The 230,686-nt window shown below is 31.4% G+C and carries 232 protein-coding genes, 2 tRNA genes, 1 other RNA gene, 1 pseudogene and 3 other annotated features (2 of these 239 only partly in view); of the genes and pseudogenes, 217 read left to right on the plus strand and 19 right to left on the minus strand.

The window, feature by feature from the left end; all coding sequences use genetic code 11:
- From yqfD to ppdK, 10 genes are all read left to right on the plus strand, one after another.
- On the plus strand, window positions 1-1,127 hold the 3' portion of the coding sequence (gene yqfD / locus BUA82_RS03070) for a sporulation protein YqfD (protein ID WP_073004546.1). It extends 7 nt beyond the left edge of the window; only the last 1,127 of its 1,134 coding nucleotides appear in the window; its start codon lies beyond the left edge, outside the window; it ends in the stop codon at window positions 1,125-1,127.
- Between the two features lie 29 nt (window positions 1,128-1,156).
- Entirely contained in the window at window positions 1,157-3,196 is a 2,040-nt protein-coding gene (locus BUA82_RS03075; protein ID WP_073005134.1) for an HD family phosphohydrolase, read from the plus strand.
- Between the two features lie 16 nt (window positions 3,197-3,212).
- Entirely contained in the window at window positions 3,213-3,716 is a 504-nt protein-coding gene (ybeY, locus tag BUA82_RS03080; RefSeq protein ID WP_073004548.1) for an rRNA maturation RNase YbeY, read from the plus strand.
- A gap of 22 nt (window positions 3,717-3,738) precedes the next feature.
- Window positions 3,739-4,434 carry a diacylglycerol kinase gene (locus tag BUA82_RS03085; protein ID WP_073004550.1) on the plus strand — a complete coding sequence of 232 codons (696 nt, stop codon included), beginning with the start codon at window positions 3,739-3,741 and terminating at the stop codon, window positions 4,432-4,434.
- Between the two features lie 76 nt (window positions 4,435-4,510).
- Window positions 4,511-4,912: a cytidine deaminase gene (locus BUA82_RS03090; protein ID WP_073004552.1), complete on the plus strand. Its 402-nt coding sequence runs from the start codon at window positions 4,511-4,513 to the stop codon at window positions 4,910-4,912.
- Window positions 4,913-4,921: 9 nt separating this feature from the next.
- Window positions 4,922-5,812, plus strand: a complete 891-nt coding sequence (era, locus tag BUA82_RS03095) for a GTPase Era (RefSeq protein WP_073004554.1) — start codon at window positions 4,922-4,924, stop codon at window positions 5,810-5,812.
- A gap of 19 nt (window positions 5,813-5,831) precedes the next feature.
- Window positions 5,832-6,572, plus strand: a complete 741-nt coding sequence (gene recO / locus BUA82_RS03100; protein ID WP_073004557.1) for a DNA repair protein RecO — start codon at window positions 5,832-5,834, stop codon at window positions 6,570-6,572.
- A gap of 5 nt (window positions 6,573-6,577) precedes the next feature.
- Complete coding sequence (locus BUA82_RS03105) at window positions 6,578-7,201, plus strand: DUF4342 domain-containing protein (protein ID WP_073004560.1); 624 nt, start codon at window positions 6,578-6,580, stop codon at window positions 7,199-7,201.
- A 188-nt stretch (window positions 7,202-7,389) separates the two neighbouring features.
- Entirely contained in the window at window positions 7,390-8,022 is a 633-nt protein-coding gene (ccpN, locus tag BUA82_RS03110; RefSeq protein ID WP_073004562.1) for a transcriptional regulator CcpN, read from the plus strand.
- A 67-nt stretch (window positions 8,023-8,089) separates the two neighbouring features.
- Window positions 8,090-10,720: a pyruvate, phosphate dikinase gene (gene ppdK / locus BUA82_RS03115; RefSeq protein WP_073004564.1), complete on the plus strand. Its 2,631-nt coding sequence runs from the start codon at window positions 8,090-8,092 to the stop codon at window positions 10,718-10,720.
- 49 nt (window positions 10,721-10,769) lie between these two features.
- On the opposite strand, the gene BUA82_RS03120 is transcribed toward ppdK, so the two are convergent.
- The gene (locus BUA82_RS03120; RefSeq protein WP_073004566.1) at window positions 10,770-11,837 is read right to left on the minus strand and encodes a CotS family spore coat protein; all 1,068 of its coding nucleotides are present in this window, start codon (window positions 11,835-11,837) and stop codon (window positions 10,770-10,772) included.
- A gap of 153 nt (window positions 11,838-11,990) precedes the next feature.
- Here BUA82_RS03120 and BUA82_RS03125 point away from each other — a divergent pair, with 153 nt between their 5' ends.
- The 12 genes from BUA82_RS03125 to BUA82_RS03180 all read left to right on the plus strand — a co-directional run bounded on the left by BUA82_RS03125 (window position 11,991) and on the right by BUA82_RS03180 (window position 22,046).
- Window positions 11,991-13,019, plus strand: a complete 1,029-nt coding sequence (locus BUA82_RS03125) for a deoxyguanosinetriphosphate triphosphohydrolase (protein WP_073004568.1) — start codon at window positions 11,991-11,993, stop codon at window positions 13,017-13,019.
- Between the two features lie 219 nt (window positions 13,020-13,238).
- Window positions 13,239-15,020: a DNA primase gene (gene dnaG / locus BUA82_RS03130; RefSeq protein ID WP_073004570.1), complete on the plus strand. Its 1,782-nt coding sequence runs from the start codon at window positions 13,239-13,241 to the stop codon at window positions 15,018-15,020.
- Between the two features lie 27 nt (window positions 15,021-15,047).
- Window positions 15,048-16,154 (plus strand): RNA polymerase sigma factor RpoD, encoded by a 1,107-nt coding sequence (rpoD, locus tag BUA82_RS03135; RefSeq protein WP_073004572.1) that lies wholly within the window; start codon window positions 15,048-15,050, stop codon window positions 16,152-16,154.
- Window positions 16,155-16,209: 55 nt separating this feature from the next.
- Entirely contained in the window at window positions 16,210-16,911 is a 702-nt protein-coding gene (locus BUA82_RS03140; protein ID WP_073004574.1) for a tRNA (adenine(22)-N(1))-methyltransferase, read from the plus strand.
- Window positions 16,902-17,702: a Nif3-like dinuclear metal center hexameric protein gene (locus BUA82_RS03145; protein ID WP_178140689.1), complete on the plus strand. Its 801-nt coding sequence runs from the start codon at window positions 16,902-16,904 to the stop codon at window positions 17,700-17,702. The genes BUA82_RS03140 and BUA82_RS03145 overlap by 10 nt, the downstream gene beginning before the upstream one ends.
- Window positions 17,703-17,798: 96 nt before the next feature.
- Window positions 17,799-18,172: RNase P RNA component class A (gene rnpB, locus BUA82_RS03150), an RNA gene on the plus strand.
- A 144-nt stretch (window positions 18,173-18,316) separates the two neighbouring features.
- On the plus strand, window positions 18,317-19,045 hold the full coding sequence (locus tag BUA82_RS03155; protein ID WP_073004578.1) for a glycerophosphodiester phosphodiesterase: 729 nt from the start codon (window positions 18,317-18,319) through the stop codon (window positions 19,043-19,045).
- Window positions 19,046-19,073: 28 nt separating this feature from the next.
- Window positions 19,074-19,460, plus strand: a complete 387-nt coding sequence (locus BUA82_RS03160) for a DUF2721 domain-containing protein (protein WP_242948913.1) — start codon at window positions 19,074-19,076, stop codon at window positions 19,458-19,460.
- 289 nt (window positions 19,461-19,749) lie between these two features.
- Complete coding sequence (locus BUA82_RS03165) at window positions 19,750-19,989, plus strand: DUF4127 family protein (protein ID WP_278321559.1); 240 nt, start codon at window positions 19,750-19,752, stop codon at window positions 19,987-19,989.
- A 1-nt stretch (window position 19,990) separates the two neighbouring features.
- Window positions 19,991-20,242 (plus strand): MurR/RpiR family transcriptional regulator, encoded by a 252-nt coding sequence (locus BUA82_RS03170; RefSeq protein WP_341430027.1) that lies wholly within the window; start codon window positions 19,991-19,993, stop codon window positions 20,240-20,242.
- Window positions 20,243-20,296: 54 nt separating this feature from the next.
- On the plus strand, window positions 20,297-21,223 hold the full coding sequence (locus BUA82_RS03175) for an ROK family protein (protein WP_073004581.1): 927 nt from the start codon (window positions 20,297-20,299) through the stop codon (window positions 21,221-21,223).
- 217 nt (window positions 21,224-21,440) lie between these two features.
- Window positions 21,441-22,046 carry an HAD family hydrolase gene (locus tag BUA82_RS03180; protein ID WP_073004582.1) on the plus strand — a complete coding sequence of 202 codons (606 nt, stop codon included), beginning with the start codon at window positions 21,441-21,443 and terminating at the stop codon, window positions 22,044-22,046.
- Between the two features lie 183 nt (window positions 22,047-22,229).
- Here BUA82_RS03180 and BUA82_RS03185 read toward each other — a convergent pair whose 3' ends face one another.
- Both BUA82_RS03185 and BUA82_RS03190 read right to left on the minus strand, forming a co-directional pair.
- Window positions 22,230-24,266 carry an ABC transporter ATP-binding protein gene (locus BUA82_RS03185; protein ID WP_073004583.1) on the minus strand — a complete coding sequence of 679 codons (2,037 nt, stop codon included), beginning with the start codon at window positions 24,264-24,266 and terminating at the stop codon, window positions 22,230-22,232.
- A gap of 1 nt (window position 24,267) precedes the next feature.
- The gene (locus tag BUA82_RS03190) at window positions 24,268-26,019 is read right to left on the minus strand and encodes an ABC transporter ATP-binding protein (protein WP_073004584.1); all 1,752 of its coding nucleotides are present in this window, start codon (window positions 26,017-26,019) and stop codon (window positions 24,268-24,270) included.
- A 207-nt stretch (window positions 26,020-26,226) separates the two neighbouring features.
- On the opposite strand from BUA82_RS03190, the gene BUA82_RS03195 reads away from it, so the two are divergent.
- Window positions 26,227-26,781, plus strand: a complete 555-nt coding sequence (locus BUA82_RS03195; RefSeq protein WP_073004585.1) for a hypothetical protein — start codon at window positions 26,227-26,229, stop codon at window positions 26,779-26,781.
- A gap of 183 nt (window positions 26,782-26,964) precedes the next feature.
- On the opposite strand, the gene BUA82_RS03200 is transcribed toward BUA82_RS03195, so the two are convergent.
- A complete protein-coding gene (locus BUA82_RS03200; RefSeq protein ID WP_073004586.1) occupies window positions 26,965-28,197 on the minus strand; it encodes an aminopeptidase in 1,233 nt (410 codons plus the stop codon).
- A 155-nt stretch (window positions 28,198-28,352) separates the two neighbouring features.
- A tRNA-Ala gene (locus BUA82_RS03205) sits at window positions 28,353-28,429 on the minus strand.
- Between the two features lie 244 nt (window positions 28,430-28,673).
- Here BUA82_RS03205 and BUA82_RS03210 point away from each other — a divergent pair.
- Window positions 28,674-28,859, plus strand: coding sequence for an alpha/beta-type small acid-soluble spore protein (locus BUA82_RS03210; RefSeq protein WP_073004588.1), 186 nt, complete (start codon window positions 28,674-28,676; stop codon window positions 28,857-28,859).
- 37 nt (window positions 28,860-28,896) lie between these two features.
- Here BUA82_RS03210 and BUA82_RS03215 read toward each other — a convergent pair whose 3' ends face one another.
- Window positions 28,897-29,136 (minus strand): DUF1292 domain-containing protein, encoded by a 240-nt coding sequence (locus BUA82_RS03215; RefSeq protein ID WP_073004590.1) that lies wholly within the window; start codon window positions 29,134-29,136, stop codon window positions 28,897-28,899.
- A 75-nt stretch (window positions 29,137-29,211) separates the two neighbouring features.
- On the minus strand, window positions 29,212-29,754 hold the full coding sequence (locus tag BUA82_RS03220) for a tryptophan transporter (RefSeq protein ID WP_073004593.1): 543 nt from the start codon (window positions 29,752-29,754) through the stop codon (window positions 29,212-29,214).
- 157 nt (window positions 29,755-29,911) lie between these two features.
- Window positions 29,912-30,154, minus strand: a binding site (T-box leader).
- A 78-nt stretch (window positions 30,155-30,232) separates the two neighbouring features.
- On the opposite strand from BUA82_RS03220, the gene BUA82_RS03225 reads away from it, so the two are divergent.
- From BUA82_RS03225 to BUA82_RS03260, 8 genes are all read left to right on the plus strand, one after another.
- Complete coding sequence (locus BUA82_RS03225; protein WP_073004595.1) at window positions 30,233-30,868, plus strand: lysoplasmalogenase; 636 nt, start codon at window positions 30,233-30,235, stop codon at window positions 30,866-30,868.
- Between the two features lie 178 nt (window positions 30,869-31,046).
- On the plus strand, window positions 31,047-31,508 hold the full coding sequence (locus BUA82_RS03230) for a bifunctional (p)ppGpp synthetase/guanosine-3',5'-bis(diphosphate) 3'-pyrophosphohydrolase (protein WP_073004597.1): 462 nt from the start codon (window positions 31,047-31,049) through the stop codon (window positions 31,506-31,508).
- Between the two features lie 52 nt (window positions 31,509-31,560).
- Entirely contained in the window at window positions 31,561-31,863 is a 303-nt protein-coding gene (locus BUA82_RS03235; RefSeq protein ID WP_073004599.1) for a Dabb family protein, read from the plus strand.
- Between the two features lie 37 nt (window positions 31,864-31,900).
- Window positions 31,901-32,407 carry a GNAT family N-acetyltransferase gene (locus BUA82_RS03240; protein ID WP_073004601.1) on the plus strand — a complete coding sequence of 169 codons (507 nt, stop codon included), beginning with the start codon at window positions 31,901-31,903 and terminating at the stop codon, window positions 32,405-32,407.
- A 117-nt stretch (window positions 32,408-32,524) separates the two neighbouring features.
- Entirely contained in the window at window positions 32,525-32,917 is a 393-nt protein-coding gene (locus BUA82_RS03245; protein WP_083599756.1) for a rhodanese-like domain-containing protein, read from the plus strand.
- A gap of 141 nt (window positions 32,918-33,058) precedes the next feature.
- On the plus strand, window positions 33,059-34,213 hold the full coding sequence (locus tag BUA82_RS03250; RefSeq protein WP_073004603.1) for a GNAT family N-acetyltransferase: 1,155 nt from the start codon (window positions 33,059-33,061) through the stop codon (window positions 34,211-34,213).
- 184 nt (window positions 34,214-34,397) lie between these two features.
- Entirely contained in the window at window positions 34,398-37,319 is a 2,922-nt protein-coding gene (locus BUA82_RS03255; protein ID WP_073004605.1) for an insulinase family protein, read from the plus strand.
- 184 nt (window positions 37,320-37,503) lie between these two features.
- A complete protein-coding gene (locus tag BUA82_RS03260; protein ID WP_073004607.1) occupies window positions 37,504-39,345 on the plus strand; it encodes an LTA synthase family protein in 1,842 nt (613 codons plus the stop codon).
- Between the two features lie 96 nt (window positions 39,346-39,441).
- Here the strand turns inward: BUA82_RS03260 and BUA82_RS03265 are convergent, their stop codons facing one another.
- On the minus strand, window positions 39,442-41,472 hold the full coding sequence (locus BUA82_RS03265) for a putative bifunctional diguanylate cyclase/phosphodiesterase (protein ID WP_073004609.1): 2,031 nt from the start codon (window positions 41,470-41,472) through the stop codon (window positions 39,442-39,444).
- Window positions 41,473-41,671: 199 nt separating this feature from the next.
- Between BUA82_RS03265 and surE the strand changes: the two genes are divergently transcribed.
- Both surE and BUA82_RS20590 read left to right on the plus strand, forming a co-directional pair.
- Window positions 41,672-42,424 (plus strand): 5'/3'-nucleotidase SurE, encoded by a 753-nt coding sequence (gene surE / locus BUA82_RS03270; protein WP_073004610.1) that lies wholly within the window; start codon window positions 41,672-41,674, stop codon window positions 42,422-42,424.
- A 341-nt stretch (window positions 42,425-42,765) separates the two neighbouring features.
- The gene (locus tag BUA82_RS20590; RefSeq protein WP_178140678.1) at window positions 42,766-42,924 is read left to right on the plus strand and encodes a hypothetical protein; all 159 of its coding nucleotides are present in this window, start codon (window positions 42,766-42,768) and stop codon (window positions 42,922-42,924) included.
- 274 nt (window positions 42,925-43,198) lie between these two features.
- Here BUA82_RS20590 and cypC read toward each other — a convergent pair whose 3' ends face one another.
- Complete coding sequence (gene cypC / locus BUA82_RS03275) at window positions 43,199-44,440, minus strand: CYP152 family fatty-acid peroxygenase CypC (protein ID WP_073004611.1); 1,242 nt, start codon at window positions 44,438-44,440, stop codon at window positions 43,199-43,201.
- A 298-nt stretch (window positions 44,441-44,738) separates the two neighbouring features.
- Between cypC and BUA82_RS03280 the strand changes: the two genes are divergently transcribed.
- The 6 genes from BUA82_RS03280 (at window position 44,739) to BUA82_RS03305 (ending at window position 50,996) form a co-directional block, all read left to right on the plus strand.
- Complete coding sequence (locus BUA82_RS03280; RefSeq protein WP_073004612.1) at window positions 44,739-45,041, plus strand: hypothetical protein; 303 nt, start codon at window positions 44,739-44,741, stop codon at window positions 45,039-45,041.
- Window positions 45,042-45,137: 96 nt separating this feature from the next.
- Window positions 45,138-45,371, plus strand: a binding site (T-box leader).
- A 118-nt stretch (window positions 45,372-45,489) separates the two neighbouring features.
- Window positions 45,490-46,809, plus strand: a complete 1,320-nt coding sequence (locus tag BUA82_RS03285; protein WP_073004613.1) for a dicarboxylate/amino acid:cation symporter — start codon at window positions 45,490-45,492, stop codon at window positions 46,807-46,809.
- A gap of 377 nt (window positions 46,810-47,186) precedes the next feature.
- Window positions 47,187-48,623, plus strand: a complete 1,437-nt coding sequence (locus tag BUA82_RS03290; protein ID WP_073004614.1) for an NAD(P)/FAD-dependent oxidoreductase — start codon at window positions 47,187-47,189, stop codon at window positions 48,621-48,623.
- Between the two features lie 13 nt (window positions 48,624-48,636).
- Window positions 48,637-49,896 (plus strand): NAD(P)/FAD-dependent oxidoreductase, encoded by a 1,260-nt coding sequence (locus tag BUA82_RS03295; RefSeq protein WP_073005140.1) that lies wholly within the window; start codon window positions 48,637-48,639, stop codon window positions 49,894-49,896.
- Between the two features lie 3 nt (window positions 49,897-49,899).
- A complete protein-coding gene (locus tag BUA82_RS03300) occupies window positions 49,900-50,265 on the plus strand; it encodes a DUF1667 domain-containing protein (RefSeq protein WP_073004615.1) in 366 nt (121 codons plus the stop codon).
- Between the two features lie 119 nt (window positions 50,266-50,384).
- Complete coding sequence (locus tag BUA82_RS03305; protein ID WP_073004616.1) at window positions 50,385-50,996, plus strand: DNA-3-methyladenine glycosylase; 612 nt, start codon at window positions 50,385-50,387, stop codon at window positions 50,994-50,996.
- A 33-nt stretch (window positions 50,997-51,029) separates the two neighbouring features.
- Here the strand turns inward: BUA82_RS03305 and BUA82_RS03310 are convergent, their stop codons facing one another.
- Window positions 51,030-53,489 carry a transglycosylase domain-containing protein gene (locus tag BUA82_RS03310; RefSeq protein WP_073004617.1) on the minus strand — a complete coding sequence of 820 codons (2,460 nt, stop codon included), beginning with the start codon at window positions 53,487-53,489 and terminating at the stop codon, window positions 51,030-51,032.
- A 127-nt stretch (window positions 53,490-53,616) separates the two neighbouring features.
- On the opposite strand from BUA82_RS03310, the gene yunB reads away from it, so the two are divergent.
- Window positions 53,617-54,267, plus strand: coding sequence for a sporulation protein YunB (gene yunB, locus BUA82_RS03315; RefSeq protein WP_073004618.1), 651 nt, complete (start codon window positions 53,617-53,619; stop codon window positions 54,265-54,267).
- Between the two features lie 139 nt (window positions 54,268-54,406).
- Here the strand turns inward: yunB and hpt are convergent, their stop codons facing one another.
- A complete protein-coding gene (gene hpt, locus BUA82_RS03320; protein ID WP_073004621.1) occupies window positions 54,407-54,931 on the minus strand; it encodes a hypoxanthine phosphoribosyltransferase in 525 nt (174 codons plus the stop codon).
- A 128-nt stretch (window positions 54,932-55,059) separates the two neighbouring features.
- Here hpt and hflX point away from each other — a divergent pair, with 128 nt between their 5' ends.
- The 24 genes from hflX (at window position 55,060) to BUA82_RS03440 (ending at window position 77,648) form a co-directional block, all read left to right on the plus strand.
- Window positions 55,060-56,847, plus strand: coding sequence for a GTPase HflX (gene hflX, locus BUA82_RS03325; protein WP_073004623.1), 1,788 nt, complete (start codon window positions 55,060-55,062; stop codon window positions 56,845-56,847).
- Between the two features lie 64 nt (window positions 56,848-56,911).
- Window positions 56,912-57,130, plus strand: a complete 219-nt coding sequence (locus tag BUA82_RS03330; RefSeq protein ID WP_073004626.1) for a hypothetical protein — start codon at window positions 56,912-56,914, stop codon at window positions 57,128-57,130.
- A 46-nt stretch (window positions 57,131-57,176) separates the two neighbouring features.
- On the plus strand, window positions 57,177-58,073 hold the full coding sequence (locus tag BUA82_RS03335) for a nucleotidyltransferase domain-containing protein (RefSeq protein ID WP_073004628.1): 897 nt from the start codon (window positions 57,177-57,179) through the stop codon (window positions 58,071-58,073).
- 86 nt (window positions 58,074-58,159) lie between these two features.
- The gene (locus tag BUA82_RS03340; RefSeq protein WP_073005143.1) at window positions 58,160-58,801 is read left to right on the plus strand and encodes a YigZ family protein; all 642 of its coding nucleotides are present in this window, start codon (window positions 58,160-58,162) and stop codon (window positions 58,799-58,801) included.
- A gap of 100 nt (window positions 58,802-58,901) precedes the next feature.
- Window positions 58,902-59,642, plus strand: coding sequence for a YebC/PmpR family DNA-binding transcriptional regulator (locus BUA82_RS03345; RefSeq protein ID WP_073004630.1), 741 nt, complete (start codon window positions 58,902-58,904; stop codon window positions 59,640-59,642).
- Between the two features lie 124 nt (window positions 59,643-59,766).
- Window positions 59,767-60,357 (plus strand): hypothetical protein, encoded by a 591-nt coding sequence (locus BUA82_RS03350; protein WP_073004632.1) that lies wholly within the window; start codon window positions 59,767-59,769, stop codon window positions 60,355-60,357.
- Between the two features lie 202 nt (window positions 60,358-60,559).
- Window positions 60,560-61,153, plus strand: a complete 594-nt coding sequence (ruvA, locus tag BUA82_RS03355; RefSeq protein WP_073004634.1) for a Holliday junction branch migration protein RuvA — start codon at window positions 60,560-60,562, stop codon at window positions 61,151-61,153.
- A gap of 12 nt (window positions 61,154-61,165) precedes the next feature.
- Complete coding sequence (gene ruvB, locus BUA82_RS03360; protein WP_073004637.1) at window positions 61,166-62,221, plus strand: Holliday junction branch migration DNA helicase RuvB; 1,056 nt, start codon at window positions 61,166-61,168, stop codon at window positions 62,219-62,221.
- The gene (gene queA / locus BUA82_RS03365) at window positions 62,196-63,248 is read left to right on the plus strand and encodes a tRNA preQ1(34) S-adenosylmethionine ribosyltransferase-isomerase QueA (protein WP_423230442.1); all 1,053 of its coding nucleotides are present in this window, start codon (window positions 62,196-62,198) and stop codon (window positions 63,246-63,248) included. The genes ruvB and queA overlap by 26 nt, the downstream gene beginning before the upstream one ends.
- A 16-nt stretch (window positions 63,249-63,264) precedes the next feature.
- Complete coding sequence (gene tgt / locus BUA82_RS03370; RefSeq protein ID WP_073004639.1) at window positions 63,265-64,395, plus strand: tRNA guanosine(34) transglycosylase Tgt; 1,131 nt, start codon at window positions 63,265-63,267, stop codon at window positions 64,393-64,395.
- 26 nt (window positions 64,396-64,421) lie between these two features.
- Window positions 64,422-64,712 (plus strand): preprotein translocase subunit YajC, encoded by a 291-nt coding sequence (gene yajC / locus BUA82_RS03375; protein ID WP_073004642.1) that lies wholly within the window; start codon window positions 64,422-64,424, stop codon window positions 64,710-64,712.
- Between the two features lie 51 nt (window positions 64,713-64,763).
- Window positions 64,764-65,132, plus strand: coding sequence for a TIGR04086 family membrane protein (locus tag BUA82_RS03380; RefSeq protein WP_083599758.1), 369 nt, complete (start codon window positions 64,764-64,766; stop codon window positions 65,130-65,132).
- Window positions 65,133-65,201: 69 nt separating this feature from the next.
- A complete protein-coding gene (gene scfA, locus BUA82_RS03385) occupies window positions 65,202-65,339 on the plus strand; it encodes a six-cysteine ranthipeptide SCIFF (protein ID WP_073004644.1) in 138 nt (45 codons plus the stop codon).
- Between the two features lie 64 nt (window positions 65,340-65,403).
- Window positions 65,404-66,774, plus strand: coding sequence for a thioether cross-link-forming SCIFF peptide maturase (scfB, locus tag BUA82_RS03390; protein WP_073004646.1), 1,371 nt, complete (start codon window positions 65,404-65,406; stop codon window positions 66,772-66,774).
- A gap of 71 nt (window positions 66,775-66,845) precedes the next feature.
- Entirely contained in the window at window positions 66,846-68,087 is a 1,242-nt protein-coding gene (gene secD, locus BUA82_RS03395) for a protein translocase subunit SecD (protein ID WP_073004648.1), read from the plus strand.
- Window positions 68,088-68,092: 5 nt separating this feature from the next.
- Window positions 68,093-68,962 carry a protein translocase subunit SecF gene (secF, locus tag BUA82_RS03400; protein WP_073004650.1) on the plus strand — a complete coding sequence of 290 codons (870 nt, stop codon included), beginning with the start codon at window positions 68,093-68,095 and terminating at the stop codon, window positions 68,960-68,962.
- Between the two features lie 128 nt (window positions 68,963-69,090).
- Entirely contained in the window at window positions 69,091-69,951 is an 861-nt protein-coding gene (locus BUA82_RS03405; RefSeq protein WP_073004652.1) for a DHH family phosphoesterase, read from the plus strand.
- 35 nt (window positions 69,952-69,986) lie between these two features.
- Entirely contained in the window at window positions 69,987-70,505 is a 519-nt protein-coding gene (locus BUA82_RS03410; RefSeq protein ID WP_073004654.1) for an adenine phosphoribosyltransferase, read from the plus strand.
- A gap of 124 nt (window positions 70,506-70,629) precedes the next feature.
- On the plus strand, window positions 70,630-72,804 hold the full coding sequence (locus tag BUA82_RS03415) for a RelA/SpoT family protein (protein ID WP_073004656.1): 2,175 nt from the start codon (window positions 70,630-70,632) through the stop codon (window positions 72,802-72,804).
- 18 nt (window positions 72,805-72,822) lie between these two features.
- The gene (gene dtd, locus BUA82_RS03420) at window positions 72,823-73,272 is read left to right on the plus strand and encodes a D-aminoacyl-tRNA deacylase (RefSeq protein ID WP_073004658.1); all 450 of its coding nucleotides are present in this window, start codon (window positions 72,823-72,825) and stop codon (window positions 73,270-73,272) included.
- Between the two features lie 14 nt (window positions 73,273-73,286).
- Window positions 73,287-73,889, plus strand: a complete 603-nt coding sequence (locus BUA82_RS03425) for an MBL fold metallo-hydrolase (RefSeq protein WP_073004660.1) — start codon at window positions 73,287-73,289, stop codon at window positions 73,887-73,889.
- Between the two features lie 11 nt (window positions 73,890-73,900).
- Entirely contained in the window at window positions 73,901-75,337 is a 1,437-nt protein-coding gene (locus BUA82_RS03430; protein WP_073004662.1) for a coproporphyrinogen III oxidase, read from the plus strand.
- A 47-nt stretch (window positions 75,338-75,384) separates the two neighbouring features.
- A complete protein-coding gene (aspS, locus tag BUA82_RS03435) occupies window positions 75,385-77,172 on the plus strand; it encodes an aspartate--tRNA ligase (protein ID WP_073004665.1) in 1,788 nt (595 codons plus the stop codon).
- A 167-nt stretch (window positions 77,173-77,339) separates the two neighbouring features.
- Window positions 77,340-77,648 carry a metal-sensitive transcriptional regulator gene (locus BUA82_RS03440; RefSeq protein WP_073004668.1) on the plus strand — a complete coding sequence of 103 codons (309 nt, stop codon included), beginning with the start codon at window positions 77,340-77,342 and terminating at the stop codon, window positions 77,646-77,648.
- 34 nt (window positions 77,649-77,682) lie between these two features.
- Here the strand turns inward: BUA82_RS03440 and BUA82_RS03445 are convergent, their stop codons facing one another.
- Both BUA82_RS03445 and BUA82_RS03450 read right to left on the minus strand, forming a co-directional pair.
- The gene (locus tag BUA82_RS03445; protein ID WP_073004670.1) at window positions 77,683-78,117 is read right to left on the minus strand and encodes a threonine/serine exporter family protein; all 435 of its coding nucleotides are present in this window, start codon (window positions 78,115-78,117) and stop codon (window positions 77,683-77,685) included.
- Window positions 78,117-78,887 (minus strand): threonine/serine exporter family protein, encoded by a 771-nt coding sequence (locus tag BUA82_RS03450; protein WP_073004672.1) that lies wholly within the window; start codon window positions 78,885-78,887, stop codon window positions 78,117-78,119. The genes BUA82_RS03445 and BUA82_RS03450 overlap by 1 nt, the downstream gene beginning before the upstream one ends.
- A 221-nt stretch (window positions 78,888-79,108) precedes the next feature.
- Between BUA82_RS03450 and BUA82_RS03455 the strand changes: the two genes are divergently transcribed.
- The 64 genes from BUA82_RS03455 (at window position 79,109) to BUA82_RS03770 (ending at window position 143,105) form a co-directional block, all read left to right on the plus strand.
- Window positions 79,109-80,341 carry a serine hydroxymethyltransferase gene (locus BUA82_RS03455; RefSeq protein WP_073004674.1) on the plus strand — a complete coding sequence of 411 codons (1,233 nt, stop codon included), beginning with the start codon at window positions 79,109-79,111 and terminating at the stop codon, window positions 80,339-80,341.
- Window positions 80,342-80,402: 61 nt separating this feature from the next.
- Window positions 80,403-81,752, plus strand: coding sequence for a sigma-54 interaction domain-containing protein (locus BUA82_RS03460; protein ID WP_073004676.1), 1,350 nt, complete (start codon window positions 80,403-80,405; stop codon window positions 81,750-81,752).
- Window positions 81,753-81,977: 225 nt separating this feature from the next.
- Window positions 81,978-83,036: a 2,4-diaminopentanoate dehydrogenase gene (gene ord / locus BUA82_RS03465; RefSeq protein ID WP_073004678.1), complete on the plus strand. Its 1,059-nt coding sequence runs from the start codon at window positions 81,978-81,980 to the stop codon at window positions 83,034-83,036.
- A 2-nt stretch (window positions 83,037-83,038) separates the two neighbouring features.
- A complete protein-coding gene (gene ortA, locus BUA82_RS03470; RefSeq protein ID WP_073004680.1) occupies window positions 83,039-83,332 on the plus strand; it encodes a 2-amino-4-oxopentanoate thiolase subunit OrtA in 294 nt (97 codons plus the stop codon).
- 18 nt (window positions 83,333-83,350) lie between these two features.
- Entirely contained in the window at window positions 83,351-84,757 is a 1,407-nt protein-coding gene (gene ortB / locus BUA82_RS03475) for a 2-amino-4-oxopentanoate thiolase subunit OrtB (RefSeq protein WP_073004682.1), read from the plus strand.
- 17 nt (window positions 84,758-84,774) lie between these two features.
- The gene (locus BUA82_RS03480; RefSeq protein ID WP_073004684.1) at window positions 84,775-85,134 is read left to right on the plus strand and encodes an ornithine aminomutase subunit alpha; all 360 of its coding nucleotides are present in this window, start codon (window positions 84,775-84,777) and stop codon (window positions 85,132-85,134) included.
- Between the two features lies 1 nt (window position 85,135).
- Window positions 85,136-87,322, plus strand: a complete 2,187-nt coding sequence (gene oraE, locus BUA82_RS03485) for a D-ornithine 4,5-aminomutase subunit OraE (protein WP_073004686.1) — start codon at window positions 85,136-85,138, stop codon at window positions 87,320-87,322.
- Window positions 87,323-88,654 carry a GlmL-related ornithine degradation protein gene (locus BUA82_RS03490; RefSeq protein ID WP_073004688.1) on the plus strand — a complete coding sequence of 444 codons (1,332 nt, stop codon included), beginning with the start codon at window positions 87,323-87,325 and terminating at the stop codon, window positions 88,652-88,654.
- 63 nt (window positions 88,655-88,717) lie between these two features.
- Window positions 88,718-89,221 (plus strand): flavin reductase family protein, encoded by a 504-nt coding sequence (locus tag BUA82_RS03495; RefSeq protein WP_073004690.1) that lies wholly within the window; start codon window positions 88,718-88,720, stop codon window positions 89,219-89,221.
- 213 nt (window positions 89,222-89,434) lie between these two features.
- Window positions 89,435-89,887, plus strand: a complete 453-nt coding sequence (locus BUA82_RS03500; protein ID WP_073004692.1) for a MarR family winged helix-turn-helix transcriptional regulator — start codon at window positions 89,435-89,437, stop codon at window positions 89,885-89,887.
- A gap of 11 nt (window positions 89,888-89,898) precedes the next feature.
- Window positions 89,899-90,876, plus strand: coding sequence for a beta-ketoacyl-ACP synthase III (locus BUA82_RS03505; RefSeq protein ID WP_073004694.1), 978 nt, complete (start codon window positions 89,899-89,901; stop codon window positions 90,874-90,876).
- A 25-nt stretch (window positions 90,877-90,901) separates the two neighbouring features.
- Window positions 90,902-91,120, plus strand: a complete 219-nt coding sequence (gene acpP / locus BUA82_RS03510) for an acyl carrier protein (protein WP_073004696.1) — start codon at window positions 90,902-90,904, stop codon at window positions 91,118-91,120.
- Window positions 91,121-91,148: 28 nt separating this feature from the next.
- On the plus strand, window positions 91,149-92,096 hold the full coding sequence (fabK, locus tag BUA82_RS03515) for an enoyl-[acyl-carrier-protein] reductase FabK (protein ID WP_073004699.1): 948 nt from the start codon (window positions 91,149-91,151) through the stop codon (window positions 92,094-92,096).
- Between the two features lie 4 nt (window positions 92,097-92,100).
- Entirely contained in the window at window positions 92,101-93,033 is a 933-nt protein-coding gene (fabD, locus tag BUA82_RS03520; RefSeq protein ID WP_073004701.1) for an ACP S-malonyltransferase, read from the plus strand.
- Between the two features lie 14 nt (window positions 93,034-93,047).
- Entirely contained in the window at window positions 93,048-93,782 is a 735-nt protein-coding gene (gene fabG / locus BUA82_RS03525) for a 3-oxoacyl-[acyl-carrier-protein] reductase (RefSeq protein ID WP_073004703.1), read from the plus strand.
- A 10-nt stretch (window positions 93,783-93,792) separates the two neighbouring features.
- Window positions 93,793-95,025 carry a beta-ketoacyl-ACP synthase II gene (gene fabF, locus BUA82_RS03530; protein ID WP_073004705.1) on the plus strand — a complete coding sequence of 411 codons (1,233 nt, stop codon included), beginning with the start codon at window positions 93,793-93,795 and terminating at the stop codon, window positions 95,023-95,025.
- Between the two features lie 20 nt (window positions 95,026-95,045).
- Entirely contained in the window at window positions 95,046-95,534 is a 489-nt protein-coding gene (gene accB / locus BUA82_RS03535) for an acetyl-CoA carboxylase biotin carboxyl carrier protein (RefSeq protein WP_073004707.1), read from the plus strand.
- A gap of 11 nt (window positions 95,535-95,545) precedes the next feature.
- The gene (gene fabZ, locus BUA82_RS03540) at window positions 95,546-95,968 is read left to right on the plus strand and encodes a 3-hydroxyacyl-ACP dehydratase FabZ (RefSeq protein WP_073004709.1); all 423 of its coding nucleotides are present in this window, start codon (window positions 95,546-95,548) and stop codon (window positions 95,966-95,968) included.
- A gap of 11 nt (window positions 95,969-95,979) precedes the next feature.
- On the plus strand, window positions 95,980-97,326 hold the full coding sequence (locus BUA82_RS03545; protein ID WP_073004711.1) for an acetyl-CoA carboxylase biotin carboxylase subunit: 1,347 nt from the start codon (window positions 95,980-95,982) through the stop codon (window positions 97,324-97,326).
- The gene (accD, locus tag BUA82_RS03550; RefSeq protein WP_073004713.1) at window positions 97,326-98,189 is read left to right on the plus strand and encodes an acetyl-CoA carboxylase, carboxyltransferase subunit beta; all 864 of its coding nucleotides are present in this window, start codon (window positions 97,326-97,328) and stop codon (window positions 98,187-98,189) included. The genes BUA82_RS03545 and accD overlap by 1 nt, the downstream gene beginning before the upstream one ends.
- Window positions 98,190-98,193: 4 nt before the next feature.
- Window positions 98,194-99,018, plus strand: coding sequence for an acetyl-CoA carboxylase carboxyltransferase subunit alpha (locus tag BUA82_RS03555; RefSeq protein WP_073004715.1), 825 nt, complete (start codon window positions 98,194-98,196; stop codon window positions 99,016-99,018).
- A 270-nt stretch (window positions 99,019-99,288) separates the two neighbouring features.
- Window positions 99,289-100,512, plus strand: a complete 1,224-nt coding sequence (gene arcA / locus BUA82_RS03560) for an arginine deiminase (RefSeq protein WP_073004717.1) — start codon at window positions 99,289-99,291, stop codon at window positions 100,510-100,512.
- A gap of 19 nt (window positions 100,513-100,531) precedes the next feature.
- Entirely contained in the window at window positions 100,532-101,515 is a 984-nt protein-coding gene (gene argF / locus BUA82_RS03565) for an ornithine carbamoyltransferase (RefSeq protein WP_073004719.1), read from the plus strand.
- A 9-nt stretch (window positions 101,516-101,524) separates the two neighbouring features.
- Window positions 101,525-102,469, plus strand: a complete 945-nt coding sequence (gene arcC, locus BUA82_RS03570) for a carbamate kinase (RefSeq protein WP_073004721.1) — start codon at window positions 101,525-101,527, stop codon at window positions 102,467-102,469.
- A gap of 113 nt (window positions 102,470-102,582) precedes the next feature.
- Window positions 102,583-103,845, plus strand: coding sequence for a replication-associated recombination protein A (locus tag BUA82_RS03575; RefSeq protein WP_073004724.1), 1,263 nt, complete (start codon window positions 102,583-102,585; stop codon window positions 103,843-103,845).
- A gap of 121 nt (window positions 103,846-103,966) precedes the next feature.
- Window positions 103,967-104,419, plus strand: coding sequence for an RrF2 family transcriptional regulator (locus BUA82_RS03580; protein WP_073004726.1), 453 nt, complete (start codon window positions 103,967-103,969; stop codon window positions 104,417-104,419).
- Window positions 104,420-105,604 carry a cysteine desulfurase NifS gene (gene nifS, locus BUA82_RS03585; protein ID WP_073004728.1) on the plus strand — a complete coding sequence of 395 codons (1,185 nt, stop codon included), beginning with the start codon at window positions 104,420-104,422 and terminating at the stop codon, window positions 105,602-105,604.
- On the plus strand, window positions 105,605-106,033 hold the full coding sequence (nifU, locus tag BUA82_RS03590) for a Fe-S cluster assembly scaffold protein NifU (RefSeq protein WP_073004730.1): 429 nt from the start codon (window positions 105,605-105,607) through the stop codon (window positions 106,031-106,033).
- A gap of 116 nt (window positions 106,034-106,149) precedes the next feature.
- Complete coding sequence (locus BUA82_RS03595) at window positions 106,150-106,647, plus strand: PRC-barrel domain-containing protein (RefSeq protein WP_073004732.1); 498 nt, start codon at window positions 106,150-106,152, stop codon at window positions 106,645-106,647.
- Window positions 106,640-107,674 (plus strand): AI-2E family transporter, encoded by a 1,035-nt coding sequence (locus BUA82_RS03600; protein ID WP_073004734.1) that lies wholly within the window; start codon window positions 106,640-106,642, stop codon window positions 107,672-107,674. The genes BUA82_RS03595 and BUA82_RS03600 overlap by 8 nt, the downstream gene beginning before the upstream one ends.
- A gap of 113 nt (window positions 107,675-107,787) precedes the next feature.
- Window positions 107,788-107,958 (plus strand) — a binding site (T-box leader).
- A gap of 52 nt (window positions 107,959-108,010) precedes the next feature.
- Complete coding sequence (gene alaS / locus BUA82_RS03605) at window positions 108,011-110,650, plus strand: alanine--tRNA ligase (RefSeq protein WP_073004736.1); 2,640 nt, start codon at window positions 108,011-108,013, stop codon at window positions 110,648-110,650.
- Between the two features lie 159 nt (window positions 110,651-110,809).
- Window positions 110,810-111,064, plus strand: a complete 255-nt coding sequence (locus BUA82_RS03610) for an IreB family regulatory phosphoprotein (RefSeq protein WP_073004737.1) — start codon at window positions 110,810-110,812, stop codon at window positions 111,062-111,064.
- Between the two features lie 47 nt (window positions 111,065-111,111).
- A complete protein-coding gene (gene ruvX / locus BUA82_RS03615) occupies window positions 111,112-111,540 on the plus strand; it encodes a Holliday junction resolvase RuvX (protein ID WP_073004738.1) in 429 nt (142 codons plus the stop codon).
- Between the two features lies 1 nt (window position 111,541).
- Window positions 111,542-111,805, plus strand: a complete 264-nt coding sequence (locus BUA82_RS03620) for a DUF1292 domain-containing protein (protein ID WP_073004739.1) — start codon at window positions 111,542-111,544, stop codon at window positions 111,803-111,805.
- Between the two features lie 15 nt (window positions 111,806-111,820).
- The gene (locus BUA82_RS03625) at window positions 111,821-112,276 is read left to right on the plus strand and encodes a Fur family transcriptional regulator (protein ID WP_073004740.1); all 456 of its coding nucleotides are present in this window, start codon (window positions 111,821-111,823) and stop codon (window positions 112,274-112,276) included.
- A gap of 25 nt (window positions 112,277-112,301) precedes the next feature.
- On the plus strand, window positions 112,302-113,969 hold the full coding sequence (locus BUA82_RS03630; protein WP_073004741.1) for a ribonuclease J: 1,668 nt from the start codon (window positions 112,302-112,304) through the stop codon (window positions 113,967-113,969).
- A 237-nt stretch (window positions 113,970-114,206) separates the two neighbouring features.
- Window positions 114,207-116,030, plus strand: a complete 1,824-nt coding sequence (gene typA / locus BUA82_RS03635) for a translational GTPase TypA (protein ID WP_073004742.1) — start codon at window positions 114,207-114,209, stop codon at window positions 116,028-116,030.
- A 27-nt stretch (window positions 116,031-116,057) separates the two neighbouring features.
- Window positions 116,058-117,071, plus strand: a complete 1,014-nt coding sequence (gene mltG, locus BUA82_RS03640; RefSeq protein ID WP_073004743.1) for an endolytic transglycosylase MltG — start codon at window positions 116,058-116,060, stop codon at window positions 117,069-117,071.
- 12 nt (window positions 117,072-117,083) lie between these two features.
- Entirely contained in the window at window positions 117,084-117,734 is a 651-nt protein-coding gene (locus tag BUA82_RS03645) for an O-methyltransferase (RefSeq protein ID WP_073004744.1), read from the plus strand.
- On the plus strand, window positions 117,731-118,960 hold the full coding sequence (locus tag BUA82_RS03650; protein ID WP_073004745.1) for a peptidase U32 family protein: 1,230 nt from the start codon (window positions 117,731-117,733) through the stop codon (window positions 118,958-118,960). Before BUA82_RS03645 ends, BUA82_RS03650 begins: the two co-directional genes overlap by 4 nt.
- Window positions 118,960-119,580, plus strand: coding sequence for a uridine kinase (udk, locus tag BUA82_RS03655; RefSeq protein ID WP_073004747.1), 621 nt, complete (start codon window positions 118,960-118,962; stop codon window positions 119,578-119,580). Before BUA82_RS03650 ends, udk begins: the two co-directional genes overlap by 1 nt.
- 58 nt (window positions 119,581-119,638) lie before the next feature.
- Window positions 119,639-121,267 (plus strand): penicillin-binding transpeptidase domain-containing protein, encoded by a 1,629-nt coding sequence (locus BUA82_RS03660; protein ID WP_073004749.1) that lies wholly within the window; start codon window positions 119,639-119,641, stop codon window positions 121,265-121,267.
- A 74-nt stretch (window positions 121,268-121,341) separates the two neighbouring features.
- Entirely contained in the window at window positions 121,342-122,043 is a 702-nt protein-coding gene (sigK, locus tag BUA82_RS03665; RefSeq protein WP_073004752.1) for an RNA polymerase sporulation sigma factor SigK, read from the plus strand.
- Between the two features lie 85 nt (window positions 122,044-122,128).
- Window positions 122,129-122,896 (plus strand): shikimate dehydrogenase, encoded by a 768-nt coding sequence (gene aroE / locus BUA82_RS03670; RefSeq protein WP_073004754.1) that lies wholly within the window; start codon window positions 122,129-122,131, stop codon window positions 122,894-122,896.
- A gap of 12 nt (window positions 122,897-122,908) precedes the next feature.
- Window positions 122,909-123,961, plus strand: coding sequence for a type IV pilus twitching motility protein PilT (locus tag BUA82_RS03675; RefSeq protein WP_073004756.1), 1,053 nt, complete (start codon window positions 122,909-122,911; stop codon window positions 123,959-123,961).
- A 576-nt stretch (window positions 123,962-124,537) separates the two neighbouring features.
- Entirely contained in the window at window positions 124,538-125,812 is a 1,275-nt protein-coding gene (locus BUA82_RS03680) for a glycosyltransferase family 2 protein (protein ID WP_073004758.1), read from the plus strand.
- 129 nt (window positions 125,813-125,941) lie between these two features.
- Entirely contained in the window at window positions 125,942-127,168 is a 1,227-nt protein-coding gene (locus tag BUA82_RS03685) for a cell division protein FtsA (protein ID WP_073004761.1), read from the plus strand.
- A 13-nt stretch (window positions 127,169-127,181) separates the two neighbouring features.
- Window positions 127,182-128,276: a cell division protein FtsZ gene (gene ftsZ, locus BUA82_RS03690; protein ID WP_073004763.1), complete on the plus strand. Its 1,095-nt coding sequence runs from the start codon at window positions 127,182-127,184 to the stop codon at window positions 128,274-128,276.
- Window positions 128,277-128,431: 155 nt separating this feature from the next.
- A complete protein-coding gene (locus tag BUA82_RS03695) occupies window positions 128,432-129,229 on the plus strand; it encodes a sigma-E processing peptidase SpoIIGA (protein ID WP_073004766.1) in 798 nt (265 codons plus the stop codon).
- Between the two features lie 13 nt (window positions 129,230-129,242).
- A complete protein-coding gene (sigE, locus tag BUA82_RS03700) occupies window positions 129,243-129,953 on the plus strand; it encodes an RNA polymerase sporulation sigma factor SigE (protein ID WP_423230437.1) in 711 nt (236 codons plus the stop codon).
- Between the two features lie 80 nt (window positions 129,954-130,033).
- On the plus strand, window positions 130,034-130,807 hold the full coding sequence (sigG, locus tag BUA82_RS03705; protein WP_073004768.1) for an RNA polymerase sporulation sigma factor SigG: 774 nt from the start codon (window positions 130,034-130,036) through the stop codon (window positions 130,805-130,807).
- A gap of 122 nt (window positions 130,808-130,929) precedes the next feature.
- Window positions 130,930-131,190 carry a YlmC/YmxH family sporulation protein gene (locus BUA82_RS03710; protein WP_073004770.1) on the plus strand — a complete coding sequence of 87 codons (261 nt, stop codon included), beginning with the start codon at window positions 130,930-130,932 and terminating at the stop codon, window positions 131,188-131,190.
- 57 nt (window positions 131,191-131,247) lie between these two features.
- The gene (gene nrdR, locus BUA82_RS03715; protein ID WP_073004773.1) at window positions 131,248-131,703 is read left to right on the plus strand and encodes a transcriptional regulator NrdR; all 456 of its coding nucleotides are present in this window, start codon (window positions 131,248-131,250) and stop codon (window positions 131,701-131,703) included.
- Between the two features lie 136 nt (window positions 131,704-131,839).
- Window positions 131,840-132,541 carry a peptidoglycan editing factor PgeF gene (gene pgeF, locus BUA82_RS03720; protein ID WP_073004775.1) on the plus strand — a complete coding sequence of 234 codons (702 nt, stop codon included), beginning with the start codon at window positions 131,840-131,842 and terminating at the stop codon, window positions 132,539-132,541.
- 11 nt (window positions 132,542-132,552) lie between these two features.
- Window positions 132,553-133,248: a response regulator transcription factor gene (locus BUA82_RS03725; RefSeq protein WP_073004777.1), complete on the plus strand. Its 696-nt coding sequence runs from the start codon at window positions 132,553-132,555 to the stop codon at window positions 133,246-133,248.
- Between the two features lie 2 nt (window positions 133,249-133,250).
- The gene (gene pnpS, locus BUA82_RS03730) at window positions 133,251-134,957 is read left to right on the plus strand and encodes a two-component system histidine kinase PnpS (protein ID WP_073004780.1); all 1,707 of its coding nucleotides are present in this window, start codon (window positions 133,251-133,253) and stop codon (window positions 134,955-134,957) included.
- 172 nt (window positions 134,958-135,129) lie between these two features.
- Window positions 135,130-136,026, plus strand: coding sequence for a phosphate ABC transporter substrate-binding protein (locus BUA82_RS03735; RefSeq protein WP_073004782.1), 897 nt, complete (start codon window positions 135,130-135,132; stop codon window positions 136,024-136,026).
- Between the two features lie 139 nt (window positions 136,027-136,165).
- Window positions 136,166-137,053 carry a phosphate ABC transporter permease subunit PstC gene (gene pstC / locus BUA82_RS03740; RefSeq protein ID WP_073005152.1) on the plus strand — a complete coding sequence of 296 codons (888 nt, stop codon included), beginning with the start codon at window positions 136,166-136,168 and terminating at the stop codon, window positions 137,051-137,053.
- A gap of 1 nt (window position 137,054) precedes the next feature.
- A complete protein-coding gene (gene pstA / locus BUA82_RS03745) occupies window positions 137,055-137,939 on the plus strand; it encodes a phosphate ABC transporter permease PstA (protein WP_073004784.1) in 885 nt (294 codons plus the stop codon).
- Between the two features lie 12 nt (window positions 137,940-137,951).
- Window positions 137,952-138,701, plus strand: a complete 750-nt coding sequence (pstB, locus tag BUA82_RS03750) for a phosphate ABC transporter ATP-binding protein PstB (RefSeq protein WP_073004786.1) — start codon at window positions 137,952-137,954, stop codon at window positions 138,699-138,701.
- Between the two features lie 20 nt (window positions 138,702-138,721).
- Window positions 138,722-139,378, plus strand: coding sequence for a phosphate signaling complex protein PhoU (gene phoU, locus BUA82_RS03755; RefSeq protein WP_073004789.1), 657 nt, complete (start codon window positions 138,722-138,724; stop codon window positions 139,376-139,378).
- A 100-nt stretch (window positions 139,379-139,478) separates the two neighbouring features.
- Complete coding sequence (locus tag BUA82_RS03760) at window positions 139,479-140,792, plus strand: DUF512 domain-containing protein (RefSeq protein ID WP_073004791.1); 1,314 nt, start codon at window positions 139,479-139,481, stop codon at window positions 140,790-140,792.
- A gap of 2 nt (window positions 140,793-140,794) precedes the next feature.
- A complete protein-coding gene (gene der / locus BUA82_RS03765; protein WP_073004793.1) occupies window positions 140,795-142,111 on the plus strand; it encodes a ribosome biogenesis GTPase Der in 1,317 nt (438 codons plus the stop codon).
- A gap of 1 nt (window position 142,112) precedes the next feature.
- Window positions 142,113-143,105: an NAD(P)H-dependent glycerol-3-phosphate dehydrogenase gene (locus BUA82_RS03770; protein WP_073004796.1), complete on the plus strand. Its 993-nt coding sequence runs from the start codon at window positions 142,113-142,115 to the stop codon at window positions 143,103-143,105.
- 107 nt (window positions 143,106-143,212) lie between these two features.
- On the opposite strand, the gene BUA82_RS03775 is transcribed toward BUA82_RS03770, so the two are convergent.
- Window positions 143,213-144,238, minus strand: coding sequence for a patatin-like phospholipase family protein (locus BUA82_RS03775; protein ID WP_073004799.1), 1,026 nt, complete (start codon window positions 144,236-144,238; stop codon window positions 143,213-143,215).
- Window positions 144,239-144,429: 191 nt separating this feature from the next.
- On the opposite strand from BUA82_RS03775, the gene spoIVA reads away from it, so the two are divergent.
- From spoIVA to BUA82_RS20595, 22 genes are all read left to right on the plus strand, one after another.
- Window positions 144,430-145,908, plus strand: a complete 1,479-nt coding sequence (gene spoIVA, locus BUA82_RS03780; RefSeq protein WP_073004801.1) for a stage IV sporulation protein A — start codon at window positions 144,430-144,432, stop codon at window positions 145,906-145,908.
- Between the two features lie 305 nt (window positions 145,909-146,213).
- A tRNA-Pro gene (locus BUA82_RS03785) sits at window positions 146,214-146,289 on the plus strand.
- 238 nt (window positions 146,290-146,527) lie between these two features.
- Window positions 146,528-146,650 carry a hypothetical protein gene (locus BUA82_RS21095; protein WP_278321555.1) on the plus strand — a complete coding sequence of 41 codons (123 nt, stop codon included), beginning with the start codon at window positions 146,528-146,530 and terminating at the stop codon, window positions 146,648-146,650.
- 117 nt (window positions 146,651-146,767) lie between these two features.
- The gene (locus BUA82_RS03790) at window positions 146,768-147,355 is read left to right on the plus strand and encodes a hypothetical protein (protein WP_083599760.1); all 588 of its coding nucleotides are present in this window, start codon (window positions 146,768-146,770) and stop codon (window positions 147,353-147,355) included.
- A 337-nt stretch (window positions 147,356-147,692) separates the two neighbouring features.
- Entirely contained in the window at window positions 147,693-148,682 is a 990-nt protein-coding gene (locus BUA82_RS03795; protein ID WP_073004804.1) for an asparaginase, read from the plus strand.
- 377 nt (window positions 148,683-149,059) lie between these two features.
- A complete protein-coding gene (locus BUA82_RS03800) occupies window positions 149,060-149,941 on the plus strand; it encodes a YicC/YloC family endoribonuclease (RefSeq protein ID WP_073004806.1) in 882 nt (293 codons plus the stop codon).
- 15 nt (window positions 149,942-149,956) lie between these two features.
- Window positions 149,957-150,226, plus strand: a complete 270-nt coding sequence (remA, locus tag BUA82_RS03805) for an extracellular matrix/biofilm regulator RemA (RefSeq protein ID WP_073004808.1) — start codon at window positions 149,957-149,959, stop codon at window positions 150,224-150,226.
- The gene (gmk, locus tag BUA82_RS03810) at window positions 150,226-150,828 is read left to right on the plus strand and encodes a guanylate kinase (RefSeq protein ID WP_073004810.1); all 603 of its coding nucleotides are present in this window, start codon (window positions 150,226-150,228) and stop codon (window positions 150,826-150,828) included. The genes remA and gmk overlap by 1 nt, the downstream gene beginning before the upstream one ends.
- A gap of 5 nt (window positions 150,829-150,833) precedes the next feature.
- Entirely contained in the window at window positions 150,834-151,052 is a 219-nt protein-coding gene (gene rpoZ / locus BUA82_RS03815; RefSeq protein ID WP_073004811.1) for a DNA-directed RNA polymerase subunit omega, read from the plus strand.
- Between the two features lie 2 nt (window positions 151,053-151,054).
- Window positions 151,055-152,242, plus strand: a complete 1,188-nt coding sequence (coaBC, locus tag BUA82_RS03820; RefSeq protein ID WP_073004812.1) for a bifunctional phosphopantothenoylcysteine decarboxylase/phosphopantothenate--cysteine ligase CoaBC — start codon at window positions 151,055-151,057, stop codon at window positions 152,240-152,242.
- A 35-nt stretch (window positions 152,243-152,277) separates the two neighbouring features.
- Window positions 152,278-154,470, plus strand: coding sequence for a primosomal protein N' (gene priA, locus BUA82_RS03825; protein ID WP_073004813.1), 2,193 nt, complete (start codon window positions 152,278-152,280; stop codon window positions 154,468-154,470).
- A gap of 16 nt (window positions 154,471-154,486) precedes the next feature.
- On the plus strand, window positions 154,487-154,930 hold the full coding sequence (gene def, locus BUA82_RS03830; RefSeq protein WP_073004814.1) for a peptide deformylase: 444 nt from the start codon (window positions 154,487-154,489) through the stop codon (window positions 154,928-154,930).
- 13 nt (window positions 154,931-154,943) lie between these two features.
- Window positions 154,944-155,882, plus strand: a complete 939-nt coding sequence (gene fmt, locus BUA82_RS03835; RefSeq protein WP_073004815.1) for a methionyl-tRNA formyltransferase — start codon at window positions 154,944-154,946, stop codon at window positions 155,880-155,882.
- A gap of 2 nt (window positions 155,883-155,884) precedes the next feature.
- Window positions 155,885-156,571 carry a zinc metallopeptidase gene (locus tag BUA82_RS03840; protein ID WP_073004816.1) on the plus strand — a complete coding sequence of 229 codons (687 nt, stop codon included), beginning with the start codon at window positions 155,885-155,887 and terminating at the stop codon, window positions 156,569-156,571.
- 8 nt (window positions 156,572-156,579) lie between these two features.
- The gene (rsmB, locus tag BUA82_RS03845; protein ID WP_073004817.1) at window positions 156,580-157,905 is read left to right on the plus strand and encodes a 16S rRNA (cytosine(967)-C(5))-methyltransferase RsmB; all 1,326 of its coding nucleotides are present in this window, start codon (window positions 156,580-156,582) and stop codon (window positions 157,903-157,905) included.
- A 1-nt stretch (window position 157,906) separates the two neighbouring features.
- Window positions 157,907-158,941 carry a dual-specificity RNA methyltransferase RlmN gene (rlmN, locus tag BUA82_RS03850; protein ID WP_073004818.1) on the plus strand — a complete coding sequence of 345 codons (1,035 nt, stop codon included), beginning with the start codon at window positions 157,907-157,909 and terminating at the stop codon, window positions 158,939-158,941.
- Between the two features lie 10 nt (window positions 158,942-158,951).
- The gene (locus tag BUA82_RS03855; RefSeq protein WP_073004819.1) at window positions 158,952-159,671 is read left to right on the plus strand and encodes a Stp1/IreP family PP2C-type Ser/Thr phosphatase; all 720 of its coding nucleotides are present in this window, start codon (window positions 158,952-158,954) and stop codon (window positions 159,669-159,671) included.
- A 1-nt stretch (window position 159,672) separates the two neighbouring features.
- A complete protein-coding gene (gene pknB / locus BUA82_RS03860) occupies window positions 159,673-161,553 on the plus strand; it encodes a Stk1 family PASTA domain-containing Ser/Thr kinase (protein ID WP_073004820.1) in 1,881 nt (626 codons plus the stop codon).
- Between the two features lie 97 nt (window positions 161,554-161,650).
- Window positions 161,651-162,520 (plus strand): ribosome small subunit-dependent GTPase A, encoded by an 870-nt coding sequence (gene rsgA / locus BUA82_RS03865; protein ID WP_073004822.1) that lies wholly within the window; start codon window positions 161,651-161,653, stop codon window positions 162,518-162,520.
- Entirely contained in the window at window positions 162,514-163,164 is a 651-nt protein-coding gene (rpe, locus tag BUA82_RS03870) for a ribulose-phosphate 3-epimerase (RefSeq protein ID WP_073004824.1), read from the plus strand. The genes rsgA and rpe overlap by 7 nt, the downstream gene beginning before the upstream one ends.
- Window position 163,165: 1 nt before the next feature.
- Window positions 163,166-163,801: a thiamine diphosphokinase gene (locus tag BUA82_RS03875; RefSeq protein ID WP_073004827.1), complete on the plus strand. Its 636-nt coding sequence runs from the start codon at window positions 163,166-163,168 to the stop codon at window positions 163,799-163,801.
- Window positions 163,802-163,865: 64 nt separating this feature from the next.
- Window positions 163,866-164,024, plus strand: coding sequence for a hypothetical protein (locus BUA82_RS20595; protein WP_178140679.1), 159 nt, complete (start codon window positions 163,866-163,868; stop codon window positions 164,022-164,024).
- Window positions 164,025-164,158: 134 nt separating this feature from the next.
- Here the strand turns inward: BUA82_RS20595 and rpmB are convergent, their stop codons facing one another.
- Window positions 164,159-164,350, minus strand: coding sequence for a 50S ribosomal protein L28 (gene rpmB / locus BUA82_RS03880; protein WP_073004829.1), 192 nt, complete (start codon window positions 164,348-164,350; stop codon window positions 164,159-164,161).
- 194 nt (window positions 164,351-164,544) lie between these two features.
- Here rpmB and BUA82_RS03885 point away from each other — a divergent pair, with 194 nt between their 5' ends.
- From BUA82_RS03885 to BUA82_RS03910, 6 genes are all read left to right on the plus strand, one after another.
- On the plus strand, window positions 164,545-164,892 hold the full coding sequence (locus tag BUA82_RS03885) for an Asp23/Gls24 family envelope stress response protein (RefSeq protein WP_073004831.1): 348 nt from the start codon (window positions 164,545-164,547) through the stop codon (window positions 164,890-164,892).
- 10 nt (window positions 164,893-164,902) lie between these two features.
- On the plus strand, window positions 164,903-166,543 hold the full coding sequence (locus BUA82_RS03890) for a DAK2 domain-containing protein (protein WP_073004833.1): 1,641 nt from the start codon (window positions 164,903-164,905) through the stop codon (window positions 166,541-166,543).
- Window positions 166,544-166,583: 40 nt separating this feature from the next.
- A complete protein-coding gene (gene recG / locus BUA82_RS03895) occupies window positions 166,584-168,617 on the plus strand; it encodes an ATP-dependent DNA helicase RecG (RefSeq protein WP_073004835.1) in 2,034 nt (677 codons plus the stop codon).
- A 67-nt stretch (window positions 168,618-168,684) separates the two neighbouring features.
- Window positions 168,685-169,242 carry a 16S rRNA (guanine(966)-N(2))-methyltransferase RsmD gene (gene rsmD / locus BUA82_RS03900; RefSeq protein WP_073004837.1) on the plus strand — a complete coding sequence of 186 codons (558 nt, stop codon included), beginning with the start codon at window positions 168,685-168,687 and terminating at the stop codon, window positions 169,240-169,242.
- A gap of 2 nt (window positions 169,243-169,244) precedes the next feature.
- Window positions 169,245-169,727, plus strand: a complete 483-nt coding sequence (gene coaD / locus BUA82_RS03905; protein ID WP_073004839.1) for a pantetheine-phosphate adenylyltransferase — start codon at window positions 169,245-169,247, stop codon at window positions 169,725-169,727.
- A gap of 1 nt (window position 169,728) precedes the next feature.
- A complete protein-coding gene (locus BUA82_RS03910; RefSeq protein ID WP_073004841.1) occupies window positions 169,729-170,253 on the plus strand; it encodes an ATPase in 525 nt (174 codons plus the stop codon).
- Here BUA82_RS03910 and ylbJ read toward each other — a convergent pair.
- A complete protein-coding gene (gene ylbJ, locus BUA82_RS03915) occupies window positions 170,236-171,384 on the minus strand; it encodes a sporulation integral membrane protein YlbJ (RefSeq protein ID WP_073004843.1) in 1,149 nt (382 codons plus the stop codon). The two genes, BUA82_RS03910 and ylbJ, sit on opposite strands and share 18 nt — an antisense overlap.
- Window positions 171,385-171,467: 83 nt before the next feature.
- A complete protein-coding gene (locus BUA82_RS03920; protein WP_073004845.1) occupies window positions 171,468-172,685 on the minus strand; it encodes a nucleotidyltransferase in 1,218 nt (405 codons plus the stop codon).
- Between the two features lie 207 nt (window positions 172,686-172,892).
- On the opposite strand from BUA82_RS03920, the gene pta reads away from it, so the two are divergent.
- The 20 genes from pta (at window position 172,893) to BUA82_RS04020 (ending at window position 190,092) form a co-directional block, all read left to right on the plus strand.
- Window positions 172,893-173,891, plus strand: a complete 999-nt coding sequence (gene pta / locus BUA82_RS03925; protein ID WP_073004847.1) for a phosphate acetyltransferase — start codon at window positions 172,893-172,895, stop codon at window positions 173,889-173,891.
- Window positions 173,892-173,917: 26 nt separating this feature from the next.
- Window positions 173,918-175,117, plus strand: a complete 1,200-nt coding sequence (locus tag BUA82_RS03930) for an acetate/propionate family kinase (RefSeq protein ID WP_073004849.1) — start codon at window positions 173,918-173,920, stop codon at window positions 175,115-175,117.
- A 155-nt stretch (window positions 175,118-175,272) separates the two neighbouring features.
- Complete coding sequence (locus tag BUA82_RS03935) at window positions 175,273-175,773, plus strand: YceD family protein (RefSeq protein WP_073004851.1); 501 nt, start codon at window positions 175,273-175,275, stop codon at window positions 175,771-175,773.
- Between the two features lie 13 nt (window positions 175,774-175,786).
- Entirely contained in the window at window positions 175,787-175,969 is a 183-nt protein-coding gene (rpmF, locus tag BUA82_RS03940) for a 50S ribosomal protein L32 (RefSeq protein ID WP_073004853.1), read from the plus strand.
- A gap of 53 nt (window positions 175,970-176,022) precedes the next feature.
- Window positions 176,023-177,027 carry a phosphate acyltransferase PlsX gene (gene plsX / locus BUA82_RS03945; protein ID WP_073004855.1) on the plus strand — a complete coding sequence of 335 codons (1,005 nt, stop codon included), beginning with the start codon at window positions 176,023-176,025 and terminating at the stop codon, window positions 177,025-177,027.
- Window positions 177,028-177,141: 114 nt separating this feature from the next.
- On the plus strand, window positions 177,142-177,375 hold the full coding sequence (gene acpP / locus BUA82_RS03950) for an acyl carrier protein (protein WP_073004859.1): 234 nt from the start codon (window positions 177,142-177,144) through the stop codon (window positions 177,373-177,375).
- A 112-nt stretch (window positions 177,376-177,487) separates the two neighbouring features.
- Window positions 177,488-178,183 (plus strand): ribonuclease III, encoded by a 696-nt coding sequence (gene rnc, locus BUA82_RS03955; protein ID WP_073004861.1) that lies wholly within the window; start codon window positions 177,488-177,490, stop codon window positions 178,181-178,183.
- A complete protein-coding gene (locus BUA82_RS03960) occupies window positions 178,176-179,252 on the plus strand; it encodes an elongator complex protein 3 (protein WP_073004863.1) in 1,077 nt (358 codons plus the stop codon). The genes rnc and BUA82_RS03960 overlap by 8 nt, the downstream gene beginning before the upstream one ends.
- 71 nt (window positions 179,253-179,323) lie before the next feature.
- Complete coding sequence (locus BUA82_RS03965; RefSeq protein WP_073004865.1) at window positions 179,324-179,584, plus strand: stage V sporulation protein S; 261 nt, start codon at window positions 179,324-179,326, stop codon at window positions 179,582-179,584.
- Window positions 179,585-179,813: 229 nt separating this feature from the next.
- Window positions 179,814-183,374: a chromosome segregation protein SMC gene (smc, locus tag BUA82_RS03970; protein ID WP_073004867.1), complete on the plus strand. Its 3,561-nt coding sequence runs from the start codon at window positions 179,814-179,816 to the stop codon at window positions 183,372-183,374.
- Window positions 183,375-183,386: 12 nt separating this feature from the next.
- Window positions 183,387-184,295: a signal recognition particle-docking protein FtsY gene (gene ftsY / locus BUA82_RS03975; RefSeq protein WP_073004868.1), complete on the plus strand. Its 909-nt coding sequence runs from the start codon at window positions 183,387-183,389 to the stop codon at window positions 184,293-184,295.
- 70 nt (window positions 184,296-184,365) lie between these two features.
- A complete protein-coding gene (locus tag BUA82_RS03980) occupies window positions 184,366-184,704 on the plus strand; it encodes a putative DNA-binding protein (RefSeq protein WP_073004869.1) in 339 nt (112 codons plus the stop codon).
- A 15-nt stretch (window positions 184,705-184,719) separates the two neighbouring features.
- Window positions 184,720-186,069 carry a signal recognition particle protein gene (gene ffh / locus BUA82_RS03985; protein ID WP_073004871.1) on the plus strand — a complete coding sequence of 450 codons (1,350 nt, stop codon included), beginning with the start codon at window positions 184,720-184,722 and terminating at the stop codon, window positions 186,067-186,069.
- Between the two features lie 39 nt (window positions 186,070-186,108).
- Window positions 186,109-186,354, plus strand: a complete 246-nt coding sequence (rpsP, locus tag BUA82_RS03990) for a 30S ribosomal protein S16 (protein WP_073004874.1) — start codon at window positions 186,109-186,111, stop codon at window positions 186,352-186,354.
- A gap of 47 nt (window positions 186,355-186,401) precedes the next feature.
- Window positions 186,402-186,629 (plus strand): KH domain-containing protein, encoded by a 228-nt coding sequence (locus tag BUA82_RS03995; protein ID WP_040211694.1) that lies wholly within the window; start codon window positions 186,402-186,404, stop codon window positions 186,627-186,629.
- Between the two features lie 51 nt (window positions 186,630-186,680).
- Window positions 186,681-187,181 carry a ribosome maturation factor RimM gene (gene rimM, locus BUA82_RS04000; protein ID WP_143148561.1) on the plus strand — a complete coding sequence of 167 codons (501 nt, stop codon included), beginning with the start codon at window positions 186,681-186,683 and terminating at the stop codon, window positions 187,179-187,181.
- Window positions 187,171-187,890, plus strand: coding sequence for a tRNA (guanosine(37)-N1)-methyltransferase TrmD (trmD, locus tag BUA82_RS04005; protein ID WP_073004878.1), 720 nt, complete (start codon window positions 187,171-187,173; stop codon window positions 187,888-187,890). The genes rimM and trmD overlap by 11 nt, the downstream gene beginning before the upstream one ends.
- Window positions 187,891-188,010: 120 nt before the next feature.
- Entirely contained in the window at window positions 188,011-188,358 is a 348-nt protein-coding gene (rplS, locus tag BUA82_RS04010; RefSeq protein ID WP_073004880.1) for a 50S ribosomal protein L19, read from the plus strand.
- 73 nt (window positions 188,359-188,431) lie between these two features.
- Entirely contained in the window at window positions 188,432-189,271 is an 840-nt protein-coding gene (gene ylqF / locus BUA82_RS04015; protein ID WP_073004882.1) for a ribosome biogenesis GTPase YlqF, read from the plus strand.
- A 14-nt stretch (window positions 189,272-189,285) separates the two neighbouring features.
- The gene (locus BUA82_RS04020) at window positions 189,286-190,092 is read left to right on the plus strand and encodes a ribonuclease HII (protein ID WP_073004884.1); all 807 of its coding nucleotides are present in this window, start codon (window positions 189,286-189,288) and stop codon (window positions 190,090-190,092) included.
- Here BUA82_RS04020 and BUA82_RS04025 read toward each other — a convergent pair.
- A complete protein-coding gene (locus tag BUA82_RS04025) occupies window positions 190,089-190,460 on the minus strand; it encodes a YraN family protein (protein ID WP_073004885.1) in 372 nt (123 codons plus the stop codon). The two genes, BUA82_RS04020 and BUA82_RS04025, sit on opposite strands and share 4 nt — an antisense overlap.
- 95 nt (window positions 190,461-190,555) lie before the next feature.
- Here BUA82_RS04025 and BUA82_RS04030 point away from each other — a divergent pair, with 95 nt between their 5' ends.
- The 39 genes and pseudogenes from BUA82_RS04030 (at window position 190,556) to BUA82_RS04220 (ending at window position 229,389) form a co-directional block, all read left to right on the plus strand.
- Window positions 190,556-192,085 carry a YifB family Mg chelatase-like AAA ATPase gene (locus tag BUA82_RS04030; RefSeq protein ID WP_073004886.1) on the plus strand — a complete coding sequence of 510 codons (1,530 nt, stop codon included), beginning with the start codon at window positions 190,556-190,558 and terminating at the stop codon, window positions 192,083-192,085.
- Between the two features lie 24 nt (window positions 192,086-192,109).
- The gene (gene dprA, locus BUA82_RS04035; RefSeq protein ID WP_073004887.1) at window positions 192,110-193,192 is read left to right on the plus strand and encodes a DNA-processing protein DprA; all 1,083 of its coding nucleotides are present in this window, start codon (window positions 192,110-192,112) and stop codon (window positions 193,190-193,192) included.
- Between the two features lie 51 nt (window positions 193,193-193,243).
- On the plus strand, window positions 193,244-195,316 hold the full coding sequence (gene topA / locus BUA82_RS04040; RefSeq protein WP_073004888.1) for a type I DNA topoisomerase: 2,073 nt from the start codon (window positions 193,244-193,246) through the stop codon (window positions 195,314-195,316).
- A 172-nt stretch (window positions 195,317-195,488) separates the two neighbouring features.
- Window positions 195,489-196,265 carry a GTP-sensing pleiotropic transcriptional regulator CodY gene (gene codY / locus BUA82_RS04045; protein ID WP_073004889.1) on the plus strand — a complete coding sequence of 259 codons (777 nt, stop codon included), beginning with the start codon at window positions 195,489-195,491 and terminating at the stop codon, window positions 196,263-196,265.
- Window positions 196,266-196,555: 290 nt separating this feature from the next.
- The gene (gene rpsB / locus BUA82_RS04055; RefSeq protein ID WP_073004891.1) at window positions 196,556-197,257 is read left to right on the plus strand and encodes a 30S ribosomal protein S2; all 702 of its coding nucleotides are present in this window, start codon (window positions 196,556-196,558) and stop codon (window positions 197,255-197,257) included.
- A 66-nt stretch (window positions 197,258-197,323) separates the two neighbouring features.
- Window positions 197,324-198,244 (plus strand): translation elongation factor Ts, encoded by a 921-nt coding sequence (gene tsf / locus BUA82_RS04060; RefSeq protein ID WP_073004892.1) that lies wholly within the window; start codon window positions 197,324-197,326, stop codon window positions 198,242-198,244.
- Between the two features lie 69 nt (window positions 198,245-198,313).
- Complete coding sequence (gene pyrH, locus BUA82_RS04065) at window positions 198,314-199,024, plus strand: UMP kinase (RefSeq protein WP_073004893.1); 711 nt, start codon at window positions 198,314-198,316, stop codon at window positions 199,022-199,024.
- A gap of 13 nt (window positions 199,025-199,037) precedes the next feature.
- Complete coding sequence (gene frr / locus BUA82_RS04070; protein ID WP_073004894.1) at window positions 199,038-199,595, plus strand: ribosome recycling factor; 558 nt, start codon at window positions 199,038-199,040, stop codon at window positions 199,593-199,595.
- A 49-nt stretch (window positions 199,596-199,644) separates the two neighbouring features.
- Window positions 199,645-200,400 carry an isoprenyl transferase gene (locus BUA82_RS04075; RefSeq protein WP_073004896.1) on the plus strand — a complete coding sequence of 252 codons (756 nt, stop codon included), beginning with the start codon at window positions 199,645-199,647 and terminating at the stop codon, window positions 200,398-200,400.
- 14 nt (window positions 200,401-200,414) lie between these two features.
- Window positions 200,415-201,209 carry a phosphatidate cytidylyltransferase gene (locus BUA82_RS04080; RefSeq protein WP_073004898.1) on the plus strand — a complete coding sequence of 265 codons (795 nt, stop codon included), beginning with the start codon at window positions 200,415-200,417 and terminating at the stop codon, window positions 201,207-201,209.
- 88 nt (window positions 201,210-201,297) lie between these two features.
- Window positions 201,298-202,239 (plus strand): AI-2E family transporter, encoded by a 942-nt coding sequence (locus tag BUA82_RS04085; RefSeq protein ID WP_073004900.1) that lies wholly within the window; start codon window positions 201,298-201,300, stop codon window positions 202,237-202,239.
- 14 nt (window positions 202,240-202,253) lie between these two features.
- Entirely contained in the window at window positions 202,254-203,405 is a 1,152-nt protein-coding gene (locus BUA82_RS04090; protein WP_073004902.1) for a 1-deoxy-D-xylulose-5-phosphate reductoisomerase, read from the plus strand.
- A 12-nt stretch (window positions 203,406-203,417) separates the two neighbouring features.
- The gene (gene rseP, locus BUA82_RS04095) at window positions 203,418-204,428 is read left to right on the plus strand and encodes an RIP metalloprotease RseP (protein ID WP_073004904.1); all 1,011 of its coding nucleotides are present in this window, start codon (window positions 203,418-203,420) and stop codon (window positions 204,426-204,428) included.
- A gap of 12 nt (window positions 204,429-204,440) precedes the next feature.
- Window positions 204,441-205,490 (plus strand): flavodoxin-dependent (E)-4-hydroxy-3-methylbut-2-enyl-diphosphate synthase, encoded by a 1,050-nt coding sequence (ispG, locus tag BUA82_RS04100; protein WP_073004906.1) that lies wholly within the window; start codon window positions 204,441-204,443, stop codon window positions 205,488-205,490.
- Between the two features lie 32 nt (window positions 205,491-205,522).
- Window positions 205,523-205,624 (plus strand): annotated as a pseudogene (locus BUA82_RS21205) (DNA polymerase III); the annotation flags it as partial.
- 242 nt (window positions 205,625-205,866) lie between these two features.
- Window positions 205,867-206,328 (plus strand): ribosome maturation factor RimP, encoded by a 462-nt coding sequence (gene rimP, locus BUA82_RS04105; RefSeq protein ID WP_073004909.1) that lies wholly within the window; start codon window positions 205,867-205,869, stop codon window positions 206,326-206,328.
- A gap of 18 nt (window positions 206,329-206,346) precedes the next feature.
- On the plus strand, window positions 206,347-207,396 hold the full coding sequence (gene nusA, locus BUA82_RS04110) for a transcription termination factor NusA (protein ID WP_073004911.1): 1,050 nt from the start codon (window positions 206,347-206,349) through the stop codon (window positions 207,394-207,396).
- 24 nt (window positions 207,397-207,420) lie between these two features.
- The gene (gene rnpM / locus BUA82_RS04115; RefSeq protein ID WP_073004913.1) at window positions 207,421-207,687 is read left to right on the plus strand and encodes an RNase P modulator RnpM; all 267 of its coding nucleotides are present in this window, start codon (window positions 207,421-207,423) and stop codon (window positions 207,685-207,687) included.
- Window positions 207,680-207,985 carry a ribosomal L7Ae/L30e/S12e/Gadd45 family protein gene (locus BUA82_RS04120; RefSeq protein ID WP_073004915.1) on the plus strand — a complete coding sequence of 102 codons (306 nt, stop codon included), beginning with the start codon at window positions 207,680-207,682 and terminating at the stop codon, window positions 207,983-207,985. Before rnpM ends, BUA82_RS04120 begins: the two co-directional genes overlap by 8 nt.
- Before the next feature lie 33 nt (window positions 207,986-208,018).
- Complete coding sequence (infB, locus tag BUA82_RS04125; RefSeq protein ID WP_073004917.1) at window positions 208,019-210,094, plus strand: translation initiation factor IF-2; 2,076 nt, start codon at window positions 208,019-208,021, stop codon at window positions 210,092-210,094.
- A 14-nt stretch (window positions 210,095-210,108) separates the two neighbouring features.
- Complete coding sequence (rbfA, locus tag BUA82_RS04130; RefSeq protein ID WP_073004919.1) at window positions 210,109-210,471, plus strand: 30S ribosome-binding factor RbfA; 363 nt, start codon at window positions 210,109-210,111, stop codon at window positions 210,469-210,471.
- Window positions 210,458-211,417, plus strand: a complete 960-nt coding sequence (locus BUA82_RS04135) for a DHH family phosphoesterase (protein ID WP_073004921.1) — start codon at window positions 210,458-210,460, stop codon at window positions 211,415-211,417. Before rbfA ends, BUA82_RS04135 begins: the two co-directional genes overlap by 14 nt.
- Window positions 211,414-212,289, plus strand: a complete 876-nt coding sequence (gene truB, locus BUA82_RS04140) for a tRNA pseudouridine(55) synthase TruB (protein WP_073004922.1) — start codon at window positions 211,414-211,416, stop codon at window positions 212,287-212,289. Before BUA82_RS04135 ends, truB begins: the two co-directional genes overlap by 4 nt.
- Window positions 212,290-212,299: 10 nt before the next feature.
- On the plus strand, window positions 212,300-213,238 hold the full coding sequence (locus BUA82_RS04145) for a bifunctional riboflavin kinase/FAD synthetase (RefSeq protein WP_073004923.1): 939 nt from the start codon (window positions 212,300-212,302) through the stop codon (window positions 213,236-213,238).
- A 112-nt stretch (window positions 213,239-213,350) separates the two neighbouring features.
- A complete protein-coding gene (gene rpsO / locus BUA82_RS04150; RefSeq protein WP_073004924.1) occupies window positions 213,351-213,614 on the plus strand; it encodes a 30S ribosomal protein S15 in 264 nt (87 codons plus the stop codon).
- Between the two features lie 93 nt (window positions 213,615-213,707).
- On the plus strand, window positions 213,708-215,825 hold the full coding sequence (locus BUA82_RS04155) for a polyribonucleotide nucleotidyltransferase (RefSeq protein ID WP_073004925.1): 2,118 nt from the start codon (window positions 213,708-213,710) through the stop codon (window positions 215,823-215,825).
- Between the two features lie 41 nt (window positions 215,826-215,866).
- Window positions 215,867-217,168, plus strand: a complete 1,302-nt coding sequence (locus BUA82_RS04160) for a M16 family metallopeptidase (RefSeq protein WP_073004926.1) — start codon at window positions 215,867-215,869, stop codon at window positions 217,166-217,168.
- Between the two features lie 61 nt (window positions 217,169-217,229).
- Window positions 217,230-217,502: a YlmC/YmxH family sporulation protein gene (locus BUA82_RS04165; RefSeq protein ID WP_073004927.1), complete on the plus strand. Its 273-nt coding sequence runs from the start codon at window positions 217,230-217,232 to the stop codon at window positions 217,500-217,502.
- A gap of 25 nt (window positions 217,503-217,527) precedes the next feature.
- Window positions 217,528-218,718 (plus strand): aspartate kinase, encoded by a 1,191-nt coding sequence (gene dapG / locus BUA82_RS04170; protein ID WP_073004928.1) that lies wholly within the window; start codon window positions 217,528-217,530, stop codon window positions 218,716-218,718.
- Between the two features lie 59 nt (window positions 218,719-218,777).
- The gene (locus tag BUA82_RS04175; protein WP_073004929.1) at window positions 218,778-219,458 is read left to right on the plus strand and encodes a ClpP family protease; all 681 of its coding nucleotides are present in this window, start codon (window positions 218,778-218,780) and stop codon (window positions 219,456-219,458) included.
- An 83-nt stretch (window positions 219,459-219,541) separates the two neighbouring features.
- A complete protein-coding gene (locus BUA82_RS04180) occupies window positions 219,542-221,830 on the plus strand; it encodes an FtsK/SpoIIIE family DNA translocase (RefSeq protein WP_073004931.1) in 2,289 nt (762 codons plus the stop codon).
- A gap of 69 nt (window positions 221,831-221,899) precedes the next feature.
- Window positions 221,900-223,237, plus strand: a complete 1,338-nt coding sequence (gene rimO / locus BUA82_RS04185; RefSeq protein ID WP_073004933.1) for a 30S ribosomal protein S12 methylthiotransferase RimO — start codon at window positions 221,900-221,902, stop codon at window positions 223,235-223,237.
- The gene (gene pgsA / locus BUA82_RS04190) at window positions 223,221-223,811 is read left to right on the plus strand and encodes a CDP-diacylglycerol--glycerol-3-phosphate 3-phosphatidyltransferase (protein ID WP_073004935.1); all 591 of its coding nucleotides are present in this window, start codon (window positions 223,221-223,223) and stop codon (window positions 223,809-223,811) included. The genes rimO and pgsA overlap by 17 nt, the downstream gene beginning before the upstream one ends.
- A 144-nt stretch (window positions 223,812-223,955) precedes the next feature.
- Window positions 223,956-225,017 (plus strand): recombinase RecA, encoded by a 1,062-nt coding sequence (gene recA, locus BUA82_RS04195; protein WP_073004937.1) that lies wholly within the window; start codon window positions 223,956-223,958, stop codon window positions 225,015-225,017.
- A gap of 199 nt (window positions 225,018-225,216) precedes the next feature.
- Window positions 225,217-226,764: a ribonuclease Y gene (gene rny, locus BUA82_RS04200; protein WP_073004939.1), complete on the plus strand. Its 1,548-nt coding sequence runs from the start codon at window positions 225,217-225,219 to the stop codon at window positions 226,762-226,764.
- Between the two features lie 162 nt (window positions 226,765-226,926).
- A complete protein-coding gene (locus tag BUA82_RS04205; RefSeq protein WP_072991331.1) occupies window positions 226,927-227,187 on the plus strand; it encodes a stage V sporulation protein S in 261 nt (86 codons plus the stop codon).
- 135 nt (window positions 227,188-227,322) lie between these two features.
- Entirely contained in the window at window positions 227,323-228,516 is a 1,194-nt protein-coding gene (locus BUA82_RS04210) for a pyridoxal phosphate-dependent aminotransferase (protein ID WP_073004942.1), read from the plus strand.
- Between the two features lie 50 nt (window positions 228,517-228,566).
- Window positions 228,567-229,025 carry a PTS sugar transporter subunit IIA gene (locus BUA82_RS04215; RefSeq protein ID WP_073004944.1) on the plus strand — a complete coding sequence of 153 codons (459 nt, stop codon included), beginning with the start codon at window positions 228,567-228,569 and terminating at the stop codon, window positions 229,023-229,025.
- Between the two features lie 103 nt (window positions 229,026-229,128).
- Window positions 229,129-229,389 (plus strand): HPr family phosphocarrier protein, encoded by a 261-nt coding sequence (locus BUA82_RS04220; protein WP_073004947.1) that lies wholly within the window; start codon window positions 229,129-229,131, stop codon window positions 229,387-229,389.
- Between the two features lie 37 nt (window positions 229,390-229,426).
- Here BUA82_RS04220 and BUA82_RS04225 read toward each other — a convergent pair whose 3' ends face one another.
- Window positions 229,427-229,651 carry a DUF378 domain-containing protein gene (locus BUA82_RS04225; RefSeq protein ID WP_073004949.1) on the minus strand — a complete coding sequence of 75 codons (225 nt, stop codon included), beginning with the start codon at window positions 229,649-229,651 and terminating at the stop codon, window positions 229,427-229,429.
- A 128-nt stretch (window positions 229,652-229,779) separates the two neighbouring features.
- Here BUA82_RS04225 and purB point away from each other — a divergent pair, with 128 nt between their 5' ends.
- Window positions 229,780-230,686 carry the 5' portion of an adenylosuccinate lyase gene (gene purB / locus BUA82_RS04230; RefSeq protein ID WP_073004951.1) on the plus strand. It continues 524 nt past the right edge of the window, so 907 of the gene's 1,431 nt are visible here — the first part of the coding sequence; it begins with the start codon at window positions 229,780-229,782; its stop codon lies off the right edge, out of view.

Raw genomic sequence — 230,686 nt, forward strand, 5'->3', positions numbered from 1 at the left:
GAATAAAAAAAGGTACTTTAATAATAGAAGTGCAAACTCTATCACCAGAAAAGTTTATAAATTTACTTTGGAATAAAGGTATTGAAGTAAATAATATAATTAGGATTAATTTAACTACTTTTTCCATGGAAGTGAATTTAAAAGACTATAAAAAGTTAGAAGAAGTATGTAAGAGAGTGGGGGGGCGTATTAAGGTATCAGGAAGAAAAGGAATAGCCTTTTTCTTAATGAAATTCAAAAGGAAAACTATGCTGGGGGGAGGAATACTCATTTTCCTATGCTTAATTTATTTTTTATCCACATATATTTGGGCAATTGAGATAGAAAGTGAAAAATATATATCTCCTTTTGAGATAAGACAAGCACTTTATGGATTAGGTATTAAGCCTGGCTTAAGTAAGAATAAAATTGATACAAGCATTTTAGAAGATAAGATACAGAATGTTAATCCTAATATAACATGGGTGAGAGCCAGGATGGAAGGATCTAGATTAAGGATAAGGGTTGCAGAAAAAACTCCACCTCCTAAAATTACTACAAAAGAGGGAGTGAATGACGTAGTAGCTAAATATGATGCTGAGATAATAAGGATATATAGCGTTAATGGCACACCCATGGTAAAGTCAGGAGATTTGGTGAAGAAAGGTCAAATACTTATAAAGGGAGTAGAAGGGAAAGAAGGGCAGGAATATCCTGTATCTGCACAAGGTGATGTATTTGCAAAAACCTTTCAAGAAAGCATAAAAGAGATAAAGACCAAGGGTATAGAGAAGATATATACAGGGGGTAAAGATAGTAGTATATTTATAAATATAGCTGGTGTAAAAATATATATAAAAAAAGCTACTAAAAATTTTCCAACTTATGATAAAATGATAAGTAATAAAAAGTTTTATAGCATTATAGATTATTATGAAACTCAAGAGAAACAAATTGACATAGATATAAATAAAGCTGTAGAGGAAGCCATAGGTGAAATTAAAAGGAATAAAGAAAAAGAATTAGATAAAAAATCTAAAATCTTAGAAATAAAGAGCTTTACTGATAACACTGAAGATGGTATAAGGGTTAGAGTTTTATTTGTGGTAGAAGAAAATATTGCAGAGGTTTCTACACAAAGCCAATAATTATTAGAGGGTGGCAGAGGATGAAGATAATGGATATATTTAAAATAAAAAAGTTTAAAAAATCTCAACGGATATTTATTATTTCAATAGCATTTTTGCTTACCTTTACTATTCTAATGACAGCGCTGATTACTAAAAAATATAGTTATAGTGAAGGAGAGATAGCAAAAAGTGATATTAAAGCTACTAAGGATGTAGTGGATAAATATTTGACTGATGCAGCTACAAAGAAAAAAGTGAATGATGTCCCTAATCAATATACAGAAAGAATAGAAGTAGGGAAGCAGGCAGTGGAAAATGTTTCTGTGCTTATGCAAAAGATTATTATTGCAAAAGATGCTCCAGGGGAGGATAATCAAAAAGCGGCAAATGTAAAATCTGAAACTGGAACCAATTTAACTGATGAAGAGATTTTAGTATTGCTTAAGCTAAGTAGGGAAGATATCAAGTCCTTTCAAGGGGAAGTAGTAGGAGTATTAAATGATGTTTATAAGGGCAAAATTGAAGAAAATAAGCCTGAAGATATTAAAAGCGCCCAAATGATCGTGGATGCCAGGTTTAGTACCTCAAGATTTAGTAAGAGCTTAAGAGAAATAGGAAAGACATTAGCCTATGGTCAGCTAAAGCCTAATCTTTTTTTAGATAAAGAAAAAACTGAAGAACTTAAAAAAGAGGCTTCAAATGATATTAACCCTATAATGGTTAAAAAAGATCAAATAATTGTAAAAGAAGGAGAACCTATAAATGCTAGGCAGATAATGCTGCTTAATGATCTTGGTCTCTTAAATAACTCAGGGTTAGATTGGTATACATATCTAGCTTTGGGCATACTTGTTGGGTTAATACTTTTTCTTCAATTTTATTATTTATATTATTACTATAAAGATACATTTTATGATAATGGAAAGCTTATATTGATATGTATAGTAAATATTACTTCATTAGTACTTGCAAGATCATTGTCCATTATTTCTCCATTTTTAATACCATTGGCTTGTGCTCCTATGCTTTTAACACTTTTATTAAACTATAAAATATCAGTGATTATAAGTATACTTAACTGTGTGCTTATTAGTGGAGTAGTTACCTTTAATTTGGAAATTACGTTACTAGCGCTTATAAGTACCATATTAGGTGCTACATTTTTAAGAAAAATGCAACAGAGAAATGATATTATGATCTTCACCTTGTATATGGGAATAATAAATTGCATACTGATTTTCACTATTAGTATGCTTACATCCAATAATATAATTGAAATTTTAAAAAATACTGCTTTAACATTTTTAGGAAGCATATTATCAGGAGTATTAACCATTGGATTTTTACCTTTTTTTGAAACAACTTTTGATATAGTTACCACAGTTAAACTTTTAGAACTGTCAAATCCTAATCATCCACTGCTTAAGAAAATATTAATGGAGGCACCAGGTACATATCATCATTCTGTTCTAGTGGCAAATCTTGCGGAGCTAGCTGCAGAAGAAGTAGGAGGTAACCCTGTGCTGGCTAGAATAGCTGCTTATTATCATGATGTAGGAAAGACCAAGAGGCCTTTATTTTTTAAGGAAAATCAAATGGGTAGAGAAAATCCCCATAATAAGATTTCTCCAAATCTAAGCACACTTATAATAATTTCGCATGTTAAAGATGGGCTGGAAATGGCAAAAGAATATAATTTACCTAAGGTTATTCAAGATGTAATTGAACAACACCATGGTACTACTTTAGTAAAGTATTTTTATATAACCATGAAGAACACTGCAGAAAAGCCAGAAGAAATAAAGGAAGAAGACTTTAGATATCCAGGACCTATACCTTCAAGTAAGGAAAGTGCTATTATAATGCTGGCAGATAGTGTAGAGGCAGCGGTTAGATCTATAAATGAGCCTACAAAAGGTAAAATTGAAGAGATGGTAAATAATATTATTAAAGATAAATTAGGCAGCGGACAATTAAATGATTGCGATTTAACCTTAAAAGATCTGGATAAAATAAGAAAGTCATTTTTAAAAACCCTGAATGGCATTTATCATTCAAGGATTGAATATCCATCATTAAAACAATAATTCTAAGGAGACTAGTATGATTTATATAGATGATAGGCAAAATAAAATCACAGCAGGAGAAGAATTATATAGTACTATAGAAAGTGTCATTGATTTTGCATTAAAAGAAGAAGAAGTTATTATTCCATATGAAATCAGCGTAGTGCTGGTAGATAATGAAGAGATTAAAAGTATAAATAGTGATACTAGAAATATTGATAAAGAGACAGATGTACTTTCCTTTCCTATATTGGATTATCCTAATGGAAGAGTTTTTAAAGAGGTATATTTAAATTTTGACTTTGATAAGACCTATATGGATGGTAGTGATTTAGTTTTAGGAGATATAGTTCTTTCCTTAGAAAAGGCTAAAGAACAAAGTGAAGAATTTGGCCATTCTTTTCTAAGAGAGGTATGTTATCTAATAGTTCATTCCATTCTCCATCTTTTGGGCTATGATCATATAAAGGATGAAGAAAAAGTTATCATGAGGAAACAAGAAGAAAATATACTTCAAAAATTAGATATTAGAAGAGAGTAAAGTTTTACAGGGTGGGGTAGAGATGAATGTAAGAAAATTAGTAGACAGTTTTAACTTTGCTATAGAAGGAATATTGTATTCCGTAAGAACCCAGAGGAATATGAGAATTCATATGATAGCAGCTCTCTTGGTTTTAACAGCGTGTTTTGTATATGATTTAAATAAGATTGAATTGCTAATTATAACTATAACCATTACTATGGTAATTGTTACTGAGTTGATTAATACGGCCATTGAAAGTGCCATTGATGTCACTACTAATTACTATCATCCTTTGGCGAAGATTGCAAAAAATACTGCTGCTGGAGCTGTTTTAGTCACTGCAATAAATGCAGTACTAGTAGGATACATATTATTCTGGGATAAGCTAAGTTCCCTTACATTTACGGTAATGGTGAAAATCAAACAATCGGAACCATATATGATTTTTTTAGTTTTAGTTATTGTATGTATAGCTACTATAGTAGTTAAAGCCATATATGGAGAAGGCACTCCTTTAAAAGGTGGAATGCCCAGCGGACATAGCGCTATAGCTTTTTCTATAGCCACCACTATAGCTCTTATAACTGAAGAATCCACTTCTATATTATTGGCATACCTTCTTGCCTTCATAGTAGCTCAAAGCAGGGTAGATTCAGAAGTTCATTCTATTTTAGAAGTTGTATTGGGAGCGCTTTTTGGTGCAGCTTTAACCCTTTTAATTTTTCAAATATTTTAAAGGATTTAAGTTGCATTAAATGGAAGTAATGCTATAATTTAATGAAGATAATATTTTCTTAATGGAGGATATTCATATGAAATATGGACAATTAATTGAAGAAGCTATTAAAGCTCGAGAGTATGCTTATGCACCTTATTCTAAATTCAAAGTTGGTGCTGCTGTACTTATGGAAGATGATAAAATTTTTACTGGATGTAATATAGAAAATGCTTCTTTTGGAGCCACTAATTGCGCTGAAAGAACTGCTATTTTTAAAGGGGTTTCAGAGGGGTTAAAAATAATAAAGGCGGTAGCTGTCACAGGGGATCCAAATGGTTATACCTTTCCTTGTGGAATATGCAGACAGGTTATAGCAGAATTTGCTAGAGATGGACAGATAGAAATTATAATAGTTAAAAATAAGGAAGAATATATTGTAAAGACCCTAGATGAAATACTGCCAGGTTCCTTTACAAAAAAAGACTTAAACAACTAAGGAGGAAATATGTTTAAATCAGGATTCGTAACAATAATGGGAAGGCCTAACGTTGGTAAATCTACATTGTTAAATAACTTAATGGGAGAAAAACTTTCCATAGTTTCCAGCAAGCCTCAGACTACAAGAAATAATATCAACACAATTTTAAATGGTAAAGATTATCAAATAGTTTTTGTAGATACTCCAGGTATTCATAAACCTAGGCATAAGCTGGGTGAATATATGGTTAATGCAGCAAAGGATGCAGCAAAGGATGTGGATTTAGTTTTATTCCTAACTAATCCTGAAGAAGAAGTGGGAAAAGGTGATGCATTTATATTGGAGCAGTTAAAAGAAAAAAATGTTCCAGTTTTTCTTGTGATTAATAAAGTGGATGAAAATAGCCACGAAAGGGTAGCTAAAGCATTAAACGCTTATTCTAAGGCTTTTGATTTTAAGGAGATAATACCTATATCTGCTTTAAAGGGAAAAAATGTTGATAAGCTTTTAGAACTTATGATAGATATTATGCCAGAAGGTCCTAAATATTACCCTGATGACATCATTGCTGATGTTCAGGAAAGATTTATAGTTTCAGAAATTGTAAGAGAAAAAGCATTGAGGCTTTTAAGTGAAGAAGTACCTCATGGTATAGCGGTGGATGTTATACAAATGAAACAAAATGATAAGGGACTTTATAATATTGAAGTGGATTTAATCTGTGAAAAAGATTCTCATAAAGCTATAATAATTGGTAAGAACGGTCAAACTCTTAAAAAAATAGGTCAGTATGCCAGAATGGATATAGAAAAGTTTTTAGATGCAAGAGTAAATTTGCAAGTATGGGTTAAAGTAAGAAAAGAATGGAGAGATAATCCACAATTTTTAAAAGAATTAGGATACAAAAAAAATAAGTAACTATTAAGGGGATGATACTCTGACCTCTATAGAAAGTCATGGAGTTATCATTAAAACCCAAGATTATAAGGAAAACGATAAATTGGTGTGGATATTTACAGAAAAAATGGGCAAAATCACAGCTATTGCCAAGGGAGCCAAGAAGAGTAAAAGTAAGTTCATGGCAATGACTATGCCCTTTTGTTTTGGACAGTATATGCTTTTTAAAGGCAGAAATCTTTATAACCTAACCGAAGGGAAAATAATAAATTCCTTTCAAAGTTTTTTAAAAGACTTTGAAAAACTTACCTATGCTTCATACTTATGCGAGCTTATTGATATTGCATTACCTGAAGGGGAATATACCCCGGTTCTCTTTAAAGATTTTACTACGGCCTTGTACCTTCTAAACACAAATTCTTTTGATGATGAGCTGCTTTTAAGAGCTTTTGAACTAAAGCTGTTAAAAGCTACAGGCTATGGGTTAAATCTCGAGAACTGTGCTATTTGCAGAAGAAGAATCGATACTTCTAAGTACATAAGCTTGAACTACTATGGAGGTATATGTGAAGAATGTCCTAGGGAACACTTTATGAATATATCAAAACCAGCTTATAATACCTTGAGGTTTTTAATGCAAACCCCATTGGATAAAATATATAAATTAAATGCTAGCAAAGATATAAAAAAGGAGATATATCAATTACTTTCTTATATTATATCTTCAAATTATGCTAGAAGGCCTAAAAGTCTTGAAATGTTAAATATAATAAAGGAGTGATATTTATGAGTGAAATAACCTTAGAAAAAGTTGATGCTGTTAGAGAAAGAACTGGTGCTACTTATGCCCAGGCTAAAGCTGCCTTAGAAATCTGTCAAGGAGATGTATTAGAAGCTATAATATATATTGAAAATAATTCTTCAGAAATGAAGGGGCAGGGAAAATGCTTTAAGGATGAAGCCTATACAACTTTAGAAGAATTTAAAATCTGGATGAAGCAGTTAATTGAAAAAGGAAATGTATCTAGAATAGTAGTAAAGAAAGAAGATAAGGTTTTAGTTGATGTTCCAGTAAACGCAGGTATTGCTGCTGGCGTAATAGGATTATTATGGCCTCCTATATTAGCCATTGCTTTAATAACCACTGTAGCTGTTAATCTTACCATAGAAATTACAAAAGAAGATGGCAGTGTTGAAGTAGTAAATAAAATAGTTAAGACTACTATGAATGATGTTAAAGGTAAGATGTCAAATTTTGCTGAAGATATGAAGGATAAATTCCATGGGGTTAAAGAGGATATAAAAAAGCCCTTCTCAAAAGAAGATAACTCCAATATAAATGATGAACCTATGTATACTTATACTGTAAAATTTGATGATGTGGATGATAATAACAAAGAAAACAACTAAAAATAACTCTGTATAATTAATGGTAGGATGCTAAAATCATATATGTAAGGAACATTTTACATAGGTTGTAGAAATTTTAGTAACTTTACTCTTTTAATTATAAAATAAAATGATATAATAGATATGTCAGTGTACCAAAGTTAAACTTTGCATACTCATAGTAGCGTAAGGTGAAAGGTGTGAAGCCATTGAAGTTAAGTTCCAGACAGAAAAAAATAATCAACTTAGTAAAAGAAAATCCACCTGTTACTAGTGAAGCTTTAGCTTCAATGTTAGGAGTAACTAGAGCAGCATTGAGGCCGGATTTGGCTGTATTAACAATGACAGGAATACTAGAAGCCAAACCTAAAGTTGGGTATGTTTACGCTGATAAACCTTTTCGAGGTCTTGTTTACGACTATATAATAAATACTAAGGTTAAAGATATAATGTCAAAGCCAGTATCCGTAACTGAGGAAACTATGGTTTATGATGCTATAGTGTATTTATTTCTTAATGATGTGGGAAGTCTTACAGTAGAAAGTCAAGGTTTCTTAATAGGCACGGTTTCAAGAAAAGATTTTTTGAAAATTGCCATGGGAGGCACTGATATACATAAGGTTCCTATAGGAGTAATCATGACTAGAATGCCTAACATCATTACTGTGAGCCCTGAGGAAAATGCCTATGATGTGGCAAAGAAAATTATAGAGCATGAAATAGATAGCATACCAGTTGTAGAAAAAGAAATAATTCAGGGAAAAGAGCAGTTGAAGATTGTAGGTAAGGTTTCAAAGACCAATATCACAAGGCTTTTTTTAAGGCTAAGTGATCTAAAATAGCTAACTAACAGGGCTTAAAAGCTCTTTAGTATACATAATAAACTCACTACGAAGGGAGAAGTTGTTTATGGATAACAAAAAATTTGTTTACCTTTTTAGCGAAGGTAATGCATCCATGAAAAATCTGCTAGGCGGAAAAGGCGCTAACTTAGCAGAAATGACATCACTTGGAATTCCTGTACCTCAAGGATTCACAGTTACAACAGAAGCTTGTAACAAATATTATGAGGATGAAAAAGTTATCGCTCAAGAAGTTATAGATCAAATATACCAAAAAATGAGCGATTTAGAAAAAATAACTGGCAAAGAATTTGGTAATGTTGAGAAGCCTTTATTGGTTTCTGTAAGATCAGGAGCTAGAGCTTCTATGCCAGGTATGATGGATACAATCCTTAACTTAGGATTAAATGATGAAACTGTTGAAGCTATGGCTAATTTAACTAATAATCCAAGATTTGCTTATGATTCATACAGAAGATTCATCCAAATGTTTGCAGACGTTGTAATGGACGTTGAAAAAAGATTATTTGAAAATTTAATGGATGAGATGAAGGAAGCTAAGGGTGTTCATCTTGATACTGACCTAGATGCTAATGATCTTAAGACATTAGTTGGTCAATTCAAAGAGCTTTATAAAAAAGAAAAAGGTGAGGAATTCCCAAGTGATCCAAAGACTCAACTTATAGAATCAGTTACTGCTGTATTCAGATCATGGGATAACCCAAGAGCAAATGTTTATAGAAGGTTAAATGATATTCCTTCTAGCTGGGGTACCGCTGTTAACGTACAAGAAATGGTATTTGGTAACAAAGGTGAAACTTCAGGAACAGGTGTTGCTTTCTCAAGAAACCCTGCTACAGGTGAAAGAAAAATATATGGTGAGTATTTAATGAATGCTCAAGGTGAGGACGTTGTTGCTGGTATCAGAACACCTCAACCAATAGATCATTTAAATGATCAAATGCCACATATTTATCAAGAATTTGTAAACATAGTAAATACTCTTGAAAATCATTATAAAGATATGCAGGATATGGAGTTTACTATTGAAGATGGTAAGCTATACTTCCTACAAACAAGAAATGGTAAGAGAACAGCTCAAGCTGCATTAAGAATAGCAGTTGAATTAGTTGAAGAAAAGATGAACACTAAAGAAGAAGCTATACTTAAGGTTGATCCTAAGCAATTAGATACTTTACTTCATCCTAACTTTGACCAAGTAGAAATGAAAAAGGTAACTCCTATTGCTAAAGGATTACCAGCTTCTCCAGGAGCTGCTTGCGGTAAGATCGCATTTACAGCTGAAGAAGCTAAAGAAAGAGCAGCTACAGGAGAAAAGGTTGTTCTTGTAAGACTTGAAACTTCACCAGAAGATATCGAAGGTATGGTAGCTGCTGAAGGTATACTAACAGTTAGAGGTGGTATGACTTCCCACGCTGCAGTTGTTGCTAGAGGTATGGGAACTTGCTGTGTAGCAGGTTGTGGAGATTTAAAAGTTAACGAAAGTGCTAAAACTTTAACTGTTAATGGAAAAGTTTTAACTTCAAATGATTATTTATCCTTAGATGGAACTACAGGTAATGTATATGCAGAAGCACTTAAAACTGTTGCTCCTGAAATATCTGGTCACTTTGAAACATTTATGAAGTGGGCTGATGAAATCAGAGTATTAAAAGTTAGAACTAATGCTGATACTCCAAAAGATGCAAGGCAAGCAGTAGAGTTTGGTGCAGAAGGTATAGGTCTTTGCAGAACAGAGCATATGTTCTTTGCTGAAGACAGAATTGCTGCTGTAAGAGAAATGATAGTAGCAAAAAATGAAGAACAAAGAAGAAAAGCTCTAGCTAAATTACTTCCAATGCAAAGAGAAGACTTTGTTGGATTATATGAAGCGATGGAATATAGACCAGTTACTATTAGATTCTTAGATCCACCACTTCATGAGTTCTTACCTCACGAAGATGAAGAAATCCAAGAATTAGCTAATGATATGGGATTAACTTTTGAAGATTTAAAGGCTACTGTTGAATCATTACATGAATTCAACCCAATGATGGGTCATAGAGGATGCCGTCTAGCTGTATCTTACCCAGAAATAGCTGAAATGCAAACAAGAGCAGTTATAGAAGCTGCTATAGAAGTTAAACAAAACAAAGGATTAAATATTGTTCCTGAAATAATGATTCCTTTGGTTGGTGAAATAAAAGAACTTAAGTATGTTAAAGATGTAGTTGTTGAAACTGCTAAGAAGGTAATGGAAGAAAAAGGTATTGAGTTAGAGTATCATGTAGGTACAATGATTGAAATACCAAGAGCTTGTATAACAGCTGATGAAATAGCTAAAGAAGCAGAATTCTTCTCCTTTGGAACTAATGACTTAACTCAAATGACCTTCGGATTCTCAAGAGATGATGCTGGTAAGTTCTTAAATGACTACTATGAAAAGAAGATCTACGAGCAAGATCCATTTGCTAAATTAGATCAAAAGGGTGTTGGTCAGTTAGTTAAGATAGCTGTAGAAAAAGGTAAACAAACAAGACCAAACATTAAGCTTGGTATTTGTGGAGAACATGGTGGAGATCCATCATCCGTTGAATTCTGCCATAATGTAGGATTAAACTATGTTTCTTGTTCACCATTTAGAGTTCCAGTAGCAAGATTAGCTGCTGCTCAAGCTCAAGTTAACAATAAGAGATAATCTCTTTAAATTTTAAACCCACTGATTTATCAGTGGGTTTTTAATATACTTATAAAATTTTACTGCTATATTTGTTTTCTACAAACTTTTTAAATTCATTGGCAAAGTTTAATTGATAATCATCTTTTTCTACTGCTTTTGTAAGCAAAGTATAGAAAGAATTCTTATTACATCTTTTAATATTATTATAGTAATCTTTTGAAATTTTCCAGTATTTTTGTGGAAAAGACAGATAAACAAATATATACTTCATATCATCAAAGGAAAGTGGATGTATCTTATCATAAGCATTTATAGCATTCATTGCTATTTCTAGATCCCATTTAGTATTATCTCTCTTTAATAATCTTCTTAGAAAATAGCTAATATCATGAGCGCAATAATCTATGCAGCACTTATCAAAATCAATTACCCAAATATTATTATCTACATCAAAGAGAATGTTTTTATTAACATAATCTAAGTGACATAAAGATATAGTTAAATTGTCAGTATTAATAGTGGAAGCAGATTCTAAGGCGATTTTGGCCAGGCTAATATTTGTTTCAAAATGCTGCAAAAATAATTTAGAAAATTTGTCTCTTATCCGAAAAGCTTGATTAGAGCAATGTAAAATATTATCAAAATGTTTTTGCACTAAAGTAAATAAGTCATACATCTGTTTTCTCATAGAGCTTCCTATTATAGGCCTAAAATCTTTTCCGGCATGATGCATATGTCCTAAGTTAATGGCGGAATCCATAACATGTTCTATATTATCGTAAGAACATTTAATACCTTCTATCCAAGGGGTAAGTATAAAAAGCATATTTTTATATTCTACATATCTTCCTTTTTTAATGGTAGGAAGTATCCTAGGAACATTAATATTATATCTATAAAACCATTCTAATGCAGAATAGATAAAACGTACATCACTTATATTGTAATAAACTTTTTTTAAAGAATAGCTCTTGTTTAAATGGTCTACCCTATATACTGCTCTTTGTTTGTCTGTATCTTTAAATTTGATTTGAGTTATGTAGGCATCTTCTAGGCCATAATAAGGCAGCACTTGAGATTTTACATTCTGCTCTGATAGATAATTAAGAATTTCAGTGTTAGAAGTTTCAGACATAGTTATACTCCTCCAAAATAATCTACATTAAGAATATATTAATTAAACTTAGAAAATATACATATAATTAATAAATTATGGTAATTATTAATTATATATTAAAATGAAGGAAATATGGGATATTTGTAGAAATAGTAAATAGAGGTGTTAATTATGAAGATAAGAGAAAAAATTGAACAAATTGAAGGATTGACACTTATAAAAGAGGCAGCTTTATCGGTTACTTCCATAGGTAGGGAGCGTTATGAACCCTTAGATGATATTAGAACCATTTTCATGGTAGATAGAGATAGAATAATACATTCTAAATCTTTTAGAAGATTAAAACATAAAACCCAGGTATACATTAAGACTTCAGGAGATCATTATAGGACTAGATTAACTCATACCCTGGAGGTTTCCCAAATAGCAAGAACCATAGCTAAAGCTATAGGACTTAACGAAACTCTAGTTGAAGCTATAACCCTAGGTCACGACTTAGGTCATGTACCCTTTGCTCACAATGGTGAAGAAGTGCTAAATAAATTGCTTCCAGGAGGCTTTAAACACAATGAACAAAGCGTTAGAGTTGTTAAATTATTAGAGAAGGACGGAAAAGGATTAAATCTAACTGCAGAAGTAATTGATGGTATTTTACACCACACTGGTTTTTCAAAGCTTTCTCAAAAAGCATCTACCCTGGAAGGCCAGGTGGTAAAATATAGTGATAAGATTGCCTATGTTAATCATGATATAGATGATTCTGTAAGAGCTGGATTGCTAAGGTATGAAGATATACCTTTAGAAATATTAGATATGTTAGGCTATAGTCATGGGGATAGAATTGGAACTTTAGTAAAAGACATGGTTCAAACTACCATAAATAACATAGAAAACAATAGAATAGAGGTAGGCTTAAGCAAAGATACAGATAAAGCTCTTACTGATTTGAGAAAGTTTATGTTTGTAAAGATTTATAACGGACCTGTATTAAAACAAGAAAGAGATAAAGCAAAATTTGTTTTATATCAAGTTTTTGATTATTTTATTAATCACCCAGAGGAAATGCCTGAATTGTATAAAAACGTAGTGAAGCATGAGGGCATTGAAAGAGGGGTTACTGATTATATTGCAGGCATGAGTGATGATTACTGCCTGGGGCTTTTTAATAAATTATTTGTTCCTAAGTTTGTTATATATTAATAAAACTAGGAATAAATTTCAAGACAATTGGTTTAAACTAAATAATATTAAATAGGTTATTTCAAAAATAAGAAGGAAATTTATCTTTAATAAAGAATATATAATAAGACAAAAAAAGTTTAATGAGTGTTAAAAAATATTAAATAAAGAAGGAATATAAATATTTGTGTCGAATATATAATTCCTTGTTGATTAAAATATGATAGGTGGGGAAACTTCTTGGCTATATCAGATGAATTAATCCAGCAGATTAAGGACCAAAATGATATTGTAGATGTTATCTCCGAAAGCGTAAGACTTAAGAAGGCTGGAAGAAATTATATAGGGTTATGTCCTTTTCATAATGAAAAATCTCCATCCTTTAGTGTTTCTACCCAGAAGCAGATATATAAGTGCTTTGGTTGTGGAGAGGCAGGAAATGTAATAACTTTCATTATGAAAAATAAAAACTTTAATTTTATTGAAGCTTTAGAGTATCTAGCCAATAGAGTTAACATTGAATTTATTCAAACTGATGAAGATAAACAAAATAAAAATGAAAAAGATTTGCTTTATAAATTGAATATTGATGCAGCTAAGTTCTTTTTTCAAAATCTAAAAGCAAACAAAAAAGCAAATGAGTATTTTTTGGGAAGAGGCATTACTCAGAATACCATTAATAAATTCGGCCTTGGATATTCTTTAGATAGTTGGCGCAGCCTTTTGAACTATTTAAAGAATAAAGGGTATAAAGAAAAAGATATTGAGGTTAATGGATTAATCATTAAAAGTGAAAAAGGAAATTACTATGATAGATTTAGGAATAGAGTAATGTTTCCTGTTTTTGACTACAGAGGTAAAGTTATAGGCTTTGGTGGCAGGGTATTAGAAGATACTAAACCGAAGTATCTTAATTCACCAGAAGGACCTATATTTTCTAAAGGAATCCATTTATATGGCTTGAATTTTGCAATAAAAAAAGACAATGAATCAAGGACATTAATTATTGTAGAAGGGTACATGGACTGTATAGCTCTTCATCAATATGGTATAACTAATGCAGTAGCATCTTTAGGAACAGCACTTACCTTACAGCAAGCTAAGCTTTTAAAAAGATATGCTGATAAAGTTATAATATCTTATGATGCTGATTTAGCGGGTCAAATGGCTACCTTAAGAGGACTTGACATTTTAAGAAAAGTGGGGTTAGATGTTAGAGTGCTTACAGTGCCAAAAGGAAAAGACCCAGATGAATTTATAAGAAGTAATGGTGTAGACGCTTTTCAAAAATTAATAAATGAAGCATTACCTCTTATTGATTATCGTTTAAAAAAAGCAAAAGATGGTATTGATTTTAACCAAAGTTCCATGCTTATAAAATATGCTAAGAGAGTAACTGAAATATTAGCAGAATTAAATCCTATAGAGAAGGATGTTTATGTAAAAAAGATTTCAGAAGATACTGGAATTCGAGAACAGGCAGTTTACGACTTATTAGGAAATGAATTAACTAAAAACTTCAGTGAAGGTAATGAAATGAATAACATGGAAATTAATGGGCATAAATTATATATAGAACCTGCTTATATGAAAGCAGAAAGAGCTTTACTTAAGATAATGTCTTCTAGAGATGAGTATTTGGAGATCATTGTTAACAATATAGAAAGCTCTGGGTTTATTGTAGAAGCACATAAAAAAATATATGAATTAATTTTAAAAGCAAAAGAAGAGCAAGTACAAAACATTACAGAGTATATAGAAACCCATTGTAATGATGTAGAAACTTCCAAGGAATATGTACTAATACAGGAAATTAATTTTGAAGAATCAAATGTGGATTATAGCAAGCTGTTAACTGATTATATATTCCAAATCAAAAAACACACTTTAGAGGAGAAGAAGAAGCTGATTATGCAGAAACTTAAAGAATGCGAAATAAAAGGATTGTTTGAAGAATCGCTAGATTATGTAAAAGATTTAAAGATTATAGATGAAAATCTTAAAGGGTTAGAAAGGAGTTAATGGCTAATGTCGGAAGGAGGTATGAATATGAAAGAAAAGAATGAAGAAAAAGTTTCTAAGGACAAAAATCTAAAAGAAAAAAGCGCAAAAATGGGAATAGTTAAAAAGCTAATAGAAAAAGGTAAAAAAAGTGGAAGCTTAACCTATAAAGAAATAATGGATGAATTAGAAGAGATAGATTTAAGTCCAGAACAAATTGAAAAAATATATGAAGTTCTTGAATCCATGGGCATTGATGTCATAGGAGATATGAGTAATGAAGAAGAGGTTGAAGAAGATTTAGACCTTTCTGTACCTGAAGGAATAGCCATAGATGACCCTGTAAGAATGTATCTAAAAGAAATAGGAAAAGTTCCACTGTTATCTTCTGAGGAAGAAATAGAACTTGCTAACAGAATAGAGCAAGGGGATCAAGCTGCCAAGAAAAAACTTGCAGAAGCAAATTTAAGGTTAGTGGTAAGCATTGCAAAAAGATATGTGGGAAGAGGAATGCTTTTCCTAGATTTAATACAAGAAGGTAATTTAGGTCTTATAAAAGCTGTAGAAAAATTTGATTACAGAAAAGGCTTTAAGTTCAGTACATATGCTACATGGTGGATAAGGCAAGCTATAACAAGGGCTATAGCTGACCAAGCAAGAACTATTAGAATACCAGTGCATATGGTGGAAACCATCAATAAGTTAATAAGGGTATCAAGACAATTACTTCAAGAGTTAGGAAGAGAACCTTCTGCCGAAGAAATTGCAGCTCAGATGGAAATGCCAGTGGATAAGGTAAGAGAAATAATGAAAATTGCTCAAGAACCTGTATCCCTTGAAACTCCCATTGGTGAAGAGGAAGATAGTCATCTTGGAGACTTTATACCTGATGATGAAGCACCAGCACCTGCAGAAGCGGCAGCCTTTACTATGCTTAAAGAACAGTTAATTAACGTTCTTGATACATTAACACCAAGGGAAGAGAAGGTTTTAAGGTTAAGATTTGGATTAGATGATGGAAGAGCAAGAACTCTAGAAGAAGTTGGAAAAGAGTTTAATGTTACAAGAGAAAGAATTAGACAGATAGAAGCAAAAGCCCTTAGAAAGCTAAGACATCCAAGCAGAAGTAAAAAACTTAAGGATTACCTAGATTAGCACCTTTACCGAAAGGTGCTAATCTATTTAAGGATTTAATAATGAGGTGTTACCTATGGAACTAAGCATAAGACTAAAAACTATAATAGATGTTATGGATAAATGTAATAACTTTGTTGATGTAGGAACGGATCATGGGTATGTACCTATATTTGCAGTAAAGCATGGCATATGTGAAAGTGCAGTAGCTTCTGACATAAACTCAGGACCAGTGGAAAGAGCTAAAAAAAATATTCAAAATGAAGGATTAACACAGAAGATATATTGCCGTAAAGGACCTGGGCTTTCTACTGTAGGTAAAGATGAAGTGGAAGCAGCTGTAATTGCCGGTATGGGAGGAAACCTCATAAGAGATATACTTACAGAGGATTTAGATAAGATAAAGAAAATGAAATTTATTATAGTACAACCGGCTCAAAATCCAGAAATATTAAGAGAATATTTGTACACAAACAAGTTTGATATAATTAAAGAGGATTTATGCATAGATGAAGGGAAATACTACGAACTGTTAAAGATAAGATATAATGATGATAAGTCTAAATTAGAAATGAAGGATATAGATTATGAAATAAGTCCTTATCTTATGAGTACAAGGCATCCTCTTATATTAAGTTATATTAATTATAAAATTCATTACTATAATAAAATAAGGCTTTACATTAAAGAAGATACTGATATATCAAAGGAAAGAAAAAGATTTATTGGAGATAGAATAGTAAAATTGGAGGAGATGAAGCAATGGTTATTAAGTTAAAAGACTTAATAAGCATAATGGAAGTCGTAGCTCCCCCTAGCCTTAAAGAAAGCTATGATAATGTAGGATTAATGGTGGGGGATAGTAATAAGACTGTGAAAAGGGTGCTCTTGGCCCTAGACTGTACAGAGGAAGTTATAGATGAGGCAGTCTCAAAAGATATTGATGCTATACTAACTCATCATCCCTTAATTTTTAGAAAACCTTCATCTATAACCACAGATACTCTTCAAGGTAGGAAAATAATAAAGCTAATATCAAATAACATAAGTGTTTATTCCAGTCATACCAATCTTGATTCTGTACATAGAGGAATGAATGATACTCTTATGGATATATTAGAAATAAATAATAATATTATTTTAGAACCGGATTTAATAAGTGATATCAAGTATAGTGGCATAGGCAGAATAGGTGAAATAAGGGAATGTACCTTAGGAGACTTCATACATCATATTAAACAGAAACTGAATTTAGATAATTTAAGATATACAGGAGATTTAAATAAAACTATTAGCAAAGTTGCTGTGATTAATGGAAGTGGACAGGACTATTTTTCTTTAGCCTTAAAATATGGAGCTCACTGTATAGTATCTGGAGATACTACTTATCACTATGTAAGTGACTATGAAGAAATGGGATGCAGTATAATAGATATTGGGCATTTTCCGTCTGAGTGGCTAACTTTCATAACTCTTATGAAGAAAGTTATGGATAATAATAAAGAAAAACTAAAAGATGTTACATTTTTAATATCTGAAAAATGTAAGGATCCTTATAAATATATATAACTAATACTAGTTTTTTTGATTATATGAAAAATATAGTGGATTTTCATGTAGTCTACTATTTGATTTTTCTTTCATTATGTGATACTATTATTTTTGCGAGTAAGCCAGACAATCGCTGCTGACTTTTGTCAGGAGAGGAAAGTCCGAGCTCCGTAGGGCAGGGTGCTGGGTAACTCCCAGTGGAGGCGACTCTAAGGATAGTGCAACAGAAATATACCGCCAGAATCTAGTTAATACTAGATGAGTGCAGTGAAAACTGCCTGGTAAGGGTGGAAAGGTGAGGTAAGGGCTCACCAGCGCTAGGGTGATCTAGTGGCTCTGTAAACCCCACCTGGAGCAAGACCGAATAGGAAGACAAATGGGGCTGCCCGTCCCGTCTTCGGGTGTGTCGCTGGAGCCTGTATGGTAACAACAGGCCTAGATAGATGATTGTCAAATACAGAACTCGGCTTATAGACTTATCTCGCCACTTAAAACACTAGGTTTATACTTGGTGTTTTTTATTTTTCCACCGCTTTTGATACTTATATTTACTTTCCTACATAATGATAGTATGCTAGTAATAAGAGTTCCTAAATAATTATTACTATAATAGAATTTATGAGGTGATTATAATGACACTAAATTATGGACATAGAGGTGCCAGTGGATATTATCCTGAGAACACCATGCTAGCCTTTGAAAAGGCAATTGAAATGGGATGTGATGGCATAGAGACCGACGTTCAGATGACGGCAGATGGGGTGCTTGTACTTATTCATGATGAAAATTTAAAAAGGACTACAGGGGTAGATGCTTTTGTTAAGGATTATAACTTTAATGAGCTAAGGAAGTTAAATGCAGCTAATTATCACAGTATGAAAGAAGTATTTCAGTACATACCCACTGTAGAAGAACTTTTAGAATTAGCAAAGAAGAATAATATAATTATAAACTTCGAAATAAAGACTGGTATAGTTTTTTATGATGGAATAGAGAAGAAACTTATAGATCTAATAAATACATATAATATGAAAGATAATGTTATTATTTCAAGCTTTAATCATTATGCTTTGATAGAATGCAAGAAAATAGATAGTGAAATAAAAACAGCCATTTTGTATGCAGAAGCATTATATCATCCTGAAGATTACTGTAAAACTGTAGATGCAGATGGATTACATCCAGTGCTTTATGCAGTAAATAGCAATATTATAATAGATGCTCACAAAAAAGGTTTGTTTGTGCAGCCTTATACAGTTAACGATGAAGCAACAATGAAGAAATTTATACAAATAGGCATTGATGGAATAATAACTAATTATCCTGATAAGCTTAAAGTTATATTACAACAATATAAATAATAATGTAAATAAAGGGGAGAAATGTATATTGAAAATAGAATTAACTACTCCGGCACTGCTTTTTACTTCTATTTCATTGCTTATTTCTGCCTATACCAGTAGGTTTTTAACCCTGGCTCAATTAGTTAGACAGTTAGATGGTCAGTATAAGAATGAGGCCAGTGAACATATTTTAAAACAGATAAGAAATCTTCAGCTTAGAATTAGTATAATAAGATATACTCAAATAATGGGTGGGGTTAGCTTTTTCCTTTGTACCTTATCCACATTTTTAATTTTTAAAGATAGGAATTTTGCGGGAGAGGTAGCTTTTGGAGCAAGCCTTATAGCATTAATGATTTCTCTTTTGCTTTTAATAATAGAAGTTCAGATATCTGTTAAAGCGTTAAATGTTCAACTGGATAAGTATAAGTAAGAAGTGGATTTAATAAAGAAATATACAGTAATAAATAACTAGCAAGTAGAAATCCTGCTAGTTATTTATTATATGAAGTGTATTTTCAAAAAATAATCAATAAATGAAAAATATATTTAATATATAGCAAATTAAAGCTTTCATAAGAAAAGAGTTATTAATTTAACATATATAAGTATTACCAAGCTTGTAAAGGTTTATATTGCAATTATAATTAAAGTAGCAATATATAGAAGTATTATTGGAAAGATTACAAAGAACAAAAAGTTTAAAAAAACAATCCTAAGTTATATTTTACGGATTTGAGCTTATAATGAGGGGATATTCCCCTTCCAGCCCTGAAGAAGAACCGTACTATTATGAAGAATATGGAGAATTTATATTTAAAATTTCTTGGCTTAAGGATAAAATAGAGAGGGGTATAGCAGAATATAAAGATAAGAAGGATTTTATCAAGGAAAAAATTAAAGAAAGTTTTCCAGAGTGCGATATTATAAGGGAGTACTACAGATACTATAGATGCGCTTAAGATTGCTAAAGAAAGCGGAGGTCACACAGTAGGTATTACACGTTTTGTAAAATCACCTATAATAGAATTTGCTGAGGAAGTGCTTATATTAGATACTAATGAAGGATCGCTACAAGGAGGATTCTTTTCCACAAAAATAGCTCAGTTATATATTTTAGACATGCTTTATACAGAGTATTTTAGAAGAACAACTAAAGTTTCTATTAATAATATAAATAGAACTGTGGTTGCAGTTTCTGATAAGTTATATTAATAAGTTTTTACTAAGGAAATAATAGATAATATGTTGATTAAAAGGAGAATTGATATGAATATTGCTTGTTTTGACATTGGGGGAACTTTTATTAAGTATGCTGTTATTAATGAAAAAGGTGAGATTCTTTTCAAAGATAAGTTTCCTACTCCTAGAGCTAATTGTAAAATTGCCATACCTGAACTATTGGTAGAAAAAATAAAAGAGGTTTCAAACTATTTTAAAATAGATGCAGCGGGGATAAGTACTGCAGGACAAGTAGACTCTTTCAAGGGAGAAATTGTTTTTGCAACAGAAAATCTCCCAGGGTATACAGGAGCTACAATCTCTCAGCACTTAAGGGATGAACTTAATATACCTAGTTATGTAGAAAATGATGTAAATGCAGCTGCCGCTGGTGAAATGTGGATGGGTGCAGGTATGGGTAAAAAGAATTTTGTTTGTATAACTTTAGGTACTGGAGTAGGGGGAGCTATTATAATTGATGGCAAGCTCTATAAAGGTATAAGTGGTGGTGCAGGAGAACTAGGACATATAAGCATAAATGAAGAAGGAGAAGAATGTACTTGTGGATGTGCAGGGTGCTTGGAAAGATATGCTTCTACTTCTGCATTTATTAGAGCATATAAAGATGCAGCTAGGAAAGCAGGAATAGAAGCTGCTGATGCTAATGGAGAAACCATTATGGAACTTGTTAGAAATGGCGATGCTGTAGCAGTAGAAGTTTATAAAGAATTCCTTAGTCATGTAGCTACAGGATTAGCAAGTATAGTGCACATACTAGACCCAGGTCTAATAGTAGTGGGTGGAGGAATATCTGCTCAAGGACAAATATTTATTGATGAATTAAAAGAGGCTTTTGCATCTAAGGCTATGAAATCTTATGTAGATCACACTGATATAGTTTCTGCAAAGCTTATGAATGATGCAGGAGTTTTTGGAGCATGTTATTTAACATTAAACATGTTAGGAGTAATATAAATAAATTTTAAAAATCTCAGAGTAGTTGTAGGAGCTATTATTACACATCAAAACATAACAAAATATTTCGTGAAAGCTTTAAAAAGAGGATAGAAATTTATCCTCTTTTTTAGTATTATAAAATGAAATATTTATAATACTACATCCCTTTAAATCATAGATGATTCTCCTTTAATATGTTAAAATAATGTAGAATAATGTACTAATGGAGGATGCCATGATAAAAAATATAGTGTTTGATATAGGAAATGTATTAGTTGAATACAGGCCGGAGGCATTTATAAAGAAATTTAACTATACCCATGAAATTAATGAAAGAATCATGAAGGTGATCTTTGGAAGTAGGCATTGGCCAGAGCTGGACAGGGGAACACTAAAGCAAGAGGAGGCCACTAAGCTTTTTTGCATGGATGAACCGGAATTAGAGAAAGAAATTAATGAATTAATGGATAAATGGATGGACATGCTATTGCCCATGGAAGATTCAATAAAACTATTATTAGATTTAAAACAAAAGGGCTATAAGGTGTTTGTACTTTCAAATTACCACGAAAAAGCTTTTAAAAGAATCCAAGAGGAAAATGAGTTTTTTAATATAATAGATGGAGGGGTTATATCTTATGAGATTAAATATATAAAACCTCAAAGAGAAATTTATGAAACTCTTATTAATAAGTATCAATTAAACCCTGAAGAAACAGTTTTTATAGATGATGTAAAGGAAAACCTCCATGGAGCTGAAAAGGTAGGAATAAACACCATACTTTTCAAAGATGTCCTAGATACTAAGGATAAATTAAAAGGGCTATCAGTTATAGTTTAATCGTATAGAAAGCTAGTGTAAAATTAAGTTACTGGAAGTTTCTAAAGTAAAATCTTTTTAAAAATATTTATAATTACTAAGCCTCAGCAAGAAAGGTTTTCTTATAGAAAATATATAGCTGAGGCTTAGAATAAGCTTAGATATTATTTACCAGTATTTATTAAATTTACTATGAAAGTATTATTATGCTTCCTTATACTGAAGTTGATATAGATTGTAATAGAGACCTTGCTTATCTAGAAGCTCATTGTGAGTACCTATTTCTCTTATTTTACCCTTATGAAGTACTACTATTCTATCACTATTTTTTATAGTGGATAGTCTGTGAGCTACCACTATAGTAGTTCTGCCTTTAGTTATTTTATTTAAAGCATCTTGTATTAAACTTTCTGTTTCCGTGTCAATGTTAGAAGTTGCCTCGTCTAAAACTAATATAGGAGGATCAAAAGCAATGGCTCTAGCAAAGGATACAAGTTGTCTTTGACCTTGAGAAAAGGTGGTTCCTCCTTCATTAACAGGAGAGTCATAAGATTTAGGTAGTTTTTCTATAAATTTATCTGCATTTACATATTTGCAAGCCTTAATTATCTCATCATCGGTAATGGAATCTTCATTAAGCCTAATATTAGATTTTATATCTCCAGTGAATAAAAATACATCTTGAAGTACTGTTGAAATGTTTCTTCTCAAATCTTCTTTGTTCATATGAGTTATATTAATATCATCAATAAGTATTTCACCTTTTTGAATATCATATAATCTGGTGATTAAGCTTATTATTGAAGTTTTTCCTGCTCCAGTAGCCCCTACAAAGGCAAATTTTTCCCCTGGATTAATCTTGAAACTTACATCTCTTAAAACCCAATCTTTATCATTATAAGAAAACCAAACATTTTTAAATTCTATCTTACCTTTAAATCTTTCCACTTTTACTTGCTTTTCAGGATTTTTAATAATATTTTGGTTATCAAAAAGCATGAATATCCTTTCTGAAGAAGCCATGGCAGATTGTAGTAAATCATATTTTTCAGTAAGATCAAAAATAGGTTGGAAGAACATCATTATATAATTTACAAAAGCAAATACTAGTCCAAACTGTAATCCACCTCTTATTATATTAATAGAACCATACCAAATAACAAGAGCCATGGTTATAGAAGCTAATAGCTCAATAATGGGCCTAAATATAGCAAATACAGTTATTTGTTCAAGATTAGCCTGTTTATATGAATTATTAATGGTATCAAACTCTTTAAACTTTTTCTCTTCTTTGTGATAGATTTGTACTATCTTCATACCTGAAATATTCTCAGATAAAAAAGCATTTATTCTAGATAACCTTTCTCTAACTTTTCTGTAAGCATTTCTATCATATTTTTTAAATAATATAGCTGTAATGAATATTACAGGTAGTGTTATTAATGAAATTAAAGTTAATTTAACATTAAGAATAAACATAGCTATAATTATACCTAAAAGCATAAATACGTCTTTAATTAAGAATATAAGCACCCCGGTATACATTTCATTAAGGGTTTGAACATCATTAGTTAATCTTGTTACAAGTTTACCTACAGGAGTTTTATCAAAGAAAGATAGACTTAAACTTTCAATATGCTTAAATAACTTATTCCTAATATCAAATACGATCTTTTGACCTGTATATTGTAAAATATATATTTGAGTGTAGTTAACTATAAAACCTAATATATAAATTACAAGGAGAACCGCTACTATTGTCTTTAGTCCTTTAATGTCATAACTTCTCAGCTGTGACACTTCTTCTTTGGTTAATTTCTTAAAAACATTATGAGGCTTATTATCTTGAATTAAAACACCATTATCTATAGCGAAGCTGTCATTATAGTTAATAGAGCCTTCTACTAAATAAGCTTTTTTTTCATAATAAATCAGTGAATATAAATTACTGCTATTATTTATCTCCTTTGGTGTCTCTTTTATAAAGTATCTATTAGAAATTTTTACTGCATTATTATATTCTTTAGTAACCTCATAAATAGGCTTTCTAAAACCGTTAATGTGCTCATCAATGGCTATTTTCATAAATACAGGCATTATTAAGGAAAAGATAGTGGAAATAATCATAAGAACCATAACCACCGCAAAGTGCTTCTTAAAAGGTAAAGTGAACTTAAGAAGTCTCTTCATTAGTTTAGAGTCATATTGTTTAGATTGAATTTCTTCGTTAAACTGTTCCATGCTAATTCTCACCCTCCTCCTGTATTTTTTCTTCTAGTAATTGATTTTCATATATTTCAAAATATAAGCCTTTAAGATCAAGCAATTCCTTATGGGTTCCAGATTCAATTATTTTCCCATCATCTAAAACTATTATATTATCACTATTCTTTATAGCTGATATTCTATGAGATATTATTATAGAAGTTCTGTTTTTCATAATAGACTTTAAGTTTTCTAAAATTTTTGTTTCTGTCTTAGCATCTACTGAAGATAGGCAATCATCTAGTATTAATATTTCAGGATCCTTTATAAGAGCTCTAGCAATGGAGATCCTTTGTTTCTGACCACCGGATAAAGTAACTCCTTTTTCACCTACCATAGTTTCAAATTTATCTGGGAAATTCATTATGTTATCATAAACATCAGCATCAATAGCAGCTTGTTTTATGGATTCAATATCTACATAATCCTGTGATAAATTAATGTTTTCAGCAATGTTAGAAGAAAATAAAAAAGAATCAGATGCAAGTCCAATGTTTTCTCTTAATGTTTTTAAAGGTATTGAATTAATATCATATCCGTTAATTATTATTTCACCCTTCTGTAAGTTATATATCCTAACCAGTAGATTGACCAATGTACTTTTACCGCTTCCAGTTCTACCTATTATCCCCAGAGTGTCACCTTTATTAATACGAACATTAATATCTTCTAATGCAGGGGAATTACTTCCTGGATAATAGAAGGTTAATCCTTCTATAACAATGTCGCCGCTGATGGAATTAACTGGAACCACCCCAGGGGTGCTTACAATTTCTGGTTTTTCATGTAATACTTCTTCAATTCTTTCTAGGGAGGCAAAGCCTCTTTGTATGATATTAATCACCCAGCCTATAGCCATCATAGGCCATATAAGCTGTCCCAGGTACATATTAAAAGCTACAAAATCACCTAAAGAAATTTCACCTTGCATCACATAAAATCCACCTAGTCCTATGAATATAACAAAGCCTAAGGAGGCGACTAACTCTACTAAAGGTTGCATTAACCCCCATAACTTAGCAAATTCCATATTTACTTTAAAATTCTGTTGATTTTGCGTATTAAATTTCTCTAGTTCTTTTTCTTCCTGAACATAAGATTTAACCACTCGTATACCAGAAAAGTTTTCTTGAGTAAGGTCTGTTAATGAAGAAAAAGATTTTTGTACTGACATATATTTTTTGTGAATTTTTTTCCCAAACTTTGAAGCGGTAATAGAAATGAAGGGGAGGGGAATAAGTGAAATTAAGGTAAGCTTTACATCTATGGTGAGCATTATGATTATGGTTATAAGAGACATAAATAGAGAGTCTACTATCATAACAACTCCAAATCCCAAAGCTTGTACTACAGAATTTAAATCATTAGTAGCTAAGGCCATTAAATCTCCAGTCTTTTTGTTATTGTAGAAATTAGTGGACATATCCTGCAAATGCTTGAAAAAGGTATTTCTCATATCATATTCAATTTTCTTTGCAGTTCCCACTATAAGAATTCTCCATACAAATCTACCAATAGCCACTGTGGTTGCAGCTAATAATAATAATAAAATATACTGTAAAATTAATTTTTCAGTAGCAATTCCAGAAGGTAAAATATCACTGATTTTGCCAATGATTTTTGGAGGGATTAGTTGAATTAAATCTACCAATAATAATACTAGAATACCAAAATAATATTTGGTTCTATATTTCCTTGCATATTTAAAAATAGCCTTTAATTTATGCATTATAATATCTCTCCTTTATTAAGAAATTAGCGATTAAATAACAAATAATACTAGTACTTTAAGAAAGCCAATATATAAATTATATCATGAATTACATTGCGATAAATATTAGAATTTTTAATAAATTTAGAAAATTATTTATTTATAATTTGATACTTTACATTTTGTTTTGTATAATAATGGTAGGTGACAAAAGGAGGCGAAAATATGTTATATCTGGAATTTGATGATTTAAGATGGATTAATGCCTATATAGGAAATCAAGAGCAGCTTACTAGTAATGACCTAGAGCATCTTAAGACCTTTGCCTTCATGTGGGATATGTTTGAAGCAAAAGCATGTAAAGGAGCGGCCAATGCTCAAAGTATTGCTGATTTTGTTTTAAAAGATTTAGGTTTAGAGAAACAAAACAGAACTTCTAGCGTAATAGATGCTTATTTCGATTATTTTCACGATAGGTATGTTACTGAAGGGAAATTAAATGAAATCTTTATAAGAATGTCTAGGGATACAAAAGAAACTTTTGAGAGCGATGCGGGGATATTTAACGTAAAGGATTTTATAGGGCAAAACTTATTAGACAAGGACTCCACAGAAATAAACAAACTTTTAACTTGTATTTTAATAGCTTATAGGTGGAGAAGTAATTTCTTCTTGCTAGATAAAAATATAATAAATATAAGTCACCAATACAAGAACTTTAATATAGCAAACAAACTTATAGCTATGATACTTCAACAATACAGAAGAAACATTGAATAATAGCAAAGGATAATTTAGAATTTAGAATGTAAAATGAAGGACAGTTTTTCTGGAAAAGCACCAGAAAAACTAACAATGTAGAATGAAAAGAGCTCAAAGGCCTTAGGCCTTTGAACTCTTTTCTTAGTATATTTGTAGAAACTCTGTGAGTTTTATCATTCATTGTAAATTCTAAATTTTCGATTAAAATGCCCAGTTGCCATTTTTAAATATTTGTATTTCCTTGTTATCATGGGTTATACCCATAATATCTAAATCGGATGTACCTATCATAAAGTCTACATGAGTTAAAGAATTGTTAGCACCAGCATCTTCTAATTCTTTTTCAGTCATTGTATCTCCAGCTTCGAGACATAAAGTATAGGCGCGACCTAAGGCAAGATGACAAGAAGCATTTTCATCATATAAAGTATTATAAAATACTACTCCAGAATTTGAAATAGGGGAATCAAAGGGTACAAGAGCTACTTCACCTAAATAATGTGACCCTTCATCGGTTTCTATGATATTTTTTAAAGTATCATAGCCTTTTTCTGCGGTATAATCAACTACCTTACCATCCTTAAAGGTAATGGAGAAGTTATCAATAAGGTTGCCGCCATAATTTAGAGGTTTAGAGCTATATACTATACCATCTACACCAGTCTTTTTAGGCATGGTAAATACTTCTTCAGTAGGCATATTAGCAATAAATTCAGTACCGTCAGCACTATAATCAGCTCCACCCATCCATAGATGATGGTCTGGAAGCATAATATTTAAATCCGTTCCTTTTGAGTTTTTATAATGAAGGGATTTAAGTTTATTAGTATTTAAGAAGTCCATGGCCTTCTTAAGATTTTTTTTGTGTTCATCCCAAGCAACTACTGGATCTTCTTTGTCAACTCTTACTATTTTAAAAATTGAATCCCACAATTTTTCAACGGCTTCATCTCTTGACACGTCAGGAAAGACTTTAGCAGCCCAAGCTGAGGTAGGAATTGATACTATAGACCAACAATTTTTATTGCTCATAAGTCTTTCGTTGAACTCTTTTAGTGCCTTTTGTCTAGCCTTTTGAGCTCGCCCTATTCTTTTAGCATCTACTTCTTTCATAAGTTCTGGATCTGAGGCTGATATAGATAGGAAGCAAGCTCCTTGCTTTGCATAATGCAAATATGAATCTACTATCCAGTTAGGAACTTCGTCAAAGACTTCATCAGGTGCTTTCATGAATCTAATTTTGGTGAATAATTCATCATTCCAGTGAATAACTACATCTTTTGCTCCTTCCTCATAAGCAATTTCGCTTATCATCCTAGCAAAATAAGCACATTCAATAGGTGACATTATTACAAGGGTTTGATTTTTTTGTACATTAACTCCAGTCTTAACAGCTAATCTAGCATACTTTTTAAGTATTTCATCATCTTTCATCTTTTACACCTCTTTCATAAATTATCCTTATATTTATTTGTTTATAGAATAATCCTTTGACTAATTTAATGTGTTCTTAAAGTAATATCTTAAGATAATATAGTAATATTATCCAATTTTAAAAAAGTTACAAAAAAACGCCTCATTAGGCGTTTTGGTGGAGATGATGGGGCTCGAACCCACGACCCCTTGAATGCCATTCAAGTACTCTCCCAGACTGAGCTACATCCCCGTACAATATATATTTTAACATTTAATTTTAAAATGTCTAGTGAAATTTAATTGATAAATTTAAAATATTTTAAATTAAAAATTATCTATAATAATTTTATAAAATGCATCTGATAAAACGAATCTATTTAAATATTAAGTAAAAATTATAACATTATTTCCCAGGAAATTATTACAATTGTATTTTGTGAATAGTAATATTTTATAGGATAAAACTATTATTAATAACTTAAGGTGGTGATATTATGGAAGAAAAAATAAATAAATTGAAATCTAAAAGTGAACAGGCTAAAGAACTAGGAATAGAAATACCTGAGGATTATGATTGGGGAAATATGTCATCAAAGGCATGTGGAAGTGTGGGAGGAGCTATAGGAGGTAATTATACTAAAAATGCAGTGGAAGATTTTGAAAAGAAATTAAGTAAATAAAATATACCTCTGCCTAAAATTAAGCAGAGGTATATTTTTAAAATTTTAAATGTGATGCATTCTTTACCATTTCTATTTCTTTATTATCATCCACAGACAAAAGTTCTTCGTCCATATGTTTATCAAATTTAAGCTTATAAAATTCATAAGCTTCAGCGTTATTTACAGGAGACATAATTAAGTATCCTGTTTTATTTACTATGATTTCATCGAGAATTTTATATTCTATTCTGTTTCCCTGCTCATCTCTAAAAGCCATTACTGAATTTACTGTCATACAAAATACCCCTTTCTAAATATTAATAAGGTTATTTTGCACATAAAAATAAATTTAATACTTATATTACTTAAACTAGTTTAATTTTTCCATTATTTTTGATAAACCAGACCTTTTAGCTGCAATATTTATTACGTTAAATAACAATAATGATGCTGCAGTATTAATTAGTGTTGCGGGAAGTACCACAGTTAAAAATAATATTTTAAAAGGTGCAGGTAAAGAAAATAATAAATTAGCACTTCCTAAAAACACCGTTCCGCTAATAACAGTTCCTAATATGGATACTATAGTAAGTTTTAAGGTGTTATTTGTCTTAAAAATAAAATTGGTTTTTCCAAGTAAAATAATGATAATGTATATAATTTGACTGGTAATTATTTTGTCTATTAAATTTGGAAGCTGTCCACCAGGAAAAGTAGTAGTAGCTGCAGTTAATATTCCTGAGGTTAGTCCAATAATGAAAGTAGTCTTATAGTCTTCATTGAAAAGTATAGCTATAAACATCATGGATAGTAAAAAATCTGGTTTCATTCCAAATATAGGAGGCGCAAATTGATGAAGTATCATTCCTATAGCAAGTAGTAGTGCAGTGAGTACTAAATTTTTTAATTTCATATCATATCTCTCCTTTAAATAATTTAATGTTTTTCTTAGATAAAATTTATTATTTTTATAGGAAATTAAACTTCATGGCATTTTTAACACCTCCTTAATAATTTCTCATATAAGAGTATTTATAATAATTTTTTACAAATAAAAAAACCTCACCCAACAATAGGGCGAAGTTATATTCGCGGTACCACCTAAATTATGCTTATTATAAGCACATCTCATTCAGACACTATCATGTCTTACCGCTTTCACGGGCGGATCCCGTTAAGTACTACTACCTTAATAAGGTTTCGGCTTACTCCTTAAAGGTCCATTCCCTGCATACTTCTGTATTGAGATCACACCACCCTCAACTCTCTGAAACATAGTTAACACAGGTACTCTTCCTTCTCATTGGATTTATTAAATTTTATCACTTAAAAATATTAATGTCAATACTAGGATATATAGTCTATAATAAAATTGAGAGGGGGAGAAATTTGTGTATAATACTTTTATTTTAATTGCTTTTATTACTGTATCTATATTAAATATAATATTTAATTATAGAAATAATTTGAAAGGAATTTATTTAACTAAGCCACTTATAATGCCTTTACTCATTTTATACTATATTACTTTAACACAAAATATTAATTTTATTATCATAGGGGCTCTTATATTCGGCTTTTTAGGAGATATTTTTCTTTTAGATAGCAAAAATCATTTTACAAAAGGATTACTTTCATTTTTTTGTGGACATATTTTGTATATTGTAGCATTTTATTTAAATTTTACAATTAGAGGTGTAAAGGGTTTCTATTTTGTATTTATAATATTTTATTTATTTTATGCTTTATTACTTGTTAAAGGGTTGTTTCCATATTTAGGGTCAATGAAAATACTTGGTACAATGTATATGAGTACAATAATGGTAATGAGTTTTATCTCATTATTGATGATGCTACAAAGCTTTACCATTAACACTGTCCTTATTTTTTTAGGAAGTATAATATTTATAATTTCTGATAGCGTACTAGCTTTCGATACTTTTAAAGAAAAATATGCTTATTCTGGAGTTATTATTATGAGCACGTATATAACTGCTCAGTTTTTAATTATTGTTGGAATTAGATAAATGCTCTTAGGCTTTTGCCTAAGAGCATTTATTAAAAAGATAAGCTTTATCAATTGCAAAATATTATTTTTTATAATAAGTTTATTATCATGAAGTTTGTAATATAATCTTATTAATACTAAAATATTACTTAAGTACATTAAAGGGAAATTATGAAGTTATGATAAGGAGGGAAACCATGGATATTTTAGAAAAAGCGATTTCCTTAGCATTAGAAGGTCATGCTAATCAAAAAGATAAAGGGGGTATGCCATATATACTTCATCCTTTATATGTTATGAATAAGATGGATACAAAGAATGAAATGATTTGTGCAGTTCTTCATGATTTAGTTGAAGATACAGAGATAACATTTAAAGATTTAGAATTTCTTGGTTTTTCCAAGGAAAATTTGTATACTTTAGATTGTTTAACTAGAAGAGAAAATGAGGATTATTTTGATTATATTGAAAGAGTTAAGAGAGACAAGACAGCCGTTAAGGTTAAGCTAGCAGACCTGGAACATAATATGGATTTTAAAAGGGCAAAGAATTTGTCAGATGAATATATAATATTAACTTTAAAAAAATATAAAAAAGCTTGGAATGAGTTAAATAAAATCCGTGAAAATTTTATTTGCATACCTATGGAAGGAAAATAATCATGGATGTAGAAATCATATACTAACATTTTATAAAGGTAAGGTGAAATACATGATAAAACATATAGTAATGTGGAAAATTAAAGACTTTGCTGAAGGTAACAGCAAAGAACAAAATTGCAATAAAATAAAAAACGAATTAGAAGCTTTAAAATCTAAAATTCCTTGTATAAAAAGTATTGAAGTTGGTATTAACTTTTCTGAAGATAAGGCTGCATATGACTTAGTGCTGTATTCAGAATTTGAAGATGAAAATGCATTAAATGAATACCAAAATCATGAAGAACATTTAAAAGTGGCTAAATATATAGGCCTAGTGAGAGAAGATAGAATTATAGCCGATTATAAATTATAAGAGAAGTATTTATTTTATTTATATAGAGGTATTTTACATGTCAGATATTATTTTAAAACATATTGATGTAAATGATGGAATTGAAGTTTTAGATATGATAAGAGAAATTGGACCAGGTGAAAATGGCTTCGAAAACAGATATTATGATATGCCTATAGCCTTTTTTTCGGAGTTTAAGAAAGATAGAGTTAATGAAGCAAAAGGTATAGGACTTTTACCTGGATATGTAAGACAAAGCTTTTATATACTCTATATAGAGGGAAAGCCTGTGGGGTGCAGCAAGTTAAGACATAGCTTAACAAATAATTTATTAAAAAAAGGAGGTCACATAGGCTACTCCATTAGACCTTCTGAAAGAGAAAAAGGTTATGGAAACATTATATTGAAAGAAACCCTAAAAAAAGCAAAAAAATTAAAGCTAAATAAGGTTTTGGTTACTTGTAATGAAGATAACATCGCTTCTAGTAAGATTATTGAATATAATGGGGGAGTTTTAAAGAATATAGATGAAGGCATCTGTAGATACTGGATTAAGGTATTATAATATTTTTTATAATAATCCACTTGAATTCATATTATAGCTAAACTATAATTAAATGAGACTATATTTATATATTTAGATATATAAATATAGCAAATGATATATGGAGGGATTATTATAATGTATAAATATGTGATTTTATTAGTGTTTATAGTGGTTTTAATATATTTAAAAAACATATTTAAGAAAGTTAAACACCCTAATGTGAAAAATATTAATGCAGAAGAAGCTAAAAGATTATTGGAGGATAATAAACAGGTATTTGTACTTGATGTAAGAACCAAAGAAGAGTACTTAAGAGGACATATTGAGAAGGCAAAATTAATATCTGTTTCTGAATTAGATCATAGGGTAAATATCATAAAAAATTACAAAAACAAACCAGTACTAGTTTATTGTGCTTCAGGAGGAAGAAGTCCTAGAGCAGTTAAGGTTTTACTGGATAATGATTTTACTGAAATATACCATTTATATAAAGGATTAAATTCTTGGAAGTATACTAAAGTTAAATAACCATCCTTTAATAAAAGCTTATCTCATGGAGATAAGCTTTTTTAATATTTTTGTGAGTAATTATAAAAGGATTATGAGTATTAATATAGAATTAACATTAATGGGTTGATACTATAATAAGATGAATTAATGGAGGTAACTATGGAAGGACCAAGAGCATGTAAAATAGAAGAATTATCAGAGGTAGTAGATTTAATTAATAAGACCTTTAGAACATCCGCAGGGTTAAAGCCTACAATGGGGCAGGAGTTTCCACTGCTATTAAGCGAAGAAAATCTAGATAACATGAGAGTTATTTCAGTAGAGGGTAACATTGCAGCAGATGTAAATTATTATCCTTCAAAAATGAATATTGAAGGTGCAGAAATTAATGTGGCATCCATAGGAGCTGTTTGTACTCATAATGATCATAGAGGAAAGGGGTATTCTTCTATTATCTTAGATGATATAGAAAAAAGGCTAAAAGAGAGTAATACCCATTTATTATTTGTATCTGGAGGAAGAAGCCTTTATTTAAGAAGAGGATGTACTTTCTGCGGAAAGTTTTATGAATTTAAAACAAGTATTGATATTTTAAATAATATGGATGATATTAATCCTAAAATATCTGTGGAAGAAGTAACTGACTTTAATGCTTTGGATTTTATAAAAATATATAACGGCCATAGATCAAGATTTATAAGAAGTTATAGTGAGTTTAATAAGCTTTATAATGGGGCAACTACCATATGGGATGATTTTTATTATAAAACATACTTGGTTAGAGTACATAGTAAAATAGTGGCATATTTTATAATAAGAGTTAGGAAAAATGAAGATAATGAACTTTATGGCACCATGGTAGAATATAGCGGAGACATTTCTAGCATCCTAAAAGGATTGCAGTATGCTGCAAAAGAAAATAACTTAAAGGAATATCTTATTCGCTGTGAATATAGAGATATATTAAGCTCATACCTTTTGGCTATGGGAAGTAACTATGATGAAATAAATCAGTTAGGTACGGTTAAAATTATTAGTTTTTCAGATCTTATGATTCAGCTAAAGGGTTATTTTAAGCAGTACATTTCAGAGGAAGAACTTAGTAATTTGAATTTTTATGAAACCCAAGAAGCAAAGGTTATACAATATAAGCAGGAGACTTTAGAGCTTAAACAAAATGAAGCTGAGAAACTTATACTAGGGGATTGGAAAGATATTAAAGGAGAAAAACAAATATCATCAGAATTTAAGATCATACTAGATAAGGTATTTCCTATTTATATACCATGGGTAGGTAATATTAATTATCAATAATTATACATAAGGTATGATAAGTAGTTTATAACGAAATAATACTTAAAGACAGCAAAAGCTGTCTTTTTTATTAGCCTTATACTTTTATGTAGGTAAATATTAGTATAATAAGGTATAATAGTAATAATATTAATGATAATAATAGTAGACTACTTACATAATAAAAACTGAAAGGAGCACAGAAATGATTTTGGAAAAGAATAACATATATAATGGATTTAAGTTACAGGAAACTAAATATATTAATGAACTAAATTCTGAAGCAATGATATTTATTCATGAAAAAACTGGAGCAAAACTTTTCAAGCTTCAAAATAGTGATGACAATAAGGTTTTTTGCATTGGATTTAGGACACCACCTAAAGATAGCACTGGTGTAGCACACATAATTGAACATTCAGTGTTGTGTGGTTCAGAAAAGTATAGGAGCAAGGAGCCTTTTGTAGAATTATTAAAAGGATCATTAAATACATTTTTAAACGCTATGACCTTTCCAGATAAAACCATTTATCCGGTGGCCAGTAGAAATAGTAAAGACTTTCATAACTTAATTAATGTATATTTAGATGCAGTACTTCATCCTTTAATATATAATGAGCCGCTGATTTTCATGCAGGAGGGTTGGCATTATGAACTTAATTCTCCTGAAGGAGAACTTATTATAAATGGCGTAGTTTATAATGAAATGAAAGGGGTATACTCTTCACCGGACTCTCTTTTATATAGATATATTCCTAGCTCTTTAATGCCAAATACTACTTATGGTGTGGATTCTGGAGGAGACCCTGATGAGATTCCCAATTTAACCTATGAGGGTTTTGTTAATTTCCATAAGAGATATTATCATCCATCTAATTCATATATTTTCCTTTATGGTGATGGTGAAGTTACAGAAGAGCTTAAGCTAATAGATAATTATTTAAAAGATTATGAAAAAATATCCCCTGATTCAGAAATTTACACACAAAAACCTTTTAATGAAATGAAGGAAATAGTAATACCTTACACCATCTCTAAAGAAGAGGAAGATAAAGATAAAACATATTTAAGTCTTAATTTTTCCATAGGAACATCCATGGATGCAGAACTAAGTTTAGCATTCCAAGTTTTAACCTATATGCTTATTCAAAACCCAGCTGCTCCTTTAAAGAAAGCACTAATAGAAGCAGAAATAGGTAAAAGTGTGAATGGAGATTACGACAGTAGCAGCAAGCAGCCAGTGCTTAGCATAATAGTAAAGAATTCTGAAGAAGAAAACAAAGAAAAATTCCAACAGGTAGTATTTGATACCCTTAAAGCTTTAGTAGATAACGGTATTGATAAGGAACTTATAGAAGCCAGCATAAACTTTCAAGAGTTCTTGCTGAGAGAAAGTGATTTTAGAGGATACCCTAAGGGGTTAGTATACTATATGGGCGCTATGGAAAGCTGGCTTCATGATGAGAGCCCATTGTTACACCTGGAATATGATAATCATATAAATAAAATTAAGCAGGCTCTTACCACTAATTATTTTGAAGAGCTTATAGATAAATATATCCTTAAAAACAATCATAGCTCCCTAGTTATTTTAAAACCTGAAAAGGGACTAGGTGAGAAAAAAGCTAAAGACTTGGAAAAAAAGTTAAAGGATTATAAGTCATCCTTAAATTCTAAAGAAATAGAAAAAATTATATCAAACACAAAAAGATTAAGAGAAAGACAACAGTCTCAAGACAGTGAGGAAGTTCTTCATAGCATTCCTCAGCTAGCTCTTTCAGATATTGACAAAAAAGCTGAGTGGCTGCCTATAGAAGAATTACAATTACAGAATACTAAGGTTTTATTCCATGATGTATTTACTAATAAGATAGCATATTTAAACTTTATATTTGATACTTCTAACGTACCTGAAGAATTAGTACCTTATATTAGACTCCTGGGGGACCTTCTATCCAAATTAAGTACTGATAAATACAGTTATGAATCTTTAAGTAATAAGATTAATATAAATACTGGAGGTATAAATTTTGTTGTAAACACTTCTAGTAATAAGGATAATACTGAAGATTTTAAACCTATGCTTACAGTGAAATCTAAAGCATTGATTGAAAAGCTTCCAGAGCTTTCTAACCTTATAGGAGAAATTATAAAGAATACGAAGTTTAGTGAAAAAAGTAAGATACTATCCCTTATAAGGGAGCAAAAGGCAAGAATGGAAAGCCTTATTTACAATAGCGGTCATAGTATTGCAAGCCTTAAGGTTCTTTCTTATTTAACCCCTAAGGGAATCTATGATGAAACTGTAAGAGGCTTAAGTTATTATAGATTCTTATGTACATTAGAAGAAAACTATAATGATGAATATGAAGTGTTAATAAATAACTTGGCTAAGGTTAAGGAGTTGGTGTTTAATTTAAACAATCTTACTATTAGCTATACTTGTGAGAAAGAATACTATAATCGCTTAGAAGAAGCATTAAATGTGGTTTCTCAATACCTAAACTGTGATAAGGTTTATAAAGTCTCATATAATTATGGAGTAGGCAAAAAAAATGAAGGATTAACCACAGAAGCAAAAGTGCAGTATGTTGCCAAAGGCTTTAACTACAAAGAATTAGGCTTTGAATATAATGGTGCATTAAGAGTAATTGAAAATATACTAACCTTGGATTATTTGTGGAATAAAGTTAGGGTTATGGGGGGAGCATATGGGGTTAATGTAAATGTTCTGAAGGATGGAAGCGTATATATATCTTCTTATAGGGATCCTAAATTAGCTGAAACTATAAATGCTTACGACAATATATTTAACTATCTAAAGGACTTTCAAGGTGGAGAGAGAGAAATTGTTAAGTATATTTTAGGAACTATAAGCAGGCTAGATTTCCCTTTAACTCCTTCTATGATTTCGGATATATCCGATAGCAGATATTTTGCTGGAATTACCTATGAGGATATTCAAAAAGAAAGAGATGAGATTCTAAGCTTAAATAGTGAAACAGTACAAAGTTTCAGTAGTTTATTTAAAATGGGTATGGAAGAAAATTATATATGTGTTTTAGGTAATGAAGAGAAGATTCAATCAAATAAATCTATATTTGAAAACATAACGAAAGTATTCTAATATTAAAATAAATATATTCTTAAAGACTTTGAGAAACACTATTCTCAAAGTCTTTATTTTTAATAAGTTATTAATTTATAAATATACCTTAAACCTTTTGTTAAGTTTAGGATTTTTAAATATTTTTAATATATAATTACTCTAGTGTGTAATGAGGGAACAAATATTTTAGGAGGAAGATAATATGGTAAGATTATTTAACAATCCAACAGAAGAACTAAAATACAGTATTAAGAAAATGGTATTTAACATTTTCAATTCTTCCTTTATATACAACTTTATTGGGATTTTGCTAAAGACTATTTTTTTTATTATGATAATAAGTGATGATAAAGCTTCAAAATTAAATACAAATATTATTAGTAACAAAAATCCATCCTTAATAATTTATGTAGCTTTTATAGCTTTAATATTGAGCTTTGGATTCCTAACCAAGAAATCAAAATGGTCATTTTTTATAATTAATTTAGTTATAACGGTAATATATATTGGTGATATACTTTATTACAGAAGTAATAGCTCTTTTTTAAACCCTCATTTACTGCAATTAACTACTAACTTAGATAATTTAGGGGATAGCATATTTTCATTATTTAGAAAGGTAGACTTATTAATTATATTAGATTTAATTTTATTTATACCTATAAGCTTTCTTATAAAAGGTTTTAATGAAAGAAGCAAATCAGTATTTGCAATAATATCTATAACTAGTATGTTAGTTTTAGTCAATATATATATTAACCATGATGTAATAAATCATAATAGTAAAGATGAAAAACTTTTTTCTATAAGCTGGGCTCCTAATGAAAACATGTATGCACTTACCCCTATTGGATATCATGTGGTGGACACTGTTAAATATTTTAAGGAGAGTAAGCCCTTAAATTTATCTGCTGAAGAGAAAAATCAAATATATTCATGGCTTGTAGGACAAGAAGAAAACTTACCTGATAATAAATATAAAGGAAGTTTAAAGGATAAAAATTTATTAATTATACAGGTAGAATCTCTTGAAAATTTTGTTATAGGTAAAGAAGTAGATGGTCAGGAAATAACACCTAATATGAATAAGCTTTTAAAAAACTCTCTATATTTTAATAATTTTCACGAGCAAACCTATAAAGGAACTACTTCTGATGCGGAATTAATAACTAATACATCCTTATTGCCTGTTAGAGCTGGAAGTACATTTTTTAGATTTCCTAATAATTCTTATCCAAGCTCACTTCCAAACCTATTGAAGAAGAGAGGATATAGCACTGTTGCAGCTCATGCAGATAAGGGGAGTTATTGGAATTGGGTAAATGCTCTATCTTCCATTGGGTATGATAAGTGTTTTGATATAACAGCTTTCGAAAAAGATGAAAAGATAGGTATGGGATTAAGTGATGAGAGTTTTTTTAAGCAATTAGCTGATATTATAGATAAACAAGGTAAGCCATTTTTAAACTTTGCAGTTACCCTTACCAATCACGGACCTTTTGTATTACCAGATGAATATAAAACTCTACATCTAGAAGATGAGCTAGATAAGTCTATACTAGGTAAGTATTTTCAGACGGTGAGATATACAGATAAACAAATAGGAATGTTATTAGAGGAACTGGATAAAAAAGGGATTTTGGATAATACTACAGTAGTTATTTATGGAGACCATGAAGGAATAAATAAATACTATGCTGATGAAGTAGAGAAACTGCCTTCAAAATATCACTTTGCTTTAGAAAATGATTTAAGAGTACCACTTATAATCTATTCTAAAAATATTAAAGGGGAAGTATTTGATACTACGGCAGGTCAGGTAGATTTACTACCAACTCTAGCCTATTTGATGGATATTGATAAATCAGAATTGGAAGGAGCTACCCTAGGTAGAAATCTTTTAAACACTAATAAAGACTTTGTCATTACAGCTTTAGGAGAGTACAAAGGAAAATCGCATAGTAATGAGGAAGTGGAGGAGAGAATAAAGTCCTTAGAAATAAGTGATAAAATCATTAATTCTAACTTTTTTAAAGGATACTAGTAGGTAATTAATGATTTTTAATTAAAATATAGAAAAACCGAGGCTCTTAAATAAATATGTATCTAAGACCTTGGTTTTCCTTTTATGAATATTTATTTAAGGATTTTTCTTTATAAAGCTTTCAAACTCACTTACAGGCATGGGTTTACCGAAGTAATAACCTTGGATTTCATCACAGCCATAATCTTTTAATATGGTGTATTGCTCTAGAGTCTCCACCCCTTCAGCTATCACCTTAATTGAAAGGTCGTGGGCAAGAGTTATAATATTTAGTACTATAGATGCTTCCCTAATATCGCTATTAATATCTCTTATAAAAGCTTTATCTATTTTCAAGGAAGATATAGGTAGTTGCTTAAGGTAAGTTAAGGAAGAATAACCTGTGCCAAAATCATCTAAAGCTACTTCTATCCCCATGGAATTAAAAATTTTTATAGTGTTTATGGTTTGATTGATATCTTTTAATGCAGTGCTTTCTGTAATCTCAAACTTTACTAAGGATGGATCTATGTTGTAATTTTGCAGAACATTATCTATATACTGTACAAGATTTTGTTGTTGAAACTGAAGTGGAGAAAGGTTTATAGAAATAGGAACTACCTTAATATTACTATCTTTCCAATGTTTTATTTGTTCAATAGTTTTATCTATGATCTTTTCACCAATATTCACTATTAATCCAGTTTCTTCAGCAATAGGTATAAATTCATTAGGTGAGATAAGGCCTCTTTCAGTATGGTTCCATCTTATTAAAGCCTCCGCTCCTAAAATAGTTTCATCCGTGGCAGAAACTTGAGGCTGGTAGTATATTTTAAATTCATCATTTTCTAAAGCTTTTACCAGGTCTTTTTCCCATTTAAACATTTCTAATAAATCATTTCTCATGGAAGGATTAAAAATTGCGTAGGTATTTTTTCCATTAGATTTTGCAGTGTACATAGCCATATCTGCATTTTTTATTAAGTCTTGAGGTGTAGTGCCGTGAATAGGGAAAATAGATACACCTATACTTACAGAAATATAAAACTCATGGTTATTAATAGTCCATGCTTTCCCTAAGGAATTAACAGTATTTTTGCTAATATCTGAAATATTATCTTTTTCAGTATTAATTTCTTTTATTACAATAAATTCATCTCCGCCAAACCTTGCAGTAAAACAATCCTTAAATATATCTTTAATAAGTTGAGATACTTCTTTCATCAGTACATCACCACAATCGTGACCTAGTGTATCATTAACTGCTTTAAAGTCATCTAAGTCTATAAAAAATACTACAAAATTTTTATCATTCCTATAAGAATTTTGTATGATTTTATTTAACTGTTCAAAAAAGCTGCTCCTGTTAGGGAGACCGGTTATTTGATCATAATAAGCTAAATTATATATTCTTTGCTCATGGAGTTTTCTTTCAGTTATATCTGTGATAGAACCAGCAATTCTTAGTGCATTGCCATATTCATCCCATATACCTTTTCCTCTAAAAGATATCCAAAGGTAATCACCCTTCTTGCGTCTTAGTCTGCATTCCACATTAAACACATCAATTTTACCAAACAAATAATCATTTAGGGTATTTAAAAGGTAATCCCTATCATTGGGATGAATAAATTCTTTCCATTGTTTTTTTTTAACATTGAAAACTGTTTTATTTAAACCTACTAAATTTTCCGCTCTAGAGGAAATAACAAGTTCATTTTTAACTAAATCTAAATCCCAAATACCATCTTGGGATCCGTCAGAGGCGAGTCTATATCTTTCTTCACTTATTCTTAAAGCATTTTCTTTTAAATTAATTTCTTCTAGCTGCTTATGTAGTCTTTCTTTAGCGCTTCTAAGATTTTCATTGGAGCGTCTTAGCCTATTTATACTTAAATAAAGGTATCTTTCTAATTTAGAAATAGATAGGTAAAGTCCTGCTGCGCTAATGACTATGAAAAAAGCTCCTTCCCAATATAAGAAGAGAGTTTTGTCTAAATTAGATTTAACAATTAACTGTACTAATGATTTAGAAGTGAATAACCATAAAAAGCCAAATGCTATATATAAAGTAATGGTAATTAATGTCCTGATACTTTTTTTAGAAGAATTATTCTCATTATCTAAGTTGTTATCTTGTTTAATCATAATAGCCTCACCTTAATAATAATTTTGTTTTAATAATACCCTTATATGAAAATAGTAGCAAATTTTACTTGCAAATGGAATAAAAATAAATAAATAAATAATTTTATTAAAAAATTGATATAATATTAAAAATATATGTTAATATTTACTTATAATAATTATTATTTAAAGAAAATAATTGACTTATAGGAGGGCAAATATGAGAATATTAGTAACTAACGACGATGGAATAGATGCAATCGGAATACTAGCTTTAGCTAAAGAATTAGAAAAAGAGCATGAGGTTATAGTGGCTGCACCCAGTGAGCAAAAAAGCGCTTCAGGCCATAGTATCACCATTACTAGACCACTTTTGGTAAAGGAAGTAAAATTACCAGGACTTAAATCAAAAGCATATAGCGTGGATGGAACACCTGCAGATTGTGTTAGAGTGGCATTAGATAAACTTACAGATGGAAATGTTGACATGGTAGTTTCAGGCATAAACTATGGTGTAAACCTAGGCACTGATGTTTTATATTCCGGTACTGTTTCTGCAGCTATTGAAGCAGCACTTTACAAATTACCTTCCATAGCTGTATCTCAGCATATTAAAGATGGATTTGAAGATTTTACTGCAGCAGCTAAATATGCTAGCACAGTAGTTAAGATAGCAAAAGAAAATGATCTTGAAGGTAAGATAGTATTAAGTGTAAATGTTCCTGCTCTTCCAGAAGAGGACATAAAGGGTATTAAGGTATGCAAGGTAGGTGCAAGGTCCTACACAAACAATTATGTGGCCATTAAACAGGAAGAAGATGGCGTAGTTTATGAACTAAGGGATGAGTTGATAGATATACACCATGAAGGTACAGATACCTTTTATTTAAGAGATGGATATGTAACTATCAGTCCACTGCAATATGATTTAACAAACTTTAGTCTTATTAATGAAGTTTCAAAATGGTTTTAAAGAGCTGAAAGGGCTCTTTTTTTGTACGAAGATTTTTCATTTAAAAATTTTCGTATATTAAACGACTTTCTACTCCTATTAAAGATGTTGGCGATATATCTGTGAACTTATCTAGAGAAAACTTTGAAGCAAAATCTATTACAAAAAGTAATATTCCCAGTGCATTTAGATAAGCTTCTTTTAATAAATGTAATTTTCAAGCTACATAATATCTTCATAAGTTTTAGATATTATATGAATATAGTGAAACAAGATACCACACTAAATAAAGTGAATGAGGTTGACAATTAATTTTATTAGACTACTTTTACATAAGGTTTTAAATAAATCGTTAGGAGATGATGATTATTAAATTATTAAAGATTTTATTTAGTAAGAAATATAAAAGAGAGTATTCAGAAAAAGTTGTAAGGGACTATAATGAAGTAGTTAATAGAATCGAAGAAATTTATATGGAAGCTCTTAAGGATTGTAATAAACTGAAAAATAAAGTTGCTTAGGTTGATAATGAATAATGAAAGTGGAGGAGGTCCGATTTTTTTAGAAGAATGCAAGGTTCTTAATAGTAAGCATTAATATATAATTTAGTTAAAAAAGTGAGGTTCCCTTAAAAGGGGAGATTATTAATTAAATAATAAGCAGTTATGAATTTTATTATAATTCTAACTGCTTATTATAGAATTCTTTACATTTAATTTTTTTAGAACTGTAATGTTTTTAAATAAATGTTAATGAAGATGGATAGTAACTTACTAAATTCTATATACTCATAGTTTAGAATTTTCGTTTAATATTACTCATTATAAATCCACTTTTAGGTAGAGTAGGTATTTTTACTGGACAATAGCTTAAATTCTGGTCTGGAACTTCAAACTCAATATCGTTAACGAGAAAATCTAAACTTTCCTTAATAATTTCTAAGGTAATACCCTCGCCAGGGCAACGATGTGTCTTGGAAGCATCACCGCCACCTTGGGGAATGAAATCAAATAAACTCCCTTTCCAAAGTTTAAACCTTTCTGGATTAAACTCAGCAGGATTTTCCCATATGCGAGCATCATGGTTAATACCATAAACGTCAAGTAAAACCAAAGTTCCTCTTTCAAATTCTAATTCATTAAATACAAAATTCTTTTTCACCCTTGCACCTAAGAAAGGGGTAAAAGGGTAATAACGTCGTACCTCTTGTGCAAACATTTCCATGTAGCTCTTGTCCCCTGAAAGTAATTTCTCTTTACATTCTGGATGTTCATTAAGAGCTAAAGCTGCAAAGGTAATAAAGGTAGAAATAGCAACAATGGGTCTCAATACATTAATAAGTTCTATAGCAGCCATTTGAGTGCTCATCTCATTACCATTAAGTTCCATATGAAAAGCCATGGCATATAGTGCTGTATCTTTTTTAGTTTCCAAACTACCAGAGCGAACATCTTCTATTATCCCTTTTATCCACTCTTCAGTTTTGAATCTTGCTATTTTTCCTTTCCAGTACCGTGGGCCAACTGTTCCAAAACTATCAACCATTGAACTAAAGTCTGCTGCTCGGTTTTCTATTTCTGACTCCTGCAATGGAACTCCTGCCCAATTGCATGCTACCTGGCATAAGATTTTCTTTGCCTCATGAAAAAGTACAACCTTGTTGGTATTCTCCCAATTATCTATAGAAGATCGCAGTTTTTTTCTTACAAGTTCAGCCAATTTCTTTTGACATAGCGGGTTCATCAATGATATAAAGAGTTGTTTTCGGTGAATATGTTCTTTACCATCCATAGTTTGTATTGAGTTTTCCCCAAATAATGTTTTTTGTACACGACTGGGAGCCGCTCCTTTTCTTTTAAACCTCTCTGGATCATAAAACAGTTTTGCTGCTTCCTTACCAGTGATGCAAATTACTTTTTCGCCTAATAAGTGAGTTTCAAATAAATCAGACTGATATTTATCAGCCCTGTTTTTGATAAACAGATATCCATCTTTCAATAAAGCAAGGGAACTGTCAAAGTTTTTATCCTGTACCATATGTTTTTTATTAACATATACTTATCTACTTCCTTTTGTTATGATTGTTAATCAGCGTTTTCATACTTATGATAATCTCTTTAATATTTTATATTTTCCATAATATCTAAAAATTATTCGAAATTTAAATAATGTAAAATAGTAATAAATTTAAGGATAGTTTATGAAAGTATATTAGACTATAAATTATAAATAGATTTTTTGTTTTTTCATATAATCTACATATGGTAAGTATATAATATAGTCATGATATTATTTATTTCTTTATCAATATAAAACATATAGGAGGATTAGATATATGAATTGTCATGAACATAGTAAAGAAGTACAAACCTCTCATAAACATAGCTCTTTGAAGCATATATTACACATGTCTATATGCTGTGGCTTACCGATATTTGTTATTGCCTTGTTGCCAATAATATCAAGAGTTAGTCCTAGAGCCAGTGGTGTAATAGCTTTTATTGTGCCCTTTTTGTGTCCAATAATGATGATTTTAATGTTGCCAAGGATGCTTGGTGGTAGCATGGAGATAGATAGTTGTCAGGATAAAAATGATGAGTCTTATAAAGGAGAACTTGCCAAATCAGATAAACATTAGCAAATTTTATTCGAAATTACTTTTAAAAAAATATATTGACTTTTTATTAAAAAATGATAATATTATAAATCATATAGAAATACTATGAATTAATTTTAAAATGCGATGATCAGGAAAAGTAAACTATAGGAAACAAACAGAGAGAGGCTTTATAGCTGAGAGAGCTTTATGTTGAAATATAGTTGAAGTGCCCCTGTGAGCAGTAAGCCGAAACTTAGTAGGCCATACGGGTGCTCCCGTTATAGAGCTATGGCATGCAAGTGCTTGATAGAGATGGACGTTTACGTCTAATCAGAGTGGAACCGCAGAAGTAAAACTTCTGCCTCTGTATAAATTATACTGAGGCAGGAGTTTTTTTGTTTGTATGCTAAGGCGCCGTGTGCAAGCATTAGAATTTATAGCCAAAGTATAATTTGAACAATAACTTTACCACATAAGGAGGAAATTTATGAATTCACAATATATAGTACTATTGATTTCTGTATTAATAATTAGTTTCTTGCACTTTTTAAAGAAGAAGAAGGTTAGCTTTGGAAATAGAGTTTTTCTAGCAATGTTTTTAGGTATTGCTTTTGGAGCCATATTTAAAAAGACAACCTTAGTTATTGAGCCTATTGGGCAAATTTATATTAACTTAATTAAGATGCTTGTAATTCCATTAGTTACATCTGCTATAATTTCAAGTATAACTAATCTTGATGACCCAGCTAAACTTAAAAGCATAGGGGTTAAGACTTTAGCTTGGTTAGTAGTAACCACCGCTATTGCTTCTACCATTGGAGTTTTACTTAGTCTAATTTTTGACCCTGGTGCTGGAATTAAGCTTACTATGGATACAGCTTATAAGGCTAAAGAAATACCTAACTTTGGAAAAGTACTAATTGATTTAACACCTTCCAATCCTGTTGCTGATGCAGCAAATGCAAAGATAATACCCGTAATAATTTTCTCAATGTTTGTTGGTGTTGCAATTACTATTGAAAACGCTAAAAAGCCAGAGATAGTTAAACCTGCAATAGCTGTTATCAATGGATTTGCTCAAGTAATGTTTAGAATTACTAAGATGGTATTAAAAATAACTCCATATGGGGTATTTGCTCTTATGGCTGCTGTATCTGCTAAGTATGGTCTTTCAACGCTATTACCTCTTGGAAAATTTATTATAGCAGTATATATAGCCTGCATAGTACAAGTAGCAGTGGTTTACACAGGATTATTAGCCTTTGTTTCTAAAATAAACCCATTAAAGTTTTTTAAGGCCATATACCCAGCACAAGTAGTTGCCTTTACTACAAGGAGCAGCTATGGAACCCTTCCAGCCACAATAAAGTGTTTAACAAGCAGAGTGAAAATTTCTGAAAGAATTGCAAACTTTGTTGCTCCAATGGGAGCTTCTATGGGTATGAATGCTTGTGGTGGACTTTACCCAGTAATGGCCGCAATATTCGTGGCAAGGGTGTATGATACACCATTAACCTTTGATAGATATTTAATTCTTATACTGATAACTACAATAGCTTCCTTTGGCACTGCTGGAGTTCCTGGAACAGCATCAATTATGACTACAGTGGTTTTAGCAAGTATGGGACTTCCGGTAGAGGGTATTGCTATGCTAGTAGGCGTTGATACCATTATAGATATGGCAAGAACTGCCACAAATGTTACTGGCAGCTGTGTAACTGCAGTGTTAATTGCTAATTCTGAAGGAGAATTTGATAGACAATCGTTTAATGATGAAGAAATGGATGCTTTAGAATTAACTGTATAGAATATCGACTTGAAATAGGGGCTATTTAAATTTCTATGTTAGATTGGAATCTAGCCACAAAAATATAAAAATAAAGCAGAGAGGCTTGCAGGTTCAAGACCTATTTGATTAAAGATGATAAGGTACTATTAATTTGGAATGGACTTATGATAGCTACATTAGCCACTAGGATATAGTATGTATTTATGGGCTTATATTAATAATACCAGTTATAAATAAAATTAAATAACTTTGTATTACATATAGTTGAAATAAAAAATATATGTTATAATATAAACAAAGATTAATATTTTTGGCGAGTTATAGAGAGCCATCACTAAAGCGAATGCTTATAGTGTGGTTCTTTTTACTTTTTTAAAGATAAGGAGGAAATATTTATGTTTGATGTGGTAATTATAGGTGCGGGTGTTGTGGGTACTGCTGTAGCTAGAGAGTTATCTAGGTATGATTTAAAAATCTGTGTAGTTGAAAAGAACAATGATGTTAATATGGGTACTTCTAAAGCAAATAGTGCAATTATCCATGCAGGATTTGATGCCGTTCCAGGATCTTTAAAGGCTAAGCTAAATGTAATGGGTAATAAAATCATGGATAAGCTTTCAGAGGATCTAGATTTCGAATTCAAAAAAAATGGCTCTATGGTTTTATGTTTCGAAGAAGAAAATATACCTAAACTTCATGAACTAAAAGCTCAAGGAGAAAAAAATGGTGTGGAAGGGATGAAAGTAATTTCTGGAGAGGAAGCAAGAGAAATGGAACCTGCTTTATCCTTAGAGGTTAAAGCGGCTTTATATGCACCAACTGGAGGGATAGTATGCCCTTTTGGAATGAATTTGGCTTTTGCAGAAAATGCTTTTATGAATGGTGTAGAATTTAAATTCAACTATAAAGTTATGGATATGAAAAAAGCAAAGGATGAGTTTATAATAAGCGATGGAAAAGAAGAAATTAAGTCAAAGTTTATTGTAAATGCTACAGGGGTTTATAGTGATGAATTTAATAATATGATAAGTAATAACAAAATAAATATCAGACCAAGAAAAGGAGAATATCTTCTTTTTGATAAAACCGCGGGAGAAAAGGTAGCTCATACAATTTTCCAATTACCTACTAGGTTAGGAAAAGGAATTTTAGTTACACCTACAGTACATGGAAATCTGCTTATTGGACCTAACGCCTTAGACATTAATGAAAAAGACGATGTTACCACTACCAAGGAAGGTATAAAAGAAGTAATGGAAAAAGCAGCTTTAAGTGTTACTAATATACCTATGAATATGGTAATAACATCTTTTAGCGGACTAAGAGCTACAGGTAACACCGGTGATTTTATAATTGGAGAAGCAAAAGATGTACCTGGATTTATAAATGCCGCTGGTATTGAGTCCCCAGGCTTATCAGCTTCCCCAGCAGTAGGTATGATGATTAAAGATATTATAATAGAGAAACTAAAACCTTCTTTGAAAAAAGATTTTATAGAAAAAAGGCAGGGAATAATTAAATTCAGTGAACTATCAAAGGAAGAAAAGCAGAAGCTTATTAAGGAAAAACCAGAATATGGACATATAATATGCCGATGCGAGATGGTTACAGAAGGGGAAATTTTAGATGCCATGAGAAGACCATTAGGAGCAAAAACTTTAGATGGTGTTAAAATTAGAACAAGAGCTGGAATGGGTAGATGCCAAGCAGGATTCTGCACTCCAAAGACTATAGCGATAATAGCCAAGGAACTTGGTATATCACCTCTTGAAGTAACTAAGTTTGGTAACAATTCTAAAGTACTAACTGGAATAAATAAAGAGAATATATAGGGGAGTGATGGGAATGCTAAATTATGACTTAGTTATAATAGGAGGAGGCCCTGCTGGGTTGGCAGCAGCCATTAGCGCAAAAGAAGAGGGAATTGATAAAATATTAATTATAGAAAGAGATAATTTTTTAGGTGGAATATTAAATCAATGTATTCATAATGGGTTTGGATTGCATACTTTTAAGGAAGAGCTCACAGGACCAGAATATGCCCAAAGATTTGCTGTTAAAATAAAAGAGTTAAATATAGATTATAAACTTAATACCATGGTTATAGATCTAAATGAAAATAAAGAGGTTACAGCTATTAATTCAGAAGAAGGGGTAATAACTATAAAGTCTAAAGCCATAATTTTGGCTATGGGCTGCAGAGAAAGACCTAGAGGCGCACTAAATATACCTGGAAGCAGATGTACAGGTATCTATACAGCCGGAACTGCTCAGCATTTTGTAAATATTGAAGGGTATATGCCTGGTAAAAAAGTTGTAATATTAGGATCAGGGGATATTGGTCTTATAATGGCTAGAAGAATGACTTTTGAAGGAGCAGAAGTTAAAGCTGTAGTAGAGCTAATGCCATATTCAGGTGGATTAAATAGAAATATAGTACAGTGCTTGGATGACTTTAACATTCCACTAAAATTAAGCCATACAGTAATAGAAATTAGAGGTAAGGAAAGAGTGGAAGGTGTAGTTATAGCTGAAGTAGATAAAAATAGACAGGCTATACCAGGAACAGAAGAGTATATAGAATGTGATACTTTGCTTTTATCTGTAGGATTACTACCTGAAAATGATATTTCAAGAAAAGCAAATATCAATTTAAACCCTATTACAGGAGGGCCTATAGTGAGTCAAAATCTTTCAACTAGCATAGATGGTATCTTTGCCTGTGGTAATGTATTACATGTTCATGACCTAGTAGATTATGTAACTCAGGAATCTTATGCTGCAGGAAAAAATGCTGCTTCATATATTAAAGGAAGTAAAAAAGATGAGGATAAGATATCTATAAAAACTGGAAAAGGGGTTAGATATACCGTACCTTACTATATAGATAAAAATACTTTAGATGGTGATATTCTAATTAGATTCAGGGTGGATAATGTATATAAAAATTCCTTCTTAGATGTAAAATTGGGTGATGATAGAATAAGTCACGTTAAAAAGAGAGTTGTTACTCCAGGGGAAATGGAACAGATAATAATTAAAAAGCAAAATATAGTAGACAAAGATGATTTAAAAGAAATTACTATAGAAATTAAGGAGGCATAATATATGGAGACAAGGGAGTTAACATGTATAAGATGTCCATTAGGTTGTAATCTAGAAGTTACCCTAGAGGAAGGTAAGGTATTAAAGGTTACTGGAAATACATGTATAAGAGGAGAAGAATATGGCGTAAAGGAATGTACCAATCCTACTAGAATTGTAACTAGCATAGTGCCAGTGATAAATGGCGACGTACCGATGCTGCCTGTTAAAACACAAAATGATATTCCAAAAAGTCTTATGTTTCAATGTATAAAGGAACTAAAGGACATTAAAGTAAAAGCACCTATAAAGATAGGTGACATAATAGTTAAAAATGTTGCAGGTACAGGTGTAGATGTAATTGCAACTAGAGATATTAATATTTCATAGTCTTGACCAAATACCTTTTATAAAGCAAAATGTAGATAATATGCTTTATAAAAGGTATTATTTTTTTATTTAAAGGCATGCTTTTATTATATGAAAAAATACATAGTGAGGTATTTAAGATGAAACTTACAAAAGAATTCTATAATAGAGATTCACTTATAGTGGCAGAGAAACTACTGGGGAAAATATTAGTTAGTGAAGTAAATGGGGAAGTATTAGCTGGAAAAATCGTTGAAACAGAGGCTTATAGGGGGGCGGAAGATAAAGCAGCTCACTCTTATAATAATAGGAGAACTTTAAGAACTGAGGTTATGTTTGGAGAGGCTGCCAGGGCTTATATTTATTTTATTTATGGCATGTATAACTGCATGAATATAGTATGTGAAGAAGTTGGAACACCTCAGGCTGTTCTTATTAGAGCTCTAGAGCCTGTAGAAGGAATAGAATTAATGTGCAAGAATAGATATAAGAAGTTCTATGAAGAATTAACCAACAGAGAAAAGGTCAACCTATCTAACGGACCAGGAAAGCTTTGCAAAGCACTAAACATAGATAGGACTCTAAATGGCGAGAATCTTTTAGGTGATAAGTTATATTTAGTGGAAGGGGAGAAAATTAATAAAAAGGATATTGTGTTAGCTAAAAGGGTAGGCATTGACTATGCAGAAGAAGCAAAGGATTTTTTGTGGAGATTTTATATAAAAGATAATAAATATGTTTCAAAAAAATAAAGCGTGCACTCATGCACGCTTTGTTTTTTAATTTTAAGTAGCAGGTGGCTCACCATTCCCATTGGGAGGAGTTCCGCTATTACCATTTCCGGTGTCATTACCAGTATTATTATTTCCTCCATTTCCTCCACCAGGGTTAGTGGTATTACCGGTAGGTGGTGTTGTAGGTGGTGTTGTAGGAACTGGTACTGGTTTAGTATCATCCTGTTCTGTAGGAAGAACATATTTATCGTCTTCTAAAGCCTTACTAGGTTTGTAATTTCTTTTTATAAATACTTTTTTAACCCTTAATTCAGCAGGGGTATTTTCATTGGCTAGTTTATTATTGGAAGAATTAACTTCAGCTTCCACATGAACATCACATAAGGATGTTGGAACTGTACCTTCTAAAAAGTAATCAGTAACTACTCTACTACCCCTTGGATCTTTTTTACATAGATCTGTAGCAAGCAAACCAGAATCAGCACAAACAGAAGCTCTTACAATGCCACTAGGCTTCTCTATATCATTGGTAGAAAGACCTTCATTGGCTTTTTTCATTATCTTGCTCCAAGCTGCGGCAGCTTGATTACTGTTTATACTTAATTTTGCAGGGATATCTTCACCTACCCATACAGCGGCGGAAAGGTGAGGAGTTAATCCAGAAAACCACACATTTTTATTTTCTGAGGATGTACCGGTTTTACCGGCTACAGGCATATCACCAAATTTAGCTTTGGTGGCTGAATAGCTTAGAGGTCCTTTAAGCATATCGTACATTATAAAAGCCGTCTGAGGTGAAATAACTTTTCTTTGTTCAGGGGTGGCTTCTAAAAGTACTTTACCAGTCTTATCCACTACTTTGGTATACAAAAGTGGTTCAGTGTACATACCATTATTACCAAAAGTTCCGTAAGCAGCAGCCATATAATAAGGGTTAGTACCCCAAAATTCTCCTAATCCAAGAGCAGCTATACTACCCTTCTCATCAGGAACATTATTAAAATCTATACCGAATTTTTCAGCATAAGCGGCTCCGGTTTTAACACCCATTTCATATTCTAGTTTAAGAGCAACTAAGTTAATAGAATACTTAATAGCTTCTCTAAGGTTTACGTAACCTCTGAAACGCTTATTATCGTTGTTAGGTTCATAATTAGGGTAAGTCTTTTTCATTTGATCTGTTAATGGACTATCCTCAACAACAGTTCCTGCAGTAGCAAATTTTGTATCTATAGCAGGGGCATAAACTGTTAATGGCTTAAGGGAAGATCCTGGAGGTCTATGAAAATTCTTCAAGTCATAGGCTCTATTATAAGATCCAGGGGGTTGATCACCTCTTCCACCTACTATGGCTTTTACTTGTCCTGTTTTATAATCCATTACCACAGCAGAAGCCTGGGGTTGAATAGTCTTATTTTTGTCTAAATGGGATTTTATTCCAAAGGTTTTATCATCGTCTAAAACCTTTTGGGTATTTTCTTGAATGGCTTTATCCATAGTGGTATAAATTTGAAGCCCGCCATTTAATAAAACTTTTTCTACTTCAGAATTAGTATATTTATACTTATTTTTCAAGTGATCTCTCACTTGATTTATTACAGGTCTTGAAAACCATTCAAAGTTTAATTTATTGGGGTTTTCAACTTTTCTAAGAGCGATTACATCTGCAAAGGTTTTTTGAAGTTTTCCTGCATTTAAATCATTCATTGCAGCAGTATATTCGTCATTATTTATTTTTCCAGTTTCCTTCATTTTAGATAAAACAGTTTTGGTTCTATTAATATAAGGGGTAGGATTTTTTTGTGAATTGGTGGTAAGAGCATTATATTTATCTGTACTTTGTGTTACCCCTGCCAAATAAGCACATTCTAATAAATTTAGCTGATCCACATCTTTATTAAAGTAATACTGAGAGCCCATTTCAACACCATATGTAATACCACCTAAAGGAATGGTGTTCATATATGCCTCTAATATTTGATCCTTTGAAAGTTGTTTTTCTAAGTTTATTGCTAAATACATCTCTTGAATTTTTCTTGTTGCACTTACTTCATTAGTTAACACGGTGTTTTTTAATAACTGTTGAGTAATGGTGGAAGCACCATGCATCCCTGATTGTTTTGAAATTATCTTTTTAACATCGGTATAAATAGCTCCTAAAATTCTTCTTGGATCGATGCCGTTATGACTTTCAAATCTTTCATCCTCGATACTTATAAAGGCATTTTGAAGATTTTTTGGCACTTTACTTATAGGAACCACGTGCCTTTTTACTTCTGTAGGAACGTCGTCCATATATTCACCTTTATTATCATATATTCTTGATATCTGTTCTAAGGTTAAAATTTCTTTGACATCAAGAGGAGGGGCTGACTTTATAACAGCATAAACATATCCTCCGCCACCTACAGCTGCAGTTAATATAATAAATAATATGGTTAAGGCAACAACTTTAAAAATTCTGCCAGCTTTTCGGTTCTTTTTATTTTTTGGTTTCTTTTTCTCTCCCATGTTTTCCTCCTTATCATTGTAAGTATGTATAGCAAATAAAAAGAAATTCCTGGATTTTAAAATAATATAACTTATTATAGCATAATAATAAATTGATTACACTAGAAAATTAATTAATGGGGGGCCTATGCTAAAGTATAACAAATACAAGAAAAAATCCAAATTTAAAACAGAAGTATTTTTTGTTCTTTCTATATTATTTTTATTATTTAGTATATTTATTTATGCCTTTGACAGAATAGTTATGCCCACTGTAATAATAGTGGCAGAAAGTGAGATTAAAGCTAAAGTTAGCGAAATAATAAGCGCTAATGCACTTTTAATTTACAAAGAGGGGTTTAATTATGATGAACTAGTTAAGATAGAAAAAGATGTAGACGGGTATATAACCATGGTTAGAACGGATACTTTAAAAATGAATAATCTTGCATCTTCGGTAGCTTTAAAGTCTCAAAAGGATATTTCTAATATAGGGAATATGGGCATTAAGTTCCCTATAGGATATATTACTAAAAATAATATAATGTCTTATTGGGGACCAAAGATTACAATAAAAATGGAACCTATAGGACATACTAAAACCAGTTATGATTCTAAATTTGAAACTGCAGGTATTAATCAAACTAGGCATAAGATTTATTTGAATATGGAATCAAAGGTGAGAATAATCATACCCTTACAGAGCAGGGAAGTAGAGCTTAAGACAGAAATCCCTATAGTGGAAACCATTATAGTGGGTAAAGTTCCAAGAACTAATATAGATCTTGATCCTAAATAAAAGAACTCTATTATCAACAATAGCTATTAAAAGTATAAAAAACCCCTGTTAAAAACAGGGGATTCTATATTGTAAGTTATTCTGATTCTTTTTCAGAAAAACTATCATTCATTCTAAATTTTAAATTCTAAATTAACACCTATTCTTCCCAATTAAATACGTAAGGTATATTTCTGTAATAATCTCCATAATTTAAACCATATCCCACTACAAAAACATCTTCTATTTCAAAACAACAGTAATCAGGAGTTAAATCTAATTTTCTTCTAGAAGGTTTATCTAATAGAACACAGGATTTTACAGAATTAGCTCCTCTTTCTTTAGCATAATTCATAACAAAATCCATAGTAATACCAGAATCTATAATATCATCTACCACTAAAACATCATAACCAGTTATATCATCAGGGATATCATTAACCACTTTTACAATACCTGTGCTTTCTTCACCGTGTCCATAACTTGAAGTTGTCATAAATCCAATTTTCACATCAGTAGTTATTTCACGTACAAGGTCAGCTGTAAAAATAAAGCTGCCTCTAAGTAAAGAAAGAACATATAGTTTTTTACCTGTATAATCTTTAGTAATAGTGCCAGCAACAATTTTGATTTTGTCTTTTATGGAATTTTCATCAATAAGTATGTTCCTCTTTTTCTCTTCCATGTTAATCCTCCAAACTATAATAACATATTTACAACGTTGTTCTTATAGTATAAAATTAAATGAAAGTTGTCAAGAAGTATAGATTTGAGTTAAATGCCCTTAAATAAAGGCCTTATGGAGGTGCTTATATGATAAATGGAAATATTGAAGGAGTTAGAAATTCACAGCTTCAATTACTTGAAAAGTTATACGATATTAAAGTTCCTAAATATTCCATAGCTACAGAAGAAATAATAAATACTATGGTTTCTGTAACCTCTTATATTGAAAGAGAAATTAGTATAGCTATAGATAGAAAAGGTAATGTGATTAATGTATCCATTGGTGATAGTGGCATGGTAGAGATACCTATAATAGATATTTCTGAAAGAAAGCTATCAGGAATTAGAATTATCCACACTCATCCTAACGGTAACTCTAGATTGTCTGCTTTAGATGTATCGGCGTTAATAAAATTAAAATTAGATTGTCTTGTGGCAGTTGGGGTTTATGATGAAAATATTACAGATTTATCATTAGGATTTTGTGGTATAGAAAATGATGTGTTAATGGCTGAAACATTAAATAATCTTACTATGGAAAAAGCTATTAATATGAATATTTTAGATAGAATTCAGTATTCTGAAAATATAATAAAAGATTCCAATGTTTTAGAGGATAATGGTGAAAGAGCTATAATAGTAGGATGTGACAGTGAGGAGAGTTTAGAGGAACTTTCTGAACTTTCTAGTGCCTGCGAGATACCCGTAGTTTATAGTGTTTATCAAAATAGGAGTAAAATAGATTCTGCTTATTATATTGGCAGCGGTAAAGTGGAAGAAATAGCGCTTCTAAGGCAGGCTTATAGAGCTAATGTTATCATCTTTGATGATGAACTTTCAGGCTCTCAAGTTAGAAATCTAGAAGAAGCCATTGGAGTAAAGGTAATAGATAGAACTACGTTAATATTGGAGATATTTGCTACTAGGGCAAAAAGTAGAGAGTCTAGAATTCAAGTAGAATTAGCTCAATTAAAGTATAGACTATCTAGGTTAGCAGGCTTAGGAACAGTTCTTTCCCGTACTGGGGGTGGTATAGGCACTAGAGGACCTGGAGAAAAGAAGTTGGAAACGGATAGAAGGCACATAAAAGAAAGAATTTATGACCTTAGTAGTGAACTAGAAAAGATTAAAAGAAATAGGGAGACTCAAAGAGAAAAAAGAAACAAGCAAAACATACCAAGGGTATCATTGGTAGGGTATACCAATGCAGGAAAATCTACTTTAAGAAATGCATTAGTGGATATTGCAGCAGAAAAAGATATGCTTAAAAAAGAAAAAGTTTTTGAAGCAGATATGCTATTTGCTACTTTAGACATCACCACCAGGGCTATAACACTTCCTGATAATAGGCCTGTTACATTAACGGACACTGTGGGTTTTGTGAGAAAATTGCCTCATGAACTGGTGGAAGCTTTTAAATCTACATTAGAAGAGGTTATATATTCAGATTTGCTATTACATGTGGTGGATGCATCCTCAGAGGAAGCCTTGGAGCAAATAGATGCAGTGGATAATGTATTGTTTGAATTAGGCGCTTTAAATAAACCAACTATTATACTTTTAAATAAAATAGATAAATCCACTGAAGAAAATTTAAATGTAATTAAATTAGCTATAGGAGAAAAAGAATATAAAGAAATTTCGGCAAAACATAATATAAATTTAGATATTCTTTTAGAAAGCATTTCTAAAAAGCTGCCTTATACCCTTAAAACTGCTGAATTTTTAATTCCTTATTCTGATCAAAGCGTTACAGCATTTATTCATAGAAATGGAAAGGTTCTAGAAGAGGATTATAAGGATACTGGGACTTTTATAAAAGCTCAAGTAGATGATGAAGTGTATAATAAATGTGCTAAATATATAATAGAATGAAAATAGGGCATATTCAAAGTATAATTTATAAACATAGAATCATAATATTTATGAGGTGATGTTCATGGAAAGAATATGCCCTGTTTGCAATAAATTATATAATATTTCAATAAGATGTTCAAAATGCGGAAATCTCATGGCTGAAAAAGGTAGAGATGATGAATATTTAGATGATTACACTGCAAATATGCCTTTAGAAAACTCTACCTGTTGTACTCACATTTTTTATTGCTATAAATGTGATAAAATGGAAAAGATTTGTATTAATAATGAATTTATGTGATAATTAAGTTGTTAGGTTACAATTATAGGTAATTGGGGGATGCATTATGGACAATATAATTATTAAATATCAAAAAGCTTATAATAAAATTATAGAAGAATTAAAAAACAATGGTAAAATACTGGCTGTTATGGTGTTTGGTAGCATGGTAAGCGGAGATTTATGGGATGAATCCGACATTGACCTCTTTGTTATAAAGGAAGGACAAGAATTGGAAATGGAAAATATTTATACGGAATATTATGGTGTTCCAATACATGTAAAGTTAATGTCAAAACAAAAGTTTTTACAGCTCAGCGATAGTAATTTTAGAGGAGGATTTCTTCACAGGGTATTTGCTTCCTCAAAATTAGTGTTTTCCAAAGATTTTGATATTACCAATATCTACAATAGGGGAAGGTATTTCTCTGATATAGACAAAGATAAATGGAATATGGTTTATCTAGGGGATCTTTTAAAGGATTTAGGGGTATGTAAAAAGTATATTCAAAATGAAAAAATATACACTTCCTATGCTCTATCCATAAGATGTATTGAAAGTTATTCCAGATTATATGTGAATAATTCAGGATATATGGTAAACAAAGATACCATATCCTTAGCTATGAATTTAAATAATGACTTTAAACATCACGTAGATAAAATATTTTTCAGTTGTGATAAGGACTCTGAAGTTATTAAAGATTTAGTTAAATATATAGAAGATAATTTAAAGGAAGTTTTAAAAAGCAGTGCATCCTTGCTTTTAGATTACATGAAGTCTAAAGATAAAGTTTTAAGTGCTACAGATATAAAAACTGATAAACTTTTTCAAGGCTATGATATTAATATTGAAGAAATACTAAAAGAGCTATGGAAAAATAATTATATTAAAAGGCAGTATAGAGATTATAAATCAGAAGATGGCGATGTTATATTAAAAGAAAATGTATATTATATTTAATATTATGGTGCCAGGCATGTGACAAGTTTATAAAATATTATATATACCCTTAATTGGGTATTTTTTATGCAGGATGGGAGGTAGAAATCATGTATAAAACCATAAAAAGAGAAGCTAGTGATGAATTTGAAGAAAAAAAATCTACCTTTATTGGATACGTTAAGAGGATTGAAACAGAAGAAGAAGCAAAAGAATTTATTAATAAAATTAAAAGTGAAAATAGGGAAGCTAGGCATAATGTTTATGCTTATATCGTAGGAGAAAATAAAGGGATACAAAGATATAGTGATGATGGTGAGCCACAAGGAACAGGGGGAATACCAGTACTGGAGGTCATTAAAAAGAATGAACTTACGGATACGGTTGTTGTGGTTACTAGATATTTTGGAGGGGTTCTCCTAGGGGCTGGAGGATTAACTAGAGCATACACTAAAGGGGCTAGTATAGCTGTAAAAGCTGGGGGAATAGTGAATAAGGTATATGCTCATAAACTCCATGTAAAAATAGATTATGACTTGTTAGGAAAGCTTCAATATACAGCAGAACAGAATTTATGGTTTGTAAAGGACATAGAATATGGAGAAAATGTAATCATAACTTTCATAGGTGAAGACTGTGAAAGTATGATAGAGAAGATAATTGATATATCTAGAGGTAAAGCTTCAATAACTAAGGAAGAGGCAGAAATATTTTTTAAAGAAGAAAAGAACTATTATGAAAATGTATAGCAATAGTAAATAAGCTAACATTGAATAGAAAGAAACCATGTGATATAATATTTATTGTTTTTTCATTTAAGTAAAAGTCTAAATGTTAGGAGGATTAGCTATGTCAGGTCATTCAAAATGGCATAATATACAGGCGAAAAAGAGTAAAGTTGATGCTAAAAGAGGAAAGATCTTTACTAAAATAGGTAAAGAGCTTATGGTGGCAGTAAAAAATGGTGGTCCTAGTGAAGATACTAACTCAAAGTTAAGGGATGTAATTGCTAAGGCAAAGTCTGTAAATATGCCTTCGGATAATATTCAAAGAGCCATTAAAAAAGCAGCTGGAGAATTAGATTCTGTAAATTATGAAGATATCATATATGAAGGTTATGGTCCTTCAGGAATAGCAGTGATAGTAGAATCATTAACAGATAATAAGAACAGAACAGCAGGTAATGTTAGACATGCTTTTACAAAGCATGGTGGTAATTTAGGTTCCACAGGTTGCGTTAGCTTTATGTTCCAAAGAAAAGGTCAAATAGTTATAGAAAAAAATGACAGTATAGATGAAGATGAAATGATGATGATGGCACTAGAAGCTGGAGCAGAGGACTTTTCTTCTGAAGAAGAAGTTTATATAGTTACCACTACCCCAGAAGATTTTGGTGCAGTAAGAGAAGCTATGGAAACAAATAACGTAGAATTCTTAGAAGCTGAAATCAAAATGGTACCTGATACATATACAGTTATCGATGAAGAAACTTCTACTAGCTTCCAAAAGCTTCTAGATGCTTTAGAAGATGATGATGACGTTCAAAACGTATACCACAATGCAGAATTCCCAGAGGGTTGGGACGAATAATAAATATATTCTATTATAGAAAATGGCATTCTTTAAATTAGGTGATGAATTTAAAGAATGCCATTTTAAAATGTGTATATTTTATCTAAACATGGACATAATTCCCTATAGGGAGTGATGTAATGTGAAAAGAAAGATAACCATTATAACTATTTTAGCAATTACTGCACTTATAAGTATATTTTCCTTAAGCTATTATTTTTCCAAAACTAACTTGTTTAAAGAAAAAAGCAAGGACGTGGATAAAAGTACTTTTTCTTCAGGGTTAGAACTAAGTGAAGATACCAGCATAGTTACAAAAAGTAAAGATGATAAAACCGGAGAGTATACAAATTATAAGGCTATGAAATATAAAGACTTTATAAAGCAGTTTAATTATACTGGAAAGGCTGATAGAGAGTCTTTAGAAAAATTTATGACAGAAAAAAATTACAAGTTGGAAAGTAAAAGCGATAAAGAATTAATATTTATAAAGTCTTCTGAAAAAGCACTGCTTAAAAATAAATTTTATTTAGGAGTTACGGAAGAGGGCTATATATGTATATATAAGTGCAATGATGAAGGAAAGTTATTTATTGAAGACAAAAAACAGGATATAAGTAAGAGAAAGATTGATGACTTGCAAGATTATGAAAAGAATAAAGTTAAAAATCACGAGTTTATGTTTAACACCAAAGAAGAAGCATTAGATGCATTAAGTGAATATGATTCATAGATTTAAAAGATTATTCCTCAAAAGCTTAAGATTTCAGTAGGGTACTTAATAATATCTACTGAAGGTATTGAGTTTTTGAGGATGTTTTTTTATTCATGTACAGTGAATTATTGATAAATTCTATTTTAAATGCTAAAGTAGAATATGTATTTTTAAGTAAGAGCGAATTGTGATATTAGTGATAATTTTGAGGTGAAGGTCAATGTATGATTATATTAAAGGTATTTACATGGGCATGCATAAGGAATATGTAGTAGTGGAGAATAATGGTATAGGGTATAAAATCTCAGTATCTGGAAGTACTATATCTGAGCTTCCCAAAAAGGAAGAAGAGGTATTACTTTATATTGAGCAGATGGTAAGAGAAGATTTCATAGGCCTTTATGGCTTTTTTAGTAAAGAAGAAAGAGAAATGTTTAATTTGCTATTGACCATAAATGGTGTAGGAGCTAAAGCAGCCTTATCCTTACTGTCTATATCTTCAGTGCACAATCTTAAATATGCTATATTAATAGGGGATGAAAAAACCCTTACTAGAGCACCGGGTGTAGGTAAAAAAATAGCTCAAAGGATTATTTTAGAACTTAAAGATAAACTTAAAGGCCAAGAGGTTGCAGGTATTATAGCTAATAATGCAGAAGACATATCTAAAGATAATAATATATCAGAAGCCCTTCAAGCGCTACTAGCTTTAGGATATACTGAAAGAGAGGCTAACAAAGCTTTAGAAAAAGTAAATAAAGCTGAAACTATAGAAAACATTATAAAGGAAGCTTTAAAATATTTAATGGGTTAGGGGGATATAAAAATGGATGACAGAATTATAACCACATCTACCCTGGGTGAGGACTTTGCTTCAGAATACAGTTTAAGGCCACAAAAAATAAGTGAATATATTGGTCAAGACAAGGTTAAGGAAAGACTAAAAATATTTATAAAAGCAGCGAGCATGAGAAATGAAGCTTTAGATCATGTGCTATTATATGGTCCACCCGGACTAGGGAAAACTACTTTAGCAAACATCATTGCTAAAGAGATGAAAGGAAGCTTAAAAATAACTTCTGGACCAGCCATAGAGAGGGCTGGAGATTTAGCGGCTATTTTAACCACTTTAAAGGATAACGATGTGCTATTTATAGATGAAATACATAGATTAAATAGAACCGTAGAAGAAATTCTATATCCTGCTATGGAAGATTATGCTTTAGATATAGTTTTAGGAAAAGGTGCTTCAGCGAAGTCTATAAGGTTGGATTTATCAAAGTTTACTTTGATAGGTGCTACCACCAGAGTGGGTATGCTTACGTCTCCTTTAAGGGATAGATTTGGAGTGCTTTGCTCCATGGAGTACTATGATGATGAGCAGTTAAAGGAAATAATAGTTAGATCTGCTGGTATTTTAGGTTGCAAAATAGATACAAAAGGCGCATTGGAAATTGCCAAGAGATCTAGGGGTACTCCTAGAGTAGCTAATAGGCTATTAAAAAGAGTTAGAGATTACTCCGAAGTTATGGGAAATGAAAGTATTAATTGTGAAACTGCAAAGCAAGCTCTAGAGCTTCTAGAAGTAGACGGAGAAGGCTTTGATAGAATTGACAATAAAATTTTAGAAGCTATAGTGGATAATTTTAATGGTGGACCGGTAGGTATTGAAACTTTATCCTATTTTATAGGTGAAGAGTTAGATACCATTCAAGATGTATATGAACCTTATCTTCTTCAGAGAGGATTTATAATTAGAACTCCCAGGGGAAGAGTTGCTTCAGATAAAGCATATGCACATCTAAAAAGAACCAAGCCAGAAGAGAAAAACGATCAGCTTGGACTTTTTGACAATAATGATAATACAAAAGAAGGTGTTTAATTTGGAAGTTAGTGAATTTAATTTTGATTTGCCTGAAGAGCTTATTGCCCAACATCCATTGGAACAACGAGATTCCTCAAGGCTTATGGTTTTAAACAAAGAAACTGGAAATATAGAACACAGGATTTTTAAAGATATTTTAGACTATTTAAATGAAGGTGATACTTTAGTACTTAATGATACCAGAGTAATACCTGCTAGGCTTATAGGGGAAAAGATAGAATCTGGCGGGAAAATTGAATTTCTATTATTGAAACGTATTTCACAAGACCAGTGGGAATGCCTTGCTAAACCTGGAAAGAAAGCTAAACCAGGTGCTGAATTTACCTTTGGACAGGGTAAATTAAAAGCCGTAGTAAAAGAAGTTTTAGAAAATGGAAACAGAATAATAAAATTTAAATATACAGGGATTTTTGAACAAATATTAGATGAATTAGGCCAAATGCCATTACCGCCTTATATACACGAAAGCTTAGAAGATAAGGAAAGATACCAAACCGTTTATTCTAAAGAAAAAGGTTCAGCTGCTGCTCCCACAGCAGGACTCCATTTTACAAAAGAGTTATTAGAAAAAATCCAGGATAAAAAAATAAATATAGTATACGTCACTCTTCACGTAGGGCTTGGAACCTTTAGGCCGGTTAAAGTGGATAAGATTGAAGAACATGAAATGCATTCAGAATATTACATAATGAGCAAAGAAACAGCAGATATTATCAATGACACTAAAAGAAAGGGTAAAAGGATAATAGCCGTGGGTACTACCTCTTGCAGAACCTTAGAAACCATAGGTGATGAGTGCTCTAAAGTAAAAGAACAAAGTGGCTGGACAGATATTTTCATCTACCCTGGATATAAGTTTAAAATAGTGGATGCTCTAATTACTAATTTCCATCTTCCTGAATCTACATTAATTATGCTAGTAAGCGCATTGGCAGGTAAGGAAAATGTCTTAAATGCATACCATACTGCCATAAGTAAAAAATATAGATTTTTTAGTTTCGGAGATGCAATGTTTATTAAATAGTGAGGAAGGTGAAAATATGTATAAGTTATTAAAAAAGAAAAATAGCGTAAGACGTGGGGAATTTCACACACCTCATGGAACTATACAAACTCCGGTATTTATGAATGTAGGGACCTTAGCAGCAATAAAAGGTGCTGTTTCTTCTATGGATTTAAAAGAAATAGGATGTCAAGTAGAATTATCCAATACCTACCACCTTCATTTAAGACCAGGTGATGAAGTTGTTAGAAAAATGGGCGGACTACATAAATTTATGAATTGGGATAGGCCAATTCTCACTGATTCAGGTGGATTTCAGGTGTTTTCCTTAGCTAAACTTAGACAAATAAAAGAAGAAGGGGTTTATTTTAATTCCCATATAGATGGCAGAAGAATTTTTATGGGCCCGGAAGAGTCTATGAGAATACAAAGTAACCTTGGATCTACTATAGCTATGGCTTTTGATGAGTGCATCCCAAATCCTTCTACTAGGGAATATGTTTTAAAGTCTGTAGACAGAACCACAAGATGGTTAGAAAGATGTAAAATAGAAATGGACAGATTAAATTCCTTAGAAGGTACTGTAAATAATAAACAGATGCTTTTTGGAATTAATCAAGGTGGAACCTATGATGATATAAGAATTGAACATGCTAAGACCATTTCTAAGATGAACCTGGATGGTTATGCAATCGGCGGCTTAGCTGTAGGAGAAACCCATGAAGAAATGTACAGAATTATTTCTTCTGTAGTACCATATTTGCCACAAGATAAGCCTATTTATCTTATGGGTGTGGGTTTACCCAGCAACATTTTAGAAGCTGTAGAAAGAGGAGTAGATTTCTTTGATTGTGTACTTCCTGCTAGAAATGGAAGACACGGACATGTGTTTACTTCCACAGGAAAAATAAATATAATGAATGCTAAGTATGAACTAGATGATAATCCTATCGATAAAGGTTGTGGTTGTCCTACATGCCAGCATTATTCTAGAGCTTATATAAGGCATCTTTTTAAAGCAAAAGAAATGTTAGCTATGAGACTTTGTGTATTGCATAATTTATATTTTTATAATAAACTAATGGAAGAAATAAGAAATGCCATAGATGGTGATTATTTCGAAGATTATAAAGAAGAAAAGCTTCACGCATGGAGTGGTAACGTCTAATTTATATTAAGTAAGGAGGAAAATATATGCCAAATCTAGCATCTTTAGGAGGATTTTTACCTCTTATAGGAATGTTAATTGTATTTTATTTATTTCTTATAATCCCAGAAAATAAAAGAAAGAAAAAATACAATGAAATGATTAATAATTTAAGAGTAAATGATGAAATTATAACAAGAGGGGGCATCATTGGGAAAATTGTAAATATCCAAGATGACTTTGTTATAGTAGAAAGCGGCCCAGATAAAGGAAGATTTAAGCTTTCAAAACAAGGTATTTCTAATTTAGTAACTAAAACTGAAGAAACTGAAAAATAGTAATATTCATCCCCTTATTTACATATTTAATAGTAAATAGGGGGTGTTTTATTGAATAGATTAGAGTATTTTAAAAAGATAATGAAAGGTGTTATTTTCGCCTTAGTGATTACCATCTCATTAGTATTTATTTTAAGTTTGGTTATGACATTTATGGATATCAGCATAGCAACAAGAAATGTATCCAGTGTTGTAATCACCTGTCTCAGTGTTTTTTTAGGCACAGTATATGCATCTAGAAGTATAAATAAAAAAGGGTGGCTAACAGGAATAGTAGTGGCTGTAGGATATGTATTTTGCTTATTTATTATTTATGCAGCTTTAAACAAACAAGTTACCTTTACTAATAAGGATTTGTATAGACTTATCCTAGCAATTACAGTGGGAGCATTATCAGGAATGCTTGGAATCAATATGTAAAAACTATTTCCAGGTTAACATAGATATGCTATAATATTCAGGTACAGTATTAGAATGGAGGAATTTTAGATGAAGCATATTAGAACAATCAACAAATCAAACATTAAGAATAGTTTAAAGAAGCCAGGATGTAAAGAATGTGCAAACTCCTGCCAATCAGCTTGCAAAACTTCCTGCACAGTTGCTAATCTAGCTTGCGAAAATTAAAAATACCTTATGGAGGCAGTAACGTAACTGTTACTGCCTTGTATTTGGTTAAGGAGGAACAATAATGACATTAGTGCACAAATTTATTCAAGATAAGGAATTCTACGTAATCGATGTAAATTCTGGTTCTGTACATTTAGTAGATGAACTAGTATATGATTTAATAGATGAGGACAAGCTTAAAGGTCTTGAAGATTTAAAAAATGCTTTAACAAGTAAATATAACGAAAATGACATAGAAGAAGCTTATAATGATATAAAAGAGTTAGTAAGTGAAGGTATGTTGTATTCTATGGATTTATATGAACATATAGCTATGAATGATAATAATCCATCTTATGTGAAAGCTCTTTGCTTGAATATAATACATGATTGCAATTTAAGATGTAAATACTGTTTTGCTGATGAAGGTGAATATAAAGGATGTAGAAAACCTATGCCGGCAAGTATAGGAAAAAAAGCAATAGATTGGGTAATAAAGCATAGCGGACCAAGAAAAAATATAGAAGTGGACTTATTTGGTGGAGAACCTTTAATGGTTTTTAATACTATAAAAGAAATAGTAGATTATGCTAGGGAACAAGAAAAAATATATAATAAAAACATCAGATTTACTATGACCACCAATGCCACTTTACTTAATGATGAAATAATGGAATATATAGATAAAAATATGGGGAATATAGTTCTATCTATAGATGGTAGAAAGTCAATAAATGACCAGGTAAGGGTAAGGGTAGACGGCAGTGGAAGTTATGATAGAATTTTACCTAAAATTAAATCCATGGTTTCTCGTAGAGATCCAGAAAAGCAATATTATGTAAGAGGAACCTTTACAAGAAATAATACAGACTTTTTTGAAGATATCATGTCTCTTGCCAATGAAGGCTTTAAAGAAATATCCGTGGAGCCAGTAGTTTTACCTGATGAACATGAATTATCCTTAAGAAGAGAAGACATTCCAGTGATCTTTAAGCAATATGATAAGTTATATAAAGAAATGCTTAAGAGACACCAGGAGGGTAATGAATTTAAATTCTACCATTTCAATATAGACTTAAATGGAGGCCCTTGTGTTTATAAAAGAATATCTGGATGTGGAGCAGGTCACGAGTATGTAGCTATAACACCAGATGGAGATATATATCCTTGTCACCAGTTTGTAGGCAATAATGATTTCTTATTAGGAAATATAAACGATGATGAAGAAATAAATATGGAAATTTCTAATGAATTTAAGGAAGCTCACATATATAATAAGCCAAAATGCAAAGAATGCTGGGCAAGGTTTTATTGTAGTGGAGGCTGTCAAGCAAATAACTTTAACTTTAATGGAGATATCCATGTGCCTTATGAAATTGGTTGTGAACTACAGAAAAAGCGTATTGAATGTGCCATTGCTTTAAAAGCAAATACAATGGAGCCTCAGGAATAATTACCTTTTATTGACTATAATTGTAAATGATAATATAATTAATTTTAACAGCATAACAGAGGGGGATAAGAATGAAAACAAAAGCTAGAAGCAATATAATATTCATAGTTACTGTTGTATTAATAGCGCTCTTTTCTTTTATAGGTGCTAAAGGGGTAGTAATAGGTGGATATAGAGTTAAATCCTTTGAACAGCTAATAACTAAAGGTCTGGACCTTCAAGGGGGAGTATCTGTTCTCTTAGAAATAATTGATAAAGAGGTAAAACCTGAGGAGCTAGAAAGAACTAAAGAACTTCTAAATTTGAGAGTTAATAAGATAGGTGTAAGCGAAACAGTAGTCACTACAGAAGGTAATAGGCGTATAAGAATTGACATTCCAGGAATGTATGATTCTCAAGGAATAGTAGATGCTCTTTCAAAAACCGGTAAACTTACCTTTAAAGATCCAGAAGGTAAAGAAGTATTAACTGGAAGCGATATAACTAAAGCTGCCACTCAATTCAATGAATATAATCAACCTGTAATTGGACTTGAGATGAGTGAAGAAGGAAGAAAGAAATTTGCAGATGCCACTACTAAATTTGTAGGTCAAAAGATTTCTATATTTATGGATGAAGATTTATTAACAGATCCAGTGGTAGAAGGACCTATAACACAAGGTAAGGCTGTTATTACAGGAAATAGAAGCGTAGAAGAAGCTAAAAGGATAGCTGGTATAATAAATGCAGGAGCACTTCCTTTAGAAGTAAAGGCAGCATCAGTAAGAACTGTAGGACCTCAACTAGGAGCTAATGCATTCCCTAATGCGGTAAAGGCAGGAATGATAGGTGTATTAGTGGTATTTATATTTATGATCGCATATTACAGATTACCAGGACTTCTTGCAGATATAGCATTAACACTATATATAATATTAGTATTATTAGCTTTTTCATATATAGGGGTAACCTTAACTTTACCAGGTATAGCAGGATTTTTGCTTACCATTGGTATGGCTGTAGATGCTAATGTGTTAATTTTTGAAAGAATAAAAGAAGAACTTAGAACAGGAAAGTCTATAAGGTCTTCTGTAGATTCAGGATTTGATAGAGCCTTATCCTCTATATTGGATTCAAATATAACTACTATTATTGCTGGAGTAGTTTTGTATTTCCTTGGTTCAGGAGCGGTTAAAGGTTTTGCCTTAACATTAATTATAGGTATTGTGTTAAGTATGTTTACTGCTATTATAGTTACTAAATTCTTAGTTCATACAGCATTAAATATGGGAATCATGAGTAAACCTGAGCTATTTGGGGTTAAGAGGGGGTAATTAAAGTGCTAAAGATAATAGAAAAAACTAAGCTTTGGTTTAGTGCTTCTTTGATTGTTATATTAATAGGCATGGGGTTTATTGCAACTAAAGGTCTTAACTTCGGTATTGACTTTAAAGGTGGTACTCAGCTGGTTATAGAAATGGGAAAAGATTTTCAAAAACCTGAAGTGGATGAAATAATTAAAAAATATGATACAAGTGCCTTAACTAATAAAATTGAAAATACAAAAATTGAAATTAAAAGCAACAGTTTAACTGATGAAAATTCTAAAAAGATGTTAGAAGAATTAAAACAAAAATATAACTTAAATGAGAAATTCATTGAATCTCAAGACTATATTGGAAGTTCTATAGGAAAAGAATCCACTAATAAAGCATATATAGCTTTACTGGTGGCCGTGGCTTTCATGCTTTTATATGTAGGACTAAGATTTGAATTTAAGTTTGGAGCAGCAGCCATACTTGCCTTGGTTCATGACGTGCTCATAACCTTAAGCGTTTATGCTATTTTCCAAATACCAGTTAACTCCCCATTTATTGCAGCTATATTAACCATAATTGGATATTCTATCAATGATACCATTGTTATCTTTGATAGAATAAGAGAAAATCAAAAAAATATGAGAAGGAAATCCATAGAAGAGGTAGCAAATATCAGTATAACTCAAACTATGAGACGTTCCATAAACACCAGTTTAACTACGCTTATTACCATAGTAGCGGTTTATATATTTGTACCTACAGTTAGAGATTTCTCATTCCCACTAATCATAGGTATAGCTACTGGTACTTATTCATCAATTTTTATAGCTAGCCCAATTTGGGTTTTGCTTAAAAAGAAAAATAAAAAAGTAAATGCAAAAGTAGCTTAAATATTAACTAATTCATAAACCTTCAAGTCACTTTGAAGGTTTATGTTGTTTTTATTTAAATTTATTTGTCAAAAAGGGTATTTTACTTTATAATATAGTTGTTTTCTATTATTTTGGAGGAGTTTAAAATGCATAAAATTTGGCAGAGCATTTATAGGGCAAACTATATTTCAGGCTATAATCCCTTTTTATTAAAAAATATGAATAAAGCCTTAGAAAGAGTAGTGAAAGCAATAAATGAAAGAGAAAAGATAGTCATCTACGGATCTTGTGATGTGGATGGAATATGTGGTATTTCATTACTTCTTTTAGTGTTAAAGTATTTAAATGCTGATGTGGAATATTATTTACCAGAAGAACAAAGTTCTAATTATTATGTAGACTCGGATATAATAACTAATCATATTAAATTTCTTGGTACTGCACTGGTTATTACAGTTGGGTGCAGCTTGGTAGATAAAGAACAGGAAGATCTATGTAGAAATTTAAACATTGATGTTATAGTTACTGATTATAAAAATGATTTATATAAGAGTGAATTTATTACTATTAACCCTAATCAGAAGGATTGTAGCTATAGATATAAAAATCTATCTGCCAGTGGTGTTGCTTTTAAACTTACTCAAGCTTTAGCTATTTACTATAACATGAAAAGTATAAATAAATATATTGATTTAGTTCTTTTAGGTGGTTATGCTGCTAAAGTCTCCATAGTAGGGGAAAATAAAGTTATATTTAAAGAAGCATTAAAATATCTTAATGTTACCAATAATTATGGATTAAGAGCTCTTATGAATCTTAATATAAAAGATAATTATTCCGAGAGGGAAATAAAAGAACTTATAAAAGTACTAACTCCTACCGTTAATGTGGTGGGGAGGATGGATAACGCAAGAATCGTGGTGGAACTTCTAACCACTAATGATGAATATAGGGCAGAACAGATTGCAAAGTATCTTGCTATGGAAGTTAAAAACATAGTGTCATAAAAATAATTACATATATTTAAAATGGAGGCTTTAAAATGGATTATAAAAGTAAAATAAGAATTATTGATGGATTTCCCAAAGAAGGTATCAGTTTCAAGGATATTACAACTTTAATACAAGATGGAGAAGGACTAAAAAAAGCTGTAGATGATTTAGCAGCTTATTTAGAGGATAAAAACATAGATGTAATAGTAGGACCAGAAGCTAGAGGGTTTATTTTTGGAGTACCAGTAGCCTATGCCATGGGAATAGGATTTGTTCCTGTGAGAAAAAAAGGCAAATTGCCCTATGACACCGTTAAAGTAGAATATGACCTGGAATATGGTAAGGACTGCTTAGAAATTCATAAAGACTCCATAAAACCTGGCCAAAGAGTAGCCATAGTGGATGACCTTTTAGCCACAGGAGGAACAATAGGCGCAGTGGCTAAACTTGTCGAGCAAATGGGAGGAGAAGTTGTTTCTATGGGATTTGCCATAGAACTTACCGACCTTAAAGGAAGAGATAAATTAGGTAAATATGACATTATGTCATTAGTACAATACAATATTTAAATTTAATTGAAAAATAAAGTTTTATATTATATAATAAAAATAAAATTTGGCTGGTGTAAACCAGCCATTGATTTTACTTAAGTAGATATAAATTTGCATATTTCTTTTAGAGGAGAGTAGTCCTATGTTGGAAAAACTCATGGAAATTATAGATAAAAATGATTATAAAGTAGATAAAGAATTAATAGAAAAAGCATATAATTTAGCGAAAGATGCACATAAAGACCAAAAAAGGGAATCCGGCGAGCCGTATATTATGCATCCTTTAGAAGTAGCTTGTATATTGGCTGAAATGGGGATGGATTCTAATACTATAGCTGCGGGGCTTCTCCATGATGTTATTGAGGATACAAACTACTCTTATGAAGAAATAAAAAATGAATTTAATGAAGAAGTCGCTAACTTAGTAGATGGAGTAACTAAATTAGGCAAGATTAAATACAAAACAAAAGAAGAACAACAAGCTGATAATGTAAGAAAGATGCTTCTTGCCATGGCTCAGGATATTAGAGTAATAATTATTAAATTAGCTGATAGACTTCATAATCTTAGAACCTTAAAGTATATGCCTGCTGAAAAGCAAAAAGAAAAGGCAAAGGAAACTTTAGATATTTATGCACCTTTAGCCCATAGACTAGGTATGTCAAAGATAAAGTGGGAGTTAGAGGATTTAGCTTTAAGATATTTAAACACACAAGAATATTATGATTTAGTATCTAAAATAGCAGAAAAGAGAATTGAAAGAGAAGCATATATTTCTGCTATTATAAAAGATTTAAATGAAAAGTTATTAAGTGCCGGCATTGAGGCTGATATAGAGGGAAGACCTAAACATTTTTACAGTATTTATAGGAAAATGGTAAATAAAAATAAAAGCATAGAACAGATATTTGATCTTACTGCTATTAGATTGCTGGTGGATTCAGTAAAGGATTGCTATGCTGCTTTAGGAATTGTACATACAATATATAAACCTATACCAGGTAGATTTAAAGATTATATAGCCATGCCTAAGCCCAATATGTATCAATCCTTGCATACCACAGTAATAGGACCTCAAGGTAAGACTTTTGAGATTCAAATAAGAACCTTTGAAATGCATAGAACAGCTGAATATGGTATTGCTGCTCACTGGAAATACAAGGAGGCATCTGCAGAGGATAAAGAAGGGGATTTTGCTAATAAGTTAACATGGCTTAGAGATATTTTAGAATGGCAAAAGGAAACTTCCGATGCTGAAGAGTTCATGGAAGCCTTTAAGATCGATTTGTTTTCTGATGAAATATTTGTGTTTACTCCTAAAGGTGTAGTTATAAATTTACCTAATGAAGCAACTCCTATAGATTTTGCTTATAGGATACATACAGATATAGGGAATAGATGCATTGGTGCAAAGGTAAATGGAAAGATGGTCACCTTAGATCATAAGCTTAAGACAGGAGATATAGTAGAAATACTTACTGCTACTGTAGCTAAAGGGCCTAATTTAGATTGGCTTAATATAGTTAAAAGTAATCAGGCAAAGAGTAAAATAAGAGCATGGTACAAAAAGGCCAAGAGAGATGAAAATATCGTTAAAGGCAAAGAAATGCTGGAAAAGGAATCTAAAAAACAAGGGGTAAACTTTTCCGAAATTGCTAAAGGTGAAGCTTATGATAAAATTCTAAAGAGGTACAATCTTCACAATAATGAAGATGTGTATGCGGCAGTTGGAACTGGTATGCTTATAGCCTCTGTGGTGGTATCAAAGCTTAAGGAGTCCTCCATCATTGATAAAGCTCCCACTAATGAAGAAATTCATAAGTCTATAGAAGAGCAAATAAGTAAAACCTATCAAAATAAACCTAATAATGTAGGAGTAACTGTAAAAGGGTTAGATAACATTATGGTTAGATATGCCAAATGTTGCAGCCCAGTACCTGGTGACGAAGTTGTTGGTTTTATAACAAAGGGTAGGGGAATTTCAGTACATCGTGCGGATTGTGCTAATATGAAAAACTTACCTATAGAGGAAAAACATAAACTTGTGGATGTAAGCTGGGGAAATGGAAAAGGAGAAGAATATATTTCCGAAATTCAAGTTAAGGCAGAAGACAGAGCAGGGCTGTTATCCGAGGTAATGGAAATAATATCGGAATCCAATTTTCATCTTGAAGCCTTAAATGCTAAGTCTTTAAGACAAAATATCGCTTCAATTAATATTAAATTAAGGATTAATTCTGTAGATCAACTTAGAGATATTATGAGAAAGATTAGAAGGCTAAATGGAGTGATGGAAGTTTATAGAATGCATAATTAGGATGGGGGCTGAATTAATATGAGGGCTGTGGTGCAAAGAGTAAAAGAGTCCAGCGTTACAGTGGATGGTAAGGTAGTAGGCAGCATTGCTAAGGGACTCAATGTGTTACTAGGTATAGCAAAAGAGGATAAAGAAGAAGATATCATATATCTTAAAGATAAGATTATAAATCTTAGAATATTTGAGGATTTGCAAGGAAAAATGAACTTATCTCTTAAAGATGTAGAGGGGGAATTAATAATAATTTCTCAATTTACATTATATGGTGATTGTAGAAAGGGTAGAAGACCCAATTTTATGGATGCTTTAGGGGGAGAAGATGCAGAAAAGCTTTATGATTCTTTTGTACAGCATTGCAAAGAGGAAGGCCTAAAGGTAGAAACAGGAGTCTTTGGAGCAGAAATGGACGTAATGATAGTAAATGATGGTCCTGTAACGGTGTTATTGGAAAGTAAAAAAACTTTTTAAGGTGAGGTGTTACAATGCTAATAAAGAGAATTCCAGCAGGTATTTATGCTGCTAACTGTTATATAATAGCAGACGAAAATACTAAAGAAGCCATAGTAATAGATCCAGGTGGGGATGAAGATGACATTATTAATGCCATTTTAGAAAAAGAACTACAAATTAAAGCGGTGCTTTTGACTCATGGGCATATAGATCATGTAGGAGCTCTTAAACCTATATGTGAACAATATAATGTTAAGGCATATATAAGCGAAAAAGATGTAGAGCTAATGGAAAAAGGTTCTTATGTCTTTGGAAATATTAAAGATGTTGACAAGGTTTATATTAAAGATAATGAAGTGATAAAATTTGGTTCCATAGAAGTTAAGTGCATTGAAACTCCCGGTCATACCCCAGGAGGGCTTAGTTTTTTAATAGGTGAGGGCTTATTTACTGGAGATACTTTATTTTCAGGTTCTATAGGAAGAACTGATTTTGAAGGTGGAGACTATGATACAATAATTAAAAGTATCATAGAAAAGTTAATTCCTTTAGGGGATAATCTAGTAGTGTATCCTGGACATGGTCCTGCTACCAGTATATATCAAGAGAAATTAACTAATCCTTTTATTAATTAAATGGAGAAATTATGAAAATAAATATTTTACTTAATGATTTAAATTATAGATATGATATTTATCAAATGTTTAATATATTTTATTCTTTTCATGAAATAATATTTAACCAAGATATATATGGATATGTCATCAATGTTTCTCATGATAAAGTTTCCATAAGTCATGATGGTAAGGATAAAACCTACACTGATTTTCAAGGTATGGGTATAAAAAACTATTTGAAGAAGGTAGTTTTTGAGTTTTTAACTGAAGAAACCAATAACCACCATCCTTGGGGTACTTTAATAGGTATAAGACCAAGTAAGATAGCTTGGGAAATGTTAAATAAGGGATATGAAGAAGAAAAAATAATATCATATTTTAATGAGATTTATTTAGCAGATAGAGAAAAAGCTAGTTTATGCATAGAAGTAGCAAAAAATGAAAGTAGCTTCATAAATAAAGATGAGAATAAGATAAGTGTATACATAGGTATGCCGTTTTGTCCTACAAGATGTGCATACTGTTCTTTTGCATCAAATCCTATAGCTTCTTGTAAATCTCAAGTTGTTCCTTATTTAGATGCATTGAAGAAGGAAATTATAGCTATTAATAACTATATAACAAAGCATAAACTAACCATAGAAACAGTATATTTTGGTGGTGGAACTCCTACTTCAGTGGATGAAAAGCAATTTGAATATATTATGAGTGTCATTTATGAGAACTTTTTACTTGATAAAAATATAGGAGAATTTACAGTTGAATGTGGAAGACCGGATAGTATAACAGAAAATAAGCTTATTACTATGAAAAAATACAATGTTAATAGGATAAGTATAAATCCTCAGACCATGAATGACGATACACTTAAAAAAATAGGAAGAAATCATAATTCTAAGGATATAAAAGATATATTTAAAATCGCCAGAGAACTAAACTTTAATAATATTAACATGGATATTATAGTAGGACTCCCTGGAGAAGGCATAGAAGAAATTAAGCATACCTGCAGTGAAATAAAAAAACTTAAACCAGAAAGTATAACGGTACATGGAATGTCCATTAAGCGTGGTTCAGCCCTTCATGAAAGGATTATTCTAAATGATAAATTTAATATACCAAAGCAAAGCGAATTGAACTTCATGTATGGAGAAACAAGAAATTTATCAAAAGAGCTTAATATGATTCCATATTACATGTATAGGCAAAAAAATATGGTTGGTAATATGGAAAATGTGGGGTATACTATTAAAGGTAAAGAATGTATCTATAATATAGAGATGATTGAAGAAAAACAAACAATTATTGCCTTGGGTGCAGATGGGATATCTAAGGTGGTTTTTAAAGAAGAAAACAGAATAGAAAGATTTGCAAATCTAAAAGATATAAGGCAGTATACAGAAAACATAGATAAAATGATAGAAGGTAAAATAAAGCTATTAGATAGTCTTTATTCACATATTTAATTGAGATTTATCTCAATGAATAAATTATTTAATCAGGAGGAATACATATGGGTGAAGCCTTAGAGGGATTAAAGCGTAATATAATGTGTGGGGAACTTAGGGAATCTCATATTGGTACTAAGTTTACCGTTATGGGCTGGGTTCAAAGAAAGAGAAATCTTGGAGGATTATTATTTATTGATTTAAGAGATAGAACTGGAATTCTTCAAGTGGTTTTTGGTGAAGCTATAAATAATGAAGCCTTTATTAAAGCAGATAATGTAAAACCAGAATTTTGTATAGCTGTAACAGGGGAGCTGGTGCATAGGGAATCAGTTAATCCTAATATGCCTACAGGTATGGTGGAACTTAAGGGAGAAAGTATAAAGATACTTTCAGAATCCGAAACACCACCAATATACATTAAAGAAGATTTAGATGCCGCTGAAAATATTAGATTAAAATATAGATATTTAGATTTAAGAAGGCCAGATATGCAAAACATATTTATGATTAGGCATAAAACTGCCAAAGCCATACGTGACTTCTTAGATGATAATGGATTTTTAGAAGTGGAAACACCTATGCTCACTAAGAGTACACCTGAAGGGGCTAGGGATTATCTTGTTCCTAGTAGAAATTATCCAGGAATGTTTTATGCACTTCCTCAATCACCACAGTTATTTAAACAATTATTGATGGTATCAGGCTTTGATAGATACTTTCAAATTGTTAAGTGTTTTAGGGATGAAGATTTAAGAGCAAATAGACAACCGGAGTTTACCCAGGTGGATATTGAGCTATCCTTTGTTGAGCAGGATGATGTGATAGAGCTAAATGAAAAGCTTGTATCACACGTGTTTAAATCAGTTTTGAATAAAGAGATAAAAACTCCTTTTAAAAGGATGACATACAAAGATGCTATGGATAAGTATGGAAGTGATAAGCCTGATTTAAGATTTGGAATGGAAATTAAAAATATTTCTTCTGATGTTTTAAACTGCGGTTTTAAAGTATTTACAGATGCTATAAATAATGGCGGATCTGTAAGAGCTATTACAGTAAAATCTGGTGCTTCCATGGGAAGAAAAGATATAGATAGGCTAGGAGAGTTTGTTAAAACCTATAAAGCAAAAGGCCTAGCATGGATAGCTTGTAAAGAAGAGGAGATAAAATCACCTATAGCTAAATTTTTAACTGAAGCAGAAATGAATAATATAATAAAATCTTCTGAAGCAGAAGTGGGAGACTTGATACTTATAGTAGCTGATAAAAATAGTGTGGTATTACAATCCTTAGGTGCTTTAAGATTAGAAATTGCAAAGAAGCAAGAAATCCTTAAAGGTAATGATGAATTTAATTTTGTTTGGATTACAGAATTTCCTTTACTTGAATATGATGAAGAAGAAGGAAGATATTTTGCAGCTCATCATCCATTTACAGCTCCCATGGACGAAGATATATCATACCTTGAAAGTGAACCCGGAAGAGTCAGAGCAAAAGCTTATGACATGGTGTTAAATGGAGAAGAGTTAGGTGGAGGAAGTATAAGAATTCATGATACAGCTCTTCAAGAAAAAATGTTTAGCGTACTAGGGTTTTCTAATGAATCTGCTTGGGAAAGATTTGGATTTTTACTGGAAGCCTTTAAGTTTGGACCACCACCACATGGAGGACTTGCTTTTGGATTCGATCGTATGATTATGTTCTTAGCAGGTACAGACAATATTAAAGATGTAATAGCCTTCCCTAAGAATCAAAATGCATTTTGTTATTTAACCGATGCTCCAAATATAGTAGATGAAAAGCAATTAAATGAATTAGGAATTTCTATAAATGTAAAAAATAAAAAATAAAAATGTCATACCCTAAAAAAACAGTGAGATAATATATATTACTATCTCACTGTTTTTTATATTTTATTAACCATAACACATAATATATAACAAGTCATTGATATTTCCACAGTATCGTGATAGAATACAAGTAATATACGGGGTATAGGTATAAAGGAGTGAAACAAATGACTGATAAAAACATAGATACCATAAAAGTAGAGAACTCAGATATTACAGAAGAACTTCAAAAGAATCTATTAATTAGATTAAGAAGGATAGAAGGTCAAGTAAAAGGCATTCATAACATGGTAGAAAAACAGGTGTGTTGTAAGGATGTTCTCATACAGATTTCAGCTATACGCGCTGCCATAAATAAGGTGGGAGGATTACTCATAGAAAACTATGCTAGGAACTGTATAGGCATAGAAAAAGGTAGTGAACAAGAAGAGGGACTCGAACAGTTAATAGATACTTTAAATACCTTTATTAAATAAAATAATATAAATAAAGCTTGCTTTTTAGCAAGCTTTATTTATATTTAATCTTTAAGCTTTTTATTAACCTCATTATAGAAGATACCAGCAATATTCCTATTGCTAGTGAACCAGCATTAGCCAAAGTATGAATGCTAGTTACTAATGCTTTATTTATATCTCCTTGTACAACTTCGTACATAGTATAATACATACCTCCGCCAGGCACTAATGGAATAAGTGCGCAAATTGTATAAGTTGTCACTGGGGTTTTAGATAGCCTTGCCATTATCTCTGAATAAATACTAAATACTAACCCAGACATAAGAAGGGATGATATATTGTTAACACCATTTTCTAATGCAAAACTATAAACAAACCAACTTAGAGCACCACCTAAAGATGCAAAAAATAAGTTTTTACCTCTAATGTTGAAAATTATTCCAAATCCTAAGGAAGCGCAAAAGGAATAAAAGCAGTTTAAAAGCATTAGTATGCACCTCCTGTGTAACTAAACCATAAACTGAGAACCACACCACTACCTAAAGCTATACCAATAGCTATTAAAAAAGCTTCCGTAGCCCTTGATAGCCCTGCTAATAGATCACCTGCTATGGTATCCCTAATGGCATTAGTTATAGCTATTCCTGGAACAAGAAGCATAATAGAACCTATAATTATCTTGTCTACGTTTTTTCCTATTCCAAGTTGTACAAAAAGTAATGCAATGACTGCAGCTATTGCACCACCTAATATATTTACAAAGAAATCATTAATTTCTAAATCACCAGAAAATATAGTAATAAATTTAATTATAATTCCTATCAAAAAAGAAACAAAAGAATCCTTTATACTTCCACCAAATAATAATGTGAAAAATAAGGCCGCTATACCTGAAAAAAATAAAGTGGTAAAAAGATTATATCTAGGAGAGGCATTAATTTCTTTTAATTTTAATGTAAATTCTTCAGGAGAAAGCTTACAGCTGGTAATGTTTCTTGATAGTTCATTCACACGAGAGATTTTTTCCAAATCTACAGTACGCTTATTAATTCTTCTGATAATAGATATATTTTCTCCTTCTGAGGTGTAAGCGGAAACCATAATACCAGTAGGTGTTACAAAGCTCTCTGCAAATTTCACTTCGTAAGCTTGGCATATACGGTTAATGGTTTCTTCAACTCTATAGGTTTCTCCACCATTTTCTAGTATAATTTTACCTGCTTCAGCTGCTAATTGAACTATAGAATGTTGCTCCATTTCAAAATCTCCTTTAATCTCAAAATACTGCAAAGAATTATAAAATATAGTACTGATGTATTATAACATTTTACACCTATAATTTGAATAAAATTTCGTCAAATGTTAGCATTTTATGAAATTATACTAACAAATATGAAGATAACTTGAAATAGCATTGAACTAAATTGATTTAGTATCTATAATTAAATTATAATATTATGACGGAAGAGGTGTATAGTATGAATTTTTTAAATCTTCAATCATCAGACGGTGAAATATTTCATTTCATTGAAGAAGAAATGAATAGACAGAAAAATAATATCGAACTAATAGCTTCAGAGAATTTTACTAGCAAGGCGGTTATGGAAGCTGTAGGTTCTCCTCTTACAAATAAATATGCAGAAGGATATCCTTCAAAGAGATATTATGGTGGATGTGAAGTAGTTGATAAGGTAGAAGATCTTGCAAGAAATAGAATGAAAAAATTATTTAATGCTGAACATGCAAACGTTCAACCGCATTCAGGTTCTCAAGCTAATATGGCTGTTTATTTTGCAGTATTAGAACCTGGCGATACGGTATTAGGTATGGACCTTACTCATGGAGGGCATTTAACTCATGGAAGCCCAGTTAACTTCTCTGGTAAGCTATTTAAGTTTGTGTCTTATGGTGTATCAAAAGAAACAGGTACCATAGATTATGATATAGTTAGAGAAGCTGCCATTAAGAATAAACCCAAGCTAATAGTAGCAGGAGCAAGTGCTTATTCAAGAATTATAGATTTTAAAAAATTTAGAGACATTGCAGATGAGGTAGGGGCTTATTTAATGGTGGATATGGCACATATTGCAGGTTTGGTTGCTGCAGGATTACATCCATCACCTGTTCCTTATGCGGATTTTGTTACCACTACTACTCATAAAACGTTAAGAGGACCAAGAGGTGGAGCTATATTATGCAAGGAAAAATATGCAAAGATTATAGATAAGACCATCTTCCCTGGTATGCAAGGAGGACCTCTTATGCATGTGATAGCTGGAAAAGCCGTTTGCTTTAAAGAGGCCATGGAAGAATCCTTTAAGGAATACATGCAAAGAGTTTTAGATAATGCCAAGGTTTTAGAAGAAGAACTTAATAAATATGGTTTTAATCTAGTGAGTGGAGGTACAGACAATCACTTATTATTAGTAGATTTAACCAATAAAAATATTACTGGTAAAGAGATGGAACATATACTTGACAGTATAGGAATTACAGTAAACAAAAACACAGTGCCTTTTGAAACCCTAAGTCCATTTGTAACCAGCGGAATTAGAATTGGCACACCAGCTGTTACCACAAGAGGTTTTGATAAAGAAGACATGAAAGAAATTGCGTCATTAATAAATTTTGCCGCAGAAAATAGAGAGAATAATTTACAAGAAGCAAGAGACAGAGTGTTAAAACTTTGTAGCAAACATCCTCTTTACTAATTACAAGACGGCTTTATGCCGTCTTATTTAATAAATAAGGGTATTATAATGGGGTGCAATTATGGGAGAAAGCGAAAAAATTCTTGAAACTCTCATTTCTACGTTAAGTCAAGGGATACACATTGTTGATAGTGAAGGCAAGACAATATATTATAATAGTGCTATGGAAAGGATCGAAGGGGTAAAAAGAAGTGAGGTTTTAGGTAAGAAGGTAAGTGAAATTAGCAATATAGAAGAAAGATCTTCTACTTTAATGAATTCTTTAAAATACAGAAAAAAATTTACAGATGTAATTCAAAAATATAATGTATTTTATGGGAAAGATGTAACCACTATAAATACTACAGTACCAGTTTATAATAACAAAGAAATCATAGCGGCTATAGAAATAGCTAAAGACATGACACAATTAAAAGAGCTGAGTGACAAAATAAATGCCTTACAAAATATAAATAATAAAGAAGTTAAAGGCTACAGATTTAATGATATTATAACTAATAATAAAGCTATGCTAAACCTAATAGAAAAAGCAAAAAAAGCCAGTAATAGTAAAGCCTCAGTACTAATTACAGGGGAAACGGGTAGCGGTAAGGAACTTTTTGCACAGAGTATTCATTACGATGGTATAAGGAGAGACAAGCCTTTTGTTGCTATAAATTGTGCTGCAATACCAAGTTCTTTATTAGAAAGTACATTATTTGGTACCGTTAAAGGAAGCTTTACAGGAGCAGAAGATAAGCAAGGATTATTTTCAAAGGCTCAAGGAGGAACTGTATTTTTAGATGAAATAAGTTCTATGGATACTTATCTACAGTCAAAGCTTTTAAGAGTTTTACAGGAAGGTTTTCTAAGACCAGTAGGTTCAGAAGAAGAAATTGAAGTGGATATTAGAGTAATTGCTGCATTAAATGAAGATCCTGAAAAACTGATGATGGAAGGAAAACTTAGAAAAGATCTTTTTTACAGGCTTAGCGTTGTAAAAATAGATGTACCGCCTTTAAGGGAACGAAAAGAAGATATCCCCACATTAATAAAATATTTTATTTATCAATATAATAAATCTTTTGGAAGGGATATTAAGTCCATAGATGAAACCTCTATAAAAAAACTATTAAACTATAACTTTCCAGGTAATATACGAGAATTAAGAAACATCATAGAATCTGCTTGTATAATGTCTGAAGAAAAGAACAATATAGTTATAGACCCCATTAATAATGATACCAATAATATTAATGTAGAGCTGAAAGAATTCAAAAACATATCACTGCAAAGTTACCTAGAAAGTATAGAAAAAAGCATTATTGAAAAGATTCTTATTAAGAATGATTATAATATTTCTAAATCCTCTAAAGAATTACAAGTAAGCAGGCAAAACTTGCAATATAAAATTAAAAAATATTATTTATAAATATTTATATTTAAATAATGCCTATGCAAAATATTGAGCATAAAGGCAAAAAAACTTGCGGTAAAATATAAGTATATAGGCATATTATGTAAATAAAAAAATACCTAGCAAAATAATTTGCAGGGTATTTTTTTATTTACTGTAATGACAGGTTTTAATAGCAAAAAAGCTGAAATATTATGGCATGGAATTTGCTTAATAAATAAAGAAAAAGGGGGTTATTTTATGAGTATAAAAGTAATTATGTGCGGATTAGGAGCTATGGGTTCTGGAATGGCAAGGATGATAGCGGAAAAACAGGGGATAGACATAGTGGCAGCCATAGATGCCAGCACTGAGAAAAAAGGAAAGTCTTTAAAGGATGTACTTGGTATTAATAAATATTCAGAAGTTATAATAAGAGATGATTTTGAAAACACCATAATGAATACTGAGGCAGACGTGGTTTTATTAGCCATAGATTCTTTCCTAGAAAAAGTATATCCATATATTGAGTTCATACTTAAATCAAAAAAGAATTGTATTACTATTGCAGAAGAAATGGCGTATCCTTATACCATTAACCAAGAGATTTCAGATAAAATGAATGACATAGCAAAAGAAAATGATGTAACTTTGCTAGGCACTGGAGTAAATCCAGGATTTGTTTTAGATACTCTAGTAGTGGTTCTTTCAGCAGCGTGTAGGAAGATAGAAAAGATTAAGGCGGTAAGGATAAATGACTTATCCCCCTTTGGCACTACCGTAATGAAAACTCAAGGGGTGGGCTTAAGTGAAAAAGAGTTTTATGAGGGACTAGAAGATGGAAGTATAGTTGGTCATATAGGATTTAAACAATCCATACCTTTAGTAGCTAAAGCCTTAGGAATAACCATTGATGACATAGAAGAACTGAGAGAACCCATTATATCTAAAACCTATAGGAAAACACCCTACGCTGAAGTTAAACCTGGAATGGTAGCTGGCTGTAGACATATTGCATATGGAAAGTATAAGGGAGAAGTACTAATTACTATGGAACACCCTCAACAGGTGTTGCCTGAGTTAGAAAATATTAAAACCGGAGACTATATAGAAATCTTAGGAGATCCTAAACTATCATTATCCATTTTACCAGAAACCCCAGGGGGAATAGGCACTATAGCACTGGCAGTAAATATGATACCTCAAGTAATAAGTGCATCAGCTGGATTAAAAACAATGATAGACCTTCCATTGCCTCATGGAATTGAAAATAGTTTTGAAGATCAAGTTCATTATTATAATTGCCAAGGGGTGAAATAACTGTGAACATATATAAGGATACTTGGGTAGAGATAGAAAAAATTGTGCTAACTAGTAAAGAGAGAGCCAATAATATACCCATGGATACAAAAGGTACGGATTTGAAAATGCTTTGTAAAGGTTTTCTGTTGCGGGACAGTCTTCTAGGAGAAGAAGCTGAAATAATCACCTTAACTGGAAGAATTGTTAAAGGAATGATATGTAAGGTCAATCCAAGTTATGATCATGGCTTTGGTGATTTTATACCTGAAATTATGTATATAGGAATACAAGCTAGATCACTATTAGGAAATTAATATAATGCAGGTGAAAATATGAATAAGTATGAAGAGTTAATGAATAGAAAGCAAGAAATATTATTAAAGTCCTTAGGAACGGATTATTCTAAATATGAAATTGATACCCTAGCATTTAATTATGAAAAAATGATGAGAGATATTAATTACAGCCTTAATGAAATAAAAGAAATACAAAAAGAGGTAGGAGTTTCTGATACTCCTATGCTGGAGCTTAAGAATATTACAGCATTGGCTAGAAAAGTTTCTAAAAACGGCTGTGCAGCAAGAATAATGTTAAAGGATGAAAGCTGTAACCCTTCAGGAAGTTTTAAAGATAGACGAGCTGCCTTGGCTGTTTATGATGCCATGAAAAAAGGATATAAAGGGGTAGCTTCTGCAACCTCAGGTAATTATGGCGCAGCGGTAGCTTCACAAGCTGCCATGCGAGGGCTTAAGTGTATTATAGTTCAGGAAGCTTTTGATTCTAGAATGATAGGACAACCAGAAATACTAGAAAAGGCTAGAAAATGTGAAGGCTTTGGAGCGGAAGTTATAAGGCTTACTTTGGGACCAGAATTGTTTTATGCATACTTAAAAATATTAGAGGAAACTGGTTATTATAATGCATCTTTATATTCAGTTTATGGTATTGCTGGAGTAGAAACCTTAGGCTATGAGATTGCAGAACAATGCAGAGAAAAGTTTCAGAAAGATCCTGTGGCGGTGGTGGTAACTCACGCTGGTGGAGGAAATGTAACAGGTACCGCTAGAGGTCTTATAAAAGCAGGTGCTTTAGACACAGAAGTCATAGGTGCGTCAGTGGATTTATCCGGACTTCATATGGCATCGGATAAGGATTTTAATAGAAAATCTTTTACCACAGGGCATACAGGTTTTGGAGTGCCATTTATTGTTAACCCTGATAGATCAGATGTACCAAGAAGTGCAGCGAGACCCTTACGATATATGGATAGGTATGTAACAGTGCCTCAAGGAGAAGTTTTTTACATGACAGAACTTTTAGCTCAAATAGAAGGACTAGAAAGAGGCCCTGCTGGAAATACATCTTTAGCTGCAGCCTTTGTGCTATCTCAACAATATGGAAATGATGATATTATCGTGGTGCAGGAAACAGAATATACCGGTGCGGGTAAACATATATTGCCCCAACTATCCTTTGCCAAAAAAAATGGAATAAAGATAGAAATAGGGGATCCCAAGGATGAGATACCGGGAAAAAATATTATACTTCCCAATGAACCATGTAAATTATTTGTAAAAGAAATGGATATGAGCAGTTTAAAAGAGTCGTATATTAAAAATTTATTACCACAAATTTTAGATAAGGAGCTTTCAGAAGAAGATATAGATTTCTTATGCATGGAAACTAAATGGGATAAAAAGCATGTGCTAAATGCTCTAAAAAAGTTAACACATAAATAAAATAAGGGGAATGGGAAATGAAAAGAATAGATGATTTTAATAAAAGAAGACAACACCTGGCAAATTTATCTGAGGAAGAGCTTTTTAATAGGTTTTGGGAGTTAACAGAAAAAATTGTAAAACCTTTGGTGGATATAGCCTATAAGAACACATCTCCTGCCATAGAAAGAAGCGTGTTGTTAAGAATGGGATTTTCCAGTATTGAGGCAGATAATATAGTTAAATACGGATTAAAATGGGGATTGTTAGGATATGGCATGGGGCATGCGGTATTGTGCTTAGGTGAAAATAATAAGATAGACTATAAAGAAGCAGGAAGTTTGTTATCTATAGGACAAGGCTGGGAAACTGTTAATAGAATTTTAAGGGGGAATTAATTTGCTTTATGAAGATAAAAAGTTAGATATTTTTGAAATATTAAGAGATTTAGACAAATATCATCCTAAAAGAAAAGGATGGACATGGAGAAAAAAACATGAAGGCACTTTGGGAGAATTTGAATATAGCGAAATAAGTGAGTGTCTTAAAAAATCAGAACCCCTTCCTGCTTCTAGAAGTTTTCATGGCATAGATCCCCAACCTGAGCCAGTTATAACCACAGAGATAGCTTCAGGGAGGTTTGAAGATGATATAAGGCGAATGAGAATGGCTGCTTGGCATGGAGCAGATCATATTATGGTGATAAGAACTGCAGGACAAAGTCATTTCGATGGATTAATAGAAGGTACACCAGAAGGTGTGGGAGGGGTACCTATCACTAGAAAGCAAGTGAGAGCTACCAGGAAAGCTTTAGATATTATAGAGGATGAGGTAGGCAGGGAAATCAATTTTCACTCCTACGTATCAGGAGTGGCAGGACCTGATATAGCCGTAATGTTTGCGGAAGAAGGAGTAAATGGAGCCCATCAAGATCCGCAGTACAACGTGCTTTATAGAAATATAAATATGGTGAGATCTTTTGTTGATGCTGCAGTAGCAAAAAGGATAATGAGTTCTGTAGATATGCTTCAGATAGATGGAGCCCATAATGCTAATGCTACAGCTATGAAAGGGTATAAAGTTATGCCAGAACTTATGGTACAGCATGCTATAAACTGTAAGTTTTCAGAAATGGCGGGGATGAGAAAGGATTTAATAGCTTTATCTACAGTACCGCCTACATCTTCTCCAGCACCTTGTTTAAAGATAGATTTACCCTATGCAGTAGCTCTTAGGGAAATATTTAAAGATTATAAGATGAGAGCCCAAATGAATACTAAGTATATAGAATCTTGTACCAGAGAAGCTACTGTAAGCCATACGTTAAATTTATTAATATCAAAATTAACCTCTGTGGATATACAAAGTACCATAACTCCCGATGAAGGAAGAAATGTACCTTGGCATTATAATAACATTCATGCTATTAATACGGCTAAGCAAGCCCTAGTAGGTATGGATGGGCTTATGGATATGATTGAACTTAAAAATCAAGGATATTTAAGAGATAAAGCAAGAGAACTAAAAGAAAGAGCAATTTTGTTTTTAGAAGAGATTTTAGAAGTAGGTGGATATTTCAAGGCAGTAGAGCAAGGCTTCTTTGTGGATTCTGGAGAATATCCTGAAAGAAATAGTGATGGTATTAGCAGAAAAATAGATGGAGGTATAGGAGAAGACAGTATAATACCTAGGGAAAGCAGTTATTATGCACCGGTTTGCGCTCATTTTGGATATAATAATGTACCTAAAAAGTACAATAAACCCTGTGATGAAATACAAGGTTGTACTTTATGCAAACATGAAAAAATAAAGTTTATAGATGAACTGGATGAAGAAGATAACGTAAATAAAAGACTGGAATTAAATAAGGAGGATAGCAGTATTGTTCCAGAAGTAGAGTGGAATAAAGATGGCGTGGTTTCTGTTACATTATTCATTCCAGAAGGTGAACTTATAAGTGAAGCCTCAGCCCTAGAAATAGGTAAGAAAATGAATCTTACAGATGTGGAAGTAATCCACAAGGAAGTGCTTCAAAAGAGTGAAGGAACCTTGGTGGAAATAAAAGGTAGAGTGAACTTTAAAATTGATAGAGATACTTTAGTGATTAAAGAGCCAAAAAAATCTTTAAGTGAGGAGTTTTTAAAAAATTTTTTCCACGAAAATCCAGTTAAGGTGGTAGCAGCTACAGTAGGAGAGGATGAACATTCCGTAGGGCTTAGAGAAACCATTGATATTAAACATGGTGGTATTGAAAAATATGGTATTCAGTGTGTATATCTAGGAACATCTTGTCCTATAGAAAAACTACTAGATGCAGCAGTAGAAACCAAAGCTCAGGTGGTTTTAGCTAGTACCATTATCACTCATAATGAAATTCATATTAAGAATATGAAAAAGCTTAATGACCTTGCTATAGAAAAGGGAATTAGAGATAAATTAATAATAATATCAGGAGGTACTCAGGTCACTGAAGATATTGCAAAAGCTAGTGGCATGGATACTGGCTTTGGAAGAGGTTCCAAGGGAGTTCATGTGGCTACATTTATTTATGATGAATTTCAGAGAAGAGGTTGGTGCAATAAATAGATGAATATAAATTATTTAATTGCAGAAATAGGGAGTACTACCACAGTGGTTACTGCTATTAAATGCAATGATGAAGGTACTTCTATTTTGGCTCAAGGAAAAAGTGATACCACTATTTTTGAAGGAGATGTGAATATAGGCCTTCAAAGGGCAATTAGTGATATAGAGCTACAATTAGGAGATAAAATAGTTTATGACAAAATGCTAGCTTGTAGTAGTGCGGCAGGAGGATTGAAAATTACTGTTCATGGTCTTATAGAAGATATGACGGTTAAAGCAGCTAAAGAAGCGGCTTTAGGTGCTGGGGGAAATATTAAATATATCACTGCAGGCAAACTAAAACCTAATGATATTAAAAAGATAAAGGAAATTCAGCCCAATATTATAATTATTGCTGGGGGAACAGATTACGGAGAAAGTGAAACTGCTATTTATAATTCTAAAATAATAAGGGATGAGGATATAAATATCCCTATTATATATTGTGGAAATAAAGCTGCGGAAGAGGAGATAAAGGAAATATTAAAAAATAAAGAATTATATATAGTGGAAAATGTATACCCTAAAGTGGATGAGCTGAATGTGGAGCCCACTAGAAAGGTGATACAGGAAGCTTTTGAAAAAAACATAGTTAAAGCACCGGGAATGTTGGAAATAAGAAAAATGGTCACCGGAAATATTTTACCCACTCCCGGGGCGGTGATGGAGGCGGCAAAGTATCTTTACGAGATTATTGGAGACGTTTTAGTTATAGACGTGGGAGGAGCCACCACAGATATACATTCTGTAACCCTAGGAGATAGAAAAATAACTGATATTTTAGTTAGTCCTGAGCCTAAAGGGAAAAGAACCGTAGAGGGAGATTTAGGGGTATATATTAATGCAGATAATGTTATTAACCTATTAAATGATTATGAGTTAAATAATTATTCTAAGGAATATGTTAAAACACAAATAAAAGCCATTCCAGAAACTGAAGAAGAAAAATACTTTTCAAACCTTATTACTAAAAAAGCGGTGGAAGTGGCTTTAAACAGGCATGTGGGCTATATTAAAAGGATTTATGGAACTGCCAATAGTTATATGGCATATGGTAAGGATTTATCCAAAGTAAAATATATAATAGCTACAGGGGGAGCTTTAGTAAAGCTAGGAAAAGGAGAAGAAATATTAACTTCCATAAGGTATAACAAAGAGGATATTACTATGCTTCCAAGAAAAGAGGCTAGGGTACTTATGGATAATTTCTATGTTATGGCATGTGTTGGGGTTCTACTAAAAGAAAATAAAAAGATTGCAGAGGAACTTTTAAGAGCTAGTTTAAACATTTAAAATTTTATTGTTTATCATCTTATGCTATAATATCCTTAATATAGCAATAGGAGGGACTAAATAATGGCTCTAGATTATACTAAATGTATGGAAAAAGGCATGAAATATTTATCAAAGCAGGGTGCCTTTTTGACCTCTAAACATGAAGACAAAGTTAATACTATGACAGTATCCTGGGGAAGCATAGGATATATGTGGGGTAAACCGATTTTCACCATAATGGTAAGAAAATCAAGATATACCCATGGAATTATTGAAAAAGCTGATAGCTTCACCTTAAGCATTCCTACCAATAGTGATTTGAAAAAAGAATTAGGTATATGTGGATCGAAATCAGGAAGAGATGTAAATAAATATGAAGTAGCAAATATCGAACTACAGGATTCCAATGATGTAGAATCACCAATTATTAAAGGCTGTGGGATATATTTTGAGTGCAAGATAATTTATAAGAGTGATATTGACCCTAACTTACTAAAGGGAGATGCCAATGCTTCTTGGTATTATAATGAGGATTACCATACTGTCTTTTATGGAGAGATTGTTAACTGTTACTTTAATGAATAAATCAATTAATAAAGAGTTAAGCTTTTATTATTAAATGCTTAACTCTTTATTTTTGGAAAATTTAATCTTGACATGAATAAATATTATATTATATACTTTGACTATCAAAGTAATTGTTTTGATAATCAAACTATTTTAAATTCAAAGTAAATCTTGCCTTAACAAAGTAATGATGACTTATTTATAAAATATTATGCTAAGGAGCCGGTAAGCTTGAGTAAAAGTGAACATGTATTAAATGAATTATTAGTAGATATTTTTAATGATATCTTACAAATTGAACAAGAAGCCCTAAAAAGCGGTGCACTCTCTGATATATCCGTAACAGAAATTCATACCATTGATGCCATTGGTTTATATACTGCAAGGAATATGTCTGAAGTGGCCGCGGATTTGAGAATAACTTTAGGTACATTGACCACGGCTATAAATAAGCTTATAAAAAAAGGTTATGTAGAAAGGGAAAGACTTGAAGAAGATAGAAGGGTTGTTAAAATAAAGCTCACTAAGAAAGGCAAGCTTGCCTATAGGGTACATCTAAAATTTCATAAAGATATGATTAAAGAGACCATTGATGGATTGAGTGAAGTTGAGGAAGAAGTACTAATAACCTCCTTAGAGAAGTTAAATCGCTTTTTCAAAGAAAAATATAATTTAAAGAAATAAGGAGATTTCAAATGAATAATGTGAGAATAGTTTCTACAGGAAGTTCTGTGCCAGAACTAATAATCACTAATGATATGCTATCTAAATTAGTAGATACTTCAGATGAATGGATTACTACTAGAACTGGAATAAAAAATAGAAGGGTTTCCGTAGATAAAGATACATCAGATTTAGCTACAGAAGCCGCCGTTTCTTGTATAAAGAAAGCCAGTGTAAAGGCGGAGGAAATCGAGTTAATTATAGTAGCTACAGTAACGCCTGATATGTTTACTCCCTCCACTGCATGTATAGTACAGAATAAAATAGGTGCATTTAAAGCATCTGCTTTTGATATAAATGCTGCATGTTCTGGATTTATTTATGGGGTGGATGTAGCAAAATCTCTTCTAGGCTGTGGAAGGTTTAGAAATGCTTTGGTTATTGGTGCTGAATGCTTATCTAAAATAACTAATTGGGAAGATAGAAGTACCTGCGTACTTTTTGGTGATGCTTCTGGAGCAGTATATATGGAAGTTAGCGATAAACCTGGAATTATGAAGATATCTACAGGAGCAGAAGGAGATAAGGGAAATAGTCTTTTAAGTGGAGCTTTAAAACCTAATAATCCTTTTAATAGAAATAATACTTCCCCTTATAAAGATCATTTTGTAAAAATGAATGGTCAAGAAGTTTATAGATTTGCTACTAGGGTAATTAGTGAAAGTATTAAGGACATATTTGAAGAATTCAATTTAACTGAAAAAGATATAAAGCTTATTATACCTCACCAGGCGAACCTGAGAATTATAGAGTTTGCAAGTAAAAAATTAAATATATCCATAGATAAGTTTTATATTAATCTTCAGGATTACGGCAACACATCTTCCGCTAGTATTCCATTAGCATTAAATGAAGCTTTTGAAAAAGGTATGATTAGTGAAGGAGATAAAGTCATTGCTGTAGGGTTTGGAGGAGGATTGACCTACGGGTCTTTACTTATACAATTTTAATAATAAAAAAATGGAGGAATATATTATGATATTTGAAAAAGTTAGAGGAATAATTGTAGAGCAATTAAATGTAGAAGAGGATAAGGTTACATTAGAAACAAGTTTTGAGGATTTAGGTGTAGATTCATTAGATCTATTTCAGCTAATAATTGAAATTGAGGAAGAGTTTAAAGTGCAAATTGAAGATGCAGAATCTATTAAAACTGTGGGTGATGCAGTAAAATATGTGGAAAATAATGCATAAAATTTAATGCACTTTTGGAGGGGTTATAATGTTTGATACAAGAGTAACTGAACTTTTAAATATAGAATATCCAGTATTTCAAGGAGCTATGGCTTGGATAGCTGAAAGCTCTTTAGCTTCTGCGGTATCTAATGCTGGAGGGTTAGGGATAATAGCAGGTGCAAATGCACCTGTAGATAAAATCAGAGAAGAAATAAGAAAAACCAAAGCTATGACGGATAAGCCTTTTGCAGTAAATATAATGTTAATGAGCGAAAATGCTGAAGAATTAGCAAAGGTAGTTATAGAAGAAGGAGTTCCAGTGGTAACTACAGGAGCTGGAAACCCGGCAAAATATATACCAAAGTGGAAAGAAGCTGGTATTAAGGTTATTCCTGTGATTCCCTCTGTGGCACTAGCCCTAAGAATGGAAAGAGCAGGAGCAGATGCCGTTATCGCAGAAGGAAATGAAGCAGGTGGGCATATTGGAGAGATAACTACCCTATGTCTAGTTCCTCAAGTGGTGGATGCAGTTAATATACCTGTAATAGCAGCAGGTGGTATAGGGGATGGCAGGGGAGTAGCTGCAGCCTTTATGCTAGGTGCAGAAGGGGTTCAAATGGGAACTAGATTCCTGGTGGCAAAAGAGTGTATTATTCATGAAAATTACAAAAACAAAGTAATTGCAGCCAAGGATATAGATTCTTCAGTAACAGGAAGGCCTACAGGACATCCTGTGAGAACTATAAGAAACAAACTATCAAGACAGTTTCAAGAACTAGAAAAAAGTTGTGCACCTTTGGATAAGTATGAAGAATTAGGTAGAGGGGCTCTTGCTAAGGCTGTTATTCATGGGGATATTGAATATGGATCAGTTATGGCAGGGCAGATAGCTGGACTTGTATCTAAAGAACAATATTGTGATGAAATCATAACAGAAGTTGTGGAAGAAGCCAAAAATATAATAAACAAAATTCAAAATGCTAATATGAGGTAATATTATGTCAAAAATAGCTTTTTTATACCCAGGTCAGGGAGCACAATATGTAGGAATGGGTAAGGATCTTTATGAAAGTTATAGTGACTTTAGAGAAGTATTAGATGAAGCTGAAGATTTACTTAATTTTAATATTAAAGATATATGTTTTTTTGGACCAAAAGAAAAATTGCAAAGTACTGAAATTACTCAACCAGCAGTATTAATTAATTCAATGGCCATTACCAAGACATTGATAAAAGAAGGTATTGTACCGGTGGCTACTGCTGGTCTTAGTTTAGGTGAATATTCAGCTTTTACTGCTGCTGGGGTTATGGAATTTAAAGATGCTGTAAAAATCGTTAAAAAGCGTGGGGAATTTATGCAAGAGGCTGTACCAGCAGGTGCTGGAACCATGGCAGCAGTTCTTGGATTACAGGATGAAGTGGTAGATAATATTTGTAAAGAAATTTCTGATAAAGGGTGCATGGTGATTCCGGCTAATTATAATTGTCCTGGTCAGATTGTTATTTCTGGTGATACTAGAGCTGTAGAAATGGCCATGACAAATATAAAAAATGCTGGTGGGAAGGCAATTAAACTTTCAGTGAGTGGACCATTTCATAGTCCATTATTAAGAAATGCATCAATAAGATTAAGTGAAGAACTAAGAAAGTATAAATTTAATGAACCTAAAATACCTATGGTATTAAATGCTACTGGAAAAATATATGATGGTAAATCCGATATAAAGGAAATAATGAAGACACAGGTAATTTCACCTGTACTTTGGAGTAAAACCATAGCTACTTTAATAGATATGGAAATAGATACTTTTTTGGAAATTGGTCCAGGAAAAGCACTAAGTGGATTTATGAAAAAGATTAATCCTCAGTGTAAGATATTAAATATAGAAAATATAAGTACTTTAAATAAAGCTATGGAAGCCTTTAAATAAAGGAGGAAGATTGTTTGAATAAAGTTGCAATAGTTACAGGAGCTGCTAAAGGGATTGGTAGAGCTATAGCTCTAAGACTTGCTGAAGATGGAATGAATATAGCTATAAATTATAGAAGCAATGATGTGGAAGCTAATAATTTAGTGGATGAGATTAATAAACTTGGGGTGAGAGCTATAGCCATAAAAGCTGATATAAGCGATTTTGCTCAAGCTGAAGGACTAATAAAAGATACATTAAAAGTTTTCGGTAGAATTGATGTCATAGTAAATAATGCTGGAGTAACAAAGGATTCTCTTTTATTAAGAATGACTGAGGAAAGCTTTGATTCAGTTATTGAAATCAATTTAAAAGGGACATTTAATTGCATAAAACACGTAACCCCTGTAATGCTTAAGCAAAAAAAGGGGAAGATTATAAATATATCCTCTGTGGTAGGAATTACAGGAAATGCAGGGCAGGTGAACTATTCTGCATCAAAGGCAGGAGTTATCGCAATGACAAAGTCTCTAGCTAAAGAGGTAGGTTCTAGAGGAATATGCGTTAATGCTGTAGCTCCAGGTTTTATTAAAACGGATATGACAGCTAAGCTTTCTTTAAAAGCTGTGGAGGAACTTTCAAAAGCCATAGCTTTAAAGAGATTAGGGTTACCTGAAGATGTGGCAAAGGCAGTTTCTTTCTTAGCTTCAGATGATTCTGATTATATTACTGGTCAAGTACTCTGCGTTGATGGCGGAATGGTTATGTGAGGTGAAGGTTATGAAAAATAGAGTAGTAGTTACTGGTATGGGAGTTATTTCTCCTATAGGAGTTACTGTAAAAGATTATTGGAACAATTTAAAAAAAGGTGTTAGTGGAATTGATGCTATATCATCCATAGATGGTAGTAAGTACAATGTCCATGTAGCGGGAGAAGTAAAAGACTTCAATGTAGAAAATTATATAGATAAAAGAGAAGCTAGAAAGTTAGATAGATTTTCTCAATTTGCAGTGGTGGCTGCAAAAGAGGCACTTCAAAATTCAAAGCTTAATATTGAAGAGGAGGACCCCTTCAAAGTAGGTGTAATTGTAGGATCAGGTATTGGAGGTTTTATAACTTTAGGAAACGAATTTAAAAAAAATGAAGGTAGAGAAAGTTTAAGGGTTTCACCTTTCTTCATACCTATGATTATAAGTAACATGGCTTCGGGGCATATAGCCATAAATATAGGTGCAAAAGGACCCTGCTATTCTATTACAACAGCTTGTGCCACTGGTACAAATGCTATTGGAGAAGCTTATAGATATATTAAAGAAGGAAAATGCGACGTTATGCTATGTGGTGGTACAGAAGCACCTATAACTCCAATTTCTGTAGCAGGCTTTAGTGCACTTAAAGCACTAAGTACTAATGCCGATGCTACTAGAGCTTCTATTCCTTTTGACAAGGAAAGAGGCGGTTTTGTTATGGGAGAAGGAGCAGGGGTATTAGTTATTGAAAGCCTAGAACATGCAATTAAAAGAAATGCTGATATTTATGCTGAAATTGTAGGGTATGGTACTACTTGTGATGCTTATCATATTACTGCTCCAGATCCAGAAGGTAAGGCAGCTATAAAGGCCATAGAAGAAGCTCTAAATGATGCTGAAATTAGCTATACTCATATAGACTATATAAATGCTCATGGGACAGGAACTTACTATAATGATAAGATAGAGACCTTGGCCATAAAAGAAGTATTTAAGGATAGGGCCTATAATATCCCTATTTCATCCACTAAATCCATGACGGGACATTTACTTGGTGCAGCTGGTGCAGTAGAAGCCATAGCTTGTGTGAAGACACTTCAGGATAATTATATTCATCCCACCATGGGTTTAAAAGTTAAAGATGAAGAATGCGATTTAGACTATGTACCTAATGAAGGAAGAGCTTCAGAGGTGAACTATGCATTAACTAATTCTTTAGGCTTTGGTGGACATAATGCTGTATTAATATTCAAAAAACTATAAAAGGATGTGTTTGTGAAACCATGACTTTTGAAGAAATAAAAGAACTCATAATCACTATAAATAAATCAAACATAGCTTTATTTGAATTTAAGAACAAAGATGTATCCATTACCATGGATAAGTCTTTACAAAGAAATATAAATAAAATTGAAAAACACCAAAGGGTAGATAATGAAGAAATAAAGAAAATAATACCCACAGAAGATAACAATTTGCAACAAGCTTTTGGAGAAGAAAATCATAAAGTAAAAGAATCGGAATTAGTGGAGGAATATGAAATAGTTAAATCACCTATGGTGGGAACTTTCTATAACTCCCCTTCTCCTGATAAAGATCCATTTTGTATTGTAGGTAGCAAGGTTTCTAAAGGAAATGTGCTATGTATAATTGAAGCTATGAAGTTAATGAATGAAATAGAAAGCCCCTATGATGGTGAAGTATTAGAAATATTAGTGGAAAACGGTAATATGATAGAATATGGTCAACCACTCTTTAAAATAAGGAAGTAGGTGATTTTAAAATGGATATAAATGAGATTATGAGCATAATACCTCATAGATATCCTTTTCTTTTAATTGATAAGGTAACTTATATAGAAAAGGGAAAAAAAGCTCAGGGAATTAAGAATGTAACTATGAACGAATATTTCTTTCAAGGACATTTTCCTGAAGAACCAGTGATGCCTGGGGTTCTTATAGTAGAATCCCTAGCTCAGTTAGGTGCTGTGGCTATATTAAGCCTAGAAGAATTTAAAGGAAAAACTGCTTACTTTGCAGGGATAAATTCTGTTAAATTTAGAAAAAAGGTAATACCAGGAGATATATTAAATTTAGAGGTGGAAATAGTAAAGCTAAGATCTAATTTTGGTATTGGTAAAATATGTGCAAAAGTAGAAGATAAAGTAGCTTGTGAGGGAGAAATATTATTTGCCATAGGGGCTTAGGAGTTGATTGCATGATAAGTAAGATTTTAATAGCAAATAGAGGAGAAATCGCACTAAGGATAATTAGAGCTTGCAGAGAATTAGGAATAGAAACTGTAGCTGTTTATTCTGAAGCTGATAAGGATTCTCTTCATGTTCAGCTGGCAGATGAAGCTATTTGCATAGGACCTGTGAGATCTACTGAAAGTTATTTGAATATTGAAAGTATAATAAGTGCTACTGTGGCTTCTGGAGCACAAGCAATTCATCCTGGTTTTGGTTTTTTATCTGAAAACCCTAAGTTTGCGCATATATGTAAACAATGTGGAATTAAATTCATAGGTCCTGAGGCAGGGTGCATAGAGCTTATGGGAAATAAAGCTAAGGCTAGAGAAATGATGAAAAAGGCTGGTGTGCCTGTAGTTCCGGGATATGAAGGAAGTATTGAAAATGAGCTAGAAGCATTAAGGATTGCAAAGGACATTGGATTTCCTGTGATGATAAAGGCAGCAGCCGGTGGCGGAGGAAGAGGAATTAGAATAGTTGAATTAGAAAATGATTTTATTAATAACTATAATAATGCTAAAGCTGAATCCATGGCATGCTTTAACGATGATAGAGTTTATATTGAAAAGTATATAAAGAATCCAAGACATATAGAATTTCAAATTTTAGCAGATGAGTATGGTAATGTGATTCACTTAGGTGAAAGAGATTGCTCGCTTCAAAGAAAAAATCAGAAAGTCCTTGAAGAAGCACCTTCAGTAGCATTAAAACAAGAACTAAGAGATAAAATGGGTGACACTGCAGTTAAAGCTGCTAAAAGTGTAAATTACAAAAATGCAGGAACCATAGAATTTTTATTAGATGGTAATAACAACTTCTACTTTATGGAAATGAATACAAGAATTCAGGTAGAGCATCCTGTAACTGAAGCTATTACTGGTATAGACTTAATAAAAGAACAGATAAACATAGCTCAAGGAAAAAAACTGCTTCTTTCTCAAAAGGATATTTTCATTAATGGGCATTCCATTGAATGTAGGATTAATGCTGAAAATCCAGAAGAAGGTTTTAAACCTTGTCCAGGCAAAATTGATTTGCTTCACATTCCTGGTGGCATAGGAGTGAGAATGGATACAGCATTATATTGTGGATATACAGTTCCTCCTTACTATGATTCCATGATTGGAAAACTCATAGTACATGGAAAAAATAGAGAAGAAGCTATTGCCAAAATGAAAAGTGCTCTATATGAACTTATTATACAAGGTATTGAAACAAATATTGATTTTCAAATTAAAATTTTAAATAACGTAAATTTTATTAATGGTAACTATAATACGTCCTTTATACAAGAAATGATGGTGAATAGTTAATGTTTAAAGATGCATTTAAAAAGAGAAAATACTTAACTGTAAGTAAAATAAAAATAAATGATGAAGAACTACAAGAGGAAAGGCCTAGTATACCAGATGGGTTATGGAGCAAATGTCCTATGTGTAGTTCTAAATTCTACTTTGAGGACATAGAAGCCAATGAAGGGCTTTGCTTAAATTGCAACTTTCATTTCAGACTAGGAGCAAAAGAGAGAATTTCTAGAACTTTTGATACTTTTCAAGAATTCTTTCAGGATATAGAAACAACAAACCCAATAAACTTTCCTGAATACTTTGATAAAATAAATAATAATAAAAATATTAGTGCAATTAATGAAGCGGTTATAACAGGAATTGGATGTATAAAGAATATGAAAGCTGCAGTATGTGTGATGGATAGTAATTTTATGATGGGAAGCATGGGTACTGTAGTGGGAGAAAAAATAGCAAAAACTGCTGAACTTAGCTTGGAACACAGAATACCATTAATTATTTTTACAGCTTCAGGTGGAGCAAGAATGCAAGAAGGTATATTCTCATTAATGCAAATGGCTAAAGTTAGTACAGTGCTATCAAAGTTGGATGAAGAAGGTATCTTATTTATTTCTGTTTTAACTGACCCTACCATGGGAGGGGTTACAGCAAGCTTCGCCATGCAGGCTGATATTATATTAAGCGAGCCAGGAGCATCTATAGGCTTTGCAGGGAAAAGGGTAATTGAAAAAACCATCAATGAAACTTTGCCCCCGGGTTTTCAAAAGGCAGAATTTTTAAAAGAAAAGGGATTTATAGATAAAATAGTTAATAGAAAAGAGCTTAAAGATGTATTATATAAGCTTCTTTCATTTCACGAGGTGAGTTAATATTATGACTGAAATTAAATCAGCGTGGGACAGAGTATTATTAGCTAGACATAAGAATAGGCCTACAGCAAAGTATTATATTGACAATGTGTTTGATGATTTTATTGAGCTTCATGGAGATAGATATTATGGAGAGGATAAGGCTGTTATGGCAGGGTTAGCTGTAATACAAGATATAAAATGTACTGTAGTGGCCCAAGTGAAAGGCGAAAATACTTATGAAAATATAGAGAAAAATTTTGGAATGACTCATCCAGAAGGTTATAGGAAAGCTTTAAGATTAATGAAACAAGCTGAAAAGTTTAATAGACCTATAATTTGCTTTGTAGACACTCCAGGAGCCTTTTGTGGAATAGGTGCAGAAGAAAGAGGGCAAGGGGAAGCAATTGCTAAAAATCTTATTAATATGATTTCTTTAAAAGTGCCAATAATATCTATAGTAATTGGTGAAGGAGGCAGCGGAGGAGCTTTAGCTTTATCTATCAGCGATAAGTTTGCTATGCTTAAAAACTCCATTTATTCAATTTTATCACCGGAAGGATTTGCAAGTATATTATGGAAAGATGCCTCAAGAGCTAAAGAGGCTGCAGAAATTATGAAATTAACTGCATTTGATTTACAAAAGTATCATATAATTGATGATATTATAAAAGAACCAGAAGGTGGGGCACAAGAAGATCCTAAGCAGTGTGCTTTTAATATAAGGAATTATATACTAAAGTCCCTGGATGAACTAAAAAAATCTTCTGTGGAAGAGGTTGTAAATAATAGATACAAAAAGTTTAGAAATATGGATAACTACTGGTTAAATCAAACTCCTTCACTATAATGAAGGAGTTTTGTTAAATTTTAGTATTTACAATATTAGAATGAAGGCACATAATATAATTATAACTATATTTAAAGAAATTTTGACTTAATTTATTTATATAAAACCTTATGTTGCAAGAAATGATTTATCAATGAAAAATTGGTTAAATAATTTGAAATAAATTAACCAATAATACAAGGGATAATATAAGTGTATACGTTTACTAAACTGGTTTAATATTAATTATATTAAAATAAGCTAAATATTATAACAAGAGGAGGTATACTTTTGAATAAAGTTCTTAATGTAGGTTCAGAAATTGGAAGATTGCGAAGAGTTTTATTACATAGGCCAGGAAAGGAAATTGAAAATCTTGTGCCTGAATATTTAGGAAAGCTACTCTTTGATGATATTCCTTACCTAGAGGCTGCAAGAATGGAACATGATGGTTTTGCAACTATATTAACAGAAAACGGTGTGGAGGTATTATATTTAGAAGATCTACTCATGGAATCTTTAGAAACTGAAGAAAAAAGATATGATTTCTTAAAAAACTTTTTAAGAGAAAGTTCTATCACATCCAAAAATCTAACTGAAAATCTTATTAAGTATTTAATGGATATGTCTTTATTTACTATGATGGAAAAGGTAATGTCAGGTATAAGAAAAGATGAAATCAAAATAGAAAATATTAGCTCATTAACAGAAATTTTAAACAATAAATACCCTTTCTATTTAGATCCTATGCCAAATTTATACTTTACAAGAGACCCTGGAGCGGTTTTAGGCAATGGCATAACCATAAATGCTATGCATACCTCTGCTAGGAAAAGGGAAACTTTCTTTCTAGATTGGATATTTAATCACCATTCAATATATAAGAGTAAAAATATTCCTCATTGGTACGGCAGAGATATACCTTACAGTATTGAAGGGGGAGATATATTAGTATTATCTCCTAAGATTGTTGCCATAGGCTGCAGTGAGAGAACCTCAGCAGAGGCTATTGAAATACTAGCACAAAGATTATTTAAAAATCAAAGCGGATTTGAAAAGGTCCTAGTTTTTGAAATACCTTCCTGTAGGGCATTTATGCACCTAGACACAGTGTTTACTATGGTGGATTATGATAAGTTTACTATTCATCCTGGTATAGAGGGACCTTTAAATGTATATGAAATTACCCAAGAGGGTGAAGAAAGACTTAATTTTAAGGTTCATCATGAGGAGCTAAGCAAAGTTCTAATGAAGGCTCTTAAACTTCCCAGTGTTGAGCTTATACGCTGTGGTGGCGGAGATGCAATAGTGTCTGGAAGAGAGCAATGGAATGATGGCTCTAATACCCTTGCAATATCACCTGGAGTAGTAATAACTTATAATAGAAATTATGTAACTAATGAGATATTAACCAAAAAAGGAATAAAGGTTTTAACCATGCCTAGTGCGGAGCTATCTAGAGGTAGAGGTGGCCCAAGATGCATGAGTATGCCTTTATATAGAGATGATTTATAATTAGAGGAGGAATAAAACGATGCCTGTAAATTTAAAAGGAAGAAGTTTACTGACTTTGATGGACTTTACCCCAGAAGAAATAAGATATCTTATTGATTTATCTAAGGATTTAAAGTCAAAAAAAAGAATGGGAATAAAAAATAACCTTCTAGCTGGGAAAAATATAGTATTATTATTTGACAAAACCTCTACCAGAACAAGATGTGCTTTTGAAGTAGCTGCCTTTGATGAAGGTGCCAATGTAACTTATCTAACTAATTCACAGATGGGCAAAAAAGAAAGCCTTGAAGACACTGCCAAGGTACTGGGAAGATTTTATGATGGAATAGAGTATAGAGGTTTTAAACAACAAACCGTAGAAGACTTAGCAAAATATTCTGGAGTTCCTGTATGGAACGGGCTTACTGACGTAGATCATCCTACTCAAGTATTAGCGGATTTACTTACCATTGAAGAACATATCCATAAACCTTTAAATAAAGTAAAGCTAGTTTTTGTAGGTGATGCTAGAAATAATATGGGATATGCTCTTATGTATGGTTGCGCTAAAATGGGAATGACCTATACTGCTCTTGCACCTAAAGAGTTGTGGGCGGATAAAGAAATAATGGAAAAAGCTCAAAAGGTTGCCAATGAAACTGGAGCTAAGATAGAAATGGCAGATTCAATAGAAGATATAAAGGGTGCTGACGTTATTTATACAGATATTTGGGCATCCATGGGAGAAGAGGATAAACTTTTAGAAAGAGTAAAACTTCTAACTCCATATAAAGTTACTATGGATATGATGAAAGCTACTGATAACCAAGATGCTATATTTATGCATTGTTTACCTTCCTATCACGATTTTAAAACTGATATGGCAAAGGGAACTTTTGATAATCAAGGATTAGACATAAGAGAAGTGGAGGATGAAGTGTTCAGAAGCTCTTATTCCAAGGTTTTTGATGAAGCTGAAAACAGGATGCATACCATAAAAGCAGTAATGGTTGCAACTTTATAGGAGGATTTTATGGGAAGAATCGTTATAGCACTAGGGGGGAATGCTCTCCAGGAAAATCCTAAAGATACTTCAGCAGAAGCGCAATTAAAAACTTGCAGAAATACAGCCAAGTTTATTGTAGATATTGTGGAGTCTGGAAATGAAATAATAATTGCTCATGGTAATGGGCCTCAAGTTGGACAGATAGTTTCCACTTATGAAGCTGCAGCCCAACAAGATAAGTCAATTCCTATAATGCCTTTTCCTGAATGCGGTGCTATGAGTCAAGGTTATATTGGGTATCATCTGCAACAAGCCATAAGGGATGAGTTACGTGTAAGAAATATAAAGAAAGAAGTAGCTACAATAATAACTCAAGTAAAAGTAAGCCAAGATGATCCTGGCTTTTTAAATCCAAGTAAGCCTGTGGGATCATTCTTCTCAAAGGAAGAAGCCGAAATGCTGGAAAAAGAAAAAAACTATGTTATGAAGAATGATGCTAATAGAGGATTTAGAAGAGTGGTACCATCACCTATGCCTTTAGAAGTGGCGGAAGAAAAAGTTATTAAAACCCTAGTAGAAGCAGGGCATATTGTTATAACTGTAGGAGGGGGAGGAATCCCCGTAATAGAAGAGCATAATATACTAAAAGGTGTACCGGCAGTTATTGATAAGGATTTTGCCTCTGAAAAGATTGCAGAAATATTAGAGGCGGATATGCTTCTAATATTAACAGCAGTGGATAAAGTAGCTATTAATTATGGCAAAGAAGATGAAAAGTGGTTAGATGAGATGACAGTTTCCCAAGGAGAAGAGTATATAAAGCAAGGTCATTTTGCTCCAGGGTCCATGCTTCCCAAAATTAAGGCAGCTTTGGCCTTTGTAAAATCTAAAGACTCAAGAGTGGCTATAATTTCATCTCTAAATAAAGCTAAAGCTGCTTTAGATGGAAATGAAGGTACAAGAATTATATAAATTTTTTTATTGCCTCTATAGCGTAATTGCCATAGAGGCAATTATTATGGGTTTATTAATGAAATTATTATGTTAGAATATTTCTAAGACAGAAATTTAAAGAGGTGAATAAGATGGAAAGACCTTTAGCGGATAGACTAAGGCCTGAATCCATGGAGGACATTATAGGTCAAAAGCATATTTTAGGCAAGGGAAAGATATTAAATAGAATTATAGAATCTAAATTTATACCTAATATGATATTTTACGGACCTCCTGGTGTGGGCAAGACCACCGTAGCCAATATCATTGCAGAAATGACGCATAAAAGATTTCATAGATTAAATGCCACAACGGATTCAACAAAAGATATTAAAGAAATTCTAAGTGAATTAAATACTTTTATGGGGTATGAGGGGATACTACTCTATATAGATGAGATTCACCACTTCCCAAAAAGAACTCAGCAAATTCTATTAGAATATATGGAAAATGGTCAAATTACATTAATAGGAAGCACTACAGAAAATCCATACTTTTATGTATTTAAAGCCATTTTAAGCAGAGCTACGGTAATAGAATTTAAACCTTTGTCCAATGAAGAAATTATAGAAGGTTTATTAAAGGTGTGCCATAAATTAAAAAAAGAAGAAAATGGACTATTTGTTGATTTTGAAAAAGAAGCATTAGAAATTATAAGTAATTCCTCTGAAGGTGATCTTAGAAAAGCATTAAACTCCTTGGAACTTATAATTAAAACAACTCCTTCTAATAAAGATAAGATAATTATAACTGGTGATTTAGCAAAAGAGTTCGCACAAAAGAATTTTAGTTATGATAGAGATGGAGATAAGCATTATGATATATTAAGTGCCTTTCAAAAATCTATTAGGGGAAGTGATGCGGAGGCATCCATATTATACTTAGCTATGCTGATAAAAGCTGGAGATCTAACTTCCATAATAAGAAGGCTTTTAGTAATAGCATCAGAAGATATAGGACTTGCATATCCACAAGCTATTTCCATTGTAAAAGCATGTACTGATTCAGCATTGCAATTAGGTTTCCCAGAAGCTCAAATACCTTTAGCTCAAGCTGTACTCCTTCTGGCTACTGCTCCAAAGTCTAATTCCGCTGTAAAAGCTATAGGTGAAGCCTTAATGGACATAGATAAAACCAATATAGGGGAGATACCTCTTCATTTAAAGGATGGCCATTATAAAGGTGCTGAAAAGTTAGGAAGGATGCAAGGGTATAAATATCCTCATGATTATCCTCATAATTATATTAATCAACAATATATGCCGGATAATATTAAAGATAAAATATATTATAATTATGGAGAGAATAAATTTGAACAAAGCATAAAAAATTATTGGAAAAATATTAAAAAATAAAATTAAATACCATGATATTTTATTAACAAAAGTTTTTATTTATTGTTGACTTTAATACTCGGCTTTGCTATTATATTTTTGTGAATGTATAGTAAATTACTCAGATTTAAGGGGTGATAAAATGAAGCTTTCCACCAAAGGACGTTATGGTGTCAAAGCCATGGTTGATTTGGCTATTCACTATGACGAAACCCCAGTGTCTATCAAAAGTATATCCGAGAGGCAAAATATTTCAGAATACTATCTTGAGCAGTTATTTTCTCCTCTAAGAAGAGCTAAATTAATTAGGAGCGTGAGAGGGGCTCAAGGAGGTTATTTTCTTAACAAGTCTCCTAAAGATATTACAGTGGCTGAAATAATGGAAATATTAGAAGGACCTATTGAAATATCCGAATGCGTTGATGGAGTACCCTGCACTAATGTTGATTGCTGTGCTACCAGGCTTTTATGGAAAAAAATTAAAGATAGTATTGATGATGTGATGCAGTCAGTGACACTTCAAGATATTATCGATGATTATAATAGACTTAATACAAAAAATTCAACTATTAATCTTAAAACAGAGGTGAAGTAAATGAGCAGAACTGTATATATGGATTATGCTGCTACAACTTATGTGAAGCCAGAGGTACTCAGTGAAATGATGCCTTATTTTACTGAAAAATATGGAAATCCATCCTCCTTTTACTCTTTATCTAGGGAGACAAAAAAAGCTATTGATGTAAGCAGAGAAAGAGTTTCTAAAGCTTTAAAATGTGAGATCAATGAAGTTTTCTTTACTGGAGGCGGGTCTGAAGCAGATAACTGGGCCATTAAAGGCATTGCTTTTGCCAATAGAAAAAAAGGTAACCATATAATAACTACAAAAATTGAACATCATGCTATATTGCACGCATGTGAATATCTTGAAACACAAGGATTTGATGTTACATATTTAGAGGTGGACTCTGAAGGGGTTATTAATTTAGAAGATTTTAAAAATGCCATTACAGATAAAACTATCTTAGTATCTATTATGTTTGCAAATAATGAAATTGGTACTATACAGCCTATAAAAGAAATAGGAGAAATATGTTCTCAAAATAAAGTATTGTTTCATACAGATGGGGTTCAGGCTATAGGTAACATAGAGATAGATGTAAAAGCTATGCACATTGACCTATTGTCTTTATCTGCCCATAAGTTTTACGGACCTAAAGGTATTGGTGCTCTTTATATAAAAAGAGGAGTAAAAATAGATAACTTAATACATGGCGGAGGACAAGAAAGAGCAAGAAGGGCTGGAACAGAAAATATTCCTGGAATAGTAGGACTAGGTAAGGCTATAGAACTTGCAGTTTCTGATATAGAAGAGAAAAACAAGAGATTAAGTTCATTACGTGACAAGCTTGTGGAAGGGCTGTTAAACATTCCATATAGCAAACTCAATGGACCAAAGGATTCTAAAAGGTTGCCTGGTAATGCTAATATATGCTTTAAATTTATTGAAGGGGAATCCATTTTGCTTTCATTAGATTTTGAAGGGGTGTGTGCTTCTAGTGGAAGCGCTTGTACCTCAGGGTCGTTAGATCCTTCACATGTATTATTGGCTATAGGACTACCTCATGAAATAGCGCATGGTTCCTTAAGATTAACCTTAGGAGAAAGCACCACCTTAGAGGACGTAGAATATGTTATCCAGGTGTTGCCTCCTATTATAAAAAGATTGAGAGACATGTCACCTTTATGGGAAGATTTTTTAAAAGGGGAGAAAAAATAGATGATGTATAGCGATAAAGTAATGGAGCATTTTAGAAATCCTAGGAATGTTGGTGAAATAGCTGATGCCAATGGAATAGGTGAAGTGGGCAATGCCAAATGCGGAGATATAATGAAGATCTACTTAAAAGTTGAAAATAATGTCATTCAAGATGTAAGGTTCAAAACCTTTGGTTGTGGTTCTGCTATAGCTTCTTCCAGTATGGCTACGGAACTCATTAAAGGAAAAACCTTAGAAGAAGCATGGACCCTTACCAATAAAGCAGTAGCAGAAGCCTTAGATGGACTTCCTCCAGTTAAGATGCACTGTTCTGTCTTAGCGGAAGAAGCTATTCATAAAGCTATTAATGATTATAGAGTTTCACAAGGGCTTGAACCTTGGGACTATAAAGAGCATGATGACATACATGCAGAAGTTCACGGAGAATAAAATATAAATATTTATAAAATACCTTGATGTTCAAGGTATTTTTTTTATACAAAGGTTAATACTTTAAATATGCACTTAATAAACATTATTTTTCACCTCATGGGAGGAATTACTAAATGTATAGAACTAAAGATTTTGACTATATGAAAGTGCTTAACACCACAGGGAAAAAAATTGGATATATAAAAGATATTTTAATAGACTTTCATGAAAGTAAGGTAGTAGGTTTTTTAATTTCTCCTTTAAGTTTATTTTCAAAAAAGCAGACAGTATTAATGGAGAATGTTATATCCATAAATAAAGTAATGATAATAAAGGGTAATGATAAACAAAGTTTTATTTGTTTTAAAGAAATAAAAGATATTGAAATATTTAATTTGAATGGAGAAATGCTAGGTGTTTTAGAAGATATACTCATAGATTCATACTCTTTTACCATTAAAGGTTTAATTGTAGCTTCAGGGCTGATTCATAAGTTATTATATGGTAAGAACATAATTTTACCATCCAATTGTATCTTAGGAGAAGATTTTATATTGCATCATATGGAGGAGAACAAAATTAATTTAATATCCATACCTCATAAGTCAAATCATGAGGGCTATTATGAATAAGTATACAAAAAATATCTTAAAGAGGTTATCAGGTAGCATTTTTGTATTTATACTATTATTATTATTTTTAATTTTATATTATAAATCTAAAATATTTAAAGAAATTTTTTTAGTGGTATTTTCCTCCTATGTATTAGCTTATATATTAAAGCCTATACACTTATGGCTTATGAAAAAAGGTTTTAATAAGAAAGTAGCTGCTGGACTTCTGTTAATTTCAATTATAGGTTTATTTTCATTAATCATCATTTACTTAATACCAAGTTTGTTTAGAGAAAGTTTGGATATTGATACGGTAATTACAGAAGGTGAGAAGGTTATAAGTAAACTAACTACCATGTTTAACTTGGATAAACTTAAGATATTTAATCTGTCCCATGATACTATATATGATTATTTAAATTTAATCATAATAAATATTTCACAAAATATAGTGAATATACTCATTAAAGTGGGAGAGAGCTTTATTAGTTTAGCTGTTATTCCTATAATAACTTATTACTTAATAAGCGAGGGAGATTTTTTAAACAGTAAGTTGTTACTAATATTGCCTACAAAACAAAGACAAATGTTCAAAAATGTTGCTGCAGATATTGACAAATTGCTCTCAAGATATATAGTAAGCCAACTAATTTTGTGCCTTATCATAGGAATATTAACTTTTTTATCATTAATAATATTGAAAGTAGATTTCCCCATTTGGCTTTCAATACTTAATGCTATTATGAATATAATTCCATATTTTGGGCCTATGTTCGGTGCTATTCCAGCAGTTTTTATAGCTCTTTTACACTCTACAGAAAAGGCCATTTGGACGGCAATCTTGCTAGCTATTATTCAGCAAATAGAAGGAGATATCATATCTCCTAAAATAATTGGAGACAGTATAAGTATTCATCCTATTATGATTATTTTACTACTTTTACTAGGTGAGAAAATAGCTGGATTTATAGGTATGGTATTGGCAGTGCCCGTTGCTGTTATTATTAAAGTTATTTATGAAGATATTAATTACCATCTTTTTTAACCTTATGTTATTTTCTGTGAAGGGTATTATAGTTATAGGGTATTACTGAAATAAGTGATTATTAAGTTATTGACATAGAATTGTTATTATCATATAATTTGCCTATAAAGGAATAATAAGCGATGATAAGAATGAGTAAATATACTGTAATATTAAGAGAGGAAGTGGAAGGTGCGAACTTCTTATGAAGTATATTGAAGCTATCTTTGAGCTATGAGAAATTAAGCGATGTATTTTTATACATAATTAGGGTGGTACCGCGGATATATGCTTTCGTCCCTTTTTTCATGGGGATGAAGGCTTTTTATTTGTAAATTTTTATATGGAGGGATTACAGTGGATAAAACAGGATTAAATGAAATAAGAGAAGCATATTTAAGTTTTTTCGAAAGTAAACATCATTTAAGGATGAATAGTTTTTCTTTAGTGCCAAAGGACGATAAGAGTTTATTACTTATTAATGCTGGTATGGCTCCATTAAAATCATATTTTACTGGACTTAAAACTCCGCCGTCTAAAAGGGTTACTACATGCCAAAAATGCATTAGGACAGGTGACATTGAAAATGTAGGAAAAACCTCTAGACATGGCACTTTCTTTGAAATGCTGGGTAACTTTTCTTTTGGTGATTATTTTAAAGAAGAAGCTATACAATGGGCATGGGAATTTGTTACTGAGATCTTAAAAATATCAAAGGATAGATTGTATGTAACCATATACCATGAGGATGACGAAGCTTACAAAATATGGAGTGAAAAAACAGATATCCAAACTTCAAGAATATTTAGATTAGGAAAAGAGGATAACTTTTGGGAGATTGGTCAGGGACCTTGTGGACCTAGTTCTGAAATACATTATGATAGGGTAGGCATAGAGGTTAATAGTACTGAGGAGTTTATAAAGGCTCAAGATGAAGACAAGATAATAGAATTTTGGAACCTTGTATTTACACAGTTTAATAAGGATGAAAATGGAGTTTATAATAAGCTTCCTAACCCTAATATAGATACAGGGATGGGACTTGAAAGAATTGCTACCATAATGCAAGGTGTAAGTAATATTTTTGAAATAGATACAGTAGAAAATATTTTAAATAAAGTAAGCTCTATATCAGGTGTAAGTTATGGTGAGTCATCTAAAAATGATATTTCCTTAAGAATAATTACCGATCACGTTAAGGGATTTACTATGCTAATATCAGATGGTGTATTGCCATCTAATGAAGGTAGAGGTTATGTTTTAAGAAGATTACTTAGAAGGGCTGCAAGACATGGAAGACTACTTGGAATAAAAGATTCTTTCTTAACTAAAATAGTGGATGAAGTTATAGAAAATTATAAAGGTGCATATCCAGAACTTATTGAAAAAAAGGATTATATCAAAAAAGTAGTGGCTTTGGAGGAAGAAAGATTCAACGAAACCATTGATTCAGGTATGGATATATTAAATAATTATATTGAAGAAATTAAGACCAGCAATAAAGGAGTTTTAAGCGGTGAAAAAGCATTCAAATTATATGATACTTATGGTTTTCCACTAGAGCTTACTGAGGAAATTTTAGAAGAAAAGTCCTTAAAGGTGGATAAAGAAGAATTTAATAGAGAAATGGAAAGTCAGAGGCAGAGAGCAAGAGATGCTAGAGGAGAGAGTAACTATATGGGCTCTGAAGATAGTTTGATTAGTAAAATTGACAAAACTATTAATACAGAGTTTGTAGGTTATTATGATACTAAGTTTTCTTCAACAGTTAAAGTTATTTCCAATAATAAGGATTTTGTAGAAACCATTAATGAGGGTGAAGAGGGCTTTATAGTTACAGAAAAGACTCCTTTCTACGCAGAGATGGGTGGTCAAGTTGGAGATATAGGAATAATTTATAATGATAATTTTAAAGCAGAAGTAATAGACTGTAAGAAAAATTTATCAGGGAAAGTTATTCATATAATTAAAATGTTAGAGGGCTCTCTAACACTAGGAGAAAGGGTTGTACTTCAAGTTGATACCCAAAGAAGAAATAATATCTGCAAAAACCATACTGCTACCCATATACTTCACAAAGCACTTAAAGTTATAGTGGGAGAACATGTTAATCAAGCAGGCTCTTATGTAGATGCAGATAAACTTAGATTTGATTTTACGCATTTTTCCTCCATGACAGAAGAAGAATTAAAAGCTGTAGAAGAGATGGTAAATAAAGAAATAATGGAAGCTAACATGGTTATTACAGATGAAATGACCTTAGAAGAGGCTAAGAACTCTGGAGCTATGGCTTTGTTCGATGAGAAATATTCTCAAAAGGTAAGGGTTGTATCCGTGGGTGATTTTAGTAGTGAATTATGTGGAGGAACCCATGTTAAGAACTCTGGACAAATAGGCTTGTTTAAAATAATATCAGAATCAGGGGTTGCAGCAGGTATTAGAAGAATAGAAGCTATTACCGGTATTAATGCATTGAGATATTTTGAAATTAAGACAGAATTAATCAAAGAAGGTTCACAGATCTTAAAAGCTAGCGAAAAAGAATTTATTAATAAACTTAATAATGTTGTTTCTGAATTAAAAGAAAAAGAAAAAGAAATTGCAGAATTAAAGCAAAAATTAGTTTCAAGTTCTGAAGATGACATTCAATCCTCTGCAATAGAGGTAAAGGGAGTTAAACTAATTAAAGCTATATTAAATGATATAGATGCTAATTCTCTTAGAGAGTTAGCTGAGAAATTAAGAAATAAGAATGATAATAGTTTAGTAGTACTAGCAAGCATTACAGAAGATAAGGTTAATTTTGTCGCTATGGCTTCAAAAGAAGCTGTATTAAAAGGAGTTCATTGTGGAAAAATAATTAAAGAAATTGCTTCCATTGCTGGCGGTGGTGGTGGTGGAAGACCAGACATGGCTCAAGCAGGGGGGAAATTACCTGAAAAAGCACAAGAGGCTTTGAATAAAATCCAAACAATATTAGAAACTCTTATTAAGTAGTATACTTTTTTGCCAAATTGTTCTATAATTATAATATCAGTTATGTTGCTTTGAATAAGGGATATAAATTTAGTATATAATAAAAATAAAATAAACTTTGCTTACAAAATTAATAGCAAGGGGGTGAAGCTACTTAAATTCAATTTAGGTAGCAGTAAAATGGGTAATAACGAAAACACTATGCAATTTGATTTCTCACGTAATAAAAAGGATCTTACAAAATCTATTATTACTGAAGTATATAATGCTTTAAGCGAAAAAGGATATAACCCTGTTAATCAGTTAGTGGGTTATTTGTTATCTGGCGATCCTACATACATAACCAATCACAATGGAGCAAGGGCATTGGTTAGAAAGCTGGAAAGAGATGAGATCCTAGAAGAGGTTATAAAAGCTTACTTAGAAATCAAATAAACAAAAAGTGCCCTAATAGGCACTTTTTGTTTAATAAAGGAGTACTTATGAGGATAATTGGACTAGATATTGGTGACAAGACCATCGGGGTAGCTGTTAGTGATCCTTTAGGATTAACGGCTCAAGGAATAACAACTATACATCGTAAAGGTAAAGAAAAGGATGCCTTAGAATTACAAAAAATTATTAATGAATATTCTGCAGAACTAATATTATCAGGATTACCAAAAAATATGAATGGTACTATTGGTGAGCAAGGAGAAAAAGTAATAAGATTCTGCAACTTTTTAGAAAAAAGATTAAATGTTAAAGTGGAGTATTGGGATGAAAGACTAACCACTGTGGCAGCGCATAGAGCTATGATAGAAGCAGATCTTTCTAGGGAAAAAAGAAAAAAGATAGTTGATAAACTAGCAGCGGTTTATATTCTTCAAGGCTATTTAGACAAAAATAATTTTAATAAAAGGAGAGAATAACATGGAAAATGAAATAGATACTATTGTCCTTCAAGATGAAGAGGGAAAAGAGATTGAGTTTGAAGTAATAACTAAATTAGATATAGAGAAAGATGAGTATATTATAGTAGCTCCTGTAGATGATGAGGATGCAGATGCTATAGCTTTAAAAATAGTAACTGATAGTGAAGGAACTGAAGTTCTTGTTACTGTAGATGATGAAGAGGAATATGAACTGGTTTTAGAAGCCTATAGCGCAATTTTTTCAGATGAAACATTAAATTAAGATAGAGGTATAGTTATGTCAAATTTATCTTTAGAAGAGATTAAAAAATTAAAAGATGACTTAAAACAACGTGGCTATAAATTAACACCTCAGAGAAGAGCTATTTTAGATGGATTGGTTAAAAATGAAGGAAAGCATCTTACAGTAGAAGAAATATATGATGATGTTAAATTAGAATGCCCTGAAATAGGTTTAGCTACAGTTTATAGAACTGTATTATTATTAGAAGAAATGGGCATTATATACAGATTAGATCTGGAAGATGGTTGTGCTAGATATGAGTTGGTCCATGAAAATGAAAACCATAGACACCATCATTTGGTATGCAGCAACTGTGGCAAGGTAATAGAAGTGGAAGGCGATTTGTTAGACACTCTAGAAGTTAATATTGAAAGCAAGTATAATTTTAAAATTATGGATCATAGCGTTAAGTTCTTTGGCCTTTGTGATGAATGTCAGTCAGAAAATTAAAAAAAGATAATAAGGAGGGGTGCTGATGAAAAGAGAGAAAGAAAAAATAAAAATTATTCCTCTAGGCGGTATTAATGAAATAGGTAAAAACCTAACTGCCTTTGAGTACAAAGAGGATATAATAGTTATTGATTGCGGACTAAAATTTCCAGATGAAGATATGTTTGGAATTGATATAGTCATACCAGATATCAGCTATTTAATAAAAAATAAAGACAAGGTAAAAGGAATTTTTCTGACACATGCCCATGAGGACCATATAGGTGCTCTTCCCTATGTGCTAAAACAATTAAATGTACCTGTATATGGTACTAAATTGACTTTAGGTATAGTGGAAACAAAGCTTAAAGAACACGGACTTTTAAGTTCAGTAGAACTAATAAGAATAAATCCAAAAGATATAATTAAACTTGATAGTATGTCTGTAGAGTTTATTAAAACAAATCACAGCATTGCAGATTCTGTTGCTATAGCCATTCATACTCCTATTGGTGTTGTTATCCATACTGGAGATTTTAAGGTGGATTATACCCCTATTGACGGAGAGATTATAGACTTAGCTAGATTTGCAGAATTGGGTAAAAAAGGAGTGTTAATGCTTTTAGCAGATAGTACAAATGTAGAAAGACCAGGTTATACTATGTCAGAAAGCACAGTAGGTAAAACCTTTGAAAACATTTTTTCTACTGCCAAGGGAAGAATCTTAGTAGCTACTTTTGCATCCAATATTCATAGACTTCAACAGATTATAACAGCTGCTGCAAAACATAATAGAAAGGTTGCTGTTTCTGGAAGAAGCATGGAGAATATAGTTACTGTAGCCCTGGAGCTTGGTTATCTTGAATTTGAAAAGGAAACCCTTATAAGTGTTGATGCAATAAATAAATACCCACCTGAAAATGTAGTTATTATAACTACAGGAAGTCAGGGAGAGCCAATGTCAGCACTCTCTAGAATTTCTAACAATGATCATAAAAAAATTAGTATTATACCTGGAGATTTAGTTATTATTTCAGCATCACCTATTCCAGGAAATGAAAAACTTATTTCTAAGGTGATAAACCAATTGTTTAAAAAGGGAGCAGAAGTTATTTATGAATCCTTGGCAGATGTGCATGTATCAGGTCATGCTTGCCAGGAGGAACTTAAACTAATGCATGCCCTAGTTAAACCAAAGTATTTTATGCCAGTACATGGAGAGTATAGACATTTAAAACAACATGCTGAGCTTGCTATTAAAATGGGGTTACCACAAAATAATGTTATTATTGTGGATAATGGCGATATTATAGAAGTAAGCAAAGATACCCTTCGCAAAAATGGCAGTGTTACATCCGGAAATGTTTTTGTGGATGGCTTAGGTGTGGGAGATGTAGGAAATATTGTGTTAAGAGATAGAAAGCATCTTTCCCAAGATGGTATACTTACAGTGGTTGTTACCATAGAAAAAGAAAGTAGCTCAGTGATTGCAGGCCCTGATTTAATATCTAGAGGTTTTGTGTATGTAAGAGAATCTGAGGACTTAATGGAGCAAGCTAAAGAAATTGTAAAACAAGTGCTTAAAGAATGTGAAGATAAAGGCATAACTGATTGGGCAACTTTAAAATCAAAGATAAAAGATGGATTAAGAGTTTATCTATATGAAAAAACAAAAAGGAAGCCTATGATTTTACCTATTATAATGGAAATATAATCTGATTAAATGATAAAAAATACCTTTACATGCAGTATGAGTCTAAATTAACGTTATCATGTGAAGATTTATTGAGAATACTTACTTATGCTATAGGCTTTAAATTAAGTTGGTAATAATGATGCAGTTAAGTTGACTTTTAGTGTAGTAGATATTAAAATAAAGAATGGTTATTTAAAATTGGATACTATGATAGTATCCAATTTTTTTTAAACTTAAGATGTCGGAGGAATTATTATGCAATTATATACTAGAGACAATATAAGAAACGTAGCAATTATAGCTCACGTAGATCATGGTAAGACTACACTGGTAGATGCTATGTTAAGACAGAGCAATATATTTAGGGTAAATGAAAAAGTAGATGAAAGAGTGATGGACTCTAATGATCTTGAAAAAGAAAGAGGAATCACAATATTATCTAAAAATACTGCAGTAACCTATAATGATGTTAAAATTAATATAGTAGATACTCCAGGGCATGCTGATTTTGGTGGAGAGGTAGAAAGAGTTTTAAAGATGGTGGACTCTGTTATATTAGTAGTGGACTCTTATGAAGGACCTATGCCTCAAACTAAATTCGTACTGAAGAAGGCATTAGAGTTAAATCTTAAGCCTATAGTAGTCATTAATAAAATAGATAAGAAAGATGCTAGACCTATTGTAGTTATAGATGAAGTATTTGACTTATTTGTAGAACTAGGTGCCAATGATGAACAATTAGATTTTCCAATTATTTACGCATCCGCTAGAGAGGGTTTTGCAAGGTATGAACCTGAGGAGGCAAATATAGATATGGTTCCTCTTTTTGAAACCATAATAAATCACGTAGATGCACCTAAGGGTTATATCGATATGCCTTTCCAAATGCTTATTACCACATTAGACTCAAATGAGTATGTTGGTAAAATTGCCATAGGAAAAATCGAAAGAGGAAGAGTAAAGAAAAACTCTCAAGTTGCAGTTATAAATCAAGAAGGCAAAATAGTAAATACAAAGGTTTCAAATTTATATGTGTATAATGGATTGAAAAAAATTGAAACAGAAGAAGCAGCACTAGGAGATATTATTGCCATAAGTGGTTTAGGAGAAGCTAACATAGGAAACACTGTAGCTGATGCCTCTACACCTGAAGCATTACCTTTTGTTAATATTGATGAGCCGACTTTAAATATGAATTTTATGGTTAATGACTCTCCTTTTGCAGGCAGAGAAGGAACATATGTAACCTCTCGTCATTTAAGAGATAGGCTTTTGAAAGAGCTGGAGACCAATGTAAGTTTAAGAGTAAAAGAACTGTCCCCAGATCGCTTTGAAGTAAGTGGAAGGGGTGAACTTCACCTTTCAATATTAATTGAAACCATGAGAAGAGAAGGTTATGAGTTTCAAGTATCAAAGCCAAGTGTAATTTTTAAAACCATTGATGGAGTTAAATCTGAACCTATGGAGCATTTAACCATTGATGTTCCTGAAGAATTTATGGGACCTGTTATGGAGAAATTAGGACCTAGAAAAGCAGAGATGGTTAATATGACCTCAGCAATAAATGGATATACTAGATTGGAGTTTATAATACCATCCAGAGGGTTAATAGGATTTAGGAATGAGTTTTTAACAGATACCAAAGGAAATGGAATAATGAACCACGTATTTAATGGTTATGAAAAATATAAAGGTGATATTCCTGAAAGAAGCAGAGGTTCTTTAGTGGTATTTGAGGCAGGAGAAGCCATTGCTTATGGACTATTTAATGCACAAGAAAGAGGTATATTATTTTTAGAGCCAGGTACAGAAGTTTACTCTGGAATGATTGCTGGTGAATGCTCTAGGGCTGAAGATATTGAAGTTAATGTTTGTAAGAAAAAGCACCAATCCAATACTAGAGCTTCTGGTTCAGATGATTCTCTAAGGCTTACTCCTGCAAGAAAATTTTCTTTAGAGCAGTGTCTTGAATTTGTTAATGCGGACGAACTCGTAGAAGTTACTCCAAAAAGTATAAGGATGAGAAAAAGAATTTTAGATAGTGGAGAAAGAAAGAGACTAATTTCAAGAAGTAAATAGGTTTCTTAGTATAAGGGGGTATTTTTTATGAGAAAAAAAGTGGTCATTGCAGCTATATTTATACTTATTTTACTTTTATCTGGGGGTTATTTATACTATAATTCCGTAATAAATCATCCGCTAAAGGGAAAAGAAGAAAAAACACAAGTGGTGGTTAATAAAGGTGATACCCTTTATAACGTTTTAAATAGATTAGATACCCAAGGTAAAATTAAAAATATTTCCATGATAAAAATTCATATTAAATTGAATTCTATAAGCGGAAATATAAAACCTGGTGATTATGAAATTAATTCGGATATTTCCTTTGATAATTTAGTAAATGAAATTAAAAAGGGTAATGAAGCAGATAATTCAATAAAAATTACCATACCAGAAGGCTTTGATATAGATAAAATTTCTGCGAAAATAGAAGAAGCAGGTCTTTGCAAAAAGGATGATTTTATAAAAGCTGTAAAAGAATATAAACATCCTAACTACATTAAATTCTCAAATGAAAAAAGGTATAATATTGAAGGCTTTTTGTTTCCTGATACATACTCTATTAAAAAAGATGCAAAACCTGATGAAATAGTGGATAAAATGGTTAAAAGGTTTGAAGAAGTTTTAAAAGAATGTGAAAAGGAGTTAAATATATCCCTGCAAGAAAATAAAGTTGAAGAAACTATAAATATTTCAGCTATGATAGAAAAAGAAGCAAGGAATAAAGAAGAAATGCCTACTATAGCATCTGTTATCAACAATCGTATAGATAAGAAAATGCCATTGCAAATTGATGCTACTGTATTATATGCTTTAGGAAAACATAAGGAAGTGGTAACTTATAAGGACTTAGAAGTGGTTTCGCCTTATAATACTTATAAGATACCATCATTACCAGCTGGTCCTATAGCTAGTCCGGGCAAAGAAGCTATAAAAGCTGCCATGGCCCCAGCTAAAACAGATTATTTGTATTATCTTTATGATAGTAAAAAAGGTTCTCATTTCTTTACAAATAACTATAATGAATTTCTAAAGAAAAAGAAGGAATTAGGATATTAACGGAGGTCCTACATGAATGGAATAACCTACGATTACATGGAGGAATATCTTAGAAGCTTACTTTCAGAAAATAATAAGGTTTTAAATGAACTTGAGAGATATGCTAAAAAAAATAATGTTCCCATAGTTCAAAAAGAAACAGCACGTTTTTTAGAACTCATGGTATCTATACAAAAACCGAAGAAGATATTAGAGCTTGGAACAGCCATAGGATATTCTGCTATATTAATGAGTGAAGCTATGAATAATAATGTTTCTATAACATCTATTGAGCGGGATGCATCAATGATTGAGGAAGCTAATGCTAATTTCAGTAAATATGGCTATAGAAATATAGATATATTGGAAGGCGACGCATTAGAGATACTGGAATCCTTAGATGATAAATATGATCTTATATTTATGGATGCAGGAAAAGGGCATTATAATCATTTTCTGCCAAATTGTTTAAGGTTACTATCTCAAGAAGGGATCATTATTGCAGATAATGTATTATTTAGAGGTATGGTTGCAACCAACGATCTTCTAAAAAGAAGAAAAATTACCATAGTAAAACGTATGAGAAAATATTTGGAAGAAGTAAATAAAGATACTGATTTAATAACCTCTGTGATTCCTATGGGAGATGGAATAGCAGTTACAAAAAGGAGGTCAAAAAGTTGAGAAAGCCTGAATTGTTAGCCCCTGCTGGAAACCTTGAAAAACTTAAAACAGCCATTGATTTTGGAGCTGATGCGGTTTACCTAGGAGGAAACAGACTTAATTTAAGAGCTTTTGCAGATAATTTTACTGAAGAAGATATAAAAGAGGGAGTAAAATACGCTCATGACAGAAATAAAAAGGTTTATGTAACTTTAAATGTATTTCCCCATAACTCTGATCTTATAGGTTTAGAAGAATACTTAATGAAACTTACTGAATTAAATGTAGATGCTATTATAGCTTCAGATCCCTCTATAATAATTACAGCAAAAGAGGTAACGCCAAATTTAGAGATTCATTTAAGCACCCAAGCTAATAATGTAAATTGGAAGTCTGCAGAATTTTGGCACAATATGGGTGTAAAAAGAATAGTTTTAGCTAGAGAATTATCTTTAAAAGAGATAATAGAAATAAGAAGTAAATTATCAGAAGACTGTGAGTTAGAGGCTTTTGTTCATGGTTCCATGTGCATGTCTTATTCTGGAAGATGTTTGCTATCAAATTACCTCACTGGAAGAGATGCTAATAGAGGTGCTTGTGCTCAACCTTGTAGATATAAATATTATCTTATGGAAGAAAAAAGACCTGGAGAGTATTATCAGGTTATAGAAGATGATAAGGGAACTTATATTATGAATTCCAAAGATTTGTGTATGATAGAATATATACCCGAACTTATTAAAAGCGGTATTTATTCTTTCAAAATAGAAGGAAGAATGAAGAGTTCTTATTATGTAGCTACAGTGGTAAAGGCATATAGACAAGGTATAGATGCATATTTTGAAAATCCTGATACATATGAATTTAAGCAGGCTTGGATGGACAATTTAAACAAGGTTTCACACAGACAATATCATACAGGATTTTATTTTGGAGAAAAGAATAAACAAGTTTATGAAACTTCCTCCTATATAAGAGATTATGACATTGTAGGAATTGTAAAATCTTATGATAAAGAAAAATCATTGGCAGTAATAGAACAAAGAAATAAAGTATTTCAAGGCGATAAAGTGGAGATTCTCAGACCTAAAGGAGATAACTTTGAAATTATTATTAAAGATTTAAAAGATGAAGAAGGTAATTCAATAGAATCAACACCCCGAGCTCAGATGATTTATAACATATATTGCGATACTGAACTTAAAGAGAAAGATATGCTTATTAGAGGTAAGGGGGAAAGTTATTAATGAAGAAGCCCATTCTTATAGGAATTACAGGAGGCACAGGATCTGGTAAAAGTACTGTGGCTAAAGAAATCTATAATAAGTTCTCTGAAGATTGCATAGCTATGATAGAGCAAGATTCATATTATAAAGATCAAAGTCATCTTTCCTTAGAAGATAGGATAAAAACCAACTACGATCATCCTGATGCTTTTGATAATGAGCTTTTAGTTAAACATCTAGAAGGGTTACTAAATGGAGAAGTTATTGAAAAACCCATCTATGACTTCTCAATACATAATAGAAAAGAAGAAACCATCAAAGTACAGCCAAAGGAAATTATAATAGTTGAAGGAATTTTAGTATTGGAAGATCCTGATTTAAGAAATATATTAGACATAAAGATTTATGTTGATACGGATGCTGATGTTAGAATTATAAGAAGGTTAGTAAGAGATATAAACGAAAGAGGAAGAACTGTAGATTCAGTAATAAATCAATATCTAAGCGTTGTGAGACCGATGCACATGCAATTTACAGAACCAACTAAGAGATATGCTGATATTATAATTCCCGAAGGCGGACATAATAAAGTTGCTATAGATATATTAGTAGCTAATATAAAACAAATATTACAAAAATAATTTTTTTGAATAAAACACTTTCTTAATGGCTAGAATTTAGCCGGGGAGGTGTTTTTTATTGTATAAAAGAATTCACTGTAGAAGATTATTTAAAGTTCAAATGATATTAATACTCCTACTAACGGCACTCTTATTTAGAGTATCTTATTTTCAGCTTTTTAAAAGGAGTTATTATAAGAACTTAGCTGATAAACAGTATTATTATCAAGAGAAAATATCAGATTTTAAATATCAATTACTAGACACAAAGGGCAAATATCTAAATACCACTAATGAAAAATATGCTGTAGTTTTGGATATAAGATTATTTAAATTAAATAATTATGAATCAAAGTTAAACGATATAATGGCCTTAAATTATATTATTAAAGGCAACGATGAGAAGTTTGACATCAATGAAGTGCTTAATAAAGACTCTGGAAAAGTTTATGTAGACATAAATGAGAGCAGCTTCATAAAAATTCAAGATGTAATTAAAGATTTAAAAGGAGTATATACTTGGAGATATGATACCATAGACAGAAATGATTCGTGGAACATAGTAAATGTAATTAATAATATGTATAATTGGAACAATGAGAAAAAAGATGAAAATTCCATAGAATCTTTTATTAATACTATTACAGGTGAAAATATAAAGCCAGAAATAAAATTTCAAGTGGATAAAAGTGGTTTTATAAAAGAAGCTGGTTATAATGTACCTGAAAAAGGTAATGTAGTATTGACATTAGATAATGAGCTTCAAGATTCTATAAAGAAAGTTTTAAATAGTGATAAATTCAACAAATTTCAACAAATAGGTGTGGTGTTAATTGAATCAAATACTGGAAAAGTCAAAGCTTTCACACAAAAAAATGATAAACTTCCTAATGTAAATATAGCAGCATCTCTACAAGGTTATCCTCCTGGTTCTACTTTTAAACTTATAACTGCTGAACTTGCATTGGAAAAGGGTATTGTTAGTAAAGATAATAAGTATATATGCGCAGGTAAGTATTGTAAAAAAAATAATAAGCCTCATGCCCATGGTAGTATAAACATTGAACAGGCTATTAATTATTCCTGCAATGATTTTTTTATTGAATTAGGCAATAAAATTAATGCAGAAGAGATAATTAACTATGCAAAAAAACAGGGTTATTCCAGTAAAGTATTAGGATTTTATGATGAAGCCGCTGGTATTATAAATAAACCCGAAAAAGTTGAACTTAACAACAATCTAATACTGGGATATAGCCTTAGTGCAACACCTATTCAAGTGGCTGGGGCCATATCTCCTATATTAAATGAAGGTAATTATGTAAAACCATATATTATAGAAAAAATTAAAGATTCTAATGATAATACTATTAAAGAGTTTCAAGGTACTGTAGAAAGAGTTATGTCAAAAAATACAGCAGAAGATATGAAATATTTCATGAGGAGTACTGTGACTAAAGGCACTGGTAGCATTGCAAATATTAATGGAATGGAAGTAGGTGGCAAGACCGGCACAGCAAGTTCTTTAGATGGAGAAGTATTTCACACTCATGGATGGTTCGCGGGATATTATAAAAAAGATAATAAATATTATACCTTGGTGGTTTTTGTACCAAATATTGATGGAAAGAATGAACTGGGAGAAGAATATCAAGGGAGTAACACCGCTGGGGTGGTTTTTAAAGATATTTTATTAACTATTAAATAATACCCTTAATAATAGGAAACTATTATACCTCTGTTGAATAGAATATTAATAAGCACTATTGGGAGGAGCAACTAGTGTTTGTTATTAATTATATTATAGACGTTATTGGCAATATCGCTTTTTTTACAGGGTATATTAGTGGAGGTAACTCATTTCCTCAACCTTTAGATGAAAAAGAAGAAGAAGAGTATCTGATAAAACTTAAAAATGGTGATGAAGAAGCTAAAAATGTTTTGGTAGAAAGAAATTTACGATTGGTAGCACATATTGTAAAAAAATATACTTATCCAGGAAAAGATATTGATGATTTAATATCTATAGGTACAGTAGGTCTAATTAAAGCAATAGATTCCTTTGATATTTCTAAAGGTACAAGACTTGCTACTTATGCTGCTAGGTGTATAGAAAACGAAATATTAATGCTCATAAGAAACAATAAAAAGGCCAAAGGAGAAGTTTATCTTCAAGATCCTATAGGTATCGATAAAGAAGGCAATGAAATATGCTTAATGGATGTACTAAGTAGCGAGGAAGATTCTATAATGGAAATTGTGGAAAATAAAATACAAATAAAAAAACTCTATTTAAAGATTTATTCTTCTCTTCAAGATAGGGAAAGAGCCATAATAGAAATGCGCTACGGTCTTATAGATGGAAACTGTAAAACTCAGAGAGAAATAGCAAAATTACTTGGGATTTCAAGATCTTATGTGTCACGTATTGAAAAAAAAGCACTAAAAAAACTTTTTAAAGAATTAAATGGTAAATTTAAATAATATGTAATAAATTCCTCTAAATATTTATATATTAAGAGGAATTTATTGTATTATGTAGAATAATATCCTATGAGGTGAAAAAACAATGAAAACCTGTGGACTTTTAGGTAGGAATATTCAATATTCCCTTTCTCCTAAAATACATAATGATTACTATTTAGAGAATAATATACCATTAAAATATGAAATATTTGACTTAGATTTTAAACATTTAGATAATTTTATTATGAATATAAAAAATACCAATATAGTAGGTTTCAATGTAACCATCCCTTATAAAGAAAAAATTGTAGAGTATGTTCATGAGTTAAAATATCCTGCAAATATTTTAAAAGCTGTAAATACAGTATCCATTTCTCAGAGTGGTGAGATGTACGGTTATAACACAGATTATTTTGGATTTATTAAAAGCTTAAAAGATAATAATATAAACCTAAAGGATAAGAGAGCATTAATAATAGGTGCTGGAGGAGCAGCTAAAGCGGTTTACTTAGCACTGAAGGATGAAAATATTAGGAATATTGATATTTTAACCCGTAACATTGAAAAAGCAAAAGTCTTTTTTCCAAAAAACGATATTGTGGAATATTACAGCATTAAATCTCTTAAAAAATATGACATTATCTTAAACTGTACTCCATTAGGTAATATTAATTTAAATAAAAAGCCTATAGATTTGATAGATTTTAACGATAACTTAATAGTATATGATTTAAATTATATTCCTGAAAAATCTGAACTCCTTATTGATGCTGAATCAAAGGGACTCATAACAATGAATGGAATGTCTATGCTTGTTAATCAAGCTATATATTCAATTAACATATGGAAAGATCAACTAGGTATCATGTGAGGAGGTTATTTTATGGCAACATTAAAAGAATTACTAGAAAATACCATACAAGAACAGGCGTCAGATCTGCATCTTACCGTAGGTATACCCCCTACAGTAAGGAAAAATGGAAAGCTTAAAGTATTAAGCAATACAAAACTTCTTCCAAAAGATACAGAGAAGTTTGCCAAAGAAATTTTAGGGGATTTATTTACGGCTTATATGGAAGAAGGAGAAATGGATACATCCTATTCTATTCCTGGATTAGGGAGGTTTAGAGTAAATGTATTTAAACAAAGGAATAGTCATGCTATAGCTATAAGGGTTATAACTTTGAAGATTCCTACTCTTCAAGAGCTAGGTTATCCTTCCGTTATAAAAGATCTAATAACTAAAAAAAGAGGTCTTATATTGGTAACAGGGCCTACAGGTAGTGGTAAAAGCACAACTTTAGCTGCCATGATTAATGAAATAAATAATACTACAGCTGGACATATAATTACTTTAGAAGATCCTATTGAATATTTACATAAACATAATAAATGTATAATTAACCAAAGAGAGATTGGAAAAGATAGTAGGAGTTATAAAAATGCACTTAAATCCATTCTAAGAGAAGATCCTGATGTAATACTAATTGGTGAGATGAGGGATTTAGAGACTATTTCTATAGCTATTACAGCTGCAGAAACAGGACATTTAGTATTATCTACATTACATACTATTGGAGCAGCAAAAACCATAGATAGGATAATAGATGTATTTCCACCATACCAACAACAACAAATTAGGATTCAGCTATCTGCTGTGCTTCAAGGTATAATATCACAACAGTTAGTGCCTACATCTCAAGATAAAAGGACTGCATCTTTAGAAATTATGGTGGCTACACCAGCCATACAAAATATGATAAGAGAAGGGAAAACCCATCAAATTGAATCAGCAGTACAAACTGGTGGTAAATATGGTATGAAGACCATGGACATGGCCCTTACTGAATTGTATAAAAAAGGTATAATTACTGAAGAAACCGCTTCTACATATAGTGTTGACAAAGAAATGATTACTAGAATGATGATGCTCTAATATTATTAAAATAAAAAAGCAGTTCTTAAAAGAACTGCTTTTTAGCTTTTTAAAATGCCATATAATCAATCATTTTGATGCATACTTCACAATTAGTGTCATTATTAGGTTCTTTATATTCTTTTTTTATATCCTCTAGTAAGCTATTGATTAACTCTCTTTTCATATTAACCCTCCATTTTTTTATTAAAGTTGGGATATAATATTAATAGCTAACCAAAGGACTCGTCTTCTCGATGAAACAAAGACTGTTTAAAACAGCTTACTCTTTTTGTTCATCTCATTAATATGACCTCCTAATAATTTTTTGTAATTTAATAATTTCAAAAGTTTAAATATTCTAACTATAATATAACATAATATAGATATATATTCAAATTGTGAAAAATGCAAGAATTAACCCATTTCCTCATTAAATAATCAATAAACCTTATTATGATTAGAATACATATAATCTCGTTGGATTTAGTTTAAATTACACCATATAGACTTTTAAATATTTTATTTTATTAAAGATGTATAGTATTTGAAAGATAATTGTGCTAAAATAACTTTGATACAGGGGGGATAATAACTATGGAAGTAGTCATATCAATAGTCAAATCGCTTTCAATAGTATTTACAAATTTAGTGTTAATAATATCAATGTATTATTTGATATTATCTTTCTTTGGCATTAAGAGATTTAAGAAGGTTAAAGATTATGAGCCTAAAAAAAGTTTTGCTTTAGTGGTAGCAGCTCACAATGAAGAAATGGTAATAAAGGATATTATAGAAAGTTTTAAACATTTAAATTATCCAACTAACTTATATGATATATTTGTTATTGCAGATAATTGTACAGATAAAACTGCCCTAATTGCAAAAAAACAGGGAGCTTTAGTGTATGAAAGAACTAATAAAGAAAAAAGAGGAAAAGGTTATGCACTAGAATGGATGTTTGACAAAATATTTAAAATGGATAAAAAATATGATGCCATTGCTGTTTTTGATGCTGATAATTTAGTTTCTAGTAACTTTTTAAGCGAGATGAATAAAATGCTCTGTTCAGAATATAAAGTTGTTCAAGGATATTTAGATAGTAAGAATCCTGTGGACACCTGGATTACTGGAAGTTATTCCATATCATTTTGGACATCTAACAGAATGTTTCAGCTTTCAAGAAACAACTTAGGACTCTCTAATCAATTAGGGGGTACAGGATTCTGTATTGATACTGATATTTTAAAAGAATTAGGGTGGGGAGCAACATGCCTTACTGAAGATTTGGAATTTACATGTAAACTAGTGCTAAATGGATATAAGGTTGGATGGGCTCATGATGCTATAATTTATGATGAAAAGCCATTAACTTTATCACAATCTTGGTCTCAAAGAAAAAGATGGATGCAGGGGTTTGCTGATGTATATAGCAGATATTTCCCTAAATTATTTAAGAGAGCTATAACAAAATTAGATTTTGTTGCTTTAGATTGCGCACTATATAGTGTTCAGCCAATAATAATAATTTTATTAGGTATAGCTATGATACTTAATTATATTAATGGAATAGCAGAAGCACCAAGAATATTATCTGGCTTTATGCAGGCAATACAAAGTACTAATATTAAGATTTCAAGAATAATGGCTTTATTAGTATTTGTATTCCAATTCCTATATACTCCATTTATACTCTATCTTGATAAGAAACTCAGCATAAAAATATTTTTATATTATCTCATATATCCTATTTACTCAATAACATGGCTTCCCATAGCCATTCAAGGGATTATAAATAAAAATAATAAAGAGTGGTCTCACACTAGGCATACTAGAAGCATAGGTATAAATGAATTAGAAAAAGCCAATTAAAAACAGCCCAAAGGCTGTTTTTTTATTTAATTAATAATTAATTAATTTATATAATTTTTAGAGGAAATTAATTTATTACGTTGAATATATACTTAATACCTGTAAGCAAAGGAGGAAAGGTCTTAAAAAATGGATGACAGAATAGTAATTGGAATGGATATAGGTTCATCAGGAATTTATGCTACAGCTGGAAAAGTAGATGCAATTGGTAATATTGAAATAGTAGCTAAAGTTGAAAAACTTGCAGTGGGAATTGATAAAGGAAGAATAACAGACTTTGATAAGGCATGTGAGTGCTTAGGGGAAACATTCAAAGAATTGGAAAATAACTTAAGTGAAGGGATTAGTGGGGCCTTTATTACCGTACCTAATGGATTATGTGAATTGGTACATAGTAAAGGTATTATAACTATATCTAATAAAGAAAATAAAATAAGCCAAGAAGATATAATAAGGGTTAAGGAATCTGCAAAACTGATAAGCTTACCAGAAGGAAAGAAAATAATTCAACTAGTGGAAGAAATGTATTTAGTAGATGGACAAAAAGTAAAGGAGGTACCCCTGGGTATCTCTGGAAAACATTTAGAGTTGAATGCACAAGTTGTAACTATGGATAATTTAGTTTTTAATGATTTTGAAAGATGCTTTTCAAAGATAAATAAAAAGCTTAAAGGAATAAGATTATCTTGTGAAGCCGCATCTCAATTATTAATCGATGATTTGGATAAAAGTAGAGGTGCAATACTTATTGACATTGGTGCCAGTAAGGCAGATATAGCTATTTATTCAGGAGGTAATTTAGTAGCATTAGATGAAGTTCATTTAGGTGGTAACAATATTACTAATGATTTAAGTTACTGTTTCAATATTACTATAGAAGAAGCAGAACAATTAAAGGTGGCAATTAGTAGAGAATCTATAGAAAATGTGGATATTGCAAAATATGATAAGAATTTAATTTTAGAAGTGATAAATGCTAGAATAGAAGAAATTGTTGGCTTTATATTTAAAGTGCTAAAGGGCAACATAGAAAAATACGATATTAATAATATAATTCTTTACGGAAATGCTTTAATAAACTTTAATGATATAAAGTACAGTTTCTCAAAATATACAGCTAAAAATATTAATATAGTAAGAAATGAAGATTTCAAATTACATAACTCTAAATTTATTAATGCTTGGGGACTTGTTACTTTAGTACATTTTGAGTTAAAATGGAGATATAATTCAGAAATTGTATACTCAGAAGATGTTAAAGGAAATGCCATAAGGATAAACAAAAAAAATAAAAACAATAAAGAAGATAATAATTTTATTACAAAAATGAAAAGTTTTCTAGAGGATTTTTTCTAAAGGAGGAATTAATTTGTTGGATTTTGACGTGGATATGCAAGAATTTGCTAATATTAAAGTTATAGGTTGTGGTGGCGGTGGAAGTAACGCTGTAAATAGAATGATATTAGATGGATTGAAAAATGTTGAATTTATTGCTATTAATACTGATAAACAAGCATTGTTACTATCTAATGCATCTCAGAAGATACAAATTGGAGATAAATTAACCAAGGGGCTAGGGGCAGGGGCTAACCCTGAAATAGGTCAAAAAGCCGCTGAAGAGAGCAAAGAAGAAATAGCAGAAGCTATTAAGGGATCTGATATGGTATTTATTACAGCCGGAATGGGAGGAGGTACAGGTACTGGAGCAGCGCCTGTGGTGGCAGAAATTGCAAAATCTCTAGGTATTTTAACTGTTGGAGTTGTAACTAAACCATTTCCTTTTGAAGGAAGAAGAAGAATGATGCATGCTGAAATGGGTATAGACAATTTAAGAAAACGAGTAGACACTCTAGTAACTATACCTAATGAAAGATTATTGACTATGGTAGATAAGAAAACTACCTTGCTAGATTCTTTTAAGTTTGCTGATGATGTTTTAAGACAAGGTGTACAAGGTATTTCAGATCTTATTACCATACCTGGTCTAGTTAATTTAGACTTTGCTGATGTTAGGGCTGTAATGCTAGATAAAGGTCTTGCTCATATGGGTGTAGGTAATGGAAAAGGTGATGAGAGAGCACAAGAGGCAGCAAAACAAGCTATATCTAGTCCATTACTAGAAACCTCTATTGTGGGAGCTACAGGGGTTCTTCTCAATGTAACTGGTGGTTTAGATTTAGGGCTTTTAGAAATAAATGAAGCAGCAGAGATAGTACAGCAAGCTGCAGACCCTGATGCTAATATTATATTCGGAGCTGTAATTGATGAAAATCTTAAAGATGAAATAAGGATTACAGTGATAGCTACAGGATTTGAAAAAGAGAAAGCAAAAGGTATTGAAACAAAGACTATTAATACAAATGTAAATAGTTTTAAAAGCAGTGAACCTGAAGTTGCATCCTCTAAAGAAGAGGATGATAATAATTTAGACATACCAGCTTTTTTAAGAAGACAAAAAAGATAACTTATATATTAAATAGACAAGTGTTTTAAAACACTTGTCTATTTTTTTTGCAATATTATGTAATAATTTAACCTATAAAAAAATACATATGGAGTATAAAATGACAAAATATTACTGAAATAAGTTATATAATAAAAGCAATAGAAGGTGAGTATATGAAAATATTCGTAGATGTGTTAATTTTAGAAAACTATTTAGTGAGTATGTTTTTAATAATAATCACTGCAAGAATACTGCATATAAAGAAAGAGTATCTTTTTATTCACTTATCTTCACTGATAGCAGCATTATATACACTAACTATTTTGTTTCCTAAAGTTAAAATATTATCCGCCGTGCCTTTTAAGATACTAATGCCCTTCATTATAGTGTTCATAGCTTTTAGAATTAAGGATTTATTAATTAATATAAAAGCTGCATTTACTTATTTAGCTCTGTCATTCTTGTTAGCAGGTATATGTTTTTTTATAGAAATACGCAATATAAGTATAACTTCTAAGTTTGTTATAGATAGCTTTAACTATAAGAAATTTTTATTAGGAATAATTATAATTTTCTTAATCGTTGAAAGGATAGTTTCTTTTATTAAGGACAGGGGGGAAATAACTAGTTATATTTATAAATTAGAAATAAAGCATAAAGAATGTATAACTTCTTTTTACGCATTTCTAGATACTGGTAATGAACTTAGAGAACCTGCTACTAACCTTCCAGTAATTATAGTAGAAAAGTCAGTAATGGATATTATTGCTATTAAAAATGAAAAATCTTTTCTTATCCCTTATAAATTGGTAGATGGAAGTAGAGGTGTTATTAATGGGTTTATACCTGAAGAGATATGGCTATTTAAAAAGAACAAGAAAATGTTAATAAGGGCGGTAGTTTGTTTTACTGATGAAATTCTTAGTATAGAGAAAGATTATAGAGCATTGTTATCAAGAGGAATAATATAATGTAGGGGGTTAAATGGTGATAAATTTAAATGTGTTATTAAATAGAATTCTTATTAAGCTAAAAATATTTATAAAAAAAATATATTATGTTGGTGGGAATGATGCTTTGCCTCCACCTCTATCCAAGGATGAAGAAGATAATTTAGTTAATCAGTTAATTAAGGGAAATGAGAGCGTAAGGAGTACACTTATAGAAAGGAATCTTCGATTGGTTGTTTACATAGCCAGAAAGTTTGAAAATACAGGCGTAGGTGTAGAAGATTTAATTTCGGTAGGTACTATAGGGCTTATAAAGGCAGTTAATACATTTAATCCTGAGAAAAAGATTAAATTAGCTACTTATGCTTCAAGATGTATTGAAAATGAAATATTAATGTATTTAAGAAGAAATTCAAAAGTTAAGGCGGAGATATCTTTTTATGAACCATTAAATATCGACTGGGATGGAAATGAATTATTATTATCGGACATTCTAGGAACAGACAATGATATTGTTTATAATCTTATAGAAGATGAAGTGGATAAGGAATTATTGTTTACCGCTATGAAAAAATTAAATGAAAGAGAGAAGGAAATAGTTAAACTAAGATTTGGACTTTGTGGTAGTAAAGAAAAAACCCAAAAAGAAGTAGCAGATATGCTTGGAATTTCCCAATCCTACATATCAAGGTTAGAAAAAAGAATTATTAAAAGATTAAAAAAAGAAATTAGTAGAATGGTATAAGTTTGTCTATAGTATAAAAAGTTTCCTGAAGGAGATAATTTTAATGAAGTTGTAATTACTTCTGAAGGGACTGAACTTATATGATGATAAATAAGGTTGAAATCTGTGGAGTAAATACTTCTAAGCTTCCGGTTTTAAAAGAAGCTGAGATGAAGAGGCTATTATTAGCTATGAAAAATGGAGATGAGAGCGCTAGAGAAATATTTATAAATGGCAATCTTAGGCTTGTTTTAAGTGTTATTCAACGTTTTAATAATCGTGGTGAAAATGTTGATGACCTATTTCAAGTTGGATGCATAGGACTTATGAAAGCCATTGATAATTTTGATCTATCACAAAATGTAAGATTCTCAACTTATGCTGTGCCTATGATAATTGGGGAGATAAGAAGATATTTAAGGGACAATAATGCCATTAGAGTAAGCAGGTCCTTAAGAGATATTGCTTATAGAGCATTACTAGTAAGAGATAGGCTTATTAATGAAAACAACAAGGAACCAACTATATCCCAAATAGCAAAAGAATTGCAAATCCCCAGGGAAGAAGTGGTATTTGCTTTAGATGCCATTCAAGATCCTGTATCCTTATTTGAACCAATTTATCATGATGGTGGTGATGCTATATATGTTATGGATCAAATAAGTGATAATAAAAATCTAGATGATTCTTGGCTAGAAAATATATCTATAAAAGAAGCCATGAAAAAATTAAACTCTAGAGAAAAGTTAATACTAACCTTAAGATTTTTCAATGGAAGAACTCAAATGGAGGTTGCAGAAGAAATAGGAATTTCTCAAGCTCAAGTTTCAAGACTAGAAAAAACAGCACTACGGCATATGAGAAAATATGTTTAAGAGCCTTAAGGGCTCTTTTTCTTTTTAATAATTAATTCTAAATAATTTGTAAGCTTCATAGTATTTAATAAAAGAAAAGGCTATATACTAAAAGTTTATAGCTATTAAGGGGGATTTATTATATGGAGAACTCATTATTTTCTATAAACAATATACGCAATATGGAAGTTATAGATATTAGCAATGGCATTAAATTAGGATATATAAAAGACTTCAAAGTTGATTGTGATAACTATACGGTTATATCAATTTTAATTCCAATAAATAAAAACAATTGGTTAAGTAAATATGAATTAATGGAAATACCTTGGAGCAATATCGTTAAAATTGGCATAGATGTAATACTTGTAGAGGGCGAAAGTAAAAATGCAACTACTATATAGTAATTTACCTTATTAGTATGTATAATATACTTAACTATAGATGAAGGGTGTGAGCCTATGAAGTGTCCATTTTGTTATTATGAGGAAAGTAAGGTTGTAGATTCACGATCTACAGAAGATTACACAGCTATTAGAAGAAGAAGAGAATGTTTAAAGTGTGGAAAAAGATATACAACCTATGAAAAGATAGAAGATATTCCTATACAAGTTATAAAAAAAGATTTAACTAGGGAAAATTTTGATAAGGATAAAATTATAAATGGGTTAATTAAAGCTTGTCAAAAAAGACCGGTATCAAGAAATCAAATTGAAGAAATAGCATTAGAGGTGGAGAAGGTATTGAGCAATCAGATGATTCAAGAAGTGAAGTCTGATCTTATCGGAGAATTGGTAATGGAGAGATTAAAAAAGATTGATGAGGTTTCCTATGTAAGGTTTGCATCTGTTTATAGACAATTTACTGATATAAATACTTTTATGGAAGAAATAAGAGATCTTATGAATAAAAAATAAGCCAAACCTATATATGGTTTGGCTTATTAAATATACATTATTTTCTTATGTTAAGATATGGTTAAAGAAGTATAATAAACTTAACAATAATTTATTAAAATACTTTATAATGTTAAAATAAATTAGGAGGGGTTTCATGAGTGAAGTTTTAAAAATTGAAGATTATAAGTTTATCATAGATAAAATTAATAAAGGGAATTTCGTTTTTTCCACTTCAGAAAATCATTTGAATATTAATATTAACAATATAAATGAAATTAAAGATAGTTTAATAGATAGGTTTAAAATAAAAGAAATTGCATATTCAAAACAAGTTCATAGTGACATAGTAATAGATTTTTATGGGGAAATTAAGCAAGGGGATGCCATTATATCTACTGGGAGTAAATTAGCCATAGGAGTTTTTACTGCTGACTGTGTTCCAATTTTAATTTGTGATTATAAAAATAAAACCGTTGCAGCGGTGCATAGTGGATGGAAAGGCACTTATAGTAACATCCTTGGAAAAACCATTAATAAAATGATAAAAGACTATAAGTGTAGTTCAGAAAATATAATAGTTTATATAGGACCTCATATACATTCATGCTGTTATGAAGTAGGTGAAGAGATTAGAAATAAATTTTTAGAAGCTGGATTTAGTGAAGATGTTATTGAAGGAAATAATTTAAACTTAAATAAATGCATTAAAGATCAATTGAGTGAAATGAAAATAAATGATAGTCAAATATTAGAAATGCCTTATTGTACTAAATGTTCAAAAGAGTATAAATTTCACTCCTATAGAAGAGATAATAAAAGCAGTGGAAGAAATTTTTCCTTTGTGTTTTTTGATTAGAGGAGGATATCATGGAAGATAAAATACTTATTGTAGATGATGAGGAGCATATATTAGAATTATTAAAATTTAACCTTGAAAATGCAGGGTTTAAAGTTATTACTGCTAGTAATGGTATAGAAGCGTTAGAATATTTAAAAAACTCTTTACCAAAGCTTATTCTTTTAGATCTCATGCTTCCAGGAATGGATGGATATGATGTGTGTAAAGAGATAAGGAGAGAGAAAAATTTAAGTAATATACCAATAATAATGATTACAGCCAGAAGTGAAGAACTAGATAAAATACTAGGTCTAGAGCTAGGGGCTGATGACTATATAACTAAACCATTTTCCATAAGAGAACTTATTGCAAGAGTTAAAGCTGTACTTAGAAGAACAACAAACTCTCCATCCAAGGACAAAGTTTTTTCTTATGGTAACTTGATGGTAGATTTTGAAAAGCATGAAGTAACTAAAAATGGAGATAGAGTAGATTTAACATTAAAAGAATTTGAACTTTTAGAACTTCTTATTAAAAACAAAGGAAAGGTTTTAACAAGAGATTCCCTTTTGGATAAAATTTGGGGATATGAATATATTGGAGAAACCAGAACGGTAGATGTACATATAAGACATTTAAGACAAAAGATAGAAGATGACGATAAGAATCCTAGATATATTGAAACTATAAGAGGTATAGGCTATAGATTCACCAGCGAGGAATAATTATGAAAAATAAAATTATTATATCTGTGTTAAGTGTTATGATATTTACTATTATAGTAGTATCTGGCTTATTTATAGCTATAAACAATTACCAGAGCATGCAAAATGTTAAAAATAATCTTATTCTTAATAACGAAGTACTTTTAAAGTTTCTTGATGAACCTAATGTGGATTATAAAACTGTGCTTTTTAATAAAGAGTTAGAGAAAATAGATATTAGAATTACTTATATATCTAAAGATGGGAATGTATTATTTGATTCTCAAAAAGACAGTGAGTCTTTAGAAAACCATAGTAGTAGGATAGAATTTATGGAAGCGCTTAAAAATGGTGAAGGCTCCAGTACTAGATATAGTGAGTCGTTAAAAAAAGAAATGATATATTATGCTACTAGATTGAGTAATGGAAACATTATAAGAAGTGCAGTTTCCATAGATACTATTAAATATAATAATAAAGGGTACGCTAAGTATTATTTTTTAGTTCTAGTAGTGGTAATAGCTTTATCTATATTATTAACGTCAAGGTTAACTGGAATTATTTTAACCCCTATTAATCAATTGCAATTTATAACCTCTAGAATGGCTAGAGGAGAACTACATAGAAGGGTTACTGTAAATACTAATGACGAGATTGGACAGTTAGGTAGAACTTTTAATTATATGGCCGAGATGCTGCAACTTAAAATTAATGAATCTACGGATAAACAAAATAGGATTGAGGCCATACTTAAAAGCATGGACAGCGGTGTAGTTGCAGTAGATACTAAACACAGAATTATTATTATGAATCCTTATGCAAAAAAAATATTTGGTATTCAAGATGATATAATAGGTAAAAATCTTATGGATCATATAAGAGACTTTGAACTTGATAGCATTTTTGATAATAATGATAATAACTTTAAAGAAATAAAAATCTTATGGCCTCAAGAAAGGGATTTAAGGATAAAAACTGCAGATATATTAAATAATGGTTCTTTAATAGGAACTGTTGCAGTTATACAAGATATTACTGACATAAAAAAGCTTGAACATATGAGAACTCAATTTGTGGCCAATGTTTCACATGAATTAAAAACCCCTTTAACTTCCATAAAAGGTTTTGCAGAGACCCTTAAATTTGTTAAAGATGAAGAAAAGAAACAAAAATTTCTTGATATTATTAATGATGAAGCAGAAAGATTAACTCGATTAATCAATGATATATTAACTTTATCTAGCATTGAGCAAAATATTAATGTAGTGGAAGAAGAGTTTAGTGTAAATGATGTAATAAATAATGTTATTTTAATGATGAGAAGCGCTGCTGAAACAAAAGATATTGAGTTGAAGGCAACTACTAATGATAAAGTGAATTTAGTTGGAGATTCTGATAAATTTAAGCAGATGATGATTAATCTTATAGAAAATGGTATAAAATACTCAGAAAAAGGAGCTCATGTAGATATTAACACCATTATTAAGGATGATAATTTAATATTAGAAGTAGAAGATAGCGGATATGGAATACCGGAAAGCGATATTACAAGGATATTTGAAAGGTTCTACAGAGTGGACAAAGCCAGATCTAGAGCCAATGGAGGAACGGGCTTAGGATTAGCTATAGTAAAGCATATAGTAATTGGTTTTAATGGAAGTATAAAGGTTGATAGTACTATAGGGGTTGGGAGCAAATTTACAATTACTTTACCAATTAGAGGACATTAGTCCTCTTTTTTTTTATTTAAATATTGTAGTGCTACATAAATAAACCTTAAAGGATAATACTAATGTTAAGTAATCTTAACATTAGTATAATATTACATTAACTTAGAACTAGTATTATTAAATTGTAAGTTAGAACAAAATAAATTTTACATAAACAGTTGGAGGTAATTATATGTTAAAAACAGGAATGAAAGCAATGATTTTATCTTTAGCCACAGTGATAGTAGCATCTTCGCTAATAGGATGTACAAGTAATACTAATGAAGCTAATAAAGGTAAAGAAACTAAAATAGAAGGATCACTTACTGCTTCAGGGTCTACAGCACTTCAGCCCTTAATAGAAAAAGCAGCAGAGAATTTTAAAAAGAAATACCCTGATGCAAGTATAAGTGTGCAAGGTGGAGGTTCAGGAACAGGACTTACTCAAGTGTCTCAAGGATCAGTAGATATTGGTAATTCTGATGTATTTGCAGAGGAAAAGCTAAAACCAGAACAAGCAAAAGCATTAGTTGATCATAAGGTAGTCGCTCAAGGTTTTGCTGTAGTAACATCAAAAGATACTGGAGTAAAAAGTTTAACCAAACAGCAGATACAGAATATTTTTTCAGGTAAAATAACTAATTGGAAAGATGTAGGTGGTAGTGATATAGCTATAAATGTTATACACAGACCAGCATCTTCAGGTACAAGAGCAACCTTTATTAAGACTGTTTTAGATGGTAATAAAGATTTAGAAAATGATAAGATTGGAACTACTCAGGATTCCAATGGTGCTGTAAAAACTGCACTAATTAGCACTAAGGGTTCCATAAGCTATGTAGGATTATCTTATTTAAACTCTCAAGAAGCAAAAGATGCTTTAATAGGTTTGTCCATAGACGGTGTTGAGCCTATAAAAGATAATATAACAACTGGTAAATATGCTTTCTATTCTTGGGGACATATGTATACCAAAGGTGAGCCTAATGAGTTAGCTAAAGCATTTTTAGACTATGTTTCTAGCAGCGAAAATAAAAAATTAATAGAAGACTTAGGATATATTCCTGGCGCTGAAATGAAGGTTAAGTAATCTCAAGAACAGTTAATAAGACTGGCTATAAAAGCCAGTCTTAAACTTGTGATATCCAGTAATAATAAGCTTTAGGGCTGAAGAAGAAGTTTCATTTAGGAGTAGATATTTGCTCAATTTATTATATGAGGTAGATAATATGGAAAAAAATAATTTTATAAGAAAACTTAAGACTGAATACCTTGGGAAAACCTATGCTTATTTATGTGGTATTTTAATAGTAATTCTTACTTTATCAATAATATTTTTTATTGCACAAAAGGGACTGCAGACATTCTTAGTAGATAAATACTCTCTAAAAGACTTTTTGTTTAGTACAAATTGGAAACCAGATTCGGAAACTCCTTCATTTGGAGCAGGAATTTTTATAATAGGATCTACCTTGGTTTCTTTAGGAGCAGTACTATTAAGTGCACCTGTGGCCATAGCACTGGCAATTTTTATGAACTTGATATCAATAAAATTAGGTAATAGACTTCTTCAACCTGCTTTAGAAGTATTTGTAGGAATACCTTCTGTAGTTTATGGCTGGATAGGGGTATCAGTTTTAGTTCCTTTTATAAGAAGTCACTTTGGCGGTATTGGTTTCAGTTTACTGGCAGCCATAATAGTCTTAAGCATTATGATACTACCTACCACAGCCAGCATAGCTTCAGATGCTATTAAGACCATTCCAAAGGATTATATTGAAGCATCTTATGGACTAGGGGCTACTAGGTGGCAAACTATTTATAAGGTAATTGTACCTGCATCTAAAAGTGGCATTTTAACGGGCATAGTTTTAGGATTAGCTAGAGCCTTTGGTGAAGCATTAGCAGTACAGATGGTTATAGGTAATACTATAAAGCTTCCAGGCAGTATAATTAATCCTACAATAACTTTAACTGGCGTTATAACCATGGATATGGCTAATACTGCATCAGGGAGCATATGGAACAATGCACTTTGGTCATTATCTTTTATTCTTCTTATAATATCTTTCTTATTTATAGTTCTAATTAGAAAGATTGGAAATAGAGGTGAATAAGATGAAAGCAAAGACTGTAGATAAAATTGCTACTATAATATTATATATGATTTCTTTCTTTGTAATTCTACTTTTAGCTGCTTTTGTAGGCTATATAATCTATAAAGGAAAAGATTCATTAAACTTTAAATTCCTTTTTGGGAACCCTAAGATAGATGAACCTGGTGGTGGAATAGGACCCCAATTATTTAATTCCTTTTATATGCTTATAATATCCCTTCTTATAACTATACCTTTGGGATTAGGCGCTGGTATTTATCTTTCAGAATATGCAAAGGAAGGTAAAATTTTAAACTTTATTAGATTATGCATAGAAACTATGGCATCACTGCCATCCATAGTGGTAGGATTATTTGGATTATTAGTATTTGTTACCATGACGGGATGGGGATATACTTTAATTTCTGGAGCCTTAGCTATTACTGTTTTAAATTTACCCTCTATGACTAGAGTTAGTGAAAATGCTATAAAAGCAGCAGGGGCAAAGGTGAAAGAAGCCAGCTTAGGTTTGGGAGCTACACAGTGGCAAACTATAAAAAATGTTATACTGCCATCAGCAATGCCACAAATATTAACTGGGGTGATACTTTCAGCAGGGAGAATATTTGGTGAAGCAGCTGCCTTATTATATACCGCAGGTATGTCAGCACCAGTACTTAGATATACAAGATTTAGTTTAATAAGTAAAGCTTCACCCTATAGTCTGTTTAGGCCGGCAGAAACCTTAGCAGTTCACATTTGGAAGTTAAACTCTGAAGGTATTGTACCTGATGCGGGAAAGATAGCTAATGGTTCTTCAGCGGTATTAATCATCATGGTTTTATTATTTAATGTTATTGCTAGGATAATTGGAAATAAAATATATAAATCCTATAGTGGAAAATAGGGGGATAAAGATATGGGCATAATTAAAACAGAGAATCTTAATTTATATTATGGTAATCATCAAGCATTAAAAACAATAAATATGGATATAGACAAAAATACTGTTACAGCTTTAATTGGACCTTCAGGTTGTGGTAAGTCCACATTTTTAAGGACTATTAATAGAATGAATGATTTAATAGATTCTGTAAAAATAGAAGGCAGGGTATTATTCGAAGAAAAAAATATCTATGAAGAATATGACGTGATTAATTTAAGAAAAAGAATAGGTATGGTTTTTCAAAAACCTAATCCTTTCCCTATGTCCATATATGAAAATATAGCTTATGGACCTAAGATACATGGGATAAAAAGTAAAGCCAAACTAGATGAAATAGTAGAGAAAAGTTTAAAAGGAGCAGTTTTATGGAATGAAGTTAAAGATAGGCTGAAAAAAAGTGCCCTTGGACTATCTGGTGGACAGCAGCAAAGATTATGTATTGCTAGAACCTTGGCGGTAGAACCGGAAGTTTTACTTATGGATGAGCCCACGTCAGCCTTAGATCCTATTTCGACAACTAAAATTGAAGAACTCATGGATGAACTTAAGAAAAAGTATACAGTTATTATCGTTACTCATAATATGCAGCAGGCTGGAAGAATTTCAGATAATACAGCTTTTTTCTTAAATGGAGAAGTGATAGAATATGGTAAAACAGAAGATATTTTTTATAAACCAAGAGATAAAAGAACAGAGGATTATATAACTGGTAGATTTGGATAATTATATGAGAGGTGATAAATATGACAAGAAGTTCTTTTGACTTAGGACTTAATCAAATGCATAATGATCTTTTAAAAATGGGAAGTATAGTAGAAAAACAAATCCATTCTTCTATTGAAGCATTAAAAAACCAAGATGTAGATTTAGCAAATAAAGTAATAGATAATGATGACTTAGTAGATAATCTGCAAAAGGACATAGAAGATAAAGCTATAAAGCTCATAGCTATGCAACAGCCCTTAGCTACAGATTTAAGAACTATATTTACCACTACAAAAATAGTTACTGACTTAGAGAGAATGGCAGATCATGCTGTGGATATTAGCAAAATCGTAATAAGACTTAAAAATCAGCAATATATAAAAGAACTAGTAGATATACCTAAAATGGCTGAAATAGTTCAAAGGATGATAAAATTATCCATAGATGCTTATATTAATAGAGATGCGGAAAAGGCCTATGAAATATGTAAGATTGATGATGATGTGGATGCATTATACAAAAAAGTATTTAACGAATTATTAGGCTTTATGACAAAGGATAAGAACACCATAAATCAATCAGCACAATTCTTATTTGTATGCAAATTTTTAGAGAGAATTGCCGATCATGTGACTAATATATGTGAATGGACAATTTATCTGGTAACAGGAAAGCAAGTGGATTTAAATGAATAAAATTATTGCCTCATGTATTGAGGCTTTTTTTATTTATTGACTATGCTATACAATTAATGTAATATAACTTATTGATAAATGTAAAAATAGGGGTGGAATAATGAAAAACATAATTTCAGTGGTAAATCCCGAAAGTATAGCTATGGAGCTAGGAGTAGAAAAAGGGGATAAACTTATTTCTATAAATGGTAATGAAGTTAAAGATATAATTGACTATAAATTTTTAATGGCGGAGGATTATTTAGAAATAGAAATCCAAAAGCCTGATGGAGAGATTTGGGAACTAGAAATAGAAAAGGATTATGATGAAGAGTTTGGTGTAGAATTTGAAAGTGCAATTATGGATAATGCTCTAAGCTGCTCTAATAAGTGTATTTTTTGTTTTATTGATCAATTACCTAAAGGTATGAGAAAATCATTATACTTTAAAGATGATGATTCTAGGCTTTCGTTTTTACAAGGAAATTTTGTCACTTTAACTAATATGAGTGAAGATGATATCGATAGAATAATAAAATATCGAATTAGTCCAATTAATGTATCTGTTCATACCACCAATACTGAGCTTAGGAAAAAAATGCTTAATAATAGGTTTGCAGGAAACATAAATGACAGATTAAAACGCTTGGCTGATGCTGGTATTAAGATGAATGCTCAAATTGTAACAGTACCAGGAGTAAATAATGGAGATGAATTAATAAAAACCGTAGAAGATCTTTATAAATTATATCCTAATGTGGAAAATGTTGCGGCAGTGCCAGTGGGTATAACTAAGTACAGGGAAGGTTTAGCAGAGTTAAAGGGCTTTAATAAAGAAAGTGCAAAGGAAGAAATATATAGAATCAAGCCTATACAGCAAAAATTTATTAATGAAATAGGAAAGCCTTTTATAAGATTGTCTGATGAGTTTTATATGTTAGCTCAAGAAGAGATACCCAATAGCGAGTTCTATGGAGAGTTTGATCAATTAGAAGATGGTGTGGGTATGGTAAGAATCTTAAGAGAAAATATTAATAATAATATTAATGAAGTAAATATTAATAAAACAGGTGAAATTTCTTTTATAACCGGTACATCAGCCTATGATGAGCTTAACAGTGTGGCTGAGATGATTATGCAAAAGAATAATAAAATAAAAATCAATGTAATAAAGGTAATTAATGATTTCTTTGGTGATACTATTACTGTAGCAGGCTTATTAACTGGAAAAGATATTATAAATTCATTGAAATTAAATAATATTCAAGGTAATATTATTATACCTAGAAATATGTTAAGAGCTGGTGATACAATATTTTTAGATGATATAACCCTAGAAGATATTGAAACAGCTACTAATTGTAAAACAATAATAGTTGAATATACTGGAGAGGATTTAATTCTCAAGATAAATGAAGCTTTGAAGGAGGCGTAATAATGGGAAAACCCATAGTAGCTATAGTAGGAAGACCAAATGTAGGAAAATCAACACTATTTAATAAACTTGCAGGTAAGAGAATTTCAATTGTTCAAGATAGGCCAGGAGTAACAAGGGATAGGGTATATGCAGAAGCAGAGTGGTTAAAGTACAACTTTACAATAATAGATACTGGAGGTATAGAGCCTAATAGTGAAGATATAATATTATCACAAATGAGAAGACAGGCCAAAGTTGCTATTGAAACTGCAGACGTTATTGTTTTTATTGTAGATGGTAAAGAAGGTATAACTCCTGCGGATTATGAAGTCTCTCAAATGCTTAGAAAAAGCAATAAAAAAGTTATTTTAGTAGTAAATAAAATAGATAATTTAAAAGACGAAAATAATGCCTATGAATTTTATAATTTAGGTATTGGGGATCCAATAACCATTTCTGCATCTCAAGGCCTAGGTTTAGGTGATATGCTAGATAAAGTTGTGGAAAACTTTAAAGATTATGATAATAATGAAGAAGAAGATGAATACATAAGAATTGCTGTAGTAGGTAAGCCTAATGTAGGTAAATCTTCCTTAATAAATAAATTATTAGGTGAAGAAAGAGTAATAGTCAGTGATATACCTGGTACCACAAGGGATGCTGTAGATAGCTATTTAGAAAATGAATTGGGCAAGTTTGTTTTAATTGATACAGCAGGTTTAAGAAGAAAAAGTAAGGTTAAAGAGGAAATAGAGCGATATAGCGTGGTTCGTACTTTAACAGCAGTAGATAGAGCTGATGTGTGTATTTTAGTTATAGATGCTGAAGAAGGTGTAACCGATCAAGATGAGAAAATAATAGGATATGCTCATGAACAAAATAAAGCTATTATGATAATAGTTAACAAGTGGGATTTAATTGAAAAAGATGATAAAACTATGGATAAATATAAAAAGGATTTATCTTATAACTTATCCTTTATAAGTTATGCTCCATTCCTATTTATATCTGCTCTAACTGGACAGAGAACACACAAAGTGCTTAATTTTGCTAAAATGTGCTACAACAATTATTCTAAGAGAATATCCACTGGTATTTTAAACGAAGTCATAAATAGAGCAGTGTTAATGAAGGAGCCACCTGTGGTAGGATTAAAAAGATTAAAGATATATTATGCCACTCAGGTAGGATCAAAACCACCAACTTTCATATTTTTCATAAATGATAAAAATGCTCTTCACTTCTCCTATGAAAGATATCTTGAAAATCAAATTAGAGATAGTTTTGATTTTAAAGGTACTGGTATTAAGATAGAATATAGGGAAAGGAAAGAGTAAAATGACTAAAGTAGCTTTTTTAGGAGCAGGGAGCTTTGGTACTGCTCTTAGCCTTTTACTTGTTAGTAAGGGTTTAGAAGTAAGTATATGGGATAGAGATGAAGAAGTAATTAATAACATAAATAATTATAGAAGAAATTATAAGTATACAAAAGATATTTATATTTCTGAACTTATTACAGCATATAATAATATTAAAGAAACGGTACAGGGCTGTAACTACATAGTTTTAGCTGTACCATCTCATGCTATAAGAAGTTTGTGTTCAAAAATAAAGGATATAATCCCCAAAGATGCAATAATAATTAGTATTGCAAAGGGAATAGAGGATAAAACCAATAAAAGATTATCTCAGGTTATATCTGAAGAGTTATTAAACCCTGTGGTTATTTTATCAGGACCTAGTCATGCAGAAGAGGTTTTACTAAATATCCCCACCACTGTAGTAGTTACATCTACTGATATGACCTATGCAGAAAAAGTTCAAGACTTATTTATGTCTCCAAATTTTAGAGTATATACCAATGATGATATTATAGGAATTGAAATAGGTGGTTCAGTAAAAAATATTATCGCTTTAGCTGCAGGAGTCTGTGACGGCATTGGTTATGGGGATAATGCCAAGGCTGCCCTAATGACCAGGGGCATGGTAGAGATAATTAGAATTGGTGAAAAGCTCGGTGGAAGGGCAGAAACCTTCTCAGGACTAACCGGCATGGGTGATTTAATAGTTACCTGCACCAGCATGCACAGCAGAAATAGAAGAGCTGGCATACTTATAGGTAAAGGAATAAAACTAGAAGATGCAGTTAAAGAAATAGGCATGGTAGTAGAAGGGGTTAAAGCTTGCAAATCCTTTTATGAACTAAAAGAAGAACTTAATATAGAGATGCCTATTACCCATGTGCTTTATGAAGTTCTCTTTCAAGGGAAGGATCCTAAAGCTGCTGTAGAAGAGCTGATGTCTAGAGAGAAGAAAAGTGAGGTATATTAATATTTAAAGTTAACATGCTAATTTAATTAAGGGATAAAGTATAAAACAAGGTGGCCTATAGATAATAGGTTGCCTTGTTTTTATTAACTATAATTACTAAAAAGAATCTAAACCTCATATGGGATAGTATAATTTTTTCTAAGTACCCTATGGGCAGCATAGTTACTTTTCCAATGATCTATAAATTCTTTAGCAGATTTTTCTCCGGAACTATATAGCTTTAATAAACTTTCTTTAGATATATTAAAGTCCACAGCATTAAAATTCAGTGAATCTATTTTAATGGTTCTCAGATAATCAATTTGTTTTATGTGGGTATCATCTTGGGCTTCAAACATAGTCTTTACTATGCCTTTGGTAAAATCAATTAAGTTATTAATTTCTCCATGATCATAAGTAGATCTGTTGCCATTTAGCCTAAAACCTAAGGTGGGGTATTTAGGCACACCATTCACGTCAAAGAGCCATACAGGATAATTGCTAAGTACCCCACCGTCCACTATAACGGATTTCTTTTTATTAACTTGGTTCTTAAAATATACAGGCTTGAAATAAAAAGGAATACTACAGCTCATTCTTATAGCTAAGCTAACTTCAAAATCCTCAGGGTTAACCCCATAATCTGCTATATCCTCTGGTAAAATCATCAACCTACCTCTAGTTATATCAGAAGCCATAAGATGAAGCTTATATTTCTTTTTATATTTTGGATTGTTTAATAATACACCCTTTTCATTAGGAATTATTAAGTCTTTAAAGGTAACTTTATCTTTGATAGGGTTTTTGATCTTTCTAAGCAGCAACTTATCCATCCATGCTTTTAAATAATCCCCTTGGTAGATACCGTTTTTCAAAATTAAATTAAGTAGATTATGAATTTTAGGGATGCATAGCTTATTAATATCCATAAAGCTCTTAAAATCAGTTTCTTTCATAATGGATTTAATCTCCTGAGAGTTATAACCCGCCGCTAGCAATGCTGCAATAATAGAGCCCCCAGAGGTACCAGCTAAATTTCTCCAACTATACCCATAGTCCTCCATAACTTTAATAGCTCCAGCAAAAGCGAAAGCTTTAATGCCGCCACCTTCAAAAACCGCATCGGCTACTTTATTATCACTGAAATAATTCATATTTCACCCTTTTACATTAGGATTTCATTACTATATTAATAAATATATGAATATACTTATAAAGAGTTATTAATATTTTAGGTAAAATCATCAACTTTTTAGGCTGAAAATAATAAATAAAAAGTTGTTATATTTTATTTTAAATATAAATATATATATAGTGTTAATATTCAAATACTGGAGGGAATATCTTGGATAATTTTAATATATACAAAGATATAGCCGAAAGAACCCAGGGCGATATATATGTTGGAGTAGTAGGTCCTGTAAGAACAGGTAAATCAACATTTATTAAACGCTTTATGGACATGATGGTAATACCAAAGATAGAAAATGGTTATAAGAAAGAAAGAGCAAAGGATGAGTTACCACAAAGCGGTTCAGGTAAAAGCATTCACACCACTGAGCCTAAATTTGTACCTAATGAAGCCATAGAAATCAGTATAGGAGAAGGTATAAAGTTTAGAGTCAGACTGGTAGACTGCGTAGGATATATTGTAAAGGGAGCTTTAGGATACTTAGAGGGTGAAAACCCTAAAATGGTAACAACACCATGGTTTGACTATGAAATACCCTTTGAGGATGCTGCTGAAATTGGTACAAGGAAGGTAATAAATGATCATTCCACCATAGGCCTAGTAGTTACCACTGATGGATCTGTTACAGATATAGCTAGAAATGAGTATGTAGATGCTGAAGAGAGGGTTATAAAAGAATTAAAAGCCATTAACAAGCCTTTTATAATTGTACTTAATTCATCACATAAGGATGCTGACGAGACCATAGAACTAAAGAGGGAACTGGAAGAAAAGTATGATGTTCCAGTGCAAACTATGGATGTACTTAATATGAATGAAGAAGATGTTAATAATCTTTTTAAGAGGGTACTTAAAGAATTTCCAGTTAAAGAAATTAATATAGATATGCCTGAATGGATTGAAAAATTGGATCCTACCCACTGGCTGAAAATCAATTTTATTAACATAGTAAAAGATATGGCTAGAAACATATTTAAAGTACGTGACATCAAAAACTTCCTAGATAGTCGTAAGGATGAAGAGTTTTTAGGAAGTTCAGATATAGCTGAAATGAATATGGGTGAAGGTATAGCTAGGTTAGAACTTAACCCTAAAAATGGTATATTCTATGAGATACTAAGTGAGATATGCAATTGCTCTATAGGAAATGAAAATGAACTGTTAACTATTATTAAGACCTTAAATCATGCTAAAGTTGAATATGATAAGGTGGCAGATGCCTTAAAAGATGTAAAAGAAAATGGTTACGGCCTTGTAGCTCCACAGCTTGCAGAAATGAAATTTGAAGAGCCTCAAAAGGTACAGCAAGGGAATAAATATGGTGTAAAGCTAAAAGCCAGCGCCCCATCCTTGCATTTCATTAAAGCAGATATTCAAACTGAAATCACCCCCTTTGTGGGCGCTGAAAAAGAAAGTGAAGAATTAGTAAAATCCTTACTAGAACAATTTGAAACAGATCCTGCAAAGTTCTGGCAGAGTAACCTCTTTGGTAAGTCACTAGAAATGTTAGTTAAAGAAGGCCTACAAAATAAACTTTATAAAATGCCAGAAGACGTTCAAGGAAAAATCCAAAAAACTCTTCAAAAAATTATTAACGAAGGCAATGGCAGCTTAATCTGTATAATATTGTAATGGTGCCAGTCACTTGACAAGTGATAAACTCCTTCACAAAAAAACTGGCGGCTAGTTAATTAGCCGCCTTCTTAAATAAGTAATAAGTAATAAGTAATAAGTAATAAGTAAGAGGTAAAGTAATAGACCAGGTAAGAGCTAATAGGTAAAAAGTAAGAGTTTATGAAAAAATTCAGCAAGGCTGAATTTTCACCACAACTATTACTTCTTAGTTTTTACCTATTCTATAAATTACTATTTGACTATTGCTAATTCAATAATATTGTCATATAATATCTATGTGCATAAGCACAACCATATAATAACTGGGTATGGCGCAGATGGTAGCGCGCTAGAATGGGGTTCTAGAGGTCGCAGGTTCAAATCCTGTTACCCAGACCAAGCAAAATCAAGAGTTTACAAACTAATACGTTAAAAAAGTACGGACTTCAGAAGTGAAATGAAAATCCTGTACTTTTTTTATTTTTTGATATGTTTTAGAGTGGTGGTGAAAAGGAGTGCTTATTTATATACAAGTATATCCAATTCCTATATAATAGAATTAAGTAGACGTTGAAAATAATATGAATTAATGAATTGCTATCCAGAAGAATATTTTTCATGAAGTGGAGGGAGTATTATGAAAAAGAGATTGATAAGTATTTTTTTATGTGCAATTATAGCCTTAGGTCTTGTAGGCTGTGGATTTACTGATGGATTTAAAGCTGGATTTGAAAGATCAAAACAAGAGAATAAAAAGTAAATAATTCAGGTTCTGATCCTGTTATACAGATTAATAATAAAAAACCTTGATTTTATCAGGGCTTTTTATTATTCTAAATTTAAAACAAATTGAGTAAATGTATCATTGGAGATTGCCATGAATAAACTAATGGGTTTTTATGAACTTTTAAAATCTGGATTACCTACAGTACCTTGGAGAGTGTTTAACGAAAAGTCTTATTTAGAAGATAAATATTTGTGGACTGTTAGAACAGCAACTGTTAAAGGTAAGGACATAAATTTACCAAGAATCATAGGTAAAAGTGCTAAAGATGCTTATGAGGGAGCTTTAGAGGTTTATAAAACTTATAAAGATAAAGGCATAGTCATTTATTATCCCTATTTTCTTGCTGAGAAAAGTGGAACTTTAAAAATTAATAATGAGGAAATTACTATTGAAGCAGTATATAAGGATTTATGGAACCTAGTAACTTATAATAATAAAGAGGTTACCATTATAAAAAAAGACGATCGTAGCACTATTTATGGAAATGAAGATTTTTTTTCTAAAGAAGAAATAAATGAACTAAATAATTATGCTAGCAGAATCAAAATTATATTTAAAGATTATATGCTTCAAGGTAAAACCCTATTGTTAGAATGGAGTTATGCCTTTAATAGTAATACTAATTTAGAGCCCTTAGGTGATAGATATTTGGTATTTTATGAAGTAAGAGAGATATAATGTGCTAGTATAAATATTTTAATTAAGAATAACCTATAATTATCTACTAAATAGTAAATTTGAAACTATATTATGAAAGGAAGATAATTATGAGTCATAGGGAAGATAAGAAAGCAACTAAGAGAGTGAGTAATAAAGATTCTAAGCCAGATACCATTTATGAAGAAGAAATGAAAAAGAAAAAGCCTAAAGGTACTATAGGATAATGTTTACAAAGCTGCGAAGGCAGCTTTATTTTTTTATAGTTATAATTATGAATTTGAGTTAAAATATAATTAGAAAGATGGCTATTAAAATGATGATAAAATTAATTAACATCTTATTTTGGGAGGGTATTATGAAAAATATTGCAGTGGTTTTTAATGGCGGAACAATTTCTATGAAGGTAGACCAAAAGTTAAAAGCAGCGGTGCCAGGTTTAACTGGTGAAGAGATAATGTCTATGGTTACTGGTATTGAACGTTTTGCTAAAGTGACTTCCTATACTTTTTCTTCCTTGCCTAGTCCGCATATTACTCCAGATATCATGCTAGAACTATCTAATTTTATACAAGAGCTAGCTGATAGGGAAGATATAGATGGTATAGTAGTTACTCACGGCACTGATTCCTTGGAAGAAACAGCGTATTTTGTAGATTTAACCCTTAAAACGCATAAGCCTGTTATTTTTACTGGATCCATGAGGAGTAGTTCAGAATTGGGTTATGATGGCCCTTTTAACCTGGCTACTTCCATTTGCACTGCCATTGCAGAGGAATCAAAGAATAGAGGAGTTATAGTTTGTTTTAATGGAGAGCTAAATAGTGCGTCAGAAGTTATAAAAGCTAATTCAATGGCTCTTAACGCTTTTAAAACTCCTAATTTTGGACCTATAGGCATAGTAGATAATAATAGAGTTATATTTTACAGGAATAATATTGTAAGAGCCTCTATACATATAAATTCAGTGAATAATAGAGTTTCTTTAATAAAATGTGCAGCAGGCATGGATTCAAGATTCATAGATTTTTGTATAGCTGAAGGTGATGACGGCATAGTTATAGAAGCCATGGGAAGAGGAAATATACCACCTCTTATGGTAGATGGTATAGAAAGAGCAATTAAGAAAGGTATAGCAGTGGTTATAGTTTCTAGATGTCAAGAAGGAAGAGTATATGATTCCTATGGTTATCATGGAGGGGGAAAAGAATTAAGAAGTCTTGGTGTTATTTTTGGGGATACACTATCTGGTCAAAAAGCAAGGATAAAACTTATTGTGGCCTTAAGCTATACAAAGGATATCAATAAAGTTAGAGATATATTTGAACACGGATTATATAATTATTAATTATAAAAAAACTACATTTATATTAGGTAAATGTGGTTTTTTTTATTAAACAAAAGTTGGATATTTTTATGTTAGAGTATAGAAATACTAGGTAGAAGGCATAATTAATTATTATGATAGAATTTATATAAAATAACATAATATACAATATAAAAATTATGTAAACCAATTTTAAAATAAATATTCACTATGAAAATTCAAACTTACATATTAAAATTCAAACAACGCAATTAATATTTTAAACTACATAGAAAAATAAGGGAAATAAGAAATAATTAAAGATAAATTGAGTAATTTCACAAAAACCCTTGATATTTCGAGGTTTAATTTTGTATAATAGAAACTATGAACAGATAAGCCTAAGGAGGAGTCTTAATATGGCTAATAGTATGACTGGCTTTGGAAGAGCAGCCAGTGGAGAAAATTCTAATCGAAATTTCATGGTTGAAATCAAAAGTGTTAATCATAGGTTTCTAGATATAAATGTTAAAATGCCAAAAAGCTTGTTTTCACTAGAAGACAAAATAAGAAAGTTAATTAGTGAAAAATTAAGCAGGGGTAAAGTAGATGTCTTTATTACATATAAAAATTATAACAAATCAGATTTAGAAGCAAGTCTCAACTCAAATTTAGCAGATAGTTACATAAAATGTTTACAAGAGCTACAAGAAAGATATAATATTAAAAATGATATTAGTACTTCCTTAATAGCTAGATTCCCTGATGTTATTTATACTGAAGAAAAAGAAGAAAATATGGATGAGATATGGAATGAAATATCTTCTGCTATGAATAACTCATTAATTATGCTTAAAGAAATGAGAGAAAGAGAAGGGGAAAAGCTAAAAGCTGACATCATTACAAAATGCAAGGATATTGAAAAAGATGTAAACAGTATTAAACATCTTTCAGAAAAAGTAGTAGTAAACTATAAAAATAAACTTACAGAAAGACTAGCTGAACTCCTTGGTAATATTCCCGTAGACGAAAATAGAATAAGTTTGGAACTGGCAATCTTTGCAGATAGGGCAAGTATAGATGAAGAATTAACTCGTTTGTACAGCCACATTGACCAACTTGTAAATACTCTCAATGTTTCAGAACCTATTGGAAGAAAACTAGACTTTATAGTTCAAGAGATGAATAGGGAAGCAAATACCATAGCTTCTAAATCTTCAGATCTTGAAATAACCAACTTTGCTCTAAATATTAAAAATAACATAGAGAAAATTAGAGAACAAATTCAAAACATTGAATAATCAGGAGGAATATTAATGAACATAAAATTAATAAATATTGGATTTGGTAATATTGTTTCAGCCAATAGACTAGTAGCTATAGTAAGTCCGGAATCTGCACCTATTAAAAGAATAATACAAGAAGCAAGAGATAGAGGTATGCTTATAGATGCAACCTATGGAAGAAGAACTAGAGCTGTAATTATAACTGACAGCGATCATGTTATATTATCAGCAGTTCAGCCAGAAACCGTAGCTCACAGATTATCTTCAAAAGAAGAAGTTATGGATGAGGTTGATGAATAATGCCAAAAAGAGGTTTACTTATAGTTATTTCTGGACCTTCTGGTGCAGGTAAAGGTACTATTTGTAAAAGCATTATTAATGAAAGTGATTGTTGGATTTCTGTATCAGCTACAACTAGAGCTCCTAGAGCAGGAGAAATAGAAGGAACTAATTATTTTTTCTTAACTAAAGAAGAATTTAATAAAAAAATAGAGGATAATGATTTTTTAGAATATGTTGAAGTCTATGGCAATCTTTATGGTACCCCTAAATCCAAGGTGGAAGAGGTACTTAACTCTGGAAGAGATGTTATTCTAGAAATAGATATTCAAGGAGCCCTTAAAGTAAAAGAAAAAGTAGATGATGGGGTATACATTTTCATCCTCCCACCTTCTATGGAAGAATTAAAACAAAGAATTATTAAAAGAGGCAGCGAAACACCAGAATCATTAATGACTAGGTTTAAATCAGCTTACGAAGAAATAAATTTTATTTCTAAATATAATTATGCAGTTATAAATAACACTGTAGAGGAAGCTGTTAGAAAGATTCAATCCATAATAACTGCTGAAAAATGCAGAGTAGGAAGAGTTAAAGATAGTTTTTTTGAAATAAAGGAGTGATTTATGTGATAAATTCTATGATTAATCCGTCTATAGTAGATCTTTTAGACAAAGTTGATAATAGATATTCCCTTGTAATAGTAACATCAAAAAGAGCAAGACAAATCATAGATGGTGAAAATAAGCTTGCTGATATTAAATCAAATAAAGCTTTAACTATTGCAATTAATGAAGTTAATCAAGGTTTTATAACTTATGAGTCTTTGAAGGAAGGATTTAAATAAAAATGAACAATAAATGTATAGTAGTAGGAGTAACTGGAGGTATAGCTGCTTACAAGGCTTTGGATGTTATAAGTAGATTAAGAAAACTTGACTATGAAGTTCGTGTAATAATGACTAAGTCAGCTTGTGAATTTGTTACCCCCTTAAGCTTTCAATCTTTGAGTCAAAACATAGTTATTACAGATATGTTTGATGAACCAAAAGCTTGGGAAATACAACATATTTCATTAGCCCAAAAAGCTGATCTTATGCTTATAGTGCCAGCTACAGCAAATATAATTGGTAAAGTTGCTAATGGTATTGCTGATGATATGCTTTCAACCACCATTATGGCAACTCAAGCACCAGTAGTTTTTGCTTCTGCTATGAATACTCAAATGTTTGCCAATCCTATAGTTCAAGGCAACATAGAAAAGTTAAAAAGTTTTGGATATAGGTTTATTGAGCCAGCAAGTGGGAGATTAGCCTGCGGAGATGTGGGAAAAGGTAAGCTTGAAGATACAGAAAAAATTGCAGAAATAGTAGATTCAATGCTATATGAACCAAAAGACTTACTGAACAAAAAGGTTTTGATAACAGCTGGTCCGACAGAAGCTCCTATTGATCCAGTAAGATGCATAACTAACCATTCTAGTGGAAAGATGGGCTATGCTATAGCAGCAGAGGCAAGGAATAGAGGTGCTGAAGTTACTTTAATATCCGGCGCAACAAATATATATCCTCCCCTGGGAGTAAAAGTAATAAATGTTAAAACCAATGAAGAAATGTTAAATTCAATACTTGATTTATATAGCCAAATGGATATAATAATAAAAAGTGCAGCTGTATCAGATTACAAAGTAAAGAATTATAGCAAAGAAAAAATCAAAAAGAAAGAGGATACTTTAGTATTAGAATTAACTAAAGATACCGATATTTTAAAGTTTATAGGTAGTAAAAAACAAAATCAAGTTTTAGTAGGATTTGCAGCAGAGAGTAATGACTTGATAATTAATGCAAAAGAAAAACTAAAACATAAAAATCTTGATTATGTTGTTGCTAATGATATTACCCAAATAGATGGAGGTTTCCATTCTGACTTTAATAGGGTTACTATTCTATCAAAGCATGGTGAGTCATTAAACCTTGATAAAATGAACAAAAAAGATATTGCCAAGAATCTTTTTGATTTTATCATGAAAGAGCGCTAATGCGCTTTTTTATTTTATTAAAGGGTGTGGACTGAATGTTTGCAGGAATTATAGTCAATAACGAATCTATTTTATTAGACAAAATATTTACTTACAAAGTACCAGAAAAGTTACTGAAAGATATTAAGATAGGGCAATTAGTAAAAATTCCTTTTGGTAAGTCAAATAAGCTAGTCTTTGGATTTGTATATACCTTAAAGGATACCATTACTACTGAAGTGAAAAATATTAAAGAAATTTACTACATAAGTGAAAAGAATCAGCTATTTACCCTTTCAGATATTAAACTCATAGAATATATAAAAAAAAGCTATTTATCTACTTATCTAGAAGCTATAAAGTTGTTTATTCCGCCAGGTATAATAACTGGAGTTAAAGCTAAAACAAAAATTGTGTTATACACATCAAAAGCTTTGGAGGATAAATATAGCAAAGAACCATATATAACTATATATAATTTTGTTAGAGATAATAATGGTACGCTAATTAAAAGTGAAATAGCAAGCTCATTAAATTTGTCCATTAGTCCTATTAACACAATGATAAAGCATGGTTTTTTGTCTACTTCTAGTGAAGAGGTAACTAGATATAATGTCAGGGAATATGATGTCTATGAAAAGAAACAATTAAATGAAGAACAACTTATAGCTGTAAATGAAATTATTAATTCTAAAAAGAATATGTTTTTACTAAATGGAATAACAGGCAGTGGTAAGACAGAAGTTTACATGAATTTAGTAGAACATTATATGAAAAATAATAAGAGTTCTATTATATTAGTTCCAGAAATATCACTGACGCCTCAAATGGTGGAAAGATTTAAAGGTAGATTTGGCAAAGATATAGCCATTTTTCATAGCAAACTTTCGGATGGTGAAAGATATGATGAATGGTTTAGAGTTAAGCAAGGAAAAGTTAAACTTGCTATAGGAGCGCGCTCAGCTATATTTTTACCTTTTTCAGATTTAGGGCTTATTGTTATTGATGAAGAACATGAAAGTAGTTATAAATCGGACAGCGATCCAAAATATCATGTAAGAGATATAGCCAAGGTTTTAAGTTATAATAACTCATGTAAAGTGGTGCTAGGTTCTGCCACACCAAGCATAGAGTCATTTTATCATACTTATAACGGTGAGTATCAGCTTATTAATTTAAAAAACAGAGTAGATGGAGCTACTTTACCATTGATAACCTTAATAGATATGAGAGAAGAGTTAGCCAACAATAATAGGTCTGTTTTTAGCAAAGAACTTTTTGAAGAAATTAATTTAAGGCTAGCTAAAAAAGAACAAATTATTTTGTTTTTAAATAGAAGAGGTTTTTCTACCTTTGTTTCCTGTAGAAAATGCGGTTATGTGTTTAAATGCCCAAATTGCGATATTTCTCTAACCTATCATAATAGCGGTAATCTTATATGTCACTACTGTGGTCATAGAGAAAGATCTGTTAATGCTTGTCCAAGTTGTAAAAGCAAATATGTAAAATACTTTGGTATAGGCACAGAAAAACTTGAAAATGAAATAAAAAGATATTTTCCTAAAAGTAAAACCTTAAGAATGGACTTCGATACTACTAGGAAGAAGAATTCCTACGAAGAAATATATAATACTTTTAAAAAGGGTGAAGCAGACATATTATTAGGTACTCAAATGATTGCTAAAGGATTAGACTTTCCAAATGTAACCTTAGTGGGGGTTATTTCTGCAGACTTATCCTTAAACTTGCCAGATTATCGAGCGGCTGAAAGGACTTATCAGCTAATTACTCAAGTGGCCGGAAGAGCTGGTAGAAGAAAAAAATTAGGTAAGGTTATAGTTCAGACTTATACTCCTCAGCATTATAGTTTACAATATGCCAAAAATTATGATTATTTATCTTTATACAATGAAGAGATAAAGATAAGAGAGGCCATGAATAATCCTCCCTTTTCAAGAATTTTATCCATAAATTTAAGTTCTGAAAATGAAAGGGTTTTAATTAATAAAGCAAACGAAATAGGAATAAAAATAAAAGAAGAATTTAAAAAGGATGAATTTCAAATTTTAGGACCTTCACCTAGCATAATTTCGAAAATAAAAAAAATGTTTAGATGGCAGATTATTATTAAAGGAATTATAACAGATGAGAGAGCAGCTGATATTAAAAATAGAGTCTATGACTTGATAAAGGACGTATATAGTGATATAAGAATAAATATAGATATTAATCCAAATAGTTTATTATAGTAGGAGGTTAAAATATATGGCATTAAGAAATATAAGAATCATCGGTGATGATGTATTAAGAAAAAAGAGTAAAAAAGTTGATAAAATAAATGATAGAATACGTATATTAGTTAAGGATATGATAGATACAATGTATGATGCAGATGGTGTTGGACTAGCTGCTCCTCAAGTGGGAATCTTGAAAAGAATATTTGTTATTGATGTAGGAGAGGGTCCTAAAGTATTTATAAATCCTGAAATTCTTGAAAAGAGCGGTTCTCAGGTGGATGTGGAAGGGTGTTTAAGCATACCTAATCAACAAGATGAAGTGGAAAGACCTTACAAAGTTAAAGTTAGAGCTTTTAATGAAAAAGGTGAGGAGTTTGAGGTAGAAGCAGAAGAATTATTTGCTAGAGCAATTTGCCATGAGAATGATCACTTGGATGGGGTTTTATTCGTAGACAAAACTAATAACAAATAAAGGATGATGCATAATGAAGATCATATTTATGGGAACTCCTGATTTTGCAGTCCCATCTTTAGAAGCTTTAATAGAAAAATTTGGTGTACAATATGTCTTTACTCAACCAGATAGACCCAAGGGTAGAGGAAATAAAGTTACAATGTCTCCAGTAAAAGAGGTAGCTTTAAAAAATAATATACCTGTTTTACAACCTATTAAATTGAAGAATAATTCTGAAATGATAGAATTAATCAAAGAATATAAACCCGATTTCATTATTGTAGTAGCTTTCGGACAAATATTGCCAAAGGATATACTAGATATACCTAAGTATGGATGTATAAATTTACACGCTTCCTTATTACCAAAGTACAGGGGAGCAGCTCCTATTAATTGGTGTATAATAAATGGGGAAGTAGAGTCTGGAAACACTACCATGCTTATGGATATCGGTTTAGATACTGGTGATATGCTGCTAAAACAAACCATTACCTTGGATGATAAAATTACTGCAGGAGAACTTCATGATATATTAAGTAATAATGGCGCAAAACTTCTTATTGAAAGTATTGAAGGGTTAGTGAATAAAACTATAACTCCAGAAAAACAGCAGGATAGTTTAAGTAATTATGCACCTATGCTTAATAAAAATTTAGCTGAAATAAACTGGAATAAAAGCTCAAAAGAAATTCATAATTTAATTAGAGGACTTAATCCTAGGCCAGTAACGTACACTTATTATAAGGGAATCACAATGAAGATATACGAAAGTGAAGTAGTGGATAAGAATAGTAAGTTAGAGCCAGGGACAATAATAGCTGTATCAAAAAGCGGTATAGAAGTGACTACCAAGGATAAGGTATTACTAATAAAAAAAATACAGTTTCCAAATTCTAAACCGTTAAAAGTAAGTGAATATTTAAATGGTAATGATATAGAAACTAATGTGAAGTTAGGAAAGGAGTTTTAATTATGTATGGTTATTTTGATTCAACAATGATAGTGCTTATTCCAGCATTACTTATATCTTTTTGGGCACAAACTAAGATAACAGCAACATTTAAAAGGTATTCTAAGGTATATAGCACCAAAGGATACAGTGCCTCTGAGGTGGCTAGAATGCTTCTTGATGAATCAGGCTTATATGATATTAACATAGAAAGAGTAGCAGGTAACTTAACAGACCATTATGATCCTAGAAATAGGGTGTTAAGATTATCTGATACTGTGTATAACAGTACTTCAGTTGCTTCCATAGGGGTAGCTGCCCATGAAGTAGGTCATGCAATTCAGCATAAAGAATCTTATGGCCCATTAATATTTAGAAATACCATAGTTCCAGCTGTTAATATTGGATCTAATTTTTCTTGGATATTATTCTTCCTAGGTATTATATTAGGAAAGCCTTCTTTAACAACCTTTGGTATATTGTTGTTTTCAGGTGTCGTTTTATTTCAACTGGTAACACTTCCTGTGGAGTTTGACGCTTCTAGCAGAGCTTTAAGAATATTAAAAGATAGAAGTATACTTGTAAATGATGAAATTACCTCTGCGAAAAAAGTTCTTAATGCAGCGGGTATGACATATGTAGCTGCAACTTTAGTGGCTCTTTCTCAATTATTTAGACTAATACTTTTAAGCAACAGAAACAGAGACTAGGGGGTACTATGGGAGCAAGAGAACTGGCGGTAAAGATTCTAGACGAAATAATGTATAATGGTGCTTATTCTAATATTATTTTAGGAAAAGAACTTAACAAATCAAATTTGAATACTCAGGATAAGGCCTTAGTAACCGAAATTGTATATGGTACTATAAAATATAAATGTTCTATTGATAAAACCATTGAACTTTATCTTACAAAAGATATAAACTCTGTAGAAAAGCATATTTTAAACATTCTTAGAATATCTTTTTATCAATTAATATATTTAGATAAGATACCTGAGTATGCAGTAGTAAATGAAGCGGTAGATCTTTCTAAAAAAGATCTGCCTGGACTTCACAAATTAGTTAATGGTGTATTAAGAAATCATCTAAGAAAAAGACTTGTTTATAAAGCTTCTAGCAAAATAGATGAACTATGCTATAAGTATTCTTTTCAACCTTGGATGGTGAAATTGTTTATAAAGCAGTATGGGGATAAAAACGCCCAGTGCATATTAGAAGGACTTAACGAAAGCCCTAATATCACTGTAAGAGTAAACACTTTAAAAACAGATTTTGATGAAGCTTTTAATAAGCTTCAGGAGAACTCTTATGAAGTAGAATCAGGTGAGATCTCTCCTGATGCCATTAGAATAATTAAAGGAAGAAGCATTGAGCTAAATCCTTTATTTAAAGATGGTTTGATTACCGTTCAGGATGAGAGCGCTATGCTAGTGGCTCCCCTCCTTGAACCTACTAGTTCAGATAAAATTTTAGATCTTTGTGCAGCACCTGGTGGAAAAACCACACATATAGCTGAACTTGTTAATGGAATAGGTGATTTATCTGCATACGATATCCATGAATATAAACTGAAGCTTATTAAACAAACAGCTGAAAGACTGGGAATAAATAATATTAAATTGGCTAAAATGGATGCATCTTTATTAAATAGAGACCTTATTAATACAGCTGATAAGGTACTTATAGATGTACCTTGTTCAGGACTAGGTATAATAAGGAAAAAACCAGAGATTAAATGGAATAAAGACTTTCATGAGTTTAAGAGTCTTATAGATATTCAAAGAGCTATTATTGGTAATGCTATTCAGTATTTAAAGGACGATGGAACATTAATTTATTCCACATGTACTTTAAATAAAGAGGAAAATGAAGAAAATATCAAGTGGCTTCTTAAAGAATATCCAGAAATGAAGCTCCAGAAAATTAGTATAGGTAGAGCAGATAATATAATTAATCATATGGAAGGCTATGTAACCATATTGCCTAATAAGTTCATGGACGGATTTTTTATTGCAAAATTAATTAAAACTAGTAGGTGTTAACATGCAGAATATATTAGACTATTCATTAGACGAGTTAAAACAATGGATGATCTTAAATGATGAAAGCGGCTTTAGAGCAAAACAGACTTATAACTGGTTATATAAAAAGGCTTGGGATTTTAATGAAATGAAAAATTTAAATAATAGTACTATATCAAAGTTAAATGCCAATTTTTACGTAGGAATCCCTAAAATTATTGATAAATATTTATCTAAAGATGGAACAATTAAATATCTATTAGCTTATAGTGATGGAAACATAGTAGAATGCGTGGTAATGAAATATGAGTATGGTAATTCCATATGTGTATCCACCCAAGTGGGATGCAGAATGGGATGCAAATTTTGCGCTTCTACCTTAGAAGGAAGAATACGAGACTTAACGGCTGGAGAGATACTCTCTCAGATACTAGTTGCTGAAAATGATATTGAAGAAAGAATATCAAATATTGTTTTAATGGGCAGCGGGGAACCCTTAGATAATTATGATAATGTAATAAAATTTATCAATTTAGTAAATTCACCTGATGGATTAAATATAGGTCAAAGGCATATTACCTTATCTACCTGTGGTATAGTACCTAAAATTTATGAGTTAGCCGATTTAAGGTATCAAATTACCCTTGCAATATCTCTTCATTCTGTAGAGGATATTAGAAGACAAAGTATAATGCCCATAGCTAATAAATATTCCATTGAAGAAATTTTAAATGCATGTAAATATTATTATGAATGTACCAAAAGAAGGATTACATTTGAATATGCCTTAGTTAAAGATGTTAATGATTCTGATGAAGATGCTTTAATGCTTTGCAAATTATTAAAGGACATATTGTGTCATGTTAATTTAATACCTATTAATGAAATAAAAGAAAAATCCTTTAAAAAATCCAATAATAAATCCGTAGAAAGATTCTTAAACATTATAAAGAATAATGGTATAGAAGCTACAGTAAGAAGGGAAATGGGATCAGATATTAATGCAGCTTGTGGACAATTAAGACGAAGCTATATTGAAACTCAAAGGTATGAATAGGGGTGTTAAAATGGTGGGATTTTTAACTGACGTAGGTAATTATAGATCTTTAAATGAAGATTATCTAGATTATTTTATAACAGATGATTATAGTGCTTTTGTAATTGCTGATGGAATGGGTGGCCACAATGCTGGTGAGGTTGCTAGTAAAATGGCAGTGGATAATATATTAAAATTCATCAAAGAAAACATAGATAAATATCCTATGAGTGAAATTATTATTGAAGCTTTTAAAAAAGCTAATAACATTGTTTATGAATATTCATGTAAAAATGCAACTATGAATGGCATGGGCACCACTGTTGCTGCGTGTCTTATAGCTAATAATCTGATACACATTGCAAATGTAGGAGATAGCTCTTGCTTTTTCATAGATGACACCGGCATTCGAAAGATTACAAAGGATCATTCCTTGGTACAACAACTTTTAGATGAAGGTTCTATAACTGAAGAACAAGCCATGCATCATCCTAATAAAAATATAATAACTAGAGCTGTAGGTACTAGTAAAGATTTAGAAGTGGATTTGTATGATTTAAGTAATAACAAATATAAATATATAGTCTTATGTACAGATGGCCTTTCTAATGAAGTGGAAAAAGAGGAGATGTATAAAATAGTTACTTCTTCACAAGATGTTAATGAAGCTTGCAAAGAACTTATTAATTTGGCTAAAGAACGAGGGGGAAAAGATAATATATCTGTATTGATAGTTGGAGGAGAGAGATAATATGATAGGAAAAATACTTGGAGATAGATATGAACTTATTGAAAAAATTGGTGAAGGTGGTATGGCTGAAGTTTATAAGGCAAAATGTCTTAAACTTAACCGATATAATGCTGTTAAAATATTAAAAAAAGAATTCTCCTCTAATAAAGAAATAGTAGAAAAGTTTAAGCGTGAAGCTACAGCTATTGCTAACTTGAGTCATAATAATATTATTGGTGTGTTTGATGTAGGTACACAAGATGGTATTAATTATATAGTTATGGAATATGTTAAAGGAAAAACTTTAAAGCAGATAATAAGAGAGCAGGGCAAGATACCTAGTAATGCTGCTGTAGAAATTGCTGTTCAAATAGCAAAAGCATTGGAGTGTGCTCATAAAAATAACATTATCCATAGGGATGTAAAACCACAAAATATTCTTATTACTGAGGATGGCACTGTAAAGGTATCTGATTTTGGAATAGCAAAGTCAGTAACATCTAGCACCGTAGCTCACACTACCGAGGTGATGGGATCAGCTCATTACTTTTCTCCAGAACAAGCTAAGGGCTCTTACATCGATGAAAGAACAGACATATACTCTCTAGGTATAGTGCTTTATGAAATGGTTACAGGAAGAGTACCTTTCGATGCGGAGAATGCTGTTTCCATAGCATTAAAGCATATACAAGAACCAGTGGTACCACCTAAGAATATTTCACCGGAAATTTCTGATAATCTTAATAATCTTATTTTAAAGGCCATGGAAAAAGAACCTATTAAGAGATATCAAAATTCAAAAGAAATATTAAATGATCTTGTTAAAATTAAAAACAATGTAGACTTTAATGTTGTTAATAATAACTTTGACGAGGATTATACAAGGGTAATGGCTCCAGTTAATGTAAAGAAACCTGCCCAAAATGAGGATTATGAAGATGAAGATGAGGATGATATTAAACCTTCAAAAAAGAAGGTAAAAACCATTATTTTATTTTCTCTAATCGCTGTTTTAGTTATAGCTCTAGGGGCTTTAGCTGCTTCCTTGAAACTTAGAGGTTCTACATCTAAGCAACCTGAAAATGTTAAAATTCCTGAGATTGTAGGACTTAAAAAAGATGAAGCCGAGAAAAAGTTAAAAGAAAATGGATTAAATATGAATATTATGGAAGTGGTTAAAGGGGATCAACCTGAAGATACCATATTAGAAGTTTCACCTGAGGTTGGTATGGAAGTTAAGAGAAACTCCACTGTTAATGTAAAGATAAGCGGTGGCGTGCCAATGCTTAAAACTCCTAAGTTGGTAGACTTTGACATTAATGCTGCAAAACAAATAATTCAGGCTGCACAACTGGAAGTAGGTAACGTTAATTCAGAATATAACGATGATATTGCTAAAGATACAGTAATAAAGCAGTACCCAGAGCCAAACACTGAAATAAAGAAGGGTACTAAGATAGATCTTGTTATAAGCAAAGGAAAGCAGTATGCCTATGCAAAAGTACCTAACGTTATGGGAAAAACCCCAGATGAAGCTAAGACGCTGATAGAAGCAGCTAAACTCACTTTAGGAACAGTAAACAAAAAGGACACTGATAAAAAAGAAGAAGATGGAAAAGTAATATCTCAAAGTATTCCTGAGGGTAAAGAAATAAAAGAAGGAAGTTCTGTAGAGATAACCGTTGGTAAATATAAACCAAAAGAAATTGACGTATCGGACTTAAAAGGTCTAAAATTTAAAGATGCCAAAGATAAGATTAAAAAATACGAAAAAGATTATAAAATAAATTTTGATTACAAGGGGATAAATGGGGAACCTGATAAAGATGCTATAATAGATAAGGTGAGTCCTGAATCTGTGGAGGAAGGTAAAACAGTAGTAATAGAATTTAAATTGCCATAAATATAAAAGTATCGAGTTTTCTCGATACTTTTATATTGCATTAAAACATGAAAAAAGTGTACTATAAAGTATATACTAAATATAACATGGAGGTATTATGCAGGGAATAATCATAAAAGGTATCGGAGGCTTCTATTATATAAAAACAGAGGATGGAGTTATAGAATGTAAAGCTAGGGGTAAATTCAGGTATACAGATGTTACACCTATGGTAGGTGACAAGGTAGATATCCAAATAGAAAAAGGCAAGGGAGTCATTGAAAAAATATTCCCAAGGGATTCAGAGCTTATTAGACCTCAGGTAGCTAATGTTACTCAAGCCTTTGTGGTTTTTGCTATTAAAAACCCAGATTTAAATTTTGAACTTTTAAATAAGTTTCTAATACAGTGTGAGCATAATAATATTGTACCTATGGTATGCTTAAATAAAATTGATTTAAGCAGTGAAACTGAAATAAAAGAAGTAAGTGATATGCTAAGCGGAACAGGTTATCAAATATTGTTGATTAACGCTAAAACTGGAGTGAAGACCGATAGATTAAAAGAGATGTTAGAAGATAATATTACGGTTTTATGCGGTCCTTCGGGTGCTGGTAAATCAACTTTGTTAAATAAGTTACTAGGGAAAGAGTACATGAAAACCGGCAATATAAGCGAAAAGATCGGTAGAGGTAAACATACTACTAGACATAGTGAACTTATAGAGGTTAATAATGGATTAGTGGTGGACACTCCGGGATTTTCTACTTTAGAAATCAATTATATTGAAAAAGATGATCTTAGAAATTACTTTCCTGAGTTCTATGACTATAATGATAAATGCAAATTCCGTGGTTGCTTACATTATAAAGAACCAGGCTGCAAAGTTATAGAAGCAGTAGAGAAAGGCAAAATTAATAAAGCAAGATATGAGTTTTATATAAAATATCTACAAGAAATAAATGAAAGGAGGAATAATAGATGGTAAAAATAGCACCTTCTATTCTTTCCGCTGATTTTTCTCAGCTTGGAAAACACGTAAAAAGACTAGAGCAAGGGGGAGCTGATCTGTTGCATATAGATGTGATGGATGGAAATTTTGTTCCTAATATCTCCTTAGGCTTTCCAGTGATTAAATCTATAAGAGGACTAACAAAATTAGACTTTGACGTGCATCTTATGATAGCAGAACCTTCAAAATATATAGATGAATTTGTTAAAGCAGGGGCTGACTTTATAACGGTACATTATGAGGCTGAAACTCACTTGGATAGGACTATAAACTATATAAAAGGCTTAGGCGTAAAAGCAGGAGTTGCTTTAAATCCTGCCACACCGGTATCACAGCTTAAGTACATACTACCTAGCTTAGATATGGTATTAATAATGTCAGTAAACCCAGGCTTTGGTGGGCAAAAGTATATAGGATATTCTACTGAAAAAATCAGGGAGTTAAAAACTTTAATTGATGAATTAGGTTGTAACACCCTTATAGAAGTAGACGGCGGAATAGATAAATCAAATATTAAAACCATAAAAGAAGCCGGTGCAGATATTATAGTAGCAGGTTCTGCTGTTTTTAAGGATGATGAAATAGAAAAAAATATCACCCAATTAAAAGGAGCTATTTAACATGAAGATTCTTATTATAGGCGGTGGGAAATTACCTAGTGAAAAGCTGCTTAGAAAAGAATATTCACAAAGTGATTATACAATCTGTGCTGATAAAGGTGGAGAATATTTATTAGATATTAATCTAGTTCCTCATATGCTTATTGGAGATTTTGATTCTATTTCAGAGGAATCATTAAAGAAATTTTCAGAAAAAAGAGTTTTGATTCAGAGATATCCTGTGGAAAAAGATTATACAGATACAGAAATATGTGTGATGGAAGCTCTTGAACATAATCCGGACGAAATAGTCATGCTAGGTTGTACAGGAAGCAGACTGGATCACGTTATTGGCAATATAGGACTTTTAAAACGTTGTCTAGACAAGAATGTTAAAGCTTATATTAAAGATGAAAATAACGTGATTTTTCTTATGGATAAACCTGATACCTTTACAGGAGAAAAGGACAAAATAATTTCTCTTCAAGCTTTTACTGAAGAAGTATCAGGATTAAACATATCCGGAGTTAAGTACCCACTGAAAGGTTATAACTTAAAGTCTTGGAGTGCTTATACCGTTTCCAACGTTATGATAAACAAAAAAATTGATATTTCTTTTGAGAAGGGTATTTTAATGGTGATATTTTCTAAAGATTAGAAGCACACTTCATTACTTTCAGGCATATATTATTATATAGTATGGTGAAAATGGTGATTAAACAATGCGCTTAGATAGAAAAACACGGAAAAAAATAGGAATATCCATTGCTGCAATAGGTATAGGAATGCTTCTAGCTGTATTTATGCCATTCTGGGGTTGGATAATAATTGCAGGTGCTGTACTAATATATATAGGATGGAATCTTGCAGAACATAAATAAGTTGCTGGGGAGGGAAGAATGAAGATAATAGCTATTAAACTTCCAAGTTGTATATCTAAAATAATAAAGTTTATTTTTAAAAAATAACATAAATAAAAAATGCAATTGAACTCTTCAATTGCATTTTTTATTTGCTATATTGCTCTTTGAACTTTTCCAGAACGTAAACATCTTGTACAAACATGAACTGTTCTAGGTGTTCCATTAACAACTGCTTTAACTTTCTTTATGTTTGGCACCCAAGTTCTCTTGGATTGACGGTGAGAGTGGCTGTACTGTACTCCAGAAACAACTCCCTTGTTGCATACTTCGCACTTTCTTGACATATTAAAAACACCTCCTTAGACACGGAAGATACCTCTTCATTAAGACAAATTATATTCTATCACAGATTTCATGAAATTTGCAAGTAAAATGTACTCTATTATTTATTAAAAACTGAAAATTACTTCTAAATTATTGAATTAATTATGATATTAATATAGAATAGACTATATGAGTTTATAAGGAGGAATTAGAAATGTTAGGATTTTCTAATGACAACGGCCATATTTCATTCTCGGAAGAGGTTATCGCAAAGATAGTTGGACTTTCTACTATGGAATGTTATGGTGTCGTAGGTATGGTTTCAAAAAGTGCCACTGAAGGTTTGTGGGAATTAATGAGAATTGAAAATTTAAGTAAAGGTGTAAAAGTTAACTTTAAAAATAATGAATTATATATAAATCTTTATGTTATGGTAGAATACGGTACTAAGATATCTGTTATAGCAAACAATATAATTCAAAAAGTTAGATATAATGTTGAAAATTACACTGGACTTAAGGTATCAACTATTACAGTGAATGTTCAAGCAGTGAGAGTCTAGGAGGTTTAATATGGAATACTTAAAGATAAATGGTGAACAATTCTACAATATGGTTGTTCACGCTAGCAATAAGCTAGAGCAGCAAAAAGAATATGTCAACTCACTGAATGTCTTTCCAGTTCCCGATGGTGACACTGGTACAAATATGTCAATGACATTTAGGGCAGCAGTAAAAGAATTGGAAAATAAAGGAATAGAATCTGTAGGTGAAGCTTCCAAAAAGTTAGCTAAGGGCGCTTTAATGGGTGCTCGTGGTAATTCTGGTGTTATACTTTCGCAAATATTAAGAGGTATTTCTAAGGGGTTAGAAGGAAAAGATGAAGCGGATTCAGTAGAATTTGCCTACGCTTTATCTGAAGGCGCTAAGTCAGCTTATAAAGCAGTTATGAGACCAACTGAAGGTACAATATTAACAGTGGTAAGAGGAGCTGCAGAAAGCGCTGTTGCTTCCACTAAAACTAATGTAACTGAACTTATGGAAGAAGTATGTACTCAAGCAAAAATAGTCTTAGATAAAACTCCTGAGATGTTACCTGCTTTAAAGAAAGCTAAAGTCGTGGACTCTGGTGGTATGGGACTACTTATTATAATGCAAGGATTTTATGAAGCTTTAAACAAAGATATTAAAGCTACCATAGAAGAATACCATAAATCTGCTGAAAATGTTTCTGCCGCTAATAACTTAGTAGATCATGAAATTAAATATGGTTATTGTACAGAATTTATCGTTTTAGGAGATAGTTCAAAAGCTGATGAATTTAAAAATGAAATAAATGAATTTGGTGACTCTATGATAGTGGTAGGTTATGAAGATGTGATTAAAGTTCATATTCATACCAATGACCCAGGACTTGTACTTTCAAAAGCTGTACAACTGGGAGAATTATCAAAGATAAAAATCGATAACATGCGTGAAGAACATAGAAGTCTGATAGTAAGTGAAAATTCTTATGCTCATGAAGTACATGAGCATACAACAGTAGAAGAAGAGCCGAAAAAATATGGTTTTATTTCTGTAGCTGCTGGTGAAGGAATTAAAAATATATTCTTGGATTTAGGTGTGGATTATGTTATTGAAGGTGGTCAAACAATGAATCCAAGTACACAGGATATAATAGAATGTGTGAGTAAATTAAATGCAGAAAATATTTTTATTCTTCCAAACAATAAAAATATAATAATGGCTGCTTCGCAAGCTGCTGAAATCAGCAATAAAAATCTTATAGTTCTACCAACTAAGACAATACCTCAAGGAATATCATGTTTAACTATGTTTAATCCTGAAGCTGAAGTTGAAGATAACATAGAAGAAATGAAAGATGTTATAGAAACTGTTTCTACAGGTTCAATAACCTATGCAGTACGTGATACAGAAATGGATGGAATTGAAATAAAAGAAGGCAATATTTTAGGACTTTTAGAGGGTAAAATAAAGGAAGTTGGACAGGATGTTTATGAAGTAACAGATAAACTCATAGAGCATATGGTTAATGAGGATTCTTCATTAATTACTCTATTCTATGGTAATGAATGCGATAGAAATAAGGCTGAAGAGCTAAAGAATAGGCTAGAAGATAGATATCCTGATTTGGATATACAAAGCTATGATGGTGAACAACCACTTTATTATTTTATTATTTCTGTAGAGTAAAAAATCGCCTTAGGCGATTTTTTTATTTGGAGGTGAGGATATGAATTTAAATATACAAGTTTCTAATCTAAAAGGAGTAGGACCTAAGACCTCTGAAGCTCTTAATAAATGTGGTATTTATACTCTATTAGATTTACTTCTTTATATCCCTAGAGATTATGAGTTTATAAACCAAGAGTTAGATTTTTCAAATCTTACTATGGAAGAAAAATATGTTGTACATTGTACTGTCATTGGATTAGATAAAGAGCTTCGGGTAAAAAGTGGAAAAATATTAACTTCTGTAGCTTTTCAATATAAAAATTATAAAATATATGGGAAGTGGTTTAATCAACCTTATATAAAAAAGACATTCAAAAAGGATGAAGAGGTTTATTTATTGGGTAAGTTTAAAAAGGTAGGTAATAGCCTAGAAGTAATGAATCCCATAGTTAGCAGAAATATACTTGAAGACAAAGGTATAATAGCTAAATATTCATTACATGATGCAATTAATAATAAAATTATTTCTAAGCTAATGCATCAAGTGCTAGACTCTATTACCATCAATGAAAATCTCCCCCATAGGGTTATGGAAAAGTATAATTTAATATCTCTTGATAAAGCTATTAGAAATATTCATTTTCCCCAGGATACTGAAACCCTTACTAAAGCCATTAATAGATTAAAGTTTCAGGAGCTATTTTCTTATTCTCTGAAACTACTTATGATTAAGAATCATTTAAAAAACAATAAAAAGGGTATACCATTTATAATGAGTAAAGAACTGTCACTGTTTAAAGATATGCTTCCCTTTAATCTTACTAAGGCTCAAACTAGAGTGGTGAGAGAATTGTTAATTGATCAAAAAAAGAATTATCCTATGAACAGATTAGTGCAAGGGGATGTGGGTAGTGGCAAAACCATAGTAGCCCTTATTGCATCTCTTAATGTTTATTTTAATGGTTATCAAGTAGCCTTTATGGCACCCACAGAAATATTAGCAGAACAACATTATAAGGAAGCAAAAAAGCTCTTTCAAATATTTAATATGAATATTTATCTTTTAACTGGAAGTACAAAGCTTTCAGATAAAAGCCTTATAAAAGAGGCACTAAAAAGTGGTGAACCAGCTATAGTAATTGGTACCCACGCATTAATTGAAGATGATGTTATGTTTTCTAATTTAGGGTTAATAATTACAGATGAACAGCATAGGTTTGGTGTAAATCAAAGAGGTAAACTTATTAATAAAAATGAGGAAGCAGATGTGCTTGTAATGACGGCTACCCCCATTCCTAGAACTTTAGCATTATACCTTTATAATGATTTAGATATATCTGTAATAGATGAATTACCACCAGGAAGAAAAAAGATAGATACCCTTTTTTATGATTTAAATCACAGATTTAATGCTTATGATATTGCGCTAAAAGAAATCAATAAAGGAAGGCAGGCATATATCGTTTGTCCACTAATAGAAGATAATGAAAAGCTAGAGCTTATTTCAGTGGAAACTTTATATGAAGAGTTAAAAGAGAAATATTTTAAAGAATGGAATATAGAAATTCTTCATGGGAAAATGCATTCAAAAGAGAAAGAAAGCATAATGGGTAGATTTAAAGAAAATATCACTCAGGTTTTAATTTCCACCACTGTAATTGAGGTGGGGGTAAATGTTCCTAATGCTAGTGTAATGATAATTGAAAATGCAGAAAGATTTGGATTGTCTCAACTTCATCAATTAAGAGGTAGGGTTGGTAGAGGAGAATATAAATCTTACTGTATACTTCTGGCTAATGCAAAGAACAATATAACCAAAAAGAGAATGGAAATATTGACACAAAGTAATGACGGTTTCTTTATATCCGAACAAGATATGAAAATAAGAGGTACAGGTGTAATTTTTGGCACTAGACAACATGGTGACAGCGGTTTTATGATTGCCGACATATTAAATGATTCAAGCATACTAAAAGCAGCAAATATAGAAGCTCAAGAGATTTATAATTCCACTGCCTTGGAAGATATTAAAATAAGAAAAGAAATATTGGAAAATCTAGAAGTAAGCTCTAAATACATCTGTTTTAATTGATTCACAAAAAATTGTAAACTTCGATAATATATGCTAAAATTTTAATTATATAATAAGGAGACTTCAAATGAGAATAATTTCAGGAAAAGCAAAAGGTAGAAAGTTATTTTCTCCTCCTACTAGTGAAACAAGACCTACACTAGATAGGGTAAAGGAATCAATGTTTAGTATTATACAAGGATATATTCCAGAAGCCATAGTTCTAGATATGTTTTCTGGTACAGGTAGTTTAGGATTAGAAGCAGCTAGTCGTGGTGCTAAAGAATGTCATCTTATAGATAAAAGTCCCATCACCTATCCTTATTTAAAACAAAACATAGAACATTTAAAATTTAATGATATTTGTTTTAGTTACAATATAGATGCATATACTGCTTTAAAAAAATTCGCAGAAAGCAAAAAGCTTTTTGATTTAATATTTATAGACCCTCCTTATCTAAAGGATATGATACCTGGTGCAATTGATTATATTTATAATAATAACCTCTTAAATAAAGAAGGGATTATTGTAACCAAGATTGATTCTTCTGAAAATATCTATGAAGGATTTAATGATTTAGCGCTGTGTGATAAAAGAAAATACGGTAACACTACTGTTTGCTTTTATAAATATAAGGAGGATTAATAATGAAGATAGCAGTTTATCCTGGGAGCTTTGATCCTTTAACCAACGGACACCTGGATATTATTGAAAGAAGTTCAAAGATTTTTGATGAAGTGATAGTTTCAGTATTGATAAATATAGATAAAAATACCCTTTTTACCACTGAAGAGAGAGTAGAACTTATAAAAAAAGTAGTGGAGCCATACAAAAATGTTAAAGTAGAAAGTTTTGATGGATTGTTAATTGACTATGTTAAACAGAAAAATTCAAATGTAATAATTAAAGGCCTAAGGGCACTTTCAGATTTTGACTACGAATTTCAAATGGCATTAATGAATCACAAATTAGATTCCAACATTGAAACAGTATTTATGATGACAAACGCTAAGTATTCTTATGTTAGTTCATCTTCAATTAAGCAGGTAGCCAAGTTTGGCGGTTGTTTAAAAGACCTTGTTCCAGATATAATAATACCAAGTTTAACAAATAAGTTTAGAGGTGATTAGTATGGAGATTATGCAGCTTTTAGAATATCTTCAGGATATAGTTGAATCTGCACCAAAGGTTCCTATAACAGGAAAAGTGCTGGTAGATAAAAAAGAGCTTACTGAAATTTTAGACCAAATATTTAACTATCTACCTGATGATATTAAAAAGGCCCAGTGGATTGTAGGAGAAAAAGAAAGAATCATGGCTGAGGCAAAAAAAGAATATGAGACAGTAAAAAAAGATACCATGGACATGCTAAAAAAGCAAGTTGAAAACCATGATATCACTAAGGAAGCTCAAATTAAGGGACAAGAAATAATCAGTGCTGCCCAAAGAGACGCCAAAGCTATTAGGTTAGGGGCAAGGGACTATGCCGATGAGATTTTATGCCAACTAGAAAAAGAGTTAGACAGTAAAACTCAAGAAATTATAAATTGCATTAAAGTCAATGTGGAAAAAATGGCAATAGAGCTTACAGATGATATGTCCAACTCTGCTCAAGATATAAGAGAAAATATTAAAGAATTAAGATCTATCAAATAATGTTCTCAAGGTATAAATAAACAAACTCAATATTAGTAATATCATAAAAGGAATTATGAATATTTTGCTTGTAGCCATGGCATTATTAAATACTGATAGGGTATCCAAATTAATTGTGCATATAAAATAAGTTATTATAAAGCTTATTATTCCTTGTAATAACTTTCTATAAAAATACTTGCCCATGGAAAAGCAACTGTGTTTATAAGTAAAAGAATGAACTTGAGCTATTATGGAAGCACCGCTGAAGCTGCATAGAAAACTGGCTAAACTTAATTTCATTACTATATTAATTTTAGTTGTTGACAGTAGATAGCAGCCATTTGTTATTTCTGTCATACCTAAAAATAATGAGTTTAATATCTCTGTATTTACTTTCAATAAACTAGATAAGAATAAAATAAATGAATTAAATACATAGTTGTTTTTTAATACAGAGATAATTACAGAAAATATGATAACAAAACCTGCAACATTTATGCAGGTTTTTGTTGCGTCTTCCAATGAATTCTTTAAAGCAGAACCAAAATTATAAGTGGTATCTTTAGAATTTCCAATATTAATGCTTTTGCTTTTAGAAGGAGAAATTATTAAAGACATAATAAAGCATGATATATAATTTGCAAATAGCATTAAATACCCCCAGTATGTATTACCGAACATCGAGGTGGCTACAGATCCTATTATAAATAATGGTCCTGTGTTAGAAGCTATATTTAATAGCCTTGTATATTCTTCTTCTTGAATAAAACCATCCTCATACAGCTTGGTGCTATACTTTGCCCCTAGTGGATACCCACAAAGTATGCTAATGGTTAAAGCAAGGCTGCATTGATTAGAAAGCCTTAAGGGTGTACATAAAAAAGGGCCTAATATTTTTGAATAAACTACAATGCCGTCATAGAAAATAAGCATATTACAAACTACTAAGAATGGAAATAAAGTAGGAAATACCGAGTTTATAAAAATTACCAATCCCGATTTAGCAGATTGAATGGAAACCTTGGGATTTAGTAGGAAGTAAATTATAATTAATGTAAATATTACCGAGAATAATAAATTAAAGCGTTTAAATCTTACTAAAAGGAACATAACTAAAATAATTATAAATAAATAAACATAAATAAGCATTTGGGCCCCCAGATTAATTATATTTATTTAATTATATTTTAAATTAACATTATTTATCACCTGAGGTTTATTACTGTGTGAAGTTATACATACTTTGGACTCTTTAGAAAATCTTCTGAGGGGTCTATATTAGCATTTAATATACTGTAGGCTTTAGTAGTTTTTATATCCAATTCCAGCATATCACTTATTTTTTTAGGCATTTTATTTACAATTTCCATGGAAGAAGTATTCTTTATATCCTTTATAATTTCTCTTCCTCTGTGATTAAAAGCAAGTATTCTAACATATGAAGGTTCACTTTTTCTAAGACTCTTAATATCATATTCTTCAAAGCCTAAAAAGTATTGGCATAGTATTCTGTTAATGCGGGTGTAGGTATATCTTTTGGTTTTAGATTTTAAAATTAACTCCTGTATACTTTTACTATTACTAATGGCACTATAGATACGATTATCTAAGCCTTCAGACACATCAGGAAGCTTATGCAAATCTCTGTTTAACATAAGTTTATATTTTAAATAAGGAAACATGGAATCTTCAAAAATAAATTTATAATTATTACCGTTTAATTTAATTAATTCTTGAAAGGTACTTTCAGGAACATAATCTTTTATTGAGTATATATCCTTTGACCTTAAAGCATTCCTTATGGCAGTAGCACTAGCAAAATTTGAAGTAAGGGTAGTTTCATTATAGTTATCTCCCATCCTAGTTAATGTAATAGGTTTAATCTTACTATTATTTTTATATAGAGCCTTGCAGTATTCTAAAGCCAATATATTATTAGAGGATTGAAGTAAAGATGTCAATTTACTTGAAGAAGCTAAGCTTGAATCCTTTAAACTTATATAATCCTTTAAGCTTTCAGCTCTGGCTTTAGCAAAGGGGATGCCTCTATTAAGATATGTCTTTAAGCTTTCTTTATATTCCATAGGCTCCTCACTAAGGATAATGGCCAATTTTTCTATTAATGCAATGTCCCCACTTTCACTTCCAAAAGAAACATAATCCACTACCCCCATGCTGTCTAAAATATCTATAGCACCTTTAGCAAAAAACTCTGCTGATGATACACTAAAAATAGAGGGGAGTTCTATCACTAGGTCGGCTCCAGACTTTATAGCTATTTCAGCTCTTTTCCATTTATCCATTAAAGCTGGAATTCCTCTTTGCATGAAATTACCACTCATTAGGCAAACTATACCATGGCAATTAGTGTATTCTCTAGTATGATTAATATGATATACATGACCTTTGTGTAATGGGTTATATTCGCAAATAATTGCAGCATTTTTCATAATTATCACCTTTTACATAATATTTTAAGATATAAAATATTATATATTAAAATATGAATTTATTCATTCTTTATAATTATATAATGTTCAGAAAATTTAAATAAATCATGTAGCTGTTGTTTTTATGTTTTTAATGTTGAAAAGTATATGATATAAGGAGTATATTAATATATGTAAACAACTGTGCTTTTGAAAGGAGTTTTGAACATGGAGCTTATGAAAAATATTTGGGAAGCAGCTCAAAGAGATAGAAAGAGAATTGTACTTCCTGAAGGTGAAGAGGAGAGAAATCTTGTTGCTTCACAAAAAATAAAGGAAAATGGCTTAGCAGATGTTACTCTTGTAGGTAACTTAGAGGTAATTAAAAGAAAAGCCACTGACCTAAAAGTAAACTTAGATGGTATTAACATCGTAGATCCTGAAACCTCAGATAAAATTAATAGTTACGTTCAAGAATTTTATGAAATGAGAAAGAATAAAGGAATGACTATAGAAAAGGCTGAAAAAATAGTTAGAGATCCTTTATATTATGGTACAATGATGGTAAAGCTTGGTGATGCTGATGGAATGGTATCTGGAGCTATACATACTACTGGAGATTTACTAAGACCAGGCTTACAAATAATTAAAACAGCACCTGGGGTATCTGTGGTTTCCAGTTTCTTCATTATGGTGGTACCTGGTTCTGAATATGGTGATGAGGGAATGCTTCTTTTCTCTGATTGTGCTGTTAATCCTAATCCTACTGCTGAGCAATTAGCTTCTATAGCTATAGCTACTGCAGAAACAGCAAAAAACCTATTTGGAATGTCTCCAAAGGTTGCAATGTTATCCTTCTCCACTATGGGTAGTGCTGATCACGAATTAGTGGATAAAGTAAGAAAGGCAACAGAACTTGCTAAAGAGCTAAGACCTGACCTTTCTATTGATGGAGAAATGCAATTAGATGCTGCTATAGTAAGCAAAGTAGCTAAACAAAAGGCGCCTAATAGTGAAGTGGCAGGAAATGCTAACGTATTAATTTTTCCAGATCTTCAAGCAGGAAACATTGGCTACAAGTTAGTTCAGAGATTTGCTAAAGCTGAAGCTATCGGTCCTGTATGTCAAGGGTTTGCAAAGCCAATTAACGATTTATCAAGAGGATGTTCAGCTGAAGATATCGTTAATGTAGTAGCTATCACAGCAGTTCAAGCCCAGAATATTTAGACTATTATATTAAAGGAGTGTTAAATATGAAAGTACTTGTAATAAACTGTGGAAGTTCATCACTTAAGTATCAATTAATCAATATGGATAACGAATCCGTTTTGGCAAAGGGATTAGTTGAGAGAATAGGTATAGAGGGTTCAATACTTACTCAAAAGGTAGAAGGAAGAGATAAGTATATAATTCAACAACCAATGAAAGACCATAAAGATGCTATAAAATTAGTATTAAATGCTTTAGTAGATAAAGTTAATGGCGTTATAAATGATATGTCAGAAATATCTGCTGTAGGACATAGAGTTGTTCATGGTGGAGAGAAATATGCTAGTTCAGTATTAATAGATGACGTAGTAATGAAATCTTTAGAAGAATGCGTAAAATTAGCACCATTACATAACCCTCCAAACATTATAGGTATAAATGCTTGTAAAGAATTAATGCCAAGCACACCTATGGTAGCTGTTTTTGATACAGCCTTCCATCAAACTATGCCAGAAGAAGCATATATGTATGCATTGCCTTATGATTATTACACCGATTATGGTATAAGAAAGTATGGATTTCACGGAACATCACATAAGTATGTAGCTTCTAAAGCTGCTGAAGCTATGGGTAAGGATATTAAAGATTTAAATATTATAACTTGCCATTTAGGAAATGGTTCCAGCGTTACAGCTATTAAAGGTGGAGTATCAATAGATACAAGCATGGGCTTTACACCATTAGAAGGCTTAGCAATGGGTACTAGAAGTGGAAATATCGACCCTGCTATAGTGTCATTCCTTGTTAAAGAACTAAATGTATCAGTTGAAGAAGTTAGTGATATATTAAATAAAAAATCAGGTGTATTAGGTATTTCTGGTGTAAGCAGTGACTTTAGAGACATTGAAGATGCTGCAGCAGAAGGTAATAAAAGAGCTCAACTAGCTTTAGACCTATTTAACTATAAAGTTAAACAATATGTTGGTGCTTATGCTGCAACCCTGGGTGGAGTAGATTGTATCGTATTTACAGCTGGTTTAGGAGAAAATTCACCTGAAACTAGAGAAGCTATATGCCATGGACTAGAGTTTTTAGGTGCTAAGCTGGATACTGCAAAAAATAAGGTTAGAGGAAAGCTTACTCAAATCAATACTGATGATTCTAAGGTTTGTATATTCACTATTCCAACAGATGAAGAAATGATGATTGCAAAAGATACCATGGAAATTGTTTCTCATAAATAACAAAATTCTTGACTTTTAAAATACTACTCTATATAATAAATTGTGTTTGTAAAGTAATTTTACTTGCAAGGGGTGAAAAGTGAGCTCTTGTATAATACTATAATGGAACTTTCATTATATTATTTCTATATAAGGGTATTCACAAAGTTAAATATATGAAAATTGAATTTAACGATTTGTTTAAAAGAAAAAACTTCACTAAAGATCTTGAAGGTACTTTCACAATGGAATCTTTCCTTTATGAAGGAGATGAAATAGTATTTAAATCTCCTGTAAAGGCTAAAGGTAAAGCATCTGTTCTTGAGGATATAATTCAACTTGATATGGAGGTAAGCGCAGTTATTGAGCTTACCTGCACAAGATGCTTAGATAGATATACTTCAAATATTAATTTAAATATTTTTGAAGAATATACTAATGATTCACAAAAGGAAAATGAAGATATTATTTTTATAACTGAAGAGTATTTAGACATAAAAAAGGTTATAACAGATAATATTTTATTGTCCCTTCCCATTAAAAAGTTATGCAGCAATGACTGCAAAGGGCTATGCCAAAACTGCGGGGCAAATCTTAATAGAAATACTTGTAATTGCCCACAGGAAGATGTTGACATTCGAATGGCAAAGCTTAAAAACTTGTTTTTATCTGATTAAGGAGGTGTTATAAATGGGAAATCCAGCAAGAAGATTCTCTAAAGCTAGAAGAGATTCTAGAAGAGCTCAAACTTTTAAATTAAGCGCACCTGGTATTGTTGAATGTCCACAGTGTCATGAAATGAAGCTTGCTCACAGAGTATGCAAAAGTTGTGGATATTACAAAGGTAAAGAAGTAGTTGCGTCAGAAAAATAAAGAAAGTCATATGACTTTCTTTTCTTTATATTATAGTAAAAGGAGAGTTATTTATGAGGATAGCTATTGATGGTATGGGAGGAGATCACTCACCTAATTCTGTAGTTCAAGGTTGTATAATGGCTCTAAAAGAGTTTAAGGATATAGAAATCATTATTACAGGCAAGGAAGACACTATACTTAAAGAACTTTCTAAATGTGACTATGATAAAACCAAAATATCTGTAGAAAATGCTGAAGAAGTAATTTCTCCTAACGAACATCCTGTTATGGCTGTTAGAAGAAAGAAAAACTCCACTATAACCACAGCTGTAAGGCTTGTAAAGGAAGGTAAAGCAGATGCTGTTATTTCAGCTGGAAGCACGGGAGCATTTCTAACAGCCTCCTTGCTTATATTAGGCAGAATGAAAGGCATTGATAGACCTGCTCTAGCGCCTTTAATGCCAGGAGTTAATGGCAACTTTATAGTAGTAGACTCTGGAGCTAATGCAGAATGCAAGCCTAAGAATTTATTACAATTTGCAGTTATGGGTAAAAATTATTTCGAGAATGTTTTAGAAATAGAAAATCCAAGGGTTGGTCTTATTAATATAGGTGCAGAAGAAGAAAAAGGTAATGAACTTACTAAAGCTTCTTATAAGCTATTGTCAGATTCCAATGTTAATTTTATTGGCAATGTTGAACCTAGAGATATAACTAGCGGTGATGTACAAATTCTTGTGTGTGACGGGTTTGTAGGCAACACTGTTTTAAAGATGTATGAAGGCGTTGCTTCTAATATTTTTTCTATAATAAAAAAAGAAATAATGTCTAACACCATAAGCAAATTAGGTGGTATTCTCTTAAAACCTGTTTTTAAGAATATAAAGAAAAAGTTTGACTATAAGGAACACGGTGGAGCTCCTTTTTTGGGAGTGGATGGGATATGCATAAAAGCACATGGAAGTTCAGACGCTTTGGCTATTAAAAATGCTATTAGACAAGCTAAGAAGTTCTATGATAATGATTTAATAAATAAAATGAAACATGAAGTGGAATATTTAGATTCTGATAATTAATAAAAAATGCATGAAATTTTTTAAAAAGCAGATAATTATTACATCAGATAATATTGACGGATATTTCATTTCTGTATATTATCTTAATATAGTATTGTAGGGGAGGTGAAAGGGATGGTTTTTGAAAAAGTTAAATCTATAGTAGCTGATAAGTTAAGTGTTGATGAAGAAAGCATTACTATGGAATCAGCCTTCGTTGAGGATTTAGGTGCTGATTCTCTTGATATTGTTGAATTAATAATGTCTTTGGAAGATGAATTTGAACTTGAAATTCCTGATGAAGAAGCTGAGGGTATTATAACAGTAGGGGATGTAGTTGAATATATAAAGTCACATACTGAAGAGTAATAATAAGTCCCGTTCTTACGGGGCTTTAATTATATTAAATAAACAAGTTTATTCTTGAATCTACTTATAAGCAGGTTGAAGAATAGACTTCCAGGAGTTGATTAATTAATAAATGAACAACAATATTAATTCATTAGAAAACAGATTAGGTATAAAGTTTTCCAATAAACCCCTACTAATAACGGCCATAACACATAGTTCCTATGCCAATCAATATAAAAATGTACAATTTAATGAAAGGTTAGAGTTTCTAGGGGACTCTGTGCTTCAGCTTACTATAACTGAGTATCTATTTTCCTATTATAAAGATAAATCTGAAGGGGAGTTAACAAAGTTACGAGCTCTTATTGTATGTGAAAGTTCATTATATGACGTTGCTAAAAAGCTAGATCTTGGAAGCTATATCAGGATGAGTAAAGGTGAAGAGTTAACAGGTGGTAGAGAGAGAATATCTTTACTTGCTGACAGCATGGAAGCTGTACTGGCTGCTATTTACCTAGATAAAGGTCTTGATACCGTTAAAAATTTTATTACTAATAACTTTATTGATATTATAGAGAAAGCCATAAATAATGAAATTGTCTTAGATTATAAAACAAAACTTCAGGAAATCCTTCAAAAACAAGGAGATGTAAATATTAAATATGATCTTATGAAGTACGAAGGCCCTCCTCATAGAAGGAAATTCTATACGGCGGTTTTAATAGAAAATAAAATTATGGGAGAAGGTTCTGGCTTTAGCAAAAAAGAGTCCGAACAAAGCGCCGCAAGAAAGGCATTATCACTATTGGAGGAAGTCAATGTCTAAAAACCATTATATAATACCTGTTTTTGTACCACATCTTGGTTGTCCTCATAATTGTGTTTTTTGTAATCAAAATATAATTGCTTCAAAGGAGGAACAAGTAACCGCTGAAAGTTCCAGAAAAATAATTGAGGAATATTTAAAAACCATAAATAAATCTAATAGCACCATTGAAGTTTCTTTTTTTGGAGGAACCTTCACAGCAATAGATATATACAAACAAAAAGAACTCTTAGCAGTGGCTAAAGAATATAAGGATAAAGGATATATAGATTATATTCGCCTTTCCACCAGACCGGATTATATAAATAAAGACATATTAGCTCATTTAAAAAGTTTTTCTGTGGATATTATAGAGTTAGGAGTACAATCTTTAGATGATGAAGTATTGATGAGATCCGGAAGAGGTCATACTAGAAATGATGTTTATCTAGCTTCTAAGCTAATAAAAGACACAGGTTTTGTTCTAGGACACCAAATAATGTTGGGTCTGCCAGGAGATACTTTTGAAAAAGATATTAAAACTGTTATGGAAAGCATAAGCATGGATCCTGATATTTGCAGAATATATCCCGCTTTAGTAATTAAAGATACTCCTATGGAAATAATGTATAGGAAAGAATTATATAAACCTTATACATTGGATGAAGCTGTAGAGATTACTAAGAAGATTTATTCTTTATATCACTCTAAGAATATACCCATTATCAGAGTAGGATTACAGCCAACAGACAGTATAAATGTCAACGGAGATATAATCTCAGGTCCATTTCACCCTGCCTTTAGAGAATTAGTTGAAAGTAGTATAATAAACGATTTATTGTATGATTATTTAAAAGATAAAAAAGGCCAATATACAATTTTAATTAATTCTAAGGATATTTCAAAACTTTATTCTGACAAAAAGAGATATTTTTTAGAAACTAAAAATAAACTAAAAGATATATTTCTACACATAAAGATAGAAAATGATACTCCTAAAGGGGTTATTAAATTAATTTCTCAGGATGATTGTATAATTTTGTCGATTTATGAATATATGTTAACTATAGCACATAGAAGGATATTTTAAACTTTCATAGAATTATATTCCTATAAGTAAAAATAGTTACATTATTTTCTTACCTATAGGAGGAATTAATTATGGAAGTATTAAAAGTATCAGCGCATTCGCAACCTAAATCTGTAGCAGGCGCTTTAGCTGCGGTATTAAGAGAAAACTCAGCAGCTGAAGTTCAAGCAGTAGGAGCAGGAGCAGTTAACCAAGCAGTTAAAGCTATAGCTATTACAAGGGGGTTCGTAGCACCTAACGGTATTGATTTAGTAGTTATTCCAGCATTTTCAGAAATTACTATAGAGGGTGAGGAAAGAACAGCTATTAAATTCATTGTTGAACCTAGATAATTTAAGAGTATAGTGGGCCTTAGAGATATCTCTAAGGCCTTATTTTTTGGTGCCTCATATATTGATATTTATTTCATAATACTATAAACTTAATAGAGAAAATGAGGTGATTATTTGAAACCTAAGAGAAGACAAAAACTAGTAAGATTACTTGTATATTGGTTAATTTTCATTTTTTTAATTGGTCTCATACCTATGGTATTAGTGACTAGATAGAAGGAGTGGACATATGTTCTTAAAATCTATTGAGATTAGAGGATTTAAATCCTTTGCTGATAAAACTGAATTGAATTTTAAAAAAGGAGTTACAGCGGTAGTAGGTCCAAACGGTAGCGGTAAAAGCAATATATCTGATGCAGTTAGATGGGTTTTAGGAGAACAGAGTGCAAAGAGCTTAAGAGGAGGCAAGATGGAGGATATCATCTTTGCTGGTACTCAATATAGAAAGCCAGTAGGACTTGCTCAAGTATCCCTTACTCTAGACAATACCAATGGAGAATTACCTATTGATTATAGTGACGTTACCATTACAAGAAGGATTTTTCGCTCAGGTGAAAGTGAATATCTAATAAATAATACTAATTGCAGACTAAAAGACATAAATGAATTGTTTATGGATACCGGCATAGGTAAGGAAGGTTACTCTATTATTGGACAAGGTAAAATTGACGCTATCTTAAGTGGAAAGCCTGATGATAGAAGGAGTTTACTAGAAGAGGCTGCAGGAATTGTAAAATATAAAACCAGAAAAGAAGAAGCGGAAAAAAAGCTTGAGAATACTGAGCAAAATTTAATTAGGATTGGAGATATTATAAGTACTTACCAAGAAAGATTAGGACCTCTAAAAATTGAAAGTGAAAAAGCTAAAGAGTTTGTAGAGCTATCCAATGAGTTAAACTCACTGGAAATATCCTTTATCATCGACAATATTAGTACATTGAAAAAATCTATTAACAATGAAATAGAAAAAATAAATAATTTAAAAAACTTAATAGAAGAAATTGAAGTTCAAAACATACATTTAAAAGAAGAACTAAATAATAAAAGTAGTAAGCTTGAAGCTCATGAAGCTACTTACCAAAATGAGAAAAATAAATATTATAGTAATAAATCAAAAGGTCAAGAATTAGAATATCAAATTCAAATCCTAAAAGAAAAAATTACTTTTGTGGAGGAGAATATTAATAGAAATAACAATATTATAACGGATTTAAATAATACCATAAATCAGTTAACGGGAATAAAAGAAAACTTAGATGATGAGCTTAAAGCTAATCAATTAAAGCAAAATAGTCTAGATGATAATATAATAAAGTTAGAACAAGAAGTGTTAAATATTAACCATAACATAATGGAGAGAGAAACTTTATCTGAGAACTTAAGAACAGAAGCTATAGAGTTATTAAGAAAATCTTCAGATTTAACCAATAAAAAGTCAACTATTCAAAATGAATATGATCACAATGAAGAGCACATTAAAGAATTAGAAAATCAGGTTAACAATTATAGAAATTTATCTAGTATAAATACAAATACTCTATCAGCTATAAATAATTCCATTGATGAAGTCAATAATGAAGTATATCAGCTTGAAAATACATTGGAAGATTTAAAAAGAAAACTTAAAGTAAAAAATATAGAAATAGAAGAGCATGAAAAAGAACTTAGATTAGAAAACATTCAATATAACAAGTTAGAAGCTAATTATACCATGCTTAATAATTTGGAAAAACAATATGAAGGCTATAATAGGGCGGTTAAAACATTAATCCATGACTCAGAAAAAGGTTTATTCAGTATAAAGAGAGATAACTTTTTTGTTCTAGGAGATATTATAAAGGTTAATAAACAATATGAAACAAGCATGGAAATAGCCTTGGGATCCTCTATTTCTGATATTATTACAGAAGATGAAAATACTGCTAAAATACTAATTAAATATTTAAAAGAGAATGCATTAGGTAGAGCTACCTTCTTGCCCCTTTCCATAATCAGAGGACGTAAGGTTAATGTAAGTGAAAACATAGCCTCCCTTCCTGGTTATATAGGTATAGCTAGCGATCTTATAGATTTTAATGAAAAATATAAAAATGCCATACAGTATGTTTTAGGAAGAACCGTCATATGCAAAGATATGAACAGTGCTTTAAACGTAGCTAAAAAAAGTAATTTTTCTTTTAAAATTGTTACCTTAGATGGAGAGATAGTTAATATTGGTGGAGCATTAACAGGGGGAAGTAGCTTTAGGAAAAATACCAGCATTATAAGCAGAAAAAGAGAAATAGAGGATACTTTAATTTCTATAGAAGAGGCTAAAGAAAAAATAAAGAGCTTAACAAAAAAATTATCTGACCTTAGAAAAGCGTATAAACAAATAGATGACTCAATACTATCAGCTAGAGATGAAATACACTTTAAGAACATAGATATTACAAAGCTAAAAGAAAAAACTGTCTCTTTAAAATTAGAATCTAATAGAATAAACAATTCTTTATCTGTGGCAGAAAAGGATATAGAAGATTCTAAGAATAGAAAAATGTTGCTTTTGCAAAAAATTACAGATATAAATAATTTAATAAATAACTCCAATGCTCTAGAATCTAAAAATAGAAATTCTATATTGAATATGGATAAAGAATTATCAAGTGAAAGATTAAAATTAAATGAGTTAAAACATGAAGTAACAGAGTTAAAAATTGAAAAAGCAAAAATAGATGAAATGGTATCTGCTAAAATAAATGAATTAGTTAGAATATCCAAGGACATGGAATCAAATAATAATAAGATACATGAACTAAAAGATGAAATAATTAAGTCCTGTGAAAATAAAAGAAAATATGATGTGGATATACTAAGCTGCAACTCTGAAATTCATAATATAAACAATCTAATACTTGAAATGGAAAAACAATTTCTAGAATATGAGCATAAGAGAGTGCAATTAAAAGATGAAATTAAAATAATTCAATCTAGTTTAGAGGATAAGAAAAGAACCATTCAAACTTATGAAGAACAAGCTCATAAATTTGAAATTGCAAAGGCTAGATATGAGATGGAATATGATAATATTCTTAAAAGACTTAATGATGAAATGAATCTTACCATTGCCGAAGCTGAAGAGAAAGCAGTACCTATAGAGGATATGGATATGGTTAAGAAGCTTATTAAATCACTGAAGGAGAAAATAAGCTTACTAGGAACAGTAAATGTGGGCGCTATAGAGGAATATAGTGAAATAAGTGAAAAATATAATTTTATGTCCTTGCAACAAGAAGATCTTACCAATGCTAAAAGCGAATTAAATAATGTAATAAACGAAATGACAGAGCAAATGAGAAGCTTATTTATAAATAACTTTAAAACATTAAAAACTAACTTTAATGATACTTTTAAGCAGTTATTTAAAGGTGGAAGTGCTGATTTAATTCTATCAGAAGGGGACGAACTCACAGCAAATATAGAAATAAACGTTCAACCTCCTGGCAAAAAACTCCAAAATATAAATCTTATGTCTGGAGGAGAAAAAGTATTATCGGCAATAGCACTACTATTTGCAATATTAAAAATGAAACCTACTCCTTTTTGTATATTAGATGAGATTGAAGCAGCATTAGACGATTCCAATGTATACAGGTATGCGGAATTCATGAAAGAATTCTCTGAAAGAGTTCAATTTATTGTAATAACACATAGAAAAGGCACCATGGAAGCTAGTGATATATTGTATGGAGTAACCATGGAAGAAAAGGGTATATCAAAGGTGGTATCCTTGGATTTATCCGATAACTAAGGGAGGAATAATATGTTACAAAATTTCTTTGACAAATTAAAAGCAGGACTAAACAAAACTAGAAACAACTTCACGGACAAGGTAAATGAATTGTTTAATTTAGCTATAAATATAGACGATGATCTTTATGAAGAGCTGGAAGAAATACTTATTACTTCTGATATTGGAATGGATACTACCATTACCATTATCAATAACTTGAAGGATAAAATAAGAGAAAATAAAATAAATGACCCAGCAGAGTTAAAACCTTGCCTTAAGGAAGTTATAAAAGAAATACTGGACAAAGATAGCAATAAAATTGAAGAAGAGTTTCCAAAAGTAATGCTTATCATAGGTGTAAATGGTGTGGGTAAAACAACTTCCATTGGCAAAATAGCTTCTAGGTATAAAAATAACAACAAAAAGGTTTTATTAGCAGCAGCAGATACCTTTAGGGCAGCTGCCATAGATCAACTGGAAATATGGAGCCAAAGAGCAGGGGTGGATTTAGTTAGACACCAAGAAGGTTCTGACCCTGCTGCGGTAGTTTATGATGCAGTTCAAGCTGCAAAGGCCAGAAAAGTTGATTTGCTTATATGTGATACGGCAGGAAGGTTACACAATAAAAAGAATTTAATGGATGAGTTGTCCAAAATAAATAGAATAATTAATCGTGAATATGGTGAAGCTCAAAAAGAAACTTTACTAGTATTAGATGGAACTACAGGACAAAATGCGGTAATTCAAGCCAAGCAATTTATGGAGGTATGCCCTATAGATGGAATTATACTTACAAAGCTAGACGGCACTGCAAAGGGTGGCGTAGTGATTTCCATTAAAAACACCTTAAACATTCCTGTAAGGTATATAGGTGTTGGGGAAGGCATAGAAGATTTGCAAGAATTCAACTCCAAAGATTTTACTGATGCATTATTTTAATGCTGTTAAGTAAAAGTACTTGACACATATTTTTAAATCTGATATTATCATTACTGTGATAGGTGATCGTATGATGGATAGGATAGAGCTGTCGGTTTTATTAGATTATTATGGAAAGCTCTTAACAGAAAAACAACAAAAGATAATGAATTTATACTACAACGAAGATTTATCATTATCTGAAATTGCAGAATTAAATAATACCAGTAGGCAGGCTATTTATGATCTTATTAAAAGATGTTATAAACAGCTTTTAACCTATGAAGATAAGTTATGTTTAATGAAACAAGACATTGAACTAGAATCTCAGATAAATTTGATAATAGATAATTTAAATAAAATACAAGGTTCAAATAATGATGATATAAAAATAATTCAGGATATAAAATCTATTTTAGAAAAATTATAGTATAGGAGGGTTAGCATGGCTTTTGAAGGATTATCCTCAAAACTTCAGGAAACCATAAAAAAGTTAAAAGGTAAAGGCAAACTATCCGAAAAAGATATTAAAGAAGCTATGAGAGAAGTTAAGCTTGCTTTATTAGAAGCTGATGTTAACTTTAAGGTAGTAAAGAGCTTTATAAACAGAGTTACTGAAAAATGTTTGGGGTCTGAAGTTTTAGAAAGTTTAACCCCAGGACAAAGCGTTATTAAAATAGTTAATGAAGAGCTCACTAAGTTAATGGGTGGTACTGAAAGCAAGATTAGCTATTCAGATAATGGCCCCACTATAATAATGCTGGTAGGATTGCAAGGGGCTGGTAAGACCACCATGTGCGGCAAGCTAGCATTATACTTACGAAAGAAAAATAAAAAACCGCTTTTGGTAGCAGCTGATATATATAGACCTGCAGCGATAAAACAGTTGCAGGTGGTAGGAAAACAAATAGATATACCTGTTTTCTCCATGGGAGATAAGATTAGTCCAGTGGACATAGTAAAAGCTTCCATAAAACATGCTAAAGATAACTCAAATAACATCATAATAGTAGATACAGCAGGTAGATTGCACATAGATGAAGAATTAATGGAAGAATTAAAGTCTGTTAAAAATGCAGTTAACCCTAATGAAATACTTTTAGTAGTAGACTCCATGACAGGTCAAGATGCTGTAAATGTGGCAGAATCCTTTAATAATAGCTTAGATATTTCAGGTGTAATACTCACTAAGTTAGATGGTGACACCAGAGGTGGTGCAGCACTTTCCATTAGAGAAATAACTAATAAGCCCATTAAATTTGTAGGTTTGGGAGAAAAGATGAATGACATAGAAATTTTTCATCCTGAACGAATGGCTTCTAGAATACTAGGCATGGGAGATATTCTATCCCTTATAGAAAAAGCACAATCTGCTATAGACGAAAAAGAAGCAGCAGCATTAGGAAACAGAATGCTAACTCAAGAATTTAACTTTGAGGACTTTTTATCTGCTATGAATCAGATGAAAAAACTTGGTCCTATTAATAAACTTATAGAGATGATCCCTGGTTTTAATGCGAAGCAATTAGAAGGGGTTGACTTGAGTCAAAGCGAAAAAGAAATGGCAAAGGTAGAAGCATTAATCAATTCCATGACTCAAAAAGAAAGAAAAAGTCCATCCCTTATAACCGCATCTCCTTCAAGAAAAAGAAGGATAGCTAATGGTTCTGGATGTACAGTTCAACAAGTTAATAAGCTTCTAAAGGATTTTGAGAATATGAAGAAAATGACAAAGCAAATGAAATCCATGCAGAAGAATAATAAAAAAGGCTTATTCGGTAAATTACCTTTCTGATTTAGCCTTAAGGATTCCTACTTGAAGGAGGTGAATTAAATGGCAGTTAAAATAAGATTAAAGAGAATGGGCGCTAAAAAAGCTCCTTTCTATAGAGTTGTAGTATCTGACTCAAGAAGCCCAAGAGATGGTAGATTCATCGAAGAAATCGGTTATTATAATCCAATTTCTGAACCAGCAGTTATTAAAATTGATGAAGAAAAAGCAGTACAATGGGTAAAAAATGGAGCTCAACCTACAGATGTTGTTAAAAAGCTATTTGAAAAAGCTGGTATTAACAAATAGTTTTTGGGAGGTGAATTCTGCTAATTACAATATTAGCAGAACTATAAATGAAGGAATTAGTTGAAATTATAGCTAAATCACTAGTTGATAATCCTGATTTAGTTCAGGTAAAAGAAGTTGCTGGAGAGCAATCTATTATCCTTGAATTAAAAGTTGCTCCTGAAGATATGGGTAAAGTGATTGGAAAGCAGGGAAGAATAGCAAAAGCTATCAGAACTGTAGTTAAAGCAGCTGCTATTAAAGAAAATAAACGAGTAGTAGTTGAAATAATATAATTAAAAGAGTTAGGGTAGCCTAGCTCTTTTATTAATATGGAGGTGGATAATTTGAATGATTTTCTTGCTGTAGGTCAAATTATTAATACTCATGGTATTAAAGGAGAGTTGAAGATTTATCCATTAACTGATGACATACGTAGATTTAGAAAGCTTAAAACAGTCATAGTAGATGGTAATGAAATGAATATTTCTTGGTGTAAACTGCAAAATGATAGAGTTATCATAAAATTAGAAGGTATCGATAGTATCGAGCAAGGAGAAAAGCTCAAAACTAAATATCTAGAAGTAAAAAGAGAAGATGCAGTAAAACTTCCAGAAGATACATATTTCATCGCAGACTTAGTAGGTTGTGAAGTTTATGACTCTAATGAAGAATATGTGGGTAAAGTTTTTGAAATAATAAAAACCGGTAGCAACGACGTATACTGGATAAAAAATAATAAAAAAGAAGTTCTAGTACCTGCTATGAAAGAATTTGTTACTGACATTGATATATCAAGTAAAAAAATTATTATAAGGCCTGTAGGAGAATGGATGGATGAAGATTAGTATTTTAACTTTATTTCCTGAAATGTTTGATGTATTTCAACATAGTATCCTAGGCAGGGCTATAAAAAATAATGTTATAACTATTGATTTATATAATATTAGAGACTATTCAAATAATAAGCATAAAAAAGTGGATGACTACCCTTATGGCGGTGGAGCAGGTATGGTTTTATCACCACAACCTATAGTGGATTGTTTAAAATCAGTAAAAGAAAATAATAAGGGGAAAGTTGTCTTTTTAGGCCCCAGAGGAAAGACTTTTAATCATGAAAAAGCCATGGATTTTTCAAAGGAAGAAGAACTGATTTTTTTATGCGGACATTATGAAGGATTAGACGAAAGAATATACAATTATATAGATGAAGAAATTTCCTTAGGTGATTTTGTACTTACTGGAGGGGAAATGGCTTGTATACCCATAGTAGATAGTATTTGTAGGCTTATTCCTGGAGTACTTTCTTCTAATGAAAGCTTTGAAGAAGAATCTTTTTACAATGGACTATTAGAATATCCTCAGTATACTAGACCGGAAGAATATAATGGAGAGAAAGTTCCAGAAATACTCCTTTCTGGTCATCATGATAATATAAAAAAATGGAGAAAAGCAAAATCATTAATAATAACTAAAGAAAGACGTCCTGATCTTTATAAAAAGTATAAGTTAACCAAAGAAGATATAAAAATATTGAAAAACTTTGGAGAAAATTAAAATTTATATTGAATTATAGAAAGGTATATGCTAAAATTACCTTTGTGCTAGTACGGGCGTTCCTCTATTCATATTAAATATGGTATGAACGTCAAATTCATCACTAAGGAGGGAAAGCACATGAACGATATTATAAAATCCATAGAACAAGAGCAGTTAAGATCAGATTTACCTCAATTTAATGTAGGTGATTCAGTAAAAGTTTACGTAAAAGTAAAAGAAAATAACAGAGAAAGAGTTCAAATGTTTGAAGGCACTGTTATTAAAAGACAAAATGGTGGTATAAGAGAAACTTTTACAGTTAGAAGACTTGCTTATAATGTTGGAGTAGAGAGAACTTTCCCAGTTAACTCTCCTATCATTGATAAAATTGAAGTAACAAGAAGAGGTAAGGTTAGAAGAGCTAAACTATTCTACTTAAGAGATAGAGTTGGTAAGGCTGCTAAAGTTAAAGAACTTATCAAATAGAAACTAATAAAATGGGACTGTTACAGTCCCATTTTTATTATATAAAATATTCTATTCAAGGATGTGATATTAAATGCCAATTAATTGGTTTCCTGGTCACATGGTTAAAACCCGTAGACAAATAAAAGAAAACTTAAAGCTTGTGGATGCTGTAATAGAAATAAGAGATGCTAGAATTGTTAAATCTAGCGCTAACCCTGAAATCGAAGAACTATGCGGAAATAAGCCTAGGCTGATTCTTTTAAATAAAAGTGATTTAAGTGAAGGTGCAATAACAAAACAATGGATTAAGGAATTAAGTAAAGGTAGTATAAGAGCAATGGAAGCTAACAGTTTAACTGGGGCTGGACTTAAGAATATAAAACCTGAATTAAATAATTTACTTAAAGAAAAGCTGGAAAGACAGAAAAATAAGGGATTGGTTAACATAACTATAAGGGTCATGGTAGTTGGTATACCCAATGTAGGAAAATCATCCTTTATAAATAAAATGGCTCAAAACACTATAGCAAAAGTGGGAGATAGACCTGGTGTTACAAAAAATAAGCAGTGGATAAAAACAAAAATGGGTATAGAGCTTTTAGATACCCCAGGTATACTATGGCCTAAATTCGATGAGGAAACTGCGCTAAGCCTAGCTTTTACTGGAGCTATAAAGGATGAAATAATGGATACTGAAGAATTAGCTCTAAAATTAGTAGAACACCTCCAAGTCTTATATCCTAAGGAACTTATGGAGAGGTATAAACTTGATGAATTATCCCCTTCCGCCATAGAAAATCTTGATAACATCGCAATAAAACGCGGATGCATTATGAGCAAAAACACCATCGATTATAATAGAATAGCAGCTATATTATTAGATGAACTTAGAGGTGGTAAAATAGCTAAAATCTCCTTAGAGAGACCGTAAAAGAGGTTTTACTTATGATAGATTTTAAAAATGATATTAAAAACTATAATTTTAAACAGCTTAATGACAGTATTAAATCTATGGATTTAATAAAAATCAGTAGCGATGAATTGGTAATTTTATTAGAAACTCTAAAAAATGATAAGAGAAAAAATGTAAATAAATTAGGGGAACATATTGAAAAGGAAAGAAATAAATACTTTAATGAAGTTAAAAGAGTAAATTCCCTATATGCTTTTGACAGAATTTTTTCTAAAAATACCATATTGGCTGGGGTAGATGAAGTAGGTAGAGGGCCTTTAGCTGGACCTATAGTGGCTGCTGCAGTAGTTCTAAATTTAGAAGATTTAAAGGATATAATTATGTATATCAATGACTCAAAATCTTTATCCTCTTCTATGAGAGAAAAATTAGCAGAGGAAATAAAAAACAGAGCTGTTTCCTATGCCATCGCTAGTTGCTCCAACGAAGAAATTGATGAATTTGGTATTTCCTACTGTAATAATAAAATCTTCTTAGACTCTATATCTAATTTAGCTGTAACTCCCAATATTGTTTTATCTGATGGATATAAAGTAAAAGATTATAATGGTAATAATGAGGCGGTAATTAAAGGGGATACTAAAAGCGCAAGCATCGCCTGCGCCTCCATTATCGCTAAGGTATATAGGGATAATTTAATGATAAAATATCATGAAGCCTTTCCAGATTATGATTTTAAAAGCAATGTGGGATATGGTAGCAAAACTCATATTGAAGCTATTAAACGCATTGGAATATGTAAGATTCATAGAAAAACCTTTGTAAAGAATTTTATTTAAAAAAGCCTAAAAGCATCCTTAATATAATCTATATAGAAATCAGAATTATTATGGTTAAATATAACTTCTAATATATCAAATCTCACATAATAATCATATAAACCATGCTTATGAATAAAATAATTTGAACTTTTAATCATTCTATCTTTTTTAAAGTAGGTAATAGCCTCTCGCGGTAAACCATATTGAGAGCTATACCTACTTTTTACTTCTATAAAACATAACACTTTATTTTTAAAAGCTACGATATCTATTTCTCCTGCAGAGCACTTAAAATTCTTTTTAAGTATGTTATATCCCATCTTTTCTACATAATCAGCTGCAATTTTCTCTCCGTAGTTACCTACTTCTCTTTTCATGCTGTGCATAATATCACTTCCCATTAATATTATTACCATAATTTCTTTATTTCTAATTATAAAATTCTATAATATGGCAATAATTTTTATTTAGAGGTGATATTATGGCCATTGAAGTAAATAGCGCTGCTATAAGCGGCGTAGATGCATTATTAGTAAAGGTTGAAGTTGATATAGCTAAAGGGATGCCGAATTTTAACATTGTTGGCTTAGTTGATACTGCAGTTAAAGAAGCAAAAGAGAGAGTAAGGTCTGCTATTATAAATTCCGGCTTTAAGTTTCCCATAGGGAGAATAACAGTAAATTTATCTCCAGCCAGTATTAAAAAAATCGGTTCTATGTTTGATTTGCCTATTGCTATTGGAATTCTCGTGTGTGCAGGTTACATACACCCAAATGACATAGAAAATTTACTGTTTATAGGTGAACTTTCATTAAATGGTGAAATAAGAAGGGCTCGGGGGGCACTAACTATAACCATTGAAGGAACTAATAATTCTATTTACAATTTTATTGTACCTGATGAAAATAAAGAAGAATGTGCATTGATAAAACAAGCTAATGTATTTCCCTTTTCTAACCTCCATCAATGTGTAAATTTTTTAATGTACAAAGACTGCTTACCTTATACCCATGAAGAAACTATGAGCCCTAATGCTTGTTACGATTATGACTTTCAAGACATAATAGGTCAAATAAGTTCAAAGAGAGCACTGGAAATAGCTTGTGCTGGAGGACACAATGTATTAATGTTTGGTCCTCCAGGAGTAGGGAAAACTATGCTGGCAAAGAGGGTCCCTACTATACTTCCTCCCTTAAGTTATGAAGAATCTATAGAAGTAACTAAAATATATAGCATTTCAGATAAGCTTACTAAAAGTGAAAACTTGATAATCAAAAGACCTTTTAGAAATCCTCATCACTCCTCTTCTATGTATGCCCTTATAGGTGGTGGGAGTGAACTTAAAGCTGGTGAGGTCACCTTGGCCCATAAAGGTGTATTGTTTCTAGATGAGCTTCTAGAATTTAAAAGAGAAACCTTAGAATCCTTGAGGCAGCCACTGGAGGATAGGATTATAAACATATCAAGGCAATCAGGTTCCATTGTTTATCCTGCAAATTTTATGCTTATTGCAGCCTTAAACCCATGTCCCTGCGGCAAGTACACTTTAAGGGATTATGATAATCTATGCACATGCACTGAAAAAGATATTCAGAGATACTTAAAGAAATTATCTGGACCTCTTCTAGATAGAATTGACATATATACTTATGTTACACCGGTTAAATTCAGTGAATTAAAGGATGATAATCCAGGTGAGCCTTCAAAAGAAATAAGGAATAGGGTTATACAGGCTAGAAAAATGCAAAAAGATAGATTTAAAAAGTCAAATATAAGCTGCAATGCGGAAATGAGTCATAATCATTTAAAAAGGTATTGTGCACTATCAGATTCTTGTAATGCTCTTATGAAAAAAATTTATGAAAGCAATGAATTAAGCGCTAGAGCCCACGATAGAATACTTAAAGTAGCAAGGACAATAGCAGACCTTAGGGGAAGTGAAAACGTGGAAGAAGTGGATATAATTGAAGCAACTAATTACAGAAAATTTATAGATAATAAGATATCTTAAAATAATACTAATAAGGAGATTCTTATGGAATTAGAAAAGTTATGGCTAGGAATATGCCCTATTAATAATATTTATAAAATTAGATTATTAGAAACCTTTAAGTCATCCCAAGCAATACTGGAGAATATACTTTCTAATAATAATGATATGGTTATTAATAAAGAAACAAAGGAAAAGTTATTGAATACATGGAACAAGGATAAACTAAAGATATTTCGTGAAAGAATTGAAAAATCTAATATTCAAGTTGTTACTCTAGAGGACGAAAATTACAACACTAATCTTTCTAATATTGGCGAAAACAAACCTTACATATTATTTTACAAAGGGGATATTAAAGAGTTAAATAAATTTACCGTGGCTGTGGTAGGTTCTAGACATTGTACTGATTATGGTAAAAATGTATGTATATCCATAGTAGAAGAGCTTGTTAGTCTTGGTATAAATGTAATCAGTGGTGGGGCAGAAGGTATAGATGCTATCGCTCACAGAACAGCACTGAAAAATAATGGTTTTACTGCTGCTGTGCTGGGCTCAGGCATAGATGTATTATATCCCTATTCCAATAAAAATTTGTTTAAAGAAATATCGGAAAAAGGTGTTTTAATTAGCGAATTTCCTCCAGATACTAAACCACACAATTATAATTTTCCTAATAGAAATAGAATTATTAGTGGTATATCTGATATTATAATAGTTGTAGAAGCAAAAGAAACCAGCGGGAGTATTATTACTGGTCATCATGGGGTGGATCAAGGAAAAGATATTTTAGCAGTACCAGGAACCATATCCATGAAAAATAGTAGAGGATGTAATAAATTAATTCAAGAAGGTGCAAATATATACTTAGGCTTACAAAGTATATATAGTTTATTAACACTTAATTTAAAGTGGTATAATCAACAAAAAAACTCACCTGCTCCTATAAAAAATCTTACTTTAAAAGAATCTATTTTAAATCTTATATCAGATAGACCTATACACATAGATGAATTACAAAAGTATACTAATGTTGACATAACACTTCTTTATGAGTTATTATTTGAAATGCAACTTAATAAAGAAATAATAAGCTTAAGTGGAAACTTTTATGCTAGAGTAATATAGTATTTTGATTAAGGGGGTGAAGCTCCGTTTACATTATAGCGGAGTAAATTTATGGGTCAGAAATTGGTTATAGTAGAATCACCTGCTAAAGCGAAAACCATTGGTAAATATCTAGGAAAAAATTATATAGTAGAAGCATCTATGGGGCATGTAAGAGACCTGCCTAAAAGTCAATTAGGTGTTGATATAGAAAATAATTATAATCCTAAATATATAACCATTAGAGGAAAAGGAGATTTAATCGATAAATTAAAGAAAGCTGCTAAAAAAAGTGAAAAGATATATCTTGCTACGGACCCTGATAGGGAAGGGGAGGCAATTTCATGGCATCTTTCAAAAATTTTAGGCATTGATGAAGAAGAAAAATGTAGAATAGAATTTAACGAAATCACCAAAACCGCTGTTAAAAATTCAATAAAAAATCCAAGAGCAATAAATATTAATTTAGTAGATGCTCAACAAGCTAGAAGAATAGTAGATAGATTAGTGGGCTATGAAATAAGTCCAATACTTTGGAAAAATGTTAAATGGGGTTTAAGCGCTGGAAGAGTACAATCTGCTGCTCTTAACCTAATATGTCATAGGGAAAAAGAGATAGAATCCTTTGAACCCAAAGAATACTGGACTATAGATTCACTGCTTAAAAAGAACAAAACAAAGTTTCTAGTGAAACTTCATTCTTACAAAGGGCATAAGATAGATCTCCCTTCAGAAGAGGAAGCAAATAAGGTATTAAGTGACTTAGAGAAAAATGATTTTTTAGTGAAGTCTATTAAAGAAAGCTCAAGAAGCAAAAATCCACTTCCACCATTTACCACTAGCACATTGCAACAAGATGCTTATAAAAAATTAAATTTTTCTACTAAACGTACTATGTCAGTAGCTCAACAACTATATGAAGGGGTTGAAATAAAAGGACATGGCACTGTAGGTCTTATAACTTATATGAGAACAGATTCTGTTAGAATTTCTCAGGAAGCTCAAGAGGCAGCTAAAACTTTTATTAATGAAGCCTTTGGAGAAAAGTATATACCTGAAAAGCCTAGAATGTATAAAAGTAAAAAGAATATTCAAGATGCTCACGAAGCAATAAGGCCTTCAAATATAGAAATAACTCCTGAAATTGCAAAGTTAACTTTAACAGATGAACAATATAAGGTATATGCACTAATATGGAACAGGTTTGTAGCTAGCCAAATGTCTTCTAGCCTTATAGATACAACAACTGTAGATATAAAAAATGGAGATTATATTTTTAGAGCCTCAGGCTCCATAACAAGATTTGATGGTTTTATGAAAATATATGAATATTCCAATGAGGAAGAGAATGAAAACTCAGTATTTCCTTCTTTAGAAGAAAATGAAAAGTTACAAAAGCTTGAAATTTCTAAGAAACAACATTTTACTACTCCTCCTCCAAGGTATACAGAAGCGAGTTTTGTAAAGCTTCTTGAGGAAATGGGCATTGGTAGACCAAGTACTTATGTTCCTACGATTTCCACCCTGTTGGATAGGAAATATGTACAAAGAGAAAAGAAGAATTTACTGCCTACTGAGCTAGGAGTAATAGTTAATAACATAGTAGAAGAATATTTTAAACAAATTGTTGATGTGGACTTTACAGCTGAAATGGAATCAAATTTAGATGACATTGAAGAAGGTAAGGATCAATGGAGAGACATTGTAGATAAATTTTTTAAACCTTTAAAGAAATCCATTGATATAGCAGAAAAAGAAGTATCTAAAGTGACTATAGAGGATAAAGTCAGTGATGTTCCCTGTGATAAATGTGGGAAAATGATGGTTATTAAACATGGAAGATATGGTGACTTTCTTGCATGTCCTGGATATCCTGAATGCAAAAACACTAAGCCTATAATAGAAGAGATAGATGTTGCTTGCCCTCAGTGTGGTGGCAAGGTAGTGATTAAAAGAAGTAAGCGCGGTAGAAAATTCTATGGATGTTCAAATTATCCTCAATGTAATTTTGTTAGCTGGTATGAACCTACTAATGAAAAATGTGATAAATGTGGTTCCTATATGCTAAAGAAATACAATAAAAATCAAGGTGAATACTTACAATGTTCCAATAATGATTGCAAGAATAAGGTTTTAAATAAATAATGGTACTTACTCTATAAAAAAAATGTCGAATCCTCATAATAATAGTTGAAATAGAAATAAATATGTGATAATATATTGAATTGGATGAGTGTTAAAAATATTGAAAAAATTTATAATATTCTCACAATTTTATATAATGACTAGGTTCATGCAACTCATAAGGAGGATTTAAATGTCTACACTACTTAATAAAACTAGAATGTTAAATAAGATTCTTCAAAAATCCGGAACTGATCCTGTAGCTTTTGAAGACATATGTAAACTTTTAAGCGACGTGCTTTCATGTAATGTTTATATAGTAAGCAGAAAGGGTAAAATCCTAGGACACGAATTTGCATCAGATTTTGAGTGCGATATCATGAAGAGTAAGGTTATAACTAATGGTAGATTTCCTGAAGATTATAACTCAAAATTACTTAACATTCATGAAACCATAGCTAATGTACCCAATAAAGGAGAATGTGTTTTTCCAGGAGAAGGTAGTTGCTCTCATGAAGAAAAATTGTCAACTATAGTTCCTATTATAGGAAATCGTGAAAGATTAGGAACTCTACTCTTAGCTAGGTTCAACCAAGCCTTTACCGATGATGATTTAATACTTATAGAATATAGTGCTGCCATAGTAGGCATGGAAGTATTAAGAGCGAAACAAGGCGAAGTAGAAGAAGAAGCTAGAAAGAAAGCAGTAGTGCAATTAGCTTTAGGAACATTATCTTATTCAGAATTAGAAGCAGTTGAACATATATTTGATGAGTTAGATGGAACTGAAGGACTGTTAGTAGCTTCAAAGATTGCAGATAAAGTTGGAATAACTCGTTCAGTAATCGTTAATGCATTAAGAAAGTTTGAAAGTGCAGGAGTTATAGAATCCCGTTCTTTAGGTATGAAGGGTACACATATAAAAATATTAAACGAAAAACTTTTAGATGAATTAAAAAAGATAAGATAGGATAAGAACAATTTAGAATTTAGAATGTAGAATGAAGGAGGAAACTCAGAGAGTTTCTTTGAATGTATGAGGAAAGAAGCTTTAGAAAAGCTTCTTTTTTTCTTAAATTTTAAATTCTCAATTCTCAATTCTAAATTATTTACCAAAATTATATTGATAGAACCCAATCCTTATGCTATACTAACTAAGGTAAGAAAATACACACATTATCTAATTCCCAAAAAGGTGCCTGATATTAAGGTGTTTTGCGAATATGAAGATAATGGAGGAAAAAACCAGGAGGTATTAAAATGTCAGTTATATCAATGAAGCAACTGTTAGAAGCTGGTGTTCACTTTGGACATCAAACTAGAAGATGGAACCCTAAAATGGCTCCATACATTTTTACAGAAAGAAACGGTATTTACATTATCGACCTTCAAAAAACTGTAAAAAAAGTAGAAGATGCATATAACTTCGTTAAGAGTGTATCAGAAGAAGGCAAAGACATTCTATTTGTAGGAACTAAAAAACAAGCTCAAGAAGCTATTCAAGAAGAAGCGGTAAGATCCGGAATGCACTTTGTAAATAATAGATGGTTAGGTGGTATGCTTACAAACTTCACTACCATCAAAACTAGAATAAGAAGATTAGAAGAACTTGATCAAATGGAACAAGACGGAACTTTTGAAGTTCTTCCTAAAAAAGAAGTTATAAAGCTTAGAAATGAAAAAGAAAAGCTTGAAAAGAACCTTGGAGGAATAAAATCCATGGACTCTGGAAACATAGGAGCGCTATTTGTAGTTGATCCAAGAAAAGAAAAAAATGCTATTTCAGAAGCTAAAATTCTTGGCATACCAGTAGTTGCAATAGTTGATACAAACTGTGACCCAGATGAAGTTGATTATGTAATTCCAGGAAATGATGATGCAATAAGAGCTGTTAAGCTAATAACTGCTAGAATCTCTGATGCTATCATTGAAGGAAGACAAGGCGAACAATTAGCTGAATAATTATAATGGAGGTAGGTGAAGTTAAACTTCATTTACCTTTTACATTAACTAATAAGGAGGAGTAACATGATTACTGCACAATCCGTAAAAGAGTTAAGAGAAAAAACCGGCGCTGGAATGATGGACTGTAAAAAAGCGCTAACAGAAACCAATGGCGATATGGATAAAGCTATTGAGTTATTAAGAGAAAAAGGCCTTGCAGCGGCTGCTAAGAAAGCAGGAAGAGTTGCTGCTGAAGGAATTGTTGAAACCTTCATAACTGAAGACCATAAAAATGCTGGTATTGTTGAATTAAACTGTGAAACTGACTTTGTTGCTGCAAATGAAGAGTTTAAAACTTTAGCTAGCAATGTAGCTAAAATGGCTGCTTCAACAAATTCTTCAACTATTGAAGAGTTCTTAGAAGAAAAATATATTGCTGATAATAGCATTTCAATAAAGGATGCAGTAACAGCATTAATAGCTAAATTAGGCGAAAATATGAACTTAAGAAGATTCGAGAAATTCGCTATAGATAATGGTGTTATTCAAAGTTACATTCATGGTAACGGAAGAATAGGAGTTTTAGTTGAACTTGCTTGCGATTCAGAATCACCTGTACTTTTAGAAGTAGCAAAAGACTTATGTATGCAAGTGGCAGCAGCTAACCCTCTTTTCATAGGAAGAGAAGATGTAGATCACGAATCTCTTGATAAGGAAAGAGAAATATATAGAGTTCAAGCATTAAACGAAGGAAAGCCTGAGAAAATTGTTGATAAAATGGTGGAAGGCAGAATTCAAAAATATTATAAAGAAGTTTGTTTAGTAGACCAATTATGGGTTAAGAATCCAGATATGTCCATAACTAAATACTTACAAGAAAAATCAAAAGAAGTTGGTTCTCCAATTAAAGTTACTAGATTTGCTAGGTTTGAAAAGGGAGAAGGAATCGAGAAGAAAGAAGAGGACTTTGCTGAAGAAGTTGCAAGACAAATGCAAAGCAAGTAATTAACAGAAGAAGAGAACACCTTGTGTTCTCTTTTTTTAAAATCTATATTAGTAGGAGGATTAAGTTATATGAGCAGCTGTAAATATAAAAGAGTAATTCTTAAGTTATCTGGTGAAGCATTGGCTGGAGACGGTGGTTTTGGTATAGACTTTAATGTAGCATTAAGAATAGCTCAAGAAATAAAAGAACTTGTTGAGATGGGAGTAGAGGTTGGAGCAGTAGTAGGTGGCGGAAATATATGGAGAGGCAGAAGTGGAGAAGGCATGGATAGAACTACTGCTGACTATATGGGAATGTTAGCTACATGTATTAATGCTTTAGCTCTTCAAGACTCATTAGAAAGCATCGGAGTTTTAACAAGGGTTCAAACTGCTATAGAAATGAAAGAAATAGCAGAACCATTTATAAGAAGAAGAGCTATGAGACATCTAGAAAAGGGAAGAGTAGTGATTTTCGCTGCTGGAACCGGTAATCCTTATTTTTCAACAGATACCACTGCGGCATTAAGAGCTGCTGAAATTGAAGCTGATGTTATTCTCCTAGCTAAAAAAGTAGATGGAGTTTATGATAAAGATCCTCATAAGTTTTCTGATGCAAAAAAATATGATAAACTATCATATATAAGGGTTTTAGAACAAGGTTTACAAGTTATGGATTCAACAGCCACTTCTTTATGTATGGACAATAATATTCCAATTTTGGTGTTTGCGCTAGATGAACCTGGTAATATTAAAAGAGCTATTTGTGGTGAGCAAATAGGTACCCTAGTTTGTAAATAATAGGAGGCTAAAAATGATAAAAGATATTATTTCAAAAGCTGATGAGAAAATGAAAAAGTCTATTTCTGTATTAAAGTCAGATCTTTCAACTTTAAAAGCTGGTAGAGCTAACCCTACTATGCTAGATAGAATCGAAGTTGAATATTATGGAAGTATGGTTCCTGTTAATCAAGTATCAAATGTTTCCGCACCAGAACCAAGAGTACTAATGATTACACCTTGGGAAAAATCTACATTAAAAGATATTGAAAAAGCTATTCTTAAATCTGACCTTGGAATTAATCCTTCTAATGATGGCTCAGTGATAAGATTAGTTATACCAGAATTAACAGAAGAAACAAGAAGAAATCTAGTTAAGACTGTAAAAAAATATGGTGAAGACACAAAGATAGCTATAAGATCTATAAGAAGAGATGCTAACGATAAAATTAAAGCTCTAAAAAAAGACTCTGATTTATCTGAAGATGAAATGAAAAAATCTGAAGAAGATATTCAAAAAACCACAGACACTTATGTAAAAGAAGTAGATAAGGTAATTGAAGCCAAAGAAAAAGAAATAATGGCAATATAAATAAAACCTGCTTAGCAGGTTTTATTTATAAAAAGTCGGGGGTATAATAGTGTTTAATATATTCAAGAAAAAAACCAACTCAAACACTTCTATAGAAATAGATTATAATAATATACCAAAACATATAGCTATTATTATGGATGGTAATGGTAGATGGGCAAAGAAAAAAAATTTGCCTAGAACTTTTGGTCACAAGGCTGGAGTAGAAACCATAAGAAAAATTATAAAAGAATGTAATAGATTAGGCATTAAGTACCTAACATTATACGCTTTTTCCACTGAAAATTGGAAGAGACCTAAAGATGAAGTTAATGCATTAATGACTTTATTAGTAGAATATTTAAAAAAAGAATTTGATGAGCTAAACAAAAATGGCGTAGTAATTAATTATATAGGAGATATAAGTAAATTACCTAAAACTTGTCAAGAAGAGCTAATAAAAGCAAAGAGAAATACCATAAACAATAAAGGTGTAGTGATGAATCTAGCATTAAACTATGGTGGTAGAGCAGAAATAATAAATGCACTAAATAGTTTAATATCAGATATTAAAGATAAAAATAGTAAAAATATCACCATAAGTGAAAAAGATTTTGAAAAGTATCTTTATACTTCTGGAATGCCAGACCCTGATATTATAATTAGACCTAGTGGAGAACAAAGATTAAGCAATTTTTTACTATGGCAGTGTGCTTATTCAGAATTTTGGTACTCAGATATTTTATGGCCTGACTTTTCTGAAGCTGATTTGCACCAGGCTATATATGATTATCAAAATCGTGACAGGCGATTTGGTGGTATTTAATCAGGAGGATAAAAATGAAAAACAGTAGATATTTAGGGGCTTTAATATTATCTCCTCTTATAATATTTTTATTTTTAGGAGGAATCTATTTAAAGATAATGACATTTATACTATCTTTATTTGGTATGTATGAAGCTTATAAAGTAATAAAATCTAAGAATAATTTTAAACCTTTTTCCTTTATAGGTTATGCTATGCTTGTAATTTATTATTTGCTGGGGGCTGATGTAACAAAGCTGGGATATATAATTCCTATATTTACCCTATTGCTGCTATGCATACCTATTATAGATCTAAAATATAATTTTATAGATATGTTTATTACCTTAGGTGTATTTGTTTATGTAGGAGTATTCTTTAGTTTTATAACTAATATAAATTCAAAACCCTATGGTGCTTATTTAGTGTGGTTAATATTTATAAGCTCCTGGGTGGGTGACACATTAGCTTATTATACTGGTAGATATCTAGGAAAAAACAAGCTATGTCCAAAAGTAAGTCCTAAAAAGACCATAGAAGGATCTATAGGTGGTTTATTAGGAAGCACTTTAGGTTGTGGGATATACGGTATAATAATTAGTAAGTACATAACTGGAATCCCTATAATACATTTTTTCCTAATAGGTGCTTTATGCGGTATTATGGGGCAATTTGGTGATTTAACAGCGTCATCTATAAAGAGATATTTTGATGTAAAAGACTACTCTAATTTAATACCAGGACATGGTGGAATATTAGATAGATTTGATAGCATAATATTTTCAGCTGTAATTATATTTTATTATATTACGTTTATTATAATCCTTTAAACTGTAGTCATATCTACAGTTTTTTTATTTATATATAGTAGTATAAATTTATTTTTAATATTATATATAAATAACTGGAGCTGATAATATGAAGAATGCCTATAAGTTATTATATTGTATATTACTACTGCTGATATTTGTAGCTATAAATTACTTTATACAAAGTTATTTTAAGCCCACCTTTATAATAATAGTACTTTATGTCATTACATTACCTTTATTTAACTTAATAATAAAAAAAGTTAATAACTTTAAAATAGCATCTATATTAAGCTTAATAATAATAAATGCAATGATAATAATAATTTCTTTTTATATGGGAAATTATTTATTTGAACTAATCGTAGATAAAGTAATCACACAAAAGACATATTTTGATATTATCATTAAAAATATTTTATCTAAGTTTAATATGAGCTTTGAAGATTTATGGAATAATTTAAGTAAAATAAGCAATCCCTTATTTATTAAAAGTGCTGCTTATACAGGGGAGATAGTAATAGTTTATTTTATAGGAAATGTAACTGTATATTTTTTATTATCAGATAAGAATATAGTTATAGAGCTTATTAAGATATTTTTTCCAGAAAGATATCTTTTAAATATTAAAAAAAGTATGCTTAATATTAAACATCTACTTACCATGGAAATTATAATGGTGCTAGCCTCTACATTAGAAATATTAATAGGATTTTTAGTACTAGGTATTAAGGATGCCTTTATACTTTCCTTTATCTGTGGGTTATTAGATATTTTGCCTTATGTTGGAACAGTAATTGTTTTTATACCATTAATAATATACAATATAGTAATAAAACAATACTTTACTGCTTTTGGGTTAATATTTTTATATATACTTATAGGCATAGTAAGACAGATACTTGAAGCCAAATATATAGGCAATAAATTTAGTATTCACCCACTTCTCATAATATTATCCTTATATATAGGTATTGAAATGTTTGGGATATTTGGGTTATTTATAGGTCCTTTGTATGTTATAATGGCAAAAGAAATAATTTTAAATTAATTTAGGAGGACATCATGAAGAACTTAACAATAATTGGAGTAACAGGATCCATAGGAACACAATCTATAAATCTAATAAGATTAAATAAACATAAGTATAATTTAGTTGCAATATCTGCACATAAAAGTATTGATAAAGTTATAGATATAATAAAAGAATTTAATATTCAATATGTTGCTATAACTCATAGAGATTCTTATGAAAAATTAAAGGATTACCTTAAGATAAATAATATTAAATGCAAAATATATTATGGAATTGAAGGTTTAAATACCATATGCTCTTTAGATGAAGTAGACACTGTATTAACCTCAGTGGTAGGAATGGTGGGTTTGCTACCAACCTTAAAAGCTATAAGAGCAAAGAAAAATATAGCTTTAGCTAATAAAGAAACCTTAGTAGTGGCTGGAGAAATTGTAATGGCAGAAGCTAAAAGGAATAATGTAAAAATACTTCCTGTGGATTCAGAACATAGTGCTATATTCCAATGCCTTCAAGGAAACGAAAACAATGCTATAGATAAAATACTTCTTACTGCTTCTGGTGGACCTTTTAGAGGTAAAAAAACACAGGACTTATTAAATATAACCCCAGAACAAGCATTGAAGCACCCAAAGTGGAATATGGGTAAAAAAATATCTATAGATTCAGCCACACTTATGAATAAAGGATTAGAAGTTATTGAAGCCCGTTGGCTTTTCAACTGTGAATATGAAGATATTCAAGTAGTAGTGCATCCAGAAAGCGTTATTCATTCTATGGTTCAATATACTGATGGAAGTATAATGGCGCAGCTTAGCAGTACAGATATGACACTTCCTATTCAATATGCCTTAAACTATCCTATAAGGGATACATCCTTTATTAAAAAATTAGATTTATTTGAAATTAATAAATTAACTTTTGAAAAACCTGATTTAGAAACCTTCAAATGTTTGCAATTAGCATACCAAGCAGGTAAGGAAGGAGGATTTGTACCTACCGTTTTAAATGCTTCCAATGAAGCTTGTGTAGATATGTTTATAAGAGAAAAAATATCATTCCTACAGATTTCAGAAATAATAGAAAGATGTATGGATAAATTTTCTATTAATGAAGAACTAAACATAGATAATATTATCAATTTAGATAAAAAAGTTAAAGAATTTGTTTACAATAATTATTAACTGGAGGGAAATATGTATATAGTATTAGCATTATTGGCTTTTGGAATATTAGTAATGATTCATGAATTAGGTCACTTTATGCTAGCAAAATTAAATAACGTAAAAGTTGAAGAATTTGCTATAGGTATGGGACCGCAAATATTTTCTATAAAGGGTAAGGAAACAAAGTACTCATTAAAAATACTTCCTATTGGTGGGTACGTGAAAATGTATGGAGAAGAGGAAGATGTATCTGACCCCAGGGCATTTATGAGTAAATCTCCTCTTCAAAAAATCAGCATAGTAGCAGCTGGTGCTATAATGAACTATTTATTGGCGGTTTTACTTTTCTCTCTTATTTCTTTTAACAATGGGTTTACAAAACCGATTTTAAGCGAAATTGTACCTAATTCTCCAGCTGAAAAAGTTGGTTTAATGCCAGGAGACACCATTAAAGAAATTAATTCTCACAAAGTAATTACTTGGGAGGACTTTACTCTTCATGTTATGATGTCTAATGGGGCAGAAGTTAATTTGAAATATGAAAGAAAGGGTAAAGTAAATAGTATTACTTTGGTGCCTGAGAAGGATATAAAAGAAAATAGATTTAAAGTAGGTATAGGTGCCACCGTTGTGGATAATCCATCCGTAGGTGATTCTATCACTCATGGATTTAAACAATCCATTTCAACTATAAATCAAGCGATTTTTTCTTTAAAAACAATATTCACTGGTAAGGCAAAATTAAATGATGTAGGCGGTCCAGTAACTATAATAAGGGTTTCAGGAGCTGCTGCAAAAGCAGGAATATGGAATTTAATGTGGTTTACTGCCTTGCTAAGCGTACAATTAGCTGTATTTAATTTGCTACCTTTCCCTGCTTTAGATGGGGGTTGGGTTTTTATACTGCTTATAGAGTTAATTACCAGGCGTAAAGTAAGTGAAAAGATAATTCAAACAGTAAATTATATAGGAATGTCCTTACTATTATTACTTATGCTATTAGTAACTATTAAGGATATATTATTTCCAATTAAGCTTTAGGAGATGCTATATATGAAAAGACGGGAAACAAAAAAAATAAAAGTGGGAAATATATTTATAGGTGGAGATTCTCCTATAACAGTTCAGTCTATGACCAATACTGATACTCGTAATATTCATGCTACCATAGAACAAATAAGAAAATTAGAAGAAAATCATTGTGACATTATTAGATGCGCAGTGCCAGATATGGAAGCTGCTACAGCCCTAAAAGAAATAATAAAAAATATAAATATTCCCTTAGTAGCAGATATTCACTTTGATTACACATTGGCTTTAGAATCAATAAAATCAGGGGTTTCTGCCTTAAGGATAAACCCAGGTAACATAGGAAGCATTGAAAGGATAAAAGCTGTAGCTATGGCGGCAAAAGATAGCTGTATCCCTATTAGAATAGGTGTAAACAGCGGTTCTTTAGAAAAAGACCTGTTAGAAAAATATAAAAAGGTTACTCCTGAAGCATTAGTAGAAAGCGCATTAAGACACGTTAAAATTTTAGAAGATATTAATTTTAATGATATAGCTATTTCTATTAAAGCTTCAGATGTTCCCATGATGATTGACAGCTATAGATTGATATCAAAACAAGTTCATTATCCTCTTCACCTAGGAGTAACAGAAGCAGGTACCTTATGGAGAGGTACTATAAAATCTTCCATTGGCATTGGAACTTTACTTTCTGAGGGTGTGGGTGATACCATAAGAGTGTCTTTAACAGGAGATCCCGTAGAGGAAGTAAGAGTAGGAAGAGAAATATTAAAATCCCTAGGATTTATTAATTCAGGTGTTCAGTTTATTTCCTGTCCTACCTGTGGGAGAACTCAAATAGATCTAATTAAAATAGCAAAAGAAGTAGAAGATAAGTTAAAGCAGTGTGACAAAGATATTAAAGTTGCCATTATGGGCTGTGCTGTAAATGGCCCAGGAGAAGCTAGGGAAGCTGATATCGGCATAGCTGGTGGAGTTAATGAAGCTTTGATATTCAAAAAAGGCAAAATCATTAAAAAGGTTAACGAAGAATCAGTGGTAGAAGAACTACTGAAAGAAATAGAAAATATGTAGGTGAAACCTGCACATTTCTCATTGCATTAATTTTATCAAAAGAAGATCTTAGAATAAGAGCAAAGGTAACAAAAACCGTTATTGAAAACCTTCAGAATCATGGTTCTCTTAATGGTCTTCAAGAGGCCAACTAATTGTCTTTATTTGGATAACTCATAAATTTAACTTGTATTATATAACCTGCTGTGATATTATTGTTGTGTAGATTATTCAATTTATAGTATGCTTTGTGAAGAGTGGGCTAAAACCCGCTCTTTCTATTTGTATTTGTAGCTCTTATTTAAATCTAATACAAATTATTATTTAGGAAATAATAATTTGTATAATTATATAAAAGAATTATATAAAATACTTCTTAAGTAAAGGAGGTTTGAAAATGAAATTAGAAAGTTTAGTAAATGACGTTGAAAGCTTAATTAAGCCCTCTATAGAAGAAATGGATTATGAACTGTATCATGTAGAATATGTTAAAGAAAATGGGGAATTTTATCTAAGGATTTATATCGATTCTCCTTCTGGGATATCACTGCAAGATTGTGAAAAGGTCAGCAGGACTATTAGTGACTTATTAGATGAAGCTGATCCTATTAAAGATGCTTATTACCTAGAGGTTTCCTCACCAGGTGTTAACAGATATCTATATACTCCAAAACATTACCAAGATAATATTTCTAAAAAGGTCCTGGTGAAAACTATTTCACCAGTCTTGACTAAAAAAACGCATGAAGGCATTTTAAAATCTTTCAATGATAATGAAATTACCATAGAAAATAACAATGAAGAAATAAAAATTCCCTTAGATAAGATTAAATCAGTAAATGTGGAAGTGGATTTTTGATGAGGAGGCTTATGAAAAATGAATGAGGAATTTATTGGTGCATTGAAGGAAATAGTTAAAGAAAAGGGTATTAGCGAAGAATTATTATTTACTACCATAGAAGATGCACTTGTAGCAGCATATAAAAAGAATTACGCTAATACTGGTAGCACTGCTCAAAATGTAAGGGTTAGCATGAATAGAGAAAATGGCGAAATTCATGTATATGCTCAAAAAACTGTAGTGGAAAATATTCAAGATGATATTTCTGAAATATCCTTGGAAAAAGCTAAAGAAATAAGCCCAAGATATGAAGTGGATGATATTGTAGATATAGAAGTTACTCCTAGGACCTTTGGAAGAGTAGCTGCACAGTTAGCTAAACAGGTGGTAATCCAGAGAATAAAGGAAGCTGAACGAAATATTATCTACAATGAATTTGTAGAGAAGGAATTTGATATTATTACAGGTATAATTATTAGAAAAGACAAAGGTAATGTATTTGTAGACTTAGGAAAGGTAGAAGCTATTTTAGGGCCAAATGAGCAGATGCCTGGAGAAGAATATAATTTCAACGAAAGGCTAAAGCTTTATATAGTTGAAGTTAAAAACACCCCTAAAGGAGCACAGGTGGTAGTATCTAGAACTCATCCTGGTTTAGTTAAAAGACTTTTTGAATTAGAAGTTCCTGAAATATTTGAAGGAATTGTAGAAATAAAAAGTATATCAAGAGAAGCAGGATCTAGAACAAAGATCGCCGTTCAATCTAACGATGAAAGTATAGATGCTATGGGAGCTTGTGTAGGTCCTAAAGGCGTAAGGGTACAAAATATCGTTAGCGAGTTGAAAAATGAAAAGATAGACATAATTAAGTGGAGTAAACTCCCTGAAGAGTATATTGCAAATGCATTAAGCCCTGCAAAAGTATTAGATGTAACTATAGATGAAGAAAGCAAGTCTGCTAGAGTAATAGTAGATGATACTCAATTATCCCTAGCTATAGGAAAAGAAGGTCAAAATGTTAGACTCGCAGCTAAATTAACAGGATGGAAAATTGATATTAAGAGCAAGGCTCAGGTAGAAGAATAACCTTTGAATAAAAGGGGTGATAACATGAAAAGCAGAAAGATTCCCATGAGAATGTGCAATGGATGTATGGAAATGAAGCCCAAAAAAGAGCTTATTAGAATAGTAAAAAGTCCTGAAGGAGAACTATCTGTAGACTTAACGGGAAAAAAACCAGGTAGAGGTGCTTATATCTGTAAAGATACAAACTGCTTGGAAAGTGCAATTAAATCCAAGAGAATCAATAAAAACTTAGAAACTGTAGTTAATGATGAGATTTATAATAAACTAAAGGAAGAGATAGTAAATGAATAGTTTTCTTCAATTTCTATCTCTAGCTAAAAAATCTGGTAATTTAGTTGAAGGCTATAACAATTGCGAGCTTTTATTAAACAAAAAAAATATTTTCTTGTTTATTTTTTCTAATGAAATATCCTATAATTCCGAGAAAAAATTTGTAAGGTACTGTACCCTCAATAACATACCCTACATTAAAGAATTTTCTAAACATGAATTAGGCAATTCTTTAGGACGACAAGAAATAAATATAATATGTGTAACAGACAAGAATATTAGTAACAAATTACTTTCCATTTTAGAAGGTAATAAGTAAACAGGAACAAAATTCTAACCGGGGGTGAATTATTTGTCAAAAATAAGAGTATATGAGTTGGCAAAAGAACTTGGAATAACAAGTAAAGATTTAATAACTTTACTTATGGATGAATTTAATATTGAAGTGAAAAATCACATGAGCGTTATCGAAAACGAAGATGCTGAATTAATCACAGAGCTTTTAAAAGATAAAGCAAAAGTAGAAACTGAAAATGTTAGTGATAGCAAAACTATAGTAGATGAATACGAAGAAATGGTGGCGGAAGAAGTTAATAAATTTACGAAAAAAAATAAAAAAAGACAAAAAAATGACGATAAAAATTCAGAGGATTACGAAAATGAAAACAAAACAAATACTGTAATAGAAATGGGTGAAACCATTACTGTTAAGGATCTTTCTGAAAAATTACAAAAGCCTACTACTGAAGTAATAAAAGCATTAATTTTCAGTGGGGTTATGGCTGGAATTAACCAAGAAATAGATTTTTCTACAGCAGAAAAAATTGCAGAAAAGTTTGAGTTTGTATTAGAGAAAAAAGATGAGAATCTAGGTCAATTAGAAGTGGATAATGAAATGTATACCGAAGATGACAGCGAAAAAAGGCCTCCTATTGTTACAGTTATGGGCCACGTTGACCACGGTAAGACATCATTATTAGATGCTATAAGAAAAGCAAAGGTTACTTCTACAGAAGCTGGTGGTATAACTCAACATATAGGTGCTTATACCGTTACTATAAATAATGAAAAAATAACCTTTTTAGATACCCCTGGCCATGAAGCTTTTACTTCTATGAGAGCAAGAGGAGCTCAAGTTACTGATGTTGTGATCCTAGTAGTTGCAGCTGACGATGGTATTATGCCTCAAACTGAAGAAGCTATTAATCACTGTAAAGCTGCCAATGTTCCTATAGTAGTTGCTATAAATAAAATCGATAGACCTGGTGCAAATATCGATAAAGTAAAACAAGAATTAACAGAATTTGGCTTAGTATCTGAAGACTGGGGTGGAGATACTATATGTGTACCTGTATCCGCTAAAACTCATGAAGGAATAGATACATTATTAGAAATGGTGCTATTAACTTCTGAAATGCAAGAATTAAAAGCAAACTCTACAAGAAATGCAAGAGGTACCGTAATAGATGCTAAACTTGACAAAGGTAGAGGCGCTGTAGCAACCCTATTAGTACAAAACGGAACTCTTAATGTGGGAGATTCAATATTAGTAGGAACAACTTATGGTAGAATTAGAGCTATGTTTGATGATAAAGCTAAAAAGATAAAAAGTGCTGGTCCATCTATACCAGTAGAAATTTTAGGATTATCTGAAGTTCCCTCCGCTGGAGATAGATTCTTTGTAGTAAAAGATGAAAAAACAGCTAGAGATATGGCTCAAACTAGAAAAGACAAAATTAAAGATGAAAATCTTCAATCTTCTAACAGAGTTTCCCTTGAAGACTTATATAACCAGATTAAAGAAGGGAAAGTTAAAGAACTAGCTTTAATAGTAAAAGCTGATGTTCAAGGTTCTGTAGAAGCAATAAAGCAATCTCTTGAAAAATTGTCTACTGATGATGTAAAGGTTAGAGTCATTCATGGTGCAGTGGGTGCCATTACCGAAACTGACGTGACTCTTGCTACTGCTTCCAATGCTATCATTATAGGATTCAACGTAAGGCCAGATGTTAATGCAACTTCTTCTGCTGAGAAAGAAAATGTAGAAATTAAAACTTACAGAATAATATACGATGCAATTGAAGATGTAAAATCTGCTATGATAGGTATGTTAGAGCCTGATTATAAAGAAGTGATACTAGGGCGTGCTGAAATAAGGCAAACTTATAAAATTTCCAGTCTAGGGACCATTGCTGGATGTTATGTATTAGATGGTAAAATTACTAGAAACAGCGATGTAAGAATAATTAGAGACGGAATAGTAATATTTGAATCTAAATTAGCATCATTAAAGAGATTTAAAGATGATGTAAAAGAAGCTGCTTCTGGTTATGAATGCGGACTAAGTATAGAAAAATTCAATGATATCAAAGAAGGAGATATTGTAGAAGCTTACTCTATGCAAGAGGTTAAAAGAAATCAGCTGTAAAGGGGTGGATTAATGTGGCCAATTATAGAGCTGGAAGAATAAATGAAGAATTGAAAAAAGAAATAAGTAATATAATAAGAAATGATATAAAAGATCCTAGGGTTTCTGGAATGGTTAGCGTAACAGATGTTACTGCTACTAAAGATTTACGTTATGCCAAAGTTATGATTAGCATATTTGGCAATGAAAATGAAAAGAAGGAAACTTTAGAGGCTTTAAAAAATTCAAGTGGATTTATAAGAAGAGAAGTAGGTCATAGGATTAAGCTAAGATATACACCAGAGCTTATCATTGAATTAGATAGCTCTATAGAACATGGAATGCATATAAATTCTTTAATTCAAAAAATTAAGGAGAGCGATGATGCATCTAAATGAAATAGCTAAATTAATAGAGCAGAGCACTACAATAGGTATAACTTTTCATACCTCTCCTGATGGAGACTCTTTAGGTAGTGCTCTTGCACTACTTATTGCTCTAAAAAATAAAAATAAAATGGCCTATATAATTTCTCAAGAAAAAATTCCAGAAAACTTTTCTTATTTACCCTTTAGCAGTGAAATAAGCAGTAATTTACAAGAACCTATAGAAAATACAGAATTAGTAATAGTGCTAGACTGTGGCAATAGGGAAAGGATCAATGCTAAATTAAATAATTATAAAAACACTTTAATTAATATAGATCATCATTTATCCAATGATATGTATGGTGATTTCAATTATGTAGATACTATAGCTGCAGCGGTAGCGGAAATTGTATATGAGCTTATAGCTATACTAAACATGGAAATTACTAAGGATATAGCTACATGCTTATATACCTCTTTATTAACGGATACAGGTTCCTTTAAATATTCTAACACTACCAGCAGAACTCACAATATAGCAGCTAAACTTATAGATACCTCTATAGATTTTACTAGCATACATAGGAATATTTATGAAAATAAATCCTTTAAATTCTTGAAACTTCAAGGTATGGTACTTGAAAATATGTATTTATTATTAGATAATAAAATTTGTATAATGGAAATACATGAAAAAATGTTAAAGGATATTAATTATGTTCTTGAAGATTCTTCAGAGATTATTTCCTATGGACTAAAGGTTAAAGGTGTAGAGATTGCAGTGTTGTTTAAAGAAGTCCCAAATGGTGTGAAAATTAGTTTTAGATCCAAAGATACTGCGGATGTGCGTAAAATAGCAGAGAATTTTTCTGGAGGGGGACACTCTAAAGCATCTGGTGCCTTTATTCCAAATGTCACCCTAGAAGAAGCAAAAAATACCGTTATACCAAAACTGAAGGATGAATTAAAATTATGAATGGCATATTGAATATTTATAAACCAAAAGGAATAACATCTTTTGATGTAGTTAGAAAAGTGAGGCATATCTGCGGTAAAGAAAAAGTTGGTCATGCTGGAACATTAGACCCTCTAGCTACAGGGGTTTTACCTGTTTGTATAGGTAAGGCCACAAAAATTATTGATTATGTCATGAATGAATCAAAAGTTTATAAAGCCACAGTAAAGCTAGGTATAAATACTGATACTTATGATAAAGAAGGAAATGTTATTTTAACCAAAGATGCGTCAAAAATAACCCTTTTAGATTTACAAAAGACTATAAATGAGTTTATTGGCACCATATCTCAAATACCACCAATGTACTCAGCATTAAAGGTTAATGGCAAAAGGTTATATGATTTAGCTAGAAAAGGTATAGAAGTGGAAAGGGAACCCAGAATAATAAATATATATTCTATTGAAGTAATATCCTTTAACACACCCTACGCTGAAATTCTAGTGCACTGCTCTAAAGGTACTTATATAAGAAGCCTATGCTATGATATAGGAGAATCTTTGGGTTGTGGTGCCTCCATGTGGGAACTGGAAAGAGTGAAAAATGGTATTTTCAATATAGCTGATGCAGTACATTTAGAAGAATTAAATGTAGATAACATCAGCGATTACTTAATTACCATGGAGAAGGCATTAATAAAATATGATTCTGTGCATTTAAATGAGTACTTTAAACCATTATTTATCAATGGGGTAAGTATTCAAGATTATAGACTAATAAATTCAATTCCAAATTCTTCACAAATTTTTAGAGTTTATTCTGAAAATGATGTTTTATTAGGTTTAGGAAAGAAAAATAATAATACTTTTAAAATAGAAAAGCTGTTATTGTAGAGGTATATTTATGTTAATTATAGATGAATTTTTTAATGATAAAATTACAAAGGGTACTTATATAGCTTTAGGAAGCTTTGATGGTCTGCATTTAGGTCATATGTCCTTAATAAATAAATCTATGGAGCTTTCTAAAATAAATAATGGTTTCAGCATGGTATATACTTTTAAGAATCATCCAAAGACCGTAGTTAAAGGAGCCACTCCTCCAAAGCTTCTAACTAGCAATGAGTATAAACTTTTATTGTTAGAGCAAGCTGGGGTAGACGTTTCATGTTTAGTAACCTTTAGTGAAGAGTATATGAAGATCACTGCAGTTGAATTTATAGAGCTCCTTATTAAAACCTATAATGCAAAAGGTTTTATAGTGGGCTTTAATTATAAATTTGGATACAAGAATACTGGTGATGTAAATCTCTTGAGAGAACTTCAGCCTCACTATGGATATGACTTGGTTATTATGGATCCCTTGATGTATAACGATGAAATTGTAAGTAGTTCAAGAATAAGAGAAGAAATATCCCTAGGAAATATTGAAAAAGCAAACATAATGTTAAATAGGCCTTACTGCTTAATTAGCAAGGTCATTGAGGGTAGGAAGTTAGGAAGGCAGTTAGGGTATCCCACTGCTAACATAGAAGTTGACAGCAAATATAGTATACCTGCTATAGGAGTGTATTATACTAATGTAGATATAGATGGTGTAATATACAAAGGTATTACTAGTGTAGGCAACAATCCTACCGTGGAGGGAAAAGATTTTTCCATTGAAACTTACATATTAGATTTTAATAATAACATATATGGCAAAGAAATAAATCTATACTTTATAAAACGCATAAGAGATGAGATAAAGTATCCTAGCTTGGATAAATTAATAGCTAGAATAGATATAGATAGACAAATTGCAGAAAATGAAGAAATACATGTAAGTTTATTGAAAAAATAATTTACATTTAAATTTTTCTTTGTTATAATAACCGTTGAGAACCAATTTCTACGTTTTTAGATTTGCCATCTTTTTACTTGGAACTTGGGGATAAATTTTGGAGGTGTTTTTAATGGAAAAGGCAACAAAACAAGAAATTATGCAAAAATACGCAAGACATGAAGGTGATACTGGTTCACCAGAAGTGCAAATAGCACTTTTAACAGACAGAATAAACAGTCTAACTGAGCACTTAAAGGTTCATAAAAAAGACCATCACTCAAGAAGAGGTCTTTTAATGATGGTTGGTCAAAGAAGAGGATTATTGAACTATCTTCAAGCAAAGGATATTGAAAGATATCGTGCTATATTAGAAAAGCTAGGTTTAAGAAGATAATTATAGAGCGGTTGTACCGCTCTATTATTTTAAAATATTGATAATTATGAATTTAATGCTAATAATATTAGTAGATCTGAAAGGAGGTATATTATGTACCATTCACACGAAATTATGGTAGCTGGAAGAAAGTTGAAAGTTGAATATGGAAAAATTGGTATGCTTTCTAATGCTGCAATAATGATGAGTTACGGTGATACAGTAATTATTACAAACGTAAATGCATCTGAAAGTCCAAGAGAAGGTATAGACTTTTTCCCTTTAAGTATTGAATATGAAGAAAGACTTTATGCAGTAGGTAAAATACCGGGAGGCTTTATAAAAAGGGAAGGAAGACCTTCAGAAAAAGCTATATTAAATGGTAGGGCAGTTGATAGACCTATTAGACCTCTGTTCCCTAAAGGATATAGAAACGATGTTCAAGTTGTATGTACTGTAGTATCAGTAGAGAACGATAATTTGCCAGAAATATTAGCAATTAACGCTGCTTCCACCGCTTTAGCAATTTCTAGCATACCATTTACTGATCCAGTAGGAGCAGTTTCTATAGGACTTATAGATGGAGAGTTTATAGTAAATCCCAACACCAAAGAAAGAGAGCAAAGCACACTAGCTCTAACAGTAGTAGCTACAAAAGAAAAGGTTATGATGATTGAAGCAGGTGCTGAAGAAATCTCTGAAGATGTAATGTATGATGCCATAATGTTTGGATTTGAAGAATGTAAAAAGATAGTTGCTTTTCAAGAAGAGTGTATGAAGATGTTTGGAAAGGAAAAAATTACGCCTGAATTACATGAAGTACCTGAAGAACTTGAAAAAGAAGTAAAAGATTTCAGTTATCAAATGATAAAATCAGCAATGTATATCATTGATAAAGATGAAAGAAATGCTGCTATGGATGAAGTTAAAAAGAAGATCAAAGAAGAATTTGAAGAAAAATATCCTGATAGCATGTCAGATATAAATGATGTTGTTTATAAATCTCAAAAAGAAATAGTTAGAAGCATGATTCTTAATGAAAAAAGAAGACCTGACGGAAGATCCTTTGATGAGATTAGACCAATAAGCTGCGATGTTTCCTTATTGCCAAGAACTCACGGTACAGGTTTATTCACAAGAGGACTTACCCAAGTTCTTACTGTGGCTACTTTAGGTGCCATAGGAGATGTTCAAATCCTAGATGGATTAGGAGAAGAAGAATTTAAGAGATACATGCATCACTATAACTTCCCATCCTATAGTGTTGGTGAAGTAAGACCTTTAAGAGGACCTGGAAGAAGAGAAATAGGTCATGGTGCCTTAGCTGAAAGAGCACTAGAACCATTAATTCCTTCAGAAGAAGAATTTCCTTATACCATTAGATTAGTTTCAGAAGTTCTAAGCTCTAACGGATCAACTTCTCAGGCTAGTGTATGCGGAAGTACTTTAGCACTATTAGATGCGGGAGTTCCAATTAAAAGACCAGCTGCTGGTATTGCTATGGGGCTGGTTACCAGCGAAGATTTAAACCAAGAAGAAGTATTAACTGATATTCAAGGTATTGAAGACTTCTTTGGTGATATGGACTTTAAAGTAGCGGGTACAGTAAAAGGAATAACATCTATTCAAGTGGATACAAAATTAAAAGGACTTTCTAATGAATGTATAAAGAAATCTATAGCAAATGCTAGAAAAGCTAGAGTATTTATTATAGATAAAATAAACGAATGTATCAGCGCACCTAGAGAAGAGGTTTCAAAATATGCACCAAAAACTTATACAATGCTTATTGATCCAGAAAAAATAAGAGATGTTATAGGTGCAGGTGGAAAAACTATAAATAAGATCATTTCTGAAACTGGTGTTAAAATTGATATTAAAGAAGATGGAAGAGTATTTGTTACCTCTGATGATATAGTAGGAGTAAAGCAAGCTCTTAAGATTATAGAAGGTTTAACTAAAGAAGTAAAAGCAGGAGAAATATATCTAGGGAAAGTAACTAAAATTGCTACTTTCGGAGCTTTTGTAGAGATATTACCTGGTAAAGAAGGTTTAGTTCATATATCTAAGCTTGATGTAGCTAGGGTAAATAAAGTTGAAGATATAGTTTCTGTAGGTGATGAAATATTAGTTAAAGTTACAGAGATCGACAACCAAGGAAGAATAAATCTATCTAGAAAAGATGCAATCAAAGAATCAGAAGAAAGCAATGAATCGCAAGATAAAGAATAGAAGGGCATTTATGCCTTTTTATTTTTTTAAGGAGAGATAATATGCAAAATGTATTTAAATTATCTAATGGATTAAGGGTAGTTACAGAAAAAATAGAAACTGTAAAGTCCATAAGTGTGGGTATATGGGTGGAGACAGGTTCAAGAAATGAAAACAAAGTAAATAATGGCATATCTCATTTTATTGAACACATGATGTTTAAGGGCACAGAAAAAAGAAATGCATTAGAACTGGCAGAGAGTATCGAGAATGTTGGTGGACAAATAAATGCCTTCACTGGAAGAGAAGCTACCTGCTACTATATCAAAGCCCTAGATGAAAATTTAGAACTATGTTTAGATGTATTATCTGACATGATGTTTAACAGTAAATTTTCTGAAGAAGACATTGAAAAAGAAAAAGGAGTAGTCATTGAGGAAATTAATATGTCTGAAGATTCTCCAGAAGATGTTCTCGCTGACCTTCATAGTATGTCAATTTGGGGAGAGGATTCTATTTCCTTACCCATACTTGGTACAGTGGATACTGTAAAAAGCTTTAACAGAGAGCTAATACTAGAATATATAGCTGAGTACTATATACCAGAAAACTCTGTTATTTCCATCTGTGGTAACTTTGAAGAGGATAAACTATATAATTATTTAGATAAATATTTTAGTACATGGAAATCTTTAAGCAATAAGAGAGTAACAAAATATAGTACCCCAATTTTATTATCTGACATACTATATAAGGATAAACCCATTGAGCAGCTACACCTTAGTTTAGGATTAAAAGGATATGAACTAGGCAATGATAAAGGTTACACATTAACCTTAATAAATAATATATTAGGTGGTGGAGCCTCTTCTATTCTATTTCAAAAAATAAGAGAAGAGTTAGGATTATGTTATTCAATATATTCTTATATGTCTTCCTATAATAACACAGGAACTATAAACATATATGCAGGCTTGTCTCCTAAATATGCTGAAAAAGCACTAAAGGTTATAAAAAAAGAATTAAAGGAATTTGCTGAAATTGGTGTAAGTAGCGCCTTATTAAATAATACAAAGAATAAGATAAAAGCTAGTTACATTTTAGGATTAGAAAGCACAAGCAGCAGGATGTTTGCTAATGGAAAAACTCTTTTATTTTTAAATAAGGTGAATTCTCAAGAAGATATAATGGATAAAATTAATGCCATTGATAACGATAAAGTTAAGATGGTTATGAATGAGACCATAGAAAAAGGTATAATCAATGCAGCCTTTGTAGGGAACAATTTTCAAATGGATTCAATTTTTCCTATAATCAGTGAGGATAAAAAAGCCTTTACTGAAGGTTCATCAATTTTAGTTTAAGTAATATGCCTCCTTTAATATGCATATTATACTAATAATATAATTAGAGGAGGTATATTTCATGAGTGAGAATATAAAGCTTTATAGTGAAATAGAAAAATTTGAAATTATAAATATCAATGATGGTGAAAAGTACAACTATCTTTCAAATAATGATATAGTAATAGATGAAGAGGGAGCATTTAAGCTTCTTATAATAGGTATTAATAATAATAAATTTTCATTATTTAATAATAATGAATTTATAGAAATTCCTTGGGACTATGTAAAAAAAATCGGAGCTAAAACTATAATTTTAGATGCAGAAGAAGAAAACATAAAAAAATCTAGATGATAATTTGCTTTAAGAGGTGATATTTTTGGACATTATTATACAAAAGTTTGGTGGAACATCCGTATCTACCAAAGAAAGAAGAAAATTGGTAATCTCTAAAATAAAAAACGCCCTAGAAAATCATTGTATACCTGTAGTAGTAGTATCAGCTATGGGAAGAAAAGGTGACCCTTATGCCACTGATACCTTACTTTCTTTAATACCTGATAACTATCAAAGAAATAATCCAAAGGCCATGGATTTTCTTATAAGTTGTGGTGAAATGATAAGCTCTGTAGTGTTATGCAGTGAACTTGAAGAAATGGGAATTAAAGCTATGCCATTAACTGGTGGGCAAGCTGGAATAATTACTGATAATAACTTTAACAATGCCTCATTAAAAACAGTGGACACTAAAAATTTATTAAAACTGATATCAGAAGGGATTGTTCCTGTGGTAACTGGCTTTCAAGGTATCACCCAAAATGGTGAAATAACTACATTAGGAAGAGGTGGCAGCGACACTTCTGCTTCCATACTAGGAGTTGCATTAAAAGCAAAAGAAATAGAAATATATACTGATGTAGATGGAATAATGACAGCAGACCCAAGAATAGTTAGTGATGCTATAGTAATTTCTAGCATGACTTATAACGAAATTTTTCAATTTGCTGATCAAGGAGCGAAAGTAATTCATCCTCGTGCAGTAGAAATCGCCATGAGAGGAAATGTGCCTATTATCATCAAAAATTCCCTAAATGATAGTTCTGGCACTGTGATAGATAATTCTATTGTGGAAAATAAAAGCATTATAACTGGAATAACTCATATCAGCGGTCGTGTTCAGATAATAGTAGAATTATGCCATAATAAAGAAAATATACACTATGTAAGCTTGCTAAGTATATTAGCTGAAGAAAAAATAAGTATTGACCTTATAAATGTATTCCCTACAGAAAAAGTATTTACCATAAGCGAAAAGGACGTTACCAAGCTGCTGGAAGTTTTTAATAAAATAAATATTAAATTTAGTATAGAAGAAAACTGCAGTAAAGTGGCTTTAATAGGTTCAGGAATGAAAGGAATACCCGGAGTTATGGCTTCTATCTTAGAAGAATTAAATAAAGAAAATATAGCTGTACTTCAGACAGCAGACTCTTATATGACCATATGGTGTCTTATAAAAACTGACAAGGTGGAGAAAGCCATTAACACCTTACACAAAAAATTTATGTAATTCATAGTATAAATATAGCCTTCTAGCACAAACTAAAGTTTGTATAGGAGGGATGCTAAATGAAGGATAAATCAGAAAAAGATATAAATGCACAAATAGAGTCCGTTAAAGAATTTGGAAATGATTTTTTAATAAATAAAGAAGAAAGAATACAGATACTACCTATTATTGGACAGATTGAAGGCCATTTAAATTTACCGCCTCAAACCAAATCCACTAAATATGAACATGTGATTCCTCAACTCATCTCCATGGAACAAAGCGATAAGGTAAAAGGAATTCTTATTATATTAAACACTATCGGTGGTGATATTGAAGCTGGATTGGCAATAGCTGAAATGATAAATAGTTTAAGCACTCCTACAGTTTCGCTGGTGATTGGAGGAGGGCACTCTATAGGGGTACCTTTAGCTACTTCAGCAGATTACTCCTTTATTTCTCCATCTGCAACTATGATTTTACATCCTATTCGCATGAATGGTTTAATTATTGGAGTTCCCCAAACTTTCGAGTATTTCAACAAGATGCAGGAAAGGATTAATGACTTTATAGTAAGAACATCTAATATAAATAGAGACTCATTAAAAAAATTAATGCTTCAAACAGATGAACTTTTAAATGATATGGGTACTATTTTAATAGGCAATCAAGCAGTGGAATATGGTATAATAAACGAAGTGGGTGGGGTAAAGGAGTCTTTAAAGAAATTAGAAGAGTTGATTGATAGTAATAATAATTAACCATAGGCATCCCTATGGTTAATTTTATTTTAGTAAAAGGATATTTGTTATAAATGTAGAATTAAATAAATCGGGGTGGTATAATGGCAAGAAAAAAGAAAAAAGTTAATACAAGTAATAAAACAAATTTTAACCATGAAATAAAAGGAATTATTTTTATAACTATTGGTTTATTGCTTATTTTTGGAATCTACTATTCTAAAGCCGGAGTGGTGGGGCAAGTATCTAAGTCTGTAGTATTCTCACTATTCGGACTCATAGGATATATAATGCCTATGCTACTAATAGCTTATGGAATATATGTTATAGCTTCTCAAGGGAAAATGGCCTCTAAAAAGAGACTATACGGCACTTTAATCTTTTTAGTTAATTCATTACTATTTATACAAATGATAACCTTTGAAGATTATTATCAATCTGATTCTATAGTTAACTCAATTAAAGCAATAATTCAATCGGAAAATAAATTCCATGGTGGAATTATAGGTTTACTATTAGATATACCTTTCTATAAGCTTTTTGGCGTGGTTGGTTCCTTCATAATATTTTCTGCGTTATATGTGATAGCTACCATAGTGCTTTTTAATATATCACTTTATGACATTGGAGAAAATGTGAAGACCAAAACCAAAGAAGCCAGAAAAAATAGAAAGAACAAAGTATCTGAAGATACAGTATCTGAAAAAGCTATAAGTAAGGAACTAGAACCTATTACTTCAGAAGAAAAATCAGAATATATTAAAGGGATTAATAATAAAATAAAAATATTAGACTTTATGAAAAGCAATACCATTAGTGATGAACCAAAATCGGATATAGTCATTAATGATATCCCTGAAGATACTAATAGAAAAGTTTCTTCACCAGTGAATGATAAAAATATCAATGAAGAAGTAAATAAGGAAATCTCTGAAAAAATAATTAATATGCCCGAGGATGTAAAATATGAATTTCCTCCTATAGATTTGTTGAATATAAATTCAAATACGAAAATGAATAAAGAAGATAAAAAAGAGCTTTTAGCTAATGCTAATAGGCTAGAAGAAACCTTAAATAGTTTTGGCGTAGAAGCTAAGATTATTCAAGTTACAAAAGGTCCTTCAGTAACTAGGTTTGAGCTTCAACCAAGTCCTGGAGTAAAGGTTAGTAAAATAGTTAATCTCTCTGATGACATCGCTTTAAGTTTAGCTGCTAGAGGAGTTAGAATAGAAGCTCCTATTCCTGGTAAGTCAGCAGTGGGTATTGAGGTGCCCAATAAAGAGTTAACAGCTGTTTTTCTTAGAGAAGTATTAGAATCTAATGAATATGCTTCTACTTCAAGAAATTTATCCTTTGCCCTGGGTAAAGGTATAGACGGTAATTGTATGGTAACAGATTTGAGCAAAATGCCTCACTTGCTTATAGCTGGAGCAACGGGTTCAGGAAAAAGCGTGTGCATTAACACATTAATTATGAGCTTATTGTTTAAATATTCACCTCAGGAAGTTAAACTGCTCATGGTGGATCCAAAGGTAGTTGAACTGAGTATATATAATGGGATACCTCATCTTTTAATTCCTGTGGTAACAGACCCTAAAAAAGCGGCGGGAGCACTAAACTGGGCTGTAAATGAAATGAATAGACGATACAAGCTTTTTGCTGAAAATGGCATGAGGAATATAGAAGGATATAACGACTTATATGATAAAGGGAAAATAGCTGAAAGGCTACCCTGGATTGTAATGATAGTGGATGAGCTTGCAGATTTAATGATGGCCTGTCCTCACGAAGTGGAAGAATATATCGCTAGATTAGCTCAAATGGCAAGAGCAGCAGGAATGCATTTAGTTATAGCAACCCAAAGACCTTCCGTAGATGTAATTACCGGTGTAATTAAGGCAAATATTCCTTCTAGAATATCCTTTGCTGTTTCAAGTCAAATAGACTCAAGAACCATATTAGACTCTTCCGGCGCTGAAAAGCTACTAGGTAGGGGAGATATGCTGTTCTATCCTGTTGGTGAATCTAAACCAATAAGAATACAAGGAGCATTTATATCCGAAGGAGAAGTTGAAAAGGTAGTAAACTATATTAAAAGTCTAGATGCACCTGCTGAAGAGGATTATCAAGCTGAAATATTAGAGCATATTGATAATGAAGTATCTACCACTTCTACAGATAATGACCAAGATGCATTATTAGATGAGGCTATTAGAATAGTAGTGGAATCGGGACAAGCATCCACATCTTTATTGCAAAGAAGATTAAGAATTGGATATAATAGAGCAGCTAGGATTATGGAACAATTAGAAGAAAACAGGGTAATTTCCCCTAGAGATGGAAGTAAACCCAGGCAAGTTTTAATATCTAATGAAAGCTCTGATGAATATTAAAAAATACTTGTTTAATAAATAAAAGAGATTTAAAATAAATCTATGACTAGATACGTAGGAGGAGCTAATTTGCAAAAATATAAGGTTGGAATCATAAGTTTAGGTTGCGATAAAAACAGAATTGATAGCGAAATTATGTTAGGATCAATTAATAAGGATTTTGAACTAACTAACAAAGCTGAAGAGGCAGATATAATTATAATAAATACTTGTGGTTTTATTGAAAAAGCAAAACAAGAATCCATTAACACCATACTAGAAATGGCAGAATTTAAAAATAAGGGTAATTGCAAACTTCTCATGGCTACAGGCTGTCTTACTCAAAGGTATGGAGAAGAACTTGCAGAGCTAATACCAGAAATTGATGTGATGCTGGGTGTAAATGATTATATTCAAATTAATAAGTTTATTAATGAATTTATAAAAAATAATAAAAGAATAATAAATTGTAATTATAGTGATGAAAACATCAATGAAGGAGAAAGAATTATCACAACTAATAAAATGTCAGCCTATGTAAGAATCGCAGAAGGCTGTGATAATTATTGTACTTACTGTATTATACCTAAAATAAGAGGTAAATATAGAAGTCGTTCTATGGAAAGCATACTAAAAGAGGTTAATGAACTTGTATCCCAAGGAGTTAAAGAAATAATACTCATTGCTCAGGATACCACTAGATATGGTATGGACCTGTATGGTGCAAAACACTTGCATAGTTTAATTAAGGATATTTCAAAAATTCCAGGAGTAGAATGGATAAGATTATTATATTGTTATCCAGAGGAACTTTATGATGAATTAATACAGGAAATAGCCTCTAATAAAAAAGTATGTAATTATTTAGATTTACCTATTCAACATATCAGTAATGATGTACTAAAGCTTATGGGACGAAAAACATCAAAAGAATCCATACTAAACATTATAAATACATTAAGAAAAAATATACCTGATATTAAGTTAAGAACATCTATAATAGTAGGTTTTCCAGGAGAAACAGAAGATAACTTTAAGGAACTTAAAGAATTTATAGAAGAAATAAAATTTGATAACTTAGGTGTTTTTAGATATTCAAAAGAAGAAGGCAGTGCTGCTGCACTAATGAAAGATCAAATTGAGGAAAACATTAAGAAACAAAGAGAAAAAGAGTTAATGAAGTTACAGAAAGAAATAGTAATAAAACTTAACCAAGAGAATGTTGGTAAAATTTATGATGTTTTGATAGAATCAGAAAATGAGGAGTTTTATATAGGCAGAAATCAGGGTATGGCTCCAGACATAGATGGCATGATTTTTATAGATAAGAAGAATCCTATGAATGTTGGAGATATAATTCCAATTAAAATTATGGAATCCACAGAATATGATTTAATAGGAGTTGTGTATTATGAATCTAGCAAATAAGCTAACAATAATTAGAATCTTTCTTGTGCCTGTTTTTCTTGTATTCATAGCAGCAAAAGGAATTCCTTACGGTAATTTTATTGCTACATTTATATTTATTTTAGCTGCCCTTACAGATAAATTAGATGGATATATAGCTAGAAGTAGAAATCAAATTACCACCTTTGGTAAATTTATGGATCCTTTAGCTGATAAGCTTTTGGTAACTTCAGCTTTAATTTCCTTAGTAGAGTTACAAGTTGTTCCTGGCTGGGCAGCAGTTATTATAATCGCTAGAGAATTTGCTGTTTCAGGTTTAAGGACCATTGCTGCTGCAGAAGGCACTGTAATTGCTGCAAGTTGGTGGGGAAAGATTAAAACCGTAATACAAATAGTGGCTATAGTATTGCTTCTCCTTGATGTCAATATCACCACTAATAAGGTTTTATCATCCTTAATAACAGAATATAATTATATAGAACAATTCTTTAAATACGCACCTGGATTATTCTTATATCTTGCTGTTGCTATAACAATAGCTTCTGGTGTGGATTATTTTATTAAAAATAAAGAAGCAATAAAAATTGATAAATAAGGAATATAATTCCTTAAACTGTCAATAATCTTAATAATGCGAATAGAGTTCCTTAGCAGGAACTTTTTCACTTATTGTTGACTTATTTTCTTTAATACTTTATAATATAGTAGAACAGACGTTCGTGAGAGGATGGTGACCCAAATGGGTAATATGGATAACGAAAAAATTAAAGCAATTGAAGTAGCTATGGGACAGATAGAAAAACAATTTGGTAAAGGTTCTGTAATGAAATTAGGTGAGCATAGCATATTAAATATTGACTCTATACCTACTGGATCTTTAGACTTAGATATCGCACTAGGAATAGGTGGTGTTCCTAGAGGCAGAATAATTGAAATTTATGGACCAGAATCCTCTGGTAAAACTACCGTTGCACTTCACATCGCAGCAGAAGCTCAAAAACTTAATGGTGCAGTAGCATTTATAGATGCAGAGCATGCGTTAGATCCTAGCTATGCCAAAGCCTTAGGTGTAGACATAGATAATTTAGTGGTATCACAACCTGATACAGGTGAACAAGCACTTGAAATTGCTGAAGCATTGGTTCGTTCAAATGCCATTGATGTAATAGTGGTAGACTCTGTAGCCGCTCTAGTGCCTAGGGCAGAAATAGAAGGGGAAATGGGAGACGCCCACGTTGGTCTTCAAGCTAGACTGATGTCTCAAGCTTTAAGAAAGCTTGCAGGTACTATAAGCAAGTCAAAATGTGTTACTATTTTTATAAATCAGTTAAGAGAAAAAGTAGGAATAATGTTTGGTAACCCAGAAACAACTCCTGGTGGAAGGGCTTTAAAGTTTTATTCTTCTGTAAGATTAGATGTAAGAAGAATTGACAGCATAAAACAAGGTGAAGAAATAATCGGAAATAGAACTAGAGTAAAAGTTATTAAAAATAAAGTAGCTCCTCCATTTAGGCAAGCTGAATTTGATATAATGTATAATGGTGGTATATCAAAAGAAGGTAATATATTAGATGTAGGTGTAAAAGAAGAAATAGTTCAAAAGAGCGGTGCTTGGTTCTCATATAATGATACAAGATTAGGCCAAGGTAGAGAAAATGCTAAACAATTTTTAAAAGATAATCCAGTTATTGCTTTAGAAATAGACACCTTAATTAGAAAAAAACATAATCTTCCTATATCCCAAGAGGTTGCAGCCACAGAAGAAAAGGCTGAAGTAAAGAAAAAGGAAGATAAAAAGTAAAACCGCAAACTTGTTTGCGGTTTTTTTCTGTGAAAATAACTGTATGCTTAAAGCTATATTGACATTAATAAAAATTTAATATAAAATGGATACAAATACTGGTTTATCATATTCAATAAGTTGCTGTGCAATGATACACCTTTTGAAGCTTGTGTTATAACATGCTATGGTTACACAAGATACTAAGGAGGTGTTTTTAATGAAAATAGAGCAACTATTATATCCTGCAATTGTTATAGTTATATTCAGTATTGTCCTATTTATTGAATTTAAAATAAGAATGAAACTATCAAAACAAAAAATTGTTAAGGTAGAGGAAGAAACTCAGGCAGTACTTGAAGATGCTAAAAAACAATCAGAGGCATTGAAAAAAGAATCTATTCTTGAAGCAAAAGAAGAGGTTCACAGATTAAGATCAGATTTTGAAAAGGAAACAAGAGAAAGACGTAATGAAATCCAGAGGCTTGAAAGAAGACTTATTCAAAGAGAAGAATCTTTAGACAAAAAAAGTGACTTGCTAGAAAAAAGAGAGGACTCTTTAAACAAAAAGTCTCAAGAAATTCAAAATCTTGAAGATAGTATTCAAGGTTTATACAATAAACAAAGACAAGAATTAGAAAGAATTTCTGGATTATCAACTGAAGAAGCAAAACAAATTTTATTGGATGAAATTAGTAGAGAGATTAAGCACGATGCAGCAGTAATGATAAAAGAAGTGGAATCCAAAGCTAAAGAAGAAGCTGATAAAAAGGCTAGAGAAATTATTACTACAGCAATACAAAGATGTGCTGCTGATCATGTATCAGAAACCACAGTTCATGTTGTTACCCTTCCAAATGATGAAATGAAGGGTAGAATAATAGGAAGAGAAGGTAGAAATATCCGAACTTTAGAAACATTAACGGGGGTAGATTTAATAATCGATGATACTCCAGAAGCTGTTATACTCTCAAGTTTTGATCCTATAAGAAGAGAAGTAGCAAGACTGGCTCTTGAAAAATTAATTGTAGATGGTAGAATACATCCTGCAAGAATTGAAGAAATGGTAGAAAGAGCTAAAAAAGACCTTGACAACGAAATTAAAGAAGAAGGTGAGCAAGCTACCTTTGAAACAGGTATAAATGCAGTTCACCCAGAAATAATTAAGTTACTAGGAAGACTAAAGTACAGAACTAGTTATGGCCAAAATGTACTAAAGCACTCCATAGAAGTTTCTTACTTAGCAGGTTTAATGGCTTCAGAGCTAGGTTTAGATCCTACTATAGCAAAGAGAGCTGGATTATTACATGATATAGGAAAAGCTGTAGATCACGAATATGAAGGACCTCATGCCCTTATAGGTGGAGATTTAGCTAAAAAGTATCATGAATCACCTATAGTTGTAAATGCCATTGCTGCTCATCATGGAGATGTAGAAATGCAATCTTTAGAAGCAGTTTTAGTGCAAGCAGCTGATGCTATATCTGCTGCAAGACCAGGTGCAAGACGTGAAACTTTAGAAGCTTATATTAAGAGATTAGAAAAGTTAGAAGAAATAGCGAATTCCTATGAAGGTGTTGAGAAATCTTTTGCTATTCAAGCTGGTAGAGAAATAAGAATTATGGTTAAGCCAGAAATAGTAGATGATGCAGGCTCTGTTGAAATGGCTAGAAACATAGTAAAGACCATTGAAAACGAATTAGAATACCCAGGTCAAATAAAAATAAACGTAATCAGAGAAACCCGTGCTATTGATTATGCAAAATAAGTTAAAAAATACATTTTGTGAAAACAAAATGTATTTTTTTAATTTTGTGATAAAATCCAAAGGTTTTTTAAAACCTATGTAGAATATATTAATATGTAACAATATATACATTTATGTAAACGATATTATAGCAAAGCTTAGTGTATTAGGAGGGAATCCACAATGGAAGTATTAAAAGTTTCAACAAAATCCAATCCAAATTCTGTAGCAGGCGCTCTTGCCGCAATTATAAAAGAAAAAAATATTGTAGAAATACAGGCTGTAGGAGCAGGTGCAATAAATCAAGCTGTTAAGGCTATTGCCATTGCAAGAGGCTTTGTAGCCCCCAGTGGTAAAGACATTGTATGTGTTCCAGCTTTTACCGACATACAAATAGATGGTGAGGAAAGAACAGCAATAAAGCTTATTGTCCAACCTAGATAAATAAAAGGGCGTGGTGCCCTTTTATTTATAATATTTACATGTATAGTTTTAAATGTTATATTTAAAGTGATATTAATTTTGTATATGAAATTAATAAATAAAAATATTAAAATTTAACAATCGGGGGCAATTAAAATGAAGTTATCACAGGTGGCAAAAACACTTTCTCCATCCGTTACTTTATCAATTACCGCTAAAGCGAAACAAATGAAGCAGCAAGGATTAGATGTTGTTAGTTTTGGTGCTGGGGAACCAGACTTTAACACACCTATAAATATACAGGATGCTGCTATAGAAGCTATCAGGGAAGGTAAGACTAAGTATACTCCTGCTTCAGGAATTATTGAGCTAAAAAAAGCTATATGCAAAAAATTATTGCAAGATAATAATCTCTCATATAGCGAGAATCAAATTGTAGTTTCCACAGGAGCTAAACAGTGTTTATCTAATTTATTTCAAGCGATTTTAGATCCCGGTGATGAGGTTCTTATACCAGTTCCATACTGGGTTAGCTATCCGGAACTTATAAAGTTATATTATGGTGTACCTGTATTTGTAGAAGGTAATAAGGATAACAATTATAAGTACGATGTGCAAACTTTAGAATCAAAAGTTACTAAGAATACTAAAGCTATATTGATTAATAGTCCTAATAATCCTACAGGGACTATTTACAATCACAAAGAGTTAATTGAGCTTGCTGAATTTGCAAAAAAACACGACTTAATTATCATATCAGATGAAATATACGAAAAACTTATCTACGGAAACTATAAACATGAAAGTATAGCAAGTATAAGTGAAGATTCTTTCTCTAGAACCGTAGTAATTAATGGAGTATCTAAATCTTATGCCATGACTGGTTGGAGAATTGGTTATGCTGCAGGAAACAAAGATATTATATCTCTAATGAGCAGCATACAGAGTCATACCACTTCAAATCCTACTAGTATAGCACAATACGCTGCTTTAGAAGCATTAGCAGGTCCTCAGGACAAGCTTCATGAAATGGTGAGAACCTTTAGTACTAGAAGAGATCTTATGATAGAAGAACTCTCAAAAATTAAAAATATAAGCACTATCGTACCAGATGGAGCGTTTTATGTTATGGTTAACATAGCTAATGTTTTAGGTAAAACAGCTGAGGGTGTTACTATTAAAAACTCCATGGATTTTTCAGAAATATTGCTGGAGAAACACCTAGTAGCAGTGATACCAGGCGTAGCTTTTGGTTTAGATAATTATATAAGATTATCTTATGCCACTTCGGAGGATAACATAATTGAAGGTATTTGTAGAATAAAAAAATTTATTAATAGTATTAAATAGTAATAATATATATTGAAACTTTACGACTAAATGTTTTTGGAGGTATCATAATGAATAAAGAAGTAAATTTAATTTTACCCATCGACGGAAAGGTGATCCCATTATCAGAGGTAAATAGCTACTTATTTAATAACAAAATGTTAGGTGATGGAATTGCTATTAAGCCTGAAGATAACTTTGTATATTCACCTATAGATGGAGAAATAACATTAGTATATGAAGCTAAGCACGCTATCGCAATTAAGTCTCCAGAAGGACTGAACATAATGATTCACGTAGGTTTGGATACAGTTAAGCTAGAAGGCAGGGGATTTGCCTCTTATGTAAAAGTAGGAGATAAAGTAAAGGCTGGAGATAAAATTCTATTTTTTGATAGAGAATATGTTGAATTAAAATCTTCCACCACCACTCCTGTAGTAATAACTAACTCAGAACTAATTGAATCTATAGAAGTAGATTATCATGCTTCTAAATCAAAACAAGAATTTCTTCATATTACCCTTAAATAACTTTAAGTATTGAATTTATGAATAATAATGTTATAATAAAATAGTTACATATTTTATTATAAATAAAATAACATAAAATAATTTAAGCAAAGAGGTGTATAGAATGGTAGCTAAAGAAGTCGTAGTTAAAAATGCCACTGGTTTACATGCTAGACCAGCAACATTATTAGTAAAAAAAGCTTCATCCTTTAAATCTGATATAAGTATTGAGTTTAACGGAAAAAAAGCTAATGTAAAAAGTCTTATCGGAGTATTATCCTTAGGGGTAACAAAAGATTCCAAGGTTAATGTTATAGCTTCAGGCGATGATGAAACATTAGCAGTAGAAGAAATCGTTAAATTAATTAGTTCTCTAGAAGAGTAAAAAAAGAGATCACAAGTTGTGATCTCTTTTTTTACTCTTATTTTTTAAATTTCATATTAATGGATTTGCTTCTAAATAATAAGAGAATTAAATTAATTGCGGCAGCACCAATTAATATATAAACTATTCTTTGTAAGATAGGTAAGCTTCCAAATATGAGTTCAACAAGATCTAGATTAGCTATTCCTATTAAACCCCAATTAATAGCTCCTATTAAAACCAAAATAAAAGATATCTTATCTAGTAGACTTAATTTATACATTCCTACTCCTCCAAACATTATATAACTTAATAAATTATATTAAACTCTATAAAAAATAGAACTATTATCATTCTAAAATATGATATAATACATTTGTTGAATATTACAATACGCATGGAGGTAGGCTGATGAGAACTGAATATAACACCCCTTTAAATTCAAGGTATTCTTCTAAGGAAATGAGTTACCTATTCTCAGATGAAAAGAAATTTACTACTTGGAGAGAGTTATGGACCGCATTGGCGGAAGGAGAAAAAGAGCTAGGACTTGACATTACAGATGAGCAAATTAGTGAGTTAAAGAGTAATATACATAATATTAATTTCGAAGCTGCAGAAGAAAAAGAAAGAGAAATAAGGCATGATGTAATGAGTCATGTTTATGCTTATGGTTTACAATGTCCTAATGCAAAAAAAATCATTCATCTAGGAGCTACTAGTTGTTTTGTAGGAGACAATACTGACATAATAATAATGAAGGAAGCTCTTTTAATAATTAAGAAAAAACTCATAAATGTGATTTTACAACTATCTGATTTTGCAAAAAAATATAAAGATATTCCCACATTAGGTTTTACCCACTACCAACCCGCTCAACTAACTACTGTAGGTAAGAGAGCCACCCTCTGGATCCAAGATCTTGTACTAGATCTAGAAAACTTAGATTTTACTATATCTAAGTTAAAGTTAAGAGGAGTTAAAGGAACCACCGGTACTCAGGCAAGTTTCATGGCTTTGTTTGACAATAATGAAGATAAAGTTAAAATGCTAGATAAAATAGTAGCAAATAAAATGGGATTTAGTGAGAGTTACGCTGTAACAGGTCAAACTTACCCAAGAAAAGTAGATTCCATTATTTTAAATACATTATCAGAAATAGCACAAAGTGCTTATAAATTTAGTAATGACATTCGTCTTTTACAAAGCATGAAAGAAATTGAAGAACCTTTTGAAGAAAAACAGGTAGGTTCCTCTGCTATGGCTTATAAAAGAAATCCTATGCGTTCTGAAAGAATGGGAGCATTAGCAAGATATG

Source organism: Clostridium amylolyticum (genome assembly GCF_900142075.1).
Classification (GTDB): Bacteria; Bacillota; Clostridia; order Clostridiales; family Clostridiaceae; genus Clostridium_AA; species Clostridium_AA amylolyticum.

Bases quoted from the DNA above. Each gene is read 5' to 3' on its own strand.
- BUA82_RS03075 (WP_073005134.1), top strand. From the start codon at position 1,157: ATGGATATATTTAAAATAAAAAAGTTTAAAAAATCTCAACGGATATTT.
- ybeY (WP_073004548.1), top strand. From the start codon at position 3,213: ATGATTTATATAGATGATAGGCAAAATAAAATCACAGCAGGAGAAGAA.
- BUA82_RS03085 (WP_073004550.1), top strand. From the start codon at position 3,739: ATGAATGTAAGAAAATTAGTAGACAGTTTTAACTTTGCTATAGAAGGA.
- BUA82_RS03090 (WP_073004552.1), top strand. From the start codon at position 4,511: ATGAAATATGGACAATTAATTGAAGAAGCTATTAAAGCTCGAGAGTAT.
- era (WP_073004554.1), top strand. From the start codon at position 4,922: ATGTTTAAATCAGGATTCGTAACAATAATGGGAAGGCCTAACGTTGGT.
- BUA82_RS03105 (WP_073004560.1), top strand. From the start codon at position 6,578: ATGAGTGAAATAACCTTAGAAAAAGTTGATGCTGTTAGAGAAAGAACT.
- ppdK (WP_073004564.1), top strand. From the start codon at position 8,090: ATGGATAACAAAAAATTTGTTTACCTTTTTAGCGAAGGTAATGCATCC.
- BUA82_RS03120 (WP_073004566.1), bottom strand. From the start codon at position 11,837: ATGTCTGAAACTTCTAACACTGAAATTCTTAATTATCTATCAGAGCAG.
- BUA82_RS03125 (WP_073004568.1), top strand. From the start codon at position 11,991: ATGAAGATAAGAGAAAAAATTGAACAAATTGAAGGATTGACACTTATA.
- rpoD (WP_073004572.1), top strand. From the start codon at position 15,048: ATGAAAGAAAAGAATGAAGAAAAAGTTTCTAAGGACAAAAATCTAAAA.
- BUA82_RS03140 (WP_073004574.1), top strand. From the start codon at position 16,210: ATGGAACTAAGCATAAGACTAAAAACTATAATAGATGTTATGGATAAA.
- BUA82_RS03155 (WP_073004578.1), top strand. From the start codon at position 18,317: ATGACACTAAATTATGGACATAGAGGTGCCAGTGGATATTATCCTGAG.
- BUA82_RS03175 (WP_073004581.1), top strand. From the start codon at position 20,297: ATGAATATTGCTTGTTTTGACATTGGGGGAACTTTTATTAAGTATGCT.
- BUA82_RS03180 (WP_073004582.1), top strand. From the start codon at position 21,441: ATGATAAAAAATATAGTGTTTGATATAGGAAATGTATTAGTTGAATAC.
- BUA82_RS03185 (WP_073004583.1), bottom strand. From the start codon at position 24,266: ATGGAACAGTTTAACGAAGAAATTCAATCTAAACAATATGACTCTAAA.
- BUA82_RS03190 (WP_073004584.1), bottom strand. From the start codon at position 26,019: ATGCATAAATTAAAGGCTATTTTTAAATATGCAAGGAAATATAGAACC.
- BUA82_RS03195 (WP_073004585.1), top strand. From the start codon at position 26,227: ATGTTATATCTGGAATTTGATGATTTAAGATGGATTAATGCCTATATA.
- BUA82_RS03200 (WP_073004586.1), bottom strand. From the start codon at position 28,197: ATGAAAGATGATGAAATACTTAAAAAGTATGCTAGATTAGCTGTTAAG.
- BUA82_RS03210 (WP_073004588.1), top strand. From the start codon at position 28,674: ATGGAAGAAAAAATAAATAAATTGAAATCTAAAAGTGAACAGGCTAAA.
- BUA82_RS03215 (WP_073004590.1), bottom strand. From the start codon at position 29,136: ATGACAGTAAATTCAGTAATGGCTTTTAGAGATGAGCAGGGAAACAGA.
- BUA82_RS03220 (WP_073004593.1), bottom strand. From the start codon at position 29,754: ATGAAATTAAAAAATTTAGTACTCACTGCACTACTACTTGCTATAGGA.
- BUA82_RS03230 (WP_073004597.1), top strand. From the start codon at position 31,047: ATGGATATTTTAGAAAAAGCGATTTCCTTAGCATTAGAAGGTCATGCT.
- BUA82_RS03235 (WP_073004599.1), top strand. From the start codon at position 31,561: ATGATAAAACATATAGTAATGTGGAAAATTAAAGACTTTGCTGAAGGT.
- BUA82_RS03240 (WP_073004601.1), top strand. From the start codon at position 31,901: ATGTCAGATATTATTTTAAAACATATTGATGTAAATGATGGAATTGAA.
- BUA82_RS03245 (WP_083599756.1), top strand. From the start codon at position 32,525: ATGTATAAATATGTGATTTTATTAGTGTTTATAGTGGTTTTAATATAT.
- BUA82_RS03250 (WP_073004603.1), top strand. From the start codon at position 33,059: ATGGAAGGACCAAGAGCATGTAAAATAGAAGAATTATCAGAGGTAGTA.
- BUA82_RS03255 (WP_073004605.1), top strand. From the start codon at position 34,398: ATGATTTTGGAAAAGAATAACATATATAATGGATTTAAGTTACAGGAA.
- BUA82_RS03260 (WP_073004607.1), top strand. From the start codon at position 37,504: ATGGTAAGATTATTTAACAATCCAACAGAAGAACTAAAATACAGTATT.
- BUA82_RS03265 (WP_073004609.1), bottom strand. From the start codon at position 41,472: ATGATTAAACAAGATAACAACTTAGATAATGAGAATAATTCTTCTAAA.
- surE (WP_073004610.1), top strand. From the start codon at position 41,672: ATGAGAATATTAGTAACTAACGACGATGGAATAGATGCAATCGGAATA.
- BUA82_RS20590 (WP_178140678.1), top strand. From the start codon at position 42,766: ATGATTATTAAATTATTAAAGATTTTATTTAGTAAGAAATATAAAAGA.
- cypC (WP_073004611.1), bottom strand. From the start codon at position 44,440: ATGGTACAGGATAAAAACTTTGACAGTTCCCTTGCTTTATTGAAAGAT.
- BUA82_RS03280 (WP_073004612.1), top strand. From the start codon at position 44,739: ATGAATTGTCATGAACATAGTAAAGAAGTACAAACCTCTCATAAACAT.
- BUA82_RS03285 (WP_073004613.1), top strand. From the start codon at position 45,490: ATGAATTCACAATATATAGTACTATTGATTTCTGTATTAATAATTAGT.
- BUA82_RS03290 (WP_073004614.1), top strand. From the start codon at position 47,187: ATGTTTGATGTGGTAATTATAGGTGCGGGTGTTGTGGGTACTGCTGTA.
- BUA82_RS03295 (WP_073005140.1), top strand. From the start codon at position 48,637: ATGCTAAATTATGACTTAGTTATAATAGGAGGAGGCCCTGCTGGGTTG.
- BUA82_RS03300 (WP_073004615.1), top strand. From the start codon at position 49,900: ATGGAGACAAGGGAGTTAACATGTATAAGATGTCCATTAGGTTGTAAT.
- BUA82_RS03305 (WP_073004616.1), top strand. From the start codon at position 50,385: ATGAAACTTACAAAAGAATTCTATAATAGAGATTCACTTATAGTGGCA.
- BUA82_RS03310 (WP_073004617.1), bottom strand. From the start codon at position 53,489: ATGGGAGAGAAAAAGAAACCAAAAAATAAAAAGAACCGAAAAGCTGGC.
- yunB (WP_073004618.1), top strand. From the start codon at position 53,617: ATGCTAAAGTATAACAAATACAAGAAAAAATCCAAATTTAAAACAGAA.
- hpt (WP_073004621.1), bottom strand. From the start codon at position 54,931: ATGGAAGAGAAAAAGAGGAACATACTTATTGATGAAAATTCCATAAAA.
- hflX (WP_073004623.1), top strand. From the start codon at position 55,060: ATGATAAATGGAAATATTGAAGGAGTTAGAAATTCACAGCTTCAATTA.
- BUA82_RS03330 (WP_073004626.1), top strand. From the start codon at position 56,912: ATGGAAAGAATATGCCCTGTTTGCAATAAATTATATAATATTTCAATA.
- BUA82_RS03335 (WP_073004628.1), top strand. From the start codon at position 57,177: ATGGACAATATAATTATTAAATATCAAAAAGCTTATAATAAAATTATA.
- BUA82_RS03345 (WP_073004630.1), top strand. From the start codon at position 58,902: ATGTCAGGTCATTCAAAATGGCATAATATACAGGCGAAAAAGAGTAAA.
- ruvA (WP_073004634.1), top strand. From the start codon at position 60,560: ATGTATGATTATATTAAAGGTATTTACATGGGCATGCATAAGGAATAT.
- ruvB (WP_073004637.1), top strand. From the start codon at position 61,166: ATGGATGACAGAATTATAACCACATCTACCCTGGGTGAGGACTTTGCT.
- queA (WP_423230442.1), top strand. From the start codon at position 62,196: ATGATAATACAAAAGAAGGTGTTTAATTTGGAAGTTAGTGAATTTAAT.
- tgt (WP_073004639.1), top strand. From the start codon at position 63,265: ATGTATAAGTTATTAAAAAAGAAAAATAGCGTAAGACGTGGGGAATTT.
- yajC (WP_073004642.1), top strand. From the start codon at position 64,422: ATGCCAAATCTAGCATCTTTAGGAGGATTTTTACCTCTTATAGGAATG.
- scfA (WP_073004644.1), top strand. From the start codon at position 65,202: ATGAAGCATATTAGAACAATCAACAAATCAAACATTAAGAATAGTTTA.
- scfB (WP_073004646.1), top strand. From the start codon at position 65,404: ATGACATTAGTGCACAAATTTATTCAAGATAAGGAATTCTACGTAATC.
- secD (WP_073004648.1), top strand. From the start codon at position 66,846: ATGAAAACAAAAGCTAGAAGCAATATAATATTCATAGTTACTGTTGTA.
- BUA82_RS03405 (WP_073004652.1), top strand. From the start codon at position 69,091: ATGCATAAAATTTGGCAGAGCATTTATAGGGCAAACTATATTTCAGGC.
- BUA82_RS03410 (WP_073004654.1), top strand. From the start codon at position 69,987: ATGGATTATAAAAGTAAAATAAGAATTATTGATGGATTTCCCAAAGAA.
- BUA82_RS03415 (WP_073004656.1), top strand. From the start codon at position 70,630: ATGTTGGAAAAACTCATGGAAATTATAGATAAAAATGATTATAAAGTA.
- dtd (WP_073004658.1), top strand. From the start codon at position 72,823: ATGAGGGCTGTGGTGCAAAGAGTAAAAGAGTCCAGCGTTACAGTGGAT.
- BUA82_RS03425 (WP_073004660.1), top strand. From the start codon at position 73,287: ATGCTAATAAAGAGAATTCCAGCAGGTATTTATGCTGCTAACTGTTAT.
- BUA82_RS03430 (WP_073004662.1), top strand. From the start codon at position 73,901: ATGAAAATAAATATTTTACTTAATGATTTAAATTATAGATATGATATT.
- aspS (WP_073004665.1), top strand. From the start codon at position 75,385: ATGGGTGAAGCCTTAGAGGGATTAAAGCGTAATATAATGTGTGGGGAA.
- BUA82_RS03440 (WP_073004668.1), top strand. From the start codon at position 77,340: ATGACTGATAAAAACATAGATACCATAAAAGTAGAGAACTCAGATATT.
- BUA82_RS03445 (WP_073004670.1), bottom strand. From the start codon at position 78,117: ATGCTTTTAAACTGCTTTTATTCCTTTTGCGCTTCCTTAGGATTTGGA.
- BUA82_RS03450 (WP_073004672.1), bottom strand. From the start codon at position 78,887: ATGGAGCAACATTCTATAGTTCAATTAGCAGCTGAAGCAGGTAAAATT.
- BUA82_RS03455 (WP_073004674.1), top strand. From the start codon at position 79,109: ATGAATTTTTTAAATCTTCAATCATCAGACGGTGAAATATTTCATTTC.
- BUA82_RS03460 (WP_073004676.1), top strand. From the start codon at position 80,403: ATGGGAGAAAGCGAAAAAATTCTTGAAACTCTCATTTCTACGTTAAGT.
- ord (WP_073004678.1), top strand. From the start codon at position 81,978: ATGAGTATAAAAGTAATTATGTGCGGATTAGGAGCTATGGGTTCTGGA.
- ortB (WP_073004682.1), top strand. From the start codon at position 83,351: ATGAATAAGTATGAAGAGTTAATGAATAGAAAGCAAGAAATATTATTA.
- BUA82_RS03480 (WP_073004684.1), top strand. From the start codon at position 84,775: ATGAAAAGAATAGATGATTTTAATAAAAGAAGACAACACCTGGCAAAT.
- BUA82_RS03490 (WP_073004688.1), top strand. From the start codon at position 87,323: ATGAATATAAATTATTTAATTGCAGAAATAGGGAGTACTACCACAGTG.
- BUA82_RS03495 (WP_073004690.1), top strand. From the start codon at position 88,718: ATGGCTCTAGATTATACTAAATGTATGGAAAAAGGCATGAAATATTTA.
- BUA82_RS03505 (WP_073004694.1), top strand. From the start codon at position 89,899: ATGAATAATGTGAGAATAGTTTCTACAGGAAGTTCTGTGCCAGAACTA.
- acpP (WP_073004696.1), top strand. From the start codon at position 90,902: ATGATATTTGAAAAAGTTAGAGGAATAATTGTAGAGCAATTAAATGTA.
- fabK (WP_073004699.1), top strand. From the start codon at position 91,149: ATGTTTGATACAAGAGTAACTGAACTTTTAAATATAGAATATCCAGTA.
- fabD (WP_073004701.1), top strand. From the start codon at position 92,101: ATGTCAAAAATAGCTTTTTTATACCCAGGTCAGGGAGCACAATATGTA.
- fabF (WP_073004705.1), top strand. From the start codon at position 93,793: ATGAAAAATAGAGTAGTAGTTACTGGTATGGGAGTTATTTCTCCTATA.
- accB (WP_073004707.1), top strand. From the start codon at position 95,046: ATGACTTTTGAAGAAATAAAAGAACTCATAATCACTATAAATAAATCA.
- fabZ (WP_073004709.1), top strand. From the start codon at position 95,546: ATGGATATAAATGAGATTATGAGCATAATACCTCATAGATATCCTTTT.
- BUA82_RS03545 (WP_073004711.1), top strand. From the start codon at position 95,980: ATGATAAGTAAGATTTTAATAGCAAATAGAGGAGAAATCGCACTAAGG.
- accD (WP_073004713.1), top strand. From the start codon at position 97,326: ATGTTTAAAGATGCATTTAAAAAGAGAAAATACTTAACTGTAAGTAAA.
- BUA82_RS03555 (WP_073004715.1), top strand. From the start codon at position 98,194: ATGACTGAAATTAAATCAGCGTGGGACAGAGTATTATTAGCTAGACAT.
- argF (WP_073004719.1), top strand. From the start codon at position 100,532: ATGCCTGTAAATTTAAAAGGAAGAAGTTTACTGACTTTGATGGACTTT.
- arcC (WP_073004721.1), top strand. From the start codon at position 101,525: ATGGGAAGAATCGTTATAGCACTAGGGGGGAATGCTCTCCAGGAAAAT.
- BUA82_RS03575 (WP_073004724.1), top strand. From the start codon at position 102,583: ATGGAAAGACCTTTAGCGGATAGACTAAGGCCTGAATCCATGGAGGAC.
- BUA82_RS03580 (WP_073004726.1), top strand. From the start codon at position 103,967: ATGAAGCTTTCCACCAAAGGACGTTATGGTGTCAAAGCCATGGTTGAT.
- nifS (WP_073004728.1), top strand. From the start codon at position 104,420: ATGAGCAGAACTGTATATATGGATTATGCTGCTACAACTTATGTGAAG.
- nifU (WP_073004730.1), top strand. From the start codon at position 105,605: ATGATGTATAGCGATAAAGTAATGGAGCATTTTAGAAATCCTAGGAAT.
- BUA82_RS03595 (WP_073004732.1), top strand. From the start codon at position 106,150: ATGTATAGAACTAAAGATTTTGACTATATGAAAGTGCTTAACACCACA.
- BUA82_RS03600 (WP_073004734.1), top strand. From the start codon at position 106,640: ATGAATAAGTATACAAAAAATATCTTAAAGAGGTTATCAGGTAGCATT.
- BUA82_RS03610 (WP_073004737.1), top strand. From the start codon at position 110,810: ATGGGTAATAACGAAAACACTATGCAATTTGATTTCTCACGTAATAAA.
- ruvX (WP_073004738.1), top strand. From the start codon at position 111,112: ATGAGGATAATTGGACTAGATATTGGTGACAAGACCATCGGGGTAGCT.
- BUA82_RS03620 (WP_073004739.1), top strand. From the start codon at position 111,542: ATGGAAAATGAAATAGATACTATTGTCCTTCAAGATGAAGAGGGAAAA.
- BUA82_RS03625 (WP_073004740.1), top strand. From the start codon at position 111,821: ATGTCAAATTTATCTTTAGAAGAGATTAAAAAATTAAAAGATGACTTA.
- BUA82_RS03630 (WP_073004741.1), top strand. From the start codon at position 112,302: ATGAAAAGAGAGAAAGAAAAAATAAAAATTATTCCTCTAGGCGGTATT.
- typA (WP_073004742.1), top strand. From the start codon at position 114,207: ATGCAATTATATACTAGAGACAATATAAGAAACGTAGCAATTATAGCT.
- mltG (WP_073004743.1), top strand. From the start codon at position 116,058: ATGAGAAAAAAAGTGGTCATTGCAGCTATATTTATACTTATTTTACTT.
- BUA82_RS03645 (WP_073004744.1), top strand. From the start codon at position 117,084: ATGAATGGAATAACCTACGATTACATGGAGGAATATCTTAGAAGCTTA.
- udk (WP_073004747.1), top strand. From the start codon at position 118,960: ATGAAGAAGCCCATTCTTATAGGAATTACAGGAGGCACAGGATCTGGT.
- aroE (WP_073004754.1), top strand. From the start codon at position 122,129: ATGAAAACCTGTGGACTTTTAGGTAGGAATATTCAATATTCCCTTTCT.
- BUA82_RS03675 (WP_073004756.1), top strand. From the start codon at position 122,909: ATGGCAACATTAAAAGAATTACTAGAAAATACCATACAAGAACAGGCG.
- BUA82_RS03680 (WP_073004758.1), top strand. From the start codon at position 124,538: ATGGAAGTAGTCATATCAATAGTCAAATCGCTTTCAATAGTATTTACA.
- BUA82_RS03685 (WP_073004761.1), top strand. From the start codon at position 125,942: ATGGATGACAGAATAGTAATTGGAATGGATATAGGTTCATCAGGAATT.
- BUA82_RS03695 (WP_073004766.1), top strand. From the start codon at position 128,432: ATGAAAATATTCGTAGATGTGTTAATTTTAGAAAACTATTTAGTGAGT.
- sigE (WP_423230437.1), top strand. From the start codon at position 129,243: ATGGTGATAAATTTAAATGTGTTATTAAATAGAATTCTTATTAAGCTA.
- sigG (WP_073004768.1), top strand. From the start codon at position 130,034: ATGATGATAAATAAGGTTGAAATCTGTGGAGTAAATACTTCTAAGCTT.
- BUA82_RS03710 (WP_073004770.1), top strand. From the start codon at position 130,930: ATGGAGAACTCATTATTTTCTATAAACAATATACGCAATATGGAAGTT.
- nrdR (WP_073004773.1), top strand. From the start codon at position 131,248: ATGAAGTGTCCATTTTGTTATTATGAGGAAAGTAAGGTTGTAGATTCA.
- pgeF (WP_073004775.1), top strand. From the start codon at position 131,840: ATGAGTGAAGTTTTAAAAATTGAAGATTATAAGTTTATCATAGATAAA.
- BUA82_RS03725 (WP_073004777.1), top strand. From the start codon at position 132,553: ATGGAAGATAAAATACTTATTGTAGATGATGAGGAGCATATATTAGAA.
- pnpS (WP_073004780.1), top strand. From the start codon at position 133,251: ATGAAAAATAAAATTATTATATCTGTGTTAAGTGTTATGATATTTACT.
- BUA82_RS03735 (WP_073004782.1), top strand. From the start codon at position 135,130: ATGTTAAAAACAGGAATGAAAGCAATGATTTTATCTTTAGCCACAGTG.
- pstC (WP_073005152.1), top strand. From the start codon at position 136,166: ATGGAAAAAAATAATTTTATAAGAAAACTTAAGACTGAATACCTTGGG.
- pstA (WP_073004784.1), top strand. From the start codon at position 137,055: ATGAAAGCAAAGACTGTAGATAAAATTGCTACTATAATATTATATATG.
- pstB (WP_073004786.1), top strand. From the start codon at position 137,952: ATGGGCATAATTAAAACAGAGAATCTTAATTTATATTATGGTAATCAT.
- phoU (WP_073004789.1), top strand. From the start codon at position 138,722: ATGACAAGAAGTTCTTTTGACTTAGGACTTAATCAAATGCATAATGAT.
- BUA82_RS03760 (WP_073004791.1), top strand. From the start codon at position 139,479: ATGAAAAACATAATTTCAGTGGTAAATCCCGAAAGTATAGCTATGGAG.
- der (WP_073004793.1), top strand. From the start codon at position 140,795: ATGGGAAAACCCATAGTAGCTATAGTAGGAAGACCAAATGTAGGAAAA.
- BUA82_RS03770 (WP_073004796.1), top strand. From the start codon at position 142,113: ATGACTAAAGTAGCTTTTTTAGGAGCAGGGAGCTTTGGTACTGCTCTT.
- BUA82_RS03775 (WP_073004799.1), bottom strand. From the start codon at position 144,238: ATGAATTATTTCAGTGATAATAAAGTAGCCGATGCGGTTTTTGAAGGT.
- BUA82_RS21095 (WP_278321555.1), top strand. From the start codon at position 146,528: ATGAAAAAGAGATTGATAAGTATTTTTTTATGTGCAATTATAGCCTTA.
- BUA82_RS03790 (WP_083599760.1), top strand. From the start codon at position 146,768: ATGAATAAACTAATGGGTTTTTATGAACTTTTAAAATCTGGATTACCT.
- BUA82_RS03795 (WP_073004804.1), top strand. From the start codon at position 147,693: ATGAAAAATATTGCAGTGGTTTTTAATGGCGGAACAATTTCTATGAAG.
- BUA82_RS03800 (WP_073004806.1), top strand. From the start codon at position 149,060: ATGGCTAATAGTATGACTGGCTTTGGAAGAGCAGCCAGTGGAGAAAAT.
- remA (WP_073004808.1), top strand. From the start codon at position 149,957: ATGAACATAAAATTAATAAATATTGGATTTGGTAATATTGTTTCAGCC.
- gmk (WP_073004810.1), top strand. From the start codon at position 150,226: ATGCCAAAAAGAGGTTTACTTATAGTTATTTCTGGACCTTCTGGTGCA.
- coaBC (WP_073004812.1), top strand. From the start codon at position 151,055: ATGAACAATAAATGTATAGTAGTAGGAGTAACTGGAGGTATAGCTGCT.
- priA (WP_073004813.1), top strand. From the start codon at position 152,278: ATGTTTGCAGGAATTATAGTCAATAACGAATCTATTTTATTAGACAAA.
- def (WP_073004814.1), top strand. From the start codon at position 154,487: ATGGCATTAAGAAATATAAGAATCATCGGTGATGATGTATTAAGAAAA.
- fmt (WP_073004815.1), top strand. From the start codon at position 154,944: ATGAAGATCATATTTATGGGAACTCCTGATTTTGCAGTCCCATCTTTA.
- BUA82_RS03840 (WP_073004816.1), top strand. From the start codon at position 155,885: ATGTATGGTTATTTTGATTCAACAATGATAGTGCTTATTCCAGCATTA.
- rsmB (WP_073004817.1), top strand. From the start codon at position 156,580: ATGGGAGCAAGAGAACTGGCGGTAAAGATTCTAGACGAAATAATGTAT.
- rlmN (WP_073004818.1), top strand. From the start codon at position 157,907: ATGCAGAATATATTAGACTATTCATTAGACGAGTTAAAACAATGGATG.
- BUA82_RS03855 (WP_073004819.1), top strand. From the start codon at position 158,952: ATGGTGGGATTTTTAACTGACGTAGGTAATTATAGATCTTTAAATGAA.
- pknB (WP_073004820.1), top strand. From the start codon at position 159,673: ATGATAGGAAAAATACTTGGAGATAGATATGAACTTATTGAAAAAATT.
- rsgA (WP_073004822.1), top strand. From the start codon at position 161,651: ATGCAGGGAATAATCATAAAAGGTATCGGAGGCTTCTATTATATAAAA.
- rpe (WP_073004824.1), top strand. From the start codon at position 162,514: ATGGTAAAAATAGCACCTTCTATTCTTTCCGCTGATTTTTCTCAGCTT.
- BUA82_RS03875 (WP_073004827.1), top strand. From the start codon at position 163,166: ATGAAGATTCTTATTATAGGCGGTGGGAAATTACCTAGTGAAAAGCTG.
- BUA82_RS20595 (WP_178140679.1), top strand. From the start codon at position 163,866: ATGCGCTTAGATAGAAAAACACGGAAAAAAATAGGAATATCCATTGCT.
- rpmB (WP_073004829.1), bottom strand. From the start codon at position 164,350: ATGTCAAGAAAGTGCGAAGTATGCAACAAGGGAGTTGTTTCTGGAGTA.
- BUA82_RS03885 (WP_073004831.1), top strand. From the start codon at position 164,545: ATGTTAGGATTTTCTAATGACAACGGCCATATTTCATTCTCGGAAGAG.
- BUA82_RS03890 (WP_073004833.1), top strand. From the start codon at position 164,903: ATGGAATACTTAAAGATAAATGGTGAACAATTCTACAATATGGTTGTT.
- recG (WP_073004835.1), top strand. From the start codon at position 166,584: ATGAATTTAAATATACAAGTTTCTAATCTAAAAGGAGTAGGACCTAAG.
- rsmD (WP_073004837.1), top strand. From the start codon at position 168,685: ATGAGAATAATTTCAGGAAAAGCAAAAGGTAGAAAGTTATTTTCTCCT.
- coaD (WP_073004839.1), top strand. From the start codon at position 169,245: ATGAAGATAGCAGTTTATCCTGGGAGCTTTGATCCTTTAACCAACGGA.
- BUA82_RS03910 (WP_073004841.1), top strand. From the start codon at position 169,729: ATGGAGATTATGCAGCTTTTAGAATATCTTCAGGATATAGTTGAATCT.
- ylbJ (WP_073004843.1), bottom strand. From the start codon at position 171,384: ATGCTTATTTATGTTTATTTATTTATAATTATTTTAGTTATGTTCCTT.
- BUA82_RS03920 (WP_073004845.1), bottom strand. From the start codon at position 172,685: ATGAAAAATGCTGCAATTATTTGCGAATATAACCCATTACACAAAGGT.
- pta (WP_073004847.1), top strand. From the start codon at position 172,893: ATGGAGCTTATGAAAAATATTTGGGAAGCAGCTCAAAGAGATAGAAAG.
- BUA82_RS03930 (WP_073004849.1), top strand. From the start codon at position 173,918: ATGAAAGTACTTGTAATAAACTGTGGAAGTTCATCACTTAAGTATCAA.
- BUA82_RS03935 (WP_073004851.1), top strand. From the start codon at position 175,273: ATGAAAATTGAATTTAACGATTTGTTTAAAAGAAAAAACTTCACTAAA.
- rpmF (WP_073004853.1), top strand. From the start codon at position 175,787: ATGGGAAATCCAGCAAGAAGATTCTCTAAAGCTAGAAGAGATTCTAGA.
- plsX (WP_073004855.1), top strand. From the start codon at position 176,023: ATGAGGATAGCTATTGATGGTATGGGAGGAGATCACTCACCTAATTCT.
- acpP (WP_073004859.1), top strand. From the start codon at position 177,142: ATGGTTTTTGAAAAAGTTAAATCTATAGTAGCTGATAAGTTAAGTGTT.
- rnc (WP_073004861.1), top strand. From the start codon at position 177,488: ATGAACAACAATATTAATTCATTAGAAAACAGATTAGGTATAAAGTTT.
- BUA82_RS03960 (WP_073004863.1), top strand. From the start codon at position 178,176: ATGTCTAAAAACCATTATATAATACCTGTTTTTGTACCACATCTTGGT.
- BUA82_RS03965 (WP_073004865.1), top strand. From the start codon at position 179,324: ATGGAAGTATTAAAAGTATCAGCGCATTCGCAACCTAAATCTGTAGCA.
- smc (WP_073004867.1), top strand. From the start codon at position 179,814: ATGTTCTTAAAATCTATTGAGATTAGAGGATTTAAATCCTTTGCTGAT.
- ftsY (WP_073004868.1), top strand. From the start codon at position 183,387: ATGTTACAAAATTTCTTTGACAAATTAAAAGCAGGACTAAACAAAACT.
- BUA82_RS03980 (WP_073004869.1), top strand. From the start codon at position 184,366: ATGATGGATAGGATAGAGCTGTCGGTTTTATTAGATTATTATGGAAAG.
- ffh (WP_073004871.1), top strand. From the start codon at position 184,720: ATGGCTTTTGAAGGATTATCCTCAAAACTTCAGGAAACCATAAAAAAG.
- rpsP (WP_073004874.1), top strand. From the start codon at position 186,109: ATGGCAGTTAAAATAAGATTAAAGAGAATGGGCGCTAAAAAAGCTCCT.
- BUA82_RS03995 (WP_040211694.1), top strand. From the start codon at position 186,402: ATGAAGGAATTAGTTGAAATTATAGCTAAATCACTAGTTGATAATCCT.
- trmD (WP_073004878.1), top strand. From the start codon at position 187,171: ATGAAGATTAGTATTTTAACTTTATTTCCTGAAATGTTTGATGTATTT.
- rplS (WP_073004880.1), top strand. From the start codon at position 188,011: ATGAACGATATTATAAAATCCATAGAACAAGAGCAGTTAAGATCAGAT.
- ylqF (WP_073004882.1), top strand. From the start codon at position 188,432: ATGCCAATTAATTGGTTTCCTGGTCACATGGTTAAAACCCGTAGACAA.
- BUA82_RS04020 (WP_073004884.1), top strand. From the start codon at position 189,286: ATGATAGATTTTAAAAATGATATTAAAAACTATAATTTTAAACAGCTT.
- BUA82_RS04025 (WP_073004885.1), bottom strand. From the start codon at position 190,460: ATGCACAGCATGAAAAGAGAAGTAGGTAACTACGGAGAGAAAATTGCA.
- BUA82_RS04030 (WP_073004886.1), top strand. From the start codon at position 190,556: ATGGCCATTGAAGTAAATAGCGCTGCTATAAGCGGCGTAGATGCATTA.
- dprA (WP_073004887.1), top strand. From the start codon at position 192,110: ATGGAATTAGAAAAGTTATGGCTAGGAATATGCCCTATTAATAATATT.
- topA (WP_073004888.1), top strand. From the start codon at position 193,244: ATGGGTCAGAAATTGGTTATAGTAGAATCACCTGCTAAAGCGAAAACC.
- codY (WP_073004889.1), top strand. From the start codon at position 195,489: ATGTCTACACTACTTAATAAAACTAGAATGTTAAATAAGATTCTTCAA.
- rpsB (WP_073004891.1), top strand. From the start codon at position 196,556: ATGTCAGTTATATCAATGAAGCAACTGTTAGAAGCTGGTGTTCACTTT.
- tsf (WP_073004892.1), top strand. From the start codon at position 197,324: ATGATTACTGCACAATCCGTAAAAGAGTTAAGAGAAAAAACCGGCGCT.
- pyrH (WP_073004893.1), top strand. From the start codon at position 198,314: ATGAGCAGCTGTAAATATAAAAGAGTAATTCTTAAGTTATCTGGTGAA.
- frr (WP_073004894.1), top strand. From the start codon at position 199,038: ATGATAAAAGATATTATTTCAAAAGCTGATGAGAAAATGAAAAAGTCT.
- BUA82_RS04080 (WP_073004898.1), top strand. From the start codon at position 200,415: ATGAAAAACAGTAGATATTTAGGGGCTTTAATATTATCTCCTCTTATA.
- BUA82_RS04085 (WP_073004900.1), top strand. From the start codon at position 201,298: ATGAAGAATGCCTATAAGTTATTATATTGTATATTACTACTGCTGATA.
- BUA82_RS04090 (WP_073004902.1), top strand. From the start codon at position 202,254: ATGAAGAACTTAACAATAATTGGAGTAACAGGATCCATAGGAACACAA.
- rseP (WP_073004904.1), top strand. From the start codon at position 203,418: ATGTATATAGTATTAGCATTATTGGCTTTTGGAATATTAGTAATGATT.
- ispG (WP_073004906.1), top strand. From the start codon at position 204,441: ATGAAAAGACGGGAAACAAAAAAAATAAAAGTGGGAAATATATTTATA.
- rimP (WP_073004909.1), top strand. From the start codon at position 205,867: ATGAAATTAGAAAGTTTAGTAAATGACGTTGAAAGCTTAATTAAGCCC.
- nusA (WP_073004911.1), top strand. From the start codon at position 206,347: ATGAATGAGGAATTTATTGGTGCATTGAAGGAAATAGTTAAAGAAAAG.
- rnpM (WP_073004913.1), top strand. From the start codon at position 207,421: ATGAAAAGCAGAAAGATTCCCATGAGAATGTGCAATGGATGTATGGAA.
- BUA82_RS04120 (WP_073004915.1), top strand. From the start codon at position 207,680: ATGAATAGTTTTCTTCAATTTCTATCTCTAGCTAAAAAATCTGGTAAT.
- BUA82_RS04135 (WP_073004921.1), top strand. From the start codon at position 210,458: ATGCATCTAAATGAAATAGCTAAATTAATAGAGCAGAGCACTACAATA.
- truB (WP_073004922.1), top strand. From the start codon at position 211,414: ATGAATGGCATATTGAATATTTATAAACCAAAAGGAATAACATCTTTT.
- BUA82_RS04145 (WP_073004923.1), top strand. From the start codon at position 212,300: ATGTTAATTATAGATGAATTTTTTAATGATAAAATTACAAAGGGTACT.
- rpsO (WP_073004924.1), top strand. From the start codon at position 213,351: ATGGAAAAGGCAACAAAACAAGAAATTATGCAAAAATACGCAAGACAT.
- BUA82_RS04155 (WP_073004925.1), top strand. From the start codon at position 213,708: ATGTACCATTCACACGAAATTATGGTAGCTGGAAGAAAGTTGAAAGTT.
- BUA82_RS04160 (WP_073004926.1), top strand. From the start codon at position 215,867: ATGCAAAATGTATTTAAATTATCTAATGGATTAAGGGTAGTTACAGAA.
- BUA82_RS04165 (WP_073004927.1), top strand. From the start codon at position 217,230: ATGAGTGAGAATATAAAGCTTTATAGTGAAATAGAAAAATTTGAAATT.
- BUA82_RS04175 (WP_073004929.1), top strand. From the start codon at position 218,778: ATGAAGGATAAATCAGAAAAAGATATAAATGCACAAATAGAGTCCGTT.
- BUA82_RS04180 (WP_073004931.1), top strand. From the start codon at position 219,542: ATGGCAAGAAAAAAGAAAAAAGTTAATACAAGTAATAAAACAAATTTT.
- pgsA (WP_073004935.1), top strand. From the start codon at position 223,221: ATGAATCTAGCAAATAAGCTAACAATAATTAGAATCTTTCTTGTGCCT.
- recA (WP_073004937.1), top strand. From the start codon at position 223,956: ATGGGTAATATGGATAACGAAAAAATTAAAGCAATTGAAGTAGCTATG.
- rny (WP_073004939.1), top strand. From the start codon at position 225,217: ATGAAAATAGAGCAACTATTATATCCTGCAATTGTTATAGTTATATTC.
- BUA82_RS04205 (WP_072991331.1), top strand. From the start codon at position 226,927: ATGGAAGTATTAAAAGTTTCAACAAAATCCAATCCAAATTCTGTAGCA.
- BUA82_RS04210 (WP_073004942.1), top strand. From the start codon at position 227,323: ATGAAGTTATCACAGGTGGCAAAAACACTTTCTCCATCCGTTACTTTA.
- BUA82_RS04215 (WP_073004944.1), top strand. From the start codon at position 228,567: ATGAATAAAGAAGTAAATTTAATTTTACCCATCGACGGAAAGGTGATC.
- BUA82_RS04220 (WP_073004947.1), top strand. From the start codon at position 229,129: ATGGTAGCTAAAGAAGTCGTAGTTAAAAATGCCACTGGTTTACATGCT.
- BUA82_RS04225 (WP_073004949.1), bottom strand. From the start codon at position 229,651: ATGTATAAATTAAGTCTACTAGATAAGATATCTTTTATTTTGGTTTTA.